This is a genomic window from Enterobacter cloacae complex sp. 6730903, assembly GCF_048283985.1.
GTDB lineage: Bacteria > Pseudomonadota > Gammaproteobacteria > Enterobacterales > Enterobacteriaceae > Enterobacter > Enterobacter hormaechei_C.
The window spans coordinates 1-177,739 of record NZ_JBLVXX010000004.1 but is presented as its reverse complement, the minus strand read 5'-3'; the positions used below and the strand labels follow the sequence as shown (position 1 = coordinate 177,739).

Annotated in this window: 170 protein-coding genes; 104 read left to right on the top strand and 66 right to left on the bottom strand. The window is 55.9% G+C overall.

The genetic code is table 11. The features are described from left to right. The 6 genes from ACNQ0W_RS03615 to ACNQ0W_RS03590 all read left to right on the top strand — a co-directional run. Window positions 1-376 (top strand): hypothetical protein (locus ACNQ0W_RS03615; RefSeq protein ID WP_122648088.1); only part of this gene is annotated, 376 nt, incomplete at its 5' end. Next, window positions 376-1,824: an ATP-binding protein gene (locus tag ACNQ0W_RS03610; RefSeq protein WP_001049180.1), complete on the top strand. Its 1,449-nt coding sequence runs from the start codon at window positions 376-378 to the stop codon at window positions 1,822-1,824. The genes ACNQ0W_RS03615 and ACNQ0W_RS03610, both read left to right, overlap by 1 nt. A gap of 40 nt (window positions 1,825-1,864) precedes the next feature. After that, entirely contained in the window at window positions 1,865-3,421 is a 1,557-nt protein-coding gene (locus ACNQ0W_RS03605; RefSeq protein ID WP_006810538.1) for a TnsD family Tn7-like transposition protein, read from the top strand. An 11-nt stretch (window positions 3,422-3,432) separates the two neighbouring features. Beyond that, window positions 3,433-4,359, top strand: a complete 927-nt coding sequence (locus ACNQ0W_RS03600) for a hypothetical protein (RefSeq protein WP_000262423.1) — start codon at window positions 3,433-3,435, stop codon at window positions 4,357-4,359. A 352-nt stretch (window positions 4,360-4,711) separates the two neighbouring features. After that, a complete protein-coding gene (locus tag ACNQ0W_RS03595; RefSeq protein WP_001097216.1) occupies window positions 4,712-5,011 on the top strand; it encodes a helix-turn-helix domain-containing protein in 300 nt (99 codons plus the stop codon). A gap of 564 nt (window positions 5,012-5,575) precedes the next feature. After that, window positions 5,576-7,402 carry an AAA family ATPase gene (locus tag ACNQ0W_RS03590; protein WP_001710867.1) on the top strand — a complete coding sequence of 609 codons (1,827 nt, stop codon included), beginning with the start codon at window positions 5,576-5,578 and terminating at the stop codon, window positions 7,400-7,402. 168 nt (window positions 7,403-7,570) lie between these two features. Here the strand turns inward: ACNQ0W_RS03590 and ACNQ0W_RS03585 are convergent, their stop codons facing one another. The 4 genes from ACNQ0W_RS03585 to silR form a co-directional block, all read right to left on the bottom strand. Further along, window positions 7,571-7,921: a DUF305 domain-containing protein gene (locus ACNQ0W_RS03585; RefSeq protein ID WP_000647571.1), complete on the bottom strand. Its 351-nt coding sequence runs from the start codon at window positions 7,919-7,921 to the stop codon at window positions 7,571-7,573. A 147-nt stretch (window positions 7,922-8,068) separates the two neighbouring features. Next, window positions 8,069-8,500, bottom strand: coding sequence for a silver-binding protein SilE (silE, locus tag ACNQ0W_RS03580; protein WP_000790485.1), 432 nt, complete (start codon window positions 8,498-8,500; stop codon window positions 8,069-8,071). 244 nt (window positions 8,501-8,744) lie between these two features. After that, on the bottom strand, window positions 8,745-10,226 hold the full coding sequence (silS, locus tag ACNQ0W_RS03575; protein WP_032980331.1) for a copper/silver sensor histidine kinase SilS: 1,482 nt from the start codon (window positions 10,224-10,226) through the stop codon (window positions 8,745-8,747). Continuing rightward, window positions 10,219-10,899, bottom strand: a complete 681-nt coding sequence (gene silR / locus ACNQ0W_RS03570) for a copper/silver response regulator transcription factor SilR (protein WP_000697968.1) — start codon at window positions 10,897-10,899, stop codon at window positions 10,219-10,221. The genes silS and silR overlap by 8 nt, the downstream gene beginning before the upstream one ends. Window positions 10,900-11,088: 189 nt before the next feature. Here silR and silC point away from each other — a divergent pair, with 189 nt between their 5' ends. The 7 genes from silC to ACNQ0W_RS03535 all read left to right on the top strand — a co-directional run bounded on the left by silC (window position 11,089) and on the right by ACNQ0W_RS03535 (window position 20,756). Beyond that, on the top strand, window positions 11,089-12,474 hold the full coding sequence (gene silC, locus ACNQ0W_RS03565; RefSeq protein WP_000475506.1) for a Cu(+)/Ag(+) efflux RND transporter outer membrane channel SilC: 1,386 nt from the start codon (window positions 11,089-11,091) through the stop codon (window positions 12,472-12,474). Between the two features lie 27 nt (window positions 12,475-12,501). Beyond that, entirely contained in the window at window positions 12,502-12,855 is a 354-nt protein-coding gene (gene cusF, locus ACNQ0W_RS03560; protein WP_001246155.1) for a cation efflux system protein CusF, read from the top strand. A 113-nt stretch (window positions 12,856-12,968) separates the two neighbouring features. Then, complete coding sequence (gene silB, locus ACNQ0W_RS03555; protein WP_000157620.1) at window positions 12,969-14,261, top strand: Cu(+)/Ag(+) efflux RND transporter periplasmic adaptor subunit SilB; 1,293 nt, start codon at window positions 12,969-12,971, stop codon at window positions 14,259-14,261. Between the two features lie 10 nt (window positions 14,262-14,271). After that, on the top strand, window positions 14,272-17,418 hold the full coding sequence (gene silA / locus ACNQ0W_RS03550; protein WP_000574029.1) for a Cu(+)/Ag(+) efflux RND transporter permease subunit SilA: 3,147 nt from the start codon (window positions 14,272-14,274) through the stop codon (window positions 17,416-17,418). 85 nt (window positions 17,419-17,503) lie between these two features. Continuing rightward, window positions 17,504-17,944: a DUF411 domain-containing protein gene (locus ACNQ0W_RS03545; RefSeq protein ID WP_000758228.1), complete on the top strand. Its 441-nt coding sequence runs from the start codon at window positions 17,504-17,506 to the stop codon at window positions 17,942-17,944. 126 nt (window positions 17,945-18,070) lie between these two features. Then, entirely contained in the window at window positions 18,071-20,518 is a 2,448-nt protein-coding gene (gene silP / locus ACNQ0W_RS03540) for an Ag(+)-translocating P-type ATPase SilP (RefSeq protein ID WP_001353604.1), read from the top strand. 40 nt (window positions 20,519-20,558) lie between these two features. Beyond that, window positions 20,559-20,756 carry a DUF2933 domain-containing protein gene (locus ACNQ0W_RS03535; RefSeq protein WP_000843494.1) on the top strand — a complete coding sequence of 66 codons (198 nt, stop codon included), beginning with the start codon at window positions 20,559-20,561 and terminating at the stop codon, window positions 20,754-20,756. 33 nt (window positions 20,757-20,789) lie between these two features. On the opposite strand, the gene ACNQ0W_RS03530 is transcribed toward ACNQ0W_RS03535, so the two are convergent. Both ACNQ0W_RS03530 and ACNQ0W_RS03525 read right to left on the bottom strand, forming a co-directional pair. Then, window positions 20,790-21,527 (bottom strand): peptidoglycan DD-metalloendopeptidase family protein, encoded by a 738-nt coding sequence (locus ACNQ0W_RS03530; protein ID WP_000287501.1) that lies wholly within the window; start codon window positions 21,525-21,527, stop codon window positions 20,790-20,792. A gap of 288 nt (window positions 21,528-21,815) precedes the next feature. After that, complete coding sequence (locus ACNQ0W_RS03525; protein ID WP_001023257.1) at window positions 21,816-22,265, bottom strand: copper resistance protein; 450 nt, start codon at window positions 22,263-22,265, stop codon at window positions 21,816-21,818. Window positions 22,266-22,499: 234 nt separating this feature from the next. Between ACNQ0W_RS03525 and pcoA the strand changes: the two genes are divergently transcribed. The 8 genes from pcoA (at window position 22,500) to ACNQ0W_RS03485 (ending at window position 30,805) form a co-directional block, all read left to right on the top strand. Beyond that, window positions 22,500-24,317 (top strand): multicopper oxidase PcoA, encoded by a 1,818-nt coding sequence (gene pcoA, locus ACNQ0W_RS03520; RefSeq protein WP_032980332.1) that lies wholly within the window; start codon window positions 22,500-22,502, stop codon window positions 24,315-24,317. Between the two features lie 5 nt (window positions 24,318-24,322). Further along, window positions 24,323-25,213, top strand: a complete 891-nt coding sequence (gene pcoB / locus ACNQ0W_RS03515) for a copper resistance outer membrane transporter PcoB (RefSeq protein WP_001378118.1) — start codon at window positions 24,323-24,325, stop codon at window positions 25,211-25,213. A 39-nt stretch (window positions 25,214-25,252) separates the two neighbouring features. Further along, window positions 25,253-25,633, top strand: a complete 381-nt coding sequence (gene pcoC / locus ACNQ0W_RS03510; RefSeq protein ID WP_000025662.1) for a copper resistance system metallochaperone PcoC — start codon at window positions 25,253-25,255, stop codon at window positions 25,631-25,633. Window positions 25,634-25,688: 55 nt separating this feature from the next. After that, window positions 25,689-26,567 carry a copper resistance inner membrane protein PcoD gene (gene pcoD, locus ACNQ0W_RS03505; RefSeq protein WP_229692861.1) on the top strand — a complete coding sequence of 293 codons (879 nt, stop codon included), beginning with the start codon at window positions 25,689-25,691 and terminating at the stop codon, window positions 26,565-26,567. A gap of 54 nt (window positions 26,568-26,621) precedes the next feature. Next, window positions 26,622-27,302: a copper response regulator transcription factor PcoR gene (pcoR, locus tag ACNQ0W_RS03500; RefSeq protein WP_045327195.1), complete on the top strand. Its 681-nt coding sequence runs from the start codon at window positions 26,622-26,624 to the stop codon at window positions 27,300-27,302. Continuing rightward, on the top strand, window positions 27,299-28,699 hold the full coding sequence (gene pcoS, locus ACNQ0W_RS03495; protein ID WP_001211180.1) for a copper resistance membrane spanning protein PcoS: 1,401 nt from the start codon (window positions 27,299-27,301) through the stop codon (window positions 28,697-28,699). Before pcoR ends, pcoS begins: the two co-directional genes overlap by 4 nt. Before the next feature lie 217 nt (window positions 28,700-28,916). Next, window positions 28,917-29,351, top strand: coding sequence for a copper resistance system metallochaperone PcoE (gene pcoE / locus ACNQ0W_RS03490; RefSeq protein ID WP_000723069.1), 435 nt, complete (start codon window positions 28,917-28,919; stop codon window positions 29,349-29,351). Window positions 29,352-29,779: 428 nt separating this feature from the next. Next, window positions 29,780-30,805, top strand: coding sequence for a TerC/Alx family metal homeostasis membrane protein (locus ACNQ0W_RS03485; RefSeq protein WP_015571505.1), 1,026 nt, complete (start codon window positions 29,780-29,782; stop codon window positions 30,803-30,805). Window positions 30,806-30,865: 60 nt separating this feature from the next. Here the strand turns inward: ACNQ0W_RS03485 and ACNQ0W_RS03480 are convergent, their stop codons facing one another. The 3 genes from ACNQ0W_RS03480 to ACNQ0W_RS03470 all read right to left on the bottom strand — a co-directional run bounded on the left by ACNQ0W_RS03480 (window position 30,866) and on the right by ACNQ0W_RS03470 (window position 33,343). Continuing rightward, complete coding sequence (locus tag ACNQ0W_RS03480; RefSeq protein ID WP_003861228.1) at window positions 30,866-31,528, bottom strand: HAD family hydrolase; 663 nt, start codon at window positions 31,526-31,528, stop codon at window positions 30,866-30,868. Window positions 31,529-31,634: 106 nt separating this feature from the next. Further along, window positions 31,635-32,429: an SDR family NAD(P)-dependent oxidoreductase gene (locus ACNQ0W_RS03475; protein ID WP_062933341.1), complete on the bottom strand. Its 795-nt coding sequence runs from the start codon at window positions 32,427-32,429 to the stop codon at window positions 31,635-31,637. Between the two features lie 32 nt (window positions 32,430-32,461). Then, a complete protein-coding gene (locus ACNQ0W_RS03470; RefSeq protein ID WP_062933342.1) occupies window positions 32,462-33,343 on the bottom strand; it encodes a LysR family transcriptional regulator in 882 nt (293 codons plus the stop codon). 99 nt (window positions 33,344-33,442) lie between these two features. On the opposite strand from ACNQ0W_RS03470, the gene ACNQ0W_RS03465 reads away from it, so the two are divergent. Then, window positions 33,443-33,949 (top strand): phenolic acid decarboxylase, encoded by a 507-nt coding sequence (locus ACNQ0W_RS03465; protein ID WP_032649776.1) that lies wholly within the window; start codon window positions 33,443-33,445, stop codon window positions 33,947-33,949. Window positions 33,950-34,007: 58 nt separating this feature from the next. Here the strand turns inward: ACNQ0W_RS03465 and acpT are convergent, their stop codons facing one another. From acpT to ACNQ0W_RS03365, 20 genes are all read right to left on the bottom strand, one after another. Next, window positions 34,008-34,601, bottom strand: coding sequence for a 4'-phosphopantetheinyl transferase AcpT (gene acpT, locus ACNQ0W_RS03460; RefSeq protein ID WP_032649774.1), 594 nt, complete (start codon window positions 34,599-34,601; stop codon window positions 34,008-34,010). 2 nt (window positions 34,602-34,603) lie between these two features. Next, entirely contained in the window at window positions 34,604-35,833 is a 1,230-nt protein-coding gene (locus ACNQ0W_RS03455) for a beta-ketoacyl-ACP synthase (protein ID WP_017384107.1), read from the bottom strand. Beyond that, entirely contained in the window at window positions 35,830-36,561 is a 732-nt protein-coding gene (locus tag ACNQ0W_RS03450) for a 3-ketoacyl-ACP reductase FabG2 (RefSeq protein WP_026080665.1), read from the bottom strand. The genes ACNQ0W_RS03455 and ACNQ0W_RS03450 overlap by 4 nt, the downstream gene beginning before the upstream one ends. Beyond that, on the bottom strand, window positions 36,555-37,028 hold the full coding sequence (locus ACNQ0W_RS03445) for a hypothetical protein (RefSeq protein WP_062933385.1): 474 nt from the start codon (window positions 37,026-37,028) through the stop codon (window positions 36,555-36,557). The genes ACNQ0W_RS03450 and ACNQ0W_RS03445 overlap by 7 nt, the downstream gene beginning before the upstream one ends. Beyond that, the gene (locus tag ACNQ0W_RS03440; RefSeq protein ID WP_062933343.1) at window positions 37,028-38,194 is read right to left on the bottom strand and encodes a beta-ketoacyl-[acyl-carrier-protein] synthase family protein; all 1,167 of its coding nucleotides are present in this window, start codon (window positions 38,192-38,194) and stop codon (window positions 37,028-37,030) included. Before ACNQ0W_RS03440 ends, ACNQ0W_RS03445 begins: the two co-directional genes overlap by 1 nt. A 1-nt stretch (window position 38,195) precedes the next feature. Continuing rightward, the gene (locus ACNQ0W_RS03435) at window positions 38,196-38,774 is read right to left on the bottom strand and encodes a DUF3261 domain-containing protein (RefSeq protein ID WP_062933344.1); all 579 of its coding nucleotides are present in this window, start codon (window positions 38,772-38,774) and stop codon (window positions 38,196-38,198) included. Beyond that, on the bottom strand, window positions 38,771-41,092 hold the full coding sequence (locus tag ACNQ0W_RS03430; RefSeq protein ID WP_062933345.1) for an MMPL family transporter: 2,322 nt from the start codon (window positions 41,090-41,092) through the stop codon (window positions 38,771-38,773). The genes ACNQ0W_RS03435 and ACNQ0W_RS03430 overlap by 4 nt, the downstream gene beginning before the upstream one ends. After that, window positions 41,061-41,666 (bottom strand): outer membrane lipoprotein carrier protein LolA, encoded by a 606-nt coding sequence (locus tag ACNQ0W_RS03425; RefSeq protein WP_062933346.1) that lies wholly within the window; start codon window positions 41,664-41,666, stop codon window positions 41,061-41,063. The genes ACNQ0W_RS03430 and ACNQ0W_RS03425 overlap by 32 nt, the downstream gene beginning before the upstream one ends. Beyond that, the gene (locus ACNQ0W_RS03420; protein ID WP_006812302.1) at window positions 41,663-42,085 is read right to left on the bottom strand and encodes an acyl-CoA thioesterase; all 423 of its coding nucleotides are present in this window, start codon (window positions 42,083-42,085) and stop codon (window positions 41,663-41,665) included. The genes ACNQ0W_RS03425 and ACNQ0W_RS03420 overlap by 4 nt, the downstream gene beginning before the upstream one ends. Window positions 42,086-42,088: 3 nt before the next feature. Then, window positions 42,089-43,780, bottom strand: a complete 1,692-nt coding sequence (locus ACNQ0W_RS03415; protein WP_062933347.1) for a glycosyltransferase family 2 protein — start codon at window positions 43,778-43,780, stop codon at window positions 42,089-42,091. Then, window positions 43,771-44,121, bottom strand: a complete 351-nt coding sequence (locus tag ACNQ0W_RS03410) for a hydroxymyristoyl-ACP dehydratase (RefSeq protein WP_047745709.1) — start codon at window positions 44,119-44,121, stop codon at window positions 43,771-43,773. Before ACNQ0W_RS03410 ends, ACNQ0W_RS03415 begins: the two co-directional genes overlap by 10 nt. After that, window positions 44,108-45,454 carry an acyl-CoA synthetase gene (locus tag ACNQ0W_RS03405; protein WP_062933348.1) on the bottom strand — a complete coding sequence of 449 codons (1,347 nt, stop codon included), beginning with the start codon at window positions 45,452-45,454 and terminating at the stop codon, window positions 44,108-44,110. Before ACNQ0W_RS03405 ends, ACNQ0W_RS03410 begins: the two co-directional genes overlap by 14 nt. Next, on the bottom strand, window positions 45,447-46,046 hold the full coding sequence (locus ACNQ0W_RS03400) for a hypothetical protein (protein WP_062933349.1): 600 nt from the start codon (window positions 46,044-46,046) through the stop codon (window positions 45,447-45,449). The genes ACNQ0W_RS03405 and ACNQ0W_RS03400 overlap by 8 nt, the downstream gene beginning before the upstream one ends. After that, window positions 46,018-46,269: an acyl carrier protein gene (locus ACNQ0W_RS03395; RefSeq protein ID WP_003861262.1), complete on the bottom strand. Its 252-nt coding sequence runs from the start codon at window positions 46,267-46,269 to the stop codon at window positions 46,018-46,020. Before ACNQ0W_RS03395 ends, ACNQ0W_RS03400 begins: the two co-directional genes overlap by 29 nt. Window positions 46,270-46,280: 11 nt before the next feature. Continuing rightward, window positions 46,281-46,538, bottom strand: a complete 258-nt coding sequence (locus ACNQ0W_RS03390) for a phosphopantetheine-binding protein (protein WP_003861263.1) — start codon at window positions 46,536-46,538, stop codon at window positions 46,281-46,283. Continuing rightward, a complete protein-coding gene (locus ACNQ0W_RS03385; RefSeq protein ID WP_062933350.1) occupies window positions 46,519-47,334 on the bottom strand; it encodes a lysophospholipid acyltransferase family protein in 816 nt (271 codons plus the stop codon). Before ACNQ0W_RS03385 ends, ACNQ0W_RS03390 begins: the two co-directional genes overlap by 20 nt. Next, entirely contained in the window at window positions 47,331-48,053 is a 723-nt protein-coding gene (locus ACNQ0W_RS03380; protein WP_417933172.1) for a beta-ketoacyl synthase chain length factor, read from the bottom strand. The genes ACNQ0W_RS03385 and ACNQ0W_RS03380 overlap by 4 nt, the downstream gene beginning before the upstream one ends. 125 nt (window positions 48,054-48,178) lie before the next feature. Beyond that, on the bottom strand, window positions 48,179-49,228 hold the full coding sequence (locus ACNQ0W_RS03375; protein WP_003861270.1) for an AI-2E family transporter: 1,050 nt from the start codon (window positions 49,226-49,228) through the stop codon (window positions 48,179-48,181). Between the two features lie 135 nt (window positions 49,229-49,363). Continuing rightward, complete coding sequence (locus ACNQ0W_RS03370; protein ID WP_003861272.1) at window positions 49,364-49,921, bottom strand: DcrB family lipoprotein; 558 nt, start codon at window positions 49,919-49,921, stop codon at window positions 49,364-49,366. A gap of 72 nt (window positions 49,922-49,993) precedes the next feature. Then, window positions 49,994-50,659 (bottom strand): 7-cyano-7-deazaguanine/7-aminomethyl-7-deazaguanine transporter, encoded by a 666-nt coding sequence (locus ACNQ0W_RS03365; RefSeq protein WP_062933351.1) that lies wholly within the window; start codon window positions 50,657-50,659, stop codon window positions 49,994-49,996. Window positions 50,660-50,828: 169 nt separating this feature from the next. Here ACNQ0W_RS03365 and tusA point away from each other — a divergent pair, with 169 nt between their 5' ends. From tusA to ACNQ0W_RS03345, 4 genes are all read left to right on the top strand, one after another. Next, window positions 50,829-51,071, top strand: coding sequence for a sulfurtransferase TusA (tusA, locus tag ACNQ0W_RS03360; protein ID WP_000130627.1), 243 nt, complete (start codon window positions 50,829-50,831; stop codon window positions 51,069-51,071). A 191-nt stretch (window positions 51,072-51,262) separates the two neighbouring features. Beyond that, a complete protein-coding gene (locus ACNQ0W_RS03355) occupies window positions 51,263-52,234 on the top strand; it encodes a TRAP transporter substrate-binding protein (protein ID WP_062933352.1) in 972 nt (323 codons plus the stop codon). 12 nt (window positions 52,235-52,246) lie between these two features. Continuing rightward, window positions 52,247-52,756, top strand: coding sequence for a TRAP transporter small permease (locus ACNQ0W_RS03350; protein ID WP_003861278.1), 510 nt, complete (start codon window positions 52,247-52,249; stop codon window positions 52,754-52,756). Window positions 52,757-52,766: 10 nt separating this feature from the next. Next, complete coding sequence (locus tag ACNQ0W_RS03345) at window positions 52,767-54,053, top strand: TRAP transporter large permease (RefSeq protein WP_015571481.1); 1,287 nt, start codon at window positions 52,767-52,769, stop codon at window positions 54,051-54,053. Between the two features lie 99 nt (window positions 54,054-54,152). Here the strand turns inward: ACNQ0W_RS03345 and zntA are convergent, their stop codons facing one another. Then, on the bottom strand, window positions 54,153-56,324 hold the full coding sequence (gene zntA, locus ACNQ0W_RS03340) for a Zn(II)/Cd(II)/Pb(II) translocating P-type ATPase ZntA (RefSeq protein ID WP_062933353.1): 2,172 nt from the start codon (window positions 56,322-56,324) through the stop codon (window positions 54,153-54,155). 76 nt (window positions 56,325-56,400) lie between these two features. Beyond that, window positions 56,401-57,027, bottom strand: a complete 627-nt coding sequence (locus tag ACNQ0W_RS03335) for a lysoplasmalogenase (protein ID WP_003861515.1) — start codon at window positions 57,025-57,027, stop codon at window positions 56,401-56,403. Window positions 57,028-57,156: 129 nt separating this feature from the next. On the opposite strand from ACNQ0W_RS03335, the gene ACNQ0W_RS03330 reads away from it, so the two are divergent. Continuing rightward, window positions 57,157-57,516, top strand: a complete 360-nt coding sequence (locus ACNQ0W_RS03330) for a DUF2500 domain-containing protein (protein WP_017384123.1) — start codon at window positions 57,157-57,159, stop codon at window positions 57,514-57,516. Window positions 57,517-57,599: 83 nt separating this feature from the next. Here ACNQ0W_RS03330 and ACNQ0W_RS03325 read toward each other — a convergent pair whose 3' ends face one another. Then, window positions 57,600-57,881: a DUF1145 family protein gene (locus ACNQ0W_RS03325; RefSeq protein WP_015571478.1), complete on the bottom strand. Its 282-nt coding sequence runs from the start codon at window positions 57,879-57,881 to the stop codon at window positions 57,600-57,602. Further along, window positions 57,865-58,467 carry a 16S rRNA (guanine(966)-N(2))-methyltransferase gene (rsmD, locus tag ACNQ0W_RS03320; RefSeq protein ID WP_015571477.1) on the bottom strand — a complete coding sequence of 201 codons (603 nt, stop codon included), beginning with the start codon at window positions 58,465-58,467 and terminating at the stop codon, window positions 57,865-57,867. The genes ACNQ0W_RS03325 and rsmD overlap by 17 nt, the downstream gene beginning before the upstream one ends. Before the next feature lie 126 nt (window positions 58,468-58,593). On the opposite strand from rsmD, the gene ftsY reads away from it, so the two are divergent. The 6 genes from ftsY to livJ all read left to right on the top strand — a co-directional run bounded on the left by ftsY (window position 58,594) and on the right by livJ (window position 65,578). Then, window positions 58,594-60,054 (top strand): signal recognition particle-docking protein FtsY, encoded by a 1,461-nt coding sequence (gene ftsY, locus ACNQ0W_RS03315; protein ID WP_062933354.1) that lies wholly within the window; start codon window positions 58,594-58,596, stop codon window positions 60,052-60,054. 2 nt (window positions 60,055-60,056) lie between these two features. After that, entirely contained in the window at window positions 60,057-60,722 is a 666-nt protein-coding gene (gene ftsE / locus ACNQ0W_RS03310) for a cell division ATP-binding protein FtsE (protein ID WP_006812284.1), read from the top strand. Further along, the gene (gene ftsX / locus ACNQ0W_RS03305) at window positions 60,715-61,770 is read left to right on the top strand and encodes a permease-like cell division protein FtsX (protein ID WP_017384126.1); all 1,056 of its coding nucleotides are present in this window, start codon (window positions 60,715-60,717) and stop codon (window positions 61,768-61,770) included. Before ftsE ends, ftsX begins: the two co-directional genes overlap by 8 nt. A 250-nt stretch (window positions 61,771-62,020) precedes the next feature. Next, window positions 62,021-62,878: an RNA polymerase sigma factor RpoH gene (rpoH, locus tag ACNQ0W_RS03300; protein ID WP_000159624.1), complete on the top strand. Its 858-nt coding sequence runs from the start codon at window positions 62,021-62,023 to the stop codon at window positions 62,876-62,878. 136 nt (window positions 62,879-63,014) lie between these two features. Then, on the top strand, window positions 63,015-64,280 hold the full coding sequence (locus ACNQ0W_RS03295) for a 4-aminobutyrate--2-oxoglutarate transaminase (RefSeq protein ID WP_062933355.1): 1,266 nt from the start codon (window positions 63,015-63,017) through the stop codon (window positions 64,278-64,280). A gap of 197 nt (window positions 64,281-64,477) precedes the next feature. Beyond that, entirely contained in the window at window positions 64,478-65,578 is a 1,101-nt protein-coding gene (livJ, locus tag ACNQ0W_RS03290) for a branched chain amino acid ABC transporter substrate-binding protein LivJ (RefSeq protein ID WP_015571474.1), read from the top strand. Between the two features lie 117 nt (window positions 65,579-65,695). On the opposite strand, the gene panM is transcribed toward livJ, so the two are convergent. Next, on the bottom strand, window positions 65,696-66,079 hold the full coding sequence (panM, locus tag ACNQ0W_RS03285) for an aspartate 1-decarboxylase autocleavage activator PanM (protein ID WP_003861532.1): 384 nt from the start codon (window positions 66,077-66,079) through the stop codon (window positions 65,696-65,698). A gap of 424 nt (window positions 66,080-66,503) precedes the next feature. Here panM and livK point away from each other — a divergent pair, with 424 nt between their 5' ends. The 10 genes from livK (at window position 66,504) to ugpQ (ending at window position 76,592) form a co-directional block, all read left to right on the top strand. Next, the gene (livK, locus tag ACNQ0W_RS03280) at window positions 66,504-67,613 is read left to right on the top strand and encodes a high-affinity branched-chain amino acid ABC transporter substrate-binding protein LivK (RefSeq protein ID WP_023295547.1); all 1,110 of its coding nucleotides are present in this window, start codon (window positions 66,504-66,506) and stop codon (window positions 67,611-67,613) included. Between the two features lie 46 nt (window positions 67,614-67,659). Then, the gene (livH, locus tag ACNQ0W_RS03275) at window positions 67,660-68,586 is read left to right on the top strand and encodes a high-affinity branched-chain amino acid ABC transporter permease LivH (protein ID WP_015571470.1); all 927 of its coding nucleotides are present in this window, start codon (window positions 67,660-67,662) and stop codon (window positions 68,584-68,586) included. Continuing rightward, window positions 68,583-69,860 carry a high-affinity branched-chain amino acid ABC transporter permease LivM gene (locus ACNQ0W_RS03270; RefSeq protein WP_062933357.1) on the top strand — a complete coding sequence of 426 codons (1,278 nt, stop codon included), beginning with the start codon at window positions 68,583-68,585 and terminating at the stop codon, window positions 69,858-69,860. Before livH ends, ACNQ0W_RS03270 begins: the two co-directional genes overlap by 4 nt. Further along, window positions 69,857-70,621, top strand: coding sequence for a high-affinity branched-chain amino acid ABC transporter ATP-binding protein LivG (livG, locus tag ACNQ0W_RS03265; RefSeq protein WP_003861544.1), 765 nt, complete (start codon window positions 69,857-69,859; stop codon window positions 70,619-70,621). The genes ACNQ0W_RS03270 and livG overlap by 4 nt, the downstream gene beginning before the upstream one ends. Before the next feature lies 1 nt (window position 70,622). Continuing rightward, a complete protein-coding gene (gene livF, locus ACNQ0W_RS03260; protein WP_032649744.1) occupies window positions 70,623-71,336 on the top strand; it encodes a high-affinity branched-chain amino acid ABC transporter ATP-binding protein LivF in 714 nt (237 codons plus the stop codon). 246 nt (window positions 71,337-71,582) lie between these two features. Beyond that, complete coding sequence (ugpB, locus tag ACNQ0W_RS03255; protein ID WP_062939367.1) at window positions 71,583-72,899, top strand: sn-glycerol-3-phosphate ABC transporter substrate-binding protein UgpB; 1,317 nt, start codon at window positions 71,583-71,585, stop codon at window positions 72,897-72,899. Between the two features lie 154 nt (window positions 72,900-73,053). Beyond that, window positions 73,054-73,941 (top strand): sn-glycerol-3-phosphate ABC transporter permease UgpA, encoded by an 888-nt coding sequence (gene ugpA, locus ACNQ0W_RS03250; RefSeq protein ID WP_003861551.1) that lies wholly within the window; start codon window positions 73,054-73,056, stop codon window positions 73,939-73,941. Then, window positions 73,938-74,783 carry a sn-glycerol-3-phosphate ABC transporter permease UgpE gene (gene ugpE, locus ACNQ0W_RS03245; RefSeq protein WP_015571468.1) on the top strand — a complete coding sequence of 282 codons (846 nt, stop codon included), beginning with the start codon at window positions 73,938-73,940 and terminating at the stop codon, window positions 74,781-74,783. Before ugpA ends, ugpE begins: the two co-directional genes overlap by 4 nt. Window position 74,784: 1 nt before the next feature. Beyond that, complete coding sequence (locus ACNQ0W_RS03240; RefSeq protein ID WP_022649656.1) at window positions 74,785-75,855, top strand: sn-glycerol-3-phosphate import ATP-binding protein UgpC; 1,071 nt, start codon at window positions 74,785-74,787, stop codon at window positions 75,853-75,855. Continuing rightward, window positions 75,852-76,592: a glycerophosphodiester phosphodiesterase gene (gene ugpQ / locus ACNQ0W_RS03235; protein WP_039269587.1), complete on the top strand. Its 741-nt coding sequence runs from the start codon at window positions 75,852-75,854 to the stop codon at window positions 76,590-76,592. The genes ACNQ0W_RS03240 and ugpQ overlap by 4 nt, the downstream gene beginning before the upstream one ends. On the opposite strand, the gene ACNQ0W_RS03230 is transcribed toward ugpQ, so the two are convergent. Beyond that, window positions 76,582-76,953, bottom strand: coding sequence for a DUF2756 family protein (locus ACNQ0W_RS03230; RefSeq protein WP_015571465.1), 372 nt, complete (start codon window positions 76,951-76,953; stop codon window positions 76,582-76,584). The two genes, ugpQ and ACNQ0W_RS03230, sit on opposite strands and share 11 nt — an antisense overlap. Window positions 76,954-77,075: 122 nt before the next feature. Here ACNQ0W_RS03230 and ggt point away from each other — a divergent pair, with 122 nt between their 5' ends. Further along, window positions 77,076-78,821 (top strand): gamma-glutamyltransferase, encoded by a 1,746-nt coding sequence (gene ggt, locus ACNQ0W_RS03225; RefSeq protein WP_072203352.1) that lies wholly within the window; start codon window positions 77,076-77,078, stop codon window positions 78,819-78,821. Window positions 78,822-78,908: 87 nt separating this feature from the next. On the opposite strand, the gene yhhY is transcribed toward ggt, so the two are convergent. Next, window positions 78,909-79,397 carry an N-acetyltransferase gene (gene yhhY, locus ACNQ0W_RS03220; RefSeq protein ID WP_417933171.1) on the bottom strand — a complete coding sequence of 163 codons (489 nt, stop codon included), beginning with the start codon at window positions 79,395-79,397 and terminating at the stop codon, window positions 78,909-78,911. Between the two features lie 311 nt (window positions 79,398-79,708). Between yhhY and ACNQ0W_RS03215 the strand changes: the two genes are divergently transcribed. The 5 genes from ACNQ0W_RS03215 (at window position 79,709) to gntU (ending at window position 84,650) form a co-directional block, all read left to right on the top strand. After that, window positions 79,709-80,746 carry an oxidoreductase gene (locus ACNQ0W_RS03215; RefSeq protein ID WP_062933359.1) on the top strand — a complete coding sequence of 346 codons (1,038 nt, stop codon included), beginning with the start codon at window positions 79,709-79,711 and terminating at the stop codon, window positions 80,744-80,746. 123 nt (window positions 80,747-80,869) lie between these two features. Continuing rightward, on the top strand, window positions 80,870-81,565 hold the full coding sequence (locus ACNQ0W_RS03210) for a pirin family protein (RefSeq protein ID WP_003861565.1): 696 nt from the start codon (window positions 80,870-80,872) through the stop codon (window positions 81,563-81,565). Window positions 81,566-81,656: 91 nt separating this feature from the next. Continuing rightward, window positions 81,657-82,652, top strand: a complete 996-nt coding sequence (gene gntR / locus ACNQ0W_RS03205) for a gluconate operon transcriptional repressor GntR (RefSeq protein ID WP_003861567.1) — start codon at window positions 81,657-81,659, stop codon at window positions 82,650-82,652. A 126-nt stretch (window positions 82,653-82,778) separates the two neighbouring features. Then, complete coding sequence (gntK, locus tag ACNQ0W_RS03200; protein WP_003861569.1) at window positions 82,779-83,306, top strand: gluconokinase; 528 nt, start codon at window positions 82,779-82,781, stop codon at window positions 83,304-83,306. A gap of 3 nt (window positions 83,307-83,309) precedes the next feature. Next, window positions 83,310-84,650 (top strand): gluconate transporter, encoded by a 1,341-nt coding sequence (gntU, locus tag ACNQ0W_RS03195; RefSeq protein ID WP_014833577.1) that lies wholly within the window; start codon window positions 83,310-83,312, stop codon window positions 84,648-84,650. Between the two features lie 161 nt (window positions 84,651-84,811). On the opposite strand, the gene yhgN is transcribed toward gntU, so the two are convergent. Next, complete coding sequence (gene yhgN / locus ACNQ0W_RS03190; RefSeq protein ID WP_003861574.1) at window positions 84,812-85,405, bottom strand: NAAT family transporter YhgN; 594 nt, start codon at window positions 85,403-85,405, stop codon at window positions 84,812-84,814. A gap of 178 nt (window positions 85,406-85,583) precedes the next feature. Between yhgN and asd the strand changes: the two genes are divergently transcribed. The 6 genes from asd to glgP all read left to right on the top strand — a co-directional run bounded on the left by asd (window position 85,584) and on the right by glgP (window position 96,295). After that, the gene (gene asd, locus ACNQ0W_RS03185; protein WP_062933360.1) at window positions 85,584-86,687 is read left to right on the top strand and encodes an aspartate-semialdehyde dehydrogenase; all 1,104 of its coding nucleotides are present in this window, start codon (window positions 85,584-85,586) and stop codon (window positions 86,685-86,687) included. Window positions 86,688-86,926: 239 nt separating this feature from the next. Next, window positions 86,927-89,113: a 1,4-alpha-glucan branching enzyme gene (glgB, locus tag ACNQ0W_RS03180; protein WP_062933361.1), complete on the top strand. Its 2,187-nt coding sequence runs from the start codon at window positions 86,927-86,929 to the stop codon at window positions 89,111-89,113. Next, window positions 89,110-91,083 (top strand): glycogen debranching protein GlgX, encoded by a 1,974-nt coding sequence (glgX, locus tag ACNQ0W_RS03175; protein ID WP_017384138.1) that lies wholly within the window; start codon window positions 89,110-89,112, stop codon window positions 91,081-91,083. Before glgB ends, glgX begins: the two co-directional genes overlap by 4 nt. A 17-nt stretch (window positions 91,084-91,100) precedes the next feature. Next, window positions 91,101-92,396, top strand: coding sequence for a glucose-1-phosphate adenylyltransferase (gene glgC, locus ACNQ0W_RS03170; protein WP_062933362.1), 1,296 nt, complete (start codon window positions 91,101-91,103; stop codon window positions 92,394-92,396). Further along, window positions 92,396-93,829 (top strand): glycogen synthase GlgA, encoded by a 1,434-nt coding sequence (gene glgA / locus ACNQ0W_RS03165; RefSeq protein WP_017384140.1) that lies wholly within the window; start codon window positions 92,396-92,398, stop codon window positions 93,827-93,829. The genes glgC and glgA overlap by 1 nt, the downstream gene beginning before the upstream one ends. Before the next feature lie 18 nt (window positions 93,830-93,847). Beyond that, the gene (gene glgP / locus ACNQ0W_RS03160; protein WP_006812256.1) at window positions 93,848-96,295 is read left to right on the top strand and encodes a glycogen phosphorylase; all 2,448 of its coding nucleotides are present in this window, start codon (window positions 93,848-93,850) and stop codon (window positions 96,293-96,295) included. Window positions 96,296-96,382: 87 nt separating this feature from the next. Here the strand turns inward: glgP and glpD are convergent, their stop codons facing one another. Further along, window positions 96,383-97,891: a glycerol-3-phosphate dehydrogenase gene (glpD, locus tag ACNQ0W_RS03155; protein WP_045338551.1), complete on the bottom strand. Its 1,509-nt coding sequence runs from the start codon at window positions 97,889-97,891 to the stop codon at window positions 96,383-96,385. Window positions 97,892-98,193: 302 nt separating this feature from the next. Here glpD and glpE point away from each other — a divergent pair, with 302 nt between their 5' ends. From glpE to ACNQ0W_RS03140, 3 genes are read left to right on the top strand one after another with little or no spacing between them, the layout of a single operon-like run. Next, window positions 98,194-98,526 (top strand): thiosulfate sulfurtransferase GlpE, encoded by a 333-nt coding sequence (gene glpE, locus ACNQ0W_RS03150; protein ID WP_062933364.1) that lies wholly within the window; start codon window positions 98,194-98,196, stop codon window positions 98,524-98,526. A 47-nt stretch (window positions 98,527-98,573) separates the two neighbouring features. Then, complete coding sequence (gene glpG / locus ACNQ0W_RS03145; protein WP_062933365.1) at window positions 98,574-99,404, top strand: rhomboid family intramembrane serine protease GlpG; 831 nt, start codon at window positions 98,574-98,576, stop codon at window positions 99,402-99,404. Window positions 99,405-99,420: 16 nt separating this feature from the next. Further along, window positions 99,421-100,179 carry a DeoR/GlpR family transcriptional regulator gene (locus ACNQ0W_RS03140; protein WP_032655365.1) on the top strand — a complete coding sequence of 253 codons (759 nt, stop codon included), beginning with the start codon at window positions 99,421-99,423 and terminating at the stop codon, window positions 100,177-100,179. A 61-nt stretch (window positions 100,180-100,240) separates the two neighbouring features. Here ACNQ0W_RS03140 and malT read toward each other — a convergent pair whose 3' ends face one another. Beyond that, complete coding sequence (gene malT, locus ACNQ0W_RS03135) at window positions 100,241-102,946, bottom strand: HTH-type transcriptional regulator MalT (RefSeq protein WP_062933366.1); 2,706 nt, start codon at window positions 102,944-102,946, stop codon at window positions 100,241-100,243. A 572-nt stretch (window positions 102,947-103,518) separates the two neighbouring features. On the opposite strand from malT, the gene malP reads away from it, so the two are divergent. Next, entirely contained in the window at window positions 103,519-105,912 is a 2,394-nt protein-coding gene (gene malP / locus ACNQ0W_RS03130) for a maltodextrin phosphorylase (protein ID WP_062933367.1), read from the top strand. 9 nt (window positions 105,913-105,921) lie between these two features. Beyond that, window positions 105,922-108,003, top strand: a complete 2,082-nt coding sequence (malQ, locus tag ACNQ0W_RS03125) for a 4-alpha-glucanotransferase (protein ID WP_062933368.1) — start codon at window positions 105,922-105,924, stop codon at window positions 108,001-108,003. Between the two features lie 86 nt (window positions 108,004-108,089). Here malQ and gntT read toward each other — a convergent pair whose 3' ends face one another. The 3 genes from gntT to gntX all read right to left on the bottom strand — a co-directional run bounded on the left by gntT (window position 108,090) and on the right by gntX (window position 111,029). Next, the gene (gene gntT, locus ACNQ0W_RS03120) at window positions 108,090-109,406 is read right to left on the bottom strand and encodes a gluconate transporter (RefSeq protein ID WP_047728578.1); all 1,317 of its coding nucleotides are present in this window, start codon (window positions 109,404-109,406) and stop codon (window positions 108,090-108,092) included. Window positions 109,407-109,711: 305 nt separating this feature from the next. Next, window positions 109,712-110,287: a Fe-S biogenesis protein NfuA gene (gene nfuA, locus ACNQ0W_RS03115; RefSeq protein ID WP_003861601.1), complete on the bottom strand. Its 576-nt coding sequence runs from the start codon at window positions 110,285-110,287 to the stop codon at window positions 109,712-109,714. A 61-nt stretch (window positions 110,288-110,348) separates the two neighbouring features. Then, window positions 110,349-111,029 carry a DNA utilization protein GntX gene (gene gntX / locus ACNQ0W_RS03110; RefSeq protein ID WP_062933369.1) on the bottom strand — a complete coding sequence of 227 codons (681 nt, stop codon included), beginning with the start codon at window positions 111,027-111,029 and terminating at the stop codon, window positions 110,349-110,351. A 36-nt stretch (window positions 111,030-111,065) separates the two neighbouring features. Here gntX and bioH point away from each other — a divergent pair, with 36 nt between their 5' ends. Next, a complete protein-coding gene (bioH, locus tag ACNQ0W_RS03105; RefSeq protein WP_062933370.1) occupies window positions 111,066-111,848 on the top strand; it encodes a pimeloyl-ACP methyl ester esterase BioH in 783 nt (260 codons plus the stop codon). On the opposite strand, the gene feoC is transcribed toward bioH, so the two are convergent. The 5 genes from feoC to greB form a co-directional block, all read right to left on the bottom strand. Then, the gene (feoC, locus tag ACNQ0W_RS03100) at window positions 111,823-112,059 is read right to left on the bottom strand and encodes a [Fe-S]-dependent transcriptional repressor FeoC (RefSeq protein WP_039269603.1); all 237 of its coding nucleotides are present in this window, start codon (window positions 112,057-112,059) and stop codon (window positions 111,823-111,825) included. The two genes, bioH and feoC, sit on opposite strands and share 26 nt — an antisense overlap. An 11-nt stretch (window positions 112,060-112,070) precedes the next feature. After that, entirely contained in the window at window positions 112,071-114,389 is a 2,319-nt protein-coding gene (gene feoB, locus ACNQ0W_RS03095) for a Fe(2+) transporter permease subunit FeoB (RefSeq protein ID WP_015571442.1), read from the bottom strand. A gap of 30 nt (window positions 114,390-114,419) precedes the next feature. Further along, on the bottom strand, window positions 114,420-114,647 hold the full coding sequence (gene feoA, locus ACNQ0W_RS03090; RefSeq protein WP_003861611.1) for a ferrous iron transporter A: 228 nt from the start codon (window positions 114,645-114,647) through the stop codon (window positions 114,420-114,422). 318 nt (window positions 114,648-114,965) lie between these two features. Further along, window positions 114,966-117,296, bottom strand: coding sequence for a Tex family protein (locus ACNQ0W_RS03085; protein ID WP_062933386.1), 2,331 nt, complete (start codon window positions 117,294-117,296; stop codon window positions 114,966-114,968). A gap of 87 nt (window positions 117,297-117,383) precedes the next feature. After that, a complete protein-coding gene (gene greB / locus ACNQ0W_RS03080) occupies window positions 117,384-117,857 on the bottom strand; it encodes a transcription elongation factor GreB (RefSeq protein ID WP_017384149.1) in 474 nt (157 codons plus the stop codon). A 228-nt stretch (window positions 117,858-118,085) separates the two neighbouring features. Between greB and ompR the strand changes: the two genes are divergently transcribed. Both ompR and envZ read left to right on the top strand, forming a co-directional pair. Then, window positions 118,086-118,805 carry a two-component system response regulator OmpR gene (gene ompR, locus ACNQ0W_RS03075; protein WP_001157751.1) on the top strand — a complete coding sequence of 240 codons (720 nt, stop codon included), beginning with the start codon at window positions 118,086-118,088 and terminating at the stop codon, window positions 118,803-118,805. Next, window positions 118,802-120,148: a two-component system sensor histidine kinase EnvZ gene (gene envZ, locus ACNQ0W_RS03070; RefSeq protein WP_003861615.1), complete on the top strand. Its 1,347-nt coding sequence runs from the start codon at window positions 118,802-118,804 to the stop codon at window positions 120,146-120,148. Before ompR ends, envZ begins: the two co-directional genes overlap by 4 nt. Before the next feature lie 95 nt (window positions 120,149-120,243). On the opposite strand, the gene pckA is transcribed toward envZ, so the two are convergent. Further along, complete coding sequence (gene pckA / locus ACNQ0W_RS03065; RefSeq protein ID WP_015571439.1) at window positions 120,244-121,860, bottom strand: phosphoenolpyruvate carboxykinase (ATP); 1,617 nt, start codon at window positions 121,858-121,860, stop codon at window positions 120,244-120,246. Window positions 121,861-122,236: 376 nt separating this feature from the next. Between pckA and ACNQ0W_RS03060 the strand changes: the two genes are divergently transcribed. Then, a complete protein-coding gene (locus ACNQ0W_RS03060) occupies window positions 122,237-123,994 on the top strand; it encodes a DUF4153 domain-containing protein (protein ID WP_062933371.1) in 1,758 nt (585 codons plus the stop codon). Between the two features lie 122 nt (window positions 123,995-124,116). Here ACNQ0W_RS03060 and hslO read toward each other — a convergent pair whose 3' ends face one another. The 4 genes from hslO to ACNQ0W_RS03040 all read right to left on the bottom strand — a co-directional run bounded on the left by hslO (window position 124,117) and on the right by ACNQ0W_RS03040 (window position 128,304). Beyond that, window positions 124,117-125,001: an Hsp33 family molecular chaperone HslO gene (gene hslO, locus ACNQ0W_RS03055; RefSeq protein WP_006812239.1), complete on the bottom strand. Its 885-nt coding sequence runs from the start codon at window positions 124,999-125,001 to the stop codon at window positions 124,117-124,119. An 18-nt stretch (window positions 125,002-125,019) separates the two neighbouring features. Next, window positions 125,020-125,421, bottom strand: a complete 402-nt coding sequence (hslR, locus tag ACNQ0W_RS03050; RefSeq protein ID WP_003861618.1) for a ribosome-associated heat shock protein Hsp15 — start codon at window positions 125,419-125,421, stop codon at window positions 125,020-125,022. Beyond that, window positions 125,418-126,101 (bottom strand): GMP/IMP nucleotidase, encoded by a 684-nt coding sequence (gene yrfG / locus ACNQ0W_RS03045; protein ID WP_000550486.1) that lies wholly within the window; start codon window positions 126,099-126,101, stop codon window positions 125,418-125,420. Before yrfG ends, hslR begins: the two co-directional genes overlap by 4 nt. Before the next feature lie 64 nt (window positions 126,102-126,165). Beyond that, the gene (locus tag ACNQ0W_RS03040) at window positions 126,166-128,304 is read right to left on the bottom strand and encodes an intracellular growth attenuator family protein (RefSeq protein ID WP_417933170.1); all 2,139 of its coding nucleotides are present in this window, start codon (window positions 128,302-128,304) and stop codon (window positions 126,166-126,168) included. Window positions 128,305-128,631: 327 nt separating this feature from the next. Between ACNQ0W_RS03040 and nudE the strand changes: the two genes are divergently transcribed. Continuing rightward, window positions 128,632-129,192, top strand: a complete 561-nt coding sequence (gene nudE / locus ACNQ0W_RS03035; RefSeq protein WP_003861622.1) for an ADP compounds hydrolase NudE — start codon at window positions 128,632-128,634, stop codon at window positions 129,190-129,192. Between the two features lie 94 nt (window positions 129,193-129,286). On the opposite strand, the gene mrcA is transcribed toward nudE, so the two are convergent. Beyond that, window positions 129,287-131,839: a peptidoglycan glycosyltransferase/peptidoglycan DD-transpeptidase MrcA gene (gene mrcA / locus ACNQ0W_RS03030; RefSeq protein ID WP_062933372.1), complete on the bottom strand. Its 2,553-nt coding sequence runs from the start codon at window positions 131,837-131,839 to the stop codon at window positions 129,287-129,289. A 120-nt stretch (window positions 131,840-131,959) separates the two neighbouring features. Here mrcA and pilM point away from each other — a divergent pair, with 120 nt between their 5' ends. From pilM to trpS, 12 genes are all read left to right on the top strand, one after another. Next, window positions 131,960-132,733, top strand: coding sequence for a pilus assembly protein PilM (gene pilM, locus ACNQ0W_RS03025; protein WP_017384153.1), 774 nt, complete (start codon window positions 131,960-131,962; stop codon window positions 132,731-132,733). Next, window positions 132,733-133,224: a PilN domain-containing protein gene (locus ACNQ0W_RS03020; protein ID WP_062933373.1), complete on the top strand. Its 492-nt coding sequence runs from the start codon at window positions 132,733-132,735 to the stop codon at window positions 133,222-133,224. Before pilM ends, ACNQ0W_RS03020 begins: the two co-directional genes overlap by 1 nt. A gap of 3 nt (window positions 133,225-133,227) precedes the next feature. After that, window positions 133,228-133,680 carry a DNA utilization protein HofO gene (locus tag ACNQ0W_RS03015; protein ID WP_116329908.1) on the top strand — a complete coding sequence of 151 codons (453 nt, stop codon included), beginning with the start codon at window positions 133,228-133,230 and terminating at the stop codon, window positions 133,678-133,680. Beyond that, window positions 133,670-134,074 (top strand): HofP DNA utilization family protein, encoded by a 405-nt coding sequence (locus tag ACNQ0W_RS03010; RefSeq protein ID WP_062933375.1) that lies wholly within the window; start codon window positions 133,670-133,672, stop codon window positions 134,072-134,074. Before ACNQ0W_RS03015 ends, ACNQ0W_RS03010 begins: the two co-directional genes overlap by 11 nt. After that, a complete protein-coding gene (gene hofQ, locus ACNQ0W_RS03005) occupies window positions 133,986-135,224 on the top strand; it encodes a DNA uptake porin HofQ (RefSeq protein WP_062933376.1) in 1,239 nt (412 codons plus the stop codon). The genes ACNQ0W_RS03010 and hofQ overlap by 89 nt, the downstream gene beginning before the upstream one ends. A gap of 286 nt (window positions 135,225-135,510) precedes the next feature. Then, window positions 135,511-136,032: a shikimate kinase AroK gene (gene aroK / locus ACNQ0W_RS03000; RefSeq protein ID WP_003861630.1), complete on the top strand. Its 522-nt coding sequence runs from the start codon at window positions 135,511-135,513 to the stop codon at window positions 136,030-136,032. Between the two features lie 57 nt (window positions 136,033-136,089). Next, entirely contained in the window at window positions 136,090-137,178 is a 1,089-nt protein-coding gene (gene aroB / locus ACNQ0W_RS02995; protein ID WP_003861631.1) for a 3-dehydroquinate synthase, read from the top strand. A gap of 92 nt (window positions 137,179-137,270) precedes the next feature. Beyond that, window positions 137,271-138,560, top strand: a complete 1,290-nt coding sequence (damX, locus tag ACNQ0W_RS02990; protein WP_062933377.1) for a cell division protein DamX — start codon at window positions 137,271-137,273, stop codon at window positions 138,558-138,560. Between the two features lie 67 nt (window positions 138,561-138,627). Further along, the gene (dam, locus tag ACNQ0W_RS02985; RefSeq protein ID WP_015571432.1) at window positions 138,628-139,440 is read left to right on the top strand and encodes an adenine-specific DNA-methyltransferase; all 813 of its coding nucleotides are present in this window, start codon (window positions 138,628-138,630) and stop codon (window positions 139,438-139,440) included. Between the two features lie 39 nt (window positions 139,441-139,479). Next, window positions 139,480-140,157 (top strand): ribulose-phosphate 3-epimerase, encoded by a 678-nt coding sequence (gene rpe / locus ACNQ0W_RS02980; RefSeq protein ID WP_003861634.1) that lies wholly within the window; start codon window positions 139,480-139,482, stop codon window positions 140,155-140,157. Further along, window positions 140,150-140,911, top strand: coding sequence for a phosphoglycolate phosphatase (gene gph / locus ACNQ0W_RS02975; RefSeq protein ID WP_017384158.1), 762 nt, complete (start codon window positions 140,150-140,152; stop codon window positions 140,909-140,911). Before rpe ends, gph begins: the two co-directional genes overlap by 8 nt. Further along, the gene (trpS, locus tag ACNQ0W_RS02970) at window positions 140,904-141,908 is read left to right on the top strand and encodes a tryptophan--tRNA ligase (protein ID WP_015571430.1); all 1,005 of its coding nucleotides are present in this window, start codon (window positions 140,904-140,906) and stop codon (window positions 141,906-141,908) included. The genes gph and trpS overlap by 8 nt, the downstream gene beginning before the upstream one ends. 137 nt (window positions 141,909-142,045) lie before the next feature. On the opposite strand, the gene ACNQ0W_RS02965 is transcribed toward trpS, so the two are convergent. From ACNQ0W_RS02965 to tsgA, 5 genes are all read right to left on the bottom strand, one after another. After that, the gene (locus tag ACNQ0W_RS02965; RefSeq protein ID WP_008503029.1) at window positions 142,046-142,216 is read right to left on the bottom strand and encodes a YhfL family protein; all 171 of its coding nucleotides are present in this window, start codon (window positions 142,214-142,216) and stop codon (window positions 142,046-142,048) included. 142 nt (window positions 142,217-142,358) lie between these two features. Continuing rightward, window positions 142,359-143,732 carry a siroheme synthase CysG gene (gene cysG / locus ACNQ0W_RS02960; RefSeq protein ID WP_023298772.1) on the bottom strand — a complete coding sequence of 458 codons (1,374 nt, stop codon included), beginning with the start codon at window positions 143,730-143,732 and terminating at the stop codon, window positions 142,359-142,361. A 134-nt stretch (window positions 143,733-143,866) separates the two neighbouring features. Further along, on the bottom strand, window positions 143,867-144,193 hold the full coding sequence (nirD, locus tag ACNQ0W_RS02955; protein ID WP_015571429.1) for a nitrite reductase small subunit NirD: 327 nt from the start codon (window positions 144,191-144,193) through the stop codon (window positions 143,867-143,869). Beyond that, window positions 144,190-146,733 carry a nitrite reductase large subunit NirB gene (gene nirB / locus ACNQ0W_RS02950; RefSeq protein WP_062933378.1) on the bottom strand — a complete coding sequence of 848 codons (2,544 nt, stop codon included), beginning with the start codon at window positions 146,731-146,733 and terminating at the stop codon, window positions 144,190-144,192. The genes nirD and nirB overlap by 4 nt, the downstream gene beginning before the upstream one ends. Before the next feature lie 259 nt (window positions 146,734-146,992). After that, window positions 146,993-148,177, bottom strand: coding sequence for an MFS transporter TsgA (gene tsgA / locus ACNQ0W_RS02945; RefSeq protein ID WP_003861648.1), 1,185 nt, complete (start codon window positions 148,175-148,177; stop codon window positions 146,993-146,995). 31 nt (window positions 148,178-148,208) lie between these two features. Between tsgA and ACNQ0W_RS02940 the strand changes: the two genes are divergently transcribed. The 5 genes from ACNQ0W_RS02940 (at window position 148,209) to argD (ending at window position 151,619) form a co-directional block, all read left to right on the top strand. After that, window positions 148,209-148,409, top strand: a complete 201-nt coding sequence (locus ACNQ0W_RS02940) for a hypothetical protein (protein WP_162268484.1) — start codon at window positions 148,209-148,211, stop codon at window positions 148,407-148,409. A 46-nt stretch (window positions 148,410-148,455) separates the two neighbouring features. After that, on the top strand, window positions 148,456-149,028 hold the full coding sequence (gene ppiA, locus ACNQ0W_RS02935) for a peptidylprolyl isomerase A (RefSeq protein WP_000920483.1): 573 nt from the start codon (window positions 148,456-148,458) through the stop codon (window positions 149,026-149,028). 104 nt (window positions 149,029-149,132) lie between these two features. Next, complete coding sequence (locus ACNQ0W_RS02930) at window positions 149,133-149,717, top strand: putative adenosine monophosphate-protein transferase Fic (RefSeq protein WP_039269624.1); 585 nt, start codon at window positions 149,133-149,135, stop codon at window positions 149,715-149,717. 30 nt (window positions 149,718-149,747) lie between these two features. After that, a complete protein-coding gene (gene pabA, locus ACNQ0W_RS02925) occupies window positions 149,748-150,311 on the top strand; it encodes an aminodeoxychorismate synthase component 2 (RefSeq protein WP_062933380.1) in 564 nt (187 codons plus the stop codon). Between the two features lie 87 nt (window positions 150,312-150,398). Continuing rightward, window positions 150,399-151,619, top strand: a complete 1,221-nt coding sequence (argD, locus tag ACNQ0W_RS02920) for a bifunctional acetylornithine/succinyldiaminopimelate transaminase (protein WP_162270690.1) — start codon at window positions 150,399-150,401, stop codon at window positions 151,617-151,619. Here argD and ACNQ0W_RS02915 read toward each other — a convergent pair. After that, the gene (locus ACNQ0W_RS02915; protein WP_006812214.1) at window positions 151,616-153,703 is read right to left on the bottom strand and encodes a YccS/YhfK family putative transporter; all 2,088 of its coding nucleotides are present in this window, start codon (window positions 153,701-153,703) and stop codon (window positions 151,616-151,618) included. The two genes, argD and ACNQ0W_RS02915, sit on opposite strands and share 4 nt — an antisense overlap. Window positions 153,704-153,760: 57 nt before the next feature. Continuing rightward, window positions 153,761-154,393: a cAMP-activated global transcriptional regulator CRP gene (gene crp / locus ACNQ0W_RS02910; RefSeq protein ID WP_000242758.1), complete on the bottom strand. Its 633-nt coding sequence runs from the start codon at window positions 154,391-154,393 to the stop codon at window positions 153,761-153,763. A 310-nt stretch (window positions 154,394-154,703) separates the two neighbouring features. Here crp and ACNQ0W_RS02905 point away from each other — a divergent pair, with 310 nt between their 5' ends. Next, the gene (locus ACNQ0W_RS02905; protein WP_015571423.1) at window positions 154,704-155,108 is read left to right on the top strand and encodes an OsmC family protein; all 405 of its coding nucleotides are present in this window, start codon (window positions 154,704-154,706) and stop codon (window positions 155,106-155,108) included. 86 nt (window positions 155,109-155,194) lie between these two features. Here ACNQ0W_RS02905 and ACNQ0W_RS02900 read toward each other — a convergent pair whose 3' ends face one another. The 3 genes from ACNQ0W_RS02900 to ACNQ0W_RS02890 are packed head-to-tail and all read right to left on the bottom strand — an operon-like array spanning window position 155,195 to window position 157,332. Continuing rightward, window positions 155,195-156,064 (bottom strand): phosphoribulokinase, encoded by an 870-nt coding sequence (locus ACNQ0W_RS02900; RefSeq protein WP_003861663.1) that lies wholly within the window; start codon window positions 156,062-156,064, stop codon window positions 155,195-155,197. Between the two features lie 30 nt (window positions 156,065-156,094). Further along, entirely contained in the window at window positions 156,095-156,313 is a 219-nt protein-coding gene (locus ACNQ0W_RS02895) for a YheU family protein (RefSeq protein WP_014171926.1), read from the bottom strand. Beyond that, window positions 156,310-157,332, bottom strand: a complete 1,023-nt coding sequence (locus tag ACNQ0W_RS02890; RefSeq protein ID WP_047050464.1) for a hydrolase — start codon at window positions 157,330-157,332, stop codon at window positions 156,310-156,312. The genes ACNQ0W_RS02895 and ACNQ0W_RS02890 overlap by 4 nt, the downstream gene beginning before the upstream one ends. A 228-nt stretch (window positions 157,333-157,560) precedes the next feature. Here ACNQ0W_RS02890 and mdcA point away from each other — a divergent pair, with 228 nt between their 5' ends. From mdcA to mdcH, 8 genes are all read left to right on the top strand, one after another. Next, the gene (gene mdcA, locus ACNQ0W_RS02885) at window positions 157,561-159,216 is read left to right on the top strand and encodes a malonate decarboxylase subunit alpha (protein ID WP_003861669.1); all 1,656 of its coding nucleotides are present in this window, start codon (window positions 157,561-157,563) and stop codon (window positions 159,214-159,216) included. Next, complete coding sequence (locus tag ACNQ0W_RS02880) at window positions 159,216-160,073, top strand: triphosphoribosyl-dephospho-CoA synthase (protein WP_062933381.1); 858 nt, start codon at window positions 159,216-159,218, stop codon at window positions 160,071-160,073. Before mdcA ends, ACNQ0W_RS02880 begins: the two co-directional genes overlap by 1 nt. A 9-nt stretch (window positions 160,074-160,082) precedes the next feature. Continuing rightward, window positions 160,083-160,382, top strand: a complete 300-nt coding sequence (gene mdcC, locus ACNQ0W_RS02875) for a malonate decarboxylase acyl carrier protein (RefSeq protein ID WP_000411786.1) — start codon at window positions 160,083-160,085, stop codon at window positions 160,380-160,382. Beyond that, entirely contained in the window at window positions 160,375-161,208 is an 834-nt protein-coding gene (locus ACNQ0W_RS02870) for a biotin-independent malonate decarboxylase subunit beta (protein ID WP_003861672.1), read from the top strand. Before mdcC ends, ACNQ0W_RS02870 begins: the two co-directional genes overlap by 8 nt. After that, the gene (mdcE, locus tag ACNQ0W_RS02865; protein ID WP_045333920.1) at window positions 161,208-162,008 is read left to right on the top strand and encodes a biotin-independent malonate decarboxylase subunit gamma; all 801 of its coding nucleotides are present in this window, start codon (window positions 161,208-161,210) and stop codon (window positions 162,006-162,008) included. The genes ACNQ0W_RS02870 and mdcE overlap by 1 nt, the downstream gene beginning before the upstream one ends. A gap of 123 nt (window positions 162,009-162,131) precedes the next feature. Continuing rightward, the gene (locus tag ACNQ0W_RS02860; RefSeq protein ID WP_000222846.1) at window positions 162,132-163,091 is read left to right on the top strand and encodes an AEC family transporter; all 960 of its coding nucleotides are present in this window, start codon (window positions 162,132-162,134) and stop codon (window positions 163,089-163,091) included. Between the two features lie 2 nt (window positions 163,092-163,093). Next, entirely contained in the window at window positions 163,094-163,711 is a 618-nt protein-coding gene (locus ACNQ0W_RS02855) for a malonate decarboxylase holo-ACP synthase (protein ID WP_040118173.1), read from the top strand. Further along, window positions 163,711-164,607, top strand: a complete 897-nt coding sequence (gene mdcH, locus ACNQ0W_RS02850; RefSeq protein WP_062933382.1) for a malonate decarboxylase subunit epsilon — start codon at window positions 163,711-163,713, stop codon at window positions 164,605-164,607. Before ACNQ0W_RS02855 ends, mdcH begins: the two co-directional genes overlap by 1 nt. 102 nt (window positions 164,608-164,709) lie before the next feature. On the opposite strand, the gene ACNQ0W_RS02845 is transcribed toward mdcH, so the two are convergent. Next, window positions 164,710-165,642, bottom strand: coding sequence for a LysR substrate-binding domain-containing protein (locus ACNQ0W_RS02845; protein WP_062933383.1), 933 nt, complete (start codon window positions 165,640-165,642; stop codon window positions 164,710-164,712). Between the two features lie 15 nt (window positions 165,643-165,657). Continuing rightward, window positions 165,658-167,562: an ABC transporter ATP-binding protein gene (locus tag ACNQ0W_RS02840; RefSeq protein ID WP_116329907.1), complete on the bottom strand. Its 1,905-nt coding sequence runs from the start codon at window positions 167,560-167,562 to the stop codon at window positions 165,658-165,660. 132 nt (window positions 167,563-167,694) lie between these two features. On the opposite strand from ACNQ0W_RS02840, the gene kefG reads away from it, so the two are divergent. From kefG to slyD, 4 genes are all read left to right on the top strand, one after another. Beyond that, window positions 167,695-168,246, top strand: a complete 552-nt coding sequence (kefG, locus tag ACNQ0W_RS02835) for a glutathione-regulated potassium-efflux system ancillary protein KefG (RefSeq protein WP_003861686.1) — start codon at window positions 167,695-167,697, stop codon at window positions 168,244-168,246. Further along, window positions 168,246-170,051 (top strand): glutathione-regulated potassium-efflux system protein KefB, encoded by a 1,806-nt coding sequence (gene kefB, locus ACNQ0W_RS02830; RefSeq protein ID WP_003861688.1) that lies wholly within the window; start codon window positions 168,246-168,248, stop codon window positions 170,049-170,051. The genes kefG and kefB overlap by 1 nt, the downstream gene beginning before the upstream one ends. A 13-nt stretch (window positions 170,052-170,064) precedes the next feature. Continuing rightward, window positions 170,065-170,265: a YheV family putative zinc ribbon protein gene (locus ACNQ0W_RS02825; RefSeq protein WP_062933384.1), complete on the top strand. Its 201-nt coding sequence runs from the start codon at window positions 170,065-170,067 to the stop codon at window positions 170,263-170,265. A 94-nt stretch (window positions 170,266-170,359) separates the two neighbouring features. Beyond that, complete coding sequence (gene slyD / locus ACNQ0W_RS02820; protein ID WP_116329906.1) at window positions 170,360-170,950, top strand: peptidylprolyl isomerase; 591 nt, start codon at window positions 170,360-170,362, stop codon at window positions 170,948-170,950. Between the two features lie 51 nt (window positions 170,951-171,001). On the opposite strand, the gene ACNQ0W_RS02815 is transcribed toward slyD, so the two are convergent. Further along, window positions 171,002-171,220 carry a protein SlyX gene (locus ACNQ0W_RS02815; RefSeq protein WP_003861693.1) on the bottom strand — a complete coding sequence of 73 codons (219 nt, stop codon included), beginning with the start codon at window positions 171,218-171,220 and terminating at the stop codon, window positions 171,002-171,004. A gap of 238 nt (window positions 171,221-171,458) precedes the next feature. On the opposite strand from ACNQ0W_RS02815, the gene fkpA reads away from it, so the two are divergent. From fkpA to ACNQ0W_RS02770, 9 genes are all read left to right on the top strand, one after another. After that, window positions 171,459-172,277 carry an FKBP-type peptidyl-prolyl cis-trans isomerase gene (gene fkpA, locus ACNQ0W_RS02810; protein WP_003861695.1) on the top strand — a complete coding sequence of 273 codons (819 nt, stop codon included), beginning with the start codon at window positions 171,459-171,461 and terminating at the stop codon, window positions 172,275-172,277. A gap of 167 nt (window positions 172,278-172,444) precedes the next feature. Next, complete coding sequence (locus ACNQ0W_RS02805) at window positions 172,445-173,167, top strand: helix-turn-helix transcriptional regulator (protein WP_003861697.1); 723 nt, start codon at window positions 172,445-172,447, stop codon at window positions 173,165-173,167. Next, a complete protein-coding gene (gene tusD / locus ACNQ0W_RS02800; protein WP_003861699.1) occupies window positions 173,167-173,553 on the top strand; it encodes a sulfurtransferase complex subunit TusD in 387 nt (128 codons plus the stop codon). The genes ACNQ0W_RS02805 and tusD overlap by 1 nt, the downstream gene beginning before the upstream one ends. Continuing rightward, the gene (gene tusC, locus ACNQ0W_RS02795) at window positions 173,553-173,912 is read left to right on the top strand and encodes a sulfurtransferase complex subunit TusC (RefSeq protein WP_003861700.1); all 360 of its coding nucleotides are present in this window, start codon (window positions 173,553-173,555) and stop codon (window positions 173,910-173,912) included. The genes tusD and tusC overlap by 1 nt, the downstream gene beginning before the upstream one ends. A gap of 7 nt (window positions 173,913-173,919) precedes the next feature. Next, window positions 173,920-174,207: a sulfurtransferase complex subunit TusB gene (tusB, locus tag ACNQ0W_RS02790; protein ID WP_015571409.1), complete on the top strand. Its 288-nt coding sequence runs from the start codon at window positions 173,920-173,922 to the stop codon at window positions 174,205-174,207. A 124-nt stretch (window positions 174,208-174,331) separates the two neighbouring features. After that, window positions 174,332-174,706: a 30S ribosomal protein S12 gene (rpsL, locus tag ACNQ0W_RS02785; RefSeq protein WP_000246815.1), complete on the top strand. Its 375-nt coding sequence runs from the start codon at window positions 174,332-174,334 to the stop codon at window positions 174,704-174,706. A 96-nt stretch (window positions 174,707-174,802) separates the two neighbouring features. After that, the gene (rpsG, locus tag ACNQ0W_RS02780; RefSeq protein ID WP_003861706.1) at window positions 174,803-175,273 is read left to right on the top strand and encodes a 30S ribosomal protein S7; all 471 of its coding nucleotides are present in this window, start codon (window positions 174,803-174,805) and stop codon (window positions 175,271-175,273) included. 96 nt (window positions 175,274-175,369) lie between these two features. Continuing rightward, window positions 175,370-177,484, top strand: coding sequence for an elongation factor G (gene fusA / locus ACNQ0W_RS02775; protein WP_022651946.1), 2,115 nt, complete (start codon window positions 175,370-175,372; stop codon window positions 177,482-177,484). A 69-nt stretch (window positions 177,485-177,553) separates the two neighbouring features. Then, window positions 177,554-177,739, top strand: a 186-nt coding sequence (locus tag ACNQ0W_RS02770; protein ID WP_016506124.1) for a GTP-binding protein, incomplete at its 3' end; no start/stop codon positions are given.

Below are 177,739 nucleotides of genomic sequence, written 5' to 3'. Positions count from 1 at the left end.
ACATTACCTACTTAAGAAAAGAGATGTATTTAAAGGGAAAGCTCATCTTGATACAGATGTAATGGCTGATTGGGTAGATACTCAAAAAGAAATTAATTTATTTACTCTGGATTCGCTCAGCAATATCAATAATAAAGATGAATTTAACAGGAAAGGTAACGAAAGATTAAATGAAATATACGAATCTCGCCGGGTACATGGTAAAGATATTAAAAAGAACAGGAAAAATGAACTTGATTCATTAGGGCGAACTCATGTTGCTAATGGAAGATCTGAACCCCTACTTCCTTCATCCAGTAATGTTCTGCTTTTGCCTGGCCGGGAGGAGAAACAAAGATGGTTAAAAGGTAAGAAGAAGACTGAGGACGCAGAATAATGAATCTTATACGGCGCGTTTCAGCGATATATAAAGAACAGGAGTTACCTGAGTATCGTGGCAATCCCTTAATTGAAGCACTTCCTGAAGCGCTTACGGAAGATGAAGTACTTCTGGAAATGAGTTATTTCCCCGAAATTGACGAAAAAATCCGCTGGACTGCCCCGGCGAATGTTAGAGAGCAGTATGTCGAACGTATAAAGAAATTCCGTTGCCCTCAAACCAATCTTATCCAGGCTTATAAGATGATCTTACGGGCACTTAGGGAAAGCTATGCAGCTCGTAATCCTTTAAAAAGCGGAACAATTCAATATCTTCATTACTATGGAAATGAGCGTCCTGATATTGAGCCAGAAAGTGGATATTTTAAATCCCAGGCTGAAACTATTACGATAGTTGGAATGAGTGGTTCTGGAAAAACTACCATGATTGAGCAAGTCATGGATCATTTCCCTCAGATTATAGAACACAGCAGCTATAAAGGAGTTTTTCCCGGCTTCAGTAAGCAAATTGTATGGGTAAAGATTAATTGTCCATACAATTCAAGTGTGAGAGACCTTTGTGAAGAGATTTTACAAAAATTAGATGATGCAATTGGTATTGAACGAACTACACCTGAGATTAGAAATGGTGCTCTGGCTCGCCAGATTGCACAAAGAATTAAATCATCATTTTTGGGTATCCTTGTTATTGATGAAATGCAGAGGCTTAAATTTTCAAGAACCGGGGGTGAGAGTAAGTTGATTGATTTTTTACATGAAATTGTAGATTCCATGGGGGTATCTATGGTTTTTTGTGGAAATCATCCTTTTGACGAGACGCTGACAAAGAAAATGAGAATTGCCAGGCGGGCAGAGTCTGGTGGTTACATGAAAATTAAGAATGTTAGATACGATTCACAAGACTGGCAATCGTTTATTCATTATTTATGGCCATTACAATGGACAAATGTTGAAACTCCATTAAATGATGAGTTAAACGAAAAATTATTCATTTTATCTAAAGGCAATATTGGATTGGCTCAGATGATTTATCGGGGGGCACAATTAAAGGTTATCGGTAGCGGCAATGAAATCATCACTGGCGCAGTCTTGTCGGCCTCTGTACCGGTACTCGTGAGTCATACGGAGGAATATAAGGATACTCCACTCCCGGGGGCCGCGACTGAAGATGAGGAAGCTAAATGGCTCTCTGCATCTAATGAGGGTGATGCTTCGGCTAAAATCATGGCAGAGAAGTCCCTAAAGTCTTTGATCCCTGGGGATATAGACAGGCCACAGCACAAGGAATTCGTAGGAAAAATAGACGAGGTTTTGCGCAATTTCGACGAGAAAATACTGTCTCTTGACCACGATCTTGTTATCAACAGAACAGCTGAAAAGAAAAATACCTACGATGCTCTTCAGCGTTGCGGGCTTATAAATATAGATCCACTTAATAAATTGTAATGAGGTAACAGTTCGTAACGGTCAAAGAGAGGTGTGGGAAATGAGAATGTTGCCTGTTTTGCCTGATGAATCCTTGTTCAGCCGGTTTTGTCGGACAACTACCGTGTACGGTATGTCCCCATCTTCTCTGTTAACGATCATTTTCAACAAACCTGATATGAACGTCCATCCAATTCTCAATTCAGGATTAAAGGCTATTTCTCTTCATACATCCGAAAGGGCAGATCAGCTCTGGCATGAACAGACTTTACTCCCTCTTTTTGCCTGGGCACTACCAATCAGTCGTAATGAAATTATGGATTTCAACACGACCCCTGCCAGGCTTAATCGATTGTGCCGCCTTAGTAATTTTTCACTAGGGCAGCGCACACTATTGAAGTTTTGCCCGGTTTGCGCTCGTGAAGATACTTTTCATTATGGTGTTACTTATTGGCATCTGGCGCATCAGCTTCATGGGGTTACAACCTGCCATCGGCATCCGGTAGCGCTTGAAAGCATCCATGTCCCTTCTTCACCGCACATACGTATTGGACTGATGCCTCCTGTTTCGTATACAGAACAACTTAGCAATGAGATAGACTTCGATTTTGCTAAGTTTTGTTATAAGTCCCTAAATATAATCAGAAGAAAAGATATTACACACCCCAATTACATGGATGTACTTAAAAAGTTGAATTTATTATCATTGGATGGAAATTTAAAGAAAAATGTATTCTACGCACATGTTTATGCTAAGTGCCAGTTATTTGGGGAGGGTTCATCGGGACTTATACCAACATCCCTAACTGATTATCATTACTGGGAGCCTATACTCAAAGACAAATGTTGTCAGCATCCCACAAAGCATCTTTTGCTTTGTTATTGTTTGTTAAATACTTGCTGGCCAACGTATGCAGGAAGTCGTACTAATAAAAAGAAAGAAATCTTTAAAAGTCATAAGAAATACAGTTTTCATATAGTTGAAAATAATACTAGTGTTAGCAACCTTGGGAAGGAATTTAGTCGCAGCAGATGTTACATTAAAACACTTATTTATAAAAAATACCTGAGGGCGTTTAAGCGAAACACAAAAATTAATATATTCACTGAATTGCTTATCAAGTCTATGGCTGTAAGGGGGTTTAGTCTGGCATCCATAGCTGAGAAAAACTCATTATCGGAAGGAGCTGTATCCTCTGTAATTTCATCTTGTTACGGTTTATGCTCATGGCGTAAAAAATGTAAAAAAGATTCTTTAAGACGGCGTCATAAGCAGAAAATATTAAGATTTATACATAATCAATCCGTTTCTATAACACGAAAGTTAGTCAAAGAAAGTTGTTATGCAAGTTTCTATTGGCTAAATAAACATGAATGTGACTGGCTTAATTCCTGTCTTCCTAAAACAATACGATGCTATAAAAATAAAAGAGTAGACTGGAGCGAGAGAGATATTATCTCATCATCATTAATAAATGATGTTTTATCTCAGGGGCAGTACTCGATGTCACTTACAAGTCTAGATGCTTTACTGGGAGGGCATGGCTGGCTTTTGAAATACAGAGATAAACTACCAATGACAATGATACTTCTCAGAAAAATGGAACTAATTAAATAAGAGGGAGTTATATGGTTTACGAAAATGAATTGTGGCACAGTTTTCTTCTGCGTTCACAGATAATGTATAACTTATCCAATTGCAGGAACATAATATCAAAGCATGGCGCACTAAGGTACGATGCCTTTCCTCGTTTCGAACTGATTGATATGTACAAATTGCATAGCTTGCAGGATATATATGACATTCTTGCCACTAGAAATGGTTATATACTAACTTCCAATATAGTGTCGTTATCTTCTGGTGTTTACGGGTATTTTAACGCTGTTGAAGATGCCTGTCGGAAAAATTTTCACATAACTAATTCATATCCATTGGTAAACATCTCAAACATTCGTTACTGTCACAAATGTATTGTTGAAGATATACACTCTAAAGGCATTGGTTATCTGCGTCATAGATGGTTGTTTGAATCTAAATGTGCAGTTCATAGTACCAGTTTATATGAGGTTTGTTTTGATAACTATTTGAATGCAGTGAAAGGACTTAGTGACTTAATTATAAGTGGAATAAATCCTCATGGTTATTGTTCCCTTGTGGTTGACGTTTCAAACCCTTTCAAAAATCCAGTGTATATATTACCATGTGCACGTAATAAAATTTTAAAATGGATTTCGGACAATAAAAATATGCTGATTTACTTTCTCTTTGATCTCTTCAAATGTAAGTCGCATTCAAGTTTATCTAAGGTTATCGAAGTCAAGATAATGCATGATAGATATATTTCTGCGGTGTTCAAGATGTTAAGTGAAGTTAATTTTTGTAATTTCAACTCATTTATTTCTGATATTTTTGAGGACGTAAGTTATGCCTCTATCGGACTTGATGATTATTCTGTTAATGTGCATTTTCTCAGGCTAAGGGCTGCAGATTGTAAATTTTGCCAGTTGAATGGTAAATATTTTTGCTCACTTTACAATGTAAAACTTCTTCGCTAATTTCACTTCATTTATAAAATACTAAGAAAGCTAGTTAGATAAGGTTTTATATTTTGACTGGGGCAGGAATAAATTATCACTCATAGAGTTTCCCTGGGGGTTACCACCTGTGTATGATGCCGGTTAGCAACAACGTCTAAAAGACCTGCGATCACGTGGGTCCCTCTCCAGCAAAGGGGCAAGGGGTGCTATATAACGGTGTACTGCTTACCCAATACGGCCTTGTATTTGAAAGATGCCGCATCTTGGCAGGATTCGTATTACAGCCTATAGTCTGTTAATGAGCATTACAGCCTATATGCTGTAAATCCCTGCGTTATGCTTGTTAACTCGTCGATACGGAAGGTCACTTATGAACACTCAATACGCTTTGAAGACTTTGAATCAGTTACGTCCTGTTTTAATCGGCTTTCGCAAAGCCAATGGACTGACGCAAAAAGATGTTTCTGAACGTTTGGGTATAACACAGCAAACTTATGCCCGACTAGAGGCCAACCCTGCAAGTGCGGGTTTTGAGCGTTTGTTTAGGGTGTTCAGCGTCCTTGGAGTGGAGATCGTACTTTCATCCAGGGAACCATTGTCAGATGCAAAGCCCGAATACGGAGCTATGCACAATTATTCTTCACTTCCAGCCAGGCGGGAGAAATGGTGACGCCTGGCGCTTCCCGGTCTAATTTTTCTTCAACAAGATTAACCCCTTAGCGGCCTGAAGTATCAGGTTGCGATAGAGCCTTTCATTTCTTCTGTTATGTTAAATACACCATTTTGAGCTATTTCGCTCGGCCTTAAATTATCTCTTCATTCTTCAGTGAAAATTTTATGTCGATCACATTATCGATGAATTTAGGAAATAATCCGTAAATGAAAATCTATCTTCTTTTAAATTCATCAGTGTCAGTAGCAAATATTACGCATAAAAGAATGGTTATTATTATCATTTATAAGAGACAGGCTCATGAGTCAATTCCAAAAAATATAATAAGCATTGAAATCATTACCCGTGATTCTGGAGTTTTAACTTTGCCATGTAACCAACCACAAGTTAGTTTCCGGTGTTTTGAGGGGCAGTAAAGTTCTGAAAGCGCGACCAGATCATAATCCCGAAATGTCGTTAAGATAGTCTGAATAACGGTTATCCCTGCTTGTTGGCAGGCATTTGAAAATATATTTTGTATTCAGGTTGCAGCAAAACGCTTTCTTACACACAGGACTTCATATGCGGCTCAGAAAATTAAAACTGAAAAACTTCAGAGGCTACAGAAACTCTACTGAAATCATTATTGATGAAAGCATGACGGGTATTATCGGTCGTAATGACTTTGGGAAATCAACGCTTCTGGAAGCGCTGGCTATTTTTTTTGAAACAGAAGGAATGAAGGCTGACAAGAATGACATGAACTGTTTCAGCCTAAGAGAAGGGGACGGCCGTTTTGAAATAGCCTGTGAATTTGATGACCTGCCCGATTTTATCATGATCGACGACAGGGTGCAGACCACGCTCGCCTCAGAACATCTGCTGAATGAGGACGGCAATTTTGAAATCGTCAAAACGTTTAAAGCAACGACCTCAGGAAAACCGGAGCAGACCTGCATCCGCTGCATCCACCCGGATGAGGAGCCCCTGAGAAATTTACTGGGCATGAAAATTTCTGAGCTCAAGGCGGTGGGAAAAGAAGTTGAAAAAAATGTGGCGGATAAACGCACTGCATCGTTATGGCGTCAGGCCATCAGGGAAGCCGCAGCCCCCTATACCTGTTCGGAAATTATGCTGGATGTCGATAAAGAGTTCGGAACCGACACAAAATCATTATGGGGTAAGATCCTCGATTTGCTGCCCACGTATGCGATTTTCAAAGCCGACAGGGAAAGCAGCGACGGGGATTCCGAAGCTAAAAACCCCTTACAGCAGGCCGTAAAAGACGCTCAGGCTGCGCTGCAGGACAAAATTACAGCGCTGGAAAATGAGATTCAGGACAGCGTCCTGGATGTCGCACAGAGAACGCTGGATAAATTACGTGAAATGGCCCCCGAACTCGCCAGTGAACTGACTCCACGATTTAAGGAGAAACCCAAGTGGACCTTCAATTTCACCCTGGACGGGGAAAATGGCATCCCCATCAATAAGCGCGGCAGCGGGATAAGGAGGCTTATCCTGTTGAATTTTTTTCGGGCTGAGGCTGAAAAGAATGTCGCGGGGACGCCCAGAAATGTGATTTATGCCATAGAGGAGCCTGAAACGTCACAGCATCCGAACTATCAGATGATGCTGATGAAAGCGTTACTGGCACTGGCAGGCCAGCCGCACCGTCAGATTATCGTCACCACCCATGTCCCGGCGCTGGCCGGATTAATCCCTGTCGAAGGCGTACGTTATGTTACCCGAAATGAGGCGGGTGAACCCGTAGTAAAAATGCCGGATGACGCAGTGCTGAAGGAAGCCACTGAAAGCCTGGGGGTGCTGCCAGAGACCGGTATGGAAAGGGCGCAGGGGATTGTTCTGGTAGAGGGAAAGTCGGATGTTACTTTCCTGAGGCATGCGGCCAGTTCATTAAAACAGTCAGGTGCGCTGCCAGCCTCTCTGGAGGACGTGAAAATAGTGCCAGTCCTCATAGGAGGGTGTGGTAGCGTCAAACACTGGGTTACATTGAATCTGGCCAAAGATCTGGGGCTTCCCTGGTGCGTATTTCTGGACTCCGATATTGGGGGAGACCCTGCACAGGTTCTGTCCATCCAGAAGCGTAAAAAAGAAGTAGAGGAGGCCGGTAAGGTATTTTTCGCTACGCGCAAACGTGAGATAGAAAACTATCTGTGCCCGGATCTTATCGAGGAAATTACTGGTGTAGCCGTCACGTTTACGGACACCTGTGACGCTAAAAAAATAATCGGCCGGGCTGTGGGAATGAAACCCGATAATGTACTAGATAAATTCTGGCCTCAGATGACATCAGAAAGAATCATCTCAAGATCAACCTATCATGACGGAACGCAGGAGAGAAGCGAGCTGGTTGAGATCCTGAGCGACATTGTATCCATGACGAGATAATGTATTAAATAAGCATCTCAGGTGCATATATTCCGGTCCTCAACAAAGGACCGGAGTACAGAGTAGTAAAAACCCGAAATTAATCGGGTTTGAATTATATAAAGATTAACCGACTCCCGCGCCCAGGAACGATGTAAAATCACGCTTGTCGTGACATTTCTACAATGTTTACTTTTGACTATCAAGCCATTTATTCATCTGCTCAATTTCACCTTTTTGAGCTTTAATGATGTCCTGCGCGAGCTTTCTCATTTTCGGATCTTTTCCGTATTTGAGCTCGGTCTCAGCCATTGCTATTGCCCCTTCATGGTGCGCTACCATGCCTTTCGCAAAAGCCTTGTCGGGATCGGACTCATTTACGGCAGCCATCATTTTGTCATGCATGTCTTTCATGCCAGCCATATATTCCTGTGACGAAGCCGAGGTAGACATATCAGTCATTTTCATTTCTGAATGTTCTGCTGAAATCGCTGGCAGGGATAACATTAATACTGCAAATAAAGTGTTTCTGGCTTTCATAAAAAATATCCTTTTAGCGTTGATGCCCGTTAACTGTAGCAGAATCTGATAAAAATGCCCCCTGTAGGGGGCAAAGATGTTGCCATATATCCGGTTACGGAAAAATCTATCAAGGAAATAAGGACAGCACAGATACTTCCCTCGCCGTCAGCCTGCACTGAGCATGCGACGATGCGCTTCGGCCATGGCCTGATGTGGGCCAGACTGACCGTTATTCATAAATTCATGGGCAACTGCAGCTCTTTCATGCTCATTCATTGCCGCTAATGACTTCGACGGCCCGGTAGGGGAAACGGTCTGACTTCCCATCATCCTCTGATGACTTTCCACCATTTTCTGGTGCGCATCCGCCGACCCGTTCGTCATGGTTTCATGAGCAATAATGGCCTGTTCATGCTGGTCCATACCGGCCATACGAGGTGCAGTCCCCTGGATCCCGACAGGAGCCGCAGCAGACTGCATCTGGTGAGCAGGTGCCTGTGCATTGTTGACCCGCTCATGGATATTCACGGTTTCAGTGGCCCAGGCCGAAGAAATTAAGCCAAAGCCCAGCAAGGATGCTAATACGATATTTTTCATGATAACTCTCCATTTCTTAATTAGTGATGTCCGGGGGAGTACAACCGGTGTTTTCAGTTCCATAACTGAAACAGGTTCGGAAGTGTTTATTTCTCCGGGAGGGGACTGGATATTCATTTCCTGGCGTCCACTGACGCCGGATATTGATAAAGCAATCCAGCCTTCCTGATAAGTTGCACTAATTATATCGAATGGCTTCTGTTTGCTGCATGACAGGCTAATGACATCTTTGTCATTTAAATCTTTATTCCCAGCACTGGGTGTCCGGAATCATTTTCTCCAGTCTGGGCACGGATAAGATAAAACGCGTTGAGTGTACGTCCGATTCCACCTGCACTCTTCCGTGATGTGCTTCCACGATTGACTTCACAATCGCAAGGCCGATGCCGCTGCCTTCTCCTTTTCGTTGTCTGGACGGATCCACCCGATAAAAACGGTCAAACAACCTTGATAAATGCTCTTCAGGGATTGGTTTCCCCGGATTTTCAATCACAAGGTCAAAAAAGCTCTCCTGCTCTCTTATTGAGACGGTGATTGCCTGTCCCTCCGGGGTATAACGCAGGGCATTGGATAACAGATTATTGATCGCCCTTCTGAACATTTGTGGATCTCCCTCAACCAGGCAGGGCATCCCGTTAAATTTGAGCGTGATATTGCGTTCTTCGGCCCAGGCTTCGAAAAACTCGAAGACTTTCATGACTTCCGCTCTGAGGTCAAACATGACCCTGTCAGGTATCAGCTGATTATTATCTGCCTGTGCCAGGAACAGCATATCGCTGACCATTTTGGTCATCCGGTTATACTCTTCAAGACTGGAATAGAGGACATCCTCAAGTTCCCTCTGTGTTCGATCCTGACTCAGTGCGATTTCAGTCTGCGTCACCAGATTGGTGATGGGCGTTCTGATCTCATGCGCGATATCGGCAGAGAAATTGGCCTGGCGGGTAAAGACATCCTCAATCTTTCCAATCATATGATTGAACGAGATAACCAGTTGCTCCAGCTCAATGGGAACGCGTGTCGGTTCCAGTCGCGCATCAAGATTCTCGGAGGTGATGTTTTTAATGGCATTGCTGACATTACGAAGGGGCAGGTGCCCCTGACGGACAGCGATTCGAATGATCAGAACAATCAACAGGCTTATCACGACGGCAATCGCAATCAGGTTCTTTTTCAGCGCATCGAGGTAATGGAGATGGAAATTAATGGATAGGCCAGTCAGCATGACATAGTTCTGCTGTTTGCCCTGAAATATCGCCTGACCAGAGGAGGCGATAATCCTGTATGTTTCCATCTTCATTTCGGACCCGGTATCCATCGGTCCCGCAGGCTCCTCCACCGTCCAGAGAAAGACATCCCGTGCGCGGCTGTGCTCGCTAAAATCTGCTGAATTCACTGCCGGGCGTAGTGCCGCCCCCTGAGCTGAGCTAAAGAGCACTTCCCCCCTGGGATTGAGGAGCAAAAGGGCAACGTTGCGGTAGCTGGCAATTGATTCCTTTATTTTGCTTATTTTTTTATCATCCGGATCCACCGGGGACTGCAGTATACGGTTCAGTGTGGTGCTGATTTGTTGAAGATCGCTGACATCCTGCTCGGCAAAATGATTTTCAACAGAATGCAGCATAAACCAGGTGAATGCGATAAAAGCCAGTATCGTGGACAGGCTGATAAAAAAGGTCAGCCGCAGAGCGAGTGAGAAAGGGCGTCTGGAAGGTTTGCTATGCATCCGGGACCTCCAGCATGTAGCCCACGCCCCGGACTGTCTGGATCAGCTTTGTCTCGTAATCGTTGTCTATTTTAGCGCGGAGTCGCTTTACTGCGACATCGATCGCATTAGTGTCGCTGTCAAAATTCATGTCCCAGACCTGAGAGGCAATCAGGGAGCGGGGAAGAACCTCTCCCTGATGGCGAATGAAGAATTCCAGCAGGCTGAACTCTTTACTGGTGAGCACAATGCGGTTTCCGGCGCGACTGACTTTTCTGGATACGAGATCAATCGAGAGGTCAGCCACCTTAAACTGGCTTTCCGTGATCATCGTGTTTCCCCGCCTCAGAAGGGTTCTCACCCGGGCGAGCAGTTCGGCAAACGCAAAGGGTTTAACCAGATAATCGTCCGCACCCAGTTCCAGTCCTTTGACCCTATGTTCGATCGTGCCGAGGGCTGTCAGCAGTAAGACCGGCATACCCTTTCCGGCAGTGCGCAGCATGCGGATGATATCCCAGCCGTTCACATCAGGTAGCATGATATCCAGAATGACTAAATCATACTCGGCTGTCATGGCGAGATGATATCCGGTAAGACCATTATCAGCGTGATCCACTACGAACCCTGCCTCTGTAAGCCCTTTGCTGAGATATTCACCTGTTTTAATTTCGTCTTCGACGATCAATATTTTCATCTTGCTCCCCGGCTGGCTGCTAATGTCATTCTATTGCGCCCACGATCGTTATCAACGGATTACAGCAAAAATGACAACATTGTCATTATCCTGTCACCCGGCAAACAGAGAGCGTTAGGTAAAGTACCCCTATCAATACTCTGGACTTCATTTGAACCATTTACCAGGTCTGCCTGGACGAGAAGCGTTATGTTCAAATTAAAATTACTCAGCATTAGCACGATATTCATCCTGGCAGGCTGCGTGTCGCTTGCGCCTGAATATCAGCGGCCCGCAGCACCGGTACCCCAGCAGTTTTCACTGTCCCATAACAGCCTGACGCCAGCGGTAAATGGCTATCAGGATACGGGCTGGCGTAACTTTTTTGTCGATCCCCAGGTTACCCGGTTGATCGGTGAAGCTCTGACTAATAACCGTGATTTGAGAATGGCTGCCCTGAAGGTTGAAGAGGCCCGAGCCCAGTTCAACGTCACGGATGCAGATCGTTATCCCCAGCTGAATGCCTCATCCGGGATAACATACAGCGGTGGTCTGAAAGGTGACAAGCCGACCACACAGGAGTACGACGCGAGACTGGAGCTCAGCTATGAGCTCGATTTTTTCGGCAAACTTAAGAACATGAGTGATGCTGATCGCCAGAACTACTTTGCCAGCGAAGAAGCCCGTCGGGCCGTACACATCCTGCTGGTATCCAACGTTTCACAAAGCTATTTCAGCCAGCAACTGGCGTACGAACAACTTCGTATTGCGCGGGAAACGCTGAAAAATTATCAACAGTCCTATGCTTTCGTTGAGCAGCAGCTCGTGACCGGGAGTACGAACGTTCTGGCACTTGAACAGGCGCGAGGACAAATCGAAAGTACCCGCGCCGAAATAGCCAAACGAGAAGGCGATCTGGCTCAGGCAAACAATGCCCTGCAACTGGTGCTGGGAACGTACCGCGCACTTCCGTCAGAAAAAGGGATGAAAGGCGGGGAGATAGCCCCAGTAAAATTGCCACCAAATCTGTCTTCACAAATTTTGCTGCAGCGACCGGATATTATGGAAGCGGAATATCAGCTGAAAGCGGCTGATGCCAATATTGGCGCAGCGCGAGCGGCCTTTTTCCCCTCAATTACCCTGACCAGTGGTCTTTCCGCAAGCAGTACGGAGCTGTCCAGCCTGTTTACGTCAGGAAGTGGAATGTGGAATTTTATCCCTAAAATTGAAATTCCTATATTTAATGCTGGCAGGAATAAAGCCAATCTGAAGCTGGCTGAAATTCGCCAGCAACAGTCGGTGGTTAATTACGAACAAAAAATTCAGTCAGCCTTTAAGGATGTTTCCGACACGCTTGCGCTGCGCGACAGCCTTAGCCAGCAACTTGAGTCACAGCAGCGTTATCTTGATTCACTTCAGATAACTCTCCAGCGTGCCAGAGGATTGTATGCAAGTGGTGCTGTCAGTTACATCGAAGTGCTGGATGCAGAACGTTCCCTCTTCGCTACCCAGCAAACCATTCTCGATCTTACCTATTCCCGGCAGGTTAACGAAATTAATCTGTTTACCGCGCTGGGTGGCGGTTGGGTAGAGTAAATTTATTTAATTAATCAGGAAATTAAAATGCGTAATTCACTTAAAGCCGTTTTATTTGGTGCCTTCTCTGTCATGTTTTCTGCCGGTCTTCATGCTGAAACACATCAGCATGGCGATATGAATACTGCCAGTGATGCTTCGGTACAGCAAGTTATCAAGGGCACCGGTGTCGTTAAAGACATTGATATGAATACTAAGAAAATCACCATTTCGCATGAAGCAATTCCAGCGGTGGGCTGGCCTGCAATGACCATGCGCTTTACTTTTGTTAATGCAGACGATGCTATTAATGCCCTGAAAACAGGCAACCATGTCGATTTCTCGTTTATTCAGCAGGGCAATATCTCCTTACTCAAAAGCATTAACGTGACGCAGTCCTGATTGGCTGTCCGGAGCGATTACATCCTGTGCGCCTGTACATTCACATAGGTATATGTGTGAGTTAACCGTCAGGCGCATATGCCAGGTGTTTTGATTTTTTAGCGGAAAATTGTATGGCTTCTTTAAAGATAAAATATGCTGCAATAATTATCAGCAGCCTCATAGCAGGGGGGCTGATATCGGTTACTGCCTGGCAGTATGTAAACTCAGCACAAAAGACTGAAAAAACAGAACAAAAGGCACCGGAACGAAAGGTGCTTTTCTGGTATGACCCAATGAAACCGGATACCAAATTTGATAAACCCGGAAAATCGCCCTTTATGGATATGGACCTGGTGCCAAAATATGCTGATGACAGTGGCGATAAAAGCAGTGGCGGGATCCGTATCGACCCAACCCAGGTTCAGAATCTGGGATTAAAAACGCAAAAAGTCACGCGAGGAATGCTGAATTATTCTCAGACAATCCCGGCTAATGTCAGCTATAACGAGTATCAGTTTGTTATTGTGCAGGCGCGTTCTGACGGGTTTGTCGAAAAAGTCTACCCCATGACGATTGGCGATCATGTGAAGAAGGGGACGCCACTTATCGATATTACCATTCCGGACTGGGTGGAAGCACAGAGTGAATTCCTTCTGTTATCCAGCACCGGTGGTACTTCCACGCAAATTAAAGGCGTTCTGGAACGGCTTCGCCTGGCAGGTATGCCGGAAGAGGATATTCAGAGACTGCGTTCTACCCGGAGCATTCAGACCCGTTTTACCATTAAAGCACCTATTGATGGTGTCATTACTGCATTTGACCTGCGCACCGGCATGAATATTTCGAAAGATAAGGTGGTGGCTCAGATTCAGGGAATGGACCCGGTCTGGATCAGCGCTGCAGTGCCAGAATCTATCGCCTATCTGCTGAAAGATACGTCGCAGTTTGAAATTTCGGTACCGGCTTATCCGGATAAAACATTCCATGTCGAAAAATGGAATATTCTTCCCAGCGTGGATCAGACAACCCGTACGCTTCAGGTCCGTCTCCAGGTTTCTAATAAGGATGAGTTTCTCAAGCCGGGCATGAATGCCTATCTGAAACTGAATACCAGAAGCCAGGAGATGCTGCTGATACCAAGCCAGGCCGTTATCGATACCGGCAAAGAACAGCGCGTGATTACTGTTGATGATGAAGGCAAGTTTGTGCCGAAACAGATCCACGTTCTGCATGAGTCACAGCAACAGTCCGGCATCGGCTCCGGCCTGAATGAAGGCGATACCGTGGTGGTCAGTGGCCTGTTCCTCATTGACTCTGAAGCCAATATTACGGGCGCACTGGAACGTATGCGCCACCCTGAAAAAACAGAAAGCAGTATGCCAGCAATGTCTGACCAGCCTGTAAATATGCATTCAGGGCACTGAGGAGACGACGATGATTGAATGGATTATCCGGCGCTCTGTCGCCAACCGTTTCCTGGTCATGATGGGGGCCCTGTTTCTCAGCATCTGGGGCACATGGACGATTATTAACACGCCTGTCGATGCCTTGCCTGACCTGTCAGATGTGCAGGTCATTATCAAAACCAGCTATCCCGGCCAGGCCCCGCAGATTGTAGAAAACCAGGTCACCTATCCACTTACCACCACCATGCTGTCCGTGCCTGGCGCAAAAACCGTGCGTGGTTTTTCACAGTTCGGTGATTCGTATGTGTATGTCATTTTTGAAGACGGCACCGATCTGTACTGGGCCCGTTCCCGCGTGCTGGAGTACCTGAACCAGGTACAGGGAAAACTGCCCGCCGGTGTGAGTTCTGAAATCGGTCCGGACGCCACGGGGGTGGGCTGGATATTTGAATATGCCCTTGTCGATCGCAGCGGAAAACACGACCTTTCAGAACTGCGTTCTCTGCAGGACTGGTTCCTGAAATTTGAGCTGAAAACCATCCCGAACGTGGCTGAGGTCGCTTCGGTTGGCGGCGTGGTGAAACAGTACCAGATTCAGGTCAATCCGGTAAAATTGTCTCAGTATGGTATCAGCCTGCCCGAAGTGAAACAGGCCCTTGAATCGTCTAACCAGGAGGCCGGTGGCTCATCCGTTGAAATGGCCGAAGCTGAGTATATGGTCCGTGCCAGCGGTTATCTTCAGAGCATTGATGATTTTAATAACATCGTCCTGAAAACAGGCGAGAACGGCGTGCCGGTTTATCTGCGGGATGTTGCCCGCGTGCAGACCGGGCCTGAAATGCGGCGTGGTATTGCCGAGCTGAACGGCCAGGGCGAAGTCGCTGGCGGCGTGGTGATCCTGCGGTCGGGTAAAAATGCACGCGACGTTATCACGGCAGTGAGGGATAAACTTGAGACGCTGAAGGCCAGCCTGCCGGAAGGCGTTGAAATCGTGACCACCTACGATCGCAGCCAGCTCATCGACCGGGCGATTGATAACCTCAGTTCCAAACTTCTGGAAGAGTTTATCGTGGTGGCCATCGTCTGTGCCCTGTTCCTGTGGCACGTACGTTCTGCCCTGGTGGCGATTATCTCTCTGCCGCTTGGTCTGTGTATCGCCTTTATCGTCATGCACTTCCAGGGACTGAACGCCAATATCATGTCGCTGGGAGGGATAGCGATTGCCGTCGGTGCGATGGTGGATGCCGCCATTGTGATGATTGAGAATGCGCATAAGCGGCTTGAGGAGTGGGATCATCAGCATCCGGGTGAGCAGATTGACAACGCCACCCGCTGGAAGGTGATTACCGATGCCTCCGTTGAAGTGGGACCCGCACTGTTTATCAGCCTGCTGATCATCACCCTGTCCTTTATTCCTATCTTTACCCTGGAAGGTCAGGAAGGACGTCTGTTTGGCCCGCTGGCATTCACGAAAACGTACTCCATGGCGGGCGCGGCCGCGCTGGCCATCATCGTCATTCCGATTCTGATGGGATTCTGGATCCGGGGGAAAATTCCTGCAGAGACCAGTAACCCCCTGAACCGGGTACTGATCAAAGCGTATCATCCATTGCTGTTGCGGGTTCTCCACTGGCCAAAAACAACCCTGCTGGTTGCGGCCTTGTCCATTTTCACCGTTATCTGGCCGCTGAGCCAGGTGGGCGGTGAGTTTCTGCCGAAGATTAACGAGGGCGACCTGTTGTATATGCCGTCGACCCTGCCGGGTGTCTCTCCGGCTGAAGCTGCAGCGCTCCTGCAGACGACGGACAAGTTAATCAAAAGCGTTCCTGAAGTGGCCTCTGTATTTGGCAAGACCGGTAAAGCAGAGACCGCCACGGATTCCGCACCGCTCGAAATGGTTGAAACCACGATCCAGCTCAAACCTGAGGATCAGTGGCGTCCAGGCATGACGATTGACAAGATTATTGAAGAACTCGACAGGACCGTCCGTTTACCGGGGCTGGCAAACCTCTGGGTGCCGCCAATCCGTAACCGTATTGATATGCTCTCAACCGGGATCAAAAGCCCGATAGGTATCAAGGTGTCCGGAACGGTTCTGTCCGATATCGATGCAACGGCGCAGAGTATCGAAGCGGTCGCCAAAACCGTACCCGGCGTAGTGTCTGCTCTCGCAGAGCGACTGGAAGGCGGGCGCTACATTGATGTGGATATCAACCGGGAAAAAGCCTCCCGCTACGGAATGACGGTGGGCGATGTGCAGCTGTTCATCTCATCAGCCATCGGCGGCGCGACGGTAGGGGAAACGGTTGAAGGCGTGGCCCGGTACCCGATTAATATCCGCTATCCGCAGGATTACCGGAACAGCCCGCAGGCCCTGAAACAGATGCCGATCCTGACCCCGATGAAGCAGCAGATCACGCTGGGCGATGTTGCGGATATTAAGGTCGTTTCCGGGCCGACTATGCTGAAAACGGAAAATGCCCGTCCAGCCAGCTGGATTTACATTGACGCGCGCGGCAGGGATATGGTGTCGGTGGTTAATGACATTAAAACGGCGATCAGTCAGAAAGTGAAACTGAGACCGGGTACCAGCGTGTCATTCTCCGGACAGTTTGAACTGCTTGAGCATGCCAACAAGAAACTGAAGCTGATGGTGCCGATGACGGTGATGATCATCTTCATCCTGTTGTATCTGGCATTCCGCCGGGTTGATGAAGCCCTGCTGATCCTGATGAGCCTGCCGTTCGCCCTGGTTGGCGGGATATGGTTCCTGTACTGGCAGGGCTTCCATATGTCTGTCGCAACCGGAACGGGGTTTATCGCTCTGGCCGGGGTGGCAGCAGAGTTTGGCGTGGTCATGCTGATGTATCTGCGTCATGCCATTGAAGCGCACCCGGAATTGTCCCGTAAAGAGACGTTCACACCGGAAGGCCTTGATGAAGCCCTCTATCATGGTGCCGTACTGCGTGTCCGGCCGAAAGCCATGACCGTGGCGGTGATCATTGCGGGTCTGCTGCCAATACTCTGGGGAACCGGTGCAGGTTCAGAAGTCATGAGCCGTATCGCGGCACCCATGATTGGTGGGATGATCACGGCTCCGCTGCTGTCCCTGTTCATTATTCCTGCCGCCTACAAATTAATCTGGCTGCGCAGACATAAAAAAAGCGTGTCCTGAACCTGAAAGGGCACCCCTGTGGGTGTCCTTCTTTACTGATTCACCCTGACGTCAGGGTTTAAATCGATAATATACAGAGGTGAGTATGAAAAAAGTGGTTCTGATGGCGCTGGCTCTCGGCCTTTCACTGCCCGCGATGGCGAGTGAAAAAGTGATTGATATGTACAAATCTGAAAACTGTGGCTGTTGTTCCCTGTGGGGCAAAGCGATGGAAAAAGACGGGTTTGAAGTACGAACTCACGTCATGAATGATCAGGCGCTGTCAGCCCTGAAAGAAAAGCATGCTATTCCTGCAGGACTGCGAAGTTGTCATACCGCGGTTGCCGGTAATTTGATCATTGAAGGCCATGTGCCTGCGACAACGATACATAAGGCAATGCAGTCTGGTTCAGGTATATACGGTCTCGCCACCCCCGGTATGCCAGCAGGAAGTCCTGGAATGGAGATGGGAGCCCGAAAAGAGGCTTACGATGTTATCGCATTCTCACCGGATGGAAGTAAAAAAGTCTTCCAGCGAATCGAATAGTCAGCGGAACGGCTGATAACGGGACGCCGGTAGCAGGCACTCCTGTGCCGGCGATATTCGTGGTAATCGCATCCATGACATACCCTGAAGACAGAAGATGCTTCGGTATGCATAAGGAGAGTTACTGTGAAAAATGACAATGCAGTGCAACACAACAACCAGACTGCTTCTGAGCAGACATTATCCCCGGACGAGGGCCACGTATTGCATAAGGTGAGAGATCCCGTGTGCGGGATGGCCATCCTGCCCGACAGGGCGCACAGCAGCATTCGATACCAGGACCACCAACTTTATTTCTGCTCCGCCAGCTGTGAGAGTAAATTTAAAGCCCATCCCGATCGTTATCTTACCGAAGATGCCAGTGAACATTCCCATCACCATCACCACGATCATCACGAAGTCAGCCCTGATCAGATAAAACAGCCTCACCACCAGGCGGAAAAAGAGAATTCTGAAGGTGTGTGGACATGTCCGATGCACCCGGAGATACGCCGCAGTGGTCCCGGAAGCTGTCCTGTCTGTGGAATGGCACTGGAGCCGCTCGTAGCTACGGCATCCACGGGGCCGAGTGATGAACTTCACGACATGACAAGACGCTTCTGGCTGGGGTTGTTGCTGGCGTTTCCGGTTCTGGTACTCGAAATGGGATCTCATCTGTTTCCCGAGTTGAGGAATACAGTACCGCCACAGTACAACACATGGCTGCAGCTGCTTCTGGCCTCCCCTGTCGTGTTGTGGTGTGGCTGGCCATTCTTCGCCCGGGCCGGAATGTCGTTACGTAACCGCTCCCTGAATATGTTTACCCTTGTTGCAATGGGGACCGGCGTAGCCTGGGTTTACAGCGTCATTGCAACCGTCTTCCCCTCCTGGTTTCCTGCATCGTTCAGAAACATGGATGGCCTGGTGGCCGTTTATTTTGAAGCCGCAGCAGTTATTACGGTGCTTGTTCTGCTGGGACAGGTTCTTGAGCTGCGGGCACGGGAACAAACCTCAGGCGCCATTACTGCGCTTCTGAACCTTGCCCCCAAAACCGCCAGACGGCTGGATCATGACGGTCATGAAACGGATATTAATGCGGAAGATGTCCTGCCTGGCGATAAGCTCCGCATCAGACCTGGAGAGAGTATTCCGGTCGACGGTATCGTGATCGAAGGCAAAACAACCGTTGATGAATCGATGGTGACCGGGGAATCTATGCCGGTTACCAAAACGGAGGGTGACCCTGTCATCGGGGGGACCATTAATCAGACAGGGAGTCTCATCATCCGTGCAGAGAAAGTCGGTGATGAAACAATGCTCTCACGAATTGTTCAGATGGTCGCTGATGCACAGCGTTCGCGTGCCCCCATCCAGAGAATGGCTGACAGCGTTTCAGGCTGGTTTGTTCCTCTGGTGATACTTATCGCGGTTGTTGCTTTCGTGATCTGGTCTGTCTGGGGGCCCGAGCCCAGGATGGCGCACGGTCTCATTGCGGCTGTGTCGGTCCTGATTATTGCCTGTCCCTGCGCGCTGGGGCTGGCCACGCCGATGTCGATAATGGTGGGGGTGGGCAAAGGAGCCCAGGCCGGGGTGTTAATCAGGAATGCCGAAGCCCTTGAGCGTCTTGAAAAAGTGGACACGCTGGTTGTCGACAAAACAGGCACGCTCACGGAAGGTTCGCCTACGGTGACAGGGATTATCAGTCTCAATCCGGGTGGGGAAACATCTCTTTTGCGTGTAACAGCCGCAGTGGAAAAAGGCTCGCAGCATCCGCTGGGTATGGCAGTAGTTAAAGCAGCACAGGAAAAGGGGATCGCAATACCCGCAGTCACTCATTTCGATGCACCGTCGGGTAAAGGTGTCTCAGGCGATGTCGAAGGTCAACGGGTTGTTATTGGTAATGAACTGGCTATGCAGGAAAACAGTATAGTTATTGATAATCAAAAGGCCGTTGCGGATACGTTGCGGATGGAAGGCGCTACCGTTATCTATGTGGCCACAGACGGGGACCTTGCAGGCCTGATAGCTATCTCGGATCCCGTGAAAACAACCACGCCGGATGCGCTTAAAGCTTTGCGTCAGGCGGGGATCCGCATCGTTATGCTCACCGGGGATAACCAGCTTACTGCTGAAGCAGTCGCACGGAAACTGGGAATAGATGAGGTTGAAGCCGGAATTCTGCCGGATGGCAAAAAAGCAGTGATAACCCGACTGAAAGAGTCTGGCCATGTGGTTGCGATGGCCGGAGACGGTGTGAATGATGCCCCGGCGCTGGCAGCGGCTGACGTGGGTATAGCCATGGGAACGGGTACAGATGTGGCAATTGAAAGTGCCGGAGTCACCCTTCTCAAAGGCGACTTGATGATACTGAACAGGGCCCGTCATCTGTCAGAGATCACCATGAAAAATATCCGTCAGAATCTGTTTTTTGCATTTATCTACAACGCACTTGGCGTGCCTGTGGCTGCAGGTCTGCTTTATCCTGTGTATGGAATACTGCTGTCGCCAGTTATTGCGGCGGCGGCCATGGCTCTTTCCTCCGTCAGCGTCATTGTGAATGCGTTGCGTCTGAAAAGTGTCAGGCTCGGGAAATAACACTGAGTGAAGGGTCAGTTACGAACAGAAGGAGTCCAGTATGAAAAGTACCACCTATGCGCTTATTGCTGTCGCCGCGATCGCGGCATTTGCCCTCCTGCGCGAACACTGGTCACATGTGGCAGGTTACTGGCCATATCTGTTATTGCTGGTCTGCCCGCTAATGCATCTTTTCCACGGCCACGGAGGGCATGGAGATCATCAACATCACGGAAGTGAAAACGATAAAAAAAATTAATCCGGCAGACGGGGCCGCGTCGCGGTCCCGTTATCAGTCCAGGTATCGTTCGTAGTCTCTGGCATGCGCAAAGGCATGCTGTTCGAGTTTGTTATCAGCGGGTGCCGCTGCCCGGAACGCCAGAGAGTTAACAGGGTTGTTATTGATGACCAGCTCGTAATGCAGATGAGGACCGGATGAACGTCCGCTGTTACCGGATAACGCAATAGCACCTCCCCGTGTAACCCTGGCCCCTTTAGTAACGAGTATTTTATTGAGGTGGAGATAGCGAGTTTTAACACCGGCTTTTCCCGTTACTTCAACAAAATATCCCATGGTACTGTTGTATTCGGCCCGGGTGATTTTTCCGTCGATGACGCTGACTATTTTCGTGTTCATGGGCATGGAATAATCAATGCCATTATGGGGACTCACTTTTCCCGATACCGGGTTAAGTCTTGCAGGATTGAAAGGCGAACTGAGTCTTGCTGTGGCCGGTAACGGATAATCGAGACTGCCTTTCCCGGAAGTATCGGAAAGGTTATAGAACTTTTTATCTGATATACGATACGCCGTGTAATTAAATGAACCGGACGTAAATTTATAGGCCACGACACGTGATTTTCCCGCTTTCTTTTGCAGTACGAGTTTTAATGATTCATTTTTTTTCAAATGCCGCAGATTAAACCGGGAAGGCAAGGAGCGCTGAAGAGTAGCGATCTCGTTCGATTCCAGCCCCGAGCGGGTGGCTGAAAGGTAGGCATTTTCTTTTACGACATCGGTAGAATACATTTACTGGAATTCGCCGTTAGCATGAACACTGCGGCGTATGCTAGGGGTTTTCAGGAGGCGTGTCATCTGTCAGTTAATCGGGAGCACCGTTGATGGTCGTCATTTTTGTAACATATCTTGTTTCCCGTTTGCTCCTGAAGCTCTGGGAACTGTATGACCAGCCCGACGGTGATGATTAACGGGACTGAAACAGGTTACGGCAGAGCAATATGGGGCTCATGTCCTGCTACGTAACCCGTCAGTAAAGCCCTGCTGCGCACCTGACGCTAAGCACTAACCCGCCTGCAGTTACCTGGTCGAATACAGCCCGCGAAGCTTTCTTGCCTGCGTCTGATGTGCTTCCGCACCGGCATTATTGACCTGCTCATGCACGAGAGCGGCTTTTTCTCCGGCATTCAGTTCGTTAAAAGAAGAAGACGAGGTCTTTGAATTTGCATCACTGCCGGACAGCATTTTTTTATGTTCCTCAATCATTTTCTGATGCGCATAGGACGCGCTGTTGTTCATAAATGAATGAGCAACAATGGCCCTTTCATGTTCATTCATTTCAGAGAATGAGGGCGTGTTGTTTTTATTAACCCTGTCCGGTAAGTTTTCATGCGTCGAGGAATTCACATGACTGACGGCTGAGGCATTATTAACAAATCGATGTGCTTCATGGGCAATATCACTGGACTGAGCAAAAGCTGCCCCACAAAATAAAGCTGTAAACGCAGTGGTCGTGATTAATATATTCATGTGTAATTACCTTCTGAGGTACATAAAAGATGTCCTTATGATCATATATAAAAATAATCAACCTGTGGGGAAGATGACGTAAATGTAATACAGCTATGTACATTACACGATTGTAATGAATTTGTTTCTTAAGGTGTGCTAGATTCATTTCATTGTAAGTGGATGAACCAGTAATTTAATTTAAATCGGTTCTCGAATTCTGTCAGTAACCATACTTTAAATAAGGGAATGCGCATGCTGTTGAAAACGTCTCGACGAACTTTCCTGAAGGGGTTAACCCTCTCTGGCGTAGCCGGAAGTCTTGGCGTATGGAGTTTCAATGCGCGTTCCAGTCTGAGCCTGCCAGTTGCCGCATCCCTGCAGGGTACTCAGTTTGACCTGACCATTGGTGAAACGGCCGTCAATATCACGGGCAGTGAGCGTCAGGCCAAAACAATCAATGGAGGCCTGCCGGGGCCCGTTCTTCGCTGGAAAGAAGGTGACACCATTACCCTGAAGGTCAAAAACCGTCTTAATGAACAGACGTCCATTCACTGGCACGGCATTATTCTTCCGGCCAATATGGATGGTGTTCCGGGGCTGAGTTTTATGGGCATAGAGCCTGATGATACCTACGTTTACACCTTTAAGGTTAAGCAGAACGGGACTTACTGGTACCACAGCCATTCCGGTCTGCAGGAACAGGAGGGGGTATACGGTGCCATTATCATCGATGCCGGGGAGCCAGAACCGTTTACTTACGATCGTGAGCATGTGGTCATGTTGTCTGACTGGACCGATGAAAATCCTCACAGCCTGCTGAAAAAATTAAAAAAACAGTCGGATTACTACAATTTCAATAAACCAACCGTTGGCTCTTTTTTCCGCGACGTGAATACCAGGGGGCTGTCAGCCACCATTGCCGATCGGAAAATGTGGGCTGAAATGAAAATGAATCCGACTGACCTCGCGGATGTCAGTGGCTACACCTACACCTATCTCATGAACGGGCAGGCCCCGCTGAAAAACTGGACCGGACTGTTCCGTCCCGGTGAAAAGATACGCTTACGGTTTATCAACGGCTCGGCAATGACCTATTTCGATATCCGTATCCCCGGGCTGAAAATGACGGTCGTGGCTGCAGATGGCCAGTATGTAAACCCGGTTACCGTTGACGAATTCAGGATTGCCGTTGCCGAAACCTATGATGTCATTGTGGAGCCTCAGGGTGAGGCCTATACCATCTTCGCACAATCCATGGACAGGACCGGTTACGCTCGAGGGACACTGGCCACGAGAGAGGGGTTAAGTGCTGCCGTTCCCCCCCTCGATCCCCGTCCTCTGTTGACCATGGAAGATATGGGTATGGGGGGAATGGGACATGATATGGCAGGAATGGACCACAGCCAGATGGGAGGCATGGGTAACAGCGGAGAGATGATGTCTATGGACGGTGCTGACCTTCCGGATAGCGGGACATCCTCCGCGCCCATGGATCACAGCAGCATGGCCGGTATGGATCATTCCCGGATGGCCGGAATGCCGGGTATGCAAAGTCATCCTGCGTCAGAAACGGATAACCCACTGGTTGATATGCAGGCGATGAGCGTCTCTCCGAAATTAAATGATCCGGGTATTGGTCTTCGAAATAACGGAAGAAAGGTTCTCACGTACGCGGATTTGAAAAGCCGCTTTGAGGATCCTGACGGACGTGAACCTGGCCGTACCATAGAACTGCATTTAACCGGCCACATGGAAAAGTTTGCCTGGTCATTTAACGGAATCAAGTTTTCAGATGCCGCACCGGTGCTGCTGAAATACGGTGAGCGGCTCAGGATCACGCTGATCAACGATACCATGATGACTCACCCCATTCACCTGCATGGTATGTGGAGCGATCTGGAAGATGAAAACGGTAATTTCATGGTTCGTAAACACACAATAGATGTTCCCCCTGGTACAAAACGCAGTTACAGAGTGACAGCAGATGCGCTTGGCCGCTGGGCGTATCACTGCCATTTGCTCTATCACATGGAAATGGGAATGTTTCGTGAAGTCCGGGTGGAGGAATGATGCGAATGAAGAGAAATTTGAAGGCCATACCTGTTCTGGTCGCCGGTTTGTTTACCTCACAGCTTTCTATTGCGGCGGGCTCCGTCTCTGCAGATCCCCACGCCGGGCACGACATGTCTGCCATGCAGATGCCAGCAGATGAGAATTTCACTGAGATGACGTCAATGGAGCCCATTGTAACTGAGAGCAGAACGCCAATTCCGCCTGTTACCGATGCCGACCGGAAGGCTGCATTCGGCAATTTACAGGGGCATGCGATTCACGACAGTGCGATTAATTATCTGGTTCTGCTGGATCAACTGGAATGGCAACGGTCGGATAACACCAACAATTTCAGCTGGAGTGTTAACAGCTGGATTGGAGGCGACACAGATCGGATTTGGCTAAAGAGTGAAGGTGAACGAAGCAATGGGGAAACGGAGGCGGCTGAAGCGCAGTTACTCTGGGGACATGCGGTTGGCCCATGGTGGGATTTGGTTGCGGGTGTCAGGCAGGATTTCAGACCTGCTTCTGCCCGGACCTGGGCTGCTGTCGGTTTTCAGGGGCTGGCACTCTATAATTTTGAGTCTGAAATTACGGGTTTTGTCAGTAATGGCGGAAAAGCAGCCCTTCGTCTGGGAGGAGAATACGACGTTTTACTGACTAACCGGCTCATACTCCAGCCATCCTATGAGGTGAATTTCTACAGTCAGGATGATGAATCGCGGGGTCGCGGCAGGGGACTGACTGACACAGAGCTGGGGCTCCGGCTGCGCTATGAAATACGCCGTGAGTTTGCACCCTATATAGGCGTTTCCTGGAATCAACTTTACGGGAAAACATCCGATATGGCGAAAAGAGAAGGTGAGAAAGACCATCAGGTAGTATTCCTGGCGGGAGCCAGAATCTGGTTTTAACGCACTGATATAAAACACTCAACTAAACAGGTAAATAAAATGTCGATTTTAAATAAAGCCATTCTTACAGGTGGCCTCGTTATGGGCGTTGCTTTCTCTGCTATGGCCCATCCGGAATTAAAAAGCTCTGTGCCACAGGCTGATTCAGCCGTAGCGGCCCCGGAAAAGATTCAGCTTAATTTCTCGGAAAATCTGACCGTGAAATTCTCAGGTGCAAAATTAACGATGACGGGTATGAAAGGCATGTCATCACATTCTCCGATGCCGGTCGCGGCAAAAGTGGCGCCAGGCGCTGACCCTAAATCGATGGTCATTATTCCGCGAGAGCCTTTACCCGCTGGCACTTATCGTGTTGACTGGCGCGCGGTTTCTTCAGATACGCACCCTATTACCGGTAATTACACCTTTACAGTGAAGTAATATTATGAACGACCTGATTATGATTGTTATTCGTTTTCTTCTTTATCTGGATTTGATGGTAATATTTGGATTGCCATTTTTTCAGATATATGGAATAAGCGGTGTCAGACATGAAACCTATAACCTGACTAATTTCAGGTCGTTTATAACTTTTGCTGTTGTTACAGGCATCATTCTTACTGGCATTAATATGCTCCTGGTATCTAATGCCATGAGTGGAGTAACTGACCTCAGAGAATTATCCATCCATGTTATCGAGATGGTGATAGAAGAAACTGATGTGGGTATTAGCTGGATTGTCAGGCTCTGTGCCCTGTTTACCACACTCGGTGCTTTGTTCCTTTACACTAATAAGAGAGTATTGTCCTGCCTGCTGATGACGATGAGTGGGGGCGTGGCGCTGGCTACACTTGCCTGGGGAGGACACGCCGTTATGCATGACGGTCTGCATTACTATCTCCATTTACTGAGCGATCTGACCCATCTCGGCGCTGCAGGTGCCTGGACAGGTGCTCTGGTTGCATTTGCTATCCTGCTGATGCGCAGAAACGAGCATAATGCACAGAGCGTCATTGTGATATCTGACTCCCTGGCAAAATTTGCCACGGCAGGAACGGTGATTGTTGTAGCCCTGATCCTGAGTGCGCTGGTCAACTATCTGTATATTGCTGAGGGTAACTTAACTCCCTTATTCAACAGTTCCTGGGGGAGGATATTGCTTGCCAAGACGGCTCTGTTTGTTCTGATGCTTCTTCTGGCTGCAGCAAACCGGTTTCACCTGGGTCCCCGGCTTGAAGTTATGGTCAGGGAAGGGAATTATGATCGCAGCGTTGCCCTGATGCGAAACAGCATCCTGACAGAATTCGTTGTTGCGATTATCATTCTGGGCGCCGTAGCGTGGCTCGGAATGCTTGCTCCGTCTCAGGTCAGCTAGGGGACAGCCAAAGCTCATGCGTGAGATTTTTACTTTCATATCAGCGAGTTGACCATGCAGCGTATTTTAATCGTTGAAGACGAACAAAAAACAGGTCGTTACCTGCAGCAGGGACTGGTTGAGGAAGGCTATCAGGCCGATCTCTTTAATAATGGCCGCGATGGTCTCGGGGCCGCGTCGAAGGGACAGTATGATTTGATAATACTGGACGTGATGCTGCCTTTCCTCGACGGGTGGCAAATCATCAGCGCACTGAGGGAGTCCGGGCACGAAGAACCGGTCCTGTTTTTAACCGCAAAGGACAACGTGCGGGACAAAGTGAAAGGACTGGAGCTTGGCGCAGATGACTACCTGATTAAGCCCTTTGATTTTACGGAGCTGGTTGCACGTGTAAGAACCCTACTGCGCCGGGCACGCTCGCAGGCCGCAACAGTCTGCACCATCGCCGATATGACCGTTGATATGGTGCGCCGGACCGTGATCCGTTCGGGGAAGGAGATCCATCTCACCGGTAAAGAATACGTTCTGCTTGAGTTGCTGCTGCAACGCACCGGAGAAGTGTTACCCAGGAGTCTTATCTCGTCCCTGGTCTGGAACATGAATTTTGACAGTGATACGAATGTGATTGATGTCGCCGTGAGACGTCTGAGAAGTAAAATTGATGATGACTTTGAGCCAAAACTGATCCATACCGTTCGCGGTGCCGGATATGTCCTGGAGATCAGAGAAGAGTGAGGTTCAAAATTTCCCTGACCACACGCCTGAGCCTGATTTTTTCTGCGGTGATGCTTACGGTATGGTGGTTATCAAGTTTTATCCTGATTAGCACCCTTAATGGCTATTTCGATAATCAGGACCGCGATTTTCTGACAGGTAAACTTCAGCTCACCGAAGAGTTTCTTAAAACAGAGACGTTCAGGAACAAAACGGATATTAAGTCATTATCAGAAAAAATAAACGATGCGATGGTGGGGCACAATGGCTTATTCATTTCTATAAAAAACATGGAAAATGAAAAAATTGTTGAACTCTATGCCAAAAATTCTGTTGTTCCAGCGGTCCTGCTTAATAAGTCGGGTGATATTCTCGACTATATGATCCAGACGGAAGAAAATAACACCGTGTACCGCAGTATCTCGCGGCGGGTTGCCGTGACGCCGGAACAGGGTAAAAGCAAACATGTCATCATTACGGTTGCCACGGATACTGGGTATCACACCCTGTTTATGGATAAGCTCAGTACCTGGCTGTTCTGGTTCAATATCGGTCTGGTCTTTATTTCTGTTTTTCTGGGCTGGCTGACCACACGTATTGGTCTGAAACCGCTACGGGAAATGACCAGTCTGGCTTCCTCCATGACCGTACACAGCCTGGATCAGCGTCTAAATCCCGATCTGGCTCCGCCGGAAATCTCTGAGACCATGCAGGAGTTCAATAATATGTTTGATCGCCTGGAGGGGGCATTCCGGAAACTGTCAGATTTCTCGTCTGACATCGCGCATGAGCTGCGCACACCAGTCAGTAATCTGATGATGCAGACGCAGTTTGCACTGGCTAAGGAAAGGGATGTTTCGCATTACCGCGAAATTTTATTCGCTAACCTGGAAGAACTGAAAAGGTTGTCACGAATGACCAGTGACATGCTTTTTCTGGCACGTTCAGAGCATGGTCTGCTGCGGCTGGATAAACATGATGTGGATCTGGCAGCCGAACTGAATGAATTACGTGAGTTGTTCGAGCCCCTGGCAGACGAAACAGGAAAGACAATCACGGTTGAAGGAGAGGGCGTTGTTGCCGGAGACAGCGATATGCTCCGACGTGCTTTCAGTAACCTGCTTTCCAATGCAATCAAGTATTCTCCCGATAACACCTGTACAGCGATACACCTTGAGCGTGACAGTGACTGTGTGAACGTGATGATTACGAATACGATGTCCGGCCAGGTTCCCGCTAATCTGGAACGTTTGTTTGACCGGTTCTATCGCGCAGACTCATCAAGGTTCTACAACACGGAAGGCGCGGGGCTGGGATTATCAATTACAAGGTCGATCATTCATGCTCACGGCGGCGAGCTGTCAGCAGAACAGCAGGGGCGTGAAATTGTGTTCAAAGTGCGCCTGTTAATGGATTAATCCCGTTGTTCAGGAGAAACCTGGAAGGTGACAAAATTGTCATCATTCAGTCACGCGATAAACAGAGGCGGTTTTTTATAATTATTCATAAATCAGGAGCAGCGTGATAACACAATCACCTGGTTCCTGGAGTGATGATTAACCCGCCCTGAGATCAACTGCTTTCTCTGTTATAAGCCATTGATTGTTTGGGTATGTAAACACCGGAGACCCAACCATGAAAAAGATTCTCGTATCATTTGTTGCCATTATGGCTGCCGCTTCATCTGCCATGGCTGCAGAGACAATGAACATGCATGACCAGGTAAATAATGCACAGGCACCTGCCCACCAGATGCAGTCATCTGCTGAAAAAAGTGCAATTCAGGGAGACAGCATGACAATGATGGATATGAGCAGTCACGATCAGGCCGCAATGTCCCATGACATGATGCAAAACAGCAATTCTGCTGCCCACCAGGACATGGCTGAAATGCATAAAAAAATGATGAAAGCTAAACCCGGAGCTACCAACGAAACAGCAAAGTCATTTTCTGAAATGAGCGAGCATGAGAAGGCCGCAGCTGTACATGAGAAGGCGAATAATGGTCAGTCTTCCGTTGTTCACCAGCAGCAGGCTGATAAGCATCGCAGTCAGATCACCCAGAATTAACCCGCAGCTCCACTTGTTAGACCCTCATTTGACGCCGAAGTCACTGGCTTACGCTCCCGTCCGGGAGCGTTTTTTTTCCCATATATCAAACTTTAACTCTGAAGAGGTGGAAGTATCTGACCAACACTGTCACGTAACGCCAGATAACTACAAAAACACCTTTTTCCTCCTGTAAATTGCAGTTCCTGCAAGAACATCAAGGCATAATGTTGGAACAGCGTGTGATACACACTTAGCATCATGTTTTGTATGTGTTTTTTTAAAACTTTACAACTTTAAAGTCTTTTTCAGGTTAAAGGATACAACTTTAATGTCTCTACACAGCTGAAAAGAACGGTTAATATTTATTTTTTTAGCGTGCTGCGTCCTTAACGGGTCCACGCTTTTTATTGTGTGCATGGTGTTTTGTCTTCTTAAAAGGGTTGTCTATGTCTGCTGCTCATCTCGGTTTCCCGACGGAAACCGTTGTTGTCTTCGTGGTGATGGCCGTTGGGGCGATGTTTATCGACCTCTTCATGCACCGTCACGATAAACCGATCTCGCTGAAAAGCGCGGTCATGTGGTCCATCTTCTGGGTCATGATGGCGATGGCCTTCGCCGGATTCTTATACGTGCACCACGGCGCGGAGATGGCCAGTCTGTTCCTGACCGGCTATGCGCTGGAAGAGGTGCTCTCCGTCGACAACCTGTTTGTGATGATGGCGATCTTCGCCTGGTTTGGCGTGCCGGATAGATATCGTCACCGCGTGCTCTACTGGGGCGTGCTCGGGGCGATTGTGTTCCGCGGTATTTTTGTCGCCATCGGCACCAGCCTGCTGAGCCTGGGGCCGTATGTTGAGGTCATTTTTGCGCTGGTCGTCGGCTGGACGGCGGTGATGATGCTGAAACGCAATGAAGAGAGCGATGAAGTCGAAGATTACTCCAACCATCTGGCGTACCGCCTGGTGAAACGCTTTTACCCGGTGTGGCCAAAAATCAGCAGCCATGCGTTTATCCTGACCCAGAAAGAGGTGGATGCCGAACTGGAGAAGCCTGAAAACAAGGATGTGATGGTAGGCCGCGTGAAGAAGGCGAAGCGCTACGCGACGCCGCTGCTGCTCTGCGTCGCGGTGGTGGAGTTGTCCGACGTGATGTTCGCCTTCGATTCCGTACCCGCAATCATTGCCGTCAGCCGTGAGCCGCTGATTATCTACAGCGCCATGATGTTCGCGATCCTCGGCCTGCGTACCCTCTACTTCGTGCTGGAAGCGCTGAAGCAGTATCTGGTGCATCTGGAGAAAGCGGTGGTGTTACTGCTGTTCTTCGTGGCGTTCAAGCTGGGGTTGAATGCGACCGACCATTTCTGGCATCACGGTTATAACATCGGCGCCACGGCAAGCCTGTTTGTGGTGCTGGGGGTACTGGCGCTGGGGATTATTGCGAGCGTGATGTTCCCGGGAAAACGTGAAGCCTGATGTACCGCTTTTCTCCCTCTCCCTGTGGGAGAGGGCCGGGGTGAGGGCATCGGGCCGCACCTAACCCTTAATTGGTGAATTTCGGCGCTTGCTCGGATGATGAAAATGCCGCCAGTGCGGATCCTGCGCCGCCGCCAGCAACTCGTGGTCGCCACGCGTGTCGCCCCAGGCGCGCAGGTGATACGCGTTCAAATCCCCATACACCTTCTCCAGCCTCGCCACCTTCTGGGCACAGCGGCAGTTGTGGCCGGTGATCCGCCCGGTCAGCTTGCCGTCTTTCACTTCCAGCTGCGTGCCAATCAGCTTAATGCCGAGCTTATCGGCCCACGGCTGCAATACCAGCGCCGGGGAAGCAGAGCAAATCGTCACTTCCGCACCGGAATTGACCTCGTTGGCGACGGCCAGCACACCTTCCGGGCGCATCAGCTTGTTCCAGTATTTTTCACAGAAGGCTTCCGCCTGCTGACGTAACCAGTGCTCATCCACCCCCGTCAGGAAGGTTTTAATCAACACCTCTTTCAGCTCATCTCGCGTCAGCTTGCGGCGCACACAGTGCAGCGTAGGCAGGGCCATGCGCACCAGTCGGCCAGCAAAGTAGCGCTTGCCAAAGGCAAAGCGCAGGAACGGGATAAAACTGTCGTGGTGCGTCAACGTACCATCAAAGTCAAAGACAGAGAGCACGCTGGACTTCGCCACGGCTTCGTCGGCAATCATATTGGTCATAAATACGTCTTAGCTGAAATACACATTCTGTTCACTAGTTTACCTGCTTTACCTTCATAGTCCTTATATCAGGTCGCATTTTTTCCTGAACCTGTGGCCTGACGGGTCAAACAATGTCATCCACCACGCCGCCGTCAACGCGCAGCGCCGCGCCGGAAGTCGCGGAGGCCTGCATGGAACAGACATACACCACCATATTCGCCACTTCTTCCACCGTGGCGGCGCGCTGGATCACCGAGCTGGGGCGATTCGTCATCACGAACTCTTTCGCCAGCTGCTCCAGCGATTTACCGGTTCTTTCGATCTCGTCTTTCATCATCGCGGCAAAACCGTCCGACATTGTCGGGCCCGGCAGCACGCTGTTCACCGTCACGCCGCTGCCTGCCACGAACTTCGCCAGGCCGCGCGCCAGCGAGAGCTGGGCGGTTTTTGTCACGCCATAGTGGATCATATCCGCAGGAATATTGCAGGCCGATTCTGATGAGATAAACACCACGCGACCCCAGCCCTTTTGTACCATGCCGGGCAGCAGGGCACGAGAGAGGCGCACGCCGGACATCACGTTGGTTTGCCAGTAGCGTTCCCAGGTCTCGTCGTCGGTGGAATAAAAATCCTGCTGGCCATAGATCCCGGCGTTATTCACCAGAATATCGACGTGCGTGGCGACCCTGAGCAGTTCGTCAACGCCCTCCTGCGAACTCAGATCGGCGATGGCGGCACGAACCTGTACGCCAGGCACCACCTGCTGTAGCGCCTGAATGCCTTTGTTCACCGAGTCGACGCTGCGCCCGTTCACGATCACTTCCGCACCGCTCTCCGCCAGCCCGCGGGCGATGGCAAACCCAATACCGCCGGTGGACGCGGTCACCAGCGCCACTTTCCCCGTTAAATCAATTTTCATCATTCGCTCCTTGTCATCTTATGGTTCAAAACTTAAAGCGTAGCAGTTGTCGATGACGGCTCCTGTTTAAAAAGGCGCAACAGCGTCTCAACCTGCTCGTCCAGCGGGCTGAGGGAGCGTTTGACGATGAGGTGCAGCGGCGTGGCGCGACGTACGCCGTGGCTGAGCGGCAGCGTTTTAAGGATGCCCTGCTGGAGCGGGGTCTGAATGCGTTCTTCCGGTAACCAGCCGTAACCAACCTGATACATCACCGCTTCGATCGCGGCATCGATGGTGGAGAAGGTCCACGACTCCCCGGTGGGGTGAGCGGTGGGCTGGCTGTCTGCGATCTGAATGCGCGGCCACGGTCGTAGCATCTCGTCGTTGAGCGGTGTATCCAGCGCAAACATCGGGTGCGCGTGATGCGCGACGGCAACAAAATCGATATTCATCAGCCATTCGCCCAGGCCGGTAATGTCCTGGCGGCGGGTTAAGACCATCACGTCGGCTTCATCATTGAGCGCATCCGCGCGGCTGTTTTCCAGCACCTCGGTAAGCCGCACCTGCGTTTGCGGGTACAGCTGCTGAAACTGGCGCAAAATCGCGAACAGCCGGCTGCGCGGGAAAATACTGTCTACCATCAGGTCGATACGGGTTCGCATCCCGCTGCGCAGGGTCGCAGCGCGCGTTTCCACATAGGCGAAGGCTTTCAGCAGCGGTTTAACCTGATTCAGCAACAGCTCACCCGCCGGGGTCAGCACGGCACGCCGTCCCTCTGTCATCAGAAGCGCCACGCCCAGCCGCTCCTGCAACAGCGACAGGTTATAGCTGACCGAGGACTGGCTGCGGTGGGTCTCTTCCGCCGCCTTAGCGAAGCTGCCCGCCTCGATGACTCTCTCCAGCAAGGCCCACTGTTCGAGCGTCGTCTTGTGCATAATTAATCTAAATTTTGGATGAATTTGATTCAAACATAGCGTTATTTATTCATTTTTTGAAGGGGTACGATCGTCTCATCAAAACAAAGGAGACATCGTATGAGCACCTTCGATAAACATGATTTAAGCGGCTTCGTCGGCAAACATCTGGTATATACCTACGATAATGGCTGGAATTACGAAATTTACGTTAAAAACGAAAACACCCTGGACTACCGTATTCACAGCGGTCTGGTGGGCAACCGTTGGGTGAAAGATCAGCAGGCCTACATTGTCCGTGTTGGGGAGAGCATCTATAAAATTTCCTGGACGGAGCCAACCGGTACCGACGTGAGCCTGATCGTGAACCTGGGCGACCGCCTGTTCCACGGCACCATCTTCTTCCCGCGCTGGGTCATGAATAATCCGGAAAAAACCGTCTGCTTCCAGAACGATCACATTCCGCTGATGAATAGCTACCGTGATGCCGGGCCAGCGTATCCCACCGAAGTGATTGATGAATTTGCCACCATCACCTTCGTGCGCGACTGCGGTGCGAATGACGATAGCGTTATTGCGTGCGCGGCCAGCGAGTTGCCAAAAAACTTTCCGGAAAATTTAAAATAAGATCGGGAACACGTGAACGAGACATCGGCCATGTTGGTTTAACCGGCATGGCCGTTTTTTATGCCGCAGAAATACCGGAGTAAGTAACCGCTTCCGCCGTTAAGGTGAAAGGCGTAGGGGTACAGACCGCCAGGCTCAGCGAGCCGAAGCGTAGCTGACTGACCGGGAGCGACTGGGCGGTGCTGTCAATGCTGACAATCTGCCACGCGCTGCCGCCACGCTGTTTGACGATCGCCTCTTTGCGTGTCCAGATGCGCCAGAATGCGGAAAGCTGCTCTTCCGGCGCTTCACGTTCCAGCTCGTCATGTTCGGTGAGGCTGAAAACGGCATTCGCCAGCGCCTGCCAGTTCTCCCGCGGGCGGATCACTTCGATATCGCAGCCCACTTCACCTTCATCGCTCATCAGCAGGGCAATATCGTCCCCGCTGTGGCTCAGGTTAAACCACAGCGGATGGCCGTTAGCGAAGGCCGGTTTTCCCTGCTCGCCGTAAATTATCTCGGGAAGCGGTGAGGGGGATAACGTTCTGGCGAGCAGCGTCCGGCCTGCAAGCCAGGAAGCGTGTCGTGCACCCTGAGGTGCCATGTCTGCGAGCGTTGACGCCAGCGGGTCCGCGCTAAGGGTGGAGATCTTTCCCAGTACAAACTGGTACATAGTTACGCCCAGCGTTTAATGATTATCGAGGTATTGATGCCGCCAAAGGCAAAGTTATTGCTCTGAATAAATTCGCAATCAATCGGGCGGGTTTCCCCCATAATATAATCTAAAGCGCCGCATTGCTCATCCGGTTGTCTTAAATTGAGCGTCGGCGTGAACCAGCCCTCCCGCATCATGTGCAGACTCAGCAAGGCTTCCAGCGCGCCGCAGGCACCCAGGGTATGGCCGAAATAACTCTTTAAGGATGAGATGGGCACGCTGTCGCCGAAAATGGCGGCGGTCGCCTGACTCTCGGCGATATCCCCGCGATCGGTTGCCGTGCCGTGGGCAGAAATGTAGCCAATCTCCTGAGGGCCAAGGCCCGCCATCGCCAGCGACTGCGCCATACACACCTGCATGGTTTCCCGCTGGGGCTGGGTGATGTGCGCCGCATCGCAGTTGGTGGCAAAGCCCACGATCTCGCCATAGATTGTTGCCCCGCGCGCTCTGGCGTGATCCAGCGCTTCCAGCACCAGCGTGCCCGCCCCTTCGCCAATAACCAGGCCATCGCGCTGAACGTCAAACGGCGACGGCGTGGTTTTTGGCGCGTCGTTACGCTGGCTGGTGGCAAACAGGGTATCGAAAACCGCCGCTTCCGACGGGCACAGCTCTTCCGCGCCGCCTGCCACCATCACCGTCTGGTAGCCGTGACGAATCGCTTCCCAGGCGTAGCCAATCGCCTGGCTGCCAGAGGTACAGGCGCTCGAGGTGGGGATCACCCGTCCGCGCAGGCCAAAGAACAGCCCGGTATTCACCGCCGTGGTGTGCGGCATCATCTGCACGTAGGTGGTGCCGGTGATGTTGTGGGTGTGCTTTTCGGTGAGCATAGAGGCAAACTCGCTGACCGGCCCGGTGCTGCCGGTCGACGAGCCGTAGGCGATGCCGGTCTGACCGTTGGTCAGCACCGCGTCGTCGATCAGTCCCGCCTGCTCCAGCGCCAGCTCGGTGGCGCGGGTAGAGAGCAGCGACACCCGGCCCATGGCGCGAATGCGCTTACGGGTATAGTGAGCGGGGAGGGTGAAGTCTTCAATCGGCGCGGCGAGCAGGGTTTGCAGGCCGTCATACGCCTGCCACTCCGTCATGGTACGCACCGCATTTTCATACTCGCGCAGACGGCGCGAGATGGTCGGCCAGTCCTCGCCGAACGCGGTGACGCCGCCCATGCCCGTAATCACTACCCGGCGGGTCATAGCATGCCTCCGTTAATCGAAATCACCTGACGCGTCACATAGCCTGCTTTATCCGACATCAGGTAACTCGCCAGCCCGGCGACCTCCTCGGCCTGGCCCATACGCTGCATCGGAATCATCGACATCGCCGCGTGCAGCGCGGCTTCGTCCATCTCGATCATGCCGGTATCGATCAGCCCCGGCGCGATGCAGTTGACGGTGATTTTGCGTTTTGCCAGCTCGGTGGCGAGCGCTTTGGTGGCGCCGATGATCCCGGCTTTCGCCGCGCTGTAGTTCACCTGCCCACGGTTGCCCATAATGCCTGACACCGACGACAGGGTGATGATCCGCCCGCCCTTGCGGGTGCCGATCATCGGCATAATGCAGGGATGAATGACGTTATAAAAACTGTCGAGATTGGTGTGGATCACGCTGTCCCAGTCATCGTCGCTGAGCGCCGGAAAAGCACCGTCGCGGGTAATACCGGCGTTACTGACCACGCCATACCACGCGCCGTGGTCAGCGATCTCCTGTTCCAGCACCGTGCGGCACTGCTCGCGGTTGCTCACGTCGAAGGTGAGTAAACGGCCCGCGCCGCCTGCCTGGACAATCGCTTCCAGCGTCTCCTGCGCGCCCGCTTCATCACGATGGTAATGCACGCCGACGGTGAAACCGTCCGCCGCAAGCTGAAGGGCGATAGCGCGGCCAATGCCTTTGCTGGCGCCGGTGACCAGTACGGATCTCATGATGGTGTTCCCTGGTTGAAAAGTGTGGTTAATTCTTCCTCGCTCGGCTGGAAGGTGTTCACGCGGCCCGTGGCGAGGGAGACACTATCCGCATGAATGGTGCACTCGAAGCTGCCAAAGCGTTCATCCTGCATCAGACGTTCGATGGTGATGATCAGCGTGCTGCCTGCGGCATAATGCCCTGCGTCGCACACCAGCTCGCGCGCGCCCAGCACCATGCCCAGCGCACAGTGCGGCAGCCCTTTTTGCATCCGGTGCCATTCAGACCAGACGCCCACGGTCTGGGCCATCAGCTCCAGCGCAAACCAGCCAGGCAGGTTGCCGTCCGCGTCCAGGAACGGAGCCAGAACGCCCCGATCGTTCACCGTCACGCTGCAAACGGCGCGGTCATCGGTGACGTTTTCCACGCTCTCAAGCAGCAGCATCGGCGTGTCGTGAGGAAGATAATCCCCGGGAGGTAAGTAGCGCATCATACCCTCCCCAGCAGAAGGCTGGCGTTGTTGCCGCCAAACGCGAAGGAGTTTGACAGGATCGCCGGTTTATTCAGCGGTGCGCTCTGGTGCAGCAGGCCGAAGGCGGGCAGGGTGTCGTCTGGTGCGTAGCGGGAAAAATCCTGCGGCGGCAGCGGCAGGTCTCGGGTCAGGATCAGCCAGCTCAGGGCGGCCTCGGTGATCCCCGCTGCGCCCAGCGTGTGGCCGGTAAGATGTTTCGTGGAGCTGCACGGCACGCGGTCGCCAAAGAGATCGTGGATCACCTGCGCCTCAATGCGATCGTTCAGCGGCGTGGCGGTGCCGTGCAGGTTGATATAGCCGACGTCCGCCGCCGTCATGCCCGCCTCGTTCAGCGCCTGGTTGATGGCGCGGATTGCCCCTTCGCCCTGCGGATGCGGGGCGGAAATATGGTACGCATCGCTGGATTCCCCCGCGCCCAGGAGCGCAACCTCGCCCGGCTCGCGGGTCAGCACCATCAGGGCCGCCGCTTCGCCAATGGTGATCCCCCGACGGTTGCGGCCAAACGGTTCGCACAAGGTCGGGGAGAAGGACTCCAGGCTGTTGAAGCCGTTGACCGGCATGCGGCTCAGGCTGTCGGCCCCGCCGACGATGGCGACGTCCACCAGCCCGGCGTCGATCAGGCGCCGACCGCTGATGATCGCCCGCGCGCTGGAGGAGCAGGCGGTTGAGATGGTATACGCCGGGCCGTCCAGCGCAAGCCAGCGGGCGAGAAAGCGCGACGGATCGCCCAGCTCCTGCTGCGGATATTGCCACTGCGGGCTGCTCTCGCCGTTCTGCGCGCGGCGTACGTACTCATCACCCTCGTCCAGCCCGGAGGTGCTGGTGCCCAGCACAACCGCCACGCGGTCGCGCCCCACGCGCGCAATGGCCGCATCGACGGCGGGCCGGATTTGCGCCAGCGCCGCCAGCAGCAGCTGGTTGTTGCGGCTGCGATGCGCAGAAAAAGACCCGGGGACAGGGGGAAGTTCACCCTCCACGCCCCCCAGCACGGCCTCGGGTAAGCCCTGTAACCAGCCTGCACGCTGGCGCATCCCGGGGGCCACACCAGCGATCAGGTTCGCCGCTATTTCATCAGCCGAGTTGCCGAGCGCGTTGACCATGCCAACGGCAGAAAGGTAAATCATCTCAGTCACCCAGATATTGAATGGTGATGTGGTAGTGAAAAGCGTGCTGCACAATGCTAATCGGTTCGCGCCTGCCGTTACGGTTCAGGTAGACAATTTCCGTGACCAGTTTGCCATCGGGGTTGCGCAGTTCGCGTCTGGTGTCAGTATCGTTCAGCGTCCAGCCTTTCGGCAACTGCGGCTGCCAGGCGCTGAGCGGCCAGTGGCTCAGCATCACGTCGGCCAGCACCTGGCTGGCGGGCGGCAGCTGCGGCATCACAACCGACTGCTCGGTGTGGATCCCGGTGTCGTCGTAGGTGGCGAGGAACAGGCGGATCCCGACGGAGGAGAGGCCGGCAAGCGCCACTTTATTTCCATCGGCGTTCAGCATCACCAGCAGCGACTGGGTCTGGCCTTTAAAACTGCCGGTAAGCAACTGCTGCGCGCGGATGGCAGGCGTGATGCCCGGCGGGGGCAGCGTGACGCGGGTGCCGGGCTGGAGCCAGGCCTGAGGGCGCGCGTCATCGCGGTTCGTCGTATGGCTACACCCCGCCAGCAACAGGGCCATCATCACTGCCGCCAGGCGAATGAAACGGGTCATGGTAAGTTCTCTTTGTTAGACGGCATCGCCAGCGGGGCGAGCAGGAACGCGGTGAAGATACCGCTCACCAGCACAATGCCAAAGCTGCTGATGGCCTGAGTGGTGCTGAACACCAGCATCCCCAGCGTCAGCAGGGTAGTCATCATGGCGAGGGTAATCGCCAGCATGGAGGTCAGCGGCGTGCCGCGCGGGTTGCTGAAAAACAGCGTGTAGTTAATGCCAATGCCGAGGACCAGCACCAGCGCCAGCAGGGAAAACAGGTTCACCGGATGGCCCGTCACGGCCAGCGCCGCCAGCCCGCCGCCCAGCGACAGCACGGACGGCACCAGCGCCACCAGCCCTTTTCGCCAGCCGAGGCGTAGCATCGCGCCGCAGGCAATCACCGCCAGCGCCACGCCCAGCAGCCCCGTCAGCAGCGAGCGGTAGAGCGCAAACAGGCTGTCGAAGCTGGCCTTACGGTCAACCCAGACGACCCCGGGATGGCGGGCGGCCAGCTCACCGAGCGCGGCGCTGTTTCTGACGCCATCGACCGGAACCAGAACACCGCTTTTGCCGTCCGGCAGCGTCAGCCACAGCAAACGCCAGCCTTCGCTGGCCGGGCTGGCGAGCCACGCTTCCACGCTGACAGGCATGGCGTTCAGGTTCGGTTCACTGGTCTTCAGCCCCGTGCTTTGCAGCATTTTCATCACCGTCGGCGCGGCGTTACGTAGCAGATGCAGATCGCTGTTCTGCCGCGCCAGCGAGTTCAGCGGCAGGGTGCGCCAGCGGGTTAATTCACCGGCTTTTTGCGCCTGCGCCAGCGCCGGGGTGAACGCCTCCAGCCGCTCCAGCGTTTCCTGAGCCGACGCGCCGTACACCACGAACCACTTCTGATCGACATTTTGCCCGGTCAGGGCGGTGATGGTTTTTTCCTGCGCCAGAATGTCCTGCGGCAGCGCCTGAAGCCGGGCGATATCGTCATCCACCCGCAGGCTGGCGATCCCGATGGCGGAGAGCAGAGCCAGCGCGACCGGCAGCCCGACGGAGAGGGCTTTACCGTCGCGCCAGGCGTTCAGCCAGCGCTGCATCATCCCGCTCAGGGGGACCGGGCGGACCGGCATGCCCCGGCACAGCCACGGATGCCAGAACATTACCGTCAGGCACGAGGCGCTCAGCCCTGCGGCGGCGAACACCGCCATCTGACGAATGCCGGGGAAGGGGGCCAGCATCATGAAGAGATACGCCACGACGGTGGTCAGCAGCGCCAGCAGCAGCGCGTTACGTACCTTCGCCAGGCTTTGCCAGGGCGAGTGCTCCGCGCCGTGCACCATCCGCTCCGTGAGGTAGTAAATCGTATAGTCCGCCGAGATGCCGATAATGCTCATGCTCATCACCAGCGTCATCAGGTGCAGTTCACCGAACAGCAGCAGCGTCACGACCGTCCCCGCCAGCGCGCCGATGGCAATGGAGAGCAGGCTCAGCAGCAGCGGACGCACGGAGCGAAACACCGACACAATCAGCAGGATCACCCCGAGCACCGTGGCGACGCCAAGCGTGGAAATATCGTTTTTAGCCTGCTGGCTGGCGTAATCGCTGTAGAACACCGTCCCGCGCGAGAGCAGCTGCGCCTGTGGATACTGGCTTTTCAGCGTCTGCTGCAACGCGTTAAGGGTAGTCACCAGCTGGTGGGTTTGCTGCATATCAAACGACGAGCCCGCCAGCTCGCCGTGCAGCAGATACCAGTAGTTCCCGGCCGCGTCTTTTGTCACCAGCCAGCCGTCCATCAGCTGCATCTTCTGGCTGTTCTTCGCCAGCGCGAGCTGCGCGCCGCGCATCAGCATCAGCGGATCGTTTTGCAGCTCCTTGCCGCTCACGCCGGAAAAGGCGGAGTAGAGCTGGGACAGGACCCACTGGGCCTGTGCTTGACCGCCGTTTTGCAGGCGGGCGCGGGTGGCCGGATCGACCAGGCCATTGCGGTGTTGCCAGAAGAAATCTCCCCAGGCCTGTTGCCCGGCGGCATCCAGCGGACCTTTTACGACACTCAGCGCCTGGCTGCGTTGCAGCAGAGTTAACCACTGCTGCGCCACGCGCGGGTCTGGCTGTTTGCCGGGGCTGACCAGCCAGATGAGCTGGCGGTCGAGGCGCTGCATAAATCCGTCGTTGAGAGCGGGAGGGATCGCGCCGAGCGTCTGTTTCGGCAGCATGGCGAGCACGCTGCTGTTCAGCCGCGCGCCGGGCAGCAGCGACAGCAGCATGCCCAGCAGGATCAGGCATACCGCGGCCCACAACAGCGACGGGCGCAGGGCGTTACGGTGCGGCAAAGCGCTGGCGTTCTGCATCGGTCAGGCGGGCGGGCGTCAGTTGGTGGCGGGAGAGGGCGATATCCGTCGTGTCGCCCTGCTTATCGTTCAGGCGAATGGATTCCAGATAGATCGCGCCCTTCAAATCAAGGGTGGAGAAAATCTTGTCCAGCGGCGTGGTGACGGGCGTCAGCACCAGCGACCAGCGGCCTTCGCCCAGGTCTTTGAAATCGATGCGGAAGTTCTCTTCCAGCACCTTGCGGTCGGCCTGGAACAGCGCCCGCAGCAGATGGTTGAACTGGAACATCTGCGGGTTAGTGTCGGCGGTAATGGTCTGCGGCGACTGACCGTTGACGATCTGCACCATCCGTTTGTCATCCAGCAGCAGCGTCATCGGGAACGGCGCTTTTTGATCCCACAGCAGGCCATTGTCACGGGCGATCAGCATCTCGCCCTGCGAGCGCAGGGGCTGAGGCATATCCTTGATCGTGCGGATCTGTTCGAAGTGTGCGCGCACTACCGGTTGCTCCGCAAACCGCTGTTGCAGTTCATCCAGCGTGATCGCGTTCACCAGCGGGCTTACCAGCAGCGCGAGTAGCGTTATCCATTTCATGGCGCGATCCCCATGCGTTCGAACAGAATGGCCGGGCTGACAAAGCACATCTCCCGGCTTGCTTCTTCCACCGCCACCTGAATGGTGTAGCCGGTGGTGGTGCGTTTCCCGGTTTGCGCGTCGAAGATTTGATAGGCGATGCGCAGACGGTTTTCAACCTCTTCAATGTGGGCGCGGACGCGAATGCGCTGCTCGAAGGTCACCGCGTCGCGGTATTTCACCCGGGTATCCACCACCGGCCAGACGTAGCCGGACGCTTTCATCTGGCGATAGCCGTAATCAAACTGGTTGAGCAGCGCTTCGCGGGCAATCTCAAAGTAGCGGAAGTAGTTGCCGTGCCACACCACGCCCATCATATCGACATCGTGGAACGGAACGGTGATTTCAACTTCAGCCGTAAAGCGGGGATCGGTCAGCACCCTTTACTCCTTCTCGTTGACCTCTGGCAGCTGCCAGAAATCGAAAAAATTAAACCAGTCGAGCGGCGACAAGAGCGCGTAATGCTCCAGCCGCTGCGCATAGCGGTCGACGGTCTGCTGTAGCGCCTGCTGGCGCTCGCCGCGCGGCAGCAGCAGCGGGTCGGCAAACGGCTCGCAGTGCAGGGTCAGCTTTCCCTGCTGGCAGAGGGCAAAAATCAGCACCACCGGGCAGCGCAAAATGGACGCCAGGATAAACGGCCCCTGCGGGAACGGCGCGGGCTGGCCCATAAATTCGCTCCATATCACCCGCCAGCTGCCGCCGCGCTGCGGGGTGACGGCGATGCGATCGCCCACGATCGCCACCCATTCGCCGCGATCCAGCTTCTCTTTAATGAGGATCGCAGTCTCCGGGCCAATGTCGGTGACCGGCATCAGGTGAATGCCCGCCTGCGGCGCCATCTCCTCCATCACCTGCTTAAAGCGTCTGGCGTTGTCGCTAAAGACCAGCGCGTTGATGGTTTTCGCCCCTTCGCGCTGGGCCAGCGCCCGGCAGGCTTCCACATCGCCAAGATGCGACGCGAGCAGCAGTTTGCCCTGAGGATCGTCGAGCCCCAGCGCCTCCTGCGCGCCTGGCGCAAAGACCAGATCGCGATGGAGTTTCATTTCGCCGCGCCAGCTGGCCACTTTATTCAGCATGGCATGACCGAAGCGCAGGAAGTGGGAAAAACTGTTAAGCCGCGCGGGTTGCGGCATTTGCCGCTGTGCCATCACCGTTTTAACCCGCGCCAGCCACTGCTGCGACGCCTGACGCGCAGAGCGGGCGGTCAGCCAGTAGACGGCGGTAACCGGCCACAGCAGGGCGGTAAACGCCTTTCGCCCCAGCAGCTGCCAGACGCGCAGCATCAGGCGCATGCCCCATAATCCTTTCACCTCCTGCTGCTGCGCCCAGTGCTGCGAGCGGCGACGCATCAGCAGGGAAGGAATGCGCGGCAGCATGCCGAGAAACAGACGGGTATGCATCAACGAGATGCGCACGTTGTCTTTCAGGGCATCGAAATGGGATACCCCGTCCGGCGGATAGGTTACGCGGGTGGGCAGAAAATAGCTGGTGTTGCCCTGCCAGTAGAGGCGCACCATCACTTCGGTATCAAAATCCATCCGCCTGCCGAGCGGCGTGGTTGCTGCAAGGCGCAGAACCGGGGCTATCGGGTAAACGCGAAACCCGCACATACTGTCTTTCAGTTGCAGGGAGAGGGTTTCAATCCAGACCCAGACGTGCGTTATCCAGCGCCCATAAAGGCGCGAACGGGGGATCGAGTCATCGTAAACGGGCTGCCCGGAAATGAGCGCATCGGGATGACGCCCGGCCAGCGCCAGCAGTTTGGGAATGTCCTCGATAGCGTGCTGGCCGTCAGCGTCCACCTGAACGGCGTGGGTGAAGCCGCGATCGGCGCAGGCTTTCAGCCCCTGCATCACCGCCGCGCCTTTGCCGCTGTTTTCGGCCAGCCGCAGTAGCGTGACCTGCGGACGATCCGCCGCCAGCGCTTCAAGCGTGCGGCGCGTGGTCTCATCGCTGCCGTCGTCCACCACCAGACAGGGCAGATCGAAAGGCGCCAGGCGCGCCAGCACCGAAGCCATCATCGCCCCGTGGTTGTAGCAGGGGATCAGCACGCAGGGGCGGAAGGTTACTGACATAAGCGAATCTTCCCGCTGCTGGCGGTGTGGCGCTCGTTACCCGCATGGCGCTGGTAGCTAAAGGTCAGCAACTGGCGTTCAGGCTGCCAGGCAAGGAGCAGCGTGACCGTGTTCTTCGGCAACAGCGGGGCGGCGAACTTCACGTTCTGAATACTGTGAAAACGGTAGCCCGACGCCAGCGCGGCGGCGTAATGCATTACCCAGTCGAGCTGCGCCACGCCCGGCAGTAGCGGCTGTACGGCGAAATGTCCCTTAAACCAGAGCAGGTCAGGATCAAGATAAAAGGTTATCTCCAGATGCTGTGGATCGGGCTGGAGGCGCCCGATTTCAGGGATCTTCATGAAACAACTCCTGTAGCTGCGCAGTCACGCGCTTGTTCATGCTGTTGACCGGGATTTCATCAACGATCCGCCAGTAGCGCGGCACAGCAACCGGTTCAAGCCAGGGGCGAAGGGCGCGTCGCCAGGCGAGCTCCTGCGCTTTTTTGCCCTGTTCGTGTTGCTGACGCACCGCTTCATTCAGCACCAGCAATACGCCAATGCCCTGACGCCCGCCGCGCGTCACCGTCAGCGCGGCGGCCTCGCGGATGCCGTCCAGCGCCAGCAGGCGGCGCTCAATGTCATCGAGCGAAATGCGTTTATCTTCAATTTTGACCACCCGACCGCGACGCCCGACGAGGCTGAACTGCCCGTCAGCCGTGAAGTGCAGGATATCATCCAGCAGGACCCCCTCCGCCTCGGGGATCAGCGGCGATATCACGCGATCGTCGTGAAACGTCACGCCGGGAAAAGGCTGCCAGCGCGTGCTTTCCTCCTGACGGTAGCGCCAGGCCATTACGCCTGTTTCCGTGCTGCCGTATATTTCATCCGGCCAGACGTTGAGCCAGGCCTGAACCGCGGCGACCTCCTGCCAGGGCAGCGCGCCGCCTGCGGAGACGAGCAGGTTAACGGGGGGCGGCGCCAGCGACGCGTCCAGCCGCTTGAGAAACGCCGGACTGCTGATGAAAAGATAGCGTTTATCGTCGGGAAGGGCAGAGAGCTGCTCGGCATAGTTGAGCAGGCTGGCATGCAGCGGCAGGCCGAGCGCCATGGGTAATACGACACGAAACGTCAGGCCATACAGGTGGTGCAGCACCACGGAAGCCACGACGTGACAGCCCGCCAGACGCTCGCCAAAATGCGCCGCCAGCAGACGAGCCTCACGATCAAGGCTGACCACCGGCTTACTGACCCGCTGCGGCGTGCCGGTCGAGCCGGAGGTGTAAAGCTCGATCGTGCGCATCTCACCGATGGCAGGCAGCGGTGAAAAGAGATGACCTGCCCGCTGAGCGGAAGCCACCCGCAGCTGTCGCCCCTGAAAATCGAGTGTGGTGTCGCTCAGGACGCCGCTGAACAGCGCCCGCTGTTCGTTAAGCTGCGCCGCCCGGCTGTGCCCGGGGAGGACCGGCGTTTTACCCGCATGCAGCGTCGCCAGCAGCGCAACAATAAACAGATAACCGTTTTCGATGCACAGCGCCCAGCGCTCGCCATCTTCACGACGCAGGGTGTCGACCAACTGGGTGACGTCGTGGCGCAGATCGCCAAGCGTCCAGAGGCGGTCGTCCTGCCAGGCGACAGGGGTGTCGTCAGGGCGGGGTGCACTGAGCCACTGGCTAAGCGGAAGAGGGTTAAGCATCGTTTTTCATCACCCGTTGTCGCACCAGCCACTCGCCAGCCATCAGCGTGCCCATCAGGAGATAGGCAATCATCCCGTTCCACAGCGTCCACAGACGGATATCGGCGTGTAATACGGTAAACAGCGCGATCGCCCCGTTGATAATAAAAAAGCCGCACCAGACCTGGGTAACCCGGCGCGTGTAACGTACCCCGACGGGGGAGAGAGCCGGTTCACGCAGGCGCGCCAGCCGTTCGACGACAGGCATTGCCGTCCACAGCGAACCGCCAAACACCACCAGCATCACCAGATTCACCACCACCGGATAAAACAGCACCCACTGGTGCGCGTGCAGGACGTAGCTCGCCGCGCAAAGCGCTATGCCAGCCAGCGCCACGCTCACGAACAGATAACGCAGGGGGCCGCCCTGCCGACGGGCCTGGCAGACGCGCAACAGCAGCACCAGCGCCATCACGGGCAGTATCCCGTGCAGGCTATTATTCGCCAGCCCGAAGCCGATCAAAAACGGCCATGCCAGCAGCATCAGCCCCGTCAGGGCGGGAAGAACTGGAATCGAACGCACGTTACGCGTCGCGCTGAAGCTGTTCCACAACGTCCACGACGTCCTGCACCGTGCGCACCGCTTTGAAGGTTTCAGGCTTGATTTTATGGCCCGTTTTCTTTTGCAGGTGCACCACCATATCGACGGCATCAATGCTGTCGAGGTCCAGATCCTCGTAAAGACGTGCCTCAGGGGTAATATCCTCCGGGGCGATTTCAAACAGCGTAATAAGAAGCGCAGAGACTTCCTGATAAATCGTTTGTTGTTCTGTCATAGCGGTCATTCTCAGGCGCGTTGTTGATGGATAAAAGCCGCGAGCGTGGCAACGGAATAGAAGTGCTGACGCATCTCGTCACTTTCGGCAGAAAGCACTACGCCGTACTGATTTTTTACCGCCAGCCCCAGCTCAAGGGCGTCGATTGAGTCCAGACCGAGGCCGTCGCCAAAGAGCGCGGCGTCTGTATCAATATCCTCTGGGGTAAGTTCTTCCAGATTCAGCGTAGAGATAATGAGATTCTTAATTTCAAGATAGAGCGCTTGCATCTTTCGTTCCTGACAAAGATTGAAGACCGGTTGTTAACTGATGCTGCATATGCCGGTTTAACTGCCTTGCTGCCAGCGCGGGTTCGTGCTGACTCGCATCATAAAAATCATGAATGTTGATGCGTTCGCGAACATCCACGGTGAAAACAGGTTTATTGGGGGGCACGTTATACCAGCTGCTCTGTTTATCCAGCATCCGTTCGCTACAGTGGATCACCACCACGCGCACGGCGCTGTTGCAGCGAACGGCGATATTCGCCGCCCCACGTTGCAGGGTCATGGCTTTCCCCACCCGGGTGCGGGTGCCTTCAGGGAAGATAAGCAGGGTGTCGCCCTGGGCCAGACGCTGCTGGCTTGCGGCAAGCAGCGTGTCGGCTTCGCTGTTAATCAGATAGTCAGCCGCGCGGATCACGCCGCTGACGAACGGGTTACGCAGCAACGCGCTTTTCACCAGACAGTCGGTTTCGTTCATCACCGACGCCAGCAGAACGTAGTCCAGCAGCGAGGGATGATTCGCAATCACCAGACAGCCCCGCTCGGCGCGCAGAACGTCCAGGTTGTTGAAACGGTAATCCAGTACCCCTGCACCCCGTACCACCGCGAGGAACAGGCGAAAACTGGCAGAAATAGTGCGGCGTGCCAGGCGGCGACGTTGAGTGCGGTCGCGCTGGAAAATCAGCAGCAGATTAAACCACACCAGCGACAGCGTCAGCCCGCCGAGGCCGAACAGGGCGAAGCACAATCCGGTCATAAGCATCCGCCATACCCGATCGAGGCGGGAACGTAACCCTCTCATTGGCGCGTCCATTGCCACAGCAGGCGCTCGCCCGGCAGGGTAAACTGGCGCTCGTCCCGCAGGTAATGGCGCAGGAACTGGAGGCTTTGCGGCAGCGCGGGCTCTTCAGGCGTGCGGTTGACGTGCGTTTCGTAGCTGAGCGTATTTCCGGCCTCAATCACCAGCGCCAGCGCGTAGGGCCAGACGGGCATCTGCGGCGGCAACCCGGCGTGATAAAAATCAGGCAGCAGACCGTCGAAATCCACCAGCAACACGCGGGAGTAGCCTGCATGCAGCAGGCTCAGCACGTCGCACAAGCTCTGCTGGAAGGTATCCATACCGGCGGAGACCGACGAAGAGACAACAGGCTGACGCGCGGCGATAGTGAGATTGCCGACCGCCGAGTTGTGTACCGACATGGCAAAATCGGTGGGGGAAACGGGCTGTTCTGCCGCCAGGGCCTGGAGAATACGGAAATTGCGCTCCAGCTCCCCATGACGGCTGCTGTAGACGACGGCGTCGATGCGGTGTTTGCGCAGCATCATCAGGCCAAGATCGACGGCCAGCCTGCTGCCTGAATTCAGGCGGCGGGCGGTCATCATCGGCAGATCGGTCAGTTTCGCCAGCGGTGCCGCGGGATCGATGGCGTCAGACCGGCGTGACCATGCCTGCCATTCGTCGGCATCGCTGAGTCCTGGCGCTCTTGCCTGCCAGTCGATAAGGGTAAGTGTAAATTTCATCTACGCGCGTCCGCGATAAACCTGTTTCTGTGACTTTTTCTTCGCCAGCGCGATTTGCTGCGCACATCGTACAATGTTGTCGTCGCGCTGGCGAATAAACGTCACTTTTGACCCTTTCCACCCGGTTATCCCGGCAAACGGCTTTTTGGCCGACCCGGACCCAGAAGAATGGCGAGTTTACTGCCTCCTTTCGTGGTTTCCATCCAGATTTTACAGACGCTGGTGAGCGGCACGGAGAGCAGCATGCCCACCGGTCCCAACAGCCATCCCCAGATCAGTAATGATAAAAACACCACCATTGTCGACATGCCCAGACGGTGGCCCATCATACGCGGCTCAAGAATGTTACCCAGCACCATATGCACGACGAGGAACAGCGCCCCTACCAGCATGCACTCATAAAAACCGTTGAACAGGAACGCCTGGATCATCGGCGGAACGGCGGAAAGCACCGCGCCGATATTGGGTACGTAGTTCAGTAAAAACGCCAGCACGCCCCACATCAGCGCGAACTGCACGTCCAGCAGTACCAGCCCCAGCCAGACGATCACGCCGGTCCACAGGCTTAACAGCGTTTTCAGCGCCAGATATTTGGATACGCCCTTCAGCGCGCGGTGCAAGCCGGCAATGTGGATCTGCGGATTGTTCAGGGCAAAACGCAGTTTATACGGCACGTGGCGCACTTCGAACAGCATAAACACCACCGTCATCACCAGCAGCAGAATGCTGGCCATTGCCCCGGAAAGCCCGGTCATCAACGTGGTGGCGTAGGTCATCACCTTCTCGGAATCCATCCGGCGCAGCATCCGTTCCGGTGAGATATGCAGATTCACGAACGGCAACATGCGCTGAAGATCGACCAGCTTGCGCGTCAGCTCTTTATTGTACTGCGGCAGCATGGTGGAAAATTCGCTCAGCGAGGCGGCGAGCACGCCGAACAGCGCCGTCAGGACAACCAGCATCACCATCACCACAATGGTAATCGCGACCGGGCGGCTGATGCCGCGGCGTAAAAACCATGTCACCAGCGGGTTGAGCACAATGGCGAAAAACAGCGCCAGCAGAAGCTGAACAATGATATCCGCCGCCGCGTGGATACCCGCAAGGATAACCACCAGGCAGGCAAGTTTTAATAAAATATGAAGTCCGGCTTTGTCGGGCGGGCTGGCAGTCATAAGAATTCCTTTTTCCGGGGGGCGTGTTAATTGTAGTGCGCCGGATGGGCTTCGTCTGGAGCGTTAGTCTGAAAGTCGTGGCAAAAAAATGGCCCCCGGCGCAAGCGACGGAGGCCACGGCATCCCGGTGAACGATTACTGGATCACGAGGGTGTTAATGATGTTTTCAGCGGCGGTCTGCGCTTTCTGCTGATTGTCTGCCGGCAGGGTGATCTGCATGGTCAGCAGTTTATTGTCCACCTTGCCGAGCACCACGGAGGAGTAGGCGGTCTGGCCTTTGGCAGAGATGATGCTGTCCAGCTGTTGCAGCGTGTGGCCTTTCAGTTCAACAGACTTGTTGGTGACCACCTGAAGCTGCGGGTCGCGGCTGCGCTGCTGATCTTCCAGGCGTTTGGCCAGCACGCCCAGATCTTCGCTCGTATCGTCACCGACGATCACAATCACCGCTTTTTGGCCGGTGGCATCGGAATAGACGTGCATGTTGTTCGCCTGAGTGCCCAGCTTACCGCTCTGGTCGGTCATGTCCGCAGGCAGAGAGAAACTGAGTTTGCCATCCATCAGGCTCACCGGCTGACCGGTGGCGTTGCTTTCTGCTGACGCGCCCTGAGCAGGCGTTTTGGTGTCGCTGTTATCACAGGCTGCAAGGCCAACAACCAGCAGGCCAATCCCGACATATTTAACCAGATTGCGCATTGACTTCTTCCTTTCGATAAACGGCCATAACGGCTCATTCGTTCATCTTATCACAACTGATAAAGCGAACCCTTAACCTGCCTGCAATGCGGAGATTTCAGATTTATCTGCCAGCCTTTTCAGCAGCATATTCAACAGTACGCCGTACATCGGCAGGAAGAAGACCAGGCTGATAAGCACCTTAAAGGCGTAGTCCACCAGAGCGATTTCCATCCAGTGTTCTGCCATGAAGGCGTCCGGGCTGCGCCAGAAGGCGATGAAGAAGAAGGCCAGCGTATCGCTCACGTTACCGAACAGCGTGGAGGCCGTTGGCGCCATCCACCAGCGATGGTTTTGACGCAGGCGGTTAAACACGTGGACATCGAGGATCTGCCCGAGGGCATAAGCCATAAAGCTGGCGGCGGCAATACGCGCGACAAACAGGTTGAAGTGCATCAGCGCGTCGAAGCCCTGCCAGCTGCCCATGTAAAACAGCGAGGAGATGGCGTAGGAGACAAACAGTGCCGGGATCATCACCGCAAAAATAATCCGCCGCGCCAGCGGTGCGCCAAATATACGCACGGTTAAATCCGTCGCGAGGAAAATAAACGGGAAACTGAACGCGCCCCAGGTGGTATGGAAACCAAAAATGGAGATGGGGAGCTGTACCAGATAGTTACTGGAGATGATCACCAGCAGATGAAATAGCGAAAGCCAGAACAACGCCCTGACGCGCTGCGATTGTGTAAAGGAGTTCATATTGTACCTTTTTGATTAATATTTGGGGTGAGGGAACCCAATAAAGCCGCCGCATGATACTGCTTTGACGACACTTTGCAATGGCTAATTTTCACGCAATCGTTAACCTGGTTTGCATTGGCGATAGCGGGGCGTAAACTACAGCCGTTTTTACCTGAACGAGAAGAAAATGACCGACCTGTTTTCCAGCCCAGACCACACGCTTGATGCTCAGGGCCTCCGTTGCCCGGAGCCGGTAATGATGGTGCGTAAAACCGTACGAAACATGCAGAGCGGCGAAACGCTGCTGATCGTCGCTGACGATCCGGCCACCACCCGCGATATCCCCGGTTTTTGTACTTTTATGGAACACGAACTGGTGGCGCAGCAAACCGAGACCTTGCCTTATCGGTATTTGATTCGTAAGGGGTAGGTGCGGCCTGATGCCCTCACCCCGACCCTCTCCCACGGGGAGAGGGAGAAAACCTTTCTAAACCATCGTTTCAAAATTTCGCGCTTTTGTGAGGCGCTTCACCCTCCCTTTTCCAGCCGTAGTCTAATTTTTAAGCGTCAAAAACTAAAACATCGTTTTAACGCTTATCTCACTACCCTGGAGTTGACTCAATGAAAACGACCTTCAAGCCGTTACTGGCCGCGCTGTGTCTGTCTGCTTTCGCCTGCACCGTTTCTGCCCAGACCATTAAAGCCGCCGATGTGCATCCCGAAGGCTACCCGAACGTGGTGGCGGTTCAGCACATGGGTGAAAAACTCAAACAACAAACCGATGGCAAGCTGGAGATTAAGGTCTTCCCCGGCGGCGTGCTGGGGGATGAAAAGCAGATGATTGAGCAGGCGCAGATGGGGGCGATCGACATGATCCGCGTCTCTATGGCGCCGGTGGCTGCTATCCTGCCGGATATCGAAGTGTTTACGCTGCCCTACGTATTCCGCGATGAAGACCACATGCACAAGGTGATCGACGGGGATATCGGCAAGCAGATTGGCGACAAACTCACCGCCAACCCGAAATCGCGTCTGGTCTTCCTTGGCTGGATGGATTCCGGCACCCGCAACCTGATCACCAAAGAGCCGATCGTCAAACCGGACGATCTGAAAGGGAAGAAAATCCGCGTGCAGGGCAGCCCGGTGGCGCTGGCCACGCTGAAAGCGATGGGAGCGAACTCGGTGGCGATGGGCGTCAGTGAGGTTTACAGCGGCATGCAGACCGGGGTGATCGACGGCGCGGAGAACAACCCGCCAACCTTTATCGCCCACAACTACATGCCGGTCGCCAAAAACTACACGCTGAGCGGCCACTTCATCACCCCGGAAATGCTGCTCTACTCCAAAGTGAAATGGGACAAACTGAGCGCTGACGAACAGCAAAAGATCCTGACGCTGGCCCGCGAAGCGCAGTTCGAGCAGCGCAAGCTGTGGAATGCGTATAACGACCAGGCGCTGGCGAAAATGAAGGCCGGTGGGGTGCAGTTCCACGACATCGATAAAACGGTGTTTATCAAGGCGACAGAGCCGGTGCGCGCACAGTATGGCGACAAGCATCAGGATCTGATGAAAGCCATCGCTGACGTTCAGTAAGCCGGAGTACGTATGTCCGAACTCTATCTGAAGTGGATGGACCGTCTGTACCTGCTCGCCATGGTGGTGGCGGGTCTCTCGCTACTGGTGATGACGATTGTCATCCCCATTGGCATCTTCTCTCGCTATGTGCTCAATCGCGGCGAATCCTGGCCGGAGCCGATCGCCATTATCTGCATGGTGACGTTTACCTTTATCGGCGCGGCGGTGAGCTACCGCGCCGGGTCGCATATTGCGGTCAACATGCTCACCGACCGCCTGCCCGCGTCGCTGCAAAGAGTGTGCGCGCGGGTGGTGGATCTGCTGATGCTGCTCATCTCCGGCCTGATGTGCTGGTACAGCTACTGGCTGTGCGTCGAGCTGTGGGAGCAGCCGGTGGCGGAGTTTCCGCTCCTGACCTCCGGCGAAAGCTATCTGCCGCTGCCTGTCGGGTCGGCCATTTTGATCCTGTTTGTGCTTGAACGCCTGCTGTTTGGCTCGCAGGAAAACCGTCCGGTCGTGCTGATCGGCAATCACAGTTAAGGGGTGAACAATGGATGCGTTTGTTTTGTTATTCACCCTCGCCATTTTGCTGGCGCTGGGGATGCCGGTGGCCTTCGCCGTCGGCTTAAGCGCCGTGGCGGGCGCGCTGTGGATTGACCTGCCGCTGGAGGCGCTGATGATCCAGATCACCAGCGGGGTGAATAAATTTACCCTGCTGGCGATCCCGTTCTTCATTCTTGCCGGGGCGATCATGGCGGAAGGGGGCATTGCCCGACGGCTGGTTAACTTCGCGTACGTTTTTGTCGGCTTTATTCGCGGCGGGCTGTCGCTGGTGAACATTGTGGCATCAACGTTCTTCGGCGCGATTTCCGGCTCGTCGGTGGCGGATACGGCGTCTATCGGCAGCGTGATGATCCCGGAGATGGAGAAGAAGGGCTATCCGCGCGAATACGCGGCGGCGGTGACGGCCAGCGGGTCGGTGCAGGCGATCCTGATCCCACCCAGCCACAACTCGGTGATTTACTCCCTGGCGGCGGGGGGAACGGTCTCCATCGCCACGCTGTTTATCGCGGGCGTGCTGCCGGGCCTGCTGCTGGGCGTGAGCCTGATGGTGCTCTGCCTGTGCTTCGCCCGCAAGCGCGGCTATCCGAAGGGGGACAAAATCCCGTTCAGGCAGGCGCTGAAAATCATGCTCGATGCCCTGTGGGGGCTGATGACGGTGGTGATTATCCTCGGCGGGATCTTGTCCGGGATATTCACGGCGACCGAATCTGCCGCCGTGGCCTGCCTGTGGGCGTTCTTCGTCACCATGTTCATCTACCGCGACTACAAGTGGAATGAACTGCCGAAGCTGATGTGCCGCACGGTGAAAACCGTCACTATCGTGATGATTTTGATTGGTTTTGCCGCGGCGTTTGGCGCGGTGATGACCTACATGCAGCTGCCGATGCGCATCACCGAATTCTTCACGTCGCTGTCCGATAACAAATACGTGATCCTGATGTACCTCAACATCATGCTGCTGCTGATTGGCACGCTGATGGACATGGCGCCGATCATCCTGATCCTGACCCCGGTGCTGCTACCGGTGACCAACTCGCTGGGGATCGATCCGGTGCATTTCGGGATGATCATGATGGTGAACCTGGGGATTGGGCTGATCACGCCGCCGGTCGGTTCGGTGCTGTTCGTGGCGAGCGCGGTGAGTAAGCAGAAGATCGAGCACGTGGTGCGGGCGATGCTGCCGTTTTACGGTATGTTGCTGGTGGTGCTGGGGATGGTGACGTACATCCCGGCGATATCATTGTGGTTGCCGGGGGTGCTAGGGATGCAGTGACGCCGTTTTATGCCGGGTGGCGGCTACGCCTTACCCGGCCTACGGTTACGGTTCGGAGATGTTGTAGGCCCGGTAAGGCGCAGCCGCCACCGGGCGTTTTTACCGACGGCGCAACAGCCGCAACGCGTTCGCCGTGACCAGCACCGTCGCCCCCGTATCCGCCAGTACCGCTAGCCACAGTCCGGTCATGCCGAGCAGCGTGGTGACCAGGAAAATCCCCTTCAGACCCAGCGCAATGCCGATGTTCTGACGAATATTGGCCCGCGTCGCCCGCGCAAGATCTATCATCTGCGCCAGCCCGGTCAGGCGGTTGTGCGTCAGCGCCGCGTCGGCGGTCTCCAGCGCCACGTCGGTGCCGCTGCCCATGGCAATGCCAATGGTTGAGGCTTTCATCGCCGGGGCATCGTTTATCCCGTCCCCGACCATCGCCAGCGGGGCGTGACCGTTCAGCTCGGTTACCGCGCTGACTTTATCCGCAGGCAGTAATCCGGCTTTAAACGCCAGCCCCAGCTCACCGGCAATCGCCGCCGCCGCGCGCGGGTTATCACCGGTCAGGATCACGCCCTGTACCCCCAGCCTGTGCAGCGCGTCGACGGCGGCTTTCGCATCGTCACGCAGGGTGTCGCGCAGCGCCAGCATGCCCATCGGTACACCGTCCTGCATCACGGCAACGACCGTCTGCCCGGCCTGCTCTAATGCCTCAACCTGTGGATTCGCGAACGCGCCTGCCGCGGCGATCAGCACTTTTTTGCCTTCGACCACAGCTTCAATCCCTGACCCGACCAGCGCTCGCTGGGCCGTTGCCGGAGGGATGTTCAGCCCGCGCGACTGCGCTTCACGCACAATCGCCTGCGCCAGAGGGTGGGTGGAACCCTGCTCCACGGCAGCGGCCAGCGTCAGCAGGGCGTCTTCACTGATGTCCTGCGGATACACGCCGGTCACCTGCGGCTTGCCGACGGTCAGCGTGCCGGTTTTATCGAAGGCGATGTGCTGAATCTGGCTCAGCTGTTCCAGCGCCGCGCCGCCCTTAATCAGCGCCCCGCGACGTGCCGCCGCCGCCAGCCCTGAGGTAATCGCCGCCGGGGTGGAGATCACCAGCGCACACGGACAGCCGATCAGCAGCAGCGTCAGCCCTTTGTAAATCCAGCCCTCCCACGGCGCGCCGAAAAACAGCGGCGGGACGACGGTGACCAGCAGCGCCACCAGCATGATGGCGGGGGTGTAAATCCGGCTGAAGCGATCGATAAAGCGTTCGACCGGCGCGCGGCGCTCCCCGGCCTCTTCAATCAGCCTGAGGATGCGGTCGATGGCGCTGTCGCCCGGTTCAGAAAGCACGGTGAGCTGCACCAGCCGGTCGACGCTGGTGGCGCCCGCAGGCACTTTTTCACCCGCCGCACGCGCTACCGGGATGGATTCCCCGGTCAGGGCGCTTTCGTCAAAGCTTGCGGTGGCGGTAACGAGGACCCCATCGGCTGGCAGACGTCCGCCTGCGGGCACTTCAATCACGTCGCCCGGGCGCAAGGTGTTGATGGCGACCGTTTCACGAGTACCGTTTATCACGCGCGTGGCGGTTTCCGGCTTTAGCGCCATCAGCGCGCTCACCCCTTTGCGCGCCCGGCTCGCCGCCCAGCCCTCAAGGCGTTCGCCGATCAGGAACAGCAGCAGCACCATCGCCGCTTCCGCCGTCGCGCCAATAAACAGCGCCCCGATAGCCGCCACGCTCATCAGCGTTTCAATGGCAAACCAGCTGCCGCTTCTCATCAGACGCAGCGCCTGACGCGCAATCGGGAACAGGCCAACCAGCGTGGTGGCGATAAACGCCAGGTTGCCGAACGGGTGGTTGAACTGCTCCAGCCCCCAGCTCAGGGCCATCATGATGATGAGGGTGATAAGGGGCAGATTTTCTTTTAGCGGGGACGTTTTTTCTGCGGGCGTCGTTTCGCTGCGCAGGGTATAACCCGCTTTGCTGACGGCGGCTTCAACCTGTCTGCTGACGTCGTTTTCGGCGCTGACCAGCAGCTTTTCGGTAGCGAACAGCACCTGAACGTGGTTCACACCCGGCACCTGCTTCACCGCGTTTTCCACTTTGCGGGCGCAGGCCGCGCAGTCCATGCCGTTGACCACCCAGCTGTAGTGATTGCCGTTTTCAGGCAGCGCTTCGGTCCGGGTTTCGCACGCGCCCTCGCAGCAGCAGTCCTCTTTTGGCGGAACCGGGCTGAGCTTAAGTGCCGAGAATTGGGGAACTTTTTTAGGTATTTCTGGAGTCGACATGGCAGTCTCCGGTAATGATAATTTTCTCATTAACCGCAGCATACACTCTGGAGTCGACTCCAGAGTCAAGCGTTATTTAGATATACAGCGAACGCACAATCAGGAAGTGTCCGGCAAAGTAACAGGCGGCGGAAATCGCATTATCCGCACGGAAGCGGCGGCGATAGTGGCTGCCCAGCCAGACGATATTACCCAACAGCAACAGTGCGGCACCGAAGAACGCAGACATTGCCGGAGCGGTCGGACGGAAGAACCACAGCTCGCCCGCCAGCCACACCATCACCAGCGTCATGGCGATAAACGTACAGACCGGGAGACGCATCTCTTCCAGACGCGACCAGATCACCGCGATCAGCAGGGCGCCAATCACCAGCAGCACCAGCGGCAGCGGCCAGAAGAAGGAGAGCGTCATCTGGCTGGCAAAGTAGATGGTATAGAGCAGATGCGACAGGAAGAATGCCCCCACGGCGTACAGCAGGCGCTGGCGCGGCAGCAGGGTTAAGGCATCGCCAATCAGGGAAGCACACAGCCCCGCGAGGACAAGATAGCTAACGGCGTTAAACATCGGGGCCTGCCAGGCAAGCAACAGCAGGAGTAATAGCGTGACGGGTTTAAACAACCAGCGCTGCCAGGCTGGGCCACGGTAAGACGCATCGACGTAAAGCCATGCGGAAAAACAGACAGCGATAAATGACCAAAGCATATTAACTCCCTGTAACTGTTGAGGCTGAATGATCAGTTCCTGATCCAGTGTAGTGACGCGAGCGGGCGTTTGGCAATGCCGGGGCAGGCGAGGTATCCTGAATTCCGCATAATCTGATGGGATTTTTCAATGAGCAAGATGCCGCTGTTTTTCATTATCGTGGTGGCGATTATCGTCATTGCCGCCTCGTTTCGCTTCGTGCAGCAGCGCCGTGAGAAGGCCGACAACGACGCCGCGCCGCTGATGCAAAAGCGCGTGGTGGTGACGAACAAGCGTGAGAAGCCGCTTAACGACCGCCGCTCCCGCCAGCAGCAGGTGACGCCAGCGGGCACAACGATGCGCTATGAAGCGAGCTTTAAGCCGGAAACCGGCGGGCTGGAGATGACCTTCCGCCTGGAGGCGCAGCAGTACCACCAGCTGACGGTGGGGGAGAAAGGCACGCTGAGCTACAAAGGGTCGCGGTTTGAAGGTTTTGAACCGGAGCTGTAATTTTCCCCTCACCCCGGCCCTCTCCCAGTGGGAGAGGGTGTAATCGTCCCCTCTCCCACTGGGAGAGGGTTAGGGTGAGGGGCCTACTTCTTCACCTGCGCCTTAAACTTCTTCATCCACACCAGCAGCTCAAACACGCCGAAAATAAACACCCGCAGCTGCTGCCAGCCGGTCATCGGTGGGCCATCTTTCGGCAGACCGTTTTTCAGCATCACCATCTGCAAGGCATGCATGAACGCGGTAAAAATCAGCGCCACGTTAATAAAGATATTCAGCGGACGCGGGAACGGGTGCACCAGATTCAAAATCAAAAATGCCCAGACGCCCAGCATCAGTACGCGCCCTACGTTAATCAGTACTGGCATCGGATCCTCCTTGTGCCTGACGGTGATACAGACGATAAGCCACCTGGCCGGCGACCTTCTCGCGGTGCAGATCCCAGTGAACGGGAACGGGCGGCAGGCCATTTTCCACTTCGCTTTCAACGTAAATCAGCGCGTCGTCTGCCAGCCAGCCATTTTTTTCCAGCAACGATAATGTCTCTTCCAGCAGCCCTTTACGGAACGGCGGGTCAACAAACACCACGTTGAACGGCGTCCCCTGTTGGGCGAGGAAGCTCAGCGTGTTGGTATTCACCACTTTCGCGTTGGTTGCCTTCAGCGTAGCCAGATTTTGCTGCAACGTCTGCGCGACGCCGCGCTCCATCTCCAGCAGCGTGGCGCTGGCGGCATAACGCGACAGCGCTTCCAGCCCTAATGCACCGCTTCCGGCGAAGCAGTCCAGGCAGTTGGCGTCTACCATAGACGGGGCGAGCCAGTTAAACAGCGTCTCGCGAACGCGGTCCGTGGTGGGGCGTAAACCGGGGCTGTCCGGCACCGGTAATTTCCGGCCTCGCCACTGGCCGCCGATAATGCGAATTTGACCGGCCGGGGCGCGGGTGGGTTTCTTCATCTCAGGAAAGCTCTGTTAACAATGCCCTGCGATTGCGGGCGGTGATGTCAATTAAGTAAAGTGTTAGACTATTTCATCATTTTTTTAGCTTCCCTGTATATAGCGCCGCGAGGAGTGTAGTCGCAGATGGCAAAACAAAAAAAACGTGGCTTCTTTTCCTGGTTGGGTTTCGGTGAAAAAGAGCAAGAAACAGAACAGAAAACCGAAGAACAGCAGGTTGTAGAAGAGTCGTCACAGCCTGAAACGCCTGTCGAAACCGCTGCGGTTGTCGAAGCGGAAGAGCCAGCACACAGCAAAGAAGAGATTGAATCCTTTGCCGAAGAGGTGGTTGAGGTTACTGAACAGTTTCAGGAGAGCGAAAAACCAGAGCCGGTTATCGTAGAAACCCTTAACGAAGCGCCGCAGGCCACTATCGAACACGAAGAACTGCCGCTGCCGGAAGAGGTGAAAGCCGAAGAGGTTTCTGCCGAAGAGTGGCAGGCCGAAGCGGAAACCGTTGAAATTGTTGAGGCGGTGGAAGAAGAAGCGGCCCTTGAGCCAGAGCTGACCGACGAAGAGCTTGAAGCCCAGGCGCTGGCGGCGGAAGCGGCTGAAGAAGCGGTCATTGTCGTGCCGGTGGACGAGCAGGCCGAAGAAGAGATCGTTCAGGAGCAGGAAAAACCGACCAAAGAAGGTTTCTTCGCGCGCCTGAAGCGCAGCCTGCTCAAAACCAAAGAAAACTTAGGTTCCGGATTTATCAGTCTGTTCCGTGGCAAAAAGATCGACGACGATCTGTTTGAGGAGCTGGAAGAGCAGCTGTTGATTGCGGACGTGGGCGTGGAAACCACCCGGAAGATCATCGCCAACCTGACCGAAGGGGCGAGCCGCAAACAGCTGCGTGACGCCGAGGCGCTGTACGGCCTGCTGAAAGACGAGATGGGTGAAATTCTCGCAAAAGTTGACGAACCGCTTAATATTGAAGGCAAAATGCCGTTTGTTATCCTGATGGTTGGCGTTAACGGCGTGGGCAAAACTACCACCATCGGCAAGCTGGCGCGCCAGTTTGAGCAGCAGGGCAAATCGGTGATGCTGGCGGCGGGCGATACCTTCCGTGCGGCAGCGGTGGAACAGCTCCAGGTGTGGGGCCAGCGCAACAATATTCCGGTTATTGCCCAGCACACCGGCGCGGATTCCGCCTCCGTGATTTTCGATGCCATCCAGGCGGCGAAGTCGCGTAACGTGGACGTGCTGATTGCGGATACCGCAGGGCGTTTGCAGAACAAATCGCACCTGATGGAAGAGCTGAAGAAAATCGTTCGCGTCATGAAGAAGCTGGACGAAGATGCACCGCATGAAATTATGCTGACTATCGACGCCAGCACCGGACAGAACGCCATCAGCCAGGCGAAGCTGTTCCATGAAGCGGTAGGCCTGACCGGGATCACGCTGACCAAGCTGGACGGCACCGCGAAAGGCGGGGTGATCTTCTCCGTGGCCGACCAGTTCGGCATTCCTATCCGTTACATCGGTGTGGGCGAGCGTATTGAGGATTTACGTCCGTTTAAAGCGGACGACTTTATTGAGGCACTATTTGCCCGAGAGGACTAACAATGATTCGCTTTGAACACGTCAGCAAGGCCTATCTCGGCGGGAGACAAGCGCTACAGGGGGTGACATTCCACCTCCAGCCAGGCGAGATGGCATTCCTGACCGGCCATTCCGGCGCGGGGAAAAGTACCCTGCTCAAGCTGATCTGTGGGATCGAGCGGCCAAGCGCCGGGAAAATCTGGTTCAGCGGCCATGAAATTAGCCGTCTTAAGAACCGTGAAGTGCCGTTCCTGCGTCGTCAGATTGGCATGATTTTCCAGGATCACCACCTGCTGATGGATCGCACGGTTTTCGATAACGTGGCGATCCCGCTGATTATTGCCGGTGCCAGCTATGACGATATCCGCCGTCGCGTCTCCGCGGCGCTGGATAAGGTCGGGCTGCTGGACAAAGCGAAGAACTTCCCGATCCAGCTCTCCGGCGGTGAACAGCAGCGTGTGGGGATTGCCCGTGCGGTGGTGAACAAGCCTGCCGTTTTGCTGGCGGATGAACCGACCGGTAACCTGGACGATGCCCTCTCTGAAGGGATTTTGCGTCTGTTTGAGGAATTCAACCGCGTAGGGGTCACGGTACTGATGGCGACGCACGACATGGGGCTGATTTCCCGTCGTTCGTACCGCATGCTGACCCTGAGCGACGGGCATTTGCACGGAGGCCACGGTGAATAAGCGTGATGCAATGAACCAGATTCGGCAGTTCAGCAACCGGTTTGACCGTTTCCGCAAGCCTCAGGGCGGCGGGGACGGCAATCGCAATGCGCCTAAGCGTGCCAAAGCGGCACCGAAACCGAACTCCCGCAAAACCAACGTCTTTAACGAGCAGGTGCGGTATGCCTTCCAGGGCGCGTTGCAGGATCTGAAAAGCAAACCGCTGGCGACGTTCCTGACGGTGATGGTGATTGCCATCTCCCTGACGCTGCCCAGCGTCTGCTACATGGTTTACAAAAACGTAAACCAGGCGGCGTCCCAGTACTATCCGTCACCGCAGATCACCGTTTATCTGGATAAAGCCCTCGACGATAACGCGGCGGCGCAGGTGGTGGGGCAGATTCAGGCCGAACAGGGCGTGGAGAAGGTGAACTACCTTTCCCGCGATGAAGCGCTAGGCGAGTTCCGCAACTGGTCTGGGTTCGGCGGCGCGCTGGATATGCTTGAAGAGAACCCGCTGCCCGCCGTGGCGGTGGTGATCCCGAAACTCGATTTCCAGGGCACGGATTCGCTCAACACCCTGCGCGACCGCATTACCCGCATCAACGGGATTGATGAAGTGCGCATGGACGACAGCTGGTTTGCCCGTCTTGCCGCCCTGACCGGGCTGGTAGGACGCGTGTCGGCGATGATCGGCGTGCTGATGGTGGCGGCGGTGTTCCTCGTCATTGGTAACAGCGTGCGCCTGAGCATCTTCGCCCGTCGCGATACCATCAACGTGCAGAAACTGATTGGCGCAACGGATGGTTTCATCCTCCGCCCGTTCCTTTACGGCGGCGCGTTATTAGGTTTTTCTGGTGCATTTCTTTCATTGATTTTGTCAGAAATTTTGGTGATGCGGTTGTCGTCAGCCGTCACCGAGGTGGCGCAGGTTTTCGGAACTAAGTTTGATATCAGTGGCTTAGGTTTCGATGAGTGCCTGCTGTTGCTGCTGGTGTGCTCCATGATCGGCTGGGTGGCGGCATGGCTGGCAACGGTTCAACATTTACGCCACTTTACTCCCGACTAATAAAAGCGTGATATAATCTTTCCCTGCACCGAGATGTTCGCTTGCAGGGAAAGCGTCCCTGTTGTCTCTTCCCCTGTAATCATCTTCATGTCACATTTTGTGCGTAATTTATTCACTGTTGCACCTGGAACTTGTGGATAAAATCACTGTCTGATAAAAGAGTGAATGCTAATCTCGTTGCTCAAACGCTTTGGCATGGTTGTTGCCTGACGGGGACAACCTGGACCAGAAGAAACATTGAGAGGAATGAATGACCAAAGAAATGCAAACTTTAGCTTTAGCCCCTGTTGGTAACCTGGAATCTTACATCCGGGCTGCGAACACCTGGCCGATGTTAACGGCTGAGGAAGAAAAGGAGCTTGCTGAAAAGCTGCATTACCAGGGCGATCTGGAAGCAGCTAAAACGCTGATCCTGTCTCACCTGCGCTTTGTTGTTCACGTTGCTCGTAATTATGCGGGCTACGGCCTGCCGCAGGCGGACCTGATTCAGGAAGGTAACATTGGCCTGATGAAGGCGGTACGTCGCTTTAACCCGGAAGTGGGTGTGCGACTCGTCTCCTTCGCCGTGCACTGGATCAAAGCGGAAATTCACGAATACGTCCTGCGTAACTGGCGTATTGTGAAAGTCGCCACGACGAAAGCGCAGCGCAAACTGTTCTTTAACCTGCGTAAAACCAAGCAGCGTCTGGGCTGGTTCAATCAGGATGAAGTGGAAATGGTGGCGCGCGAGCTGGGCGTTTCCAGCAAAGACGTCCGCGAGATGGAATCCCGTATGGCCGCGCAGGACATGACGTTTGATATGTCTGCCGACGATGACGCGTCCGACAGCCAGCCGATGGCCCCGGTTCTGTATCTTCAGGATAAAACCTCTAACTTTGCTGACGGCATTGAAGAGGATAACTGGGAAGACCAGGCGGCGAACAAGCTGACCTTCGCGATGGAAGGCCTCGACGAGCGTAGCCAGGATATCATCCGTGCCCGCTGGCTGGACGAAGATAACAAGTCCACGTTGCAGGAACTGGCCGACCGCTACGGCGTCTCCGCTGAACGTGTGCGTCAGCTTGAAAAGAACGCCATGAAAAAACTTCGCGCCGCTATCGAAGCGTAATTTTCGCGAAGTACACCGAGAACCCTCGAATGCAAATTCGGGGGTTTTGTTTTTTTAGCGCCCGCTCTGGCGAATTCCCTGCCCCTGGCAAACACTTACTGATGCGCTAAGCAGGCGACTTTCAGAGGGTGACAGGGTGAAAAATAATGAACTGAACGACCGGCGTTTACAGGCGACGCCGCGCGGTATCGGCGTCATGTGTAACTTCTATGCCGATAAAGCCGAAAACGCCACGGTGTGGGACGTGGAAGGTAATGAGTATATTGATTTTGCCGCCGGGATCGCCGTGCTGAATACCGGGCATCGCCATCCTAAAGTTATCGCCGCCATCGAAAAACAGCTTCACGCCTTTACCCATACCGCTTATCAAATCGTCCCCTATGAAGGCTATGTGGCGCTTGCCGAGCGCATCAACCAGCGCGTACCCATAGAGGGGCCAGCCAAAACCGCCTTCTTCTCAACGGGGGCGGAAGCGGTCGAAAACGCGGTGAAAATCGCCCGCGCGTACACCAGACGTCCCGGCCTTATCACCTTCGGCGGCGCGTTCCACGGCCGTACCTTTATGACCATGGCGCTGACCGGCAAAGTGGCGCCCTATAAGCTCGGCTTCGGCCCGTTCCCCGGCTCGGTGTACCACGCGCAATTCCCCAACAGCCTGCACGGGGTGAGTACCGCCGAAGCGCTAAAAAGCCTGGAGCGCATCTTCAAAGCCGATATCGCGCCCGATCAGGTGGCGGCAATCATTATTGAACCGGTTCAGGGCGAGGGCGGGTTCAACGTCGCGCCCGCTGATTTTATGCAGGCGCTGCGTGCCCTGTGCGATACCCATGGGATTTTACTCATTGCCGACGAAGTGCAAACCGGCTTCGCCCGTACCGGCAAGCTGTTCTCCATGGAAAACCACTGCGTGAAGCCCGATCTGATCACCATGGCGAAAAGCCTGGCGGGCGGGATGCCGCTCTCTGCCGTCACTGGCCGGGCGGAGGTGATGGATGCGCCCGCCCCGGGCGGGCTTGGCGGAACTTACGCGGGTAACCCGCTGGCGATTGCGGCGGCCCATGCGGTGCTGGATGTGATTGACGAGGACGATCTCTGCACCCGCGCGTCTCATCTCGGGCATCATCTGGTCGAGGTGCTGAATAAAGCGAAGGATGGTTGTCCGTATATCGCCGATATCCGTGGGCAGGGCTCGATGGTGGCGGTGGAATTTACCGATCCGCAAACCGGACAGCCGTCGCCGGAATTTACCCGTCAGGTTCAGGAGCGCGCCTTAAACGAAGGTCTGTTACTTTTGAGCTGCGGCGTTTACGGCAACGTTATTCGCTTCCTCTACCCGCTCACCATCCCCGAAGCGCAGTTCCGTAAAGCGCTGGATATTATTTCCGCCTCGCTGACACGATAAAGCCAAAAGCCCGGCTGAAATGACGGTCGGGCTTATCATATTTTCATTTCAAATTAGCTATTCCAAAATCATAAAAATGGGGTATGTTTTAGCAGAGTATGCTGAAAAAGCGCGAACAGCACGCCTATAACTGAAATAAAGCGCTACACAACAACATCACAACAATCGTTATAACCATAATAATGGGGAATCTCAGGATGAACATGAAGGGTAAAGCGTTACTGGCAGGATGTATCGCGTTGGCATTCAGCACTATGGCCCAGGCCGATATTAAAGTGGCCGTGGTGGGCGCGATGTCCGGTCCGGTAGCACAGTACGGCGACCAGGAATTTACGGGCGCGGAACAGGCGGTTGCAGACATTAATGCCAAGGGCGGCATCAAGGGCGAAAAGCTGCAAATCGTAAAATATGACGATGCCTGTGACCCGAAACAGGCGGTCGCGGTGGCGAACAAAGTGGTAAACGACGGGATCAAATACGTTATCGGTCACCTGTGCTCCTCTTCCACCCAGCCCGCGTCTGACATCTATGAAGACGAAGGCATTCTGATGATCACGCCGGCCGCGACGGCGCCAGAGCTGACCGCGCGCGGCTATAAGCTGATCCTGCGCACCACCGGTCTGGACTCCGATCAGGGGCCAACCGCCGCGAAATACATCGTGGAAAAAGTGAAGCCACAGCGCATCGCAATTGTTCATGATAAACAGCAGTACGGCGAAGGCCTGGCCCGTGCGGTGCAGGATAACCTGAAAAAAGCGAACGCCAACGTGGTGTTCTTTGACGGTATCACCGCCGGTGAGAAAGACTTCTCGACCCTGGTCGCGCGTCTGAAGAAAGAAAATATCGATTTCGTTTACTACGGCGGCTACCACCCGGAAATGGGGCAGATCCTGCGCCAGGCGCGTGCGGCGGGTCTGAAGACGCAGTTCATGGGGCCAGAAGGTGTCGCGAACGTTTCCCTGTCTAACATCGCGGGTGAATCAGCTGAAGGGCTGCTGGTGACCAAGCCGAAGAACTACGACCAGGTGCCTGCGAACAAACCTGTTGTCGATGCCATCAAGGCGAAGAAACAGGATCCAAGCGGTGCGTTCGTCTGGACCACCTACGCAGCGTTGCAGTCTCTGCAAGCGGGCCTGAACCAGTCAGCCGATCCGGCGGAGATTGCCACCTGGCTGAAAGCGAACTCGGTGGAAACCGTGATGGGGCCGCTGTCCTGGGATGAGAAGGGCGATTTGAAGGGCTTCGAGTTCGGCGTGTTTGACTGGCATGCCAATGGCACTGCTACTGATGCCAAATAATGCTGGTGCGGGTTGATGCCCTCACCCTAACCCTCTCCCACGGGGAGAGGGGATTACCCGGTTTTCTCCCTCTCCCTTAGGGAGAGGGCCGGGGTGAGGGTATCAGGCCGCACAGATCTAGCGCTTCTCCCACCCGTTCGCCTGCGCCGTAAACCCTAACGCCTGCATAAACGCCGCCATCACGCCGCGATCCTCTACGCCCACGTCGGCCATCCACCAGGAGGTTACGCTCGGGTTTTCACGGATCACCTCTTCAATCAAATACTGCCCGACCCCGCGACGACGGGTCACGTCGCGCACGCGCAGGGAGTCCAGCGCCCCTTCCGTGCCGCTCAGCGTTACGCGGACGGCGGCCAGCAGACGTTCATTAAAACGCGCGGCATAGATGCGGTGGTTTTCATCGACGGCCAGCGATGAAGGGGAATATTCCGGCCAGATCTTGCCCAGGTCGATATGATCCTGGTCGCTAAAGGTCACCAGACGCACGATAGTCAGTTTCATTAGCTGCTTGTCCAAATCAAAAAGAGTAGGGCCAGTGTACTCAATTTATTTGCTCAGGCGCTTTCTCTTTTTCTTCCCATTTACCAGGTGATTAGTTTTTTGGCAGCGCGATGGGCAGTTTGAAAACACATGGATCGAAAAATAAGCAGAATTTTAACCTGAAGGGCAGTGATTTATTCGGCGCTTTGTACCGTTATTTTATGCTGCCAACTGCGCTTTTATTTGTTTATCTCCGCCTGATTTCAGAATATTATCTTTGCTTAATCGCCTGAAAAATAGAGATTTTAGTCTGGTTTTTGACAAAAAACTGCGCTAAACCATTAAAGGCACTGGTAAAAATAGCGTTGTTCATTAAAAGTACAGAATGCTTTTTAACCATAATAAAACAAAATATAAACACGACATCACGAATGGGGATTCAGAGATGAAAAGGAACGCGAAGACGTTAATCGCGGGGATGGTCGCACTGTCGATCTCGCATGCCGCTATGGCAGACGACATTAAAGTTGCGGTAGTGGGGGCGATGTCCGGCCCTGTTGCCCAGTGGGGTGACATGGAGTTCAACGGCGCGCGTCAGGCCATCAAAGATATCAACGCCAAAGGCGGCATCAAAGGCGACAAGCTGGTAGGCGTGGAGTATGACGACGCCTGCGATCCTAAACAGGCCGTCGCGGTCGCCAACAAAATCGTTAACGACGGTATCCAGTACGTCATCGGGCACCTGTGTTCTTCCTCCACGCAGCCAGCGTCTGATATCTACGAAGACGAAGGCATTCTGATGATCACCCCGGGTGCCACCAACCCGGAACTGACCCAGCGCGGCTACCAGCACATCATGCGTACCGCCGGTCTGGACTCCTCTCAGGGGCCAACCGCCGCCAAATACATCCTCGAAACCGTTAAGCCGCAGCGTATCGCCATCATTCATGATAAGCAGCAGTACGGCGAAGGCCTGGCGCGTTCCGTGCAGGATGGCCTGAAAAAAGGCGGCGCAAACATCGTCTTCTTCGACGGCATTACCGCCGGTGAGAAAGACTTCTCCGCGCTGATCGCCCGCCTGCAAAAAGAGAATATCGACTTCGTTTACTACGGCGGCTACTACCCGGAAATGGGGCAGATGCTGCGCCAGGCGCGCGCCACCGGCCTGAAAACCCAGTTTATGGGGCCAGAGGGCGTCGGTAATGCCTCCCTGTCCAACATCGCGGGCGATTCTGCCGAAGGCATGCTGGTGACGATGCCAAAACGCTATGACCAGGATCCGGCGAATAAGGCTATCGTGGATGCGCTCAAGGCGCAGAAGAAAGATCCGAGCGGTCCGTACGTCTGGATCACCTACGCGGCCGTGCAGTCTCTGGCCACCGCGCTGGACCGTACCGGCAGTAAAGAGCCGCTGGATCTGGTGAAAGATTTAAAAGCACACGGGGCGAACACCGTGATTGGGCCGCTGAACTGGGATGAGAAAGGCGATCTGAAGGGATTTGAGTTTGGTGTCTTTAAGTGGCACGCCGACGGGTCTTCCTCGGTCGCCAAATAATCATCCCACCGCCCGGCTCACCGGGCGGGTATAAAAAGGTTTTCTTATGTCCGAGCAGTTTCTCTACTTCTTGCAGCAGATGTTTAACGGCGTCACGCTGGGAAGCACCTACGCGCTGATCGCCATCGGCTACACGATGGTTTACGGCATTATCGGCATGATCAACTTCGCCCACGGCGAGGTGTACATGATCGGTAGCTACGTCTCCTTTATGATTATCGCCGCGCTGATGATGATGGGCATCGACAGCAGCTGGCTGCTGGTGGCCGCCGGGTTTGTCGGCGCGATTGTGATCGCCAGCGCCTACGGCTGGAGTATTGAACGGGTGGCCTACCGGCCGGTGCGCAGCTCCAAACGCCTGATCGCGCTGATCTCCGCCATCGGTATGTCCATTTTCCTGCAAAACTACGTCAGCCTGACCGAAGGTTCACGCGACGTGGCGCTGCCAAGCCTGTTTAACGGCCAGTGGATTGTGGGGGCCAGCGAAAACTTCTCTGCCACCATCACCACCATGCAGCTGGTTATCTGGGTTGTGACCTTTATTGCCATGCTGGCCCTGACCCTGTTCATCCGCTACTCCCGCATGGGACGCGCCTGCCGCGCCTGCGCGGAAGATCTGAAGATGGCGAGCCTGCTCGGGATTAACACCGACCGCGTGATTGCCCTGACCTTCGTGATCGGCGCAGCGATGGCGGCGGTGGCTGGCGTGTTGCTCGGCCAGTTCTACGGCGTAATCAACCCGTACATCGGCTTTATGGCCGGGATGAAAGCCTTCACCGCGGCGGTACTGGGCGGCATCGGAAGCATTCCGGGCGCGATGATCGGCGGTCTGATCCTGGGCGTGGCCGAAGCGCTCTCCTCGGCGTACCTGAGCACCGAATATAAAGATGTGGTGTCGTTTGCCCTGCTGATTCTGGTGCTGCTGGTAATGCCTACCGGCATTCTGGGCCGTCCGGAGGTAGAGAAAGTATGAAACCGATGCATTTTGCGATGGCGCTGCTCTCTGCCGCCATGTTCTTCGTCCTGGCGGGCGTCTTTATGGGCGTCCAGTTAGGACTGGACGGCACAAAGCTGGTGGTGGATACCGCTCCCGACATCCGCTGGCAGTGGGTGTTTATCGGCACCGCTGTGGTGTTCCTGTTCCAGCTGCTGCGTCCGCTGTTCCAGAAGACGCTGAAAAACGTCTCCGGGCCGAAATTCGTCCTGCCGGCGATCGACGGTACAACGGTGAAACAGAAGCTGTTCCTTGTGGCGCTGCTGGTGGCTGCCGTGGCGTGGCCGTTTATGGTATCGCGCGGGACGGTGGATATTGCCACCCTGACCATGATCTACGTGATTCTGGGGCTCGGTCTGAACGTGGTGGTGGGGCTGTCTGGCCTGCTGGTGCTGGGCTACGGTGGGTTCTACGCCATCGGCGCGTACACCTTCGCGCTGCTGAACCACTATTACGGCCTCGGCTTCTGGACCTGTCTGCCGCTGGCGGGGCTGGTCTCTGCCGCGGCGGGCTTCCTGCTCGGCTTCCCGGTGCTGCGCCTGCGCGGTGACTACCTGGCGATTGTGACCTTAGGCTTCGGCGAAATCGTCCGTATCCTGCTGCTCAACAACACCGAAGTGACCGGCGGCCCGAACGGGATCAGCCAGATCCCGAAACCGACCTTCTTCGGCCTGGAGTTCAGCCGTACCGCCCGCGAAGGCGGCTGGGATACCTTCAGCAACTTCTTTGGCATCAAATACGATCCGTCCGACCGCGTGATCTGGCTCTATCTGGTGGCGCTGCTGCTGGTGGTGATTACCCTGTTCGTGATCAACCGTCTGCTGCGCATGCCGCTGGGCCGCGCGTGGGAAGCGCTGCGCGAAGATGAGATCGCCTGCCGCTCCCTGGGCCTGAACCCGACCCGCATCAAGCTGACCGCATTTACCATCAGCGCCGCGTTTGCCGGTTTCGCCGGGACGCTGTTTGCCGCACGTCAGGGCTTCGTCAGCCCGGAATCGTTCACCTTTGCCGAATCCGCCTTTGTGCTGGCGATTGTGGTGCTCGGTGGAATGGGCTCGCAGTTCGCCGTGATCCTCGCGGCTATCCTGCTGGTGGTCTCCCGCGAGCTGATGCGCGACTTTAACGAATACAGCATGTTAATGCTGGGTGGTTTGATGGTGCTGATGATGATCTGGCGTCCGGAGGGTCTGCTGCCGATGACCCGTCCACAGCTGAAGCTGAAACGCACGCAGGCGAAAGGAGAGCAGGCATGAAGCCTTTATTATCCGTTAACGGCCTGATGATGCGTTTTGGCGGCCTGCTGGCGGTCAACAACGTGAATCTGGATCTGCACAAGAAAGAGATTGTCTCCCTGATTGGCCCGAACGGCGCGGGAAAAACCACGGTCTTCAACTGCCTGACCGGTTTCTACAAGCCGACGGGCGGCACCATCATGCTGCGCGATCAGCACCTTGAAGGGCTGCCGGGCCAGCAGATTGCCCGCATGGGCGTGGTGCGTACCTTCCAGCACGTGCGTCTGTTCCGCGAGATGACGGTGATTGAGAACCTGCTGGTGGCGCAACATCAGCAGCTGAAAACCGGCCTCTTCTCCGGCCTGCTGAAAACCCCGGCCTTCCGCCGCACGCAGGAGGAGGCGCTCGATCGCGCCGCGACCTGGCTCGACCGTATCGGCCTGCTCCAGCACGCCAACCGTCAGGCGAGCAACCTCGCTTACGGGGATCAGCGTCGCCTTGAGATCGTGCGCTGCATGGTGACCCAGCCGGAAATTCTGATGCTCGACGAACCGGCGGCGGGCCTTAACCCGAAAGAGACCAAAGAGCTGGACGAGCTGATTGCCGAGCTGCGCGACCATCACGACACCACCATCCTGCTGATTGAGCACGATATGAAGCTGGTGATGGGCATTTCGGACCGTATCTACGTGGTAAACCAGGGCACCCCGCTGGCAAACGGCACGCCGGAAGAGATCCGCAACAACCCGGACGTGATCCGCGCATACCTTGGTGAGGCATAAGATGGAAAAAGCGATGTTAACGTTCGACAAGGTCAACGCGCACTACGGCAAGATCCAGGCGCTGCACGACGTCAGCCTGCACATCAATCAGGGCGAAATCGTCACCCTGATTGGCGCCAACGGCGCGGGTAAAACCACGCTGCTCGGCACCCTGTGCGGCGACCCGCGCGCCACCAGCGGGCGGATTGTGTTTGACGGCAAAGATATTACCGACTGGCAGACGGCTAAGATCATGCGTGAAGCGGTGGCGATTGTCCCGGAAGGGCGCCGCGTATTCTCCCGCATGACGGTGGAAGAGAACCTGGCGATGGGCGGTTTCTTCGCCCATCGGGATGAATTCCAGACCCGCATCAAGTGGGTGTACGAACTCTTCCCGCGCCTGTGGGAGCGTCGTATTCAGCGAGCGGGCACCATGTCCGGCGGCGAGCAGCAGATGCTGGCGATTGGCCGCGCGCTGATGAGCCAGCCGCGCCTGCTGCTGCTGGACGAGCCGTCGCTTGGTCTTGCGCCGATCATCATCCAGCAGATTTTCGACACCATCGAGCAGCTGCGCAAAGAGGGGATGACCATCTTCCTCGTCGAGCAGAACGCTAACCAGGCGCTGAAGCTCGCTGACCGCGGCTATGTGCTGGAGAACGGGCGCGTGGTGCTGGAGGATACCGGCGATGCGCTGCTGGCGAACGAAGCGGTGCGGAGCGCGTACCTCGGAGGCTAAGCCGTCTGTGTTGCCCGGTGGCGCTGCGCTTACCGGGCCTACAGGGATCGAGTAGGCCGGGTAAGGCGCAGCCGCCACCCGGCTTTTTTCATATTAACCCCCTTCACACAACCATCATCCCCCTGACGCCTGGCTGTCACTTATCTGTAAACAAACAGTTATTTTTCTGTCATTCGAGCATGTCATGTTACCTCGCGAGCATAAAACGCGTGATATCGCGCATCCGGCACAATAAGAGAGATGACAATGACATCGTTACGACACACAGCTTTGGGTCTGGCACTGGGTCTGGCTTTTGCGACGAACGCAATGGCTGTGACCACCATTCCGTTCTGGCATTCCATGGAAGGGGAGTTGGGTAAAGAGGTTGACTCCCTGGCGCAGCGTTTCAACGACACCCACCCGGATTACAAAATTGTGCCGGTGTACAAAGGTAACTACGAGCAGAGCCTGAGCGCGGGCATCGCCGCCTTCCGTACCGGTAACGCGCCTGCACTGTTACAGGTTTATGAAGTGGGCACCGCGACAATGATGGCCTCCAAAGCCATCAAGCCAGTGTACGAGGTGTTCAAAGAGGCGGGCATTAACTTTGACGAATCCCAGTTCGTGCCGACCGTCTCCGGTTATTACACCGATTCCAAAACCGGGCACCTGCTGTCCCAGCCGTTTAACAGCTCCACGCCTGTGCTGTACTACAACAAAGACGCCTTCAAAAAAGCCGGTTTAGATCCGGAGCAGCCGCCAAAAACCTGGCAGGATCTGGCCGAATACACCGCGAAGCTGAAAGCGGCGGGGATGAAGTGCGGCTACGCCAGCGGCTGGCAGGGCTGGATCCAGATTGAAAACTTCAGCGCCTGGCACGGCCTGCCGGTTGCGACCAAAAACAACGGTTTCGACGGCACCGACGCGGTGCTGGAGTTCAACAAGCCGGAGCAGGTGAAGCACATCGCGCTGCTTGCCGATCTGAACAAGAAGGGCGACTTCAGCTACTTCGGGCGTAAAGACGAATCCACCGAGAAGTTCTACAACGGCGACTGTGCCATTACTACCGCCTCGTCCGGCTCGCTGGCGGATATCCGTCACTACGCCAAATTCAACTACGGCGTGGGCATGATGCCGTACGACGCTGACGTCAAAGGCGCGCCGCAAAACGCCATCATCGGCGGAGCGAGCCTGTGGGTGATGCAGGGTAAAGACAGCGGCACCTACAAAGGCGTGGCCGAGTTCCTCGACTTTCTGGCGAAGCCGGAAAACGCCGCCGAATGGCACCAGAAGACCGGCTACCTGCCGATCACCAAAGCCGCGTATGACCTGACCCGCGAGCAGGGCTTCTACAGCAAGAACCCGGGCGCAGACATCGCGACGCGCCAGATGCTGAACAAGCCGCCGTTGCCGTTCACCAAAGGCCTGCGTCTGGGCAACATGCCGCAGATCCGCACCATCGTCGATGAAGAGCTGGAAAGCGTGTGGACCGGTAAGAAAACGCCACAGCAGGCGCTGGATTCAGCGGTAGAGCGTGGAAATCAGCTGCTGCGCCGCTTTGAGCAGTCGACGAAATCGTAAAAAAAATGCCCGGTGACGCGTAGCGATCCGGGCCTACGGGGATCGTGCGGGCTGATGCCCTCACCCCAACCCTCTCCCACGCGGAGAGGGAGAAATATTTGTAGGCCGGGTAAGGCGTAGCCGCCACCCGGCATTGCTCAGGAACCTAATCTCAATGTCCTCATCCCGTCCGGTGTTCCGTTCCCGCTGGCTGCCGTACCTGCTGGTCGCGCCGCAGCTGGTCATCACCGTTATCTTCTTTATCTGGCCTGCGGGCGAAGCGCTGTGGTACTCGGTACAAAGCGTCGATCCGTTCGGGCTTTCCAGCCAGTTTGTCGGGCTGGACAACTTTACCGCGCTGTTCCACGACAGCTACTACCTGGACTCTTTCTGGACGACGATCAAATTCAGTGCGCTGGTCACCGTGAGCGGTCTTGTCGCGTCACTGTTTTTCGCCGCGCTGGTGGATTACGTGGTACGGGGCAGCCGTCTGTATCAGACCCTGATGCTGCTGCCCTACGCCGTGGCTCCCGCCGTCGCCGCCGTACTGTGGATCTTCCTGTTTAACCCGGGGCGCGGGCTGATTACCCACTTCCTGGGCGAATTTGGCTACGACTGGAACCACGCCCAGAACAGCGGTCAGGCGATGTTCCTGGTGGTGTTCGCCTCGGTGTGGAAGCAGATCAGCTATAACTTCCTGTTTTTCTTTGCCGCGCTACAGTCTATCCCGCGTTCGCTGGTGGAGGCCGCCGCCATCGACGGCGCAGGGCCGGTGCGCCGCTTCTTCCGCCTGTCGCTGCCGCTGATCGCCCCGGTGAGTTTTTTCCTGCTGGTGGTGAACCTGGTGTACGCCTTCTTCGACACCTTCCCGGTGATCGACGCCGCCACCGCGGGCGGCCCGGTGCAGGCAACCACCACGCTGATTTACAAGATCTACCGCGAAGGCTTTGCCGGGCTTGATCTCTCAGCGTCTGCCGCGCAGTCGGTGGTGCTGATGTTCCTCGTCATCATCCTCACGGTGGTGCAGTTCCGCTATGTCGAAAGTAAGGTGCGCTACCAATGATTGAGAACCGTCGCGGGCTGACGATTTTCAGCCATACCATGCTGATTTTAGGGATTATCGTCATCCTGTTCCCGCTTTACGTGGCCTTCGTCGCCGCCACGCTGGACACCAAAGCGGTGTTCGACACGCCGATGACGCTGATCCCAGGCGGGCATCTTTTCGAGAACATGAAAACTATCTGGACCCAGGGCGTGGGGGCCAACAGCGCGCCGTTCTGGCTGATGATGCTCAACAGCTTCATCATGGCGTTTGGCATCACGGTCGGCAAAATTACGGTGTCGATGCTCTCAGCGTTTGCCATCGTCTGGTTCCGCTTTCCGCTGCGTAACCTGTTTTTCTGGATGATTTTCATCACCCTGATGTTGCCGGTAGAGGTGCGTATCTTCCCGACGGTGGAGGTGATCGCCAACCTGAAGATGCTCGACAGCTACGCGGGCTTAACCCTGCCGCTGATGGCCTCGGCGACCGCCACCTTCCTGTTCCGCCAGTTCTTTATGACCCTGCCGGACGAGCTGATTGAAGCCGCGCGCATCGACGGGGCCTCGCCGATGCGCTTCTTCCGCGACATCGTGCTGCCGCTGTCGAAAACCAACCTCGCGGCGCTGTTTGTGATCACCTTTATCTACGGCTGGAACCAGTATCTGTGGCCGCTGCTGATCGTTCAGGACGTCAACCTCGGCACCGCCGTGGCAGGCATCAAAGGCATGATCGCCACCGGCGAAGGTACCACCCTCTGGAACCAGGTGATGGCGGCGATGCTGCTCACCCTTATCCCACCCGTAGTCATTGTTTTAGCCATGCAGCGCGCGTTTGTCCGCGGCCTGGTCGATAGCGAGAAATAAGATGGCAGGTTTAAAATTACAGGCAGTAACCAAAAGCTGGGACGGCAAAACCCAGGTCATTCAGCCGCTGACGCTCGACGTGGCGGACGGGGAATTTATCGTGATGGTCGGCCCGTCCGGCTGCGGCAAATCCACGCTGCTGCGTATGGTGGCGGGGCTGGAGCGCGTAACGTCCGGGGATATCTGGATTGACCGCCAGCGCGTCACCGAGATGGAACCCAAAGATCGCGGCATCGCGATGGTATTCCAGAACTATGCCCTCTATCCGCACATGAGCGTGGAAGAGAACATGGCCTGGGGGCTGAAAATCCGCGGTATGGGCAAAGGCCATATCGAGGAGCGCGTGAAAGAGGCCGCGCGCATTCTGGAGCTGGACGGCCTGCTCAAGCGCCGTCCGCGCGAGCTTTCCGGCGGCCAGCGTCAGCGCGTGGCGATGGGGCGCGCCATCGTGCGCGATCCGGCGGTATTCCTGTTCGACGAACCGCTGTCAAACCTCGACGCCAAACTGCGCGTGCAGATGCGCCTTGAGCTACAGCAGCTGCATCGCCGCCTGAAAACCACGTCCCTCTATGTGACCCACGATCAGGTTGAAGCCATGACCCTCGCCCAGCGCGTGATGGTGATGAACAAAGGCATCGCCGAGCAGATTGGCACCCCGGTGGAAGTCTACGAAAAACCGGCCAGCCGTTTTGTGGCGAGCTTTATCGGCAGCCCGGCGATGAACCTGCTGGACGGGCGGATCAATGCGGCGGGAACCCACTTCGAGCTGGAAAGCGGGATGGCGTTGCCGATCAACTGGTACTATCGTGGCTACGCCGGGCGTAAGATGACGCTCGGTATCCGCCCGGAGCATATTGGTTTGACGTCTCAGGCGGACGGCGGCGTGCCGCTGGTGATGGACACGCTGGAGATGCTGGGCGCAGACAACCTGGCGCACGGGCGCTGGGGCGAGCAAAAGCTGGTGGTGCGTCTGCCGCACCAGGAGCGCCCGAAGGCAGGCAGCACGCTGTGGCTGCATATGCCGGAAAATCACCTGCACTTATTTGACGGTGAAACAGGACAACGAGTATGAGCAACTGGCCTTACCCCCACATCGTCGCCCACCGTGGCGGCGGTAAACTGGCGCCGGAAAACACCCTGGCGGCAATTGACGTTGGCGCGCGCTACGGCCATACGATGATCGAGTTCGACGCGAAGCTGTCGAAGGACGGCGAAATTTTCCTGCTGCACGACGACAATCTCGAACGCACCAGCAACGGCTGGGGCGTGGCGGGCGAACTGCCGTGGCGCGATCTGCTGAAGGTGGACGCCGGAAGCTGGTACAGCGGCGAATTTAAAGGCGAACCGCTGCCGCTGCTGGCGGAAGTGGCGGACCGCTGTCGTCAACACGGCATGATGGCCAACATCGAAATCAAACCGACCACCGGCACCGGGCCGCTGACGGGTAAAGTGATTGCCCTTGCCGCGCGCGAGCTGTGGGAAGGTATGACCGCGCCGCTGTTATCGTCGTTTGACATCGACGCGCTGGAAGCCGCACAGGCTGCCGTTCCGGAGTTGCCGCGCGGGCTGCTGCTGGATGCGTGGCGAGAAGACTGGCGCGCGCTGACGACCCGCTTAGGCTGCGTGTCGATCCACCTCAACCATAAGCTGCTGGATGAAGTGCGCGTGACGCTGTTGAAGGAGGCCGGTCTGCATATCCTGGTGTATACCGTCAACAAACCCCAGCGTGCAGCCGAGCTGCTGCGCTGGGGCGTGGACAGCATCTGTACCGATGCGATTGACCAGATCGGGCCGAACTTTATTTATTAAGCATACTGCCGTTCTGCTGGGTCGGCAGCATGTGCTGCTGACCGCTGCTTTGCGATACCCCGCCTCCTAACATCCCACCGTTTGAGTTTGGCAGCGGCTGTTCAAGCATCTGGCCCTGCTGCACGCGCTGGGTGTTGGTATTCATCTGGTTTTGCAGGTGCTGCTGCTGCACCTGGGTCTGCGTCTTTAACTGCTGATTGAGCATCCCTTTCTGCTGCTGTTGCTGGCTCATCATCTCCGTCTGCATACGCTGCTGGCTCGGAATGACGTAGCCCGGCTGGTTCGGGTTGTTCAGGGTGTTGATTGGCTGTGCGAGCGCGGCGAACGGAAGCAGCGCGGTCAGGATCAGTAATCGTTTCATGGTTATCTCCTCCTTTGAGGCTTCTCTTAAGTTTACCCTGATTCCGGCATAACGATGATTTTTTAAGAGTTGTGAACCAGGCTTAAGCGGGGAATATGGACCCCTTCACCTGGAGAACAATAATGATGAAACCAACCTTTTTGCGCTGGGTCGCCATCGCTGCGCTGATGGCAGGCGGCACATTTACCGTGGCGGCCAACCCGCCCGCCGCTCCTCCGGTCTCTTACGGCGTGGAGGAGGATGTTTTTCACCCCGTGCGGGCGACGCACGGCATGGTGGCCTCGGTGGACGCGCTGGCAACGCAGGTGGGCGTCGATATTCTTAAGCAGGGCGGTAACGCGGTGGATGCGGCGGTCGCGGTGGGATATGCGCTGGCGGTGACGCATCCACAGGCGGGGAACCTGGGCGGCGGCGGGTTTATGATGCTGCGCACCAAAGACGGTAAAACCACGGCCATCGACTTCCGTGAGATGGCGCCGAACCAGGCCTCCCGCGATATGTTCCTCGACGATCAGGGCAATCCGGACAGTAAAAAATCTCTGACCTCGCACCTTGCCTCCGGCACGCCGGGCACCGTTGCGGGCTTCTCGCTGGCGCTGGAAAAATACGGCACGCTGCCGCTGAATAAAGTGGTGCAGCCTGCCATCAAGCTGGCGCGCGACGGCTTCGTCGTCAACGACGCGCTGGCGGACGACCTCAAAACCTACGGCAGCGAAGTTATTCCCAATCATGAGAACAGCAAGGCTATCTTCTGGAAAGACGGCGAGCCGCTGAAGAAGGGCGATAAGCTGGTGCAGAAGAACCTCGCAAAAAGTCTCGAACTGATTGCTGAAAACGGCCCGGACGCCTTCTATAAAGGGCCGATTGCCGATCAGATTGCCGATGAGATGCAGAAGAACGGCGGGCTGATCACCAAAGCGGATCTGGCGGAATATAAGGCGGTGGAGCGCGAGCCGATCAGCGGCACCTATCGCGGCTACGAGGTCTTCTCCATGCCGCCGCCGTCCTCCGGGGGGATTCACATCGTGCAGATCCTCAATATTCTGGAAAACTTCGATATGCACAAGTTCGGCTTCGGTAGCGCCGATGCCATGCAGGTGATGGCGGAGGCGGAGAAGCGCGCCTACGCTGACCGCTCGGAATACCTTGGCGATCCGGACTTCGTTAAGGTGCCGTGGCAGGCGCTGACCAACAAAGCCTATGCCAAATCAATTGCCGACGAGATCGACATCAACAAGGCTAAGCCGTCGAGCGAGATCCGCCCGGGCAAGCTGGCGCCGTATGAAAGTAACCAGACCACCCACTTCTCGGTCGTGGACAAAGACGGTAACGCGGTGGCGGTAACTTACACGCTTAACACCACCTTCGGCACCGGGATTGTGGCGGGCAACAGCGGTATTTTGCTGAACAACGAGATGGATGACTTCTCCGCCAAACCGGGCGTGCCGAACGTCTACGGCCTGGTCGGCGGCGATGCGAATGCGGTCGGGCCGAAGAAGCGCCCGCTGTCGTCCATGTCGCCCACCATCGTGGTGAAAGACGGCAAAACCTGGCTGGTGACCGGCAGCCCTGGCGGGAGCCGGATTATCACAACCGTGCTGCAAATGGTGGTGAACAGCATCGACTTTGGGATGAACGTTGCCGAAGCGACCAATGCGCCGCGTTTCCACCACCAGTGGCTGCCGGACGAGCTGCGCGTCGAGAAGGGCTTTAGCCCGGACACCATTAAGCTGCTTGAGCAGCGTGGGCAGAAGGTGGCGGTGAAGGAGGCGATGGGCAGCACCCAGAGCATTATGGTCGGGCCGGACGGGGCGCTTTTTGGCGCATCGGACCCGCGTTCGGTGGATGATTTAACGGCGGGGTATTGATTTTTTTGCCCGGTGGCGCTGCGCTTACCGGGCCTGGAACGGCACGAACGTAGGCCGGGTAAGGCGAAGCCGCCACCCGGCAACAAACTACTTCATACGCGCCATATAATACGCGTCCACATATTCGCCGTTGCGCAGGGCGTAGCGCCTGCCGGTGCCTTCAATCTCAAACCCGTGCTTTTTGTACACCGCGATTGCCGGTTCGTTATCCACAAACACCGTTAACTCGATGCGGTCGACGCGCAGCCAGTTGTCACACATATCGATCATGGTGCGAATCAGCGCGCTGGCCACGCCGCGGTTATGCCACTGTGCGCCAACGCAGATACCGAAATCGGCAACGTGGCTGCGGCGTGGTCGCTGGACGACATCAATGGTGAGGTGGCCGACCACGATATCATCAATGCAGGCAACCAGCTGTTTAATGCCCGGCTGTTCGCCTAGCCGCATTTGCCACATTTCCATTGAAGGATGAGGAACCTGTAGCGTGTTGTGGTACACCTCCGGCTGGGCGTGGATCTGACGAATGGCGTCGTAATCTTTCGGTTCAGCGTGGCGTATCACTATCTCACTCATTCCTTGTTCCTCAGTCAGTTAAAAGTCCCCTCCAACATCAGTGACTTTAAAAGTTGAGTCAATCGCTATTTTTTGCAAAAAGTGTTGGACAAGTGCGAATGAGAATGATTATTATTGCTCTGCATTCAGGAAGACCTCCTACGGGAACCTGAAAGCACGACATTGCTCACATTGCTTCCAGTATTACTTTAGCCAGCTTCTCGCTGGCTTTTTTTTTGTCCTTTTTCTCCCTCTCCCACCGTGAGAGGGCTGGGGTGAGGGCAAAACATGCGCTATGGTAAAACCCAGTAACCTTCCAAAAGGACTGAGCCATGACACTACATTGTGCATTTATTGGATTTGGCAAAAGCACCACGCGTTACCACCTTCCGTATGTTCTCAACCGTAAAGAGACCTGGCACGTGGCCCATATCTATCGCCGCCGCGCGAAGCCAGAAGAGCAGTCTCCGCAGTATTCCCATATTCATTTCACCAGCGATCTTGATGAGGTGCTTAACGACCCGCAGGTGAAGCTGGTGGTGGTCTGTACCCACGCCGACAGCCACTTTGACTACGCGAAACGCGCGCTGGAAGCGGGTAAAAACGTGCTGGTGGAAAAACCGTTCACCCCGACCCTCGCCGAAGCGAAGGAGCTGTTCGCGCTGGCGAAAAGCAAAGGGCTGACCGTCACGCCGTACCAGAACCGTCGCTTTGACAGCTGCTTCCTGACGGCGAAAAAGGCGATTGAAAGCGGCAAACTCGGCGAGATCGTGGAAATCGAAAGCCACTTCGATTACTACCGCCCGGTGGCGGAAACCCAGCCCGGACTGCCGCAGGATGGCTCCTTCTACGGTCTCGGCGTGCACACCATGGACCAGATCATCTCCCTGTTTGGCCGCCCGGACCACGTGGCGTATGACATCCGCAGCCTGCGCAATAAGGCCAACCCGGACGATACCTTTGAAGCGCAGCTGTTCTACGGCGACCTGAAAGCCATCGTTAAAACCAGCCATCTGGTGAAAATCGACTACCCGAAATTTATCGTTCACGGCAAGAAAGGCTCCTTTATCAAGTACGGTATTGACCAGCAGGAGACCAGCCTGAAGGCCAATATCATGCCGGGTGAACCGGGCTTTGCGGCAGATGATTCCGTGGGCGTTCTGGAGTACGTGAACGACGAGGGCGTGACGGTCAGGGAAGCGCTGAAGCCGGAAACGGGCGACTATGGACGCGTCTACGATGCGCTGTATGACACCCTCACCAACGGTGCGCCGAATTACGTCAAGGAATCTGACGTTCTGACCAATCTGGAAATCCTCGAACGGGCCTTCGAACAGGCTTCTCCTGCCACGGTAACCCTCGCCAGATAAGCAAAAATGGCTCCTCTTCGCTTGTTCTAAATTTTTGAACAGAGGAGTCAATTTTCACCCTCTATGATCCCAGGGCGTTTGCGTCCACACTTACTCCATCGAAACGAACTGAGGGTGAAAACAATGATCTACTTACGCAAAGCAAACGAACGTGGTCACGCGAATCATGGCTGGCTGGACTCATGGCATTCATTCTCGTTTGCCGACTACTACGACCCGAACTTTATGGGCTTCTCCGCACTGCGCGTCATTAACGACGACGTGATTGATGCAGGCCAGGGCTTCGGTACCCACCCGCACAAAGACATGGAAATCCTGACCTATGTGCTGGAAGGGGCGGTTGAGCACCAGGACAGCATGGGCAACAAAGAGCAGGTTCCGGCGGGCGAGTTCCAGATTATGAGCGCGGGGACCGGGGTGCGTCACTCGGAGTACAACCCGAGCAAAACGGAAAAACTGCACCTGTATCAAATCTGGATCATTCCAGAAGAGACCGGCATCACGCCACGCTACGAGCAGCGCCGCTTCGACGCGAAACAGGGCAAACAGCTGGTGCTCTCCCCGGATGCGCGTGAAGGTTCCCTGAAAGTGCATCAGGATATGGAGCTGTACCGCTGGGCGCTGGCGAAAGATGAACAGTCTGTACACCAGATTGCCGCCAACCGCCGCGTGTGGATCCAGGTGGTGAAAGGGGAGGTGTCCATCAACGGCACCAAAGCGACAACCGCCGATGGCCTGGCAGTCTGGGATGAGCAGGCGCTCTCCGTGCATGCCGACAGCGAAAGTGAAATTCTGCTGTTTGACCTGCCGCCGGTCTAAATAATTTCTCAACCTTCCCTTTAAACGGGGAAGGTTAAGCTTTGTCCGTGATAAACTGAGCAAATCTCTCACTTCAAGATTTCTCAGGACGATGAAAAAGAAACGCCCCGTACTTCAGGATGTCGCCGATCGCGTCGGTGTGACCAAAATGACGGTCAGCCGTTTTTTACGTAACCCGGAACAGGTTTCCGTGGCGTTGCGTGGCAAGATTGCCGCCGCCCTTGATGAACTGGGTTATATCCCCAACCGCGCGCCCGATATTCTCTCCAATGCGACCAGCCGTGCGGTGGGCGTCCTGCTTCCTTCCTTAACCAACCAGGTATTCGCCGAAGTGCTGCGTGGCATCGAAAGCGTCACCGATGCGTTTGGCTATCAGACCATGCTCGCCCACTACGGGTACAAGCCGGAACTGGAAGAGGAACGTCTTGAATCGATGCTTTCCTGGAACATCGACGGCCTGATTTTAACGGAACGTACTCACACCCCGCGCACGCTGAAAATGATTGAAGTGGCAGGCATTCCGGTGGTGGAACTGATGGACAGCCAGTCGCCGTGCCTCGACATCGCCGTGGGGTTCGATAACTTTGAAGCGGCGCGTCAGATGACGGCGGCGATCATCGCCCGTGGTCATCGCCATGTGGCCTATCTGGGTGCGCGTCTGGATGAACGTACTATCATCAAACAGAAGGGATACGAGCAGGCGATGCTCGACGCCGGTTTAACCCCGTACAGCGTGATGGTGGAGCAATCTTCTTCTTACACGTCGGGCATTGAGCTGATGCGTCAGGCGCGACGCGAGTATCCGCAACTGGACGGTATTTTCTGCACCAACGATGACCTTGCGGTCGGCGCCGCGTTTGAGTGCCAGCGTCTGGGTTTAAAAATCCCGGATGATATGGCGATTGCCGGCTTCCACGGCCACGACATTGGCCAGGTGATGGAGCCGCGTCTGGCGAGCGTCCTGACCCCGCGTGAACGCATGGGCCGCATTGGTGCAGAACGCCTGCTGGCGCGCATTCGTGGTGAGGCAGTTACCCCTAAAATGTTAGATTTAGGTTTCACCTTGTCACCAGGTGGATCTATTTAATCCGACAAATTTGAAGTAGCTCACACTTATTCACTTCGCGCACGTTTGGATATTGCTTCTCATATGCCCCGGCAGGACAATGTTACCGATAACTGTTACCCGTAACAATTGACTGAGGGACACCCTTTGAGCACGACTAATCACGATCACCACGTTTACGTCCTGATGGGCGTGTCCGGTAGCGGTAAATCTGCCGTGGCGAGCGAAGTGGCGCATCAACTCCAGGCTGCGTTTCTTGATGGTGACTTCCTCCATCCGCGCAGCAACATCATGAAAATGGCTTCCGGCGAGCCGCTGAACGACGACGACCGCAAACCGTGGTTGCAGGCGCTGAATGACGCCGCGTTCGCGATGCAGCGCACCAATAAAGTCTCCCTGATCGTCTGTTCCGCGCTGAAAAAAACCTATCGCGACCTGCTGCGCGACGGCAACCCGAACCTCTCTTTCATCTACCTGAAAGGCGATTTTGGGGTGATTGAAAGCCGCCTGAAGGCGCGTAAAGGCCACTTCTTCAAAACCCAGATGCTGGTAACGCAGTTCGAAGCGTTGCAGGAGCCGGGTGCTGACGAGCAGGATGTCTTAGTGGTTGATATCGATCAGCCGCTGGAAGGTGTTGTTGCCAGCACCATCGAGGTTATTAATAAAAGGCAGTAAGTTTTGAGTACATTAACGCTAGTTTTGACAGCAGTGGGTTCCGTATTGCTGCTGCTGTTTTTAGTGATGAAGGCACGTATGCACGCCTTCGTTGCTTTGATGGTGGTTTCTATTGGTGCCGGTCTCTTTTCCGGCATGCCGCTCGACAAAATCGCGGCGACGATGGAAAAAGGGATGGGCGGCACGCTCGGCTTCCTGGCCATTGTGGTGGCGCTGGGCGCGATGTTTGGCAAGATTTTGCACGAGACGGGCGCGGTCGATCAGATTGCGGTCAAGATGCTGAAATCCTTCGGGCACAGCCGTGCGCACTACGCGATTGGTCTGGCCGGTCTGATTTGCGCGCTGCCGCTGTTCTTTGAAGTGGCGGTGGTGCTGCTGATTAGCGTGGCGTTCTCCATGGCGCGCCATACCGGTACTAACCTCGTGAAGCTGGTCATTCCGCTGTTTGCGGGCGTGGCGGCGGCGGCGGCGTTTCTGCTGCCGGGGCCTGCCCCGATGCTGCTGGCCTCCCAGATGCATGCTGACTTTGGCTGGATGATCCTGATTGGCCTGTGCGCGGCAATTCCGGGGATGATTATCGCCGGTCCGCTGTGGGGCAACTTCATCAGCCGCTACGTTGAGCTGCACATTCCGGATGACATCACCGAGCCGCACCTGGGCGAGGGCAAAATGCCATCCTTCGGCTTCAGTCTGTCGCTGATCCTGCTGCCGCTGGTGCTGGTGGGCCTGAAAACCATCGCTGCGCGCTTTGTGCCGGTGGGGTCAACCGCTTACGAGTGGTTTGAGTTTATTGGTCATCCGTTCACCGCGATCCTGGTGGCGTGTCTGGTAGCAATTTACGGCCTGGCGATGCGTCAGGGCATGCCGAAAGACCGCGTGATGGAGATCTGTGGTGCCGCGCTGCAACCGGCGGGGATTATCCTGCTGGTGATCGGGGCGGGCGGCGTGTTCAAGCAGGTGCTGGTGGATTCCGGCGTTGGTCCGGCGCTGGGCGAAGCGCTGACCGGGATGGGGCTGCCGATTGCAGTCACCTGTTTCGTGCTGGCTGCGGCGGTGCGTATCATTCAGGGCTCCGCGACCGTAGCGTGCTTAACCGCCGTGGGTCTGGTGATGCCGGTGATTGAACAGCTGAACTACTCCGGTGCGCAGATGGCGGCACTCTCTATCTGTATCGCGGGTGGCTCGATTGTGGTTTCTCACGTGAACGACGCGGGCTTCTGGCTGTTCGGTAAATTTACCGGCGCAACCGAAGCGCAAACCCTGAAAACCTGGACGCTGATGGAAACCATCCTCGGCACGACGGGTGCGATTGTCGGGATGATTGCGTTTACGCTGCTGAGCTAATCCCGGTTTTCTCCCTCTCTCACAGGGAGAGGGTTGGGGTGAGGGCATCAGGCCGCAGAGGGCGTATTTTGTCGGGTGGCGGCTTCGCCTTACCCGACCTACAAAAAACTCAGGTCCCGTAGGCCGGGTAAGCGCAAGCGCCACCCGGCTTTTTTACATCTTCATCCTTTCATCCACGCCCGGATCCCGTCCAGGAACATCTGCGTTGCCATCATCACCAGAATCAGCCCCATCAGGCGCTCCAGCGCGTTCACCCCTTTCTCACCCAGCAGGCGCAGGAACAGCGACGACTGCAACAGGATAATAAACGTCCCGCCCCAGGCGATCAGCAGGGCAATCACCAGATGGCTCATCTGATTTGGATACTGATGCGACAGCAGCATCAACGTCGCCAGAATCGTTGGCCCGGCGACCAGCGGGATCGCCAGCGGCACGATAAACGGCTCTTCACCCGCAGGCAGGCCGCTGCTGCTGCCCTCCGCGCTCGGGAAAATCATCTTAATGGCAATCAGGAACAAAATTATCCCGCCGGAAATGGAGACCGTTTCGGCGCGTAAGTTCAGGAAAGCGAGGATTTTTTCACCGGCGAACAGGAAGATAAACATCACCAGCAGGGCGATGAGCAACTCGCGGATCATGATCGCCCGACGGCGCTTCGGCTCGGTGTGCTTCAGCACCGACATGAAGATCGGCAGATTACCGAGCGGATCCATAATCAGGATCAATAAAACCGCTGCGGAAATGATTTCACTCATCTTAAATTATCCCTGATACTTATTGTGGTCATTGCGATGATTAGCACTTTTTCTGATTGCCGGGCAATCATCGATTAATTTCGCTTGCGACTTTGGCAGCATTTTGTAATGTGAAGCATATCCCAGTTCAATACTGGCTTGCACAATCAGCACACACCCCTTGCAGGAAAAAAATGCTATGAAAAACGTTGGTTTTATCGGCTGGCGCGGTATGGTCGGCTCTGTACTCATGCAACGCATGGTTGAAGAGCGCGATTTCGACGCCATCCGCCCGGTCTTCTTCTCCACTTCCCAGCTCGGCCAGGCTGCACCGTCCTTTGGGGGTACCACAGGCACGTTGCAGGACGCTTACGATCTGGAAGCGCTGAAGGCACTCGACATTATTGTGACCTGCCAGGGCGGCGATTATACCAACGAAATCTATCCGAAGCTGCGTGAAAGCGGCTGGCAGGGCTACTGGATTGACGCGGCCTCTTCGCTTCGCATGAAAGACGATGCGATCATTATTCTCGACCCGGTTAACCAGGGCGTCATCACCGACGGGCTTAACAACGGCGTGAAAACCTTTGTTGGCGGTAACTGCACCGTCAGCCTGATGCTGATGTCCCTCGGCGGTCTGTTCGCACAGGATCTGGTGGAGTGGGTCTCCGTGGCGACCTACCAGGCGGCCTCCGGCGGCGGCGCGCGTCATATGCGCGAACTGCTGACCCAGATGGGCCAGCTGCACCAGAGCGTCGCAACCGAGCTGGCAGACCCGGCGTCCGCAATCCTCGACATCGAGCGTAAAGTCACTCAGCTCACCCGCAGCGGCGAGCTGCCGGTAGATAACTTTGGCGTACCGCTGGCCGGTGGCCTGATCCCGTGGATCGACAAACAGCTGGATAACGGCCAGACCCGCGAAGAGTGGAAGGGCCAGGCTGAGACCAACAAAATCCTCGGCACCGCGAACACCATTCCGGTTGACGGTCTGTGCGTGCGTATCGGCGCGCTGCGCTGCCACAGCCAGGCCTTCACCATTAAACTGAAAAAAGATGTGTCTATTCCGACCGTGGAAGAGCTGCTGGCCGCGCACAACCCGTGGGCGAAAGTGGTGCCAAACGATCGCGATATCACCATGCGCGAACTGACCCCGGCAGCCGTGACCGGCACGCTGACCACCCCGGTTGGGCGTCTGCGCAAGCTGAACATGGGGCCGGAGTACCTCTCCGCGTTCACCGTTGGCGATCAGCTGCTGTGGGGTGCTGCCGAGCCGCTGCGCCGCATGCTGCGCCAGCTGGCGTAATAATTTGTTAAACACGGGGGGTGATTGTCACCCCCTTTTTTTGCGTACTACATGGAGTAAAACGCAGATGTCTTATTTTTTATCAGGAGGACCCACGACGTTGGCTATGCTTTAAGGAAGATTTATTTCTCACCTGAGGGTAGGGCGGAGCAGAGAGGATTAACTGCACCGTTTAGGTCACATTAAAAGTCGTCCCGGAGCGCGTAAAAAGGGCGACATAAAAAAACAGGATGAATACCATGTCCGATCGTATTTCGAGAGACGTGATTAATGCGCTTATTGCGGGTCACTTTGCCGACCCCTTTTCTGTGCTAGGGATGCACCGTACAGAGGCCGGGCTGGAAGTTCGGGCGCTGTTACCGGATGCAACAGAAGTGTGGGTTATCGAACCCAAAACCGGCCGCAAGGTGGGTAATCTGGAATGCCTCGACTCGCGTGGCTTCTTCTCGGGCGTCATGCCCCGCCGTAAAAATCCTTTTCGTTATCAGCTTGCCGTTATCTGGCACGGTCAGCAAAACCTGATTGACGATCCCTATAGCTTCGGCCCGCTCTTAAAAGAGATGGACGCCTGGCTGCTGTCCGAAGGGACCCATTTACGCCCCTACGAAACGCTGGGTGCCCATGCGGATACCATGGACGGTATCACCGGCACGCGTTTTGCCGTATGGGCGCCAAACGCCCAGCGCGTCTCCGTCGTCGGGCAGTTCAACTACTGGGACGGTCGTCGTCACCCCATGCGCCTGCGCCGGGAAACCGGCATCTGGGAGCTGTTTATCCCCGGCGCGCACAACGGTCAGCTCTACAAATTCGAGATGATCGATGCCAACGGCAAGCTGCGCATTAAATCCGACCCGTACGCCTTTGAGGCCGAACTGCGCCCGAATACCGCCTCGCTGATTTGCGGCCTGCCGGAGAAGGTTGTCCAGACGGAAGAGCGCAAGCAGGCTAACCGCTTCGATGCGCCGATCTCCGTTTATGAGGTGCATCTCGGCTCGTGGCGTCGCCACACCGATAACAACTTCTGGCTGAGCTATCGCGAGCTGGCGGACCAGCTGGTGCCGTACGCGAAATGGATGGGCTTTACCCATCTGGAGCTGCTGCCGATCAACGAACACCCGTTCGACGGCAGCTGGGGCTATCAGCCAACCGGGCTGTATGCGCCCACGCGCCGCTTCGGCACGCGCGATGACTTCCGCTATTTCATCGATGCCGCGCACGCCGCCGGGCTGAACGTGATCCTCGACTGGGTGCCGGGCCACTTCCCGTCGGACGATTTTGCGCTGGCAGAGTTCGACGGCACCAAGCTGTACGAGCACAGCGACCCGCGCGAAGGCTATCACCAGGACTGGAACACGCTGATCTACAACTACGGTCGCCGTGAAGTATCGAACTACCTGGTCGGGAACGCGTTGTACTGGATCGAGCGCTTCGGCATTGATGCCCTGCGCGTGGATGCGGTGGCGTCGATGATTTACCGCGACTACAGCCGCAAAGAGGGGGAGTGGATCCCGAACGAGTATGGCGGCCGTGAAAACCTCGAAGCGATCGAGTTTCTGCGCAACACCAACCGCATTATCGGCGAGCAGGTGGAAGGCGCCGTGACCATGGCGGAAGAGTCCACCGACTTCCCGGGCGTTTCCCGTCCACCGGCAATGGGCGGCCTGGGCTTCTGGTACAAGTGGAACCTCGGCTGGATGCACGACACGCTCGACTACATGAAGCTCGACCCGGTTTATCGTCAGTATCACCACGATAAACTCACCTTCGGGCTGCTCTACAACTACACCGAAAACTTCATGCTGCCGCTGTCGCACGATGAAGTGGTGCACGGCAAAAAATCCATTCTCGACCGCATGCCGGGGGACGCGTGGCAGAAGTTTGCCAACCTGCGCGCCTACTACGGCTGGATGTTCGCCTTCCCGGGCAAAAAGCTGCTGTTTATGGGTAACGAATTTGCCCAGGGGCGCGAATGGAACCACGATACCAGCCTTGACTGGCATCTGCTGGAAGGTGCGGACAACTGGCACCATGGCGTACAGCGTCTGGTCCGCGACCTGAACCTGACCTATCGCCACCATAAAGCGCTGCACGAGCTGGACTTCGATCCATACGGCTTTGAGTGGCTGGTGGTGGACGACCACGAGCGCTCGGTGTTTGTCTTTGTGCGCCGCGACAAGGCGGGTAACGAGATCATTGTCGCCAGCAACTTCACGCCGGTGCCGCGCGAACACTACCGCTTCGGCATTAACCAGCCGGGCAAATGGCGCGAAATTCTCAATACCGACTCCATGCACTACCACGGCAGCAACGCGGGTAACGGCGGGCTGGTGCAGAGCGATGCCATTGAAAGCCACGGCCGTCCGAACTCCCTGAGCCTGACGCTGCCGCCGCTGAGCACAATCTGGCTGGTGCGGGAGGGAGAATGACGCAGCTCACGGCAGGTAAACCCGAACCGCTCGGGGCGAGCTTTGACGGAAAGGGGGTGAACTTCACGCTCTTTTCCGCCCATGCGGAGCGGGTGGAACTCTGTGTGTTTGACGGGGAAGGTAACGAGCACCGTTACGATTTACCGGCGCGCACGGGGGATACCTGGCATGGCTACCTGGCCGGAGGACGGCCGGGGATGCACTACGGTTTTCGCGTACACGGCCCCTGGGAGCCCTCTCAGGGGCACTGGTTTAACCCGGCGAAGCTGCTGATTGACCCGTGCGCGCACCGCGTGGACGGTGAGTTTAAAGATGACTCGCTGTTCCACGTTGGCTACGGCGAACCTGACCACCGCGACAGCGCGCCCGTCGCGCCCAAAAGCGTGGTGGTGCACGATCTCTACGACTGGGAAGACGATGCCCCGCCGCGCACGCCGTGGGGCAACACCGTTATTTATGAAGCCCACGTTAAAGGGCTGACATATCTGCACCCGTCAATCCCTAAAGAGATGCGCGGCACCTACAAAGCGCTTGGGCATCCGACGATGGTCGCGTACCTGAAGCACTTAGGGATCACCGCGCTGGAGCTGTTGCCCGTGGCGCATTTCGCCAGCGAGCCGCGGCTACAGCGTCTTGGGTTAAGCAACTACTGGGGCTACAACCCGCTGGCGATGTTCGCCCTCGACCCGCGCTACGCGGTGCAGCCGGAGAAGGCACGGGATGAGTTTCGCGATGCGGTGAAGGCGCTTCACGCGGCGGGTATCGAGGTCATTCTGGACGTGGTGCTGAACCACAGTGCGGAAAGCGATCTTGACGGCCCGACGCTCTCACAGCGCGGAATCGATAACCGTAGCTATTATTGGATCAGGGACGACGGCGATTACGAGAACTGGACCGGGTGCGGTAACACCCTCAACCTCAGTCATCCGGCCGTTACGCATTACGCGTACGAGTGCCTGAAATACTGGGTTGAGACGTTCCACGTGGACGGTTTTCGTTTCGACCTGGCGCCGGTGATGGGGCGCACCCCGGCGTTCAGCCAGCAGGCGCCGCTGTTTGAGGCCATCAAAAACTGCCCGGTGCTCTCAAAGGTTAAGCTGATCGCGGAGCCCTGGGACATCGGCGAGGGCGGTTATCAGGTGGGGAATTTCCCGCCGCTGTTTGCCGAGTGGAACGACCACTTCCGCGATGCCATCCGCCGCTTCTGGCTGACGCGCGATCTGTCGCTGGGGGAGTTTGCCGGTCGCTTTGCCGGCTCCAGCGATCTCTTCAAGCGTGACGGCAAACGTCCGTCGGCCACCATTAACCTGCTGACGGCACACGACGGTTTTACGCTGCGCGACTGCGTTTGTTTCAATCAGAAACACAATGAGGCAAACGGCGAGGAGAATCGCGATGGGACTAACAATAACCATAGCTTCAACCATGGTATAGAAGGGTTAGGCGGAAGTCTGGATGTGATCGAGCGGCGACGCGCCAGCGTTCATGCGCTGCTGACGACGCTTTTGTTGTCGCAGGGCACGCCGATGCTGCTGGCGGGCGATGAGCACGGCCACAGCCAGCACGGCAACAACAACGCCTATTGCCAGGACAACACCCTGACCTGGCTCGACTGGGGAGAAGCGAACAGCGGGCTGACCCATTTCACCGCGGCGCTGATCCATCTTCGCCAGCGCATTCCCGCGCTCACCGCCGACCGCTGGTGGGAAGAGGGCGACGGAAACGTTCGCTGGCTGAATAAAGACGCGCAACCGTTAAGCGCGCAAGAGTGGCAACACGGCATACCCTGTCTGCAAATCCTGCTTTCGGATGCGTGGCTGGTGACGCTGAACGCGACGGATGACGTCGCAGAGATTGTTTTACCTGACGGGGAATGGCGAGCCATTCCTCCCTTTGCCGGAGCGGATAATCCGGTTGTTATGGCTGTCTGGCACGGGCCTGCGCACGGAGTGTGCGTATTCCAAAGATGATAAAAAAGGAGTTAGTCATGGTTAGATTAGAGAAGAACGATCCGTTAATGTTGGCGCGCCAGCTACCATTAAAAACAGTTGCCCTGATACTCGCGGGCGGGCGTGGTACCCGTCTGAAAGATTTGACCATCAAGCGCGCCAAACCGGCCGTTCACTTTGGTGGTAAGTTCCGTATTATCGATTTTGCACTGTCCAACTGCCTGAACTCAGGCATTCGCCGTATTGGCGTCATTACCCAGTATCAGTCGCACACGCTGGTGCAGCACATTCAGCGCGGCTGGTCATTCTTCAGCGAAGAGATGAACGAGTTTGTCGATCTGCTCCCGGCGCAGCAGCGCGTTCACGGGGAGAACTGGTACCGCGGCACGGCGGATGCCGTGACTCAGAACCTCGACATCATTCGCCGCTATAACGCGGAATACATCGTTATCCTCGCCGGGGACCACATCTACAAGCAAGATTACTCCCACATGCTGATCGACCACGTCGAAAAAGGGGCGCGCTGCACCGTGGCGTGTCTGCCGGTGCCTGTTGCGGAAGCAACCGCGTTTGGCGTGATGCATGTAGATGGCGACGACAAGATTATCGACTTTGTCGAAAAACCGGCGAACCCGCCAACCATGCCGGGCGACGACACCAAATCGCTCGCCAGCATGGGGATCTATGTCTTTGATGCCGATTACCTTTATGAACTGCTGGAAGAGGACGGCAAAGACGAAAACTCCAGCCACGACTTCGGTAAAGATATCATCCCGAAAATTACCAAAGCTGGCATGGCGTATGCACATCCCTTCCCGCTGTCCTGCGTGCAGTCCGATCCGAATGCGGAGCCTTACTGGCGCGATGTGGGAACGCTGGAAGCGTACTGGAAAGCCAACCTCGATCTGGCGTCCGTCACGCCTGAGCTGGATATGTACGACCAGAACTGGCCGATTCGCACGCATATGGAATCGTTGCCGCCGGCGAAGTTCGTCCAGGATCGCTCCGGCAGCCACGGCATGACGCTCAACTCGCTGGTCTCTGGCGGTTGCATTATCTCCGGTTCGGTGGTGGTGCAGTCCGTGCTGTTCCCGCGCGTGCGTATAAACTCATTCTGTAATATCGATTCGGCAGTTCTGCTGCCGGATGTCTGGGTAGGGCGCTCATGTCGTCTGCGTCGCTGCGTTATCGATCGTGCCTGCATCATTCCCGAAGGGATGGTGATTGGGGAAAACGCGGAAGAAGATGCGCGTCGTTTCTACCGTTCGGAAGAGGGGATCGTGTTAGTAACACGGGAAATGTTGCGGAAGCTGCAAATCAAACAGGAGCGATGATGCAGGTTTTACACGTATGTTCTGAGATGTTCCCGTTGTTAAAAACGGGCGGCCTGGCGGATGTTCTTGGTGCATTACCAGCGGCGCAAATCGCCGGAGGGGTGGATACCCGCGTGTTGTTGCCCGCTTTTCCGGATATCCGGCGCGGTATTCCCGATGCAAAGGTTGTTACCCGTCGCGAGACCTTCGCGGGACGTATCACCCTGCTGTTTGGACATTACAATGGCGTAGGGATTTACCTGATTGATGCCCCGCATTTATACGATCGACCCGGCAGCCCGTATCACGATACCAACCTGTACGCCTATACCGATAACGTGATGCGCTTTGCCCTGCTCGGCTGGGTGGGGGCGGAAATGGCCGTCGGACTGGATCCGTTCTGGCGTCCGAACGTGGTGCACGCGCATGACTGGCATGCGGGGCTGGCTCCTGCGTATCTGGCGGCGAAGGGGCACCCGGCCAAATCGGTGTTTACGGTGCACAACCTGGCGTATCAGGGCATGTATTACGCGCATCATATGAATGACATCGATCTGCCATGGTCGTTCTTTAACATGCACGGACTGGAGTTTAACGGACAGATTTCGTTCCTGAAGGCCGGTCTGTACTACGCCGACCACATCACGGCGGTCAGCCCAACCTACGCGCGGGAAATTACCCAGCCGGAGTTCGGTTACGGTATGGAAGGGCTGCTGCAACAGCGCCACCGTGAAGGTCGCCTGTCGGGCATTCTGAACGGCGTGGATGAACAGATCTGGAATCCGGAAACGGACCTCCTGCTGGCGGCGCGCTATGGTCGCGACTCCGTGGAGGACAAAGCGGAGAACAAGCGCCAGCTACAGATTGCGATGGGGCTGAAGGTCAACGACAAGGTGCCGCTGTTTGCGGTGGTCAGCCGCCTGACCAGCCAGAAAGGGCTGGATCTGGTGCTGGAAGCGCTGCCGGGATTACTGGAGCAGGGCGGCCAGCTGGCGCTGCTCGGCGCGGGCGACCCGGTATTGCAGGAAGGTTTCCTTGCGGCCGCGGCGGAACATCCGGGGCAGGTGGGCGTGCAGATTGGCTATCACGAAGCGTTCTCGCACCGCATCATGGGCGGCGCGGACGTGATTCTGGTGCCGAGCCGCTTCGAGCCCTGCGGCCTGACGCAGCTCTATGGTCTGAAATACGGCACGTTGCCGCTGGTACGCCGCACGGGCGGGCTGGCGGATACGGTGTCTGACAGCTCCCTGGAAAACCTGGCGGACGGTATCGCCAGCGGGTTTGTTTTCGAGGACAGTAATGCCTGGTCGCTGCTTCGGGCGATCCGGCGTGCTTTCGTCTTGTGGTCCCGTCCATCCCTGTGGCGTTACGTACAACGTCAGGCGATGTCCATGGACTTTGGCTGGCATGTTGCGGCGCAGTCCTACCGCGACCTTTATCAACGCTTGATGTAACGAGGCGAAGTTACTGATATGAATGCTCCATTTAGCTACTCTTCCCCCACGCTCAGCGTTGAGGCGTTGAAACACTCCATCGCCTATAAGCTGATGTTTACCATTGGGAAAGATCCCGTTATTGCCAACAAACATGAGTGGCTGAACGCCACGCTGTTTGCGGTGCGTGACCGTATGGTCGAACGCTGGCTGCGCTCCAACCGCGCCCAGCTTTCGCAGGAGACGCGACAGGTGTATTACCTGTCGATGGAGTTTCTGATTGGTCGCACCCTCTCCAATGCGCTGTTATCGCTCGGGATTTATGACGACGTCAAAAACGCACTGGAAGAGATGGGGCTGGATTTAGAAGAGCTGATTGACGAAGAGAACGACCCGGGGCTGGGTAACGGTGGTCTCGGGCGTCTTGCCGCCTGTTTCCTCGATTCACTGGCGACGCTGGCGCTGCCGGGGCGCGGCTACGGTATTCGCTACGACTACGGTATGTTCAAGCAGAACATCGTGGATGGTCGTCAGAAAGAGTCTCCAGACTACTGGCTGGAGTACGGTAACCCGTGGGAGTTCAAGCGCCACAACACGCGCTACAAGGTGCGTTTTGGCGGGCGTATTCAGCAGGAAGGGAAAAAATCCCGCTGGGTGGAAACCGAGGAGATCCTCGCCGTGGCCTATGACCAGATCATCCCCGGCTACGACACCGATGCGACCAATACCCTGCGCCTGTGGAACGCGCAGGCCAGTAGCGAGATTAACCTGGGTAAATTCAACCAGGGTGACTACTTCGCGGCGGTGGAAGATAAAAACCACTCCGAGAATGTGTCACGCGTCCTGTATCCGGATGACTCGACCTACTCAGGCCGCGAGTTGCGCCTGCGTCAGGAGTATTTCCTCGTCTCGGCAACGATTCAGGATATCCTCAGCCGTCATTATCAGCTGCACAAGACCTATGCGAATCTGGCGGAAAAAACCGCCATTCACCTCAACGATACCCATCCGGTGCTGTCGATCCCTGAGCTGATGCGCCTGCTGATTGACGAGCATAAGTTCAGCTGGGATGACGCGTTTGAAGTAACCTGCCAGGTGTTCTCGTACACCAACCATACGCTGATGAGTGAAGCGCTGGAGACGTGGCCGGTGGATATGCTCGGCAAAATTCTGCCGCGCCACCTGCAAATCATCTTCGAGATCAACGACTACTTCCTCAAGACCTTGCAGGAGCAGTACCCGAACGATACCGGTCTGCTGAGCCGCGCCTCGATCATTGATGAATCCAATGGTCGCCGCGTACGCATGGCCTGGCTGGCGGTGGTGATCAGCCACAAGGTGAATGGCGTGTCAGAGCTGCACTCGAACCTGATGGTGCAGTCGCTGTTTGCGGACTTCGCGAAGATCTTCCCGACGCGTTTCTGCAACGTGACCAACGGCGTCACCCCGCGCCGCTGGCTGGCGCTGGCGAACCAGCCGCTCTCCGACGTTCTGGATGAGAACATTGGCCGCACCTGGCGCACCGATTTGAGCCAGCTGAGCGAGCTTGAGCAGCACATTGATTTCCCGACGGTGAACAAAGCCGTGCGCGAAGCCAAGCTGCTGAACAAGAAACGTCTGTCGGTCTGGCTGGCGCTGCATCTGAACGTGGTGGCGAACCCGAAAGCGCTGTTCGACGTGCAGATCAAACGTATCCACGAGTACAAGCGTCAGCTGATGAACGTCCTGCACGTCATTACCCACTACAACCGCATTAAGGCTGACCCGACGGCGGAGTGGGTGCCGCGCGTGAAAATCTTTGCCGGTAAGGCGGCCTCCGCGTACTACATGGCGAAGCACATCATCCATCTCATCAACGATGTGGCGAAGGTGGTGAATCACGATCCGGACATTGGCGATAAGCTGAAGGTCGTGTTTATCCCGAACTACAGCGTGAGCCTGGCGCAGCTGATTATTCCGGCGGCGGATCTCTCTGAGCAGATTTCCACGGCGGGGACGGAAGCATCCGGCACCAGCAACATGAAGTTTGCCCTGAACGGCGCGCTGACTATCGGCACGCTGGACGGCGCAAATGTCGAGATGCTGGAGCATGTGGGGGCGGAGAATATCTTTATCTTCGGGAATACGGCGGAAGAGGTGGAGGCGCTGCGCAAGCAGGGCTACTCGCCGCGTGAGTATTATGAAGAGGATGAAGAGTTACGCCAGGTGCTGACGCAAATCGCCACCGGCGTGTTTAACCCTGAGGAGCCCGGACGCTATCGCGATCTGGTGGACTCGCTGATTAACTTTGGCGATCACTATCAGGTGCTGGCGGATTACCGCAGCTACGTGGATTGTCAGGATAAGGTGGACGAACTGTACCGTCAGCCGGAGAAGTGGACCAGCGCCGCGATGCATAACATCGCCAACATGGGGTACTTCTCGTCGGACAGGACCATCAAAGAGTATGCCGAGAATATCTGGCATATTGATCCGGTGCGGTTGTAAAAACAAAGCCCGGTGGCGCTGCGCTTACCGGGCCTACGGGATCGAGTAGGCCGGGTAAGGCGGAGCCGCCACCCGGCTTTTTTTCAATTACGACGCCAACGACAGTTCACGCTTTCCCGCATGCTGCTGCAACCACTGCGCCACGCGAGACTGCTGCTCGGCATTCAGCCACATCCCTTCTTTAGTACGACGCCAGATGGCATCGTCCAGACGGCGCACCCATTCGTGTTCCACCAGATAGCGCAGCTCGGCTTCGTACAGCTCATGGCCAAAATGCTCGCCCAGATCGGCAATCTCTTTCGCGTCGCCGAGGAACAGTTCGGTGTTGCTGCCGTAGGTGCGGGCATAGTGACGCGCCATTCCTTCGGTAATGAACGGGAAGCGACGGCGCAGCTTCGCGGCGTAATCGTCGCGGTTATCGCCGATATCGCCGCCAGGCAGCACGGCGCCTTTCGTCCACGCCGGGCCGATGCCTTTGTAATACGGCGCCAGTTTCTCCAGCGCGTGCTCCGCCAGTTTACGGTAGGTGGTGAGCTTACCGCCAAACACCGACAGCAGGGGCGCCTGACCGTCCACGTCATGAATATCAAGCGTATAGTCACGGGTGATGGCCTGCGGTGAGTCAGACTCGTCATCACACAGCGGACGCACGCCGGAGTAGGTCCAGACCACGTCATCGCGCGCCAGCTGTTTCTTAAAGTGCGCGTTGTACACTTTCAGCAGGTAGCTGACTTCACTCTCGTCGATCTCTACGTTTTTCGGATCGCCTTTGTACTCTACGTCGGTGGTGCCGATGATGGAGAACTCGTCCATCCACGGGATCACAAACACGATGCGCTTGTCTTCGTTTTGCAGGATATAAGCCTGTTTCTGGGTATGCACACGCGGCACCACAATGTGGCTGCCCTTGATCAGGCGGATGCCGTACGGAGAAGGCAGGTGCATACCGTCATCGAAGAACTGTTTTACCCACGGGCCGGTGGCGTTCACCAGACCGCGCGCTTTCCAGCTGAACTTCTCGCCGGTATCCACGTCTTCCGCTTCTACAATCCACAGGCCGTTTTCGCGGCGTGCGGCGGTCGCGCGGGTACGGGTTTTCACCTCGCCGCCTTTCTTCTCGACCATCTGCGCGTTAGCCAGCACCAGACGCGCATCGTCCACCCAGCAGTCGGAATATTCGAAACCGCGCACGATTTCAGGCTTAAGGACCGACTCTGAGCCAAAACGCAAACCAGTCGAACCCGGCAGGCTGGTGCGTTTACCCAGATGATCGTACATAAACAGACCAATGCGGATCATCCACGCCGGACGCAGATGCGGGCGATGTGGCAGGCGGAAACGCATCGGGATCGCCAGATGCGGAGCCATTTTCAGCAGTACTTCGCGTTCGGCCAGCGCTTCGCTGACCAGGCGGAATTCGTAGTGTTCCAGGTAGCGCAGGCCACCGTGGATCAGCTTGGAGCTGGCGGACGACGTCGCGCAGGCGAGATCGTTAGCTTCCAGCATCAGCACGGATAAACCGCGTCCTGCGGCATCAACCGCAATACCGGCACCGTTGATGCCACCGCCTATCACAATCAGATCTTTGGTTTCCATAACACCCTCATGCACTTTCGTTAAAGCTCAAAAATGTTCGATATCGCTCATAATAGCAAAGGAACGCGCTTTTGGTAACATCAAAAAAACAATTTAGAGTGATATGGATAACATAATGGCGTTTACCCGCCGCCAGGACGTACACTACGGGGTAAAATAGTGCGGTCTGATGCCCTCTCCCCTCACCCTAACCCTCTCCCCAGAGGGGCGAGGGGATGGTTTGCTCCCTCTCCCTTTTAGGGAGAGGGCAGGGGTGAGGGTCAGCAAGCCGCATAAAATCTGAATAATCGAAAGAGAACACCATGGAACAGTTTGAATGTATTAACGTAGAAGAAGCCCACCAGAAGATGCACCAGGGAAAAGCGGTGCTGGTGGACATCCGCGATCCGCAGAGCTTTGCGATGGGCCACACGCCGGGCGCGTTCCATCTCACCAACGACACGCTGGGCGCGTTTATGCGCGATAACGACTTCGATACCCCGGTGATGGTGATGTGCTATCACGGCAACAGCAGTAAAGGCGCGGCGCAGTATCTGCTCCAGCAGGGTTACGACGCGGTGTACAGCGTCGAGGGCGGCTTCGATGCCTGGCATCGTCATTTCCCGGCAGAAGTTGAATACGCGTTTGAGCGCTGATCCCGCTATACTGTCCCCTTTTGTGTGGAAATAAGCGACCGCTGCCCATGTTGATGATCACCTCTTTTAGCAACCCGCGCGTCGCCCAGGCGTTTGTCGACTATATGGCGACGCAGGGCATTATCCTGACTATTCAGCAGCATACACAGACGGATGTCTGGCTGGCAGACGAAAGCCAGGCCAGCCGCGTGAATGACGAGCTGGCGCGTTTTCTGGAAAACCCGGGCGACCCGCGTTATCTGGCGGCAAGCTGGCAATCCGGCCAGACCGGCAGTGGCCTGCACTATCAACGTTTTCCGTTTCTCGCCACCCTCCGCGAGCGCGCAGGACCGTTTACGCTGCTTTTGATGGCAGCCTGCATCACCGTCTTCATTATTATGAGCGTGGTGGGCGACCAGAGCGTGATGATTGCCCTCGCATGGCCCTACGATCCCTCCCTGCAATTTGATGTCTGGCGCTACTTCACGCATGCGCTGATGCACTTCTCGGTGATGCATATCCTCTTTAACCTGCTGTGGTGGTGGTATCTCGGCGGGGCGGTGGAGAAGCGGCTCGGCAGCGGCAAGCTGATTGTGATCACCCTTATCAGCGCCCTGTTAAGCGGCTACGTGCAGCATAAATTCAGCGGTCCGTGGTTTGGCGGGTTATCCGGCGTGGTGTACGCCCTGATGGGTTACGCCTGGCTCAGAGGCGAGCGCGACCCGGATAGCGGCATCTATTTACAACGTGGATTAATAACCTTTGCGTTAATATGGCTTATTGCCGGATGGTTTGATCTGTTTGGTATGTCTATCGCCAATGGTGCGCACGTTACCGGCCTGGCGGTCGGGCTGGCGATGGCGCTGGCCGATACGCTCCATGCGCGAAAACGAACATAATTCTCAGGGACATTTGATGAAACAAACACAACGTCATGACGCCATTATCGAACTGGTAAAAAAACAGGGATACGTCAGTACTGAAGAGCTGGTGGAGCAGTTTGCCGTCAGCCCGCAAACCATCCGTCGTGACCTCAACGACCTGGCCGATCAGAACCGTATTCTGCGTCACCACGGCGGCGCCGCGCTGCCGTCCAGCTCGGTGAACACCTCATGGCATGACCGTAAGGCGACGCAAACGGCAGAGAAAGAGCGTATCGCCCGTAAAGTGGCGAGCCAGATCCCGAACGGCGCGACGCTGTTTATTGATATCGGCACCACCCCGGAAGCGGTCGCCCATGCGCTGCTAAACCACGAGAACCTGCGCGTGGTGACCAACAACCTGAACGTGGCCAACACGTTGATGCAGAAAGACGATTTCCGCATCATCCTCGCGGGCGGCGAACTGCGCAGCCGCGACGGGGGCATTATCGGCGAAGCGACGCTCGATTTTATCTCTCAGTTCCGCCTCGACTTCGGCATTCTGGGGATCAGCGGCATCGACACCGACGGCTCGCTGCTGGAGTTTGATTACCACGAAGTGCGCACCAAGCGCGCGATCATTGAGAACTCACGCCACGTAATGCTGGTGGTGGATCACTCCAAGTTTGGCCGTAACGCAATGGTGAACATGGGCAGCATCAGCATGGTGAATGCGGTCTACACCGACGTGATGCCGCCGGCGGGCGTCATGCAGGTGATTAAAGATAATAATGTGCAGTTAGAGTTGTGTTGAAAAGCCGTTCTCCCTCTCCCTGTGGGAGAGGGCCGGGGTGAGGGCATCAGGCCGCACAAAACTAAACCCCGTATCCCATCATCTTCAACAGCTGCTGCGCATGCTGCACCGCATCCTGTCGATGCGCCACGCCCAGCTTCTGATACAGATTGCGAATGTGCGTTTTAATGGTGGTCGCCGCCACCGCCAGCTCACCGGCAATCTGCTCGTTGCTGTAGCCTGAGTAGATCAGCCCCAGCACCTGCCATTCACGCTGGGTGAGCGGGCTGGTGCGGATAAGCTCCGGCACTTCCGGATGGTTCAGCAGACGTTCAACAAAGTTTTCATCGAAGTGCGCAAACTTGTGGCGATGATGCTGGTTGATCTCGCGCAGAATGCGCTGGGCGCGATGCTGATCGAGTTCCGGCAGCGTGTTGAGCTGAATCAGCTGGCGCAGCTGCTGGGCCATCACTTCACCCTCAATCACAAAGTGGCTGATAAACCCGGTGCGGTTCGCCAGCTGCAACGCTTCCAGCAGTACGCGCTGGGCATCATTTTTACGTCCCGCCTGCCAGTAAAGCTGGTTTAACAGCAGCAGGTTGCGGTTTAAATCGCTCATCAGGCGCAGGCTGCGGGCGTTTTCGTTTAACTCTTCCAGCACGATCTCCGCAGGCTCAAAGTCACCCAGCAGGATCTGCACGCGGGCGATGTTGCGCCACTGGCTTTGCAGGAAGTGGTTATTGGCAAATTCCGGTTTAGGCGTATGACGCAGCCAGTTGGCGGCGGACTTTTTATCGCCGGTCATCTGCCAGTAAATCACCCGGACCTTATCGGCGTTGGATACCCAGTCGCTATGGTACTGCCCGTTGCCGAGCAGGTTTTCCAGGCGGTTAAGATGGTTGCGGGCATTATCCAGGTCGCCGCGCGCCAGCGAGCACTGCACCAGCAGAGCCAGACACTGGAGCTGCTGCTGCGGCTGGAAGCTCGAAAGGACATTCAGACCCTGGCGGGCGCAGCTTTCCGCTTCATCCAGACGCGACCATGCCCACAGCAGCTGAGCGCGAATACGCAACAGGAACTCGTGCATCGGCAGCTGTTCCAGATGCTGTTCACGGATCAGCTGGAACGCTTTCTCCTGGTTTTCCCAGGCGGCTTGCAGGAACCCCTGAGCAAATAAAATCTCGCTTTGCTGGATCAGACTCCACAGGGCGTAATGCCAGACATCGTGTCGGCGCGCCATCTGTTCGGTTTGCTGCATGAGTGAAAGCGAACGCGTGAGATCGCCCTTACAGTGCAGCACTTCGCCGTGTACCGAGGTGGCGACAATACGGCTGTAAAAATTCGCCAGCGGCAGCTCATCCAGCGCGACCATCGCCAGCCGTTCGGCTTCATCAGGGTCACCGTCGTTAATCGCCACCTGCGCACGCAGGGCGTTAAATTCGCCATGCAGGGTGGTATCCATCTCGCTTTCCATCTCCTGCTCGGCGCGCGCCAGCAGGGTGTTCACTTCGCTGTAGCGATGCTGGCTCTGCATCAGCCAGGCCTGGAGCAGCACCAGACGCGGGTTCTCCAGCAGGCTTTCCCACGGCAGCGCTTTTAACGACTCTTCCAGCAGCGTCAGTTCGCTGTGGTTGAACAGTCCCCACGCGTGGTTGAGCAGAATATCGCGCAGCATACCGGCATCCCCGGCGGCCAGCGCATGGTGGATAGCCTCACTCGGAAAACCTTGCGCCATCCAGCTTTCGGCGGCGGCGCGGTGAATGTCAGGCAGCTCTGCGGCCAGTTCCCACTGGCAACGCTGACGCAGGAAGCTGCCAAACAGCGGATGGTAGCTAAACCATTCGCCGTGATCGTCCATGCGCGTCAGGAACAGACCCTGACGTTCAATCTCTTCGAGCTGAAGCTGCCCGTTTTCAATGCCGGTGACGCGCACAATCAGCGCATCGTTCATGGAACGCAGCAGGGAGCTTTTCAGCAGGAAATGGCGGGTGGAGAGGTCAACGCTGTCGAGTACTTCATCCACCAGATAATCCGACAGGTGGCTGGCGTTGATGCCCGCCAGGCGGCGTGCGGACTGATGCGTCGGGCTGTTGTTTTGCCGCGCGGAGAGGGCAATCAGCTGAAGCGCCGTGGCCCAGCCGGCAACGTCATCGCACAGGCGGCTGCTTTCCGACGCCTCAATCGGAGACGTCAGGCGGCAGTCAAAGAACTGCTTCGCTTCCTGATGGGTAAAGGCCAGCTGCTGACTGCCGATTTCCAGCAACTGATCGCGCACGCGCAGGTTGGCAATGCCCAACTGCGGAAGGTTACGCGACAGGACAACCAGCGTCAGGTTTTCCGGCTGATGGCGCAGGAAGAAACGCATGGACTCGTGAATAACCGGGTTGGTGATCAGATGATAATCATCAATCACCACATACAGCGGGCGATGCCATTCGGCCAGCTCGATAAACAGCTGGGAGAAAAGAGAGGACAGGCTGGCGTACTGGCGCTTCTGCACCATCACTTCGCTGGTGACGCAGTGTCCGTTGGTTGCCTGCTGAATCGCGGCAATTAAATAGCTGGCAAAACGCTCCTGCTGGTTATCACCTTCATCCAGGGAGTACCAGCCAAGATCGTTTTTACCTGCCGCCCATTGCGAAATGAGCGTTGTTTTTCCATAACCCGCAGGACTCGTAACCAGCGCCAGTCGGAAATTATGCGCACCGGAAAGTTTAGCCAGCAGGCGCTCGCGGACCACAGTATGGTCAAGACGAACCGGGCGACTTAATTTGGACGGAATCAACATAGTTTTCACTTCACTGTGGGGAACGAGAGAATTTATTTTTTTTGCGCTTCGTAATTAATATCTATAAGTTCGGCCAATAGAGGAACTATTGCAAGTTATGTCTGGGTTTGGAGGCTCTGAATTTGCACTCTGTCACAAAACATTCTCATCACTGATGGAACTTTCCGTAATTGGCTGGATGCCGCGCTGCTTCTGGCTTGCCTGCATAAGGCGCGGTTGCGCTGAAACTGGTTTCAGAAAGAGATAATGACGCTGAAGTTAATTAACTTCAGGGAAAGTTGCATGGGCTTAATAGTGGTGCTGAATAATCCCGACGCGCGGAAATATTATTCTACGTAAGTAATCATTTCAGCGATGATAACTTTCCTCCGAAACTGCATTTCATTTCTTTGACGCTCTTCCGGGATCGCTTTTTCCGCGAAGCGCACACTTACACAGTGGCCTCGATCACACTTTTATGCTCATCCCCGCTACTCCTCCCTGCCTAATCCCCGACAGGAGGAGGAAGAGGCGCAATGAGCCAGGCACACTAGCGCCAAATGTGTTTTCTCTCTACAGGATGCCGATTCCCTATGTCACAGCCTACTTTCAACAAAGCTCAATTTCAGGCTGCCCTGACGCGTCAGTGGCAGCGTTTTGGCCTTCATGCTGCAAACGAGATGACGCCTCACCAGTGGTGGCAGGCGGTGAGCGGGGCGCTCGCAGAGCAGCTGGACGCTCAGCCTGTGGCGAAGCCTGTGAAAGGCCAGCGTCACGTCAACTACATTTCGATGGAGTTCCTGATTGGTCGTCTGACGGGCAACAATCTGCTGAACCTTGGCTGGTATCAGGACGTCGGTGACGTGCTGAAAGAACACGACATCAACCTGACCGATCTGCTGGAAGAAGAGATTGACCCGGCGCTGGGTAATGGCGGTCTGGGACGTCTGGCAGCCTGCTTCCTGGATTCCATGGCAACCGTGGGTCAGTCGGCAATTGGCTATGGCCTGAACTATCAGTATGGCCTGTTCCGTCAGTCATTTGCCGACGGCCATCAGATGGAAGCGCCGGACGACTGGCACCGCAATACCTATCCGTGGTTCCGCCACAACGCGCAGCTGGATGTGCAGGTCGGGATTGGCGGGAAAGTCACGAAGCAGGGACTCTGGGAACCGGCGTTCACCATTACCGGTGAAGCCTGGGATCTGCCGGTACTCGGCTACCGTAACGGCGTGGCGCAGCCGCTGCGTCTGTGGCAGGCGAAGCACGCGCATCCGTTTAACCTGACCAAATTCAACGACGGTGATTTCCTGCGCGCCGAGCAGCAGGGGATCGATGCCGAGAAGCTGACCAAAGTCCTCTACCCGAACGACAACCATCTGGCGGGTAAAAAACTGCGTCTGATGCAGCAGTACTTCCAGTGCGCCTGCTCCGTGGCGGACATTCTGCGTCGCCATCACCTGGCGGGCCGCAAGCTGGCACAGCTGCCGGACTTCGAAGTGATTCAGCTTAACGACACGCACCCGACCATTGCCATCCCGGAACTGCTGCGCGTGCTGATCGACGAGCATCAGCTGAGCTGGGATGACGCCTGGGCCATCACCAGCCGCACCTTCGCCTACACCAACCACACCCTGATGCCGGAAGCGCTGGAGTGCTGGGATGAGAAGCTGGTGAAAACGCTGCTGCCGCGCCATATGCAGATCATCAATAAGATTAACGACCAGTTCAAAACGCTGGTGGAGAAAACCTGGCCGGGCGACAAAGCCGTCTGGGCGAAGCTGGCCGTGGTACACGACAAACAGGTGCGCATGGCGAACATGTGCGTGGTCAGCGGCTTTGCGGTGAACGGCGTTGCCGCGCTGCACTCGGATCTGGTGGTGAAAGATCTCTTCCCGGAATACCACCAGCTGTGGCCGACCAAATTCCATAACGTGACCAACGGCATCACGCCGCGTCGCTGGATCAAGCAGTGCAACCCGCTGCTGGCCGGCCTGCTGGACAAGACCCTGAAGAAAGAGTGGGCCAACGACCTGGACCAGCTGATCAACCTGGAAAAACAGGCTGACGACGCGAAGTTCCGCGAGCAGTACCGCGCCATTAAGCTGGAGAACAAGGTTCGTCTGGCTGAGTTCGTGAAAATGCGCACCGGAATTGAGATCAACCCGAATGCGATTTTCGATATCCAGATCAAACGTCTGCACGAGTACAAACGTCAGCACCTGAACCTGCTGCACATTCTGGCGCTGTACAAAGAGATCCGCGAGAACCCGCAGGCTGACCGCGTCCCGCGCGTGTTCCTGTTCGGTGCGAAAGCGGCGCCGGGCTACTACCTGGCGAAAAACATTATCCTTGCCATTAATAAAGTGGCGGCGGCGATTAACAACGATCCGAAAGTGGGCGACAAGCTGAAGGTGGTGTTCCTGCCGGACTACTGCGTCTCTGCGGCTGAAATGCTGATCCCGGCGGCGGATATTTCCGAGCAGATCTCTACCGCCGGTAAAGAAGCGTCCGGTACCGGCAACATGAAGCTGGCCCTGAACGGCGCGCTGACCGTCGGCACGCTGGACGGTGCGAACGTCGAAATCGCCGAGAAGGTCGGCGAAGAGAACATCTTTATCTTCGGCCATACTGTTGAAGAAGTGAAAGCCATCAAAGCCAAAGGGTATGACCCGGTGAAATGGCGTAAAAAAGACAAAGTGCTGGATGCGGTGCTCAAAGAGCTGGAAAGCGGGAAGTACAGCGACGGCGACAAGCACGCGTTTGACCAGATGCTGCACAGCATGGACAAACAGGGCGGCGACCCGTACCTGGTGATGGCTGACTTCTCTGCTTATGTTGAAGCGCAGAAGCAGGTCGACGTGCTGTATCGCGACCAGGATGCCTGGACCCGCGCGTGTATCCTGAACACCGCGCGCTGCGGTATGTTCAGCTCTGACCGCTCAATCCGTGATTATCAGGCTCGTATCTGGCAGGCAAAACGCTAAGGAAGCGCGATGGAGAGTAAACGTCTGGACAGTGCCGCGCAGGCGGCGGGAATTAGCCTCAGTTACATCAATGCGCACGGCAAACCGCAGTCTATTGGTGCGGACACCAAAAGACGTTTGCTGGATGCCATGCACAAAACCGACGCGAAAGCGTCGGGTGCGCCGGTGCCGAACGTGAAGGTCTTTACCGCGGGCAAAAAGATGCCGCTGGCGGTGGAAGGGCGCGGCGAGTTCAGCTGGCTGCTCACCACCGAAGAGGGGCATCAGCACAAAGGCCATGCCACCGGCGGCAAAACCCTCAACCTTCCGGCGAAGCTGCCGGAGGGCTACCACACGCTTACGCTCACCCGGGACGACCAGCGTTTTCACTGCCGGGTGATCGTGGCGCCAAAGCGCTGCTATGAGCCGCAGGCGCTGCTGGAAGGCAAAAAGCTGTGGGGCGCCTGCGTGCAGCTCTACACCCTGCGCTCGGACAGCAACTGGGGAATCGGCGATTTCGGCGATCTGAAAAAGATGCTGGCATCTGTTGGTGAGCGCGGCGGGGCATTTATCGGCCTCAACCCGATCCACGCGCTCTATCCGGCCAACCCGGAAAGCGCCAGCCCGTACAGCCCGTCGTCCCGTCGCTGGCTGAACGTGATTTATATCGACGTTAACGCGTTAGACGATTTCAAAAACAGCAAAGAGGCTCAGGCGTGGTGGAAGCTTGAGACCACGCAACAGTTGCTGAAACAGGCCCGCGATGCGGACTGGGTGGATTATGCCTCCGTGACCGCGCTGAAAATGGCGGCTTTGCGTCTGGCGTGGAAAGGCTTTGCGAAACGCGACGACGAGCAGATGGCAGCCTTCCGCCAGTTTGTGATGCAGGAAGGTGAGAGCCTTTACTGGCAGGCGGCGTTTGATGCGCTGCATGCGTATCAGGTTCAGGAGGACGAGATGCGCTGGGGCTGGCCGGTGTGGCCGGAAGCGTATCAGTCCGTGGATACCCCGGAAGTGAAGGCGTTCTGTGAGACGCATGCCGACGAGGTGGATTTCTATCTCTGGTTGCAGTGGCTGGCGTACAGCCAGTTTGCCGCCTGCTGGCAGGTGAGCCAGGGCTATAACATGCCGATCGGGTTGTATCGCGATCTGGCCGTCGGCGTGGCGGAAGGCGGGGCGGAAACCTGGTGTGACCGTGAGCTTTACTGCCTGAAAGCTTCTGTGGGGGCGCCGCCGGATATTCTGGGCCCGCTCGGTCAGAACTGGGGCTTACCGCCGATGGATCCGCACGTGATGACGGCGCGTGCCTACGAGCCGTTTATCGACCTGCTGCGCGCTAACATGCAGAACTGCGGCGCGTTGCGTATCGACCACGTGATGTCCGTGCTGCGCCTGTGGTGGATCCCGTACGGTGAAACGGCTGACCACGGGGCGTACGTGCAGTATCCGGTGGACGACCTGCTCTCAATCCTCGCGCTGGAGAGTAAACGTCATCAGTGCATGGTGATTGGCGAAGATCTCGGTACCGTGCCGGTGGAAATTGTCAGCAAGCTCCGCGACAGCGGGGTTTACTCCTACAAAGTGCTCTATTTTGAAAACGACCATGAGAAAACCTTCCGCGCGCCGAAAGCGTACCCTGAACAGTCAATGGCAGTCGCGACGACGCATGATCTTCCTACGCTCAGAGGCTACTGGGAAAGCGGCGACCTGACGCTCGGCAAAACGCTGGGTCTCTACCCGGATGAAGAGGTTCTGCGTGGGCTGTATCAGGATCGCGAGCTGGCGAAGCAGGGGCTGCTGGATGCGCTGCATAAGCATGGCTGTCTGCCGAAGCGCGCCGGGCATAAGGCGTCGCTGATGTCGATGACGCCAACGCTTAACCGTGGCTTACAGCGCTATATTGCCGACAGCAACAGCGCGTTGCTCGGTCTGCAACCGGAAGACTGGATTGATATGGCGGAGCCGGTAAACATCCCCGGCACCAGCTATCAGTACAAAAACTGGCGTCGCAAGCTGTCCACAACGCTTGAAGCGATGTTCGCCGATGACGGGGTGAACAGGTTGATTAAGGATTTGGACAAGCGGCGAAAAGCGGTGGGTAAGAAGCGGTAGTTTCACCCTCACCCTAACCCTCTCCCAGAGGGAGAGGGAATAGAATGTAGGCCGGGTAAGCGTCAGCGCCACCCGGCTTTTTTACATCAAACCACCATATTCAACAGCAGCACCCCGATCAGACCGCACACCGAAATGATGGTTTCCAGCGCGGACCAGGACTTGATGGTTTCACCGATGGTCAGGTTGAAGTACTCCTTGAACAGCCAGAAGCCCGGATCGTTCACGTGGGAGAAAATCACGCTACCGGAACCGACCGCAATAACCATCAGCTCAGGGCTTACGCCCGTGGTCGCAATCAGCGGCGCAACGATACCGCCTGCGGTAATCGCCGCAACGGTCGCAGAGCCCAGCGCAATACGCAGCACCGCGGCGATAGACCACGCCATCAGCAGAGGGGAGACGTTGGTTTCATGCATCATGGCCGCGATGTATTTATCCACGCCGCTGTCGACCAGCACCTGCTTGAACGCGCCGCCACCGCCGATGATCAGCAGCATCATGGCAATGATTTTGATGGAAGAGGTCAGCGTGTCGTTGATCTGATCCATGGAACGACCACGGTTAAGACCGAAGGTGAACATGGCGATCAGGACCGCAATCAGCGTTGCCATCACCGGGTCGCCCAGGAACTCCGCAACGGACAGGAACGCGTGACCTTTCGGCAGAACCATCTCTGCTATGGCACGCATCGCCATCAGGATCACCGGTACCAGTGAGGTCCAGACGCTGACGCCAAAGCCTGGCATCTCTTCTTCAGTAAAGGTTTTGGCGCTGTACAGCCCTTCCGGGATAGGCTTATCAATGCCTTTCAGGAAGCGGGCGTACACCGGGCCTGCCAGAATCACCGTCGGGATCGCCAGAATCGTACCGAACAGCAGGGTTTTACCCATATCGGCGTGGAAGATGGTGGCGATAGCCGTTGGGCCCGGGTGCGGCGGCAGGAAGCCGTGGGTCACGGACAGCGCCGCAGCCATCGGCACACCCACGAACAGCAGCGGGATGTTGGCGGCAGCGGCGATGGTGAACACCAGCGGCAGCATCAGCACGAAGCCCACTTCATAGAACAGCGCGAAACCGACGGTAAAACCGGTTAACACCACCGCCCATTGAATGTTCTTCTTACCAAATTTGTCGATCAGCGTGGTGGCAATACGCTGTGCGCCACCGCAGTCCGCGAGCATTTTACCGAGCATGGCGCCGAAGCCCATGATCAGCGCCAGGCTGCCGAGCGTACCGCCGACACCGGCTTTAATGGAGCTGATAACTTTAACCAGCGGCATTCCCTGCATCAGACCGACTGCAAGTGCCACCAGAACCAGAGCGATAAATCCGTTCATTTTGAAGCGGATCATCAAGAGCAGTAATAACACAACACCGATAGCGACGATGACTAATGGCATGATTGACCTGGCCTTTGAATTGTTATGGGTAACGTCATTGTTTCAACGACAAATTCCGGTTGTCCCAACTGGGAACAGAGTGTTAACGGCACTCATACTGATGCCTGCGAAAACGTTAAGTTTAGTCGGCTGTTATAAGGGTGTTGAGTGCCCATGGGAATGATACGGGTAACATGACGTGATTGAGAATCACCCAAGGTGGCAAAATTTGAATTATGAGACGCAGGTCAACATATAGAGGGGGAGGCAAGAAAAAGTAGGCCCGGTAAGCGCAGCGCCACCGGGCAATACAGACGGGTACTGAATCAGTAGTAGGAGTGCTCGCCGCGCTGGTGCTCGGTCAGATCGCGCACGCCTTTCAGTTCCGGGAATTCGTTCAGCAGCTGCTTCTCGATCCCTTCTTTCAGGGTTACATCAACCATGGAGCAGCCGTTACAGCCGCCGCCGAATTGCAGGATCGCCAGACCATCTTCGGTGATTTCCATCAGGGAAACACGTCCCCCGTGGCCGGCCAGCTGCGGGTTGATCTGCGATTGCAGCAGATATTCCACACGCTCCATCAGCGGGGCATCGTCGGAGACTTTACGCATCTTGGCGTTTGGTGCCTTCAGCGTCAGCTGAGAACCCAGCTGGTCAGTGACGAAATCAATCTCCGCATCTTCAAGATACGGCGCGCTCAGCTCATCAACGTACGCGGTGAGCTGTTCAAATTTAAGGGCAGTGTCAGTTGCTTCCACAGCATCCGGAGGACAATAAGAGACACCACATTCTGCATTCGGAGTGCCTGGATTGATCACAAACACGCGGATCTGCGTCCCTTCTTCCTGATTTGCCAGCAGTTTGGCAAAGTGCGCTTGTGCAGAATCGGAAATACGGATCATAGCTTTGGCCTAATAGTTGACTAAATTACCTGGGTATAATCATACGCCCATTGAAGAAGGGCTACAAGGTACGGCACAGACACCATACCTGAACTGACGCGGCGCCGCTTTGCAAAAGCAGTCGGGAAAGTTCAGCCACGGTACTGCCCGTGGTGACGACATCATCCACAATCGCGATATGGAGGCCGTTGACCGGCAATTCAAGGTGAAAGGCGTTTTTCAGGTTCCTTTTGCGCGACCGGGCGTTAAGCCGGTGCTGAACGGCAGTGGCATGAGTACGTTTCAGCGCAGAGGCGGGGTACCGGCAACCCAGCCAGTGGGCGAGCGGACGGCACAGCAGGTCGCTCTGATTGTATCCCCGCCGCCAGTGCCGACGCTGAAACAGTGGCACGTTCACGAGCGTGTCGACCGGCGGCAGCCCGCGCGTTCTTCGCGCCTGCAACACCGCCAGTAATAACAGACGTGCCAGGGGCTGCGCCAGTGCAGTCTGGCTGGAAAACTTAAACTGATGAACCAGACGACTCAGCGGCAAAACGTAATCATCCACCGCCACCAGCGCGCTCCACGGCGGCGCTTTTTTCAGGCATCGGCCGCAGGGGAGCGTCTGGCTTACGGCAGGCAAGCCGCATTGCGGACAGCCCTTCAGGTAACCCAGCGCTCGCGTGCAAACGGAACAGACGCCCCACGCGCTCATCGCAAGTGGCATTCGGCATAGCCAGCACAAGCCGGGCACTGTTAGCATACGCAACCTCCATGTGAAAAAAGAGAACGTTAACTGATGAAGACGCTGTGGTGGCAGACCGTTGGGACGGGAAATTGTCATCTTGTGCTGCTGCACGGATGGGGACTGAACGCCGAAGTGTGGCGTTGCATAAGTGAGGAACTGGCCTCGCAATTCACGGTACACCTGGTGGATCTACCGGGCTATGGCCGCAGCCGCGGCTACGGCGCGATGACGCTTGACGACATGGCGGAGCAGGTTCTGGATGCCGCGCCGCAAAAAGCCGTCTGGCTCGGCTGGAGCCTGGGCGGGCTGGTGGCAAGCCAGATTGCGCTGCGCCATCCTGAGCGGGTCCAGGCGCTGATCACCGTTGCCTCATCACCCTGTTTCAGCGCCCGCGAGGCGTGGCCGGGCATCAAACCGGAGGTACTGGCCGGGTTCCAGCATCAGCTGAGCGAAGACTTCCAGCGGACGGTGGAGCGTTTCCTGGCATTACAGACGATGGGAACAGAAACCGCCCGTCAGGATGCGCGGACGCTGAAGCAGACGGTGCTTTCTCTGCCGATGCCGGAGGTTGAGGTGTTGAATGGAGGGCTGGAGATCCTGAAAACGGTCGATCTGCGCGAGCCGCTGGCGTCGTTAACGGTGCCGCATCTGCGTATTTATGGCTATCTGGATGGACTGGTTCCGCGCAAGGTGGTTCCGCTGCTGGATGCGCTGTGGCCGGAGAGTAAATCAATGGTGGTTGCCAAAGCGGCACATGCGCCGTTCATCTCTCATCCTGCTGAGTTTTGTTCGGCGCTGTCCGGTTTTATCAGCGAAGCGTCCACCACTCCCTGAGACAGGCTTTACCTTCAGGACAACTCTTACAACTGCCGGACAGACAACCGTCCGGCTCTTCCTGAATGCGCACGGCTTTCCCCATCGCCTCCAGCCTTTCCAGCATGGCATCGATCATCGGCTGCGGCGTATGCAGGCTGAGGCTAAGCTGCTTCGCCTCCATTCGTCCCTGTAACGCCAGTAAGTCACGAATCTGAATCAACGATGCCATCTTTCTTCCCCTCAGTGACAGTCGCCCGCAGGGCTGCTACAGCAGGTCGTCGGGGTTTTGCGCGTTGCCAGCAGGTTAACGTCAACGCGGCTACGCGCCCGGCGCAGCAGGCCAATCACCATTACGTTAAACAGGATCACCGCGAGGATACAGACCAGGCTGTAGCGCGGATGCTGGCTGTAATTGACGGCCTGATAAAACACGGTCGCCAGCGAGTAGGCAATGTTCAGCCCCCACAGGATGGAGAAGCCCATCCAGCCGCGGCTGGACTCACGGGCAATGGCGCCCATGACCGAGATGCACGGAATATAGAGCAGGACGAAGATCAGGTAGCTGTAGGCCGCTGACGCGCTGCCAAATTTCTGGCCCATCACGCCCATTGCTCCGGTCGCCATTTCGCCGTCGCCTTTGCTGGCTTCAATCGGGTTCGCCAGTACGCTCAGGCTGAAGGTGTCTTTCAGGCTCTGCCAGGTCTCTTCCACCGCGCCAAGCAGTTCATCGCCGAGGTTGAACGCTGCCGGATTAAACTCCTCTTCCTGGATGTTTTCCGCGGTGTAAAGCGTGTTCAGGGTGCCGACAACCACCTCTTTTGCCATCGCGCCGGTGAACAGTCCCACGGTTGCCTGCCAGTTGTCTTCCTGAACGCCAATCGGTTTGAAGACCGGCGTAATGATCCGGCTGACGGAGGCTAGGGCAGAGTCATTAATGTTGTCCGCAGCCTGGCCGCTCAGGGTGAAGCTGTTCAGGGCGCTCAGGAAAATGCTGACCACCACAATCACCTTACCGGCGCGCAGAACGAAACCCTTCAGGCGCTGCCATGTCTGAATAATCAGGCTTTTCAGATGCGGAACGTGATAAACCGGCAGTTCCATCACGAACGGCGACGCTTCGCCACGCATGATGGTGTGCTTCAGCATCAGGCCGGTGAGAATAGCCATCACGATACCCAGCACATACAGGGAGAAGACGGCCAGCGCCCCTTCCTGACCAAAGAACGCCGCGGCAAAGACCGCGAAGATCGCCAGCCGCGCGCCGCAGGACATGAACGGCGCCATCATAATGGTCATCAGACGTTCACGCGGTGCATCCAGCGTGCGTGCGCCCATCACCGACGGCACGTTACAGCCAAAGCCGACAATCAGCGGCACGAAGGATTTGCCCGGCAGCCCCAGCGCCTGCATCAGGCGGTCCATCACGAAGGCGGCGCGCGCCATGTAACCGGAATCCTCAAGGAAGGAGAGGAACAGGTACATCATGCCGATCTGCGGCACCAGCGGCAGAACGGTATTGATCCCGCCGCCGATCCCCTGTGCGAGGAAGATGGTGAGCCATTCCGGGAAGTGGAGGGTGTAGCCCAGCCACTGAATACCGTGCACGAAGATAGCGACAGAGCCGCCATCAAAGATAGGTTGTAATGCACCGCCGATGTTAATGGCGAGCAGGAACATCACGTACATCACCAGTAAAAAGATCGGCAAACCAAGGAAGCGGTTGAGCACAATCTTATCCACGGCGGCGGTGAAGCGGCTGGGTTCAGCGGTTAATGCATTGCTGACCACATCACAGATAGCGGCGATGGCCTGATAGCGCGCATCCGCAATGTGCAGAGCGGGATCGTCCAGCTCGTCGCTCAGGCGAGCCTGTGCGACGTCCAGCTTATCCGCCGCATCGCCTGCGTAGGCGCGGCTGTAGATATCGCCTTCCAGCATTTGCAGGCCAAGCCACAGACGTTGTCTGGCGGGCATGCTGTTGTCCATCTCCTGCGCCAGCTGCCCGGCTTCGCGCAGCAGCGGCTGGGCATAGTGCACCAGTTCGACGTCGGCATTGCCCGTGTGGCGGTCAATCGCCAGCTTCAGGGCGTCAATGCCGCGCGCGCGGGTAGAAACCAGCGGAACCACCGGGCAGCCCAGACGGGCGGAGAGGGCATCGACGTCGATGCGCAGCTTTTGCTTCTCCGCGATGTCGAGCATGTTAAGCGCCACGATGCAGGGAATACCCAGCTCCAGCAGCTGTAACGTGAGATACAGATTTCGTTCGAGGTTGGAGGCATCCACCACGTTGATGAGGAGATCCGCGTCGCCGCTCAGAATATAGTGGCAGGCAATTTGCTCATCGAGAGAGGTCTGGGATGAAATCGTGGTGAGTGAATAGGTCCCCGGTAAATCAACCAGCGTGACCTGATTATCTGTCGTGGTGAACTGGCCTTCTTTGCGTTCAACCGTCACGCCTGCCCAATTTCCCACACGCTGGCGTGCGCCGGTTAACTGATTAAATAAGGTTGTCTTGCCGGAATTAGGATTGCCAATTAAGCCAATAGTTAATTTTTTCATTGTAATAGACTCACTGAAACCGCTGGCTTGTTAACGGGATAAAGATTCAACTTCAATTAATGCGAGGTCTTTTTTACGCAGAACCAGATTAACGCGTCGGGTTTCGATATGAACAGGATCGCCCAACGGCGCAACGCGCACCACCTGGAACGATGAGCCGGGTAGCATGCCCAGGGACAGCAGCTTCTGCCGATAGGCCGGGCTTATCTCACGGGTAAAACCGATAATTTTCCACGCACTGTCTGGAGTGAATTGCATAGCGCCTGATTCCACGAGAGGTTAAATAATCTACACTGCGATGATAATGAGAATAGTTTTTATCAGCAATAATAAAAATGTGACGGGATGTTGTTAATCGTATTAATTTGCGGTCTGCTTGACCTTGCTCAATATTTGCGAAATTGAGGTGAAAATAAAAAGAAGGCTATTTGTTAATGAGGTGATAATTCGTGGTTTAAATATGGATACAACATATTTATTTAATTCCCTGCGGCCTGCTTGCCGGGCGGCACTGCGTTTGCCCGGCCTACAAAACCGTAGGCCCGGTAAGCGTCGCGCCACCGGGCATTTACAGCATTAGCGTTTCTTACCCATCGCCGCTGCCAGCGCATCCATCATCGCGCTGTTGCCTGCTGGCTGTGCGTCACGTCCGCGTGGCTTCGCGGCTTTCGCTGCCGGACGCTGCTGCTCACGGCCACCGCCATTACCGCCACGGCGCGCGTTAGTGTCGCCCGGCTGCTCGTCCAGACGCATGGTCAGGGCAATACGCTTGCGCTGGAGATCCACCTCCAGCACTTTCACCTTCACGATGTCGCCCGCTTTGACCACGGTGTGGGGATCTTCAACGAACTTGTCGGCGAGGGAAGAGATATGCACCAGACCATCCTGATGCACGCCGATATCCACAAACGCGCCGAAGTTGGTGACGTTGGTTACCGCCCCTTCCAGCACCATGCCCGGCAGCAAGTCGTTCATGGTTTCCACGCCGTCAGCAAAGGTTGCGGTTTTAAACTCAGGACGCGGATCGCGGCCCGGTTTTTCCAGCTCTTTGATGATGTCAGTGACCGTCGGCACGCCGAACTGTTCGTCGGTGAAATCCACCGCTTTCAGGTTACGCAGCGCGCTGCTGTCGCCCATCAGGTCTTTCAGCGCTTGCCGGGTGGCGGCCAGGATGCGCTCAACAACAGGGTACGCTTCCGGGTGGACGGTAGAGGCATCCAGCGGGTTATCGCCGTGGTTGATGCGCAGGAAGCCCGCGCACTGCTCAAATGCTTTCGGCCCCAGACGGCTCACCTTCAGCAACTGCTGGCGGTTCTGGAACTGACCGTTCTCATCACGCCAGGCGACGATATTCTGCGCCATCATACGGGTCAGGCCCGCCACGCGGGTCAGCAGGGGAACGGAAGCGGTGTTCAGGTCCACGCCGACGGCGTTAACGCAGTCTTCCACTACCGCATCCAGCTTGCGCGCCAGCTGCGTCTGGCTCACGTCGTGCTGATACTGGCCCACGCCGATGGATTTCGGGTCAATCTTCACCAGCTCCGCCAGCGGATCCTGCAAACGACGGGCGATAGAGACCGCACCGCGCAGGGAAACGTCCAGATCCGGGAACTCCTGCGCTGCCAGCTCAGAGGCGGAGTAGACCGATGCCCCTGCTTCGCTGACGATCACTTTCTGCGCCGTCACTTTCGGGAACTGCTTCTGCACGTCGAGATAGAAACGTTCGGTTTCGCGGGACGCCGTACCGTTACCGATGGCAACCAGCTCCACGTTGTACTTCTCGCACAGCGCGGCGACGACGACAGCCGCTTTCGCTGCCTGACCGGTGTGCGGGTAAATGGTGTCGGTGGCAACCAGCTTACCGGTGCCGTCAACCACGGCCACCTTCACGCCGGTACGCAGACCCGGATCGAGACCCATGGTGGCGCGCAGGCCAGCTGGTGCCGCCATCAGCAGGTCGTGCAGGTTACGGGCGAAGACGTTGATCGCTTCGTCTTCGGCGCGCTCGCGCACGGTGCCCATCAGCTCGGTTTCAAGGTGCATCAGCACCTTAATGCGCCAGGTCCAGCTCACCACGCCTTTGCGCCAGCTGTCCGCCGGGGCGTTGTTCAGGCGCAGACCGAGGTGATCGATAATGATTTGCTCGCAGTGGCTCTCTTTTGGCGGCTCGTCAAACTGCGGATCGGCATTCAGGGAGAGTTGCAGCACGCCTTCGTTACGGCCGCGGAACATCGCCAGCGCGCGGTGAGACGGCGCGGTAGAAATGGGTTCGTGGTGATCGAAATAGTCGCGGAATTTCGCGCCTTCTTCCTCTTTGCCGGACACCACGGTGGAGACGATATGCGCGTTCTTCCACAGGTAATCACGCACTTTGGCCAGCAGCGCCGCGTCTTCGGCGAAGCGCTCCATCAGAATATAGCGCGCGCCGTCCAGCGCGGCTTTGGTGTCCGCTACGCCTTTATCGGCGTCGATAAATTTGGCGGCTTCGGTTTCCGGATCGTGAGACGGCTCGTTCCACAGCAGATCGGCCAGTGGCTCAAGGCCGGCTTCGATCGCAATCTGCCCGCGCGTGCGGCGCTTCGGTTTGTACGGCAGATAGAGGTCTTCGAGCTCGGTTTTACTCAGGGTACCGTTAATGGCTTTTTCCAGGTCACTGGTCAGCTTGCCCTGCTCGCCGATAGATTTGAGGATCGCCTGACGTCGGTCTTCCAGCTCGCGCAGATAGCCCAGACGGGTCTCCAGGTTTCGCAGCTGCGTGTCATCCAGACCGCCGGTGACTTCCTTACGATAACGTGCAATAAACGGCACGGTGTTCCCTTCATCAAGCAGGCGAACGGCAGCTTCTACCTGTTCGGCTCTGGCCTGAAGTTCACCCGCAATAATGCGGCAGAGCGACTCTTTCATCATGGTCAGTTCATCTTGTGGATCGAAAATCAGGGGGATAGTTATACGGGCTGACACCAAAAAATGCCAGCCGGGGAGGGCGCTCTCGGACTATTTAACATACTCGATTTCGTTGACGTACCAGCTTGCTTCACCCGCAGGCGTCTGGACAACGGCTAAATCGCCCACCTCTTTTTTCAGCAGGGCGCGGGCCATGGGTGAATCGATAGAAATGTAATCCTTACGCCCGAAAATTTCATCGTAGCCGACGATACGAAAACGCAGGGTGTCGCCGCTGTCGTTTTCAATTTCGACCCACGCGCCGAAGAACACTTTACCTTCCTGCTGCGGGGAGTAATCGACAATTTTGAGATTCTCGAGGCACTTCGTCAGGTAGCGTACCCGGCGATCGATTTCGCGCAGCCGCTTTTTATTGTACTGGTAGTCCGCATTCTCGCTGCGGTCGCCCAGGCTTGCTGCCCAGGTGACTTTTTTGGTCACTTCCGGACGCTCTTCGCGCCACAGGTAATCCATCTCTTTTTTGAGTTTCTCGTACCCTTCACGGGTGATCAGAGGCGTTTTCATGGTGCAGCCTTTAATGCCGGTTAACTGTCTTTGCGCACAATACGTAGCGCACAGTGTAACAGACAAGATTAATAATGATTTATGTGATGAAATGAACAGATAAGCTGCTGTTAAATATGCTTTGTAACAATTTCGTCTAGAATTTATACCAGAATTTGCTGGTCGAACCCGTGCACTTTTTTAGAATACGCTGTTCCAGGCTTATCCGAACCTTTGGGAGTACACACAATGCAAGAGAACTACAAAATTCTGGTCGTAGATGACGACATGCGCCTGCGTGCGCTGCTGGAACGTTATCTGACCGAGCAGGGCTTCCAGGTTCGTAGCGTCGCGAACGCGGAACAGATGGATCGTCTGCTGACGCGTGAATCTTTCCACCTGATGGTGTTGGACCTGATGCTGCCTGGCGAAGACGGGCTCTCTATTTGCCGCCGTCTGCGCAGCCAGAGCAACCCGATGCCGATCATCATGGTGACGGCGAAGGGTGAAGAAGTTGACCGTATCGTCGGCCTTGAGATTGGCGCTGATGACTACATTCCAAAGCCGTTTAACCCGCGTGAACTGCTGGCGCGTATTCGCGCCGTGCTGCGTCGTCAGGCGAACGAACTGCCGGGCGCGCCGTCTCAGGAAGAGGCCGTCATTGCATTCGGTAAGTTCAAGCTGAACCTCGGCACCCGTGAGATGTTCCGTGAAGATGAGCCAATGCCGCTCACCAGCGGCGAGTTCGCAGTGCTGAAAGCGCTGGTCAGCCACCCGCGTGAGCCGCTCTCCCGTGACAAGCTGATGAACCTGGCGCGTGGTCGTGAATACTCCGCGATGGAGCGTTCTATCGACGTGCAGATCTCTCGTCTGCGCCGTATGGTGGAAGAAGATCCGGCGCATCCTCGTTATATTCAGACCGTGTGGGGTCTGGGCTACGTGTTTGTCCCGGACGGCTCTAAAGCATGAGGCGAATGCGCTTCTCGCCGCGAAGTTCGTTTGCCCGCACGCTGTTATTGATCGTCACCCTGCTATTCGTCAGCCTGGTGACAACCTACCTGGTGGTGCTGAACTTTGCAATCCTGCCGAGCCTTCAGCAGTTTAATAAGGTGCTGGCATACGAAGTGCGTATGCTGATGACCGACAAACTGCAACTGGAGGACGGCACGCAGTTGGTTGTTCCCCCGGCGTTCCGTCGGGAAATCTACCGTGAGCTGGGCATTTCTCTCTACTCGAACGAAGCGGCGGAAGATGCCGGCCTGCGCTGGGCGCAGCACTATGAATTCCTCAGTCAGCAGATGGCGCAGCAGCTTGGCGGCCCGACGGAAGTGCGCGTTGAGGTCAATAAAAGCTCGCCGGTTGTCTGGCTGAAAACCTGGCTGTCACCCAACATTTGGGTGCGTGTTCCGCTCACCGAGATTCATCAGGGCGACTTCTCGCCGCTGTTCCGATACACCCTGGCGATCATGCTGCTGGCCATCGGCGGCGCATGGCTGTTTATTCGTATCCAGAACCGACCGCTGGTCGACCTGGAGCATGCGGCATTGCAGGTCGGTAAAGGTATTATCCCACCGCCGCTGCGCGAGTATGGCGCATCGGAAGTGCGCTCGGTAACGCGTGCGTTTAACCACATGGCGGCAGGCGTTAAACAGCTGGCGGACGACCGTACGCTGCTGATGGCAGGGGTCAGCCATGACCTTCGCACCCCGCTGACGCGTATCCGGCTGGCAACAGAGATGATGGGCGAGCAGGATGGTTATCTTGCAGAGTCCATCAACAAGGATATCGAAGAGTGTAACGCTATCATCGAGCAGTTTATCGACTACCTGCGCACCGGGCAGGAGATGCCGATGGAGATGGCGGATCTGAACGCGGTTCTGGGCGAAGTGGTTGCCGCCGAAAGCGGCTACGAACGTGAAATTGCGACCGACCTTCAGGCAGGCGAGATTCAGGTACGTATGCACCCGCTCTCCATTAAACGCGCGGTGGCGAATATGGTGGTTAACGCGGCGCGCTACGGCAACGGCTGGATCAAAGTCAGCAGCGGTACGGAACTCAACCGCGCCTGGTTCCAGGTGGAAGACGATGGTCCGGGCATCAAGCCTGAGCAGCGTAAGCACCTGTTCCAGCCATTTGTGCGCGGCGACAGCGCGCGCAGCACCAGCGGAACCGGCTTAGGCCTGGCGATTGTGCAGCGTATTGTTGATAACCATAACGGACTGCTGGAAATTGGCACCAGCGAGCGGGGCGGTTTGAGCATTCGTGCGTGGTTACCGGTGCCGGTTTTACGGGGGCAGGTGAAAGAGAGTTAGAAAAAAGGGTGGGGCCTGATGCCCTCACCCCGGCCCTCTCCCACAGGGAGAGGGAGAAAACATTAAAAAAGGCAACTTTCGTTGCCTTTTTGCTTTTACCTTGGTCCCGCACTCACCAGCGCAGCACCGGCCGGTGTGTCGGTATACTTCTCGAAGTTTTCGATAAACAGTTTCGCCAGCGATTCAGCCTTCTCACGCCACTGTTCCGGTGAACCGTAGGTGTTACGCGGATCCAGGATACGCGTATCCACGCCAGGCAGCGCTGTTGGGATCGCCAGATCGAACATCGGCAGCGTAAAGGTCTCGGCGTTATCCAGCGAACCATCCAGAATCGCGTCGATGATGGCGCGCGTATCTTTGATGGAGATACGTTTGCCCGTACCGTTCCAGCCGGTGTTCACCAGGTACGCCTGTGCGCCGGATGCCTGCATGCGTTTCACCAGCACTTCCGCGTACTGCGTTGGGTGCAGCGACAGGAACGCCGCGCCGAAGCAGGCGGAGAAGGTTGGGGTTGGCTCGGTCACACCGCGCTCGGTACCCGCCAGTTTAGCGGTAAAGCCGGAGAGGAAATGGTACTGCGTCTGGCTGGCGGTCAGGCGGGAAACCGGTGGCAGCACGCCGAACGCATCCGCGGTCAGGAAAATCACCTTCGTGGCATGACCCGCCTTCGACACCGGCTTGACGATGTTCTCGATGTGGTAGATCGGGTAAGAGACGCGGGTGTTTTCCGTTTTCGAGGCATCGTCGAAGTCGATAGAGCCATCGGCACGCACGGTGACGTTTTCCAGAAGCGCATCGCGGCGAATCGCGTGGTAGATATCCGGCTCTGCCTCTTCCGACAGGCGAATGGTCTTCGCGTAGCAGCCGCCTTCAAAGTTAAACACGCCGTCATCATCCCAGCCGTGTTCATCGTCGCCAATCAGACGACGTTTTGGATCGGTGGACAGCGTTGTTTTACCGGTGCCGGAAAGGCCGAAGAACACTGCTACATCGCCTTTTTCCCCGACGTTCGCCGAGCAGTGCATGGAGGCGATACCGCGCAGCGGCAGCAGGTAGTTCATGACCGAGAACATCCCTTTCTTCATTTCGCCGCCGTACCAGGTACCGCCGATCAGCTGGATACGCTCGGTCAGGTTGAAGGCGATAAAGTTTTCGGAGTTCAGACCCTGCTCTTTCCACTGCGGGTTGGTGCATTTCGCGCCGTTCATCACGATAAAGTCAGGGGTGAAGTCTTGCAGTTCTTCATCGGTCGGACGAATGAACATGTTCTTCACGAAATGCGCCTGCCAGGCCACTTCGGTGATAAACCGTACGGAGAGACGGGTGTCGGCGTTAGCGCCGCAGAATGCATCAATAATAAACAGACGTTTGCCGGAAAGCTGATGGGTGACAAGTCCTTTCAGATGCTGCCAGGTTTCCGGGGAGAGCGGTTTGTTATCGTTCTTCCCTTTGCCCTTATCAGCCCACCACAGCGTATCGCGGGTGGTGTCGTCTCGGACGATATACTTATCTTTCGGCGAACGACCGGTAAAAATACCCGTATCGACGGCGATAGCACCCAGGTTCGTCAACACACCGCGCTCGTATCCTTCCAGTGCCGGATTGAGCTCTTCCTGATACAGCGTATCGTAATCGGGGTTGTAGACCACTTCCTGGACGTCGTGAATACCATAAGCCTTGAGATCTTGCGGGGTTAAACCATTAACACGCATATCACTGCTCCTTAGCCAATATGTACTGCCTGAAATTGTAGGGTTTTTCTGGGGATGTTAACCGCGACGGGGCTCATAGATTTACGTATCTGGTCAAAACCCTTACTAACGGAAAACGCTGCGACTCCAGTCACAGGGCGGGCAGATTATCGCAGGAATCGCTTTTTGGATGGGGAAAATGTTCTTAAAAGGTTAATCTCTGGTGAATTTATCCAGAGGAATGTGAATGTAATCGCATACATGTAAGAAAATTACGTAAGGGTTACATTGGGAAAACGATTCAGGTCTCTTGGGTCAGCTATTTTCAGAGTTTGAGGTGGGGGCCAGAGTTTTGCTTTGATGAGACAATAGATTTTTCATGAACAAGGGATGAGAAATGGAAAACCGTGAGACGTTATCCCCTTCAACGCGCGTAGCCGTCGTGCTGGCGGGGGCTCTACAGGGCGTAATTTGCTATGTAATTACGTGGTATATCGAGTACGCAAAATTGCCATCGGATACGCTGTGGCTGATGTGTGTAGTACCTGCCACCGTGGTAATGACAACCACATTGTCGCTTGCCATGACGTCATTCAGAAAGCCATTTTTGTGGCTGTCACTCGGGATGATTGGCGCGGCAGTCGCGGGGATGGGCGGCTGGCTTAAGTGGAGCGTTGCGGGGCTGGACAACTGGGATACCAGAAATGCGGTGCTCCTTTTCGGTTTTCATCTGCTCCTGATGACGCTTCTCCTGTTGCCATGGCTTCAGCGACGCCTTGAGACCGCACCGACGGACGCTTTCTACCGCGATTTCAACGATAAAAACTGGCATAACGCGCTGACATTTCTTCTTGTTTTTGTCTCGAATGGGCTGTTCTGGCTGGTGCTTTTCCTCTGGACTGAGCTTTTTAAACTCATTGGCATCTCTTTTTTTGATCGGCTTTTCTTTAATTCTGACTGGTTTATTTCAGTGGCGATTGGCGTGGTTTCAGCCAGCGCGGCAGTACTTGCGCGTATGCAGGTTCGGCTGATTCTGGCATTGCAAAATCTCCTTACGCTTATCGCGACAGGTTTGCTTCCACTGATGGCTGCGCTGGCGCTGCTCTTTATAGGCATATTGCCCTTCGTTGGCTTAGAGGCTGTTTCAGCACGGATCTCGGCTGCGGGCTTGCTGACGACGCTGGCGTTGTTGCTGTTATTGCTGGTGACTGTCGTATGGCACCCACAACGTCAAAAGCTGCCTTACTTCTCTCCCCTGCGAGGAATGATTCATCTTGCCGTGATTATCGCTCCTGCGTATCCCGTCCTGGCGGGCTGGGCGCTCTGGCTGCGCATCGCACAGTATGGCTGGTCACCGGAGCGTCTGTACGGTGTGCTGATTACGATAGTGGCGCTGGTCTGGACGGTAGGATTCTGTCTTAGCGTACTTTTTTACCGTCGGGATCCGCAAAGGCTCCAGGCTCATATCACTCCGACTACCGGATTACTGGCGCTGATTTTCCTGGTGTTGGTCCATACACCGGTGCTTGATCCCTGGCGTATCAGCGTTGAAAGCCATATGGCGCGTTATCAGGATGGCAGAATAAACGCAGACCAGGTAAGCCTGTATATGCTCAGCAATACCGGACGAAAGGGGCGAGAGGCGATGCAAATGCTGCAAAACGATCCACAGTTTAACTCAAACCCAAAACGCCAGCGTGAAATAAATGGTCTTCTCTCCGGGAACGCTGGCGAAGCAGGTAAGATGACCGCCGCGATGCTGGAAAAACAGATCCAGCTCGCACCGGGAATGGCTCGTCCTGATAAGGCATTGTGGCAAGCCATGCTCAGCAATCAGTATCGCTTTGAGAGCTGCGATAGCGCCCAGAGTAACTGTTTACTCATGCCGCTGGATCTAAACAGTGACGGCAAGCCGGAAGCCGTGCTATTTCAATTTACCGATCGCACGATCGTGGCTTACACACAAACCAACACGGGCTGGAGGATCGCCGGGGACGCGTGGAAAATGCCGGAGGCGTTGACCAGAGAAGAACTTGACCGCGCATTAAGGCAGAGGAAAGTGAAATCTGTCGTGAAGCCCTGGGCGGATATTGAGATTTTTGGGGAGCGTGTCGATATGAGCTACGACAGTTACAATAATGCGCAGTGGCGTTAGTGCTTTTTCTTGCCGGGTGGCGCTACGCTTACCCGGCCTACAATTAGCAATCATATCAAAAAATTGCACAATTCATTGTAGGCCCGTGCAAGCATAGCGCCGCCGGGCAACAGGCTCAGAGCTTAGTGAACCTGCGGGTCCGCCGGAGAGGCGTTATTGCGGATCTCCGCGATATCCATGGAATTGAACACGTAGTGCGTACCGCAGTAATCACAGTGCATATCGATCTCACCGTCTTCCGCCATGATGCTGTCGATCTCCTCATCCGGCAGTGTTTTCAGGGCGCCAGCACAACGCTCGCGAGAGCAGGTGCACTTAAATTCCACCGCCTGCGGATCGTAAACCGTCACTTCTTCTTCGTGGTACAGACGCCACAGCACGTCGGTCGCCGACAGGGTGAACAGCTCTTCCGCTTTGATGGTTTCCGTCAGCGTTGCCAGATGCTCGAAATCATTGGTCTGCGCATCCTGCGCAGGCAGAACCTGAAGCAGCATACCACCGGCAGCTGGCTGACCATCCACTTCACCGGTGCGGATGAACAGACGGGTTGGCAGCTGTTCGGAACGCATGAAGTAATCTTCCAGGCAGGCGGCAAGCGTATCGCCTTCCAGACCGACAACGCCCTGATAGCGCTCACCCTCTTCAGGCGAGATCGTGATAACCAGGTAGCCATTTCCGACCAGCGTTTTCAGATCCGCATTTTCAGGGATATCGCCCTGAACGCGCGCCACGCCGCGCATCTGCTGCTGGTTATTGCCGTTGATCACCGCCAGTGACATCGGGCCATCACCCTGCAACTGAACGGTAATATCGCCAGCGAACTTCAGCGTGGCGGTCAGCAGGCTGGTGGCAACCAGCAGTTCGCCCAACAGGGTTTTCACCGGCAGCGGGTAGTTGTGGTTTTCCAGAATCTGTTTCCAGGTTTCGGATACGGTGACCAGCTCGCCGCGCACGGCGAATTGTTCAAACAGATAGCGGTGTAATTGGTCGTGTTGGGCCATTTTCATCTCTCGTGCAGGTGAGGGTTACTCGCTCTCACCGTGTTTAAATTTCATCAGATCGCGGCGCTCTTTTTTATCCGGTCGCCGGTCCGGGTGAGGCATGGTCAGCGCATTCATTTTGCGCGCCAGCGCGGTTTTCTCGCGCTTCTCTATGCTTTCGGCCGTCTCTTCATACAGCAAAACGGCTTCGGTTGCGGGCCGCCGCTGCTCGGTAATGGCTTTCACCACCACCGTTTTCTCATCGTTGCCCTGGCGAAGCGTTAACGTGGCATTCAGTTCAACCAGCTTGCTCGGTTTGCTGCGCTGACCGTTGTAATGCACCTTTCCGCCATCAACCATTTCACGGGCAAGGGCGCGCGTTTTGTAAAAACGGGCGGCCCACAGCCATTTATCCAGTCTTACCCCATCAGAGGGTTTTTCTTTCATGGCGTCTCCTTCACGGTGAGTGAGGGGATCATCCGGCGATAGTCGTTCAGCCCCGGATGTCGCAGATAGCTTTTTTCAGCCAGGCCGGAATCCGGATTGGTCACGCCCAGACAATAGCGAATGCCAAAAGCGGCCGCAGAATCCAGAATCGGCTCGCTGTCGTCAATAAACAGCGTGCGTTCCGGCTGTAAACCGGTCTCTTCCACCACGGCATGCCACAACCGCTGATCCTCTTTCGGATAACCAAATGTGTGGGTGGAAAGCAATAAATCAAGGTGTGAAGCAAGACCGGTATGTTCCAGCTTCACGGCCAGGTTATGGGGATGCGCATTCGTCAGCAAAATGCGGCGCTTACCGCAGGCTTTCAGCGCGTCCAGGAACGGGACCGTATCGTCGCGCAGTACGGCGCGTGCGCCCTGGGCGGTGGTCATGGCACAAATATCCAAACCGAGTCGCTCGCTCCAGTAGTCAAGACAGTACCAGTTTAGCGTATGCTGCACCGCGCTATATTGCGAACGAATGAATTCCTGCGCTTCCGCCGGGGAGATCCCCTGCTGTTCACCGTATGTTTCCGGGACCAGCTTTTGCCAGAAATAGTTATCAAAGGCGAGATCAAGCAGCGTGCCGTCCATATCAAGCAGGACGGTATCGACCGCCTGCCAGTCGATATTAAGATGCATAAGGGGGAACTCCAGCCAGAAGAAACGTGCGCGACAGGGTAGCACAACTTGTCGCGCAGGGACGTTATCCGATCAGGCTCTCGGAAGAGGAGATCAGTTTCGGGTTAAGGCAATTTTCGTAGTAGGCCTGGATTTCTGCCAGCCGCGTGCGGGAACGCTGATAGCGGCGTACGGCCTGATAACCGTTCCAGACAATGCACGCCAGCATTGCAATCAGCAGCAGGGATGTCCCTATATAGCGCCACAGGCCAGCGCTATCCGGCATACGGTGCAGGCCAATATGACGCGTGCCGTTGGCGTCGGTAAAGAGGGTAGTGACGATCCCTTCCGCGCTGAATGGCGTCTGCATCAGCATCTGCGCCAGACGCTGGAATTCGCTCCACTGCTCCTGGGCCGGATAGTCATACAGCGAAACCTGCGGATAAGGTTGATCCACCAGGTCGCTGCCTTCATCGCTGGCAATCACAAAACCGCCCGGCGCCGGGCTATTAAGCGCCTGGGCGGCACGGGTGGTTTCACGCATCACGAAGGGGGCGGTAGAGGTCGCCACCAGGTTATCCAGCGACTCGGCGCTGACCGGACGCAGAAGCACGTTCACACCGTCCAGGCGTCCCGCTTCGGCGCGTTTCACCAGCGCGTCCCAGTCTTTGCTGTTGCCGAGGTTGACCAGCGCGTTCTTCAGTCGGATACAGTCATCCTGGGCGGAACAGAGATCCTCTGTTTTCAGGACGATTTCGCCAAAGTCATCCAGCAGCACCATGCCCGACTTCTGAATAGCCGAACGCAGGGCAGGGCTGACGCGAGAATCATCATCCGGTTTCGGATGGAGCTGGCGATTAATCGTCTGGGTGAGCGCGGTGGCCTTATTGACCACATCCGATTCCGGCAGCGGTAGCGGAGAGGCGTCATTCCAGATGATCTGAGAGCAGTCGAACGGCGCGAACGGCGAGTTCTGGCGCGTGTTCCAGGCGCCCGGCGTGTGGATATTACACATCCCGGTGCCTTTCAGCCGCAACGTATCCCCCACGCGTACCCCCGCTTCTTCGAGCTGCTGTACGCTGGTGGCTTCCACAGTTTGCGCCCCTTTGATCCACGACAGGGTAAATTTAATCGGCATATCCAGCGGCACGAAGAGCAGCAGCATGATGAAGATTAACGCGGCGCCACCGGCAATCACCGCGCTGCGGAGCCAGTGCTGAAGCGGGAAGTTTTTCACTTCGTCGTGCAGGGATAAGTAGCGCCCCTGGCGGACAACGTGGCGGTCGAGATAGATATCAATATCCGTTTTATGGCCAAGGTCCTGCGCAATCCACGGCTGCCAGTGGCGCGGATAGATAAGATCGATGATCCCGAGCGAGATAGTGTTGATATGTTCCTGATCGTTCTCACCGAACAGTCCCCAGCGTTTTGGGGTTCCGCGCAGGCAGTGAATTTCGCGTAATGACGTTTTTGCCGGCGGAGCAAATATGCCCCACAGCCCGGCGGCCAGAAGCAGTACTGCGCCACCCGCGAGCCACGGAACAAACACGTCCGGCGTCAGCAGGCAGATGAAAAAGAGCAGGAACGAGGCGACAATCAACACCGCTTCGCGAATGCCATCCGGACGGCTCAGGACGTACTCTTCATGCGTCTCCTGGCGGATGTTCAGCAGTTCAATCTGCTCTGTCTCTTCACCGCGAATAGAGGCCTGCGTTCCGCTTGCGCGTTCCAGCGCAAAGCGTGGCGCTTCCTGAACATATTCGCTCAGCGTATGACCATTGAGGGAGATAACCAGCGGCAGCGTATCGGTATGGATCAGCTCGACGCTGTTTTCGTCGTTGATATATTGCTCCCAGAAGGGAGGCAGGTGCACTTCAACAGAGTCGAGATAGTAACGCCACTTGTTGGGATCGTCGGTTGTAATGCCGTAGCGGGTAATGGAGCGCGTCACGCACAGAACGGTGTCGCTTTGGGCGTTAAGGTTGAGCGATACGGGGGCGGCGCTGGCGCCGGTAGGGCCAGGCGAAAGCCGGGATCGGTTCAGCGTGTCGAGATACTGCTCAACGGTGCTGCGTTCCTCTGGCGAAAGCTTGCGCGTGTTTGCCCCGGCGAACGCGTTCAAAAAGGGCAGCCGATAACGGCGATGTACGCGGCGCCTGAATACCCACACCGCAATCGACGCGCAGGCCAGCACAGCAGCGAGAAAAATCAAAATGGTGCTCATGCTTTCCCCATCTTACTTATCTTCTTACAGGTGTTGTCAGTCGCACCTTTTGTACAATGAATGAGATTCTGTGGTCGGCTATCGGCAAGTATGGAGTCTAACTTGAGCATGTTGACGCGCATCCCAGTGACCGGTAATGATAACAAAGCCTGTTCCGGCGCGATATCAGCAAATTCCTGGAAACATTTCAACCTCTTGACATTTGTTTTGAAATGAGAATCGCATTCAATTACGTTGCATAAATGTAAATAAAGAGCAATTGACATTGCCGAAACCGTGCGGCGTATCGCACAATAAAGCCAGTTCACCCAGCAAAGACCCGTCAAGATGACCAAACCCTTACAAAAGCCCACCATTCTGAATGTTGAAACCGTCGCGAAATCGCGTCTGTTTAATGTCGAAAGCGTGGATCTGGAGTTCAGCAACGGTGTGCGTCGTGTTTATGAGCGTATGCGCCCCTCCTCGCGTGAAGCGGTGATGATTGTGCCCATCGTCGACGAGCACCTGATCCTCATTCGTGAATACGCTGTGGGCACAGAATCCTACGAGCTGGGCTTCTCCAAAGGACTGATCGATCCGGGCGAAACGGTGTTTGAAGCGGCAAACCGGGAGCTGAAAGAAGAGGTCGGTTTTGGCGCGAAAGAGCTGACGTTCCTGAAAAAATTGAGCATGGCGCCGTCCTATTTCTCCAGTAAAATGAACATTGTTGTCGCGGAAGATCTCTATCCTGAATCGCTGGAAGGAGACGAGCCGGAACCGCTGCCGCAGGTTCGCTGGCCGCTGGCTCATCTGATGGATTTGCTGGAAGATCCTGACTTTAACGAGGCGCGCAACGTGAGCGCACTGTTCCTGGTACGGGAGTGGCTGAAGGGGCAGGGGCGTTTGTAGCGCCACCATTAAAAACGGCAACCGAAGGTTGCCGTTTTGCATTGACGTTGTAGGCCGGGTCAGGCGTAGTCGCCACCCGGCTTTTTTGTTGGCGTCAGAACAGTTCGTGCGTCTCGCCGTTATCAATGATCTCTGTCCCCACCTCATGCACTGCCTGCGTGGTTGGCTGCGTACCCTCGATGAAATACTCGGCACGGCTGTTACCGCCATTCGCGAGCTGTCCGGTGCTGCGGTCGATATTCACCGTCACCACACCCGGCGGAGGCGTTAGCGGCTGCTCTGGTACGCCCTCGAGAACGGCCTTCATGTAAGCATCCCAGGCAGGTTGCGCACTCTTCGCGCCGCCTTCGTATCCGGAAATCTGATCTTTAATCGCGCCAGAGGCGGTGGTGCGCCCCAGATCGCGGCGGTGATCGTCAAAACCAATCCAGACGGAGGTGACAACCCCCGGGCCATAACCTGAGAACCAGGCATCTTTTGAACTGTTGGTTGTCCCGGTTTTGCCGCCGATGTCGTGGCGCTGCAAATCGCGGCCCGCTCGCCAGCCGGTGCCTTGCCAGCCCGGTTCACCAAAGATGTTGGTGTTCAGTGCGCTCTTAATCAGGAACGACAGCGGCGTGCTGATCACGTGCGGGGCATACTCCTGCGCGCCACTCTGGGCGACCAGCGCCTGATTGGCCTGTTCCAGCTGAGGCTGCGGCACCGCCAGATTCTGACGTTCCTGAGAGATCGCCACATCTTCCATATCCTTGTTTTCCAGGACATTGGATTTTGGCGTGTCGCCGTAAATCACCGGAATATCGCATTCAGGGCAGGCAATTTTCGGTTTCGCTTCAAACAGTACGCCGCCCTGATCGTTCTCGATTTTGCTGATGAAATACGGATCGACCAGGAAGCCGCCGTTCGCCATCACCGAGTAGCCACGCGCAACCTGGAGCGGCGTAAAGGACGCGGAGCCGAGCGCCAGAGATTCAGTATGAACGATGTTTTGCGCCGGGAAGCCAAAGCGTTGCAGATACTCTGCCGCATAATCCACGCCCATCGCACGCATCGCGCGAACCATGACCACGTTCTTCGACTGACCAAGGCCCTGGCGCAGACGGATAGGACCAGCGTATTGCGCCGGAGAGTTCTTCGGCTGCCAGTCAGAGCCCGCACCGGCATCCCAGCGGGAAATTGGCACGTCGTTGAGAATGCTGGCGAGCGTCAGCCCCTTATCCATCGCCGCGGTATACAGGAACGGTTTGATGTTCGAACCAACCTGACGCAGCGCCTGGGTCGCGCGGTTAAATTTGCTCTGGTTGAAATCGAACCCGCCAACCAGCGCCATCACGGCGCCGTTCTGCGGATTGATGGAGACCAGCGCAGAGTTTACGTCCGGCACCTGCGCCAGCCACCAGGCATCGCCTACCTGACGCACCCAGATTTGTTGTCCGGTTTGTACGACATCGGTCACTTTACGTGGCGTAGGCCCCTGAAGGGTGTCAGAACGGTATGGACGCGCCCAGCGGACACCCTCCATGCGCAGCGAAACGGATGTGCCATCGGCCATCAACGCCACCGCTTCCTGTGGATCGGCCTGGGTGACGACTGCCGGACGCAGCGGACCATAGGTCGGCAGCGCTTTCAGGGAATCAGTGATTTTTTTACTGTCCCATGCGCCTTCACCCACTTTCCACAGCACGTTGGACGGGCCGCGATAGCCGTGACGCATATCGTAATCCATCACGTTATTACGCACCGCCTGCTGGGCAGCCTGCTGCACCTTGCGGGTCACGGTGGTATAGACGCGATAGCCATCTTCATACGCTTTATCACCGTAGCGACTCACCATCTCCTGGCGAACCATTTCAGTGAGATACGGTGCAGAGAAGGCGATTTCCGGCGCATGGTAATTGGCGTCAATAACGTCGCTGCGCGCCTTATCGTACTCAGACTGGCTGATATAGCCTTCGCTCAACATACGCGACAGCACCACGTTACGGCGTGCGGTGGCGCGGTCCAGCGAGTAGAGCGGGTTAAACGTGGATGGCGCTTTTGGCAGGCCGGCAATGGTCGCCATTTCGCTCAGCGTGAGCTGATCGATCGGCTTACCAAAATAGACCTGAGCCGCAGCCCCTACGCCATAGGCGCGGTAGCCCAGATAGATCTTGTTGAGGTAAAGCTCAAGGATCTCGTCTTTGCTCAGCAGTTGCTCAATGCGGATCGCGAGGAATACCTCTTTGATCTTACGCATCAGCGTCTTTTCCGGGCTGAGGAAGAAGTTACGCGCCAGCTGCTGGGTAATGGTACTTGCCCCCTGAGAGGCATGACCGGAGAACAGCGCCACGCTTGCCGCACGGAAAATACCGACCGGATCGACACCGTGGTGCTCGTAAAAACGGCTGTCCTCGGTGGCGATAAAGGCCTTCACCATCACGGGTGGAATTTGATTTAAGGTCAGAGGGATACGACGTTTCTCGCCGTATTGCGCCATCAGTTCACCATCGGCGCTATAGACCTGCATAGGGATCTGAAGCCGCACATCACGAAGCGTGGCGACATCAGGGAGTTGCGGCTCGACATATTTGTACAAACCAATAATCGAGCCTGCTCCCAGCAGAATGCAACAGACTGCAAGGATCAATAAATACTTTACGAACTTCACCGGAGATTTCCCATTTGGTTTAGCCTGGGCAGTTTCTAAACAATCGCGCGGTAGTATAAAGGCAAGCCTGATTCATTGATATAGCCGTCACTCCGACGGGCGATAAGGAGATCGTGAAGCATGGCTTTTAAAACGTGGCAGACAGGCGTTCATATTCAACAGGATAAGGTGGTTGCGGTAGCGCTGACCAGAGAGCGGGCCGGCTGGCGTTTACGGCGCTGGTGGGCGGTGCCGCTGTCGGACGGCGTTATCGGGGAAGGCAAAATACTTAAGCCAGAACAGCTGGTTAACGCATTACGTGGCTGGCGGAAAACATTGCCGCACTCGCATCGGGTATTTCTCTCATTTCCGGCGACGCGCGTTCTGCAACGCGCGTTGCCCCGTCCATCCGTTACCTTGCGTGACAGCGAACAGCTCACCTGGGTAGGCGCCGCATTAGCGCGTGAGTTGGAGATGCCCGCCGATACGCTCTGCTTTGACTACGCGCAGGATACCTTCAGCAACACTTTTCAGGTTACCGCAGCGCAAAACAGAGAGGTCGATACCCTGTTGACGCTGGCGAACGCGCTGCGTTTGCGTCTGGCAGCAATCGCCCCGGATGCCGGCGCGCTGGCTAATCTTCTCTCTGCTGTTGCCCCTGCCCGGTGCGTCGCCTGGAGAGATCAACACCAGTGGCTATGGGCGATGCGTCACCAGTGGGGGCGGCGCTACACCACAGAAGCGGCGACGGTGAATGAACTGGCGGCGCTGCTTGCGCTTTCTCCTTCTGATATCGCCGTGTTTGATGCTGCCCGCGATCCCTGGGAAGCGGTGACGCTGTGCCAGCCGCCGTTGCCGGAATGCGGTGCTGATTACACCGTCGCCCTGGCGCTGGCCATGAGCGAGGCGCCGTAATGAGCATGCCCAATCTTTTACCCTGGCGTCGGCAGCAACGTAATCAGCGCCTGCGTTTCTGGGGGCTGCTGTTTGCTGGCTCATGGCTGGTGATGCTGGCGGGGAGTATCAGCCTGCGGGCGACGCAGACTCTCGCGTTACAGGCGTTGCAGAGCGAACTGGCCGGGACACGTGCGGTGCAGAAAGTATTGAGAGCCCGTCAGCCGCAGTCAGCGGGGCAGAAAACCCCTTCGCCGCCGTCTGATCCGGCCTGGCAACCGGCGCTGGAGTCCCTTGCCAGCGCAATGCCCCGGCAGGCGTGGCTGACGGCGCTGCGTTATCAGCCACCCTCGCTGACCCTGACCGGCTATACCACCTCACTGCCAGCGCTCTCCGCCATGACCGATGCCCTGAAAGGGGTGACGGGATTTAACCCCGGACCGGCAGGCGAAATGCAACAGGATAGCCAGGGGCGATGGATGTTCTCTTTTCAACTACATAGCCGGAGGTAGCAGGTGGGTATCTGGTATCAACGCTGGACTGATGCACGTCCTTCCCGGCGCGTCCTTTGCTGGTTGATCGCGTCGGGGCTTGTTGCGTGGGCAATTTGGGGACTGCTGCTCAGGCCCGCTGCTCTGCGTTACGCCGATATTCAGGCGCAGGCCATCAGTGCGAAGCGAATCAACGCCTCGCTGTGGCCAGAGGCCGGACGGCGAGTAGTGGTTAGGCAAGTGACGCCCTCGCAGCCCTTTTCTCCCCTGGCTTTTCAGCGTGAGGACGCAAGGCTGGTGTACTGGAAGCCGCAGCAGAGTGGGGGAGAGCTGGCGCTGGATGCCTCCTGGGGCGCGGTTCCGGCACTCTTTGCCCGTCTGGCGCTTGAGAACGTGCGGGTGAGTGCGTTTTCCATCATCCCACAGGGCAAACAGTTACGCCTCAGCCTGCAACTGGAGATCGGTCATGCGCAGTAAAGCCCGTTTGCTGATCCTGCTTTCTCCGCTTTTCCTGACCGGGATGCGGGATCCCTTCTCTGTGCCGGAAGAGCGTTGCGCAGCCGGGCAGCTCAGCCAGTGGTGGTATCAGGGGATAGTCAGCGGCAGCAGGGATATCGGCCTTATGCAGGACGGGCAGAAACGCTGGCACCGGGTAAAAACGCAGATGCGGTTACCGACAGGCTGGCGGGTGAGCGCGATAGATAAACAACAACTGACCGTTGATGTCGGCGACATGTGCGAGCCGAAGCGATGGACATGGCAACGAGAAGGAACGAAAAAAAGTGAAGATAAGGATAGGGCTGTTACTGGCGGCACTCAGCCAGCCCCTGTGGGCCGCGACGCCAAAACCGGTCACCCTGCTGGTGGATGATGTCCCGGTGGTGCAGATATTACAGGCGCTGGTAGCGCAGGAGGATCGCAATCTGGTGGTGTCGCCGGATGTCAGCGGTTCGCTTTCGCTGAATTTAACGCGGGTGCCCTGGAGGCAGGCGCTTCAGACGGTCGTGAACAGCGCCGGGCTGGTATTGCGGGAAGAGGGCGGCATTTTTTATGTGCATACGGCGGCCTGGCAACGGGAGCAACAGACGCGTAAAGAGCAGGAGCGGGCCCAGCGTCTGCTCGACGCCCCGCTGCACTCTCACAGCATTCCGTTTGCTTATGCGGATGCGGCCGAATTGCAAAAAGCGGCGGAAAAGCTCTTAAGCCCGAAAGGCAGTCTCTCCGTCGACAAGCGCACCAACCGTTTTCTGGTCAGGGATAACCAGACGGTGGTGGATATGCTCCAGCGCTGGGCTGTGCAGATGGATCTGCCCGTCGAGCAGGTGGAACTGGCGGCGCAGATTGTGACCATCAGTGAAAAAAGCCTGCGTGAACTGGGGGTGAAATGGAACCTCGCTGACGCAACGGAGGCCGGTAAGGTGGGTCAGGTCACGACGCTGGGGGCGGACCTGTCGGTGGCCAGTGCAACCACCCACGCAGGGTTTAACATCGGGCGCATCAACGGCAGGATGCTGGATCTTGAGTTGTCGGCGCTTGAGCAAAAGCAGCAGGTGGATATCATCGCCAGCCCGCGGCTGCTGGCGTCGCACATGCAGCCGGCCAGCATCAAGCAGGGCAGCGAAATTCCGTATCAGGTTTCCAGCGGCGAGAGCGGGACGACATCCGTTGAATTTAAAGAGGCGGTATTAGGCATGGAGGTCACGCCGGTGGTCCTGCCGGGCGGTCGCGTGCGCCTGAAACTGCATATCAGTGAAAATATGCCCGGCCAGGTGCTGCAACAGGCAGACGGCGAAACGCTGGCGATCGATAAGCAGGAGATCGAAACGCAGGTAGAGGTAAAAAGTGGGGAAACGCTCGCGCTGGGCGGGATCTTTTCGCAAAAGAATAAAACCGGACGCGACAGCGTGCCCGTGCTGGGCAACATTCCGTGGCTGGGTCAGCTGTTCCGCCATGACGGAAAAGATAACGAACGGCGCGAGTTAGTGGTGTTTATCACGCCACGTCTGGTCAGTATTCATTAATGGGTAACGATCCCCGCAATGATTTTGCATTCAGTTTGTTGCAGATGTTTGACGTGGGGCATGAATTAGCATACAAGGAGTACCGATTTGAGTTGGACTTACGTCTTATTTCCTTATGCGCCGGGAACGGTGATTTAATCAGTTGCCAAACAAGCCGGAGTATTGAGATAATTTTTCGTCTGACTCTCGCTCTATTGCAAATGAGGTTTCAGTTCATGTCCTGCTACGCCGGGTGTCTGCGCAGCGGGGATTACCATTAACGAATAGTCTTAGTAGTACCGAAAAAATGGCAGAGAAACGCAATATCTTTCTGGTTGGGCCTATGGGTGCCGGCAAAAGCACTATTGGGCGTCAGTTAGCTCAACAACTCAATATGGAATTTTACGATTCTGATCAAGAGATTGAGAAACGAACCGGAGCGGATGTGGGCTGGGTCTTCGACGTAGAAGGCGAAGAAGGTTTCCGTGACCGAGAAGAAAAAGTGATCAACGAACTCACGGAAAAACAGGGCATTGTGCTGGCAACTGGCGGCGGCTCTGTAAAATCTCGCGAAACCCGCAACCGTCTCTCCGCCCGTGGCGTAGTGGTCTATCTTGAGACGACCATCGAAAAACAGCTGGCACGCACGCAGCGTGATAAAAAGCGCCCGTTGTTGCAGGTTGAAACACCGCCACGTGAAGTTCTGGAAGCTTTGGCCGATGAACGCAATCCTCTGTACGAAGAGATTGCTGATGTGACCATTCGTACTGACGATCAAAGCGCTAAAGTGGTTGCAAACCAGATTATTCATATGCTGGAAAGCAACTGATTCTGGCTTTATATACACTCGCCTGCGGGTAAAAGCATTTAAGGTGGATGTCGCGTCATGGAGAGGATTACAGTTACTCTCGGGGAACGTAGTTACCCTATCACCATCGCGGCTGGTTTGTTTAACGACCCAGCTTCCTTCTTACCACTGAAAGCGGGTGATCAGGCGATGCTGGTCACCAACGAGACGCTGGCTCCGCTTTATCTCGACCGTGTACGTCACCTGCTTGAGCAGGCGGGCGTGAAGGTCGACAGTGTGATTCTGCCCGATGGCGAGCAGTACAAAAGCCTGACGGTACTGGATACCGTCTTTACCGCACTTCTGCAAAAACCGCACGGTCGTGATACAACACTGCTTGCCCTGGGCGGCGGTGTTGTGGGCGATCTGACCGGTTTTGCAGCCGCCAGCTACCAGCGCGGCGTGCGCTTTATTCAAATTCCAACCACGTTGCTCTCACAGGTCGATTCTTCTGTGGGCGGTAAAACGGCGGTTAACCATCCGCTCGGCAAAAACATGATTGGCGCGTTCTACCAGCCTGCCTCGGTGGTGGTGGATCTCGACTGTCTGAAAACCTTGCCAGCGCGCGAACTGGCGTCCGGCCTTGCAGAAGTGATCAAATACGGCATTATTCTTGACGGGGAGTTCTTCACCTGGCTGGAAGAGAATATGGATGCGCTGCTGCGCCTCGACGGGCAGGCAATGGCCTACTGTATTCGCCGTTGTTGTGAGCTGAAAGCAGAAGTCGTTGCCGCAGATGAGCGTGAAACCGGCTTACGTGCTTTACTGAATCTGGGGCATACGTTTGGTCATGCGATCGAAGCCGAAATGGGCTACGGTAACTGGCTTCACGGTGAAGCTGTCGCTGCCGGAATGGTTATGGCGGCGCGGGCCTCTGAACGTCTGGGGCAGTTCAGGCCGGAAGAGACAGCACGTATCATCGCGTTGCTTAAACGTGCTGGCTTGCCGGTAAGTGGTCCGCAGGAAATGTCTGCGCAGGCGTACCTTCCCCACATGATGCGCGATAAAAAAGTATTGGCAGGTGAGATGCGTCTGGTACTCCCGCTTGCAATAGGGAAAAGTGAAGTGCGCGGCGGAGTGCCGCACGAAGTCGTACTTGGCGCTATTGCTGATTGTCAGCAGGCGTAACAACTAGAAAGGTCAGACCGCTGTAACAGGTGGTCGTTTTAGCTTCAGGTAAATGCAGAGTCGTTGGCAGAAGCCTTTGAGTGGGGTGTTAAATGGATGAATTCAAACCAGAAGACGAGCTGAAACCCGATCCCAGCGATCGTCGTACTGGTCGTTCTCGTCAATCTTCAGAACGTGATAACGAGCCGCAGATCAACTTTGACGATGTCGATCTGGATGCAGACGAACGTCGCCCTTCGCGTAGCCGTAATGCGCGAAATGAGCGTGAAGACGAGGAGTATGAATCCGAAGAAGAGTTAATGGATGAACAGCCTGTTGAACGTCGTCCGCGCAAACGTAAAAAAGCGGCAGCGGCAAAACCGGCCTCCCGTCAGTACATCATGATGGGCCTTGGCGTTCTGGTGCTGGTCTTGCTGATTGTCGGCATTGGTTCTGCGCTAAAAGCACCTTCTACCAATTCTACCGAGCAGACAGCGTCTGCCGAGAAGAGCATCGACCTGTCTGGTAACGATGCGAGCAACCAGGCGAATGGCGCTCAGCCTGCGCCGGGCACCACTTCCGCAGAGCAGACCGCAGGTAACACCAGCGCTGGTCAGGATATCTCTCTGCCGCCTGTCTCTGCGACCCCGACTCAGGGCCAGGCGCCTGCGACGCCTGAAGGCCAGCAGCGTGTTGAAGTTCAGGGCGATCTGAATAACGCGCTGATGCAGCCGCAGAATCAGGAGCAGGTTAACGCTGCCGTGGTGAACTCCACGCTGCCAACTGAACCAGCCACCGTTGCGCCAGTTCATGGTAGCAATGCCCAGCAGCAAACGGCGGCAACGGAAACCAAACCGCGCCAGACGCAGACTGCGCCACGCCAGGAGCGTAAGCAGGCTGTGATTGAGCCGAAGCGTGAGACGAAACCGCAAACCGTGGCAAAAGCGCCAGAAACGAAAGCGCCAGCGCAGACAAAACCTGCGGTGAGCCAGCCGGTTAAAGCGCCAACGCCTGCGGCAACCACTGCACCGAAAGCAACGGCGACCACAGCCGCGCCTGCTGCAACAACACCTGCGGCTCCCGCAGCCAAAACGGGCGCTGCATCAGGTAAAACGACGGGCAACGTGGGTTCTTTGCAGTCGGCCTCTTCCAGCAACTACACCCTTCAGCTGAGCAGTTCGTCTAACTATGACAACCTCAACGCCTGGGCGAAGAAATCGAATCTGAAAAACTACGTGGTTTATCAGACGACCCGTAACGGTCAACCGTGGTATGTGCTGGTGAGTGGTATTTATGCTTCCAAAGATGAAGCAAAACGTGCCGTTTCCACGCTGCCAGCCGACGTGCAGGCGAAAAACCCGTGGGCGAAGCCGATTCATCAGGTGCAGGCCGATCTGAAGTAATGTTTAAAGCGCAGGATGCTGTCGGAGCTTTCTCCACAGCCGGAGAAGGTGTAATCAGTTAGTCAGCATGAAAAAAAATCGCGCTTTTCTGAAATGGGCAGGGGGGAAATACCCCCTGCTCGACGATATTAAAAAGCACCTGCCGAAAGGCGAGTGTCTTATCGAGCCCTTCGTGGGTGCTGGATCGGTGTTCCTGAATACCGATTTTTCTCGTTATATCCTGGCGGATATCAACAGCGACCTTATCAGCCTCTATAACATCGTCAAACTGCGTACCGATGAGTATGTGGAAGAGGCGCGGAAGCTGTTTACGCCAGAGAACAACAACCCGGACGTCTACTATCAGTTCCGCGCTGAGTTTAATCAAAGCCAGGATCCGTTCCGTCGCGCGCTGTTGTTTCTTTATCTCAACCGCCATGGCTACAACGGTCTGTGCCGGTATAATCTGCGTGGCGAGTTTAACGTGCCGTTTGGCCGCTATAAGCGCCCCTATTTCCCGCAGGACGAGCTGTATCACTTTGCTGAAAAAGCGCAGAATGCCGAGTTCTACTGTCTCTCCTATGAAGAGTGCATGGATCTGGCGGGCGTAAACTCGGTGGTCTACTGCGACCCGCCTTACGCGCCGCTATCTGCCACGGCAAATTTCACCGCCTACCACACCAACAGCTTCAGCCCGGCCGAGCAGGCTCGTCTGGCTGAGATGGCGGAAAAGCTGGTCAGCAAAAGAATTCCGGTGTTAATTTCGAATCACGACACGCCTGATACGCGCGAATGGTACAAAGCCGCGAAGCATTTTCAGGTAAAAGTGCGGCGTAGCATTAGCAGCAACGGCGGCACACGTAAAAAGGTGGACGAACTTCTGGCGCTTTATCGACCCTGAGCCTTTGCCCGCCGGTAAACACATTTCAAGGAGATGCGGATGAAACAGTTTTTGATTGCCCCCTCAATTCTGTCGGCCGATTTTGCCCGCCTGGGTGAAGACACTGCCAAAGCTCTCGCGGCTGGCGCGGATGTCGTCCATTTCGACGTTATGGATAACCACTACGTTCCCAACCTGACCATCGGTCCGATGGTGCTTAAAGCGCTGCGTAACTACGGGATCACCGCGCCCATTGACGTGCATCTGATGGTGAAACCGGTTGACCGCATCGTGCCTGATTTCGCCGCGGCGGGTGCCAGCATCATCACTTTCCACCCGGAAGCCTCCGAACACGTTGACCGCACGCTACAGCTGATCAAAGAGAACGGCTGTAAGGCGGGACTGGTCTTTAACCCGGCGACCCCGCTGAGCTATCTCGACTACGTGATGGACAAGCTGGACGTGATCCTGCTGATGTCCGTCAACCCGGGCTTTGGTGGCCAGTCGTTTATCCCTCAGACCCTCGACAAACTGCGTGAAGTGCGCCGCCGTATCGATGAGTCTGGCTATGATATTCGTCTGGAAGTGGACGGCGGCGTGAAGGTCAATAACATCGGTGAGATTGCGGCGGCAGGGGCGGATATGTTCGTCGCAGGTTCCGCCATCTTCGATCAACCGGATTACAAAAAAGTCATTGATGAAATGCGCCGTGAACTGGCGAAGGTAAGTCATGGATAAATTGCAGGCTATTCGGGGTGTAGCATTTGACCTCGACGGCACGCTGGTCGACAGCGCGCCAGGATTAACCCGCGCCGTCGATCAGGCGCTGTATGCCCTTGAACTCCCCGTTGCGGGCGAAGAGCGCGTGGTGACGTGGATTGGTAACGGTGCAGACGTGCTGATGGAGCGCGCGCTGACCTGGGCTCGTCAGGAGCGTGCCTCTCAGCGTTCCGCGCAAGGGAAACCGAGTGTTGACCACGCGGATATTCCCCAGGATGAGCAGCAGCGTATTCTGCGCAAACTGTTCGACCGTTTCTACGAAGAGACCGTCGAAGAGGGCAGCTTCCTGTTCCCGGATGTCGCTGAAACGCTGAGCGCGCTACATGCCAAAGGCATCCCGCTGGGGCTGGTGACTAACAAGCCGACACCGTTCGTTGCGCCTCTGCTGGAAGCGCTGGATATCGCGAAATACTTCTCCGTAATTGTGGGCGGCGATGACGTGCAGAATAAAAAGCCGCATCCGGAACCGCTATTGCTGGTGGCAGGAAAATTATCCTTAGCGCCTGCGGAGCTGCTCTTTGTCGGGGATTCCCGCAATGATATTCTGGCTGCCAGAGCGGCAGGTTGCCCGTCGGTTGGGTTGACCTACGGCTACAACTACGGTGAAGCCATTACGCTGAGTGAGCCGGACGTTGTGTTCGACCACTTCAAAGATTTGTTGCCCGCACTCGGGCTCTCGCACAGTGAACATCAGGAATTGAATAATGACTAAGCCCATCGTTTTTAGTGGCGCACAGCCTTCAGGTGAACTGACCATTGGTAACTACATGGGTGCGTTACGTCAGTGGGTGAGCATGCAGGATGACTACCACTGCATTTACTGCATCGTGGATTTGCATGCTATCACCGCGCGTCAGGATCCCGAGAAGCTGCGCAAAGCAACGCTCGATACGCTGGCGCTGTACCTGGCGTGCGGTATCGATCCAGAGAAGAGCACCATTTTCGTTCAGTCTCACGTGCCAGAGCACGCGCAGCTTGGCTGGGCGCTGAACTGCTACACCTATTTCGGCGAGCTGAGCCGCATGACCCAGTTCAAGGATAAGTCTGCCCGCTACTCTGAAAACATCAACGCCGGTTTGTTTGATTATCCGGTGCTGATGGCGGCCGACATTCTGCTGTACCAGACCAACCAGGTGCCGGTGGGTGAAGACCAGAAGCAGCACCTGGAGCTGAGCCGCGATATCGCCCAGCGCTTCAATGCGCTTTACGGTGACGTGTTCAAAGTGCCTGAGCCGTTTATTCCGAAATCCGGCGCGCGCGTGATGTCCCTGCTGGAGCCGACCAAAAAGATGTCCAAGTCTGACGATAACCGCAACAACGTTATCGGCCTGCTGGAAGATCCGAAATCGGTGGTGAAAAAGCTCAAGCGTGCGGTGACCGACTCCGACGAGCCGCCAGTGGTGCGCTACGACGTGCAGAACAAAGCGGGCGTGTCAAACCTGCTGGACATTCTCTCCGGTGTGACCGGACAGAGCATTCCTGAGCTGGAAAAACACTTTGAAGGCAAGATGTACGGCCACCTGAAAGGCGAAGTGGCAGACGCCGTTTCCGGCATGCTGACCGAGTTGCAGGAGCGCTATCACCGTTACCGTAACGACGAAGCTTTCCTGCAAAAAGTGATGAAAGAGGGCGCGGAAAAAGCCAGCGCGCGCGCCTCCGAAACCCTGAAAGCGGTGTACGACGCGATTGGGTTTGTGGCGAAACCTTAAGCCGCTTTGCCGGGTGGCGCTAACGCTTACCCGGCCTACGGGACCGTGCAGGTCGGGTAAGGCGGAGCCGCCACCCGACAAAACTGACGAAACAAAAAAACCGGGACATCCCCGGTTTTTTTACGCCTGAAAAACGCTTACTGCTGTGCCGCCGGGCCGCAACCGCCAATGATCTTCGAAATGGAGATCGCCGGGTGAAGCAGGTAATCGTAGCTGCAATTATTTTTAGTATTTTGAACGTGACCGGTGCAGGCCGTCAGAGTTGATAACAGGCCGACCAGTACGGCAGCTTTTGCCAGTTTGAACATACGCATTCCTTGTCAAAAAATCGAAAATTGGATGTAACACGAGGGAATAAATGGAAAAGTTCCATTATGCGGGCGGTATGTTATCGACTGAGGTAAGAAGGGAGTAGTCCGCTTAAAGACTACTCCCGGGAGAGATTATGCGTTAGTGGCTGGAGAACCAGTTCAGTTTTTCGCGCAGGGCTACCACGCGACCCACCACGATCAGCGCCGGGCTTTCAACCTGCTGCGCCAGCTCGCCCAGCTGCGTCAGCACGCCATCGACCACGCGCTGGGTAATGGCGGTGCCGTTTTCCACCAGCGCGACCGGCATATCTGCTTCCATGCCGTGCTCCAGCAGTTTCGCCTGAATCGTGGCTGCCTGATTTAGCCCCATATAGAAAACCAGCGTCTGCTTTTCAGCGGCCAGATTATGCCAGTCCAGTTCGCTGCCGGTTTTCAGGTGGCCCGTCACCAGGCGCACGCTCTGGGCATAGTCGCGATGGGTTAACGGAATGCCGGAATAGGCAGAACAGCCGGACGCCGCCGTAATGCCCGGCACCACGGAGAACGGAATACCCGCGTTGCACAGGGTTTCCAGCTCTTCGCCGCCGCGACCAAAGATAAACGGATCGCCACCCTTCAGGCGCACCACGCGCTTACCTTTTTGCGCTTCCCGTAGCAGGATCTGGTTGATCTCCTCCTGCGGTACGCAGTGATAACCTGCCCGTTTGCCGACGAACACGCGGTCAGCATCCCGGCGCACCAGATTCATGATGTCATCAGAGACCAGACGGTCATACACCACGATGTCCGCCTGCTGGATCTGCTGGAGACCCTTCAGCGTCAGCAAGCCCGCATCGCCGGGACCAGCGCCCACCAGTACCACTTCACCGCGATGGTCCAGCGGCTCGCTCAGGAGCTGTTCGGTCGTCTCTTCAACGGCTTTGGTGTCCTGATTGGCAAGGGACTGCGCCAGCCTGTCGTTGACAAAGAACTTCTCCCAGAAGCGACGGCGTTCGCCCACGGTTGCGAAGGTTTGCTTCACGCGGGAACGCAGCTGCCCGGCGTAGTGGGCAATCTGACCAAGATGCTGCGGCAGCACGGCTTCCAGTTTTTCCCGCAGCAGACGGGCAAGAACGGGTGAGCGGCCACCGGACGACACCGCAATCATCAGCGGTGAACGGTCGATAATCGACGGCATGATAAAGCTCGCCTCTTTCGGCGCATCCACCACGTTACAGAAGATGCGGCGCGCTTCGCAGGCGTCGCTGACGCGCTGGTTAACGTCATCGTTATCCGTTGCGGCGATGGTCAGCCAGCAGGTATCCAGCAGGGATTCATCAAATTCGCCCTGCACCTGGGTGAGCATCCCTTCCTGCGCCCAGACGTCAAACTGTGGGGCGAAGGTGAGGGCGTTGACGGTCAGTCGGGCGCCCGCCTCTAACAGCAGGCGTGCCTTGCGTTCAGCCACATCGCCGCCGCCCACGAGCAGGCAGTCGCGGTTGCGTAATTGACAAAAAATCGGCAGGTGATCCACGACGTTACCTCACAGCATTCATGGCGGGGGAAGAATTGACGTCAGGATAACAGCAGGGATCGTACAGAACATACGGTTTTTCCTGCCGTTACCCATAAGGGGTCATAAGCCTTTCCTATTGAAAAGGCGAGGGGTTACGCTTTCAGCTGCACCTCGCCGTCCTTCACGCGGACGTCGTAGTGTTTGACCGAGAAGCTTTCATCTTCCATGCAGAGTCCGTCGGTTAAGCGGAAGCGCTGCTTTTTCAGCGGGCTGGCAACCCACAGCTCGCCCTGGTGCTCCGCAATCAGACCGCGGGAGAGCACGCTGGCCTCGAAGAACGGGTCGATATTGCTGATGGCATAAACCTGTTCATCGTGGCGAGGGCGGAAAATCGCCACCTGCTCGTTACCCAGCAGGGCACAGACGCCGGTTGCTGGCAGAATGTCGTTAATGTTGCAGATGTTTACCCACTGGCTCATGCGTTTTCCTCCACCAGCATCACCGGAATACGTTCATACGGGGTCGCTGGACGATGCTGTTCGCGCTCCGGCACCACCTGCACGTTCGGGTCGCGCTGGGTGCTGTTGATAAAGTGTCTGAAGCGCGTCTGCGCCGCTGGCGTGTTCACGGTTTCGGTCCACTCGCAGATCACCGCCTCGCGCAGGCGAGTCATCTCGAATTCCAGCTGTTCATTCAGGCCCAGCTTGTCGTCGATAATGACCGACTTCAGGTAGTCGATGCCGCCTTCGAGATTATCCAGCCAGGACGCGGTACGGGTCAGCTTATCGGCGGTACGAATGTAGAACATCATGAAGCGGTCGAGGTATTTGATCAGCGTATCGCGATCGAGATCGGCGGCCAGCAGATCCGCGTGGCGAGGTTTCATCCCGCCGTTACCGCACACGTACAGGTTCCAGCCTTTCTCCGTGGCAATGATACCCACGTCTTTCCCCTGTGCTTCCGCACATTCACGGGTACACCCTGAGACGCCGAACTTCATTTTGTGCGGCGTACGGATGCCTTTGTAGCGGTTTTCAAGCTCTACGCCGAAGCCCACGCTGTCGCCCACGCCGTAGCGGCACCAGGTGCTGCCCACGCAGGTTTTCGCCATGCGCAGCGCCTTGGCGTACGCGTGACCGGTTTCAAAGCCCGCTTCAATCAGCTGACGCCAGATTTCCGGCAGGTCATCTTTCTGCGCACCGAACAGGCCGATACGCTGGGAACCGGTGATTTTGGTGTACAGGTTAAACTCACGGGCGATACGACCCACGGCGACCAGCCCTTCCGGGGTGATTTCCCCTCCGGCAGAACGCGGGATCACCGAGTAAGTCCCGTCTTTCTGAATATTCGCCAGGAAGTTATCGTTGGTGTCCTGAAGCGGAGTGTGTTCTGGTTTGAGCACATATTCGTTCCAGCAGGACGCCAGCAGGGAACCGACGGTGGGCTTACATACTTCACAGCCATAGCCCTGGCCGTGTTTCTCCATCAGTTCGTCGAAGGACTTAATGCCTTCCACGCGGATCAGGTGATACAGCTCCTGGCGAGAGTAAGCGAAGTGCTCGCACAGGTTGTTGTTCACTTCAATGCCCTGTTTTGCCAGCTCGGCGTTCAGCACCTGAGTGACCAGAGGAATACAGCCGCCGCAGCCGGTCCCGGCTTTGGTTTCCGCCTTCAGCGCCGCAACAGTGTGGCAGCCTTTGTTAATGGCGGAGATCAGCATGCCTTTGGTCACGTCGAAGCAGGAACAGATTTGCGCGCTGTCCGGCAGTTTATCCACGCCGATGGACGGCTTACCGCTGGAGGCGTGCGCCGGGAGGATTAGCGCGTCCGGGTTCTCCGGCAGCTCAATGGCGTTCAGCACCAGCTGGAGCAGGTTACCGAAGTCGCTGGTATCACCCACCAGCACCGCCCCGAGCAGGGTTTTGTTGTCCTGGCTGACGATGAGACGTTTGTAGACTTCTTTGCTTTCGTCCAGATAAACATAGCTGCGGGAGTTCGGGGTGCGGCCATGCGCATCACCAATACCGCCCACGTCCACGCCCAGCAGCTTCAGCTTGGCGCTCATGTCTGCGCCGGTGAAGGCGTTTTCGTTGCCGAGGATATGGTCAACGGCGACCTGCGCCATTTTATACCCTGGTGCAACCAGACCGTATACGCGGTTATTCCAGCTGGCGCATTCGCCGATGGCGTAGATATCCGGATCGGAGGTCTGGCAGGTATCGTTGATCATGATCCCGCCGCGCTGCGCAACGGCCAGACCGCACTGGGTGGCCAGCTTGTCGCGCGGGCGAATACCGGTGGAGAAGACGATGAAATCCACTTCCAGCTCGCTGCCGTCTGCAAAGCGCATGGTTTTACGCGCTTCGGTGCCTTCCTGCACGATCTCTTTGGTGTTCTTGCTGGTGTGAACCTTCACGCCCATGCTTTCGATTTTACGGCGTAGCTGGTCGCCACCCATATGGTCCAGCTGTTCTGCCATCAGCATCGGGGCAAATTCGATGACGTGGGTTTCAACGCCGAGGTTTTTCAGTGCGCCTGCCGCTTCCAGACCCAGCAGACCACCGCCGACAACCGCGCCGCGTTTGCTTCGACGTGCGCAGGATTCAATGGCGTTGAGGTCTTCAATGGTACGGTAAACGAAGCAATCCTGGGTTTCCGACCCTTTAATAGGCGGGATCCACGGATACGAGCCCGTCGCCATGATCAGCTTATCGTAAAAAACCGTACGTCCGGCGCTGGAGTGGATCACTTTCTCCTGACGGTTGATGGTGATAGCACGTTCGCCCACCAGCACTTTTACGCCATGCTTCTCGTAGAACCCTTCACGCACCAGAGAGAGCTCTTCGGCGGTATGGTGAGAGAAGTAGGAAGACAAGTGCACACGGTCGTACGCCTTGCGGGGTTCTTCACAGAACACGGTAATATCGAACTGCTCGGCATCGGCTTTATCGAGAAGATCCTCAATAAAGCGGTGGCCGACCATGCCGTTACCGATGATAGCGAGTCTGACTTTGCTCATTTTTGCCTCGATTTCTTTTCTATTACTGCCTACCTTAACGATTCAGCAGGGGCACTTATTGATGCAAATCAAATACGCCTTCACCTACCCCTTAGGGGGTATATCTATGATTTGTCAGGATTTTTATAAGTGACGGATATTGTTTGATTTTTATGCTTGCTCGTTTTTTGCACAAAATTAGTGGGGTTTTTACCCATCGGCGGGCAGGGCGGGTGAGCAGGGAGAAACCCCTTTGCAGCACGCAAAGGGGTTATGGCGATTAGTGGGTAGCTGTTGCCGGGTTGTGTTGACGGTGACGGGTCACAAAGCCCAGCACGAAGCACATGATGAACACCACGGCATACAGACCGTTAGCGGTATGCAGCGCCGCCAGCGGGCCGCTGTGCGCAACAATCGGGCCCGTGACCACGAAGGTCAGCATGGTGCCGATGGTGCCGCAGGTCAGCACGAAGTTCACCAGCTTCGGCGAGGCCACTTTGGTCTGAAGAGAGCCAAGGGTGATGATCGAGGTATAAATCGCGCTGGAGAAGAAGCCCAGGGTCAGGATGAACCACGGCATATGCTCCGGGGAACCGTTGATGAACAGATACATCAGCACGGTCGCCAGACCCGCCAGAACGGTCAGAATACGTTGCAGGTCGAAGAAGCGCAGGATAAAGCTAAACGCCCACATGCCGAACATGTAAGACATCCAGAAATCGCTCACCAGTTTACCCGCGTCGTTCAGGCTCATGCCCAGTCCTTTCGCGTATTCAGGAACCCAGGAGATAAAGCCCAGCTGGCCGAGGATGTAACACAGCGCGGCGATGGAGAGGAAGAGTACGCCGATACCCCATTTTTCTTTCGCAACCGGCTCAGATGTGGTCTGCGCTTTTTTGCCCAGCACCGGGAACTCGCAGCCGAAGGTGAGAATAAAGATCGCGACGTAGACCAGACCAATGCAGGCGTACACCCAGTACCACTCAATGCTGCGCGCCAGAAGATACGCGGCGACCATCGGGAAAATCATCCCGGCCATGCTGAAGAAGGAGTCGGTGAACAGCAGACGCGCGCCGCGCTGGCGGCCTTCATACATGTGCGTAATCAGGAACGTACCGATCGACATGGTGATCCCGCTCACCAGGCCCAGCACGAACATGGCGGCAGAGAAGAGGGCGATGCTGTGGCTCAGCATCAGGCCCGCCACGGCGGCAACCATCAGCACGAAGCCGAAACGCAGCTGCGTTTTCAGCGGCACGATTTCCATCAGCCAGGCATTAAGGAAAATAGAGATCAGGATCCCCGCGTTCAGGAAGGTGAAGGTATTACTCATGCTGGAAACGGGCAGCTGGAAGTAGTCTGCGATATTTCCCATCACCATCCCGGTGACGATCACCAACGCGCCGGTCAGGGCGTAAGAGAAGAAGCTGATCCATGTGAGCTTGATGCGATTGCTGTTAGTCATGTCTGGCCTGTTAAAAGTAAAGAAAAACGCAATGACTGCGTTTGAGCGGGCAGATTTTAGTCGCGAAAGTGATCTAATTAAATCTTTTCAGGAAATTTTGAGCGCAATTGCAGGCTTTAACGTGATGCAGATCACATTGCGTTGCGGGCTGAACAATCGTTTGCGCGGTAATAATTGTTTCAATTTGGTAAAATTAGGTAAAAGACTGGTCTGGGTTCATACTGCTCTTTAGAATCAAGCCATTCGCTTTTTATACTGCGCTTTGTTAAGGAATTCTCATGCTCAAATCAACACTGGCGGCTGTCGCAGCTGTGTTTGCTCTTTCTGCCGTTTCCCCTGCTGCGCTGGCAGCCAAAGGAGACCCCCACGTCCTGCTGACTACCTCTGCGGGGAATATTGAGCTGGAGCTGGATAGCCAGAAAGCCCCTGTTTCGGTGAAAAACTTCCTCGACTACGTGAACAGTGGTTTTTATAACAACACCACGTTCCACCGCGTGATCCCGGGCTTTATGATTCAGGGTGGCGGTTTTAACGAGCAGATGCAGCAGAAACAGCCCAACCCGCCCATCAAAAATGAAGCTGACAACGGCCTGCTGAACAAGCGCGGCACCATCTCCATGGCGCGTACGGCGGACAAAGACAGCGCCACCAGCCAGTTCTTCCTCAACGTGGCTGATAACGCCTTCCTGGACCACGGTCAGCGCGACTTTGGCTACGCGGTGTTCGGCAAAGTGGTGAAAGGCATGGACGTGGCGGATAAGATCTCTCAGGTTCAGACTCACGATGTCGGTCCATACCAGAATGTGCCGTCTAAGCCAGTCGTCATTCTCTCCGCGAAAGTGCTACCGTAACGTTCCCTCACACGGGCACATCTTGCCCGTGTCTTTCCACCCTCCCTGCGAAAGCGCGTTTTGCTGCTTATACTTGTGGCAAACGGACTATTCAGGGAGGCGTAGTGAAAAAACTCACCGACAAGCAAAAATCCCGTCTCTGGGAGCAACAACGTAAGGTCAATTTTCAGGCCAGCTGCCTCCTTGAAAAAGGCAAGGGTCCCGCTGAACCCGACATCGAGACGCTGGAGCTGGGGCCTTCCGCACCGGGTTTACCCCATCTGTGTCTTATTCACCGCCATTTATTCCGCAACGAAATGAAAGGCGCGGGCGAGCTGCGCACCGCCGATATTTCTAAGGGCGACATTCCTTTTTGCCATTTCGAGTACATCGAGAAGGTGGGTAATGAGCTGATGGCTTCGCTGGAAAGTGATAAATATCTGGTGGGCCTTCAGAAAGAAGAGTTTACAGACAGAATCAGTCATTACTACTGTGAAATCAATATGCTACATCCGTTTATGAGCGGTAATGGCGTGGCCCAGCGGATCTTCTTTGAACAACTGGCTATTCATGCGGGCTATGTGCTGAACTGGCAGGGGATCGACCCGGACGACTGGGCCGCCGCCAACCAGAGCGGGGCAATGGGGGATTTGACCGCCCTGAACGCCATCTTTGCCAAAGTTGTGAGCGAAGCGCGGGAATCTGCGTAAAATAGGGCGGCCATTTTTTCAGGAGCCGCCATGATTCTGCTGATTGATAACTACGATTCCTTTACCTGGAACCTTTACCAGTACTTTTGTGAGCTGGGGGCAGAGGTGGTTGTCCGCCGTAACGATGAGATCGCGCTGGCTGACATTGACGCGCTGGCGCCCCAGAAAATCGTGATTTCGCCGGGGCCGTGTACCCCCTCGGAGTCCGGTATCTCGCTGGAGGCGATCCGCCACTATGCGGGCAAACTGCCGATTCTGGGCGTCTGCCTGGGTCACCAGGCCATTGCGCAGGTCTTTGGCGCCACCATTGTCCGTGCCGCGAAAGTCATGCACGGCAAAACCTCACCGATCACGCACACCGGTACCGGCGTATTCCTGGGGCTAAACAATCCGTTAACCGTGACGCGCTACCATTCTCTGATCATTGATCCGCCGACCCTGCCGGCCTGCTTTGAGGTCACCGCCTGGAGCGAGACGCAGGAGATCATGGGCATTCGCCACCGCGAGTACGATCTGGAAGGGGTGCAGTTCCACCCGGAAAGCATTCTCAGCGAACAGGGTCACGCGCTGCTGGCCAATTTCCTTAATCGCTGAATATCTGTTGCCTTGTTGTGATTTTTTATGCATATTTTGTGATTATATTTTCACAATCAATGTGACATAAAAATGGATGGTCATGACATGGCAACTGAACAACCAGCAATTACCCGCGCGACATTCGATGAAGTGATCCTGCCGATTTATGCACCGGCTGAGTTTATCCCGGTAAAAGGCAGAGGCAGCCGCGTCTGGGATCAGCAGGGCAACGAGTATGTTGATTTCGCAGGCGGTATTGCAGTGACGGCGCTGGGCCATTGCCATCCTGCGCTGGTGGACGCGCTTAAAACGCAGGGCGAAACGCTGTGGCACACCAGCAACGTATTCACCAACGAACCGGCGCTGCGTCTGGGGCGTAAGATCATTGATGCCACCTTCGCCGAACGCGTGCTGTTTATGAACTCCGGCACCGAAGCCAACGAAACCGCCTTTAAGCTGGCGCGCTACTACGCAACCACGCGTCATAGCCCGTACAAAACCAAAATCATCGCCTTCCATAACGCCTTCCACGGTCGCTCCTTCTTTACCGTTTCCGTTGGCGGCCAGCCGAAGTATTCCGACGGCTTTGGTCCGAAACCTGCGGATATCATCCACGTGCCGTTTAACGATCTGCACGCCGTTAAAGCGGTGATGGACGATCACACCTGTGCCGTGGTGGTCGAGCCCATTCAGGGGGAAGGCGGCGTCACGGCGGCCACCCCGGAATTTCTGCAAGGGCTGCGCGAGCTGTGCGACGAGCACCAGGCGCTGCTGGTGTTTGATGAAGTGCAGTGTGGGATGGGGCGTACCGGAGACCTGTTTGCTTATATGCACTACGGCGTAACGCCGGATATTCTGACCAGCGCGAAAGCGCTCGGCGGCGGTTTCCCGGTCAGTGCGGTGCTCACCACCCAGGATATCGCTTCCGCATTTCATGTGGGCTCACACGGCTCTACCTACGGCGGTAATCCGCTGGCGTGCGCCGTGGCGGGTGCGGCGTTCGACATCATTAATACGCCGGACGTCCTGAAGGGCGTGAATGCGAAACGCGACCTGTTTGTGAAACATCTTCAGCAGATTGACGAACAGTTTGATGTCTTCAGCGAAATCCGCGGGATGGGGCTGCTGATCGGCGCCGAGCTGAAGCCACAGTACAAAGGCCGCGCGCGCGATTTCCTGCACGCCGCCGCGCACGAAGGCGTCATGGTGCTCAACGCCGGGCCGGACGTGATGCGCTTTGCGCCATCGCTGGTGGTGGAGGACAAAGACATCGAAGACGGATTAACCCGTTTTGCCGCGGCGGTCGCGAAGATCGTCAGCGGCTAATACGCGGTTCGTTTTAACCGGCGCGTTAACCAAATCCCGTGATGCGGGCGCTGACGCCATGCCACCGACGAAATGGTGTGCATGGTGTTCAGGTGCCCGAGAACACGCTGCAAATGCTGCTCAAGGGTGCTCATCGGCCCGTGGGTCAGCGTCTCCGGCGCTTCCAGAATGTTCGAATCCCCTGACTCGCCCGGCGCGTCATACTCCAGACGCTGCTGACAGCGCTGCAACGCAATTTCACACGACTGCAAATAGCGCTGCGCCAGATCCGGCGTCAGCATCGTGTGCTCCCGCGCCAGCGTGGTCATGGCATTGATGTGCTCGACGATAAACTGGCTGTGCGTGACCCACAGCTTCATGTCAGCCAGATAGTGCGCGTTAAAGCCCGGCTCCTGCATGGCCTGGTTAAGGGAGTTGAACAGGGCGTTATGCGCCTGGTTGACCTTCATGCGCTCGTAGGCCAGCGGAGAGGGCTGCGGGTCATCGCTCAGAATAAGACGAATGGCCTGCTGGTCAGCTTCCAGCGCGTCGTGGGCGTTCTGCCTGAGCAGCCCGCTCTGCCACTGCGGCCACAGCCAGACCATGCCGCCAAAGGCGATCAGGCAGCCAATCAGCGTATCGACCAGCCGGGCAATAATAAACTGTTCCCCGTTAAGCGTGAGCAGTTGCAGGGTATACACCGCCGTCACCGTAAAGCCCACCATCGCCCAGCCGTAGTTTTTGCGGATGATCAGGTAGCTCACCAGCGTGATCGCCAGCATACCGGCCAGGGTATAGCCTTCCGGCACGTGGAAGTGCAGCGTCACGCCCGCGATAATCAGCCCCGCCATCGTACCGCCCGCCCGATGCAGAATGCGCACCCGCGTGGCGCCATAGCCGTTCTGGGTGACAAACAGCACGGTCATTAAGATCCAGTAGGGTTTCGGCAGGTGCAGGGCCATTCCCATCAGGCTGGCGATGCTCAGCATCACACTGATCCGCGCGGCATTGCGCAGGGCGGAAGATTTCAGTGAAAGATAGCTTTTGAGCGCGGGCAGTAGCGGCAGCCGTTTTTGCTTATCGGCCATCAGGTCCCGGGCATAAAGCGGGCGCTGGGTGCGTAACACCCGGGCGATGCGGCTGAAATGCCAGGCAGCAAATTGCCCGACCGGGTTATCCGCGTGCTGACGCGCAATCTTTTCCAGCGCGCCGAGCTGTTTGTCCATGTTAAAGCGCGTCGGGTAGCGGTGATAGAGGATATCGTCAGCCAGCACCCGTAGGCGGGCCGCGACGGTCTGCGCGTTCCAGCGGATCACCGCTTCCGCATGGCTGCGCTCCACCAGCTTTTGCACCTCTTCCGGATTATGAAGGCTGACGGAGATATGCTCCTGCAAATCCAGCCCGACCTGGAAGGTTCGCAGCAGCCGCTTGTATTCATGATTTTTGTTGGCGGCAAGCATGTGCAACTGCTGATAGCACTGGCTGATCAGATCCACCACTTTTTGCTGGCGCGCCAGCAGCGGCGGCAGGGATTTTTCCGGGTCGGTATGTTGAGTGAGCAGGGTGTATTTTGCTTCGCAGTATTCAGCAAGCTGCACGTAGAGCAGGCTCAGGGATTCGCGCAGCGGCTGTTCCCGCCACAGCCAGAACCAGAACCAGTTAAACAGCCCGTACCATAGCGTGCCGAGGGCGTAAATCAGCAATGGCTCCCACACCGGCATATTGCCCGCAAGGCTTAAGGTGAAGATGGCGGCAATCAGCGACGCGGGAAGCAGCCGGGCGTGCAGCGAGCTGATTTCGGCGGTGACGCCGAGCGTCATCGCCAGCACGGTCAGGATCAACGGCAGAGGAATGTCGCGGGCCAGTAAGAGTTGTACGGCAAGGCTACAGCCGGCAAACAGGCAGCCGCCAATAATCAGACGTTTAAAAAAGCGTTTATGCGGTGTATCCAGACCGGCAATGTTGCAGCAGGCGGGCACGAGGGAAAACAGCAGGCCTTGCTGAAGATGTCCGAGAATCAGGCCCACGGCCACGGGAAGACACAACACCAGCGTTTGTCGTAGTGCGTAGTTAACTTCCGGGTGATAGATCAGCCTGCGCCACATGAGGAGTAGAGACAAAAACGGCGTGCCACCCTGCGGCGGCACGCCGTTTGACCGAAATTAACGGGTTCCGTAGACCACGATAGTTTTACCGTGGGCAGAGATCAGGTTCTGGTCTTCCAGCATCTTCAGGATACGGCCCACTGTTTCACGGGAGCAGCCGACGATCTGACCGATTTCCTGACGGGTAATTTTAATTTGCATACCGTCAGGGTGGGTCATGGCGTCTGGCTGTTTCGCCAGGTTCAACAGCGTCTGCGCGATACGACCGGTCACGTCCAGGAAGGCGAGGTTACCCACCTTCTCAGAGGTCACTTGCAGACGGCGTGCCATCTGGGAAGAAAGACGCATCAGGATGTCAGGGTTGACCTGAATCAGCTGACGGAATTTCTTGTAAGAAATTTCAGCCACTTCACATGCTGTTTTTGCACGAACCCAGGCGCTACGTTCCTGGCCTTCTTCAAACAGGCCCAGTTCACCGATAAAATCGCCCTGGTTCAGATAAGAAAGGATCATCTCTTTCCCTTCTTCATCTTTGATCAGCACGGCCACCGAGCCTTTAACGATGTAATACAACGTTTCCGCTTTTTCACCCTGGTGAATCAGCGTGCTCTTTGATGGGTACTTATGAATGTGGCAATGAGACAAGAACCATTCGAGAGTCGGGTCTGTTTGCGGTTTGCCAAGCACCATGCGCTGTTATCCTCTGTTATAAGCTGTCACCAGAGTCATAAGATGCATCCGGACTCTGGGGTTGCAATCGAATTCTTACCCATACCTGGGAAGTCGGCTGTCGTAACGTTTCGCAGCCAGTAAAGTTTGATGTCCTCTGCATACATGTGTAACGTCAATGTATTACTGTAGCATCCAGAGTGTTTTAGCATAGCTTTCGCCGCGTGTCTCCTGGTGTCTCGCTTCAGCATGACGCAAGTCGCCTTCCGTTGCGAGAAATGTAACGTACACGTAATCTGTCATAAAAAATGCAACGTTGGAGTGAGTGAATATGCAAGCGCGTGTGAAATGGGTTGAAGGGTTAACGTTCCTGGGCGAGTCTGCTTCCGGGCACCAGGTTTTGATGGATGGCAACTCCGGCGATAAAGCGCCAAGCCCAATGGAAATGGTGCTGATGGCGGCAGGCGGATGCAGTGCGATCGACGTGGTGTCGATCCTGCAAAAAGGCCGTCATGACGTGACCGATTGTGAAGTGAAGCTGACGTCGGAACGTCGTGAAGAGGCGCCCCGCCTGTTTACGCATATTAATCTGCACTTTATCGTCACCGGCAAAGAATTGAAGGATGCGGCGGTCTCGCGTGCGGTTGACCTGTCTGCGGAGAAATACTGCTCTGTGGCGCTAATGCTGGAGAAAGCGGTAAAAATCACCCATTCTTATGAAGTGATCGCGGCTTAATTTTTTGGCGGGTGGCGCTTCGCTGACCCGCCCTACAAAAGCACGCCCGTAGGCCCGGTAAGCGCAGCGCCACCGGGCAAAACAATTCACGCGATCTGCTTTCCTTCCATCAGTCGCTGCACCAGCGGTGTCATGATCAGCTCCATTGCCAGCCCCATTTTTCCGCCCGGTACCACTAACGTATTCATGTGCGAAATAAACGAACCCTGTAGCATCGCCAGCAGCCAGGGATAATCAATGCCTTCCAGGTTGCGGAAGTGGATCACCACAAAGCTCTCGTCCAGGGAAGGGATGCTTTTTGCAGCGAACGGGTTGGAGGTGTCCACGGTGGGGACGCGCTGGAAGTTAATGTGGGTTCGGGAGAACTGCGGCGTCAGGAAGTTGATGTAATCTTCCATGGAGCGCACCACCGAGTCCATGACCGCCTCTCGCGAATGGCCGCGCTCGCTCATGTCACGCGTCAGCTTCTGGATCCACTCAAGGTTAACAATCGGCACCACCCCCACCAGCAAATCCACGTGGCGCGCCACGTCGTGCTGAGGCGTCACCACGCCGCCGTGCAATCCTTCGTAAAACAGCACGTCAGTCGGTTCCGGCAGCGGCTGCCAGGGCGTGAACGTGCCGGGGACCTGGTTCCAGGGCACGGCTTCATCGTAGGTGTGGAGATACTTGCGGGACTGCCCGGTACCGCTTTGCCCGTATTCACGGAAGGTTTGCTCCAGCAGGCCGAAGTCATTGGCCTCCGGGCCGAAGTAGCTGATGTGTTTACCCAGATCGCGCGCCTTGCGGATGGCCATATCCATCTCCGGGCGCGTGTAGCGGTGAAAGCTGTCGCCTTCTACCTCTGCCGCCCGTAAGTTAAGCTGGGCGAAGATCTTGCGGAAGGCGAGGCTGGTGGTAGTGGTTCCCGCCCCACTCGAACCCGTAACGGCAATAACCGGATGTCTGGCAGACATAGCAACTCCCTGACTGGAAAAGTGTAAAGATCAGCCGTGAAACGCGTTGCGGGGCATGATATTGACCGTCTCATGCAGTTCGGACCATACCAGCACCACGTCGCCGCTTTTAAGCTGGCGCTTAACATCGTTGACCTTTTGTTCAAGCGAACGTTCATGTTCACCATAATCGGTGCCTTCGCGCAAGACAAAGCTTTCAATCAGATTATCGAGCGTGTCGGGAGAGAGATCCTGCCAGGGAATAATCATTTTTTACCGTCCAGATAAGCCGTTAACCAGTCGGGAATACGCGTCTCAAGCCACATTTTGGGCCGACGCAGCGTGCCGCCGACAAAGCCGACGTGTCCGCCGAATTGGGTGAGCTGATACTCCACGTTGGCCGGCAGATGATCGGGCGCCGGAATCGAGTGATGATCCATAAACGGATCATCTTTGGCGTGGATAATCAGCGTAGGTTTCGTGATTTGGTTCAGTAAAGGCATGGCGCTGCACTGACGGTAATAGTCAATCGCATCGGCAAAGCCGTGAATTTTGGAGGTGATCAAATCATCAAACTCGCGCAGGCGCTTCACGCGTTTGAGCTGTTGCAGCGTCACAGGCAGCGTATCTGGATAGGCCTTCAGCTTGCGCGCGGCGTTGGCTTTCAGCAGGTTGAGCAGGTAGCGCTGGTACACTCGCGAAAACCCCTTTTCCATATGATAGCTGCACTGCTCCAGCATAAAGGGCGCAGAGACGATCACCGCCGCATCCAGCGGTACGGCGTCGCTCTCCTTCGCCAGCAGGCAGGCCAGCATATTGCCGCCCAGCGAATACCCCACCGCTGCCGTTGGCGCCTCGCCGAAATGGTCTCTTAGCCAGCGCAGGAACCAGGTGCCGTCCTCGGTTTCACCCGAGTGATAAATGCGTTTCTGACGGTTAGGCTCGCCGCTGCATCCGCGAAAATGCATCACCACCCCAAGCCAGCCGCGGGCTTTCGCCGCCTCAATGAGACCGTGTGCGTAAGGGCTGTGCAGGCTGCCTTCCAGACCGTGAAACACCACCAGACGGGGTTTATGTCTGGCCCGATCCGGATCTTCGCTCCAGGCGAGATCCAAAAAGTCGCCATCCGGCAAATCCAGGCGTTGCCAGTGCGGGGTGAACTGTACCTTGCGGCGGATCAGGCGCGGCAGCATGGTTTGCAGGTGAGGGTTAGCCACACCGCGCATGGGCACGAACTCTGCGCTCTCTTCGGCTGCAATGTCGAAGTCTGAGGGAATGATTTGGGTCATAAGGGCGATGCTGATTCTTGTCAGAAATTAACTATACCTTCCGAATTGTACCCCGTTTAGCCCGTTTTTCCGAAACATGAACTGATCCCGATCACATTTCTTTACCTTGATTATTACTCTCAGGCTAATGATTTGGCTCTACGCTTAATTGATGCCTTTCTCACCAGAGCGCACACTTTACTCAACGTTAAGCAAATCAGAATGATGTGCTGAATCAGGAGGTTAATAATGTTATCTGGGCAAACACCCACCCGGCAATGGAACACCCGACGCAGTGAGAAAGCGCGTCGTCTGGCGTCCGTACCGGTGCAGGGTAAGGTACTGCCAACCGGCGATCTTGTCGCCATGCTGGAAAAACTGATCGCACCAGGCGACAAAGTCGTTCTGGAAGGCAACAACCAGAAGCAGGCGGATTTCCTTTCCCGTTCACTGGCGGAAGTGAACCCGCAAATCGTGCACGATCTGCATATGATCATGCCGAGCGTGGGCCGCAGCGAACATCTGGACATCTTTGAGAAAGGCATCGCCCGCAAGCTGGACTTCTCCTTCTCCGGTACGCAAAGCCTGCGAATCTCCCAACTGCTGGAGGATGGTCAGCTCGAAATCGGGGCGATTCACACCTACATCGAACTCTACTCACGTTTATACGTCGACCTATCGCCAAACGTGGCGCTGATTGCCGGTTTTAAAGCGGACCGCAAAGGCAACCTCTATACCGGGGCGAGTACCGAAGATACTCCGGCGCTGGTGGAAGCCGCCGCGTTCCATGACGGCATCGTCATCGCGCAGGTGAATGAGCTGGTGGACGACGAGTGCGACCTGCCGCGTGTGGATATTCCGGGCTCGTGGATTGATTTTGTGGTGGTTGCCGACAAGCCGTTCTTTATCGAACCGCTCTTCACCCGTGACCCGCGCCTGATCAAACAGGAACATATCCTGATGGCGATGATGGCGATTAAAGGCATCTACGCTGAACACCAGGTGCAGTCCCTGAACCACGGGATTGGCTTTAACACCGCCGCGATCGAGCTGCTGCTGCCCACCTACGGCGAACAGCTCGGACTCAAAGGCAAAATCTGTAAACACTGGACCCTGAACCCGCATCCAACGCTGATCCCGGCCATCGAAAGCGGCTGGGTGGAGAGCGTCCACTGCTTCGGCGGCGAGCTGGGAATGGAAGAGTACATCCGCGCCCGTCCGGACGTGTTCTTTACCGGTGCCGACGGCTCCATGCGCTCTAACCGCGCCTTCTGTCAGCTGGCTGGTCAGTACGCGGTCGATATGTTTATCGGCTCTACGCTACAGGTCGACGGTTACGCTAACTCCTCAACCGTGACCCGCGGCCGTCTTTCCGGCTTCGGCGGCGCGCCAAACATGGGCCACGATCCGCACGGTCGTCGCCACGCCACACCGGCCTGGCTGAACATGATCACCGAGCCTGACCCGATGCAGCGCGGTAAAAAGCTGGTTGTGCAGATGGTGGAAACCTTCCAGGCGGGCGTGAAGCCAACCTTCGTGGAAAAACTCGACGCCGTTGACGTCGCGAAAGCCTCCGGTATGCCGCTGGCGCCGGTCATGATTTACGGCGATGACGTCACCCACGTGCTGACGGAAGAGGGGATTGCTTACCTCTACCGGGCGAAAGATCTGGAAGAGCGTCGCGCCATGGTCGCCGCCGTGGCGGGTATCACCGATATCGGTCTGGGCGTTGACGCCAAACGCGTGGCGGAACTGCGCCAGAGCGGCAAGGTTGTGTATCCGGAAGATATGGGCATTCGTCGTACCGATGCCACCCGTTCGCTGCTGGCGGCCGGTAGCGTCGCGGACCTGGTGGAATGGTCCGGCGGTCTTTACAACCCACCTGCGAAATTCCGGAGCTGGTAATGAAACTTCTGCCCCAGATCCAGGTTGAAGGCGGTGCCGAATGGCTGGCGCGAACCGCCACGCAGTGTCTGATTGACGAAGCACGTTTAAGCCCGAAGCCCGGTCTGGTGGACAGCCGGGGGAACGGCGCGCACCACGATTTATCGCTTGCGCTGATGGAGCGCTCCGCTCACAGCCTGACCCCCACGTTTCAGGCGCTGGCGCAGCAGAGCTGGCAGCGTCCGGCGGATATTGCCCTCCGGCAAACCGTTGGCCGCCTGGGTCGCGAAGGTGAACGGCAGATGATGGCCGCTACCGACGGCGTGAACACGCACCGTGGCGCGATCTGGGCGCTGGGATTGCTGGTGAGCGCGGTGGCGATGCTGGGCGGCGATGCCCGGGCGCAAACCGTCGCGAACACCGCCGCTCAGCTGGCGAAGCTGCCGGATGACGCGGCGCCGAAAGTGTTCAGCAAGGGGTTACGCGTCACGCACCGCTACCGTGTACCGGGCGCGCGTGAAGAGGCTCAGCAGGCGTTTCCGCACGTTATGCAGCGCGCGCTGCCGCAGCTTCGCCTCAGCCGTCTCAACGGCAGCAGCGAAACGCAGGCCAGACTCGACGCGCTGATGGCGATCATGACCTCGCTCACCGACACCTGCGTGCTGTCGCGCGCCGGCATGGAGGGGCTGGACGCCATGCAGAACGGCGCCCGTGCGGTGCTGAACGCCGGAGGATGCGCAACGCTCGCCGGGCAGCAGGCGCTGGCGCGGTTAGACCGTCAGATGCTGTCGCTTAACGCCTCGCCGGGCGGAGCCGCAGACCTGCTTGCCGCCACGCTGTTTCTTGACCGCGTCGAAACGCCCTATTCAAAGCATTAAGAGGATGTTATGGAAAAAATCACATTGACCGTGCCCGCCAGCCGCGAAGTAAGCGGCAGGGCGCTGGCAGGGGTAGTCGGTTCCGGGGATATGGAGGTGCTTTTCACCGCCGAACCGGGCCAGACCTTAACCATTGATATCACCACCTCCGTCGACAACAGCCGCGGGCGCTGGGAGGCATTGTTCAACCGCCTGCAAACCGTCAGCAGCCTGCCCGCAGGTAAGCTGACCATCCACGACTTCGGCGCGACGCCGGGCGTGGCACGCATTCGTATCGAACAGGTTTTTGAAGGGGTGAACCATGCGTGATGACAGCAGCTTTATCGAATTAAAAGCGCGCCAGCGTGCGCAGGCGCTGCTCGACGACGGCAGCTACCGCGAACTGCTGGATCCGTTTGAAGGCATTATTTCTCCTTGGCTTGGGCCACAGGGGATTGTTCCTCAGGCCGATGACGGCATGGTGGTCGCGAAAGGGACCATTAACGGCCAGCCTGCGGTGGTGGTGGCGATTGAAGGCACCTTCCAGGGCGGCAGCATGGGCGAAGTGTCCGGCGCCAAAATGGCGGCGGCGCTGGAGCTGGCGGCGGAAGATAACCGCAACGGCATTCCGACTCAGGCGGTGCTGTGCCTCGAAACCGGCGGCGTACGTTTGCAGGAAGCCAACCTCGGCCTGGCGGCGATTGCCGATATCCACGCCGCGATCGTTGACCTGCGTCGCTATACCCCGGTCGTCGGGATTGTCGCCGGGACCGTGGGCTGCTTCGGCGGGATGTCTATCGCCGCGGCGCTGTGCAGCTACCTGATTGTGACCCGCGAAGCGCGGCTCGGCCTCAACGGTCCGCAGGTTATCGAGCAGGAAGCGGGCATTGAAGAGTATGACTCCCGCGACCGTCCGTTTATCTGGAGCATGACCGGCGGCGAAGTGCGCTATGAAAGCGGGCTGGTGGATGCGCTGGTGGGCGACGGGGTGAACGCGGTGAAAGCCGCGATGAACGAAGCCATCGCCAAAGGCGTACCGGCGAAACATCGCACCGATAACTACGACGATTACCTGAACCGTCTGACGAATTTCGACACCCGCAAACAGGCCGATGCCGAACAGATTAAAGCGCTTTTTGCCCGGGAGGTGAAATGATGACTAACGCAATTAGCCGTGGCGAACTCTGGCTGGAAACCCTCGCCCCGAACGCGAAACGTCTGGAGGGGTTATGCCCGTCCGTGCAGGCCGCAGACGGCGAGCTGAACGGTGAAACGGTGCGTTTTATCGCCGTGGTACCGGACGCCAACAACCACTTCCCGCGTGCGGCGCAGGGTGAAGTCGGCCTGCTGGAAGGATGGACGCTGGCAAAAGTGGTCAGCGAAACCGTCGCCGCCGACGCAGACAAAGCCGTGAAGCGCCCGATCGTGGCGGTAATCGACGTCCCCAGCCAGGCCTATGGCCGTCGCGAAGAGGCGTTTGGCATCCACCAGGCGCTGGCCGGCGCCGCTGCCGCCTACGCTAACGCGCGGCTGGCGGGTCATCCGGTGATTGGTCTTATCGTCGGTAAGGCCATGTCCGGCGCGTTTCTGGCGCACGGCTACCAGGCTAACCGTCTGATTGCCTTCAACGATAAAGGCGTGCTGATCCACGCCATGGGCAAAGAGTCTGCGGCGCGCATTACGCTGCGTACCGTTGAGGCGCTGGAAAAACTGGCTGCAACCATTCCGCCAATGGCGTACGACATCAGTAACTACGCCACGCTGGGGCTGCTTTCCGACCTGCTGGATATCAGCAATCCGGATGCCCCTTCCGAAAGCGATCTGACGCGGGTGAAAACCACCCTGCAACAGGCCATCAGCGACGCTCGTCAGGACACCACGTTGAAAAACCGTCTGGGTGCTGACAACCGCCGCAGCTCGGCGCTCGTACGTGAACGTATGCGAGCCAGCTGGTAAGTAAAAAGAGACCTGCCAGATGCATCACCCCGTGGGCGCGCCCGTTGCGTCCACGCGGGAACCTGCATCCTGAAAATAATAAACATCGCGCCAGTGCTTAAACTTTTTTACTACAGGTGATTTATGACTTACGTAATTGTTCATGCTCTTGCACCGATTTTCGTCATCATGCTGCTGGGATTCTGGGCCGGTAAGGCAAAGATGGTCGATAACAAAAATGTTTCCCTGCTGAATATCTTCGTGATGGATTTTGCACTCCCGGCTGCGCTGTTCAGCGCCACCGTGCAAACCCCGTGGACCGGCATCGTGGCGCAGTCGCCGCTGATCCTGGTGCTCACCCTGGCGATGTGGATCACCTATGCGGTCATCTACTTCCTCGCGACGAAAGTGTTTAAAAAATCCCCGCAGGATGCGGCCGTGCTGACGCTTACCGTCGCCCTGCCAAACTACGCGGCGCTTGGCCTGCCGATTCTGGGCAGCGTGCTGGGCGAAGGCCCTTCAACCTCACTGTCCGTGGCGGTCTCCATCGCCTGTGGTTCAGTGTTGATGACCCCGTTCTGCCTGCTGATTCTGGAGCGTGAGAAAGCCCGCGCCGAAGGCAATAACTCGGGTTCAACGCTTTCCATGCTGCCGGTGCTGATGTGGCGTTCCATTAAAAAACCGATCGTGATGGGCCCGCTGCTGGGTGTGATCCTGTCCGCTATCGGCATCAAAATGCCGGAGCTGGTACTGGCGGCGATTAAACCGCTGGGACTGTCTGCGACCGCTGCGGCGTTGTTCCTGACCGGGGTGATCCTCTCCGCGCGTAAACTTCAGATCAACACCATGGTGATCACTTCCACTATCGCCAAGCTGCTGATCCAGCCAGCGATTGCCTGGGGTATCGTTTTAATCTTCGGTCTGCACGGTTCTGTGGCGATCACCGCCATCCTGATGATTGCGCTGTCCGCGGGCTTCTTTGGCGTGGTGTTCGGTAACCGCTTTGGCGTGCAGTCGCCGGATGCTGAAGCCGTGCTGCTGTTGAGCTCCGTACTGTGTATCCTGTCGCTGCCGCTGTTTATCTCGCTGACTTCAGGAATGTAATCATGACCACAACATTACGCCCACATGACCTCATCTGGCTTACCGCGCGCGACGCCCTGGAAGGGATTACCGAATCCTGGGTGGACGCGGCCTGGCATACCGGGCTACCGGTAGTGGTGCGGCGTGATGTTGATAATGAAGGCCGTATTCCCGTTGGCGTGCGCGGATTGCGCCGCGACCAGCGGGCGGCCGGATGGGTGAAGCCTGAGAACGTGTTGCGCGTTGTGTCGCCCGAAGATTTGAGCGTTGCCGCCGACCTGCTGCGTTCGCCGTTTATCACCCAGCCGCCGGTTCAGGTGGCGCTTCAGCTTGCGCAGCAGTCGTGGCCGTGGACGTGGGGGATAACCGGCAGTACGGGTTACGCGCTGGCGACCGGCATTCCGGTGATCCACGCCGACAGCGATCTCGATCTGCTGATCCGCGCCCCGCGTGCCGTTTCCCCTGAGGCGTTTACTGGCTGGCAGGCTCAGCTCAGCCGTGCGTTGTGTCGGGCGGATACGCAGGTGGACACGCCCGAGGGCGGATTCGCGCTGGCGGAATGGTTGCGCGACGGCAAAACGCTGCTAAAAACGCAATGTGGACCACGCCTGGTGGCGGATCCATGGCACAGGGAGGAGTAATGAAAATACTGTTTACCTTTCCGGGGCAGGGCACACAGCATGAGGGTATGCTGCAAAACCTGCCGGGAACGGAGCTGGAGCAGGCCCGCGCTGTGCTGGGGGCGGAAGTCGATACCCTGGACAGCGAAGGCTCGTTAACCCACACCCGCGCGGTTCAGCTTTCGCTGTTGATTGCCGGTGTGGCGTGGGCGCGCGAGCTGGAACGTCGCGGCGTGTCGCCGGATATCGTCAGCGGGCTGTCCATTGGCGCTTATCCTGCGGCGGTTATCGCCGGTGCGCTGGATTTTACGGACGCGCTGAAGCTGGTGGCGCTGCGCGGCGATCTGATGGAGCAGGCGTATCCGCACGGCTACGGCCTGACGGCGATTATGGGGTTGACCCTGCCCCAGGTGGAAAACCTGCTTCAGGGGACAGGAACCTATATTGCTAACCTGAACGCCGAAACGCAGATCGTGATTGCCGGAACCGATGACGGCATGGCGCAGGTGGCGGAGCGCGCCCTGGCAAAAGGCGCGAGCAAGGCTAAGCGGCTGGCGGTGAGCGTACCGTCGCACTGTGAACTGCTGGCGGAACCGGCGCAGAAGCTGGTGGCAGCATTTAATTCGGTCACGCTTTCACGTCCGCGCTGTGCGTACCTGAGCGGCAGTACCGGACGCGTGCTCTGGCAGCCGGAGAAAATTGCCGACGATCTGGCGATGAATATGGCGCGAACCGTGCGCTGGCAGGAGGCGGTGATTTCCGCTAACGAGCGTGAAGCGCGGCTGGCGATTGAGATGCCGCCAGGGGGCATCCTGACCTGTCTGACGCGGCAGGCGGCGTGGGAAGGTGAATCCATTTCGCTGGAGCGCAGCGGGGTGGACGTGGCGGTGCATCTGGCGGGGCGGCTTCGTGCATGAGTTTTTTTGCCCGGTGGCGGCTGCGCCTTACCGGGCCTACGGGTTCGGTTGTATTATTTTGTAGGCCGGGTAAGGCGCAACGCGTCGCCACCCGGCAAGGCCTCAGGCTCCGTCCTGCAAACTTCTGGCATACATCCGCCCTTCGGCGGCCAGCGCGCGCAGGCTCGGATCCTGCTCGCGGTTGCGGGCAAAGACAATCGCGATCAGCTGCTGCATCTGGTACGGCTCCGCCAGCTTCAACAGTTGCACGGAATTCTCGTAGACCTTCTTCATCCTTCCCGGCATCAGCGTAAAGCCGACGCCCGCCTGCACCAGGCTGAGCATTGAGAAAATGTCGTTCACGCGGGTCACAATCTCCGGCTCGAAACCGGCAATATGAAACGCTTCCTGAAACCCGGCGTAAGTGGCGAACCCTTCCGCGAGGGCGACAAACTTCTGATCTTTATAATCACGCAGATCGGCGGGGCCGCTGGTATTCAGCGTGGCAGAGGCCGGTGCGGCAAGGAAAATATCGTCATGGAACAGAGGAAGCACTTCGAGGCTGTTACGGTCGATATCGCTTTCGGAAATAGAGATTAAAATCGCATCCAGCGACCCCTCATCCAGCATATGGAGCAGGGTTTCGTTCGAGCCCATCGTCAGATCCATCTCCAGATCCGGACGGCGCAGCTTCATGCCCATTATCAGGCGCGGCACGGTTTCCAGCGTCAGCGAGTAGAGCGTGCCGACGCGCAACCGTCCCTGGCCGATACCGGCGATCTTGCGCGACTCTTCCAGCCCACGCTCCATCACCTGCATCACCTCCTGGCAATACTCCAGCAGCGTCCACGCGGAGGGGAGGGCAATCAGGTTACGCCCTTTGTGAGCAAAGAGCGGGCAGCGGACATTCTCTTCGAGGGTATGCAGCGCACGGTGCACGCTGACACCGCTCAGGCCAAGCGTTTCTGCGGTACGTGCGATATTGCCCTTCTCCATGAACGTCATGAAGATGCTGAGCTTACGGAATGTAATCTCGCTCGTGGTATCGAAGCCCATAACCCTCCCGGCGTGTTAGTCGGCTTGCAGCATCGCTTCCAGCTGTTCCTGCGCGTCCAGCCACGCCATTTCGTACTCTTCGAGGCTGGATTTGGTTTTCGCCTGAGTTTGCAGACAGTCCGTCAGCTCCGCTTTGCGGCTCTGATCGTACAGTTCGCTGTCGCCCAGCTTCTCTTCGACGGCAGCAAGCGTGGCGTTGAGCTTCTCCATCTCTTTTTCGAGACGGGCAATCTCTTTACGCAGCGGCTGCGTCTGGGTGCGCAGTTCCGCTTCACGGCGCTTCTGGTCTTTACGCGCCTGGGCGCTGTTGGCGTTGTCTTTCGCTGACTCTTCCGGCTGGTTTTCCTGCTTCTGCACGTCCGTCAGCCACTGCTGGTAATCTTCCAGATCGCCGTCGAACGGCTCCACTTTGCCACCGTGCACCAGGTAGAGATCGTCGGTGGTGGAGCGGATCAGGTGGCGGTCGTGCGATACGACAACCAGCGCCCCTTCGAACTCTATCAGCGCTTCGGTCAGCGCCTGGCGCATGTCGAGATCGAGGTGGTTGGTCGGTTCATCAAGCAGCAGCAGGTTTGGACGCTGCCAGACGATCAGCGCCAGCACCAGACGGGCCTTTTCGCCGCCGGAGAAGCGCTCGGTGTTTTCAGTCACCTTATCGCCCTGGAAGCCAAAGCCGCCGAGGTAGTCGCGCAGCTTCTGCTCCATCTCCTGCGGCGCCAGGCGCGCCAGGTGCTGGATCGGCGATTCATCCGCGCGTAAAAATTCCAGCTGATGCTGGGCGAAGTAGCCAAGCTTGATGCCTTTCGCCAGGCCGATTTCGCCGCTGACCGGGTTAAGCTCGCCCGCCAGCAGCTTGATCAGCGTCGATTTACCGGCGCCGTTACGTCCCAGCAGACCAATGCGTGAACCTGGCACCAGGTTGAGCTTGATAGAGTCGAGAATAATGCGATCGCCGTAGCCCGCGCTCACTTTTTCCATTTTCAGCAGCGGGTTCGGCAGGCTCTCCGGCTCGCGGAAGCTGAAGTGGAACGGGTTATCCACGTGCGCGGGGGCAATCATCTCCATACGTTCCAGCATCTTGATGCGGCTCTGCGCCTGCTTGGCTTTTGACGCCTTCGCCTTGAAGCGATCCACAAAGCTTTGCAGGTGCGCCACGCGCTGCTGCTGGCTTTCATACATCGCCTGCTGCTGGGCAAGGCGCGTCGCGCGCTGGCGCTCGAAAGAACTGTAGTTGCCAGTGTATTCGAACATGCTTTGCTGTTCGATATGAATGATTTTATCCACCACCGGATCGAGGAAGTCGCGGTCGTGGGAGATCAGAATCAGAGTGCCCTGATAGCTCTTGAGCCACTTCTCCAGCCAAATAACCGCATCAAGATCGAGGTGGTTGGTGGGTTCATCGAGCAGCAAAAGGTCGGAGCGGCAGATCAGCGCCTGCGCCAGGTTAAGGCGCATACGCCAGCCGCCGGAGAAATCGCTCACCGGGCGTTCAAGCTGTTCGTTGCTGAAACCCAGGCCGTGCAGCAGGCTGGAGGCGCGGGAGCGAATGGTCCAGGCATCGATGGCGTCCAGCTTGCCGTGGACGGTGGCGATGGCGTGGCCGTCGTTGCGCTCGTTGGCGGCGTTGAGCTCCGCTTCGAGCTTGCGGTATTCACGGTCGCCGTCGATAACATAGTCGAGCGCGGGTTCGCTCAGCGCGGGCGTCTCCTGGTTCACCCAGGCGAGCTGCCAGTTGCCCGGGAAGGTAAAGTTACCGCCATCCGCGCTTATCTCGTTTTTCAGCAGCGCCAGCAGGGTGGATTTACCGCAGCCGTTTTTGCCGACCAGCCCCACTTTCTGGCCCGGGTTGATGGTAGCAGTCGCGTTATCCAGCAGGACGCGCACGCCGCGACGAATTTGTAACGAGGAGAAAACAATCATAGAAGCGCCGTATGTTCCGACTATGTTAATTTGTCATTATGATAATGTAAGGTGTGGGCCATTTTCCCCACCGGGCCGCCATGGTAGCCCAAAACGACAACAATACACAAAAACAGAACCGGGAGGGGAGTGATGTCTCAGACAGCGAAAGTGCTGCTGCTGTATGCCCATCCGGAATCACAGGACTCGGTGGCGAACCGGGTGCTGCTTAAGCCGGCCACACAGCTCAGTAACGTAACGGTGCACGATCTCTACGCGCACTATCCCGATTTTTTTATCGATATTCCTTACGAGCAGGAACTGCTGCGTCAGCACGACGTGATTGTGTTCCAGCATCCGCTTTATACCTACAGCTGTCCGGCGCTGCTCAAAGAGTGGCTGGACCGCGTGCTGAGCCGGGGCTTCTCCAGCGGGGTGGGGGGCAACCAGCTGGCGGGAAAGTACTGGCGGAGTGTCATTACCACCGGTGAGCCGGAAAGCGCTTACCGTCACGACGGGCTGAACCGTTACCCCATGAGCGACATTCTGCGGCCGTTTGAGCTGACGGCGGCGATGTGCCGTATGCACTGGATGAGCCCGATTATTATCTACTGGGCACGGCGGCAGGATCCGAAAGCGCTGGCGAGCCATGCCAGGGCCTATGGCGAATGGCTGGCGTCACCGATTCCGGCGGGAGGACGCTAATGGACGGTTCGAATTTACTCCTTGCCGGGGTGCTGTTTTTGTTTGCCGCCGTCGTCGCGGTCCCGCTTGCCGCGCGTCTCGGTATTGGCGCGGTGCTGGGTTATTTGCTGGCGGGGATAGCCATTGGCCCCTGGGGGCTTGGGTTTATCAGCGATGTGGATGAAATTCTCCACTTCTCCGAGCTGGGCGTGGTCTTCCTGATGTTCATCATCGGCCTGGAGCTGAACCCCTCCAAGCTGTGGCAGCTGCGGCAATCTATTTTTGGCGTCGGGGCGGCGCAGGTGTTGCTCAGCGCGGCCATTCTCGCGGGACTGCTGATGTTGACGCAGTTTTCCTGGCAGGCCGCAGTGATTGGCGGGATCGGTCTTGCGATGTCGTCGACGGCGATGGCGCTTCAGCTGATGCGCGACAAAGGGATGAACCGCAACGAGGCGGGGCAACTGGGTTTTTCGGTGCTGCTGTTCCAGGATTTAGCAGTGATCCCGGCGCTGGCGCTGGTGCCGCTGCTGGCGGGATCCGGAGACGATCATTTCGACTGGATGAAGATCTCCATGAAGGTGCTGGCCTTCGCGGGGATGCTGATCGGCGGACGGTTTTTACTGCGTCCGGTGTTCCGGTTTATTGCCGCATCCGGCGTGCGCGAGGTATTCACCGCCGCAACGCTGCTGCTGGTGCTTGGCTCAGCGCTGTTTATGGATGCGCTGGGGCTGTCGATGGCGCTTGGGACGTTTATCGCCGGGGTGCTGCTTGCGGAAAGCGAGTACCGCCACGAGCTGGAGACCGCCATCGATCCGTTTAAGGGGCTGCTGTTAGGGCTGTTCTTTATCTCGGTGGGTATGGCGCTTAATCTTGGCGTGCTCTATACCCATCTGCTGTGGGTTATTGCGAGTGTCGCCGTGCTGGTGGCGGTCAAAACGCTGGTGCTGTATCTCCTCGCGAGGATTTACGGGCTGCGCAGCTCGGAAAGAATGCAGTTTTCCAGCGTGTTAAGCCAGGGTGGAGAATTTGCGTTTGTGCTGTTTTCCACGGCGTCGTCTCAGAAGCTGTTCAAAGATGACCAGATGGCGCTGCTGCTGGTGACGGTTACGCTGTCGATGATGACCACCCCGCTGCTGATGAAGTTGGTGGACAAACTGCTGTCGCGCCGCCTGAATCCCGCAGACGATGAAGACGAAGCGCCGTGGGTGGAAGATGATAAACCGCAGGTGATCGTCGTGGGCTTTGGTCGCTTCGGACAGGTGATTGGTCGCCTGTTGATGGCGAATAAAATGCGCATCACGGTGCTGGAGCGCGATATCAGCGCCGTCAACCTGATGCGCAAATATGGTTATAAGGTGTACTACGGCGATGCGACGCAGCTTGAGCTGTTGCGCTCGGCGGGGGCAGAGGCTGCGGAGTCCATCGTCATCACCTGCAACGATCCGGAAGACACGATGAAGCTGGTGGAGCTGTGCCAGCAGCATTTCCCGCATCTGCATATTCTGGCGCGTGCGCGTGGACGTGTGGAGGCTCACGAACTTTTGCAGGCGGGTGTGAAACACTTCTCCCGCGAAACCTTCTCCAGCGCGCTGGAGCTGGGACGCAAGGCGCTGGTTTCGCTGGGTATGCATCCTCACCAGGCGCAACGCGCCCAGATGCATTTCCGCCGGCTGGATATGCGAATGCTGCGTGAACTGATGCCCGTGCACAGCGACACGGCGCAGATCTCCCGCGTGCGGGAAGCGCGTCGCGAACTGGAGGAGATCTTCCAGCGTGAGATGCAACAGGAACGACGCCAGCTCGACGGCTGGGATGAATTTGAATAAAGGGTAACGAAAGATGGCTGTACGTAAACGCTTTATCGCGGGCGCAAAATGCCCATCCTGCCAGGCGCAAGATACGCTGGCCATGTGGCGTGAAAATAATATCGATATCGTTGAATGTGTTAAGTGCGGTCACCAGATGCGTGAGGCCGACAAAGAAGCCCGCGATCATGTTCGCAATGAAGAGCAAGTGATCGGCATTTTTCATCCAGACTAGCGATATGCTCTGAGTTTTTTTAAGCTTAAGGGTACACGGGTGCAGATTTCCGCTACAATCTGCGCCAGCAATTTTCCCACGCTCAGGAGATATCATGAAAGTAGCAAAAGACCTGGTGGTCAGCCTGGCCTATCAGGTACGTACAGAAGACGGTGTGTTGGTTGATGAGTCTCCGGTGAGTGCGCCGCTGGACTACCTGCATGGTCACGGTTCCCTGATTTCCGGCCTGGAAACGGCGCTGGAAGGTCATGAAGTTGGCGACAAATTCGACGTTGCTGTAGGCGCGAACGACGCTTACGGTCAGTATGACGACAACCTGGTTCAGCGCGTTCCTAAAGACGTATTCATGGGCGTTGAAGAGTTGCAGGTTGGCATGCGCTTCCTGGCGGAAACTGACCAGGGTCCGGTTCCGGTTGAAATCACTGAAGTTGAAGACGACCACGTTGTGGTTGACGGCAACCACATGCTGGCGGGTCAGAACCTGAAGTTCAACGTAGAAGTTGTTGCGATCCGTGAAGCGACCGAAGAAGAGCTGGCTCATGGCCACGTTCACGGTGCGCACGGTCACGACCATGACCACGATCACGGCCACGACGGCTGCTGCGGTGGTCACGGCCACGACCATGGTCATGACCACGGCCACGGTAAAGGTGGTTGCGGTAACGGCGGCTGCGGTTGCCACTGATTCCGTACTCCGGAAAATAAAAAAGCGGGATAATCCCGCTTTTTTTACGCCTCAATAATGAGGTGGTGGCGTCTCTTCTGACTGAGAGGCAATGTTTGACGGCTGCGTGGCCTTCAGCTTTTCCGTCAGCAGGCGCATGTGATCGCGCAGTTTTGCCATTTCAAGCTCATGGGCCGTCACGGTCTGATTCAGTTCTTCGATGGTGATGTCCTGAAAAGCCAGGCGGCTTTCCAGCTCAGCCAGTCTCGCTTCGATCGTTGTATCCTTCATCATTCACCTCGTTTATCTCTCATTCGCCATAATGGACCAGCGGCGGCGAAGTTTAGCTGACTTTTTCCTTAAGTACAGTATCCATCTCCCTGACAAGAAACTTATTTAAACAAAAATAGTCTGAAAAGAAGCGACATTCGGGGGAGTCTGTCTGTAGATTTCTTCCACAACGTTTTATAGTACGTCACTCATTTACGTTTAACACTGGGGTGAGAGACCTCAGGTCCTGGAGATATGGATGAAATCACTGTTTAAAGTTACGCTGCTGGCGACCACTATGGCTGTAGCGCTCAATGCGCCGCTGTCTTTCGCTGCTGATACTGCTGCGAAGCCTGCTGCGACTACAGACAGCAAAGCGGCATTCAAAAATGACGACCAGAAATCCGCCTACGCACTTGGCGCGTCTCTGGGTCGTTACATGGAAAACTCTCTGAAAGAACAAGAGAAACTGGGCATCAAACTGGACAAAAACCAGCTGATCGCAGGGGTTCAGGATGCGTTCGCAGACAAGAGCAAACTGTCTGACCAGGAAATCGAGCAGACTCTGCAAGCGTTTGAAGCGCGCGTGAAAGGCGCCGCTCAGACCAAGATGGAAGCAGACGCTAAAGATAACGAAGCGAAAGGCAAAGCCTACCGCGACAAGTTCGCTAAAGAGAAAGGCGTTAAAACGTCTTCTACTGGCCTGATCTATAAAGTTGAGAAAGAAGGTACCGGCGATGCGCCTAAAGACAGCGACACCGTTGTGGTGAACTACAAAGGTACGCTGATCGACGGTAAAGAGTTCGATAACTCTTATACCCGTGGTGAGCCTCTCTCCTTCCGTCTGGACGGTGTGATCCCGGGCTGGACTGAAGGCCTGAAGAACATCAAGAAAGGCGGTAAAATCAAGCTGGTCATCCCACCGGATCTGGCTTACGGCAAAACCGGCGTTCCGGGTATCCCGGCTAACTCCACGCTGGTATTTGATGTAGAACTGCTGGACATCAAACCGGCGCCGAAAGCGGATGCGAAAACAGACGCACCGGCTGACGACAAAGCCGCAGCAGCTAAGAAGTAATGCTGAAAAAAACCGCCGCCTTTACAGGCGGCGGTTTTTTTATTGTGGGGCAGATATAATTAACACTGGAAAGCGTTGTACACGCTGTATTAATTTAGTTGTCCGTGTAGATAATGAGCCTGCCCTGAAAACCTAACGACAGGCTCCTGAAAAGGAGTGTTTTTTTCATGTCCAGGTCGCTTTTAACCAACGAAACCAGTGAACTTGATTTGCTGGATCAACGTCCATTTGACCAGACCGACTTCGATATTCTGAAATCCTACGAAGCGGTAGTGGACGGGTTAGCGATGCTCATTGGTTCCCACTGCGAAATCGTATTGCATTCCCTGCAAGATCTTAAGTGTTCCGCTATCCGCATTGCGAATGGTGAGCACACTGGCCGTAAAATTGGTTCGCCAATCACCGACCTTGCATTGCGTATGTTGCATGACATGACCGGCGCGGACAGCAGCGTCTCAAAATGCTATTTCACCCGCGCCAAAAGCGGCGTGCTGATGAAATCAGAAACGATCGCGATTCGAAACCGCGAACACCGGGTAATCGGTTTGCTGTGCATCAACATGAACCTTGATGTGCCCTTCTCGCAAATCATGAGCACCTTCATCCCGCCAGAAACGCCGGACGTGGGCTCATCGGTGAACTTTGCTTCTTCGGTTGAGGATCTCGTGACCCAGACGCTGGAGTTCACCATTGAAGAGGTGAATGCCGATCGCAACGTATCCAACAACGCCAAGAATCGTCAGATCGTCCTGAACCTCTATGAGAAAGGGATTTTTGATATCAAAGATGCCATCAACCAGGTGGCCGATCGCCTGAATATCTCCAAACACACGGTTTACCTCTATATTCGTCAGTTCAAAAGCGGCGACTTTCTGGGACAAGACAAGTAATGCGTTTTGCGTTAATGGTGACGGGCCCGGCGTACGGTACTCAGCAGGCCAGCAGCGCGCTACAGTTTGCCCATGCGCTGCTTGATGCCGGTCATGAACTGGCAAGCGTCTTTTTCTATCGCGAAGGCGTGTATAACGCGAATCAGTTTACGTCTCCGGCGAGCGATGAGTTTGACCTCGTGCGCGCCTGGCAAAAATTAAACGAAACGCAGGGCGTTGACCTGCATATCTGTGTCGCGGCGGCACTGCGTCGCGGCGTGACGGATGCGACCGAAGCCGAACGCCTTGGTCTGGCGGGGGCTAACCTGCAACCGGGCTTTTCGCTCAGCGGACTAGGTGCCCTGGCACAGGCGGCGTTGACCTGCGACAGAGTGGTGCAATTTTGATGAAGCGCGTAGCGTTTGTTTTTACTTCTGCGCCGCATGGCAGCGCTTCAGGTCGGGAAGGGCTGGATGCATTGCTCGCGACATCGGCTTTAACCGAAGATATTGGCGTCTTCTTTTTAGGCGATGGCGTATTCCAGCTTCTGGCAGGCCAACAACCGCAGGCCATTCTTGCGCGCGACTACATTGCGACCTTTAAAGTTCTGCCGCTCTATGACATTGAAACCTTCTATGTGTGCGCCGACTCGCTGGCCGCGCGTGGGTTAAACGAGAAAACACCGTTCGTGCTGGACGTGACGATCCTGACTTCTGCTGCGCTGCGCGAACAACTTTCTCACTACGATACCGTTCTGACTTTCTGAGGCTGTCATGCTCCATACCCTGAGCCGTTCACCGTGGCAATGCGATATCGACACGTTACTGAGCATGCTGCGCGAAGGTGATGATCTGCTGCTGATTCAGGATGGCGTGCTTGCGGCGCTTGAAGGCAGCCGTTTTGTTGAAATCCTCGCTAATGCCCCCATAACAGTCTCTGCGCTGAAAGAGGATCTGGATGCGCGGGGTCTTTCTGGTCAAATTTCAGCCAAAATTGACGTGGTTGGCTATACTGATTTCGTCAATCTTACTGTGACGCACGCCAGTCAAATGAACTGGTGATTTGAGATCGCTGTATATTTCTTGACACCTTTTCGACGTAGCCCTAAAATTTCGCGTCCTCATATTGTATGAGGTCGTTTTATTACGTGTTTACGAAGCAAAAGCTAAAACCAGGAGCTATTTAATGGCAACAGTTAACCAGCTGGTACGCAAACCACGTGCACGCAAAGTTGCAAAAAGCAACGTGCCTGCGCTGGAAGCCTGCCCGCAGAAACGTGGCGTATGTACTCGTGTATATACCACCACTCCTAAAAAACCAAACTCCGCACTGCGTAAAGTATGTCGTGTGCGTTTGACTAACGGTTTCGAAGTGACTTCCTACATCGGTGGTGAAGGTCACAACCTTCAGGAGCACTCCGTGATCCTGATCCGTGGCGGTCGTGTTAAAGACCTTCCGGGTGTTCGTTACCACACCGTTCGTGGTGCGCTGGACTGCTCAGGTGTTAAAGACCGTAAGCAGGCTCGCTCCAAGTACGGCGTGAAGCGTCCTAAGGCTTAATGGTTCTCCGTTAAGTAAGGCCAAACTGATTTATCTTAATGTCAAACTAAACTCGTAGAGTTTTGGACAATCCTGAATTAACAACGGAGTAATCCCATGCCACGTCGTCGCGTCATTGGTCAGCGTAAAATTCTTCCAGATCCGAAATTCGGATCAGAACTGCTGGCAAAATTTGTAAATATCCTGATGGTAGATGGTAAAAAATCTACCGCAGAAGCAATCGTATACAGCGCGCTGGAGACCCTGGCTCAGCGTTCTGGTAAAAATGAACTGGAAGCCTTCGAAGTCGCTCTCGACAACGTGCGTCCGACTGTAGAAGTTAAGTCTCGCCGCGTTGGTGGTTCTACTTATCAGGTTCCAGTTGAAGTTCGTCCGGTTCGTCGTAATGCTCTGGCAATGCGTTGGATCGTTGAAGCTGCTCGTAAACGCGGTGATAAATCCATGGCTCTGCGTCTGGCGAACGAACTTTCTGATGCTGCGGAAAACAAAGGTACCGCAGTTAAGAAACGTGAAGACGTTCACCGTATGGCAGAAGCCAACAAGGCGTTCGCACACTACCGTTGGTAATCCCTTCGGAGTCGTAGTCACCAGGCGGGCGCTTCAGAGAAGCCGCCCGCTCTGGGTAACTTAACTGAACGCCTAAAGATATAAACGAGGAATCAAATGGCTCGTACAACACCCATCGCACGCTACCGTAACATCGGTATCAGTGCGCACATCGACGCCGGTAAAACCACTACTACCGAACGTATTCTGTTCTACACCGGTGTAAACCATAAAATCGGTGAAGTTCATGACGGCGCAGCCACCATGGACTGGATGGAACAGGAGCAGGAGCGTGGTATTACTATCACCTCCGCAGCGACTACTGCATTCTGGTCAGGTATGGCTAAGCAGTACGAACCGCATCGCGTAAACATCATCGACACCCCAGGGCACGTTGACTTCACCATCGAAGTAGAACGTTCCATGCGTGTTCTTGACGGCGCGGTAATGGTTTATTGCGCAGTTGGTGGTGTTCAGCCACAGTCTGAAACCGTATGGCGTCAGGCAAACAAATATAAAGTTCCACGCATCGCGTTCGTTAACAAAATGGACCGTATGGGTGCTAACTTCCTGAAAGTTGTTGGCCAGATCAAAACCCGTCTGGGCGCGAACCCTGTTCCGCTTCAGCTGGCAATTGGTGCTGAAGAAGGTTTCACCGGCGTTATCGACCTGGTGAAAATGAAAGCCATCAACTGGAACGAAGCAGATGCGGGCGTTACCTTCGAATACGAAGATATCCCGGCAGAGATGCAGGACCTGGCTGACGAATGGCACCAGAACCTGATCGAATCCGCAGCAGAAGCTTCTGAAGAGCTGATGGAAAAATACCTGGGTGGTGAAGAACTGTCTGAGCAAGAGATCAAATCTGCTCTGCGTCAGCGCGTTCTGAACAACGAAATCATCCTGGTAACCTGTGGTTCTGCGTTCAAGAACAAAGGTGTTCAGGCGATGCTGGATGCGGTAGTTGACTACCTGCCATCCCCGATTGACGTTCCTGCGATCAACGGCATCCTGGACGACGGTAAAGACACTCCGGCTGAGCGTCACGCAAGTGATGAAGAGCCGTTCTCTGCACTGGCGTTCAAAATTGCTACCGACCCATTCGTGGGTAACCTGACCTTCTTCCGCGTTTACTCTGGTGTGGTTAACTCCGGTGACACCATCCTGAACTCCGTGAAAGCGGCGCGTGAACGTTTTGGCCGTATCGTACAGATGCACGCTAACAAACGTGAAGAGATCAAAGAAGTTCGTGCGGGCGACATCGCTGCTGCTATCGGTCTGAAAGACGTGACCACTGGTGACACCCTGTGTGACCCGGATCACCCGATCATTCTGGAGCGTATGGAATTCCCTGAGCCGGTAATCTCCATCGCAGTTGAACCAAAAACCAAAGCTGACCAGGAAAAAATGGGTCTGGCTCTGGGCCGTCTGGCGAAAGAAGACCCATCATTCCGCGTATGGACTGATGAAGAATCTAACCAGACCATCATCGCTGGTATGGGTGAACTGCACCTGGACATCATCGTTGACCGTATGAAGCGTGAATTCAACGTTGAAGCGAACGTGGGTAAACCTCAGGTTGCTTACCGCGAAGCGATTCGCGCGAAAGTTACCGACGTTGAAGGTAAACACGCTAAGCAGTCTGGTGGTCGCGGTCAGTACGGTCACGTTGTGATCGACATGTACCCACTGGAGCCGGGCTCTAACCCGAAAGGTTACGAGTTCATCAACGACATCAAAGGTGGTGTAATTCCTGGCGAATACATCCCTGCCGTTGATAAAGGCATCCAGGAGCAGCTGAAAGCTGGTCCTCTGGCTGGTTACCCGGTTGTAGACATGGGTGTTCGTCTGCACTTCGGTTCTTACCACGACGTTGACTCCTCTGAACTGGCGTTTAAACTGGCTGCGTCTATTGCCTTTAAAGAAGGCTTTAAGAAAGCAAAACCAGTTCTGCTTGAGCCGATCATGAAGGTTGAAGTAGAAACTCCTGAAGAGAACACCGGTGACGTTATCGGTGACTTGAGCCGTCGTCGCGGTATGCTGCGTGGTCAGGAATCCGAAGTAACTGGCGTTAAGATCCACGCTGAAGTTCCGCTGTCTGAAATGTTCGGATATGCAACTCAGCTGCGTTCTCTGACCAAAGGTCGTGCATCATACACTATGGAATTCCTGAAGTATGATGATGCGCCGAACAACGTTGCTCAGGCCGTTATCGAAGCCCGTGGTAAGTAATCCACAGGATTAAAACCTAAGTCCCGTGCTCTCTCCGAAGGGGAGAGCACTATAGTAAGGAATATAGCCGTGTCTAAAGAAAAATTTGAACGTACAAAACCGCACGTCAACGTTGGTACTATCGGCCACGTTGACCATGGTAAAACTACCCTGACTGCTGCAATCACTACCGTACTGGCTAAAACCTACGGCGGTGCTGCTCGTGCTTTCGACCAGATCGATAACGCACCAGAAGAAAAAGCTCGTGGTATCACC

Coding starts and splice junctions, on each gene's coding strand:
- ACNQ0W_RS03610 (WP_001049180.1), top strand. CDS start 376: ATGAATCTTATACGGCGCGTTTCAGCGATATATAAAGAACAGGAGTTA.
- ACNQ0W_RS03605 (WP_006810538.1), top strand. CDS start 1,865: ATGAGAATGTTGCCTGTTTTGCCTGATGAATCCTTGTTCAGCCGGTTT.
- ACNQ0W_RS03600 (WP_000262423.1), top strand. CDS start 3,433: ATGGTTTACGAAAATGAATTGTGGCACAGTTTTCTTCTGCGTTCACAG.
- ACNQ0W_RS03595 (WP_001097216.1), top strand. CDS start 4,712: ATGAACACTCAATACGCTTTGAAGACTTTGAATCAGTTACGTCCTGTT.
- ACNQ0W_RS03590 (WP_001710867.1), top strand. CDS start 5,576: ATGCGGCTCAGAAAATTAAAACTGAAAAACTTCAGAGGCTACAGAAAC.
- ACNQ0W_RS03585 (WP_000647571.1), bottom strand. CDS start 7,921: ATGAAAGCCAGAAACACTTTATTTGCAGTATTAATGTTATCCCTGCCA.
- silE (WP_000790485.1), bottom strand. CDS start 8,500: ATGAAAAATATCGTATTAGCATCCTTGCTGGGCTTTGGCTTAATTTCT.
- silS (WP_032980331.1), bottom strand. CDS start 10,226: ATGCATAGCAAACCTTCCAGACGCCCTTTCTCACTCGCTCTGCGGCTG.
- silR (WP_000697968.1), bottom strand. CDS start 10,899: ATGAAAATATTGATCGTCGAAGACGAAATTAAAACAGGTGAATATCTC.
- silC (WP_000475506.1), top strand. CDS start 11,089: ATGTTCAAATTAAAATTACTCAGCATTAGCACGATATTCATCCTGGCA.
- cusF (WP_001246155.1), top strand. CDS start 12,502: ATGCGTAATTCACTTAAAGCCGTTTTATTTGGTGCCTTCTCTGTCATG.
- silB (WP_000157620.1), top strand. CDS start 12,969: ATGGCTTCTTTAAAGATAAAATATGCTGCAATAATTATCAGCAGCCTC.
- silA (WP_000574029.1), top strand. CDS start 14,272: ATGATTGAATGGATTATCCGGCGCTCTGTCGCCAACCGTTTCCTGGTC.
- ACNQ0W_RS03545 (WP_000758228.1), top strand. CDS start 17,504: ATGAAAAAAGTGGTTCTGATGGCGCTGGCTCTCGGCCTTTCACTGCCC.
- ACNQ0W_RS03535 (WP_000843494.1), top strand. CDS start 20,559: ATGAAAAGTACCACCTATGCGCTTATTGCTGTCGCCGCGATCGCGGCA.
- ACNQ0W_RS03530 (WP_000287501.1), bottom strand. CDS start 21,527: ATGTATTCTACCGATGTCGTAAAAGAAAATGCCTACCTTTCAGCCACC.
- ACNQ0W_RS03525 (WP_001023257.1), bottom strand. CDS start 22,265: ATGAATATATTAATCACGACCACTGCGTTTACAGCTTTATTTTGTGGG.
- pcoA (WP_032980332.1), top strand. CDS start 22,500: ATGCTGTTGAAAACGTCTCGACGAACTTTCCTGAAGGGGTTAACCCTC.
- pcoB (WP_001378118.1), top strand. CDS start 24,323: ATGAAGAGAAATTTGAAGGCCATACCTGTTCTGGTCGCCGGTTTGTTT.
- pcoC (WP_000025662.1), top strand. CDS start 25,253: ATGTCGATTTTAAATAAAGCCATTCTTACAGGTGGCCTCGTTATGGGC.
- pcoD (WP_229692861.1), top strand. CDS start 25,689: ATGGTAATATTTGGATTGCCATTTTTTCAGATATATGGAATAAGCGGT.
- pcoR (WP_045327195.1), top strand. CDS start 26,622: ATGCAGCGTATTTTAATCGTTGAAGACGAACAAAAAACAGGTCGTTAC.
- pcoE (WP_000723069.1), top strand. CDS start 28,917: ATGAAAAAGATTCTCGTATCATTTGTTGCCATTATGGCTGCCGCTTCA.
- ACNQ0W_RS03485 (WP_015571505.1), top strand. CDS start 29,780: ATGTCTGCTGCTCATCTCGGTTTCCCGACGGAAACCGTTGTTGTCTTC.
- ACNQ0W_RS03480 (WP_003861228.1), bottom strand. CDS start 31,528: ATGACCAATATGATTGCCGACGAAGCCGTGGCGAAGTCCAGCGTGCTC.
- ACNQ0W_RS03475 (WP_062933341.1), bottom strand. CDS start 32,429: ATGAAAATTGATTTAACGGGGAAAGTGGCGCTGGTGACCGCGTCCACC.
- ACNQ0W_RS03470 (WP_062933342.1), bottom strand. CDS start 33,343: ATGCACAAGACGACGCTCGAACAGTGGGCCTTGCTGGAGAGAGTCATC.
- ACNQ0W_RS03465 (WP_032649776.1), top strand. CDS start 33,443: ATGAGCACCTTCGATAAACATGATTTAAGCGGCTTCGTCGGCAAACAT.
- acpT (WP_032649774.1), bottom strand. CDS start 34,601: ATGTACCAGTTTGTACTGGGAAAGATCTCCACCCTTAGCGCGGACCCG.
- ACNQ0W_RS03455 (WP_017384107.1), bottom strand. CDS start 35,833: ATGACCCGCCGGGTAGTGATTACGGGCATGGGCGGCGTCACCGCGTTC.
- ACNQ0W_RS03445 (WP_062933385.1), bottom strand. CDS start 37,028: ATGCGCTACTTACCTCCCGGGGATTATCTTCCTCACGACACGCCGATG.
- ACNQ0W_RS03440 (WP_062933343.1), bottom strand. CDS start 38,194: ATGATTTACCTTTCTGCCGTTGGCATGGTCAACGCGCTCGGCAACTCG.
- ACNQ0W_RS03435 (WP_062933344.1), bottom strand. CDS start 38,774: ATGACCCGTTTCATTCGCCTGGCGGCAGTGATGATGGCCCTGTTGCTG.
- ACNQ0W_RS03430 (WP_062933345.1), bottom strand. CDS start 41,092: ATGCAGAACGCCAGCGCTTTGCCGCACCGTAACGCCCTGCGCCCGTCG.
- ACNQ0W_RS03425 (WP_062933346.1), bottom strand. CDS start 41,666: ATGAAATGGATAACGCTACTCGCGCTGCTGGTAAGCCCGCTGGTGAAC.
- ACNQ0W_RS03415 (WP_062933347.1), bottom strand. CDS start 43,780: ATGTCAGTAACCTTCCGCCCCTGCGTGCTGATCCCCTGCTACAACCAC.
- ACNQ0W_RS03410 (WP_047745709.1), bottom strand. CDS start 44,121: ATGAAGATCCCTGAAATCGGGCGCCTCCAGCCCGATCCACAGCATCTG.
- ACNQ0W_RS03405 (WP_062933348.1), bottom strand. CDS start 45,454: ATGCTTAACCCTCTTCCGCTTAGCCAGTGGCTCAGTGCACCCCGCCCT.
- ACNQ0W_RS03395 (WP_003861262.1), bottom strand. CDS start 46,269: ATGACAGAACAACAAACGATTTATCAGGAAGTCTCTGCGCTTCTTATT.
- ACNQ0W_RS03390 (WP_003861263.1), bottom strand. CDS start 46,538: ATGCAAGCGCTCTATCTTGAAATTAAGAATCTCATTATCTCTACGCTG.
- ACNQ0W_RS03385 (WP_062933350.1), bottom strand. CDS start 47,334: ATGAGAGGGTTACGTTCCCGCCTCGATCGGGTATGGCGGATGCTTATG.
- ACNQ0W_RS03380 (WP_417933172.1), bottom strand. CDS start 48,053: ATGAAATTTACACTTACCCTTATCGACTGGCAGGCAAGAGCGCCAGGA.
- ACNQ0W_RS03375 (WP_003861270.1), bottom strand. CDS start 49,228: ATGACTGCCAGCCCGCCCGACAAAGCCGGACTTCATATTTTATTAAAA.
- ACNQ0W_RS03370 (WP_003861272.1), bottom strand. CDS start 49,921: ATGCGCAATCTGGTTAAATATGTCGGGATTGGCCTGCTGGTTGTTGGC.
- ACNQ0W_RS03365 (WP_062933351.1), bottom strand. CDS start 50,659: ATGAACTCCTTTACACAATCGCAGCGCGTCAGGGCGTTGTTCTGGCTT.
- tusA (WP_000130627.1), top strand. CDS start 50,829: ATGACCGACCTGTTTTCCAGCCCAGACCACACGCTTGATGCTCAGGGC.
- ACNQ0W_RS03355 (WP_062933352.1), top strand. CDS start 51,263: ATGAAAACGACCTTCAAGCCGTTACTGGCCGCGCTGTGTCTGTCTGCT.
- ACNQ0W_RS03350 (WP_003861278.1), top strand. CDS start 52,247: ATGTCCGAACTCTATCTGAAGTGGATGGACCGTCTGTACCTGCTCGCC.
- ACNQ0W_RS03345 (WP_015571481.1), top strand. CDS start 52,767: ATGGATGCGTTTGTTTTGTTATTCACCCTCGCCATTTTGCTGGCGCTG.
- zntA (WP_062933353.1), bottom strand. CDS start 56,324: ATGTCGACTCCAGAAATACCTAAAAAAGTTCCCCAATTCTCGGCACTT.
- ACNQ0W_RS03335 (WP_003861515.1), bottom strand. CDS start 57,027: ATGCTTTGGTCATTTATCGCTGTCTGTTTTTCCGCATGGCTTTACGTC.
- ACNQ0W_RS03330 (WP_017384123.1), top strand. CDS start 57,157: ATGAGCAAGATGCCGCTGTTTTTCATTATCGTGGTGGCGATTATCGTC.
- ACNQ0W_RS03325 (WP_015571478.1), bottom strand. CDS start 57,881: ATGCCAGTACTGATTAACGTAGGGCGCGTACTGATGCTGGGCGTCTGG.
- rsmD (WP_015571477.1), bottom strand. CDS start 58,467: ATGAAGAAACCCACCCGCGCCCCGGCCGGTCAAATTCGCATTATCGGC.
- ftsY (WP_062933354.1), top strand. CDS start 58,594: ATGGCAAAACAAAAAAAACGTGGCTTCTTTTCCTGGTTGGGTTTCGGT.
- ftsE (WP_006812284.1), top strand. CDS start 60,057: ATGATTCGCTTTGAACACGTCAGCAAGGCCTATCTCGGCGGGAGACAA.
- rpoH (WP_000159624.1), top strand. CDS start 62,021: ATGACCAAAGAAATGCAAACTTTAGCTTTAGCCCCTGTTGGTAACCTG.
- livJ (WP_015571474.1), top strand. CDS start 64,478: ATGAACATGAAGGGTAAAGCGTTACTGGCAGGATGTATCGCGTTGGCA.
- panM (WP_003861532.1), bottom strand. CDS start 66,079: ATGAAACTGACTATCGTGCGTCTGGTGACCTTTAGCGACCAGGATCAT.
- livK (WP_023295547.1), top strand. CDS start 66,504: ATGAAAAGGAACGCGAAGACGTTAATCGCGGGGATGGTCGCACTGTCG.
- livH (WP_015571470.1), top strand. CDS start 67,660: ATGTCCGAGCAGTTTCTCTACTTCTTGCAGCAGATGTTTAACGGCGTC.
- ACNQ0W_RS03270 (WP_062933357.1), top strand. CDS start 68,583: ATGAAACCGATGCATTTTGCGATGGCGCTGCTCTCTGCCGCCATGTTC.
- livG (WP_003861544.1), top strand. CDS start 69,857: ATGAAGCCTTTATTATCCGTTAACGGCCTGATGATGCGTTTTGGCGGC.
- livF (WP_032649744.1), top strand. CDS start 70,623: ATGGAAAAAGCGATGTTAACGTTCGACAAGGTCAACGCGCACTACGGC.
- ugpB (WP_062939367.1), top strand. CDS start 71,583: ATGACATCGTTACGACACACAGCTTTGGGTCTGGCACTGGGTCTGGCT.
- ugpA (WP_003861551.1), top strand. CDS start 73,054: ATGTCCTCATCCCGTCCGGTGTTCCGTTCCCGCTGGCTGCCGTACCTG.
- ugpE (WP_015571468.1), top strand. CDS start 73,938: ATGATTGAGAACCGTCGCGGGCTGACGATTTTCAGCCATACCATGCTG.
- ACNQ0W_RS03240 (WP_022649656.1), top strand. CDS start 74,785: ATGGCAGGTTTAAAATTACAGGCAGTAACCAAAAGCTGGGACGGCAAA.
- ugpQ (WP_039269587.1), top strand. CDS start 75,852: ATGAGCAACTGGCCTTACCCCCACATCGTCGCCCACCGTGGCGGCGGT.
- ACNQ0W_RS03230 (WP_015571465.1), bottom strand. CDS start 76,953: ATGAAACGATTACTGATCCTGACCGCGCTGCTTCCGTTCGCCGCGCTC.
- ggt (WP_072203352.1), top strand. CDS start 77,076: ATGATGAAACCAACCTTTTTGCGCTGGGTCGCCATCGCTGCGCTGATG.
- yhhY (WP_417933171.1), bottom strand. CDS start 79,397: ATGAGTGAGATAGTGATACGCCACGCTGAACCGAAAGATTACGACGCC.
- ACNQ0W_RS03215 (WP_062933359.1), top strand. CDS start 79,709: ATGACACTACATTGTGCATTTATTGGATTTGGCAAAAGCACCACGCGT.
- ACNQ0W_RS03210 (WP_003861565.1), top strand. CDS start 80,870: ATGATCTACTTACGCAAAGCAAACGAACGTGGTCACGCGAATCATGGC.
- gntR (WP_003861567.1), top strand. CDS start 81,657: ATGAAAAAGAAACGCCCCGTACTTCAGGATGTCGCCGATCGCGTCGGT.
- yhgN (WP_003861574.1), bottom strand. CDS start 85,405: ATGAGTGAAATCATTTCCGCAGCGGTTTTATTGATCCTGATTATGGAT.
- asd (WP_062933360.1), top strand. CDS start 85,584: ATGAAAAACGTTGGTTTTATCGGCTGGCGCGGTATGGTCGGCTCTGTA.
- glgB (WP_062933361.1), top strand. CDS start 86,927: ATGTCCGATCGTATTTCGAGAGACGTGATTAATGCGCTTATTGCGGGT.
- glgX (WP_017384138.1), top strand. CDS start 89,110: ATGACGCAGCTCACGGCAGGTAAACCCGAACCGCTCGGGGCGAGCTTT.
- glgC (WP_062933362.1), top strand. CDS start 91,101: ATGGTTAGATTAGAGAAGAACGATCCGTTAATGTTGGCGCGCCAGCTA.
- glgA (WP_017384140.1), top strand. CDS start 92,396: ATGCAGGTTTTACACGTATGTTCTGAGATGTTCCCGTTGTTAAAAACG.
- glgP (WP_006812256.1), top strand. CDS start 93,848: ATGAATGCTCCATTTAGCTACTCTTCCCCCACGCTCAGCGTTGAGGCG.
- glpD (WP_045338551.1), bottom strand. CDS start 97,891: ATGGAAACCAAAGATCTGATTGTGATAGGCGGTGGCATCAACGGTGCC.
- glpE (WP_062933364.1), top strand. CDS start 98,194: ATGGAACAGTTTGAATGTATTAACGTAGAAGAAGCCCACCAGAAGATG.
- glpG (WP_062933365.1), top strand. CDS start 98,574: ATGTTGATGATCACCTCTTTTAGCAACCCGCGCGTCGCCCAGGCGTTT.
- ACNQ0W_RS03140 (WP_032655365.1), top strand. CDS start 99,421: ATGAAACAAACACAACGTCATGACGCCATTATCGAACTGGTAAAAAAA.
- malT (WP_062933366.1), bottom strand. CDS start 102,946: ATGTTGATTCCGTCCAAATTAAGTCGCCCGGTTCGTCTTGACCATACT.
- malP (WP_062933367.1), top strand. CDS start 103,519: ATGTCACAGCCTACTTTCAACAAAGCTCAATTTCAGGCTGCCCTGACG.
- malQ (WP_062933368.1), top strand. CDS start 105,922: ATGGAGAGTAAACGTCTGGACAGTGCCGCGCAGGCGGCGGGAATTAGC.
- gntT (WP_047728578.1), bottom strand. CDS start 109,406: ATGCCATTAGTCATCGTCGCTATCGGTGTTGTGTTATTACTGCTCTTG.
- nfuA (WP_003861601.1), bottom strand. CDS start 110,287: ATGATCCGTATTTCCGATTCTGCACAAGCGCACTTTGCCAAACTGCTG.
- gntX (WP_062933369.1), bottom strand. CDS start 111,029: ATGCTAACAGTGCCCGGCTTGTGCTGGCTATGCCGAATGCCACTTGCG.
- bioH (WP_062933370.1), top strand. CDS start 111,066: ATGAAGACGCTGTGGTGGCAGACCGTTGGGACGGGAAATTGTCATCTT.
- feoC (WP_039269603.1), bottom strand. CDS start 112,059: ATGGCATCGTTGATTCAGATTCGTGACTTACTGGCGTTACAGGGACGA.
- feoB (WP_015571442.1), bottom strand. CDS start 114,389: ATGAAAAAATTAACTATTGGCTTAATTGGCAATCCTAATTCCGGCAAG.
- feoA (WP_003861611.1), bottom strand. CDS start 114,647: ATGCAATTCACTCCAGACAGTGCGTGGAAAATTATCGGTTTTACCCGT.
- ACNQ0W_RS03085 (WP_062933386.1), bottom strand. CDS start 117,296: ATGATGAAAGAGTCGCTCTGCCGCATTATTGCGGGTGAACTTCAGGCC.
- greB (WP_017384149.1), bottom strand. CDS start 117,857: ATGAAAACGCCTCTGATCACCCGTGAAGGGTACGAGAAACTCAAAAAA.
- ompR (WP_001157751.1), top strand. CDS start 118,086: ATGCAAGAGAACTACAAAATTCTGGTCGTAGATGACGACATGCGCCTG.
- envZ (WP_003861615.1), top strand. CDS start 118,802: ATGAGGCGAATGCGCTTCTCGCCGCGAAGTTCGTTTGCCCGCACGCTG.
- pckA (WP_015571439.1), bottom strand. CDS start 121,860: ATGCGTGTTAATGGTTTAACCCCGCAAGATCTCAAGGCTTATGGTATT.
- ACNQ0W_RS03060 (WP_062933371.1), top strand. CDS start 122,237: ATGGAAAACCGTGAGACGTTATCCCCTTCAACGCGCGTAGCCGTCGTG.
- hslO (WP_006812239.1), bottom strand. CDS start 125,001: ATGAAAATGGCCCAACACGACCAATTACACCGCTATCTGTTTGAACAA.
- hslR (WP_003861618.1), bottom strand. CDS start 125,421: ATGAAAGAAAAACCCTCTGATGGGGTAAGACTGGATAAATGGCTGTGG.
- yrfG (WP_000550486.1), bottom strand. CDS start 126,101: ATGCATCTTAATATCGACTGGCAGGCGGTCGATACCGTCCTGCTTGAT.
- ACNQ0W_RS03040 (WP_417933170.1), bottom strand. CDS start 128,304: ATGAGCACCATTTTGATTTTTCTCGCTGCTGTGCTGGCCTGCGCGTCG.
- nudE (WP_003861622.1), top strand. CDS start 128,632: ATGACCAAACCCTTACAAAAGCCCACCATTCTGAATGTTGAAACCGTC.
- pilM (WP_017384153.1), top strand. CDS start 131,960: ATGGCTTTTAAAACGTGGCAGACAGGCGTTCATATTCAACAGGATAAG.
- ACNQ0W_RS03020 (WP_062933373.1), top strand. CDS start 132,733: ATGAGCATGCCCAATCTTTTACCCTGGCGTCGGCAGCAACGTAATCAG.
- ACNQ0W_RS03010 (WP_062933375.1), top strand. CDS start 133,670: ATGCGCAGTAAAGCCCGTTTGCTGATCCTGCTTTCTCCGCTTTTCCTG.
- aroK (WP_003861630.1), top strand. CDS start 135,511: ATGGCAGAGAAACGCAATATCTTTCTGGTTGGGCCTATGGGTGCCGGC.
- aroB (WP_003861631.1), top strand. CDS start 136,090: ATGGAGAGGATTACAGTTACTCTCGGGGAACGTAGTTACCCTATCACC.
- damX (WP_062933377.1), top strand. CDS start 137,271: ATGGATGAATTCAAACCAGAAGACGAGCTGAAACCCGATCCCAGCGAT.
- dam (WP_015571432.1), top strand. CDS start 138,628: ATGAAAAAAAATCGCGCTTTTCTGAAATGGGCAGGGGGGAAATACCCC.
- rpe (WP_003861634.1), top strand. CDS start 139,480: ATGAAACAGTTTTTGATTGCCCCCTCAATTCTGTCGGCCGATTTTGCC.
- gph (WP_017384158.1), top strand. CDS start 140,150: ATGGATAAATTGCAGGCTATTCGGGGTGTAGCATTTGACCTCGACGGC.
- trpS (WP_015571430.1), top strand. CDS start 140,904: ATGACTAAGCCCATCGTTTTTAGTGGCGCACAGCCTTCAGGTGAACTG.
- ACNQ0W_RS02965 (WP_008503029.1), bottom strand. CDS start 142,216: ATGTTCAAACTGGCAAAAGCTGCCGTACTGGTCGGCCTGTTATCAACT.
- nirD (WP_015571429.1), bottom strand. CDS start 144,193: ATGAGCCAGTGGGTAAACATCTGCAACATTAACGACATTCTGCCAGCA.
- nirB (WP_062933378.1), bottom strand. CDS start 146,733: ATGAGCAAAGTCAGACTCGCTATCATCGGTAACGGCATGGTCGGCCAC.
- tsgA (WP_003861648.1), bottom strand. CDS start 148,177: ATGACTAACAGCAATCGCATCAAGCTCACATGGATCAGCTTCTTCTCT.
- ACNQ0W_RS02940 (WP_162268484.1), top strand. CDS start 148,209: ATGACTGCGTTTGAGCGGGCAGATTTTAGTCGCGAAAGTGATCTAATT.
- ppiA (WP_000920483.1), top strand. CDS start 148,456: ATGCTCAAATCAACACTGGCGGCTGTCGCAGCTGTGTTTGCTCTTTCT.
- pabA (WP_062933380.1), top strand. CDS start 149,748: ATGATTCTGCTGATTGATAACTACGATTCCTTTACCTGGAACCTTTAC.
- argD (WP_162270690.1), top strand. CDS start 150,399: ATGGCAACTGAACAACCAGCAATTACCCGCGCGACATTCGATGAAGTG.
- ACNQ0W_RS02915 (WP_006812214.1), bottom strand. CDS start 153,703: ATGTGGCGCAGGCTGATCTATCACCCGGAAGTTAACTACGCACTACGA.
- crp (WP_000242758.1), bottom strand. CDS start 154,393: ATGGTGCTTGGCAAACCGCAAACAGACCCGACTCTCGAATGGTTCTTG.
- ACNQ0W_RS02905 (WP_015571423.1), top strand. CDS start 154,704: ATGCAAGCGCGTGTGAAATGGGTTGAAGGGTTAACGTTCCTGGGCGAG.
- ACNQ0W_RS02900 (WP_003861663.1), bottom strand. CDS start 156,064: ATGTCTGCCAGACATCCGGTTATTGCCGTTACGGGTTCGAGTGGGGCG.
- ACNQ0W_RS02895 (WP_014171926.1), bottom strand. CDS start 156,313: ATGATTATTCCCTGGCAGGATCTCTCTCCCGACACGCTCGATAATCTG.
- ACNQ0W_RS02890 (WP_047050464.1), bottom strand. CDS start 157,332: ATGACCCAAATCATTCCCTCAGACTTCGACATTGCAGCCGAAGAGAGC.
- mdcA (WP_003861669.1), top strand. CDS start 157,561: ATGTTATCTGGGCAAACACCCACCCGGCAATGGAACACCCGACGCAGT.
- ACNQ0W_RS02880 (WP_062933381.1), top strand. CDS start 159,216: ATGAAACTTCTGCCCCAGATCCAGGTTGAAGGCGGTGCCGAATGGCTG.
- mdcC (WP_000411786.1), top strand. CDS start 160,083: ATGGAAAAAATCACATTGACCGTGCCCGCCAGCCGCGAAGTAAGCGGC.
- ACNQ0W_RS02870 (WP_003861672.1), top strand. CDS start 160,375: ATGCGTGATGACAGCAGCTTTATCGAATTAAAAGCGCGCCAGCGTGCG.
- mdcE (WP_045333920.1), top strand. CDS start 161,208: ATGACTAACGCAATTAGCCGTGGCGAACTCTGGCTGGAAACCCTCGCC.
- ACNQ0W_RS02860 (WP_000222846.1), top strand. CDS start 162,132: ATGACTTACGTAATTGTTCATGCTCTTGCACCGATTTTCGTCATCATG.
- ACNQ0W_RS02855 (WP_040118173.1), top strand. CDS start 163,094: ATGACCACAACATTACGCCCACATGACCTCATCTGGCTTACCGCGCGC.
- mdcH (WP_062933382.1), top strand. CDS start 163,711: ATGAAAATACTGTTTACCTTTCCGGGGCAGGGCACACAGCATGAGGGT.
- ACNQ0W_RS02845 (WP_062933383.1), bottom strand. CDS start 165,642: ATGGGCTTCGATACCACGAGCGAGATTACATTCCGTAAGCTCAGCATC.
- ACNQ0W_RS02840 (WP_116329907.1), bottom strand. CDS start 167,562: ATGATTGTTTTCTCCTCGTTACAAATTCGTCGCGGCGTGCGCGTCCTG.
- kefG (WP_003861686.1), top strand. CDS start 167,695: ATGTCTCAGACAGCGAAAGTGCTGCTGCTGTATGCCCATCCGGAATCA.
- kefB (WP_003861688.1), top strand. CDS start 168,246: ATGGACGGTTCGAATTTACTCCTTGCCGGGGTGCTGTTTTTGTTTGCC.
- ACNQ0W_RS02825 (WP_062933384.1), top strand. CDS start 170,065: ATGGCTGTACGTAAACGCTTTATCGCGGGCGCAAAATGCCCATCCTGC.
- slyD (WP_116329906.1), top strand. CDS start 170,360: ATGAAAGTAGCAAAAGACCTGGTGGTCAGCCTGGCCTATCAGGTACGT.
- ACNQ0W_RS02815 (WP_003861693.1), bottom strand. CDS start 171,220: ATGAAGGATACAACGATCGAAGCGAGACTGGCTGAGCTGGAAAGCCGC.
- fkpA (WP_003861695.1), top strand. CDS start 171,459: ATGAAATCACTGTTTAAAGTTACGCTGCTGGCGACCACTATGGCTGTA.
- ACNQ0W_RS02805 (WP_003861697.1), top strand. CDS start 172,445: ATGTCCAGGTCGCTTTTAACCAACGAAACCAGTGAACTTGATTTGCTG.
- tusD (WP_003861699.1), top strand. CDS start 173,167: ATGCGTTTTGCGTTAATGGTGACGGGCCCGGCGTACGGTACTCAGCAG.
- tusC (WP_003861700.1), top strand. CDS start 173,553: ATGAAGCGCGTAGCGTTTGTTTTTACTTCTGCGCCGCATGGCAGCGCT.
- tusB (WP_015571409.1), top strand. CDS start 173,920: ATGCTCCATACCCTGAGCCGTTCACCGTGGCAATGCGATATCGACACG.
- rpsL (WP_000246815.1), top strand. CDS start 174,332: ATGGCAACAGTTAACCAGCTGGTACGCAAACCACGTGCACGCAAAGTT.
- rpsG (WP_003861706.1), top strand. CDS start 174,803: ATGCCACGTCGTCGCGTCATTGGTCAGCGTAAAATTCTTCCAGATCCG.
- fusA (WP_022651946.1), top strand. CDS start 175,370: ATGGCTCGTACAACACCCATCGCACGCTACCGTAACATCGGTATCAGT.